Below are 230,686 nucleotides of genomic sequence, written 5' to 3'. Positions count from 1 at the left end.
ACAACCAGGGCAACGGCTGCCGTTGCCGGATCGTTCCCCCGTACGGGCGGGTGCCCGCTCCCCTTACCCCGTACCCTTGGGTTTCGTGTTCCGAAGCCGTTCCACTTCCAAGGATGAGCAGGCCGCCGCCGCCAAGGTGACCGCGGACCAGCCCCAGCAGACCCGTGACCCGCAGGCCCCCAAGGGCCGCCCGACCCCCAAGCGCAGCGAGGCGAACTCCCAGCGCCGCGCCATGGCGCACACGCCCTCCAACCGCAAGGACGCCGCCAAGCGCGCCCGCGAGACCCGCCGGGCCGACCTGGCCAAGCAGCGCGAGGCCCTCGCCAACGGGGACGAGCGCTACCTGCCCGTCCGCGACAAGGGCCCCGTCCGCCGCTTCGCGCGCGACTTCGTGGACTCGCGGTACTCCGTGGCGGAGTTCTTCCTGCCGCTCGCCGTCCTCATCCTGATCCTCAGCATGATCAACAAGGGCGCGTTCCAGACGTACGTGCTCCTCGCGTGGATGATCGTGATCGCCCTGATCGTCATCAACTCGGTGGTCACCGGCATCTCCCTCAAGCGCGCCCTCAAGCAGCGCTTCCCCGACGAGAACACGCGCGGCGCGGTGGCCTACGCCATCATGCGTACGCTCCAGATGCGCCGGCTGCGCCTGCCCAAGCCGAAGGTCAAGCGCGGGGAGAAGCCCTGAGCGCCTTCGCGCCCGGCTTCGGTGCCGGTGCGGAGGGGTGGCTCCGGGGGCTGGGGGGCTTACGGGACACCGTCCGGCAGGAGCTGATAGCCCGCCAGCTGGACGAGCAGATCGGCGCCCGCTATCCCGTCGGCCGGCGGCTGCGCATCCTCGACGTCGGCCCCGGCCAGGGCACCCAGGCCCTCCGGCTGGCCCGCGCGGGCCACGAGGTCACCGGCCTGGAGTCCGACCCCGTGATGCTCGGCGCCGTGCGCGAGGCGCTGGCCGCCGAGCCGGAGGGCATCCGGGAGCGGGTGCGGCTCGTCGAGGGCGACGGCCGCGAGACCGGCGCCCACTTCACCCCGGGCTCCTTCGACATCGTGCTCTGCCACGGCGTCCTGATGTACGTGCCCGAGCCGGACCCGATGCTCGCCGGCCTGGCCCGGGTGCTCGCCCCCGGCGGCCTGCTGTCCCTCCTGGTGCGCAACGCCGACGCCCTGGCCATGCGCCCGGGCCTCGCCGGCGACTGGGACACCGCCCTCGCCGCCTTCGACTCACCCGCGTACACCAACCGCATCGGCCTGGAAGTCCGCGCCGACCGCCGGGAGACCCTGACCGCGACGCTCGCCGGGATCGGGGCGCCGCTGCACACCTGGTACGGCGTGCGGGTCTTCACCGACCAAGCGCTCGACGGCCGCGAGCCGCCCGCGGGCCCGGAGCTGGAACGGCTGCTCCTCGCGGAGGACCGCGCGGGCCGCACCGACCCGTACCGCGCGGTGGCGGCGCTGCTGCACTTGTGCGGCGTGCGGGGGTAGTGCCGCGGGCTCGCTGCGCCCGCGCCCGGGTTCGCGCGGGCCGCGGGACGGGGCGCGCGGTCCGCCGCCGGTCCGGCACCGCCGGGCACCTCCGGTGGGGCTGAGCACCGCTGCAGCGGGTTTCGAAGGGTCCTCCGCCCTCGACCGCCTGCGCGGCCGACGAGGGCCCGGTGGCGCACGTCCCGCTCCCGAGTCCGCCCTTCGGGCGAACGGGCCCCGCGCCGGCCGCGCACCCCGACGCAGGCCGGGCCTTCGAAACCCGCGCCGCGGCGGTCAGCCCCCGCCGGGGCGGCCCCGAGCCGTGGGCCGCGCGGCCCACCGCCACGCCCGGCCGCCACCACCCGTTCGTAGGCCCGGCCGGGACAGGCCCGCCCGCAGGGGCAATACTCCGAGCATGGATGGCTCACGCGCCCACGTCCGTGCCACGTTCCTGCTGACCGCCCTCGTCTGCGCCGCCGCACTGACCGCACTGACCGCCGGCTGCTCCGCCACCTCGCCCCGCCCCGCGGAGAGGGAGGGGCCGGAGAAGGCACCCGCCGTGTCGGGGGCGCCCACCATCCGAGGGCCCGCCGGGGACCTCCAGGCCGCCTACGAGAAGGTGGTCAAGGACGTCCTGCCGTCCGTCGTCCAGATCACCGCGGGCGACAGCCTCGGCTCGGGCGTCGTCTACGACGACAAGGGCAACATCGTCACCAACGCCCACGTCGTCGGCTCCGCGCAGTCCTTCAAGGTCACCCTGGCGACCGGCGGCGGCCCCGTCGGCGCCCGGCTGATCTCCAGCTATCCCGAGCAGGACCTGGCGGTCGTCCGGCTCGACGACGTCCCCAAGAACCTCAAGCCCGCCACCTTCGGGGACTCCTCGAAGGTGGAGGTCGGCCAGATCGTGCTGGCGATGGGCAATCCGCTGGGCCTGTCCAGCAGCGTCACGCAGGGCATCGTCTCGGCCGTGGGCCGCACCGTGAGCTCCGGCCGCAGCGGCGGCGGCACCGGCGCCACCATCGCCAACATGGTGCAGACCTCGGCCGCCATCAACCCGGGCAACAGCGGCGGCGCCCTCGTCAACCTCGCGGGCCAGGTGATCGGCATCCCCACCCTCGCCGCCACCGACCCGGAGCTCGGCCGGGGCCCTGCGCCCGGCATCGGCTTCGCGATCCCCGCCACGACCGTCCGCACCGTCGCGGGACAGATCGTCAAGAGCGGCAGGGTCACCGACTCCGGCCGGGCCGCGCTCGGGATCACGGCGCGCACGATCGTCGGCCCGGACTTCACCCCGGCCGGCGTCGAGGTCGTCGCCGTCAACCAGGGCGGTCCCGCCGACCGGGCGGGCCTGCGCGCCGGGGACGTGATCACCGCGGTGGCCGGGAACAGCATCTCCACGATGCAGTCCCTGTCCGAGGCGCTCGCGGGCCTCAAGCCGGGCGAGCGCACCGAGGTGACCTACGACCGGGACGGCGCCGAACACACCACCACCGTGACCCTCGGTGAGATCTGAGACGAAATCTGAGACCGCCTGCCGCCCCGTGCGGGGCGGCAGGCGGCGGGACGCAGGTCAGCTCTCGGCCGCCGCGCGCAGGCTCATCACGTAGATCTCCGTGCCGTCCTCGAACAGCGTCACCCGCTCCGCGCCGCCGTCCAGGAGCTCCTTCCAGACCTCGCCGATCCAGGACTCCGCGTCCCCCTGCGTCGTGAACTCCTCCGGCTCGACCGCCGGGGAGGTCTCCGTCCCGTCGGCCTTCTCGAACCGCCACAACCACGCCATGTCCGCCTCCTGAGTCCCACCGGAACGTGCTGGATAGGTCCTGCATACGTGCTGCGCTGCGCAGCCTAACGGCCCGTCGGCGACGAGAAAGGGTGAGCCCCGCGCGCCCGCCGCGCGCGGACGCGAGACGATCAGTGCGTGGAACTGACACTGCTCGGCACCGGAGCCCCCGAAGGACTGCCGCGCCCCGACTGCCCCTGCGCCTCCTGCGCCACCGCCGTGGGCGACGAGGCGCGGGCCGCGACCGCGGTTCTCGTCGACGGGGCGCTGCTGCTGGACCTCACCCCCGGGCCGGCTTTCGCCGCGGCCCGCGCGGGGCGGTCGATCGCCGGGGTCCGCCAGGTCCTGCTCTCGCACCCGCACGACGGGCCGGCCGTCGAGTTCCCGGCGGGCCTGCCCGCGCCGGTGCGGGTGCCGGACGGCCGGGAGCTGGCCGTGATCAGCGGCCACCGGATCCGGGCGGTGGCCCTGGACGCCCCGGGCACGGGGTACGAGGTGACCGCCGCGGACGGCGAGCGCCTGCTCTACCTCCCGCCGGGCGCGGCCCCCGCCGGCCTGAACGGGCCGGGCCCCGGCCCCGACCGCGCGGGCGGCCCGTACGACATGGTGCTGCTCGACGTCCTCGGCCGGCCGGACGCGCTCGCCCGGCTGCGCTCCGCGGGCGCCGTCACGGCCACGACGGACGTGCTCGCCGTGCACCTCGACCACGACGTGACCCCCGGGCGCGAGCTGCACCGGCAGCTCGCCGCGGCCGGCGCCCGCACGGTGCCCGACGGCACGACGCTGGTCGTCGGCGACTACCACGCGGTGCCGGACCTGCCGCGGCGCACGCTGGTGCTGGGCGGCGCCCGCTCGGGCAAGTCCGTGGAGGCCGAGCGGCGGCTGGAGTCGTTCCCCGACGTGCTCTACGTGGCCACGGGCGGCACCCGCCCGGGCGACGCCGACTGGTCGGCCCGGGTGGCCCTGCACCGCGAGCGCCGGCCCGGCTCGTGGCGCACGGCCGAGACCTGCGACCTCGTGCCCCTGCTGACCGAGGAGGGCCCGCCGCTGCTGTTGGACTGCCTGTCGCTGTGGCTGACGGACGCGATGGACTCGGTCGGGGCGTGGGACGACGAGTCGTGGGCCGACGGGGGTGCGGACGCACTGGCGGCGCGGGTCGCGGAGCTGGTGGCGGCCGTGCGGGCCACGCGGCGCACGGTCGTGGTGGTGAGCAACGAGGTGGGTTCGGGGGTCATCCCGGCGACGGCGTCGGGACGGCGCTTCCGCGACGAGCTGGGCCGGCTGAACGTGGCGGTGGCCGCGGAGTGCGAGCACGTCCTGCTGGTGGTGGCGGGACAGGCACTCGCGCTGCGCTGAACGCTCCGTACCCTGAGGCCCATGCCTGCACCCGACCGCCCCGCCATCCGCGTCCTGCTCGCCGACGACCAGGCCCTGCTGCGCAGCGCCTTCCGCGTCCTGGTGAACTCGGAGCCGGACATGACCGTCGTGGGGGAGGCCGCCGACGGCGCCGAGGCCCTGGAGCTGGCCCGCAGCCGGGACCCGGACGTGGTCCTGATGGACATCCGGATGCCGGGCACGGACGGCCTCGCCGCCACCCGGGCGATCTGCTCCGACCCGGCCCTGGCGGACGTCCGCGTGGTGATGCTGACGACCTTCGAGGTCGACGAGTACGTGGTGCAGTCGCTCCGGGCGGGCGCCTCCGGGTTCCTCGGCAAGGGTGCCGAGCCGGAGGAGCTGCTGTCGGCGATCCGGATAGCGCGGGCGGGGGAGGCGCTGCTGTCGCCCGCGGCGACGAAGGGGCTGATCGCGAGGTTCCTCGCGCAGCCGGGGGAGCCCGAGCGCCCGGCGGGCCGGGCCGTCCGGCTCGACGCGCTCACCGGCCGCGAGCGGGAGGTGCTCGTCCAGGTGGCGGGCGGGCTGTCCAACGACGAGATCGGCGAGCGGCTGGAGGTCAGCCCGCTGACCGTCAAGACGCACGTCAACCGTGCGATGGCGAAGCTGGGGGCGCGGGACCGGGCCCAGCTCGTGGTCATCGCCTACGAGTCGGGCCTGGTTCGGCCGAGGACGGACTAGCCGCGGCTCCGGGGCTCCCCGGGGCTCGCCAGGGAGCCCCGGGAAGGCCGGCGTGGCGGCTACGGCAGCGCCAGCATCCGCTCCAGCGCGAGCTTCGAGAACGCCGCGACCTCGGGGTCGACCTCGATGCGGTTGACGACCTTGCCGTCCGCCAGGGACTCCAGCGCCCACACCAGGTGCGGCAGGTCGATGCGGTTCATCGTCGAGCAGAAGCAGACCGTCTTGTCGAGGAAGACGATCTCCTTGCCCTCGTCGGCGAATCGATTCGCCAGGCGCCGGACCAGGTTCAGCTCCGTGCCGATGGCCCACTTGGAGCCGGCCGGGGCGGCCTCCAGGGCCTTGATGATGTACTCCGTCGACCCGACGTAGTCGGCCGCGGCCACGACCTCGTGCTTGCACTCGGGGTGCACCAGGACGTTGACGCCCGGGATGCGCTCGCGCACGTCGTTGACCGAGTCGAGCGAGAAGCGGCCGTGCACCGAGCAGTGGCCGCGCCACAGGATCATCTTCGCGCCGCGCAGCTCCTCGGCGGTCAGGCCGCCGTTCGGCTTGTGCGGGTTGTAGACGACGCAGTCCTCCAGGGACATCCCGAGGTCGCGGACGGCCGTGTTGCGGCCGAGGTGCTGGTCGGGGAGGAAGAGGACCTTCTCGCCCTGCTCGAACGCCCAGGTCAGGGCGCGCTCGGCGTTGGAGGAGGTGCAGATCGTGCCGCCGTGCTTGCCGGTGAAGGCTTTGATGTCGGCGGAGGAGTTCATATACGAGACCGGGACGGTCACTTCGGCGATGCCCGCCTCGGTCAGCACGTCCCAGCACTCGGCGACCTGCTCGGCGGTGGCCATGTCGGCCATGGAGCAGCCGGCGGCGAGGTCCGGCAGGACGACCTGCTGGTCCTCGGTGGTGAGGATGTCCGCGGACTCGGCCATGAAGTGCACGCCGCAGAAGACGATGTACTCGGCGTCCGGCCGGGCGGCGGCGTCGCGGGCGAGCTTGAAGGAGTCGCCGGTGACGTCCGCGAACTCGATGACCTCGTCGCGCTGGTAGTGGTGGCCGAGCACGAAGACCTTGTCCCCGAGCTTCGCCTTGGCCGCTCGGGCCCGCTCCACCAGGTCCGGGTCGGAGGGCGCCGGCAGGTCGCCGGGGCACTCCACACCGCGCTCGCTCTTCGGGTCGGCCTCGCGGCCGAGCAGCAGGAGCGCGAGGGGCGAAGGCGAGGGGGCCTGGAAGTCCAAGGGCTGGGCGGTGGTCACGTCACGCACCCTTTCTGTTCTGCGGACGGCCGGAAAGGGCCTTGTCGTCAATTTGACGCTATCTATCATAACCGCTTCGCGTCACTTTGACGATGGTGATCGCGTCGATGTGACACATTCCCGATCCGGCGAACGGTGTGCGAGCATGAAAGGCGGAATACACCGCAGCAGGCCCGGAATGAATCCGGGAGACCGGCGGTTGCAGCCGAGGGCAAGCAGTCCGCACCAAACCCGGGAGTGAAGCAGATGTCCGTTCAGGACGAGAAGACCACTGTGAGCGACGGCATCCTCCTGTCCGATGCCGCCGCCGCCAAGGTCAAGGCCCTGCTGGAGCAGGAAGGCCGTGACGACCTCGCGCTGCGCGTCGCCGTCCAGCCCGGCGGCTGCTCCGGTCTGCGGTACCAGCTCTTCTTCGACGAGCGCTCGCTCGACGGTGACGTCGTCAAGGACTTCGACGGTGTCAAGGTCGTCACCGACCGTATGAGCGCCCCGTACCTGGGCGGCGCCTCCATCGACTTCGTCGACACCATCGAGAAGCAGGGCTTCACGATCGACAACCCGAACGCCACGGGTTCCTGCGCCTGCGGTGACTCCTTCAGCTAAATCGTCACCACGCTCTTCACCGCGAAGGCGGTGGCCCCGGCCGGGGCCACCGCCTTCGCTGCTTTCTACGGGCGGTCCGCTCACTTCTCCTGCTGCCGCGCCACCGGCTCCCCGGTCGAGGCGTCCACGACCTTCCGGTCGCCCAGGGGCTCGTCCAGCGTCACCGTCTCGTCGAACTTCTTCGCCATCAGCACGCACTGCCGCCCGGGCTGCTTCTCCGTGCCGGTGACCTTGACCGTCACCGCGGCGGAGGACTGCTCGGCGGAGACCGCGTAGTCCCGGCACAGCCCGCCCCAGAAGTGCAGGACGAGCTTGTTGTCCTCCACGCTGTACGAGGTCACGTGCACGGGGGACGACTTCGGCGCGTCCTTGCCGGGGCGCTCGGAGCGCTCCGGTGCCGGAGAGGGCTTCACCAGGAACTTCGGGTCCACCGCGGGCTGGGCGACGGTGATCGCCGCCCCCTTGTCCGCACCCGGCGGGCGCACCTGGAACAGCCACGACGGCACCAGCGCCGGCCGCCCGGCCACCGACTGCGCCGACAGGCCGAACGCCGCCCCGGTCACCACCGCCGGCTCGCGCGGCGGCTGCTTCGGCGGGCAGGGCGGTGCGAAGCCGCCCGGCACGTCCGAGCCGCCGTGCGGGACGGGCGAGGCGCAGCCGCCGATCCCCCCGCCGCCGGTGCCGCCCCCCTTGTTCAGCTCCTTCAGCGCCTCGGCCGCCGTCACCACCGGGTACGTCGCGCCCTTCGGCGGGACCTGCAACTGCCCGCTGCCGCGCACGATCTGCGCGTCCGAGCCGATGTCGAGGGTCGTCCGCCAGCCGAAGGACGGCAGGCCGTCCAGCACGGGATCGGCGTTGACCGTCCGCACGGCGCCGAAGAGCAGCGAGGCGTCCACCTTGGAGTCGTCCTGGCCGAGCGCCTTCAGCACGGGCGCGGCGGCGCCCTTCGCCTTCTCCTCCGGCACGGGCGGCTGCCCGTCCGAGGCCTTGTCCTCCTGCTGCGGGCAGGAGTCGGCGGCGCCGGGGGAGAGGTCCGCCGTGGGGTCCGTGCGCGGCCGCGCGTCGCCCCGCGGGTGCGCACAGCTCTTGCCCGCGTCGCCGAAGCGCGCGAACGACCAGTTGCCCGGCCCCTTGCGGGCCACCCGCAGGACCGGCTCGTCCGCCCCGGGCGGGCCGCCCACCCGCCATACGTCCCCGTCCGCGGTGGGCGTGCCCGCCACGTGGAGGGCCGCGGCGAGCCGGGCCACGTCCTCGCGGCTCACCTCGCCCTTCGGCAGCCGCACCGGGGCCGTGCGCGGCCCGCCGGGCAGCGTCCCCTCGGCGCGGTAGCGCACGCCGCTCGGGTCCGGCTCGCCCACGGCGATGCCCTGGTGCGGGGAGCCGGCCGGGCCGCCACCCGTGGACGGCGCGTCCAGCGCGAGGGGTGGTGGCGAGCTCTCACCGCCCGCCGAGCCCTTGCCGCCGTCGCCCTCCGAGGCCGTGGTCGCCCAGTACGCCCCGCCGCCACCGGCCAGCAGCACCGCCGCCGCGACCGACGCGACCGCGAGCCGGGACCGCTTCCGTTGCTGCTTGCCTTCGGGGCTGCCGCCCTCGGTGCTCACCACATCGCTCCTTCACTCCGCCCAATGTCTGTAGCGCCGCATCCCCCGCGAGGGGGACGCCGCTTGGACGGAGCGCAGGAGCGAGTGGTTCCACCGGGATTCGTCTACACCGGATCTGTCAGTCGCCGTATTCGGGCATCAGTCGCCGTACTCCGACATTCCGTCGATCAGCCGTGGCGTCCCCGCCGGCACCGAGACCCCCCTGATCCGCGAGGGCGGGACGACCGCGGCGGCCTGCCGCTGCCCGGCGCCGCCCGTCCAGTGCGGCGACATCCGCGCGCACAGCCCGCGCAGCTCCGCCAGGGATTCGGGCTCGGAGTCGGAGAAAGTGACGTCCTTCACAGGGTTCGGCATAACGGCACCGTATGCAGCTCGCGACGCACGATGAAAGGGCTACTATTTGGTAATTTTGTCCGGACGGTGGCTGAAACCGTACCCAGGTGCGATATCCGGACCCGGTAGCGTGGTGTGGCTCGTCTCGTTTTCCACCCACCTCGCCCCGCAGGAGCAGAACCGCCGTGCGTATCGCTGTCACCGGCTCCATCGCCACCGACCACCTGATGACGTTCCCCGGCCGTTTCGCCGATCAGCTCGTGGCGGACCAGCTGCACACCGTCTCGCTCTCCTTCCTCGTCGACGACCTTGACGTCCGCCGCGGCGGTGTCGCCCCCAACATCTGCTTCGGCATGGGCCTGCTCGGCCTGCACCCGATCCTGGTGGGCGCCGCCGGCGCCGACTTCGCCGAGTACCGCGCCTGGCTGGAGCGGCACGGCGTGGACACCGGCTCGGTGCGCATCTCCGAGGTCCTGCACACCGCACGCTTCGTCTGCACCACGGACACCGACCACAACCAGATCGCGTCCTTCTACACCGGCGCGATGAGCGAGGCCCGCCAGATCGAGCTGCAGCCCGTCGCCGACCGCGTCGGCGGCCTCGACCTGGTCCTGATCGGCGCCGACGACCCCGAGGCGATGATCCGCCACACCGACGAGTGCCGCTCGCGGGGCATCCCCTTCGCCGCCGACCCCTCCCAGCAGCTGGCCCGCATGAACGGCGACGACATCCGCGTCCTCGTCGAGGGCGCCGCGTACCTTTTCACCAACGAGTACGAGAAGGCCCTCATCGAGTCCAAGACCGGCTGGTCGGAGGACGAGATCCTGACCAAGGTCGGCACCCGCGTCACCACCCTCGGCGCCCAGGGCGTGCGCATCGAGCGCGCGGGCGAGCCCGCCATCGAGGTCGGCTGCGCCCAGGAGGAGGCCAAGGTCGACCCGACGGGCGTCGGCGACGCCTTCCGCGCCGGCTTCCTCGCGGGCCTGACCTGGGAGCTCTCCCTGGAGCGCGCCGCCCAGCTGGGCTGCATGCTCGCCACCCTCGTCATCGAGACCCTGGGCACCCAGGAGTACGAGCTGCGCCGCGGCCACTTCATGGAGCGCTTCACCAAGGCCTACGGCGACGAGGCGGCCGCCGAGGTCAAGGCGCACCTGTCCTAGTCCGGGCCCCCGGTCCGCGCACCCCTGCCCCCGCCGGGGGCAGGGGTCACGTACGGCGCCGCACCACGTACGCCGTGCCCCGCTCCGCCGGGCGCTCGCCCACGTACTCCTGCTCCCGCATGTCGCACCACGCGGGGATGTCCAGCCGCGCGGCCTCGTCGTCGGACAGGACGGTCACCAGCCCGCCCACCGGCACGTCGCCGATGGACTTGGCCAGCTCGATCACCGGGATCGGGCAGCGCTTGCCCAGCGAGTCGATCACCAGCTCCGACGCCGTCCGGGAGACCGGCTCCGGCGCGGCCGGCGCGCCCAGCTGCCGCCGTACGGACGCCACCACGCCCGGCAGGACGTCGAGGAAGCGCTCGACGTCCTCCTCCGCGGTGCCCGCCGGCAGCGAGACCCGGACGTTTCCCTCCGACAGCACGCCCATCGCCTGCAGCACATGGCTCGGGGCCAGCGTGCCGGAGGTGCACGAGGAACCGGAGGAGACGGAGAAGCCCGCCCGGTCCAGGGCGTGCAGCAGCGTCTCACCGTCGACATACAGACACGAGAAGGTGACCAGATGCGGCAGCCGCCGCACCGCGTCGCCCACCACCTCCACGTCCGGTACGAGCGCCGGCACCCGCTCCCGGATCCGCTCGACCAGCGCCCGCAGCCGGGCGCCCTCGGTCGCCGCCTCCTGCCGCACGGCCCGCAGGGACGCGGCCGCCGCCACGATCGCGGGCAGATCGGGGAAGCCGGGCGCCCGGCCCGACTCCCGCTCGTCCGCGGGCCCCTGGGGCGAGAACCGCACCCCCTTGCGTACGGCCAGCAGGCCCACGCCCGCCGGACCGCCCCACTTGTGCGCACTGGCCGTCAGCAGCGACCAGCCGCCCTCCACCGGCCCCCACGCGAGCGACTGCGCGGCGTCCACCAGCAGCGGCACGCCCGCCGCCCGGCACTCCTCGGCCACTTCGGCCACCGGCTGCTCGGTGCCCACCTCGTGGTTGGCGGACTGCAGGGCGGCCAGCGCGGTGTCGGGGCGCAGCGCGGCGGCGTACGCGCCGGGGGCCACGCGGCCCCCGCGGTCGACGGCGACCTCGGTGAAGCTGCCCCCGGCCGCCTCCAGGGCCGCGGCGGAGTGCAGCACGGCCGAGTGCTCGACGGCGGAGACCACGAGGTGGCGGCCGGTGCGGCGGCGCCCGGCGAGGGCGCCGGCGATGCCGTCGTGCAGGGCGCGGGTACCCGAAGGGGTGAAGACGAGCTCGTCCGGGCGGCAGCCGGCGGCCTCCGCGGCGGCCTCGCGCGCGGCGTCGAGCAGCAGGCGGGCCCGGCGGCCCTCGCGGTAGAGCCGGGCGGGATCGGCCCAGCCCTCGTCCAGGGAGGCCAGCAGCGCCTGGCGGGCGACGGGGTGCAGGGGTGCGGCGGAGGCGGCGTCGAAGTAGGGCACACCCAGAAACTAACCTGCCGCCGGCGCGCGGCCGGTGCGTACCGCCCGACCTGCGCAGCAGCCGCCTGACGGTCCCCCAGACGGCGGCCGGACCCGTGGATTCCATCCCTTCGGGGAGTGACGCGGCGCGTTGGGTACCCTCCCCGCGCGGCCCCAAATAGCGTCCAGTAGGGTTTGGTCCGCATAAACATCCAAACCCCTGCCCGCAGCGGGCCGGCGACCGACCAGCGAGACGGCCGCAGCCGGCCGCACGGGCGAGACTCTCGGGAAGGCGCTACGTGAGTCCCAACGGCTCCGACCGCTCGTCGCGGCGCCCGGTGCGGCGGAAGCTGCTGCAGGCGCTGGCCGCGGGCGCTGTCCTGGCGACCGCCTCCGGTTGCACATATAAGGACTTCCCCCGCCTCGGAATGCCCACTCCCGTCACGGAAGAGGCGCCGCGGATCCTCTCCCTGTGGCAGGGCTCCTGGGCCGCCGCCCTCGTGGTCGGTGTCCTGGTGTGGGGCCTGATCATCTGGAGCGTCATCTTCCACCGGCGCAGCCGGACGAAGGTGGAGGTGCCCCAGCAGACCCGGTACAACATGCCGATCGAGGCGCTGTACACCGCGGTCCCGATCATCATCGTGTCGGTGCTCTTCTACTTCACCGCTCGCGACGAGAACAAGCTTCTCACCAACCCTGAGAAGCCCCAGCACGTCATCAACGTGGTGGGCTTCCAGTGGAGCTGGGCCTTCAACTACATGGAGGACGTCGACGGCAACGCCGCGACCCCGGCGAAGCCGCTCCGTGACAACAAGGAGCTCGACGCGATCCCGGACCGGTTCCTGACGAAGGCACCGAAGGGCGCGGAGGGTGTCTACGACATCGGCATCCCCGGCACGCGCAACGAGCAGACCAACAACCCGGGCCCCACGCTGTGGCTGCCCAAGGGCGAGACGGTTCAGTTCGTGCTCACCTCGCGGGACGTCATCCACTCCTTCTGGGTGGTGCCGTTCCTGATGAAGCAGGACGTCATCCCGGGCCACACCAACAGCTTCACGGTGACCCCGAACAAGGAGGGCACCTTCCTGGGCAAGTGCGCCGAGCTCTGCGGCCAGGACCACTCCCGGATGCTGTTCAACGTCAAGGTCGTCTCTCCTGAGCGTTACAAGCAGCACCTGAAGGAGCTGGCCGCGAAGGGCCAGACCGGCTACCAGCCGGCGGGCATCGCGCAGACGGATCACGCGAAGAACGCGGAGACCAAGAACAAGTGAGCATCCTCAACGAACCCCAGGGTGCCGCCGCCGCGACAGCCACGGCAGCACCGCCAGTCCGCCAGAAGCAGCCCGGTATCAACGCGGTCAAGTGGCTCACCACCACCGACCACAAGACCATCGGCACGCTCTACCTGGTCACGTCGTTCGCGTTCTTCTGCATCGGCGGTCTGATGGCGCTGCTGATGCGCGCCGAACTCGCCCGTCCCGGCACGCAGATCATGTCGAACGAGCAGTTCAACCAGGCGTTCACGATGCACGGCACGATCATGCTGCTGATGTTCGCGACGCCGCTGTTCGCCGGTTTCGCGAACTGGATCATGCCGCTGCAGATCGGCGCGCCCGACGTGGCGTTCCCGCGGCTGAACATGTTCGCCTACTGGCTCTACCTCTTCGGCTCGATCATCGCGGTGGCCGGGTTCCTCACCCCGCAGGGTGCGGCCGACTTCGGCTGGTTCGCCTACTCCCCGCTGTCGGACGCCGTCCGCTCGCCGGGCGTCGGCGCGGACATGTGGATCATGGGTCTGGCCTTCTCCGGCTTCGGCACGATCCTCGGTTCGGTCAACTTCATCACCACGATCATCTGCATGCGCGCGCCCGGCATGACGATGTTCCGCATGCCGATCTTCACCTGGAACGTCCTGCTGACCGGTGTGCTGGTCCTGCTGGCCTTCCCGGTGCTGGCGGCCGCGCTGTTCGCCCTGGAGGCGGACCGCAAGTTCGGGGCCCACGTCTTCAACGCGGCCAATGGCGGCGCCCTGCTGTGGCAGCACCTCTTCTGGTTCTTCGGCCACCCCGAGGTGTACATCATCGCGCTGCCGTTCTTCGGCATCATCTCCGAGGTCATCCCGGTCTTCTCCCGCAAGCCGATGTTCGGCTACTGGGGCCTGATCGCGGCCACGATCTCGATCGCCGGTCTGTCCGTGACGGTGTGGGCGCACCACATGTACGTCACAGGCGGTGTGCTGTTGCCCTTCTTCTCCTTTATGACCTTCCTGATCGCGGTCCCGACCGGTGTGAAGTTCTTCAACTGGATCGGCACCATGTGGAAGGGCTCGCTGTCCTTCGAGACCCCGATGCTCTGGGCCGTCGGCTTCCTGATCACCTTCACCTTCGGTGGTCTGACCGGCGTCATCCTGGCCTCGCCCCCGATGGACTTCCACGTCTCCGACTCGTACTTCGTGGTCGCGCACTTCCACTACGTCATCTTCGGCACCGTGGTCTTCGCGATGTTCTCCGGCTTCCACTTCTGGTGGCCGAAGTTCACGGGCAAGATGCTGGACGAGCGCCTGGGCAAGATCACCTTCTGGACACTGTTCGTGGGCTTCCACGGCACGTTCCTGGTGCAGCACTGGCTGGGTGCCGAGGGCATGCCGCGCCGTTACGCGGACTACCTCGCCGCCGACGGTTTCACCACGCTGAACACCATCTCGACGATCAGCTCGTTCCTGCTCGGTCTGTCGATGCTGCCGTTCATGTACAACGTGTGGAAGACCGCCAAGTACGGCAAGAAGGTCGAGGTCGACGACCCGTGGGGTTACGGCCGTTCGCTGGAGTGGGCGACCTCCTGCCCGCCGCCGCGGCACAACTTCCTCACGCTGCCGCGCATCCGCTCCGAATCCCCGGCGTTCGACCTGCACCACCCGGAGATCGCGGCCCTGGAGCTCGAAGAGAACCTCGCGGCTGAGAAGGCCCTCGCGGGTGGCAAGGAGGCCGGCAAGTGAAGATCCAGGGCAAGATGTTCATCTGGCTCGCCGTCTTCATCCTCGCCATGGCGATCGTCTACGGCGTGTGGTCGAAGGAGCCGGTGGGCACGACGGCGCTGTTCATGGCGTTCGGCCTGAGCATCATGATCGGCTACTACCTGGCGTTCACCGCGCGCCGGGTGGACACCGGTGCCGGTGACAACAAGGAGGCGGACGTCGCCGACGACGCCGGCGAGCTGGGCTTCTTCGCCCCGCACAGCTGGCAGCCGCTCTCCCTGGCGATCGGTGGCGCCCTGGCCTTCATGAGCATCTGCTTCGGCTGGTGGCTGATGTACTTCTCGGCCCCGATCATCGCGGTCGGCCTCTTCGGCTGGGTGTTCGAGTTCTACCGAGGCGAGAACCAGAACCAGTAGCGAGCGGCCACCGCCCTCCCGGGCCCCGCACACCATCCGGTGTGCGGGGCCCGGTGCATTTCCACCCGTTTGCAGTCACCCGGCAGGCCGTACGCCCCGATCCTTCCTACGGTGTGACCATGACCCAGTCACGTCGACACCGTCTGGCGCTCACCGGGGCGGTGCTGCTGACCGCGCTGGCGGTGGGGGTCACCGCCTGCGGCGGCTCGTCCAACCCGCTGGCCGACAAGCCCTACGACGCCAGCGGCCAGGTCGAGCTCACCTCCGCCCGCGACGGGCAGAAGGCGGACCCCAGCAAGCCCCTCGAGGTGGTCGCCAGGGGCGAGGACCGGATCACGGACGTCACGGCGACGGACGCGGCGGGGCGCTACGTCAAGGGCGAACTCTCCGCCGACGGCTCCCGCTGGCACAGCACCGGCGCCCTCGCCGCCGGCGCCCACTACACCGTGCGCGTCACCACCGAGGACGAGAACGGCTCCCAGGGGCGCCGCACGATCGGTTTCGACACCAACCCGGCCGACCGCCTCCTGCGCGTCAGTTTCGGCCCGCAGAGCGGCACCTACGGCGTGGGACAGCCCATCACCGCCGAGCTGAGCACCCCCGTCCAGGACCCGGCCGCCCGTGCGATCGTCGAGCGCACCTTCAGGGTCGAGTCCCGGCCCGCCGTGGACGGCGCCTGGCACTGGGTGGACAACCGCACCCTGCACTACCGCCCGAAGGAGTACTGGCCCGCCCACACCACCGTCGACGTGCACGCCACCCTCGACGGCATCAAGGTCGGCGGCGGCCTCTACGGAGGCCCCTCCAGGGCCGTGCGGATGACGACGGGCGACCGCATCGAGGCCGTCACCGACGCGAGCGCGCACAGCATGACCGTGCTCGTGAACGGCAAGGAGGTCCGGTCCATCCCCGTGACCACCGGCAAGCCCGGTTACGCCACCCGCAACGGGGTCAAGGTGATCCTGGGCCGGGAATCCTTCGTACGCATGCGCGGCACCAGCATCGGCATCGCCGAGGGCAGCGCGGACTCCTACGACCTGCCCGTCCACTGGGCCACCCGGGTCACCTGGAGCGGCGAGTACGTGCACGCCGCGCCCTGGTCCGAGGGGTCCCAGGGCGCCGAGAACGTCAGCCACGGCTGCACCGGCATGAGCACCGCCAACGCCAAGTGGTTCTTCGACACCGTGCACGTCGGCGACATCGTCAAGGTCGTCGGGAGCGCCGGCGCGACCATGACCCCGTTCGACAACGGCTTCGGCGACTGGAACATGGCCTGGGACGAATGGCGCAAGGGCAGCGCCCTCGTCGGAGGGAAGACGGAGGGGAGCAGCCCTGCCGACGCGGCCCGCCTGCGCCCCGAGCTCTAGCCGCCCCCCGGGCGCCGCCTCAGGCGTCCACGGCCTTCCGGGCGCGCAGCAGGCCCGCCAGGGCGTCGGCGAAGGCCGCCGGGTCCAGCGGGTGCGTCACGGCCGCGTCGGCGCGGCTCCAGGTGGCCAGCCAGGCGTCCTGCGGGCGGCCCATGAGCAGCAGTACGGGCGGGCAGCGGAACACCTCGTCCTTCAGCTGCCGGCACACCCCCATGCCGCCCGCGGGCGCCGTCTCGCCGTCCAGCACGCACACGTCCACGTGGTGCTCCTCCAGGGCCGCGAGCACGCCCGGGAGCGTCGCACACTCCACGTACGCGACCGGCGGTACGTCGGGGGCGGGCCTGCGCCCGGCGGCCAGCCGGACCTGCTCGCGGGTGTCCGCGTTGTCGCTGTAGACCAGCACGGTGGCCGTCGGCTGCATCGTTCCTCCAGGCTTGTGTTCGGCACAGCTGTGGATCTGATGTGGAGCTGATCGATGGCCGGACTCTACTCCGCGAACACCCTTCCGGAGGAGGGCCCGTCAGGCGCGCGAGGTGCCCCGGAACGTCCGGTTCCCCCCTTTGGGGGACCCCGGCACTGGGCCGTACGAGCACGGCACATGCTCTTGACACACCGAACGGCACCCCCCGGAGTGAGCACGAGATAAGCGACCGACATAATGTCGGTCGTGGCGACTGCAACAGCAACAGATACCGGGCACGCACACCCGTCGGTCAATCGACCGAACCTCACCAGCGTCGGAACCATCATCTGGTTGAGTTCCGAGCTGATGTTCTTCGCGGCCCTCTTCGCGATGTACTTCACCCTGCGATCGGTGACGGGCACCGAGTTCTGGTCGGAAAAGGCGTCCGCGCTGAACCTGCCGTTCTCGGCGACCAACACCACGATCCTGGTGCTCTCCTCCCTCACCTGCCAGCTCGGCGTCTTCGCCGCCGAGCGCGGCGACGTGAAGAAGCTGCGCAGCTGGTTCGCGATCACCTTCGTGATGGGTGCCGTCTTCATCGGCGGCCAGGTCTTCGAGTACACCGAGCTGGTCAAGCACGAGGGCCTCTCGCTCTCCTCCGACCCGTACGGCTCGGTGTTCTACCTGACGACCGGCTTCCACGGCCTGCACGTGACGGGCGGTCTGATCGCCTTCCTGCTGGTTCTGGGCAGGACGTACGCGGCCAAGAGGTTCACCCACCACCAGGCGACGGCGGCCATCGTCGTGTCCTACTACTGGCACTTCGTCGACGTGGTGTGGATCGGCCTCTTCGCCACGATCTACTTGATCAAGTAATCGGTCCCGTCCCGCACCGGACCAACAGTCCAGATCGACGCAGAAGATCCTGACACCGGGGTAATCCGTGAAAAAGCTCTCCGCACGACGACGCCATCCGCTGGCGGCGGTCGTCGTCCTACTCTTCGCGCTGGCGGTAACCGGGGGGCTGTACGCCGCGTTCGCGCCGGCGGACACGGCCAAGGCCGAGGAAACCGCCCAGTCCCTCGCCATCGAGGAGGGCAAGAAGCTCTATTCCGTGGGCTGCGCAAGCTGCCACGGCACCGGCGGTCAGGGCACCACCGACGGCCCGAGCCTCGTCGGCGTGGGCGCCGCGGCCGTCGACTTCCAGGTCGCCACCGGCCGCATGCCGCTCCAGCAGCAGGGTGCCCAGGCCCCCCGCAAGAAGGCGATCTACTCGCAGGCCGAGATCGACCAGCTCGCCGCGTACATCGCCTCGCTGGGCGCCGGTCCTGCGGTCCCGACCAAGGATCAGTACAGCCCGGACGGCGCGGACATCGCCAAGGGCGGGGAGCTCTTCCGCACCAACTGCGCCCAGTGCCACAACTTCACCGGTAAGGGCGGCGCGCTCTCCAACGGCAAGTACGCCCCCACGCTTGAGGACGTCGACCCCAAGCACATCTACGAGGCCATGCAGACCGGCCCGCAGAACATGCCTTCCTTCCCCGACACGACGATGACGGAGAAGAACAAGAAGGACATCATCGCGTACCTCGACACGGTCAACAGCAGCAAGTCGGAGAGCCCGGGCGGCCTGGAGCTGGGCGGGCTCGGCCCGGTCAGCGAGGGTCTGTTCGCGTGGATCTTCGGACTGGGCGCGCTGATCGCAGTAGCCATCTGGGTCGCAGCCCACACCGCTAAGGCCAAGAAGTCATGAGTAGCCAAGACATTCCAGAAGAGAACCTGCCGAGCACGCAGGAAGCGCACGGCGGAGCCGTGACGAAGACGGCCGGCGACCCGTTCGCCGACCCCGGCCTGCCGCCGCACGAGGCCCGCATCCAGGACATCGACGAGCAGGCCGCCAAGCGCTCCGAGCGCGTGGTCGCCTTCCTGTTCCTGCTCTCGATGCTGGCCACGGTCGGCTTCATCGCCTCCTACGTCACCCTCCCGGTAGACAAGAGCATCTACGTCTTCCCGATCGGTCACATCAGCGCCCTGAACTTCGCGCTGGGCATGACCCTCGCGGTGGCGCTGTTCTGCATCGGCGCGGGCGCGGTCCACTGGGCCCGCACCCTGATGTCGGACGTGGAGGTCGCCGACGAGCGGCACGCCATCGCCGCCGAGCCCGACGTCAAGGCCAAGGTCATGGCCGACTTCAAGCAGGGCGCGGAGGAGTCGGCCTTCGGCCGCCGCAAGCTGATCCGCAACACCATGTTCGGTGCGCTGGCCCTGGTGCCGCTCTCCGGCGTGGTCCTGCTGCGCGACCTCGGACCGCTTCCGGGCACCAAGCTCCGGAAGACCGCCTGGTCCGAGGGCAAGATGCTGATCAACCAGAACACGCTGCAGCCGCTGCGTCCCGAGGACATCCAGGTCGGCTCCCTCACCTTCGCCATGCCCGAGGGCATGAAGGAGGAGGACCACGACTTCCAGAAGGAGATCGCCAAGGCCGCCCTGATGATCGTCCGGCTCCGCCCGGAGAACATCAAGGACAAGCGCGAGCTCGACTGGTCCGCCGACGGCATCGTCGCGTTCTCCAAGATCTGCACGCACGTCGGCTGCCCGATCAGCCTCTACGAGCAGCAGACGCACCACGTGCTGTGCCCCTGCCACCAGTCCACCTTCGACCTTTCCGACGGCGGACGCGTGATCTTCGGCCCGGCCGGCCACGCCCTTCCGCAGCTGCGGATCAAGGTCAACGACAAGGGCTACCTTGAGGCCATGGGCGACTTCGCCGAGCCCGTCGGTCCTGCCTACTGGGAGCGCGGATGAGCACTACGACCACGAACCAATCCGGCGCCGGCGCGCCGGGTCGCCGCAAGGCGCCCGCAGGCGAGCGGGTCGCCGACTGGGCCGACGGCCGTCTGGGTATCTACACCCTGGCCAAGGCCAACATGCGGAAGATCTTCCCGGACCACTGGTCCTTCATGCTGGGCGAGGTCTGCCTCTACAGCTTCGTGATCATCATCCTCACGGGTGTGTATCTGACGCTGTTCTTCCACCCGAGCATGAACGAGGTCGTCTACCACGGCTCGTACGTGCCCATGCAGGGCATGCACATGTCCGAGGCGTTCAAGTCGACCCTCGACATCAGCTTCGACGTCCGTGGCGGTCTGCTCATCCGGCAGATCCACCACTGGGCCGCGCTGATCTTCCTCGCGGGCATGTTCGTGCACATGATGCGCGTGTTCTTCACCGGCGCGTTCCGCAAGCCGCGTGAGGTCAACTGGCTGTTCGGCTTCCTGCTGTTCGTCCTCGGCATGTTCACCGGCTTCACCGGTTACTCGCTCCCGGACGACCTGCTCTCCGGCACCGGCGTCCGCTTCATGGAGGGCGCGATCCTGTCCGTGCCGATCGTCGGCACGTACATCTCGATGTTCCTCTTCGGTGGCGAGTTCCCCGGCTCGGACTTCGTGCCGCGGTTCTTCTCCATCCACGTCCTGCTGCTGCCGGGCATCATGCTCGGTCTGCTGGTGGCCCACCTGATCCTGGTGATCTACCACAAGCACACGCAGTTCCCCGGCCCGGGCCGGACCAACAAGAACGTCGTCGGCCTCCCGCTGATGCCGGTCTACATGGCCAAGGCCGGTGGCTTCTTCTTCCTGGTCTTCGGCATCATCGCGGCCATCGCGGCGATCGCCTCGATCAACCCGATCTGGGCCATCGGCCCGTACCGCCCGGACCAGGTGTCCACCGGCGCCCAGCCCGACTGGTACATGGGCTTCGCCGAGGGTCTGATCCGTGTCATGCCGGGCTGGGAGATCAACCTGTGGGGCCACACGCTCGTCCTGGGCGTGTTCATCCCGCTGGTCATCTTCCCGCTGGTGCTCGGCGCGATCGCGGTCTGGCCGTTCATCGAGTCCTGGGTCACCGGTGACAAGCGCGAGCACCACCTGCTGGACCGCCCGCGCAACGCCCCGACGCGCACCGCCTTCGGTGCCGCCTGGATCGCCGCGTACTTCGTGATGCTGGTCGGTGGTGGAAACGACCTGTGGGCCACCCACTTCCACCTGTCGATCAACGCCATCACCTGGTTCGTCCGCATCGGCTTCTTCGTGATCCCGGTCCTGGTGTTCATCGCCACCCGCCGGATCTGCATGGGCCTGCAGCGCCGCGACAGGGACAAGGTGCTGCACGGACGCGAGTCCGGCATCATCAAGCGCCTGCCGCACGGTGAGTTCGTCGAGGTCCACGAGCCGCTCTCGCAGGAGCAGATGCACACCCTCACGGCACACCACCAGCCGCAGCCGCTCGAGCTGGAGCCGGAGTACGACGAGAACGGCGTGGCCCGCAAGGCCGGCGCCGGGCAGCGCCTGCGGGTGAAGCTCTCCAAGGGCTTCTACGGCGAGGGGACCCAGATCCCCAAGGCCACCGTGGAGGAGTACGAGGAGATCACGAGCGGCCACGGCCACCACTGATCACCTCTGATCCACACTGATCGCTGATCGCCACAGCAAGAGCCCCGTCCAGCTCCCCCAGCTAACGCTGGGAGGTGCCCCCAGGACGGGGCTCTTCGCTGTCTTCGGGGGGTGGATAGGCTGGGCGGGCAGAGCCCCGGACGAACCCGGCTCTCCGGACCGACCACCAGGAGCGTGGACCATGAACGTTGTGACCCCGGCAGGCGGCGGCAGCGCGGTGGCCCCCTCCTGGCCGGGCCTCCTGGACGCCCTGCTCGCCGGCCGCGACCTGACCGCCGACGACACCGCCTGGGCCATGGACCGGATCATGCGCGGCGAGGCCACCGACGCGCAGATCGCGGGTTTCGTGGTCGCCCTGCGTGCCAAGGGCGAGACGGTCGCCGAGATCTCCGGCCTGGTGCGCGCGATGTACGAGCACGCCCGGCTGATCGAGGTCCCCGGCCCCAGCGTGGACATCGTCGGCACCGGCGGCGACGGTGCCAAGACCGTCAACATCTCCACCATGTCCTCGATCGTCGTCGCCGGCACCGGCGCGAAGGTCGTCAAGCACGGCAACCGGGCGGCGTCCTCGGCGAGCGGCGCCTCGGACGTCCTGGAGAAGCTGGGCGTCAACCTCGACCTCACCCCGAAGCGGGTGGTGGAGGTGGCCGAGGAAGCCGGCATCACCTTCTGCTTCGCGGTGAAGTTCCATCCGGCGCTGCGGCACGTGGCCGGGGCCCGGCGCGAGCTCGGCATCCGGACCGTCTTCAACGTGCTCGGCCCGCTGACCAACCCCGCGAAGGTCCGGGCCCAGGCCACGGGCGTCGCGGACGCCCGGATGGCCCCGATCCTCGCCGGGGTGCTCGCCGAGCGCGGCTCCTCGGCGCTGGTCTTCCGCGGCGACGACGGCCTCGACGAGCTCACCACGACCGCCACGTCGCGGGTGTGGGTGGTCTCCGGCGGCCGGGTCCGCGAGGAGGCCTTCGACCCGCGGGACGTGGGGATCGGCCTGGTGCCGGTGGAGGCGCTGCGGGGGGCCGACGCGTCCTACAACGCGGATGTCGCGCGGCGTCTGCTCGCGGGCGAGACGGGCCCGGTGCGGGACGCCGTGCTCCTCAACTCGGCTGCGGCGCTGGTGGCGTTGGCGCCCACGCAGGCGCCGCTGGCGGAGCAGATCCGGGAGGGTATCGCCCGGGCTGCGCAGTCCATCGACTCCGGGGCGGCCCGGCGGGCTCTCGAGCGGTGGGCTCTGGCGAGCAACGCGTAGTGCGGTGAAGGGGCGTCCGTGATACGGACGTCCCTTCCCGGCCGGCGATCAGTTGTGCCATACTCTCGGCCAAGGTCACGAGTGACAGCGACACGGCCCCGGCCCGCTGTCCGGCAACCCTCCTTCCGTGGCGGGGTGCCCCGGGTGATGACCAGGTCGCAGGCAGCGAGGTCTGCGGCAAGCGCGGGTCCCTCGCCAGGGATCCTGGTTGTCGAGGGAGTTCCTTCCGTGGTTCAGCGAATGCGTTAGGGCTCGAAGAGCCCCTTTTCCCGCACCCTCCTTCCCTTTCCCGCGCCCGTCGCGCGGTGGAATTCGCCTGCCTTTTTACGGGAGTTCGCCATGTCTGTCCCCACTCTTGCCTCCGACCGGTCCGTTTGCACCCCTCTGCCCGTTCTCGGGTGCGATGTCCGGGTGCCGCTGGTGACCGGGGGAGAAGTGACGTACGCGGCGCTGGACTACGCGGCCAGCGCCCCCGCCCTGCAGCGGGTGTGGGACGACGTGGCGGCGTACGCGCCCTACTACGGCAGCGTCCACCGCGGCGCGGGCTACCTCTCGCAGCTGTCGACGGAGCTCTTCGAGAACAGCCGGGCGGACGTCGCCGCGTTCCTCGGCTGCCGGGACGGGGACCAGGTGCTCTTCACCCGCTCGACCACCGACTCCCTCAACCTGCTCGCGGCCGTACTCCCCACCGGGACGCGGGTGTTCGTCTTCGAGACCGAGCACCATGCGGCGCTGCTGCCCTGGGAGCGGCGCGCGGACGTCGAGGTGACCTACCTCGACGCGCCCCGCACCCCCGGGCAGGCGGTCGAGACGCTCGAGCAGGCGCTCGCGGCCCGCGAGCCCTACGGGCCCGCGCTGGTGTGCGTGACCGGTGCGTCCAACGTGACCGGTGAGCTGTGGCCCGTCCGGGAGCTCGCCGCCGCCGCGCACGCCCACGGCGCGCGGATCGTCGTGGACGCGGCCCAGCTCGTCCCCCACCAGCGGGTGGACATCGCCGAACTGGACGCCGACTGGGTCGCCTTCTCCGGGCACAAGCTGTACGCGCCCTTCGGCGCCGGCGTGCTGGCCGGGCGGGCGGACTGGCTCCGCGACGCCGAGCCCTACCTCGCGGGCGGAGGCGCGAGCCGGCGCGTCGCGCGGGGTGCCTCCGGCGAGGTGGAGGTCGACTGGCACGACGGGGTCGCCCGGCACGAGGCCGGCTCGCCCAACGTCATCGGGGCCTACGCCATCGCGTCCGCCTGCAAGGCGCTCACCGAGGCGGGCTTCGATCGGCTCGCGGAGCGGGAGCGGCAGCTGATCACCGCGGTGCGGGAGGGGCTGGCGGCGGTGCCGGGGGTGCGGGTGCTGTCGCTCTTCGGGCCCGGAGCGCCGAGCGTGGGCGTCCTGTCCTTCACCGTCGACGGCTGGAACAGCTCACACTTCGCGGCGGCGCTCTCCGCGGAGTACGGGATCGGTGTCCGCGACGGCCTCTTCTGCGCACATCCGCTGGTGCGGACGCTGGTGGGCGCGGACTCCGCTGCCGAGGGGGAGTGCGGTGCGCCGGACGAGGGCGCGCCGCTGAACGCGATCCGCGTCAGCTTCGGCGCCGGCACGCCGGACGAGCACGTGGAGCGCTTCGTGACGGCGGTGGGCGAACTCGTCCGCCACGGAGCGAAGTGGTCCTACCGGACCGAGGGTGGGCGGTGTGTGCCGGTCGCCTGACGGCGGAGGGTTGATCGCGGGTTGCGCCCGGCCCGGCACCGCCGGATACGCGGGCGGGGGTTGCGCGCCGCTGCGGCGGGGGCGGCTGCCGGGGCAGGCCCCCGCTCCCCGCAGGGGGAAACGGTGAAAGGGCGGGTCCGGGGCCTTCCCGCCGTCGCAACGGCGATCAGCCGCAACCGGCGTGACCGGCGGTGCCGATCGGCATGAGCCGTTGTCCCAGCGACGTGCCGTCAGGCATCCAGGCCGATCGCGAACGCCGCCTCCAGGTCGTGCTGGGAGTACGTGCGGAACGCGATGTGCGTCTCCGTCGAGGCGACGCCCGGGACCTTGCTGATCCTGCCCGGGATGACGTCCGCGAGGTCGTCGTGCCGGGCCACCCGCACCATGGCGATCAGATCGTGCGCACCCGTCACCGAGTACACCTCGCTCACGCCCTCGATCGCGGCGATCTGCTCGGCGATCTCGGGGATCCGGTCGACGTCTGTCTTGATCAGCACGATCGAAGTGATCACTGCGGGCTCCTATCGGGGGTCGGGGGGCAGCCCCGCCTTCACTCTAGTCGCACGTCCGTACCTCGCCCACGCGTACAGGAAGCCCAGCGCGAAGCCCACGACGTGGGCGAGGTAGGCGACGCCGGGGCGGTCGCCGGCCGCGCGGGCGGCCACCCACTGCAGGGCGAACCAGAAGAGCAGCACGGCCCAGGCGGGGAACCGCAGCGGCAGGAAGAAGAGGAACGGGAAGAGACTGGTGACGCGGGCCCGGGGGAAGAGGTAGAGGAAGGCTCCGAGGACCCCGGAGATCGCGCCGGAGGCGCCGACGAGCGTGCGGTCGGAGGCGGCGTGCGCGGCCGCGTAGCCGAGCAGGGCGAGCACTCCGGCGGTGAGGTAGAAGAGGGCGAAGGGTCCGCGTCCCATCCGGTTTTCGGCCATGGCGCCGAAGACGTAGAGGAAGAGCATGTTCCCGAGCAGATGCAGCCAGTTGCCGTGCACGAAGAGCGCGGTGAGCGGGGTGATCAGCTCCGCCGGCGGCCCGTGCCAGAGTCTCTCGGGCACCACGCCCCAGCGCTCGAAGTAGGCGGTCTGGGCGGCGAGGAGGTTGCTGCCGCTGCCGTGGCGGGCCAGGGGTGCGGCGAGCTCCGCGGCGGGGCCCAGGAGGAACACCGCGCAGCAGGCGCCGATGAGGGCGTAGGTGACCAGGGGAACCGGCGGGCGGATCCCGTCGTGGCCCCCGTGCGCCGCGGTCCCGGCTGCCTTTCCGGCCTTTCCCAACATGAGCAGATCATGACGTACCGGCAGCAAAGCGCACAGAGTGCCTCGCCGGGCCGGTGAAGCGGGCCCGCACTCCGCGCCGCATGACCATCAGGCCGTAGGGTTACGGGAAGCACACCCGCAGTTCGATGGACTTGATGAGGACGGACGACACGATGGGCGTTCCCCAGCCGACAGCCGGGACCCGGTGGCGCTGCGCTCTGTGCGGCAATCTCACCCGGTTCGATGTGACGCGTACGACCAAAGCCGTGGAATTCGTTCATCTCGACCTCTCCGGCGAGCCGCGCGTGGAGGAACGCGAGGTGGTCAGTGAGACGATCGAGTCCGTGCGTTGCCGCTGGTGCAACGCGGTCGACCAGGTCGAGCTGGTGGACCGGCCGGGCGCGAAGGCCTGAAGAACGGGAGCGGTGAGCGGTGGTGGAGCACACGGGTGGCGCGGAGGCGGCCGGTGAGCCAGGTGACACCGGTGGGACCGACGGCGCTGCCGAGGTGCTCGACCGTCCGTTGCCGGAAGGCGTGCGGCGCCGGGTCATCGGCCTGGTCGCGGAGGCGTTCGGCGGCCTGACGGTGGCCGAACTCCCGGCGGCGCTGCGGCAGTACGCCCGGTTCACGCCGAGCCGGCGGGCCAAGTTCGCGGGCAATGCGATGGCCGCGGCCGTGGAGAACGACGAAGCGTTCCGCCGGCGCATCTCGGCCCGGCTGCGCGAGACGGGCTCCGAGCTCGCCGAGGCGCTGGACGCGGGTTCGCCGCCGGCGGCCGCCGATCCGGAGGACGTGGCCGCCATGGCCTACGTGCTGCGGCCCACGGGCTGGGTCAAGCTCGTGACGGCGGCCGGCGAGGAGGCCCTGCGGGCGACCGCGGAGCGCGCGGGCGAGGAGGCCCAGCGCGAACTGCGGCGGCTGCGCGAGGAGCTGGCGGAGGCCCGGGCCGCGGGGCGGGCCGAGGCCGAGCGGGTCCGCGCCGAGCTGGAGGCGGTCCGCAGGGAAACCGATGCGCTGCAGCGCAAGCTGCGCAGCGCGGTCGCCGACGTGCGGCGCGGCGAGGCCGCCCTGCGCAAGGCGGAGGCCGAGCTGGAGTCCGTGCGGGCGGCCGGTGCGGCCGAGAAGGCCGCCGCGCTGGGGGAGACCCGCCGGCTCAAGACGCGGCTGTCGGAGGCCGAGGCCGCGCTGGAGGCGAGCCGCCGGGCGGTGCGCGAGGGCCGCAGCGTGGAGGACATGCGCCTGCGGCTGCTGCTGGACACGGTCCTGGACGCGGCGCAGGGGCTGCGCCGCGAACTGGCGCTGCCGCCCGTCTCCGTGCACCCCGCGGACACGGTGGACGCCGTCGAGCCGGGCCGGATGACCCCGAAGGACATCGCCACGCGCGCCCTGTCCGAGACCGATCCCGCACTGCTGGACCAGCTGCTGGCCCTGCCTCAGGCACACCTCGTCGTCGACGGCTACAACGTCACCAAGACCGGCTATCCGACGATGCCGCTGGACAAGCAGCGGCTGCGGCTGCTGGGCGGGCTCGCGATGCTGGCCGCGCAGACGGGCGCCGAGGTGACCTGCGTCTTCGACGGGGCCGAGCTGGCCGCGCCCGTGCTGCTCGCGCCGCCGCGCGGGGTGCGGGTGCTCTTCAGCAAGCCCGGGGTGACCGCGGACGAGCTCATCCGCCAGCTGGTGCGGGCCGAGCCCCCGGGCCGTCCGGTCGTGGTGGTCTCCACCGACCGCGAGGTCGCCGACGGCGTCGCGAAGGCGGGCGCCCGGCCGGTGGCATCGGCCTTGCTCCTCAAGCGACTTGCCCGTACCTGACCGTCAAGCCGTCATCACCGGCTGTGTCACGTTGGTAAAGCTTCTGTTGAGGCGAGAGATTTTTCTGATGAGGATTTGAACGGATCAGTCAGGGGTCACTAAGGTCGGGCCTCGAACCTTCACCCGGTTGATCATCCATTCGGGGTGACGGTGAAGGTCCCGCCCGAACCGTGCCCTCCGGCGTGCGGTGGCGGCCGAGGAAGAAGGAGCTCGTCTCCGTGGCGTCCCACCGTCGACCCAAGCAGCCGGGCCGCGCCCGGGTGACCGTGCTGACCGCGACCGCAGCCGCGGCCGTCGCCCTCACCTCACAGGCCGCGCACGCCGATCCGAAGGCCTCCAAGGCGGAGGTCAAGGAGAAGGTCGACAAGTACTACGAAGAGGCCGAGCAGGCCACGGAGAAGTACAACGGGGCCAAGGAGAAGCAGGACAAGCTCGACAAGCAGGTCACCGATCTCCAGGACAAGGTCGCCCGCGGCCAGGAGGAGATCAACAAGCTGCGCAACGGCCTCGGTTCGCTGGCCACCGCGCAGTACCGCAGCGGCGCCGTCGACCCCTCGCTGCAGCTCCTGCTCTCCTCCGACCCGGAGAGCTACCTGGAGAAGGCCTCCACGCTCAACCAGGTGAGCGCCAAGCAGGCCGACACCCTCAAGCAGATCTCCGAGAAGCAGCGCGCGCTCAAGCAGCAGCGCCAGGAGGCGACCGGCAAGCTCAAGGACCTCGCGGAGACCCGCAAGGTGCTGGGCGAGCAGAAGGAAGCCGTCCAGGAGAAGCTCGCCGCCGCCAAGGAGCAGCTCAACACCCTCACCGCCGCGGAGCGCGCCGAGGTCCTCGGCGAGAAGGAGAAGGCCGACGGCGGCAAGGGCGGCGAGGAGCGCGCCGGCCGCGGCGGCGGCGGCAGCAGCCGCCCCGACCTCGGCAAGGACGTGCCCACCTCCGGCCGCGCAGCCGCCGCGCTCGCCGCCGCCCAGGGCAAGATCGGGGCCCCCTACGTCTGGGGCGCGACCGGCCCGGGCTCCTTCGACTGCTCGGGGCTGACCGGCTGGGCGTACGCCCAGGCCGGCGTCACCCTGCCGCGCATCTCCCAGGACCAGGCCAACGCCGGCACCCGCATCTACGACCAGAGCCAGCTCAAGCCCGGTGACCTGGTGCTCTTCTACGGCGACCTGCACCACATCGGCCTCTACGCGGGCAACGGCATGACCCTGCACGCCCCCAAGCCGGGCGCCAACGTGCGCTACGAGTCGATGGGCAACATGCCCTTCCAGTTCGGCGTCCGCATAGGCTGACGACTGGGCCGAATGGCTGACCCGCCGCCCGTTCGGGCGAATCGCGGTGGCCCTCGCTGACACCACGCCCCGCCGGTGACCTGCGTCTCCGGCGGGGCGTCCGCATTCCCGTCCCATTCCCACCCCACGAGGTCTTTGAACACGGGGTGAGCGCGCCGCTACTGTCTGGCGCTGCGGTAACCGGCACGCCGGGCAGACCGCGCCCACAGTGCAGCAAGGAAGGGAGTGCGGCAGCCCGTGGCGTCCCATCGCCGTTCTTCGCAGTCCGGTCTCACCCAGACCGTCCGGGTCACCGTCCTGTCCGCCGCCGTGGCCACGGCCGCGGCCGCGATGGCGCCCCCGGCCGGAGCACGGCCCAGCGACACCGCCCGCGACGACCGGTCCCGCGGGACCGTCAAGGCGCGGGTCGACCGGCTCTACGAGCAGGCCGAGCGGGCCACCGAGAAGTTCAACGAAGCGGGCGAGCGCGCCGGCGAGCTCCGCCGGAAGGTCACCGAGGCCACCGACCGCGTCGCCCGCGGCCAGGAGCGCGTCAACCACATGCGCACCGCCCTCGGCATGGTCGCCGCCGCCCAGTACCGCAGCGGCGCCGTCGACCCCGCCCTCCAGCTGCTCCTGTCCTCCGACCCCGACGGCTACCTGGACCGCGCCGCCACCCTCGACCGCGTCTCCGATCGGCAGAGCGAGCAGCTCAGGGCCCTCACGGAGGCCCAGCGGGCACTGCGCCAGGAGCGCAGCGAGGCGGCGCGGATGCTCGGCGAGCTGGAGCGGACGCGCAAGGCCGTCGAACAGCACAAGCGGGAGGTCGAGGGGAAGCTCGCCACCGCCCGCCGCCTGCTGAACGCCCTGCCGACAGCCGACCGGGAGGCCTACGCCCGGGCCTCGCGCTCCGGCGGCACCCGGCAGCTGGAGCGCTCGGACGGGGGCGCCCTCGGCGGTCTGCAGGACCTCGCCGCCGCCTCCTCCCGCGGCGCCGCGGCCGCCCTGGCCGCCCGCTCCGCCGTCGGCTCGCCCTACGCCTGGGGCGCGACCGGGCCCGGCGCCTTCGACTGCTCCGGGCTCATGCAGTGGGCGTACGGGCGGGCCGGGGTCGGTCTGCCGCGCACCTCCCAGGCGCAGCGCAACGCCGGACGGCACATCCCGCTGTCCGAGGCGCGCCCCGGGGACCTCGTCATCTACCGCGACGACGCCAGCCACGTCGGCATGTACGTCGGCAACGGCCAGGTCGTCCACGCGCCCTACCCGGGCGCCCGGGTGCGCTACGACCCGGCCAACATGATGCCGATTTCGTCCGTGACCCGGCCGTGATCACGTCCTGAGCGCGCCCCCGGAGGCATGCGGCTCGTACGATGCGGGACGTGACGGGCCGGTGGTGGAGGAGCGGACGCGGGGGCACACGAGCGGGCGGCCGCGGGCCGGCCCGCCGGGCGGCGTGCTGCCTGGCGGCCCTCCTCATGGCCCTGCAGGCCGGTCTGACCGGCTGCTCAGGAGGGCTCTCCGGAGGTCCTGACGCCCGCGAGCGGGCCCTGCAGGGGCTCCTGGACCGGTGGGCCGCCGCGGTCCGCGACCGTGACGAGAGTGCCTTCCTGGCCGCCGTCGACCCGGCCGCCGGGGGCTACCGGGAGGAGCAGCGCCGCCTCTTCGCCAACCTCGCGGCCGTCCCGTTCGCCTCATGGGACTACCGCCTGGTGCGCACGGGCGGCTTCACCCCGGCGCCCGGGGACGGCCGGCGGGTCGCCGCCGAGGCCGAGCTGCGCTACCGGCTGGCCGGCTATGACAGCGCCCCCGTCACCGCCCGCAGCCGGCTGACCCTCGTCGAGCGCGGCGGGCGCTGGTACGTGGCCGCCGGCTCCCGGCGCGGCGGGCACCAGCTGTGGGAGCAGGGTCCTGTGACCGTCGTCCGCGGCGAGCGCAGCCTCGTCCTCGGCGTCGGCCAGGACCGCGAGCGGCTGCGCGCCCTCGCCGACCTCGCCGACAAGGCCGTCCCGGCCGTGGGCGCGGCCTGGCGGGCCGGGTCGCGCGAATGGCCCGGCCGGGTCGTGGTCGAGATGCCCGCCTCGCTGGACCGGATGGCCGCGCTCCTGGACTCGCCCGTCTCCAACTACCGGGGCATCGCCGCCGTGACCACCGGCGAGGCGGGCGGCTCCGGCGCCGCCGCGCCCGCGGACCGCATCATCGTCAACCCCGAGGCGTACGGGGTGCTCGGCGCGTTCGGGCGGCGCATCGTGCTCACGCACGAGACCGCCCACGTGGCCACCCGGGCCAGGACGACGAAGGCCACGCCGCTGTGGCTGTCCGAGGGCTTCGCCGACTGGGCCGCGTACCGCGACACCGGGCGCACCGTCCGCCAGGCCGCCCCCGAACTCTCCCGCGCGGCCGCCGCCGGCACCCTCCCCGACCGGCTGCCCGGGGACCCCGAGTTCGGCTTCACCGGGGAGGCGGGGCGGCTCGCCCGCGCGTACGAGGAGGGGTGGCTGGCCTGCCGGCTGATCGCCGACCGCTGGAGCGAGGAGAAACTGGTCGCGTTCTACCGCGCGGTGGGCGCGCATGCGCGCCGTGACGGCGCCGTCGAGGCCGCGCTGCGTTCCGTTCTGGGCGTCTCGCCCGGGGAGTTCACACAGCGGTGGAGGGCGTACGTCGGGGAGCAGTTCGCCTCGGGCTGAGGGGGCTCGGCACCGCGGGGTCCACTCCGTGGGGGTGGGCGAAGTCCGGCACCGCCGGTCCGCTCCGCGGTGGCTGATCGCCGTTGCGGCGGATTCTTTTTGCCTGCGGCAAGGCAGCCGGGGGCTGCATGCCCGGCACGGGCAATTGCTCCCGCCGCGATGGTGCTCAGCCCCCACGGCGTGTACCGGCGGTGCCGAACCGACCCGCAGGCCGTGCCCGGAGACCGTCAGCCCGCCAGCAAGGCCGGTTCCTTCTCCGCAGGGGGGTCGTCAGGAGCGTCGGGAGCCCCCGGCGGGGACACCGTCTCGCGCCACAGCCGGGCGCACGAGATCAGCGTGGCGACGACCAGCAACCCGTTCCGCAGGGTCAGCGTCGCCACGCCCAGCTTGTCGCTGGCCACCACGTGGGAGAACCAGATCGGGAACTCCAGCTGGGTCAGCGGGGCGGCCAGCAGGACCAGGGCGATGGGCAGGCGCTGGCGCGTCGTGCCCATGGTGAGGCACACCGCCGCCAGCCCGAGCAGCCAGACGATGTACTGCGGGCTGATGACCCGGCTGGTCGTGGTGAACAGCAGCACCGACGCGAACGCCGCCTCGTACGGCGTGCAGGCCGTGAACCTGCGCGCCCGTACGCGCCACAGCAGCAGCCAGGCGAACGCCACCACGCTCAGCACGAGCGCGAGCCGGCTCACCGTGTGGACGTAGGGGCCGAGGAACTCCACCGAGCCGTAGTGCAGCCGCGCGTGGCCGTGCCAGCCGACGTGCCGCCCCAGGTGGAAGACCAGCGAGCCCAGGGACTCCACCTCCGTGCCCCGGTCCCGCTGGAAGGTCAGGAACGCCAGCGCCCCCGGCATGGTCGCCGCGAACGCCAGCCCGAGCACGGCGGCCGTGATCGCCGCCGCGCCCCACGTCTCCCGCGTACGGGGCCCCCGCGGCGTGCCGACCAGCAGCAGCACCGGCCACACCTTCAGCAGCGCCCCGAAGGCCGTGAGCGCCCCCGAGAGGCGGGTCCGGCGCCCGGCCGCGAGGAGGGCGGCCACGGCGACGGCCGTCACCATCACGTCGTAGCGGGCGTAGACGATCGGGCCGAGCAGGGGGACCCCGGCCACCCACACCCACACCCCGGTGGCGCGGCGCCGCCCGCCCCGCACCGCGTACAGCAGCAGCGCGTAGACGACCGCGTCGGCCAGGAGGCACACCACGAAGAAGGCGGGGGCGTAGTCGAGGAAGGGGAGCAGGCCGGGAGCGAGCACGGCGAAGGCCGCGGCGGGCGGGTACTGCCAGGTGACGTCGTCGTAGGGGAAGGTGCCGGTGCTCAGCACCCCGTACCAGCCCTGGTAGATCACCTCGATGTCGACGGAGACGTCCGACCCCGGCATCACCCACACCCGCAGCACGCACATCAGCAGCACGGCCCGGGTGACGGCCCACGCCGCGAACGAGAGCCGCAAACCCCTGCCCGCCATCATTCACCTCGCCCTTCACGGTCACTACACGCTGTACGCGCGCCGCTACTGCAAGGCATGATGCCGTTCCGGCCGGTCCATACGCCGTGACGTGGCGGGACGGGGCCCCGACTGCCCCCGATCGCACCCGGTACTGTCGGACGGCGATGGACAAGACTCTCGTCGTCACCAACGACTTCCCGCCCCGCCCCGGCGGCATCCAGGCGTTCCTGCACAACATGGCGCTGCGCCTGGACCCGTCGGGCATCGTCGTCTACGCCTCCACCTGGAAGCGCGGCCAGGAGGGTGCGGAGGCCACCGCCCGCTTCGACGCCGAGCAGCCGTTCACGGTCGTCCGCGACCGCACCACCATGCTGCTGCCGACGCCCCGGGTGACCCGGCGCGCGGCCGGCCTGCTGCGCGAACACGGCTGTACCTCGGTGTGGTTCGGGGCCGCGGCCCCGCTCGGGCTCATGGCCCCGGCGCTGCGCCGGGCGGGCGCCCGCAGGCTGGTCGGCACCACGCACGGGCACGAGGCCGGCTGGGCGCAGCTGCCCGCGTCGCGGCAGCTGCTGCGGCGGATCGGCGAGGGCACCGACACCCTCACCTACCTGGGGGAGTACACCCGCTCGCGGATCGCCTCCGCGCTGACGGACGAGGCGGCGGCCCGCATGGTGCAACTGCCGCCCGGCGTGGACGAGAAGACCTTCCACCCCGGCTCCGGCGGCGACGAGGTCCGCGCCCGGCTCGGCCTCGCGGACCGCCCGGTGGTCGTGTGCGTCTCGCGGCTGGTGCCGCGCAAGGGCCAGGACACGCTGATCCTGGCCATGCCGCGGATCCTGGCGGCCGTTCCGGACGCGGTGCTGCTCGTCGTCGGCGGTGGACCGTACGGGGACGACCTGCGGCGGCTGGCCGAGGAGACGGGTGTCGCCCACGCCGTCCGCTTCACGGGCGCCGTGCCGTGGGAGGAGCTGCCCGCGCACTACGGGGCGGGCGACGTCTTCGCCATGCCCTGCCGCACGCGCCGCGGCGGCCTCGACGTCGAAGGCCTCGGCATCGTCTACCTGGAGGCCTCGGCGACGGGCCTGCCGGTGGTCGCCGGAGACTCCGGCGGGGCGCCGGACGCGGTCCTGGAGGGCGAGACGGGCTATGTGGTGAAGGGCGGTTCGCCGGCCCAGGCCGCGGACCGCATCGTGACGCTGCTGCGGGACCCGCAGCTGCGCGCGCGCATGGGCGCGCGGGGGCGGCAGTGGGTGGAGGAGAAGTGGCGCTGGGACCTCCTGGCCGAGCGCCTCAAGGAATTGCTGTGATCCGCCCGCACATGCTTGAGGGCCGGCAGATGCCGGCCCTCAAGCATGTAAGGGATCAACCGCGGTAAATGGCCTCGATCTCGTCCGCGAAATCTTTCGCCACCACATTCCGCTTGAGCTTCAGCGACGGCGTCACATGCCCCGACGCCTCCGTGAACTGCGCGGGCAGGATACGGAACTTGCGCACCGACTCCGCCTTGGAGACGGCGGCGTTGCCGTCGTCGACGGCCTTCTGCACGTCCGCCAGCAGATCCGCATCCTCGGCCAGCTCGGCCGCGGTCGTCGTCGCCGGCTTGCCGTGCTCGGAGAGCCACCGCGGCAGGAAGTCCTCGTCGAGGGTGACGAGTGCGCCGACGAACGGGCGGCCGTCGCCGACGACCATGCACTCGGCGATCAGGGCGTGGGCCCGGATGCGGTCCTCGATCACGGCCGGGGCGACGTTCTTGCCGCCCGCGGTGACGATGATCTCCTTCTTGCGGCCGGTGATCGTGAGGTAGCCGTCCTCGTCGAGGGTGCCGAGGTCGCCGGTGTGGAACCAGGCGTCGGACAGCGCCTCCTCGGTGGCCGCCTCGTTGTTCCAGTAGCCCTGGAAGAGGTGCTCGCCGTGCAGCAGGACCTCGCCGTCGTCGGCGATGCGCACGACGGAGCCGGGCAGCGGCTGCCCGACGGTGCCGATCTTCGGCCGGTCCCAGGGGTTGAACGCGGTCGCCGCACAGGACTCGGTCAGGCCGTAGCCCTCCAGGACCGTGAAGCCGATGCCGCGGTAGAAGTGGCCCAGGCGCTCGCCCAGCGGCGCGCCGCCGGAGATGGCGTGGGTGGCCCGGCCGCCGAGGACGGCCCGCAGCTTGCCGTAGACGAGCTTGTCGAAGACGGCGTGCTTGATGCGCAGGCCCAGGCCCGGCCCGGACGGGGTGTCGAGGGCCCGGCTGTAGGCGATGGCGGTGTCGGCGGCCTTGTCGAAGATCTTGCCCTTGCCGTCGGCCTGGGCCTTGGCGCGGGCGCCGTTGTAGACCTTCTCGAAGACGCGCGGCACGCCCAGGATCAGCGTGGGGCGGAAGGAGGCGAGCTCGTCGGTGAGGTTGCGGATGTCGGGCACGCAGCCGAGGCGGATCGGCGCCAGCATCGCGGAGATCTCCACCAGGCGCCCGAAGACGTGGGCGGTGGGGAGGAAGAGCAGGACGGACGACTCGCCCGTGTTGAACAGCGGCTTGAGCCGCTCCACCGCATTGCCGCACTCGGCGAAGAACGCGCGGTGGGTGAGCACGCAGCCCTTGGGGCGGCCCGTGGTGCCCGAGGTGTAGACGATGGTCGCGGGCGAGTCGGCGTTCGCGAGGCCGCTGCGCTCGTCGACCTCCTCGTCCGTGATGCCGGCGCCGGCCTCGCGCAGCGCAGCCACGCCGCCGGCCTCGATCTGCCAGACGCGGGAGAGCTCGGGCAGCCGGTCCTTGACGGACTCGACGGCCTCCTCGTGCGCGGCGGTCTCGACGAGGCAGGCGACGGCGCCGGAGTCGCTGAGGATCCACTGGATCTGCTCGGGCGAGCTCGTCTCGTACACCGGCACGGTGACGCCGCCGGCGCTCCAGATCGCGAAGTCCAGCAGCGTCCACTCGTAGCGGGTGCGGGACATCAGCCCGACCCGGTCGCCCGGCCGCACACCGGAGGCGATCAGACCTTTGGCTGCCGCCCGGACCTCGGCGAGGAACTGCGCCGCACTGACGTCCTCCCACCGGTTGCCGGCCTTGCGGCCTATGACGGCGACGTCGGGGCGCTGCGCGGCGTTGCGGCGGATCAGATCCGTCAGGTTTCCGTCCGCAGGGACCTCATAGAGGGCCGGAAGGCTGAACTCGCGCAAGACTGCTGCTCCTCGTCGGGCGCCGGCGCCGCCGCGTCTTCGAGGGGCGCTGCGTCGGCTGCGGTCCATGATCAGGCAAGGGGGGTAGTGGACTGCCCGGACGTTACCCACCAGTACGGCTTTCGAATAGGGGGCTGCGCCCAGATGTTCTCTGCGTCACATGCCGCGGGACTGCTCCCCGCACCCTAGCCGGTCCGTTTGGTGACCCGGAAGTAACCACAGAAGTAACCGCAGGTCGCAGCCCTTCCGGAGGCCGCGCCGCAGCGCCTAGGGTGATCGGCATGGAGGCGGTATGAGGGTTCATGTGGTCAGTGACGTGCACGGCAACAGCACGGCCCTCGCCCGGGCGGGCGACGGCGCCGACGCCCTGATCTGCCTGGGCGACCTGGTCCTCTTCCTCGACTACGCGGACCACTCGCGCGGCATCTTCCCCGAGCTCTTCGGCGTGGAGAACGCCGACCGGATCGTCGCGCTGCGCACCGCGCGCCGCTTCGACGACGCCCGTGAGCTGGCGCGGAGCCTGTGGCACGGCATGGACCGGGACTCCGCCATCGAGGCCGCCGTCCGCAAGCAGTACACCGAGCTCTTCGCCGCCTTCCCCGCGCCCACGTACGCCACGTACGGAAATGTCGACATCCCCCGTCTCTGGCCGGAATTCGCCCGCGAGGGCACGACCGTCCTCGACGGGGAACGGGCCGAGATCGGCGGACTCGTCTTCGGTTTCGTCGGCGGCGGCCTCCCCTCGCCCATGCGCACCCCCTACGAGGTCTCCGAGGAGGAGTACGCGGCGAAGGTCGCGGCCCTCGGCGACGTCGACGTCCTCTGCTCGCACATCCCGCCCGACGTGCCCGAACTCTGCTACGACACCGTCGCCCGGCGCTTCGAGCGCGGCAGCTCCGTCCTCCTCGACGCCATCCGCGCCACTCGCCCCCGCTACGCGCTCTTCGGCCACGTCCACCAGCCGCTCGCCCGCCGGATGCGGATCGGGGGGACGGAATGCGTCAACGTCGGCCACTTCGCCTCCACGGGAACACCCTGGGTGCTGGAGTGGTGACGGGCGGCGCGAGGTAGCCTTCAGCGGCAAGACCCCCAGGCGGCGGACCGGTACGGAGGAGCCACGGAGATGGCGGAACACACCAGCTCGAGCATCACGATCGAGGCGACCCCTGCCGAGGTGATGGCCGTGATCGCCGACTTCGGCCGCTACGCGGAGTGGACCGGCGAGGTCAAGCAGGCCGAGGTGCTGGAGAAGGACGAGCAGGGCCGGGCCACGCAGGTGCGCCTCGTGCTCGACGCGGGCGCCATCAAGGACGACCACGTGCTGGCCTACAGCTGGCCGGAAGAGAATGTGGTCAGCTGGTCGCTGGTGAAGTCGCAGATGCTGCGCCAGATCGACGGCTCCTACAGCCTCGCGCCCGCCGCGGGCGGCAAGCACACCGAGGTCACCTACCAGCTCACCGTCGACGTCAAGATCCCCATGCTCGGGATGATCAAGCGCAAGGCGGAGAAGGTCATCATCGACCGCGCCCTCGACGGCCTCAAGAAGCGCGTCGAGAGCGGCGCGGCCTCCTGAGCCCCGGCCGCTGACCGCCTTACATACGTTCACCGCTGGAGGCTCCCCCCTTGCGCACGGTCCTCGTCACCGGTCCCGGCGGCGCGGGCCGCACCACCGCCGCGGCGGCCACGGCCCTCGCCGCGGCCCGCGAGGGGCGGCGCGTCCTGCTCCTGACCGCCGACCGCGGCCCCGCACCCGAGGCCGTGCTCGGCACCGCCCTGCCCGCACCCGAGGCGGGCGGCGGCGCGCTCTGGGGCCCGCCGGCCGAGCCGGCGCCCGGGCTCCACGCCGCCCGCATCGCCACCGGCGAGCACTTCCAGGACCGCGCCCGCGACCTGCAGGACCGCGGCGCCTCCCTCTTCGACCTGCTCGGCGCGAGCCCCCTCGACCCCGAGGAGCTCACCGAACTCCCCGGCGCCGAGCCCCTCGCGCTCCTCACCGCCCTGCGCGCCGCCCACGCGGACGGGGGCTACGACCTGCTCGTCGCCGACATGCCGCCCCTGCACGCCACGGTGCGGCTGCTGGCCCTCCCCGAGCAGCTGCGCCGCTACCTGCGCAGGCTGCTGCCCGCCGAGCGGCAGGCCGCGCGTGCCCTGCGGCCCGTGCTCGCCCAGCTCGCCGGCGTGCCCATGCCCACCCAGCGGCTCTACGAGACCGCCGGGCGCTGGGAGGCCGAGCTCGCCGCCGTCCAGGACGTCCTCGAAGCCGAGGGCACGACCGTGCGGCTCGTCGCCGAACCCGGCCCGCTCGCCACCGGCGAACTGCGCCTCGCCCGCGCCGCCCTCTCCCTTCAGGGCTGCCGCGTCGACGCCCTCGTCGCCAACCGCCTGCTGCCCGGCGTCACCGGTGACGGCGCGGCGGACGGCGGGGCCGGCGCCGGCCCCTGGCTCGCCGGCCTCGTCACCGAGCAGCGCGCCGCCTACAAGACCCTGCACGAGGAGTTCCTCGTCGACGGCGTCACCGTCTGCGAGCTGCCGCACCTCGGCCGTGGCCCGCGCGGCCCGCAGGACCTCGCCGAGCTCGCCGCGCGGGCGCGCTCGACCACCATCGGCGTGGCCGCGGCGGCAGGGCGGGGCGGAAACGGTTCGGCGGGCGGCTTCGGCGTCGTACCCGGCGGCGGCCTCACCGACGAGCTCGACGGCTGGAGCGGCACCGGCGGCGCCGGAGAACCGGCCGTCGAGGACCGCCTCGCCACCGACGGCGTCCTGCTGTGGCGGCTCCCGCTGCCCGGTGCCGACCGCGGCGACCTCGACCTCCTGCGCCGCGGCGACGAACTCATCGTCGGCGTCGGCCCGTTCCGCCGCGTCCTGACCCTGCCCTCCGCGCTGCGCCGCTGCACCGTCTCGGGCGCGGGCCTGCGGGACGGAGCGCTGTGCGTACGCTTCACCCCCGACCCCGACCTGTGGCCGAGGTCTTCGTGAACGGCGCCCCGCCCTTCGGGTAACGTCGAAGAAAACCCCTGTTTGCAGGAGCCAGGAGGCGCTGCCATGAGCGATCACACCGAGCGCCCCGCACCCGAGGCGGCGCCCGACCCCGATGCCTGGGAGCAGGCCTGCGCCGAGGACCTCGCGGCCGAGCGCGCCCGCAGGCGCGCGCAGCAGGGCCCGCCGCCCGGCACCGCCGCCGAGGAGCTGCGCAAGCTCGTCGACGCCGTCGCCGACAAGGTCTCCGGCATGCAGCTGCCGCTCGGGGGCGGCACCGCCCAGGGCGTCGTCCAGCAGGTCGTCGCCCAGGCGAAGGCCGTCGTCGAGCCCGTCATCGAGCGCAACCCCGACGTCTTCGACCACCTCGCCTCCGCCGGCTCCGAACTCCTGGCCGCCTACCGCGCGGCGGTCCGGGGCCAGGAGGCCCGCTGGGTGCGCGACGAGCCCGTGCAGCACCCCGCAAAGCCCGCCGGACCCGGCGAAGGTGACGGGGGCAAGGGCGGGAGCGAGCGCATCGACCTCGACTGATCCCCGGCTCCGGTACGGTGGGTCGCGGCGGGGTTCGAGCGAAAAACTGAGGGACACATGGGACTCACCATCGGCGTCGACATCGGCGGCACGAAGATCGCGGCCGGTGTGGTCGACGAAGCGGGCAACATCCTCGCGACGTGCAAAGTGCCGACCCCGTCGACCCCCGAGGGCGTCATCGACGCCATCGCGGACGCGGTGCGCACGGTCAGCGCCGACCACGACGTGGAGGCCGTCGGCATCGGCGCCGCCGGCTACGTGGACGACAAGCGGGCCACCGTCCTCTTCGCCCCGAACATCAACTGGCGCCACGAGGCACTGAAGGACAAGGTCGAGCAGCGCGTCGGCCTCCCCGTCGTCGTCGAGAACGACGCCAACGCCGCGGCCTGGGGCGAGTACCGCTTCGGCGCCGGCCAGGGCCACGACGACGTCATCTGCATCACCCTGGGCACCGGCCTCGGCGGCGGCATCATCATCGGCAACAAGCTCCGCCGCGGCCGCTTCGGCGTGGCCGCCGAGTTCGGCCACATCCGGGTCGTCCCCGACGGCCTGCTGTGCGGCTGCGGCAGCCAGGGCTGCTGGGAGCAGTACGCCTCCGGGCGCGCGCTCGTGCGCTACGCCAAGCAGCGCGCCAACGCCACCCCCGAGAACGCCACGATCCTGCTGGGCCTCGGCGACGGCACGGTCGAGGGCATCGAGGGCAAGCACATCAGCGCCGCCGCCCGGCAGGGCGACCCGGTCGCCATCGACTCCTTCCGCGAGCTGGCCCGCTGGGCGGGCGCGGGCCTGGCCGACCTGGCCTCGCTCTTCGACCCCTCCGCGTTCATCGTGGGCGGCGGCGTCTCGGACGAGGGCGACCTCGTGCTCGACCCGATCCGCAAGTCCTTCAAGCGCTGGCTGATCGGCGGCCAGTGGCGCCCGCACGCGCAGGTGCTGGCCGCACAGCTCGGGGGTAAGGCGGGGCTGGTCGGCGCGGCCGACCTGGCCCGGCAGGGGTAGTTCCGCGGTCCGGGGGGCGCCCCCCGTTCCTGTCCGCCGCGGCGGACGTCAACCACGACGGCGCATGCCGGCGGTGCCGAACTCGGCTCAAGTGGATTCGGCACCTCCCCCAGCTACCGCTGGGGGGGGGGGGGGACCCCCAGGCCGCCGTCTCGCATCGCGCCGTTGCGGCGGAAGGGATCGGCGAGCGCATGAGCGCAGACGTCCTGGCGGACCTCCCGGCATCGCGTACCGAGCCGGACGGCTCGGTGGTCATCCGCGTGCTCAGCTACAACATCCGCTCCATGCGCGACGACGTCGCGGCCCTCGCCCGGGTCATCCGGGCCTGCCGGCCCGACGTCGTCTGCGTTCAGGAGGCGCCCCGCTTCTTCCGCTGGCGCAAGGCCGCCGCCCGGCTCGCCCGGACCTCCGGGCTCGTCCACGTCTCGGGCGGCGCCACCGCCTCCGGGCCCATGATCCTCTCCTCGCTCCGCGCCCACGTGGAGCGCACCGAGGACGTCCTGCTGCCCCGTACCCCCGGCCTCCACCAGCGGGGCTTCTCGACCGCGGTGCTCCGCTTCGGCCGCGCCCGGCTCGGTGTTCTCAGCTGTCACCTGAGCATCAAGGACTGGGAGCGCTACGAACAGGGCCGGCTGCTCCTGGACCGGCTGGCCGCCATGGACGTGCCGCACGCCGTCGCCGCGGGCGATCTCAACGACCGCCCCGACGGCCGCACCTTCGGCCTGCTGGCCGACGCCCTGCAGGACGGCTGGGCGACGAAGCCGTGGGGGAGGGAGCACACCACCCGGCTGGGCGATCCGCTGCAGCGGATCGACGCGGTCTTCGCGACGGAAGGGGTGGAGGTGCTGGGGTGCGGGGTGCCGATGGGGCTGCCCGGAGTCTCGGAACGAGACCTCCGGGCCGCCACGGATCACCTGCCGGTGCTGGCGGCTTTGCGGGTGCCGGCCGCGTAGGGCAAGCGGTTCACACCACCGCGCCGCGCCCCGGGTCGTCGTCCTCGTCGTCGCTGTCCTTCATCCGCAGGACGAGCGTGGCGAAGCCGCCCAGGAAGCCGCCGACACCGACGGTCGTCACCCACCAGGTGAGCTGCTGCTGCAGCAGCACCATGATCAGGAGCAGCAGCGGACCGCCCAGCACGGCGATCCAGGCGAAGCGGGCGGTGACGTCCCCGGTGGGCAGGGGCGGCGGCTCGGGCGGGATGAAGTGGCCCTCGTCGTCGGCATCGTCCGCGCCGTCCTCCGGGGGCTCCGGCGTGCTCCAGTCGCGGGGGCCGACGCCGGGCGCGTAGACGATGAAGCTGCCCGGGGGCTCCTCCCGTGCCGCGGGGGGCTCGGAGGAGGCGTCCTCCCCCGAGACATCCTTGCCCGGGGCATCCTTGCCCGAGGCGGCCTTCCCGGGGGTCTCCTTCTCCGGGGCGTCCTTCCCGGCCCCGGCCGGGGTGTCGTCGCCCGTGGCCGGCCAGCGGCCGGTCGCGGGGTCGGGCTGTTCCCCGTACGCGGCGACGAGCTCCGCCCAGGCCGCGTCCTCGTCGAGCGGGTCGCGGCTCTCGTCGCGGCCCGCGTCACGCTCAGCCACGGGCGGCCGTCCCCTCCTGGGAGCCGACGCCGGAGAGCCGGCCGATGAACGCGTAGGTGTCCTCGAAGATGCGCTCGGCGTCGTGGTCCAAGGTGGCCACGTGGTAGCTGCGCTCCAGCAGTCGCTCGGTGACGTCCCGGGAGGAGACGCGGGCGAGGATGCGGGCGGAGTCGGCCGGCGGGACGATGTGGTCCTCGGGGCTGTGCATCAGCAGCAAGGGCTGGGTGACCTGGGGCAGTTCGGCGTCGACGAGCCGGAAGAAGCGGCGCACCGAGTGCGCGGCGTGCAGCGGCACCCGGTCGTAGCCGACCTCCTGGGCGCCGGGCTTGGCGATGTCGCTCGCGATGCCCTTGGTGGAGCGCACGAAGTGGCGTACGACGGGCAGCGCCTTCGCCGTCACGCCGTGCACCTTGTTGCCCGGGTTGACGAGGACGATGCCGCTGATCGCATCCCCGTGGCGGGCCGCGAGGCGCAGGGCGAGCGCCCCGCCCATCGACAGGCCGCACACGAACACCTGCGAGCAGCGCTCGCGCAGCTCCCGCAGCGCGTGGTCGACCTCCGCGTACCAGTCCTGCCAGCCGGTGAGCTGCATGTCCTGCCAGCGGGTGCCGTGCCCGGGCAGCAGCGGCAGCGAGACGCTCAGGCCGCGCCCGGCCAGGTGGTCCGCCCAGGGCCGCACGGACTGCGGGGAACCGGTGAAGCCGTGACACACGAGGACGCCTACCTCTCCGCCTTCATGGCGGAACGGCTCGGCTCCGGGGAGGAGCGGCACCGGGATCTCCGATCGGTGGAACGGGGGCAAGGGAGGACACAGAGGGTCCGGTCCTCAGCGTACGCGGAGCGCCGCACGGCGGGTAGGCAGGTTAAGGTCTCCTCGTCACACACAGGAGGTTCTCGGTTGTTCTACGGCGCTATGAAGGTGTCCATCGGCGGGTCGCTGAAGCTTGCCTTCCGGCCGTGGGTGGAGGGCCTGGAGAACATCCCGGCCGAAGGGCCCGCGATCCTCGCGAGCAACCACCTGTCGTTCTCGGATTCGTTCTTCCTACCCGCGGTGCTCGACCGTAAGGTCACGTTCATCGCGAAGCAGGAATACTTCACCTCCCCCGGAGTCAAGGGGAAGCTGACGGCCGCGTTCTTCAAGGGCGTCGGCCAGCTGCCCGTCGACCGTTCGGGTGCCCGCGGCGCGGGTGAGGCCGCGGTCAAGAGCGGCCTGGACGTGCTGGCGCGCGGTGAGCTGTTCGGCATCTACCCCGAGGGCACCCGATCCCCCGACGGCCGTCTCTACCGGGGCAAGCCGGGCGGGCTCGCCCGGGTGGCCCTGCTGTCCGGGGCGCCGGTGATCCCCGTGGCCATGATCGACACCGAGAAGGTGCAGCCCCCGGGCAAGGTGCTGCCCAAGATGGTGCGCCCGGGCATCCGCATCGGGGAGCCGCTGGACTTCAGCCGCTACCACGGCATGGACGGCGACCGCTTCATCCTGCGCTCGGTCACCGACGAGGTCATGTACAAGATCATGGAGCTCTCGGGCCAGGAGTACGTGGACATCTACGCGACCGCCGCCAAGCGGCAGATCGCGGACGAGGCGAAGCGGAAGGCCGAGGAGGAGAAGGCGGCGAAGGCCGCCGGGCTCGGCAAGGCCGATCAGGGCGGGAAGTAAAGGGGAGCGGCAGCCGGCGGCGCAGCGCGCCCGGCTCGGGGGTTGGTCGATGACACCGCGCAGCAGGAAGCCGCGCGTCGTACGGATGTCGGTGGAGCTGCCGCTGTGGCGCGCGCTGACCGGCTACCGCATTCTGACGCTCTGCTACGCCCTGGCGATCTTCGCCATCAACTACCACGAGTACGCCCATCCGCTCGGCGGCGCCCTCTACATGGGCGTACTCACCGCGTGGATGGCGCTCACGTGGAACCGGACCTCGGCGCCGGAGCGCTGCACGAAACGGTTCCTCATCGCCGACCTGACCCTGGCACTCGCCGGAATCCTCATCACCGCCGCCGTGGACTCCCCGGCCCGCATCGACGGCGGCGCGGCCACCCTGCCGTCCATATGGACCGGCGGCGCCGTACTGGGCCTGGCCATCAAGGGCGGCTGGCGCTGGGCGGCCGTCGGCTCCACCCTCGTGGCCGTCGCCAACCTCGCCGAGCGCGGCAGCCCCGCCCGGGACACCGTCCACAACGTGCTCCTGGTGTGGGTCTCCAGCATCGCCATCGGCTACATCGTCGAGGTCGCCCGCGCCAGTGAGCGCACCCTCGCCCGCGCCCTGCGGATCGAGGCCGCCACCCGTGAGCGCGAGCGGCTCGCCCGCGACATCCACGACGGCGTCCTTCAGGTGCTGGCCATGGTGCAGCGGCGCGGTGCCGCGCTCGGCGGCGAGGCGGCCGAGCTCGGCCGGATGGCCGGCGAGCAGGAGATCGCCCTGCGCACCCTGGTCGCCGGGGGCCTGCTGCCCCCGCAGCGCTCCGCCGAGGAGCTCGCCGGGGACGCCGAGCTCGTCGGCGCCGTGGCGGCCGCCCCGCCGGTCCCCACCGGCCCCATCGACGTGGGAGCGCTGCTCGCCCCGCACGCGGGCGCCGACGTCTCCTTCGCCGGGCCCGGCACCGCCGTCCTGCTGGAGGCGGCCGCCGCCGCCGAGCTCGCCGCCGCCGTCGGCGCCGCCCTGGACAATGTGCGCAAGCACGCGGGCGAGGGGGCGCGGGCCTGGATCCTGCTGGAGGACGAGCCCGACGCGGTGATCGTCACCGTGCGGGACGACGGCCCCGGCATCCCCGAGGGCCGGCTCGCGGACGCCGAACGGGAGGGGCGGATGGGCGTCGCCCTGTCGATCCGCGGGCGGCTGAGGGACCTGGGCGGCAGCGCCGAGCTGGTGTCCGTCCCCGGCCAGGGCACGGAAGTCGAACTGAAGGTTCCACGGGGGAACGGGAAAGAACAGCGATGAGCGAGATGAGCGAAACGCAAGCCGGAGCACCCACCGAGCGCGCCGTGAGGGTCATGGTCGTCGACGACCACCCCATGTGGCGCGACGCCGTGGCCCGCGACCTGGCCGCCGCCGGGTACGACGTCGTGGCGACCGCCGGGGACGGCCCCGAGGCCGTGCGCCGCGCGAAGGCCGCCGGCCCCGACGTCCTGGTCCTCGACCTCAACCTGCCCGGCCTGCCCGGCGTGGCCGTCTGCAAGGAGCTCGTGGGGGAGAACCCCGCGCTGCGCGTCCTCGTCCTCTCCGCCAGCGGCGAGCACGCCGACGTGCTGGAGGCCGTGAAGTCCGGCGCCACCGGCTACCTGCTGAAGTCGGCCAGCACCCAGGAGCTCGTGGACGCCGTGCGGCGCACCGCCGCGGGCGACCCCGTCTTCACCCCCGGCCTCGCCGGACTCGTCCTCGGCGAGTACCGGAGGCTGGCCGCCGACCCCGCCCCGGCCGCGCCCGACGAGCCCAAGGCGCCCCGGCTGACCGACCGCGAGACCGAGGTGCTGCGCCTCGTCGCCAAGGGTCTGTCGTACAAGCAGATCGCCGAACGGCTGGTTATTTCCCACCGCACGGTGCAGAACCATGTGCAGAACACCTTGGGCAAACTCCAGTTGCACAACCGCGTGGAGCTCGTGCGCTACGCGATAGAGCGAGGTCTCGACGACGCCTGACCTTGACCCGGCCGGGCGTCCTCCGGCTGAAGGAGAGTGTCATGCGGATCGGAGTGCTGACCGGCGGCGGTGACTGCCCCGGGCTCAACGCGGTCATCCGCGCCGTCGTCCGCAAGGGCGTCCAGGACCATTCCTACGACTTCATCGGCTACCGGGACGGCTGGCGCGGCCTCCTCCACGGCGCCACGTCCCGGCTCGACATCCCCGCCGTGCGCGGCATCCTCCCGCGCGGCGGCACCGTGCTCGGCTCCTCGCGCACCAACCCCTTCAAGGAACCCGGCGGCATCCGGCGCATCCGCGAGAACCTCGCCGCGGACGAGGTGGACGCCCTCGTCGCCATCGGCGGCGAGGACACCCTCGGCGTCGCCGCGCTCCTCTGGGCCGAGCACGGCATCCCCTGCGTGGGCGTTCCCAAGACCATCGACAACGACCTCTCCGCCACCGACTACACCTTCGGCTTCGACACCGCCGTCGGCATCGCCACCGAGGCCATCGACCGCCTGCACACCACCGCCGAATCCCACATGCGCGTCCTCGTCGTGGAGGTCATGGGCCGGCACGCCGGCTGGATCGCCCTGCACTCCGGCCTCGCCGGCGGGGCCAACGTCATCCTCATCCCCGAGCAGCGCTTCGACCTCGACGAGATCTGCGGCTGGGTCACCTCCCGCTTCCGCGCCAGCTACGCGCCCATCGTGGTGGTCGCGGAGGGCGCCATGCCCAAGGACGGCGACCTCGTCCTCAAGGACGGCTCGTCCCACGACGCCTTCGGGCACGTGCGGCTGTCCGGCGTCGGGGAGTGGCTGGCGAAGGAGATCGAACGGCGCACGGGCAAGGAGGCGCGGACCACCGTGCTGGGCCACGTCCAGCGGGGCGGCACGCCCAGCGCGTTCGACCGGTGGCTGGCGACGCGGTTCGGGCTGCACGCGATCGATGCGGTGCGGGAGCGGGACTTCGGGCGGATGGTGGCGCTGCGGGGTACGGACATCGTCCGCGTGCCTTTGGCTGAGGCCACGGCTCGCCTGAAGACGGTGCCCGTCGAGCGCTACGAGGAGGTGAAGGTCTTCTTCGGCTGAACGCCGGGTCCGCCGCGCCTCCGGCGCGGTTTCGCCCACCCACCCGCCCGTTACCGGAGAGCCATCACACTCCGAGTGAACGGGTGGGTGGGTGGGACGGTCCCGCCGCGCAGCGGCGGGTCAGACGAGTACCGCGGCCAGCAGTCCGGCGATGATCGCTGCACCGTCCAAGGTCAGCACCGACTCCGGGTGGAACTGCACGCCCGCGAACCCGGGCCCCCGCAGGGCGTGCACGTCCCCGCTGCGGGGATCCCGGCTCAGCTCCACCCGGTGGAGCGCCAGCTCCCCCTCGGCCTCCGCCTCGCACCGCGCCGTGAACGTGTTGTAGAACCCCACGGTCTCGGGCCGCCCGAAGAAGTCGATCCGCTCCTGCGCCCCCTGGTACGGCACGTCCTTGCGGACGATCTCCAGCCCCAGCTCCGCCGCGATCAGCTCGTGCCCCAGGCACACGCCCAGCAGCCCGTGCCGGTGGCTGCGCAGGAGCTCCGCCGCGAGGGCGCGGAGCAGCCGCATCTTCGGGTCGGTCGCGTCGGAGGGGTTGCCGGGGCCGGGGCCCAGTACGACGGGGCCCTCGTGGGCGAGGGCGGCCGCGCGCAGGCCGGGCTCGTCGTAGCGCCGTACGGTCACCTCCAGGCCGGACGTGCGCAGCAGGTGGGCCAGCATGGCCGTGAAGGTGTCCTCGCCGTCGATCACCAGGGCGTGCCCGGTCAGCCGGGCGGTGGAGGCGCTGTCAGCGCCGGCAGCGCTGTCCACGGCCTGCATGCGCAGCCAGAAGGGTGCGAGGTCCGCGCGGCGGGCGTCGAGCGCGGCCCGTACCTGCGGGTCGTCGGCGAGCCGCAGGGCCGGCGCCGCGGGCCGGTCCGGCCGCGGGGTGCGCACGCCGAGGGCGGCGAGGACGCCGGCCGCCTTGGCGTGGGTCTCGGCGACCTCGGCGTACGGGTCGGAGCGGCGCACGAGCGTGGCGCCGACCCCGACGCGCAGCCGCCCGCGGCGGTCGATGTCGGCGGTGCGGATGAGGATGGGCGAGTCCAGGGTGCGGGCGCCGCCGGCGTCGCGGCCGATGAGCGCGAGGGCGCCCGAGTAGTAGCCGCGCCCGCCGGGTTCGTGGCGCTCGATGACGCGGCAGGCGTTCTGCACGGGGGAGCCGGTGACGGTCGCAGCGAACATGGTCTCGCGCAGCACGTCGCGCACGTCCAGGGAGGAGCGGCCGCGCAGCTCGTACTCGGTGTGGGCGAGGTGGGCCATCTCCTTCAGCCTCGGTCCGACGACGACGCCGCCCATGTCGCCGACGGTGCACATCATCTTCAGCTCCTCGTCCACGACCATGGACAGCTCCTCGACCTCCTTGCGGTCGTGGAGGAAGGCCAGCAGACCGTCCTTGGCGGGGCCGGAGGCGGGGTAGCGGTAGGTGCCGCTGATGGGGTTCATCACGACCGTCCCGCCGGACATCCGCACGTGCACCTCCGGGCTGGCCCCGACGAGCGTGCGGTCGCCGGTGTGCACGACGTACGTCCAGTAGGCGCCGCGCTCGCCGGCCAGCAGGCGGCGGAAGAGGGCGAGGGCGTCGGCGGGGGTGAAGCCGTGGATCTCGCCCTCGAAGGTCCGCCGGATCACGAAGTTGGCGCCTTCGCCGGTGCCGATCTCGTCCTCGATCACGCGCCGGACGATGTCCGCGTAGGCGTCGTCGCTCACGTCGAAGGCGCCGCCCTCCACGCGGACGGCGTGGGCGGGCAGGGCGGCGAGGACGTCGCCGAGGGGCAGCTCGTGGCTCTCCTCGGGGCGCAGGACGGCCAGCGGGGTGCCGTCGTCGCGGACGTCGAAGCCGCGCTCGCGGATCTGCCGGAAGGGCACGAGGGCGAGGGCGTCGTGGACGGGGCGGCCGCCTGCGGGCCGGCCGGTGGGCAGCGGGATGTCGGCGAGGCGCTCGGCCTCCTCGACGGGGCCGAGGAGCAGCTCGACGGTGCCGCCGGGCGCGCCCGCTCCGTCTCCGGCCCCCTGGGGGAGGCCGGGCGTGCGGCGGTGGAGGAGGGCGAAGGGCGGGGCGACCGGGCCGGTGAGCCGGGCGAGCAGGGCGGCGGTGCCGGCGGGCCGGGCGGTGTCGCTGGGCATGGGGAGGGTTCCTTCCGGTGCGGAGAGGAACGGCCCGGGAAACGCGGAAGGCCGCCCCTCGGGCGGCCTTCGCGATGCGTCGGTGGTACGCGCAGTCAGTGGGCCGCCGGATGAGCGGTCCACCACCAGTTCTGGGTCTGCAGCGCGAACATGCTGGGCACCCTACCCGAAGCACGATCCCTACCGGCGGGTATCGGTCGTGGTCAGGCTGTAGGAACGGAAGCTTCCGGGGTGCGGGAGAGGGGCGTGGGGGCGCCCGTGTCCCGTGCGCTCGCGAAGCGGTACGGGGATGGCCGGTATTGAACGGTGGCCCCGGCGCGTCTTGGGCGCGTCTCGTCCATGTCTCGGCAAATGTCTCAAAGTGCGGTCCGGCGGCCGGGCAGCCTCCGCGACCCCGTAGGGTTGGAGCGTGACCGTGAACGCTGAACTCCACGCCGGTGGCAACACCTGGCGCTCCCTTCCCGCGGCGCAGCAGCCCGAATGGCCGGACCAAGAGGCTCTGCGCGATGTGATCGCCGAGCTCGAGTCCTATCCGCCTCTCGTCTTCGCGGGTGAGTGCGACCAGCTGCGCCAGCGCCTGGGAGCGGTCGCCCGTGGAGAGGCGTTCCTGCTCCAGGGCGGCGACTGCGCCGAGGCCTTCGACGCCGTCGGCGCCGATCAGATCCGTAACAAGCTCAAGACGCTGCTCCAGATGGGCGCCGTGCTGACCTACGCGGGCCAGGTGCCCGTCGTCAAGGTCGGCCGTATCGCCGGTCAGTACAGCAAGCCGCGCTCGAAGCCGACCGAGACCCGCGACGGCGTGACCCTGCCGACCTACCGCGGCGACTCCGTCAACGGCTTCGCCTTCACGCCCGAGGCCCGCACGCCGGACCCGCAGCGGCTGAAGCGCATGTACCACGCCTCCTCGGCCACGCTGAACCTGGTGCGTGCCTTCACCACCGGTGGCTACGCCGACCTGCGCCAGGTGCACGCCTGGAACCAGGACTTCGTGAAGTCCTCCCCGTCCGGGCAGCGCTACGAGGCCCTGGCCCGCGAGATCGACCGCGCGCTGAACTTCATGAACGCCTGCGGGGTGGACCCCGAGGAGTTCAAGACGGTGGAGTTCTTCTCCTCGCACGAGGCGCTGATCCTCGACTACGAGTCGGCCCTGACCCGTACGGACTCCCGCACCGGGAACCTGTACGACGTCTCCGGCCACATGGTCTGGATCGGTGAGCGCACCCGTCAGCTGGACGGCGCGCACATCGAGTTCGCCTCGAAGATCCGCAACCCGATCGGTGTGAAGCTCGGCCCGACCACCTCGGCCGAGGACGCGCTCACCCTGATCGAGCGCCTCGACCCGGAGCGCGAGCCGGGCCGGCTCACGTTCATCACCCGGATGGGTGCGGGCAAGATCCGTGACCACCTCCCCGAGCTGGTGGAGAAGGTCACCGCCTCCGGTGCCCAGGTGGCGTGGATCTGCGACCCGATGCACGGCAACACCTTCGAGGCGGCCTCGGGCCACAAGACCCGCCGCTTCGACGACGTGCTGGACGAGGTCAAGGGCTTCTTCGAGGTCCACAAGAGCCTCGGCACGCACCCCGGCGGCATTCACGTCGAGCTCACCGGTGACGACGTCACCGAGTGCGTGGGCGGCGGCGACGAGATCTTCGTCGACGACCTGCACCAGCGCTACGAGACGGCCTGTGACCCCCGCCTCAACCGCAGCCAGTCCCTGGACCTGGCGTTCCTCGTCGCGGAGATGTACCGCGACCAGTAGGAGCCGCTGACGCGAGCGAGCCGTGGGGCGGGGATCTGTGATCCCCGCCCCACGGCGTTGTTATTCCGCCACCGGGCCGGGTAAGGTAAGGGTAACCTTATTGATCAACCCGGTTGGCGGTGAACCGCGTGTACGTCTGCTCATGCTTCGGCATCACGGAGCAGCAGGTGCGTGAGCACGCGGACAAGGGGGCGTGCACGCCCCGGCAGATAGCCTCCGCCAGCAAGGCGGGCACCGACTGCGGCAGCTGTGTGCGCCGCATCCAGGCGCTCCTCGGCCGTGGTGCGTGCCCGCGCCGCCAGCTGGCCGACCAGGGGGATTCCGGCGTGCTCAGTGCCGAGATACCCGCGCTGCCGCAGCCCCAGGCGGCCTAGCGCCCCGGGCGGCCCCGGCTAGTCCGCTCCGCCGTTCTCCTGCTCGATGAACTGCGCGATGTACAGCGCCTCGCCGAGCTTCTCGATCAGCTCCAGCTGGGTGTCCAGATAGTCGATGTGATCCTCTTCGTCCGCGAGGATCGACTCGAAGATGTTGGCCGAGGTGATGTCGCCCTTGGCCCGCATGACCTCCACCCCGCGCCGCAGGCGGTCGATGGCCTCGACCTCCACCTGCCGGTCGGCCTGGAACATCTCCGTGATGGTCTGGCCGATCCGGACGTGGAAGAGCCGCTGGTAGTTGGGCAGCCCCTCCAGGAAGATGATCCGGTCGGTGAGGGTCTCCGCGTGCCGCATCTCGTCGAAGGACTCGGCGCGCGTATGCGACGCGATCTTGGTCCACCCGTGGTGCTCCTGCAGTTTCGCGTGCAGGAAGTACTGATTGATGGCGGTCAGCTCGGCAGTCAGCTGTTCATTGAGGAACTCGATGACCTCGGGGTCGCCCTGCATTGCAGAGGCTCCTTCCAAGCAAGGGTGAATGGCAGGTTGCGCGCATCCTCGCACCGCCCTTCGAAACCGTCCAGTAAGTGCACACTTAGTGGGAGTTGTCCCCATAGTGGAACCCCTGGTCATCGGCGCCGTGAAAGGTCTGACACCATGGGGGCATGGGGCCCGCGAAAAACACCGAAAGCCGCAAAGGGGAGCTCCCCCAGCTGCCGCCGGGGCAGCGTCTTCAGCGCGGCTGGCCGGTCACGCACTACGGCCCCGTGCCGAGGTTCAAGCCCGACCGGTGGGAGTTCCGGGTCTTCGGATCCACCGCCGACGGCGACAAGCACTGCTGGACGCACGAGGAATTCTCCGCCCTGCCGTATACGACGGTGGTGGCCGACCTGCACTGCGTCACGAAATACAGCATGCTCGACGCCGAATGGGGCGGAGTGTCGGCCCGTACAGTGCTCGAACTCGCACCGCCCGCGCCTGAGGTCACACACGTGATGGTGTGGGCGGAATACGGCTTCAGCTCCAATGTGCGACTGGCCGACTTCGCCTCCGAAAAGACGATTTTCGCCACGCACAAGGACGGCGAGCCGCTCACCGCCGAGCACGGTTTCCCGGTCCGCCTCGTCGTGCCGCACCTCTACGCCTGGAAGGGGCCCAAATGGGTGCGCGGCGTGGAGTACATGACCGCCGACCGGCGCGGATTCTGGGAGGAGCGGGGCTACCACAACGTCGGTGACCCCTGGCGCGAGCAGCGCTACTCCTACCAGGAGCAGCCGGGCGAGGGCCCGGAGCTGTAGGCCCCGCCGGAGCGCGTCAGAGCACCCCGGCGCGCAGTTCCTTCAGGCGGGCCACATCCGCGGCGTGGCCCGCAGGGCCGCCCGGCGTCTCGATCGTCAGCGGGACCCCGGCCGTCGCCGGGTGGCGGAAGAGCTCCGCGAAGGGGTCGGCGCCGATGTGGCCGGAACCGATGTTCTCGTGCCGGTCGAGGTGCGCGCCGACGACCGCCTTCGAATCGTTGGCGTGGATCAGGCGCAGCCGTCCCTCGCCCACCACGGAGACCAGCTCGTCCAGCGTGCTCTTCATCCCGCCCGGCCCGGCGAGGTCGTGGCCCGCCGCGAAGACGTGGCAGGTGTCCAGGCACACCCCCAGCTTCGGGTGGTGCTCCAGCGCCTCGAAGTAGGGGCCGAGGTCCTCGACCAGCGAGCACAGGGACGCGCCCTGGCCGGCCGTGGGCTCCAGCAGCAGCCAGGGGTCGTCGTCGTGGGTCAGCTCGTCCAGCAGCGGCAGCAGCCGCTCGTGGACCTGCTCCAGCGCCGTCCGGCGCGGCCGGCCGCCCGTCGCGGAGCCGGTGTGCACGACCACGCCCCGCGCGCCGATGGCACGGCCGCGGCGCAGCGAGTGCCGCATCGACTCCGCGGACAGCTCGACCGTCGCCCCGGTGTGCGAGCCGAAGTTGATCAGGTAGGGGGCGTGCACCCAGACCGGCAGGGACTCCTCCGCACAGGCGGCGCGGAACTCCTCGTCCTGCCGGGGGTTGCCCGCGGGCGTCGCCCAGCCGCGCGGGTTGGCGACGAAGACCTGCAGGGTCTCCGCGCCCATCTCGCGCGCGTAGGCCAGGCCCACCTTGGCCAGCCCGCCCGCCACCGGCACGTGGCCGCCTACGGGGTTGCGCAGCCGCCCCGGGGTCAGCTCCTCCACCGCTACAGACCGCCCTTGAGCTTGATGGTGATCGTGTCGCCCTTGGCGGCCTGCTCGCCGCCCTTGACCGACTGGCTCTCCACCGAGTCCTGCGGGAAGAAGAACGGCTTGTCGACCTTCACCTTGAAGCCCGCCTCGGTCAGCAGCCGCTTGGCCTCGGCCTCGTTCCTGCCCGTGACGTCCGGGACCGGCACCATCTCCTTGCCCTTGGAGACGGTGAGGGTGACCGTGTCGCCCTTGGCGGCCTTGTCGCCCGTACCGGGGGACTGCTCGGCCACGGATCCCTTGGCGCGGTCGGAGAAGACCTGGGCATCCGACACCTTCGCCTCGAAGCCCTTGTCGCGCAGGGCGGCGGTCGCGGTGTCCACGGACATGCCCCGCACGTCCGGCACGTCCAGCGGCGCGCCCTTGCTGACGGTCAGTGCGACCGGCGCCTCCGGCCGGCGCTGCTCGCCCGGCTTCGGGTCGGTGGCCAGCACCGAGCCCTGCGGGGTCTCGCTGCTGAACTGCTTGCCGACCTCGCCGACGGTCAGGCCCGCGCCCTCGATCTTCTTCTTCGCCTCGTCGAAGGGCATGCCGACGACGTTGGGGACCTCGGCCCGCGCGGGGCCGCGCGAGAGGGTGATCGTCACCTTGCCGGTGTTGCGGATGCGCTTGCCGGGCGCCGGGTCGGCGGCGATGACGTGGCCGCGCTCGACGGTGTCGCTGAAGTCCTCCTTCGTGCGCACCCCGAGCCCGGCGCCGTCCAGCGTCTTCTCCGCCTTGTCCCGGGTCATGTCCAGGACGGCGGGGACGGTCGTGAACTGGCCCGAGTTGATGTACCAGACACCCGTGCCGATCAGCACCGCCAGCAGCGCGGCGACCGCCGCGAGGACCCCGCGCCGCGGCGCCTGCCGGAACCGGCTCCGCGGGCCCGCGGGGGGAGCGGGCGGGACCGGGGGAGCGGGCGGGTGCTCCAGCCGCGTCGTGCGGTTCAGCTGCTCGCCGTCCTCCGCGGGCAGCGGGCGCGCGGCCGGCCGGGGCAGCACGCTCGTACGGTCCTCCGGGCCCGTCGTGCGGCCCGTCAGCGCGTCGGTGAGCGCCTGCGGAGGCACCGCGTCCAGCTGCTCGCCGCTCAGCTCCGCGCGCGCCGCGCGGGCCAGGCCGAGCAGCGCGACGGCATCCGCCGGGCGCAGCTGCGGGTCGCGAGCCGTGGCGTCGGCGACGAGACCGTCCAGAGCGGCGGCCAGGCCCGGCACGGCCGCCGACGGCGGCGGGACGTCCGCGTGGAGGTGCTGGTAGAGGACCTGGGCCGGGGTGCTCCCCGTGTGCGGCTTGGCACCGGTCAGCATTTCGTAGAGGACGACGCCGCACGCGTAGACGTCCACGCGAGGGTCGGCGGTGCCGTGCTCCAGCTGCTCGGGGGCCAGGTACGACACGGTGCCGAGGACGGATCCGGTGGACGCGGTGGTGTCGGTGTCCACGGCCCGGACGAGCCCGAAGTCGGCGACCTTCACCCGGCCGTCGTCACCGATCAGCACGTTCTCGGGCTTCATGTCGCGGTGCACCAGGCCCGCGAGGTGGGCCGCGCCCAGCGCGGCCAGCACCGGCTCCAGGATGTCGAGGGCGGCGCGCGGCTGCAGGGCCCCGCGCTCGCGCAGCACGTCGCGCAGGGTGCACCCGGGCACGTACTCCATCGCCAGATACACGTACGGGCCGTCGGTGCCCTGGTCGTAGACGCCCACCACATTGGGGTGGTCCAGGCGCGCGACCGACTTGGCCTCGCGGATGAAGCGCTCCACGAACGCGGTGTCGGCGGCGAGGCCCGGGTGCATCACCTTGACCGCGAGCACCCGGTCGAGCCGGGTGTCGAGGGCGCGGTAGACCGTGGCCATCCCGCCCACGGCGATGCGGGCCTCGACCCGGTAGCGGCCGTCGAGCGTGTGCCCGACCAACGGGTCCCCTAGCGTCGTATCCACGCGACGAGTCTAAAAGGGGCGGGGACGAAGCCCTGACCCGGTAAAAATCAGCCCGTCCGGCGTTTGAGGACAAAAGGGGTCAGGGGCGGAGCCCCTGCTACTGAGCGAACTCGGGCCGCTCCGGATCGAGACGTGCCAAGCCCTCCGCAGGAGAGGACGCCTCGGCGAAGTGCCGCCGCGGTATCCGGCCCGCCCGGTACGCCAGCCGCCCCGCCTCCACGGCGTGCCGCATCGCCTCCGCCATCAGCACCGGCTCCTGGGCGCGGGTCACCGCGGAGGCGAGCATCACCGCGGCGCAGCCCAGCTCCATGGCGAGCGCCGCGTCGGAGGCCGTGCCGGCGCCCGCGTCGAGGATCACGGGGACCCCGGCCCGCTCGGTGATCAGCTGGAAGTTGTGCGGGTTGCGGATGCCGAGGCCGGAGCCGATGGGCGAGCCCAGCGGCATGATCGCCGCGCAGCCGACGTCCTCCAGCTTGCGGGCGAGGACCGGGTCGTCATTGGTGTACGGCAGCACGGTGAAGCCGTCGTCCACGAGGATCTCCGCGGCGTCGAGCAGCTCGATCGGGTCGGGCAGCAGCGTGCGCTCGTCGGCGATCACTTCGAGCTTGACCCAGTGCGTGCCGAGCGCCTCCCGGGCCAGCCGGGCGGTCAGGACGGCCTCACCGGCGGTGTAGCAGCCGGCCGTGTTCGGCAGCACCCGGATGGAGTGCCGCTCCAGCACGGACAGCACGGAGCCCCGGACGCTCGCGTCCAGGCGGCGCATCGCGACCGTGGTCAGCTCGGTGCCGGAGGCGAGCAGCGCGCGCTCCATGACGTCGAGGCTGGGCGCCCCGCCGGTGCCCATGATCAGCCGGGAGCCGAAGGTGGTGTCGGCGATGGTGAGCAGATCGTCCGCCATCAGCGCTGATCAGCCCCCCTGCACTGCGGTGAGGACCTCGACGCGGTCGCCCGCGCCGAGCCGTGTGGCGGCCCACCGGCCGCGCGGCACGACGGCCTCGTTGACGGCGGCGGCCACGCCGCCGGGCGCGGTGGTCATGCTCGCCACGAGACCGCCGAGGGTCAGGCCGTGGGGCACCTCGCGGTGCTCGCCGTTGACGCTGATGCCCATGTGGGCCTCGGGGTTGTCGGTGGGGTCGCTGGGGTTCATACGGGCAGCTCCTGCAGCGCGTTCGAGAAGCGTCGGGGGGTGAAGGGGCGGGCCTCCTCGGGGAGGCGCCCGGTGGTCAGCACCTCGGCCATGACGTCGCCGGTCAGCGGGGCGAGGAGGACGCCGTTGCGGTGGTGGCCGGTGGCGGCGTGCAGCCCGGGCAGGGCGGTCGGGCCGAGCAGGGGGGCGTTGTCGGGGGAGCCGGGGCGCAGCCCGGCGGAGGTCTCCACCAGGGGCAGTTCCGTGATGCCGGGCACCAGCTCGTGGGCGTCGCGCAGCAGCTCGTAGACGCCGCCGGCGGTGACCGTGGTGTCCCAGCCGAGCTCCTCGGTGGTCGCGCCGAGGACGAGCTCGCCGTTCTCGCGCGGCACCAGGTACACCGGCCCGCCGCGCACGACCGCCCGCACGGTGCGGGAGAGGAAGGGCGCGTACGCGTCCGGGACGCGCAGCCGCAGCACCTGGCCCTTGACGGGGCGCACGGGCGGCAGGACGCCGGCGGGGACGCCCGCGAGCGTCCCGCTGCGGCTGCCCGCGGCGAGCACCACCTGCCCCGCGGCGACGCGGCGGCCGTCCGCGAGCTCGGCGCCCGTGGCGCGGTCCCCCGCGAGCAGCAGCCGGGCGGCCTCGGCGCGGTGGAAGGCGACCCCGGCCCGCTCGCAGGCCGTGAGCAGCGCCCGCGCGAGCCTGCGGGGATCGGTCTGGTGGTCCCCGTCCACCCGCAGCCCCCCGCGTACGCCGGGCGCGAGCATCGGCTCCAGGCGGCGGCACTCGCGGCCCGTGAGCCACTGCGAGTCCAGGCCGGAGCGCTGCTGCAAGGCGTGCAGTTCGCGCAGGTGCTCGCGGTCGTCGGCGTCGAGGGCGACGGCCAGCGTGCCGCACGCCCGGTAGCCGGTGGCGACGCCGCTGGCCTCCTCCAGCTCCGCCGTGAAGTCCGGATAGCGGCGCGCGGAGGCCAGGTTGAGGGCGAGCAGAGCCTCCTCGCCGTAGTGCAGCTCGGTCACCGCCGCCAGCATCCCGGCGGCCACGCGCGCCGCGCCGCCGCCCGGAGCGGGGTCGGCGACGGCGGTCCGCAGCCCGCGCTGTGCGGCGCGCCAGGCGGTGACGAGCCCGATGAGCCCGCCGCCCACGACGAGGACGTCGCAGGCGGGAACGGTCGGCGCGGTCGGTGCGCCCGGTGTGGTCGTCGACGCGGCCATGAGGTGTCCAGCCCCTCCCTTCGCCGGCATGACCCGGATCAGGTTCGTACGGTCGGAGGCCGTCCAGCCTCCCTCTCAGCCCGGTCGTCCGGGCTCCCGCGAGTGCTTGCACCGGCCACCCTAGTACGCACCGCGACGGCGGGGCGAGGGCCCGTCGGCCGCCGCCTCGGTGGCTTCTCGCTGCTGCGGCGGGCCGCTTTCTTCCGCCGCGACGGCGATCAGCCACGACGCGGCGGCCCGGCGGTGCCGAGCCGGCCTTGCGGCCGTCTTCGAGTGACCGTTCGGAGGGCTCTCGCGCTTTCTTCCGCCGCGACGGCGATTCCACGACGCGGCGGCCCGGCGGTGCCGAACCGTGCCCGGCCCGGTCAAGACCCGCCCGGAGGGCCCCGGGCGCGGCCGTCGTCCTACAGTGATCGGGTGAGCGAGCACCGGGAAGAACCACATACCGCCCGTGAGCGGCGCGTCGTCATCGTGGGTGCCGGAATGGCCGGCGTGCAGACCGCGGTCGCCCTGCGCGAGCTCGGCTGGGCCGGCACCGTCACCGTGCTGGGCGCCGAGCCGCACCCCCCGTACGACAGGCCCCCGCTCTCCAAGGCCGTCCTGCTGGGCAAGGCCGACGGCTCCGCGTTCGAGGTGGACTTCGCCCTGCTCGGGATAGACCTGCAGCTCGGGCGGGAGGCCACCGGTCTGCGCCCGGCCGAGCACCTGGTGGACACCGCCTCCGGTCCGGTCCCCTACGACGTCCTGGTCATCGCCACCGGCGCCGAGCCCGTCCGGCTGCCCGGCAGCGAGGACCTGCCCAACGTCCACCTGCTGCGCACCCTCGACGACGCCGTGCGGCTGCGCCCGGTCCTGGCCGCGCAGCACGACGTCGTGGCCGTCGGCGCGGGCTGGATCGGCGCCGAGGTCGCGACGGCGGCCCGCGAGGCGGGCTGCGAGGTGACCGTGGTCGAGGCCGCGGACCGCGTCCTCGCCGGCGCCATGCCCGCCGAGGTCGCCGCCCGGATGGCCCCCTGGTACGCCGAGAGCGGCGCCCGGCTGATGCTCGGCGCGCGGGTGACCGCCGTGGAGCACGACGCGGTCGTGCTGGCCGACGGCACCCGGCTGACGGCCGGCGCCGTGGTCGTCGGCGTCGGGGCGCGGGCCGCGACCGGCTGGCTGGAGGGCTCGGGCATCGCGCTCGGCGAGGACCGCGCCGTCCTCGCCGACGAGCGGCTGCGCACCTCGCTGCCCGGCGTCTACGCGGTCGGCGACTGCGCGTCGTTCCCCTCCGCCCGCTACGGCGAGCGGCTGCTCGTGCACCACTGGGACAACGCCATGCAGGGGCCGCGGACCGTCGCGGCGAACATCGTGCTCGGCCCGGCCGAAGGGCCGTCCTACGACCCGGTGCCGTACTTCTGGTCCGAGCAGTTCGGGCGGTTCGTGCAGTACGCGGGCCACCACGCCGCCGCCGACGAGCTGCTGTGGCGCGGCGACCCCGCGAGCGCCGCCTGGAGTGTGTGCTGGCTGCGCGCCGGCGCCCTGGTCGCTCTGCTGGCCGTCGGCCGTCCCAGGGACCTGGCCCAGGGCCGCAAGCTCATCGAGAAGGGCGCCTTGCTGGACCGCGCCAAGGCCACCGACGCGTCGGTGCCGCTGAAGGCCGCGGTGCTGTGACGCGCCCGGGTCGGGTCAACCCGGCTACCGGCTGTCAGCGGCAGATGGCAGGCTTGTCCCGTGACCGAGATTGACGCAAAGATCGACGCGCTTGTTCCCGCCTGGCTCAACCTCCCCGACATCGCCGAGGAGCTCGGCGTGGAGGTGACGCGCGTGCGGCAGCTGGTGAAGGAGGGCCAGCTGATCGCCGTGCGCCGAGGTGAGAACCGGGTGCTCATGGTGCCCGCCGCCTTCATCGGCGAGGGCAAGGTCGTCAAGGGCCTGGCCGGGACCCTGACGCTGCTGCGGGACGACGGCTTCAGCGACGAGGAAATGCTGGAGTGGCTGTTCACCGCCGACGAGAGCCTGCCGGGCACCCCGGCGGACGCCCTGCGGGAGAACCGCGGCACGGAGGTGAAGCGGCGCGCCCAGGCGCTCGCCGTCTGAGCCGCCCGGCAGCCCGAGGGGCCGGTCCGTTCCAGGGCCCGATCCGTATCAGGGCGCGGTGACCCGCGCCCGCCAGAACCGTCCGGTGTGCGGGCGGGGCACGCCCCCGCCCGCACACCGCCGACCCGGGGGGAACCACCCGATGTCCGCCACCGCCCGCGATGCCCTCGCCGACGCCCGGCTGTACCTGTGCACCGACGCCCGCAAGCGCCAGGGCGACCTGCCGGAATTCCTCGACGCGGTCCTCGCCTCCGGTGTCGACATCGTCCAGCTGCGCGACAAGGGCATGGAGGCGGGCGAGGAGCTGGAGCACCTCGCGGTCTTCGCCGACGCCGCCCGGCGCCACGGCAGGCTCCTCGCGGTCAACGACCGCGCCGACGTCGCCCACGCCGTCCGCTCCGACGTGCTGCACCTTGGCCAGGGCGACCTGCCGGTGCCCGCGGCCCGCGCGATCCTGGGCGAGGACGTCCTGATCGGCCGGTCGACGCACGCCGAGGCCGAGGTGGACGCCGCGGCCGCCGAGCCCGGTGTGGACTACTTCTGCACCGGCCCCTGCTGGCCGACCCCCACCAAGCCGGGCCGGCACGCACCCGGCCTGCCCCTGGTCCGCCACGCGGCGGCCCTGGGCACCGAGCGCCCCTGGTTCGCGATCGGCGGCATCGACCTGGGCAATCTGGAGCAGGTGCTCGACGCCGGCGCCCGCCGGGTCGTCGTGGTCCGCGCGATCACCGAGGCGGACGACCCCGCAGCGGCCGCGGCAGAGCTGGCCAAGCGGGTCCGCGAGCGCCCCTGAGACAACGGAACAGGAAGATCCCGTCCGCATGACGGACGGGATACCGGCCTATCGGGCAAATCGCAGAAGTGGGTTGGGGGCCGCGGGGAGCGCTGGTTAACTTGCCGGTATGGCCCTTGGCACCGCCTCCACCAGGACAGACCACGCGCGTACGGTGCGTGAGCTGCTCGCCTCAGGCGAGCGGTCGTATTCCTTCGAGTTCGCCGCCCCGAGGTCCGAGAAGGGTGAACGCACCCTCTGGGACGCCATCCGCCGGATCGAGGCCGTCGGCCCGACCTTCGTGTCCGTCACCTACGGCGCGGGAGGCTCCTCCCGTGAGGGCACCGTGCGGGTGACCGAGCGCATGGCGACCGATACGACGCTCACGCCCGTCGCCCACCTGACAGCCGTCAACCACTCCAAGGCCGAGCTGCGCAACATCATCGGCCAGTACGCCGACGTCGGCATCCGCAACATGCTCGCCCTGCGCGGCGATCCGCCCGGCGACCCCATGGGCGAGTGGGTGCGCCACCCCGACGGTCTGCACTACGCCGCCGACCTCGTGAGACTCATCAAGGAGTCCGGCGACTTCTGCGTCGGCGTCGCCGCCTTCCCGGAGATGCACCCGCGCTCCACCGACTGGGACACCGACATCCGGAACTTCGTGGACAAGTGCCGCGCGGGCGCGGACTTCGCCATCACCCAGATGTTCTTCTACCCGGAGGACTACCTCCGGCTGCGCGACCGGGTGGCCGCCGCCGGCTGTGACACCCCGATCATCCCTGAGATCATGCCCGTCACCAACGTCCGCCAGATCGAGCGGTTCGCGCAGCTCAGCAATGCCGCGTTCCCCCCGGCGCTGGCCGAGCGGATCCTCGCGGTCAAGGACGACCGGGCCGCTGTACGCTCGATCGGGATCGAGTACGCCACGGAGCTGTGCGCTCGGTTGATGACCGAGGAGATTCCCGGGCTGCACTTCATTACCCTGAACCACTCCACGGCGACGCTGGAAATCTACGAGAATCTGGGACTGCACCAGCGGTCCTGACGGCCGGCCCCTCGAAGGCGGCGGCCATGAGAGGGGCGTAAATGGGCTGGACGGTCCTCTACATCGCGTTCGGCGTCGTCGCGCTCTGGCTGCTCGGCGAAGTGCTGCTGCAGTACAAGGCGCGACTGCGCTGGCGCCTCCTCGCCTTCGCCGGGTTCCTCGGCGTCGTCGCGGGCGTCGTCATCCCGTCCGTCGCGGTCATCGCGGCGGGCGCGGTGGCCTTCGCCGTCGGGCAGACGTACGTGACGCTCTCCTTCCGCCGGGGCTTCTCCCGCGGCTGGGCGCTCCGCCGGGACAAGGCCGGCAATGCTGACAACGCTGACAATGCAGGTGAGTTCGGCAAGTCCGGTACGGAGGAGAAGTCCGGTACGGGCGGTAGGTCCGGAAGGGGAGTCAAGTCCGGTAGGCGCGCCGGGAAGCCGGCCGCCGAGGACGACGCCCTGAAGGAGCCGCGCGCCGTCGGCCGCCGCCGCAGGACGGAGCGGGCGGAGGCCCCTCCGCTCGACGAGACGGCGGCCATGCCCGCCGTTCCCCCGCTCGCGGAGCCCGCGAGCGCGAGTGACCCCGGCCTCCCCGGCGCCGCCCACCACCAGCCGCATCCCGTCCCCGCCCCCGGCACCGCGGGCGACGCGGCCTACGGCGGCTACGGCGACAGCGGCTACGGCGCCGCCTCCGCTCCCGCACCGGACCACGGCCCCGCCCCGTACGACGACCCCTACGGCGCCCAGGTCCCGGCGGCACCCGGCGCGCCCGCCGAGCCCGGTCAATTCGACTACGGGCAGGGACAGTACGCCGCGTACTCCGACCCCTACATCGGCAGCCGGCAGCAGGCCTACGAGCCGTACGACTCCTACGGGCAGTACCAGCAGCCCGCTCCGCAGCCGTACGGCATGGGCGGCCACCCCGCCGAGGCCTACGCACCCGCCCCGCAGTACGACACGGACACCCCGCCCGGCGGCGTCTGGGTGCCGCAGCAGCGCGACGGCGAATACCCGCCCGTCCCGCAGGGCTACTCCCAGCAGCCCTACCCCGGCTACCCCCAGCAACTCCCCACACAGGGGCAGGGGCAGGGGCAGGGCCATGGGCAGGGCTACGGCGAGCAGTACACCGAGCACCACAACGAGCAGCCCCGCTACTGACCGTGGGGCCCCGCTGCCTCGGCGGCGGGGCCTCATGCGGGAAACCGCCGCCTACTGGGAGCCGCGCCAGTCCGCCCCGGAGACGATCAGGCCCGCGGCCATCGTCCCGGACATCCCCGCGTGCGCCAGCCCGCCGCCGGGGTGGGCGAATCCGCCCGCCAGGTACAGGCCCGGCAGCGACGTCGCATTGGCGGGCCGGAGGAAGTCACCCCCGCCACCGGCCAGCACCGGCGCCGGAATGCCCCCGCCCTCGGCGCCCGTCGCGCGCTCGGTGTCGGCGGGCGTGCGCACCTCGTGCCACAGCAGGCGCTCCCGCAGCCCCGGCAGCACCCCTTCCGCGGCGTCGAGCACGCGCTCGGCGAAGGCCTCCACCGTCGCCTCGTCGCTCCAGTCCACCCGGCCGTGCGGGGCGACCGTGGCGGTCAGCGTGACGGCCTCGTGGCCGTCGTCCGGGCGGATGTCCGGATCGTCCGGGCGCAGCACGGTCACCGTCGGCCGGTAGTGCAGCGCGGCGGGGCCGCGCGCGCCCTCGCCGAAGATCCCTTCCAACTCCGCGCCGCGGTCCGGCGCGTGGACCACCGTGCGGTGGGCCGTCGCGGCGGGCCGCGCCCCGCGGAGCGCGAGGAAGAGCGTGAACCGCCCGGGCGGCACCGGCGGGCCGGGCCGCACGGCGGGCCCGCAGGCCGCCGGGGCGAGACGCCGCAGCAGCCCGGGCGAGACGCCGGCGACCACCATGTCGGCCTCGGCCGTGCGCCCGTCCGCCAGCTCCACTCCGGCCGCGCGGCCGTCCTTCTCGGTGACCGCCGTGACCTCCGCGCCCAGGACGAACTCCACCCGGCGCGCCAGGCACCGCTGGTGGACGGCGTCGGCCAGGCCGCGCATCCCGCCGCGCACGTACCAGCTGCCGAAGGTCTGCTCCATGTACGGCAGGACCGTCGCGCTCGCGGGGGAGCGGCGCGGATCGAGCCCGTACGCCAGGGCGTAACTCTCCAACAGGGCCGTGAGCCGGGCGTCCTTCAGCTCGCGCTCGGCGACGGCCGCGAGCACGGGCGGCGTGCTCCGCCGGAACAGGCCGCGCTTGCGCAGCCCCGGATAGGGGTCGTGGCCCAGGGCCTCCAGATACTCGGGGTCGTCGAGCAGGGGCTCTTCCAGCAGGGGGCGGCGCGTGGCGTCCCACACCGCGCGCGCCCGGTTCACGAGCTCGCTCCAGCGCTCGCCCGCGCCCGCGCCCACGGCCTCGTCGAGGGCCCGGACCACCCCGGCCCGGGAGGCGTTGGGCAGGGAGACGGAGGTGCCGTCGGCGAAGACGTGCGCGCTCGCCGGATCCACCTGGACCAGGCCGACGCTCTGCTCCAGCGGCTCCTTGCCCGTCTTGACGAACAGGTCGCGGTACACGGCCGGCAGGTGCAGCAGCCCCGGCCCCGTGTCGAAGGCGAAGCCGTCCCGCGTCATGCGCCCGACGCCTCCGCCGTGCGTCGCCGCCCGCTCGTACACCGTCACCCGGTGGCCCGCGACGGCCAGCCGGGCGGCGGCAGCCATCGCGCCCATCCCGGCGCCGATCACCGCAATCCGTGCCATGGGGGCGACTTTATCCGGCGGCACCGACAACGCCGGGCGGCACCGCCGCCCAGGGCTCGGACGCAGGGCTCCGGAGGCGCGCCTGGGGCCGAACGCCCAGGCCTGAGTACCCGTACTCAGAGGAGGAGATGAGTAGGCGCACGGATGGGCCGCGGGCCCGCCGGGCGGAAGAGTGGTGCCCACGGAAGGGGCGCGGCGCCGGTACCGCCGGCACGGGGCTGCGGAACGGCGCGGCACCCCCGACGTGACCGGGGGGCCGGGGGCCCCTCTGCAAGGGGGGTTCGGGGGAACGCACGGGGGAACGCCGTTCCGGCGGCGGCCGAGGGGGATTCGGCCGCCGCCGGAACGGCACCATGTGCGTCCGCCGCGCTAGCGGACCACGCCGCCCAGCCGCCCCTGTAACACCCGCGCCAGCGACGCGTGGACCTCGTCCACCGACCGCTCCGGCTGGAACGACTGCCAGTCCAGCGCCGTCACGAGCACCATCCCGAACAGCGCCGAGGCCGTCAGCGCGACGTCGGACCCCGCCGCCGGGTCGTCCTCCGCGGTCGCCTCCCGCAGCACGGGCTCGATCACCTCGACCGCCTGCTGCCGCACCCGCGTCAGCGTCGGGCGCCAGGCCCGGTTGGTGCGCCACAGCTCGGCGACGTAGAGCTGGGCCAGCGACGGCTGGCGCGCCACGAAGTCCAGCCCGGCGCGGATCATCGCGTCCAGCGCCTCGGCCGCGCCGCCGCCGCGCTCGGCCGTCTCGTCGGCCGCGGCCCGCAGCGCCCCGGTCAGCAGCTCCATGCCGTGCCGCAGCAGCTCCTCGAACAGATCGGTCTTGCTCGCGAAGTTGTAATAGACGGTGCCCTTGGCCACCCCGGCCCGTTCCGCTATCTCGTCCACGGTGGTGGAGGAGAAGCCCTGTTCGGCGATGAGGGTCACCGCGGCGTCGAAGAGCTTTCGCCGGGTGTTCTGACGGCGCGTACTGCTGCTGTCCATGGAGTGATTCTCCCTGCCCGCCCCGCGGCCCCCGCGCCTGCGTCAACCTCGCGTGGCCGTACGGGCATTCGTGCAGGCCGGAGCCCTTGTCCGGAGCGCCCCGCGCGGCGCCGCGCCGGGCCGGGCGGCCGTGTCGTCCTGCCTCCGGGCACGGCCCATTAGGCTGGGGCGGACGCAATCGTTCGCCACCGCCGAGGAGCCACCCGCCGTGTCAGACCCGCTGCGCCCCCGGGCGTCCCTGCGTACCGCCGTGGTCTGGGAGGTCCTGCGCGACGCCCTGGACCGCCGGGTGAAGGCCGCCGGCCCGGCCGGCGGCGTGCTGGAGGTGCTCGACACCGGCGGCGGCTCCGGCCACTTCGCGGTGCCCGTCGCGGCCCTCGGCCACCGCGTCACCGTCGTCGACCCCAGCCCCAACGCCCTCTTCGCGCTGGAGCGCCGGGCCGCCGAGGCCGGCGTCGCCGAGCGGGTGCGCGGCGTCCAGGGCGACGCCCACGGCCTGTTCGACGTGGTGGACCGCGGCGCCTACGACGTGGTGCTGTGCCACGGCGTCCTGGAGTACGTGGACGACCCCGCCGAGGGCGTGCGCAACGTCATCGAGGCGCTCCGCCCCGCAGGCACCCTGAGCCTGCTGGCCGCGGGCCTCGGCGGCGCCGTCCTGTCCCGTGCGCTCGCCGGGCACTTCACCGAGGCCCACCAGGTCCTCACCGACCCGGCCGGCCACTGGGGCGCGGGCGACCCGATGCCGCGCCGGTTCACCGCCGAGCAGCTGACGGAGCTCGTGACCGCCGCGGGCCTGGAGGCCGGGGCCGTGCACGGCGTGCGGGTCTTCGCCGATCTGGTGCCCGGCGTGCTGCTCGACGCGGAGCCCGGGGCCCGGGAGGCGCTCGCCCAGCTGGAGGCCGCCGCGGCCGCGCTGCCGGCCTTCCACTCGGTGGCCACCCAACTGCATGTACTGGCCGAGCGTGGCTGACTGCGCGCTGTAGGTCACACACCACCCGATCAGCTGGTTCGCCCCGTATGATCGGGGGACACCGTCCGGCATGGCCGATCGGCGAACCGGGAATGTACGTCCCGACACCACCGATCGCCACACGGACATCGGTGGGCGGAATGGCGCAGAGGGGCGGGTTTCACGGGGGCGATTCCCTGCCTATCCTGAAAGGGTCGCACCCGGTCGCCCCCCGCGACCGACGAGTAGGAGGACTCCGTGCCGCTCTCGGAGCACGAGCAGCGCATGCTCGAGCAGATGGAGCGAGCGCTGTACGCCGAAGATCCCAAGTTCGCGACAGCGCTCGAGGGCAGCGGCCTGCGCACGTACACCCGGCGACGGGTCTACCAGGCGGTCGCCGGGTTTCTGGTGGGTATCGCGCTCTTGATGACCGGCGTGATGATTCAGGGGCAGTACTGGATCAGTGTGGTCGGCTTCCTCGTCATGCTGGGCTGCGCGGCGCTCGCCGTCACCGGCTGGCGCAAGGCGCCGAGGCCCGGTGCGCAGCAGGGGACGGGCCCGGCGGGGCCCCTGGGCGGCCGCGGCCAGATGCGCCCGCGCCGCAGCATGATGGACCGCATCGAGCAGCGCTGGCAGCGCCGCCGCGACGAGCAGGGCCACTGAGCGCCCTCCCGTTTTCCTCAGCCGTATTTCTTCATCCGTTTTCTTCGTTCATGGCGTGGGGTCAGGAGCAGCTCTCCTGACCCCACGCCATGTCCGTCTCCGGCGGGTGCCGTTCAGGCTCTGGGCGAGGTCCTGAGCCGGAGCCCGCGGATCCGCCGGGCGGCCGCCGAGCGGCTCCGGGCGAGGCCCCACAGCAGCCGGGCCGCCGAGCGCGGCAGCAGCACGGCGCGCAGCCGGGCGCCCCGCCCCGCGGCGGCGTGCAGCCCGGCCCGTACGCACTCGACGTCGCCTGCGAGGCCCGCCGTGGGCCGTGGCCGCGGGGCGTACAGCACCTGCTCGACCGCGGTGGCCACGCGGGCCGCGGACGCGGCGGCGGGCCCTTCCAGCGCCCCGGCGGCGACGATCCGCTCGGCGGCGGCGCGCGGGGTGCGGGAGTCGTCGGGCGGGATGCCGTAGTCCCAGGCGGAGTCCGTCAGTTCGCGCCAGGCCGCCAGTGTGCGCTCCGCGGTCGGGGTGTCGGCGGCGGCATCCGGCGGGCCCCCGCCCGGCTCCACCGGACGGGAGGGCTCCGCGTGCAGGCCCGGCCCGCCGAGGCGGCGGGCGCGCACCCGCCGGCGCCACAGCATGGGCAGCAGGGGAAGCCCCAGCGCCGCCAGCGCCGCCACGGCGATGCCCGCCACCGCGCCCGCGGAGGGGCCGCCGGAAGCCTGCCCGCCGCCGTCGGCCTGCCGGGCGGCGGGCAGGCACTCGCCGAGCTTCTTCTGCGCCGGCGGGCAGGCGTCCGGGTCCTGCGGTGCGGGCGGGGCCGCGGCGCTGCGCTCCGGTGCCGGGGCCGGTGCCGCGCCGGCTTCGCCACCGCCGGCCGGTGCGGCGACCGCGTACTCGGGCGTGGTGCCGCGGCTGGGGGTGGGCTCGAAGCGCGTCCAGCCGACGCCCTCGAAGTACAGCTCGGGCCAGGCGTGGGCGTCCTTGGACCCGACGGACACCGAGCCGTCCGCCAGGGGCGTGCCCGGCATGAAGCCGACCGCCACGCGCGCGGGGATGCCCAGCGTCCGTGCCATCGCCGCCATCGAGAAGGAGAAGTGGATGCAAAAGCCCCGCTTGGCCTCCAGAAAGCGGACGACGGCGTCCGTGCCCGTGCCCGAGGCGACCTGGGTGTCGTACTGGAAGCCCCCGCCGACCGAGAACCAGTCCTGCAGCATGACCGCCTGCTGATAGGCGTTCGCCGAGCCCGCCGTCACCTTCCGGGCCGTCTGCGCCACCACCGGCGGCAGCGACCGGGGCACCTGGGTATAGGCCCGCAGCACCTGCTCCGGGGGAGCGGGGGCGCTCGCGAGCTGCGCCGCCGTGGGATCCACCTGCAGGCTGGCGACCTGATAGCGGACGCCCCGGGTGGTCTGGCCGCGCTCGCCGGCGAGGATGCGGCCCTCCGGCTCGTACCGCCAGCGGCCCTCGGTGCGCACCTCCTCGGCGGGGTAGGGCACCGGCAGGTAGTTCTGCGCGTAGGCGCCGGAGGCCGTGACGGTGGTGTCGATACGCGTGGTGCGCACGCCGGGGGCCAGCCCCGCCGGGGTGGGCAGGACCGCGGGCAGCGCCGCCAGGGGGCGCTCGGTGGTCTGCCACGACGCGCCGTCGAAGCGGTCGAGGGCGACGATGCGCAGGTAGAGGTCGCGGGTGTTCTCGGCGGAGGAGCGCAGGCGCAGCAGCTCGCGGTTCGCCGGCTGGTTGAGGTTGTCCTGGAGGGCGACCAGCGGCTTGACGGAGGTGAGCCCGCCGCGGCCGGAGCCCGCGGCCTCGCTCCGGCCCCGGGGCTCGAAGAGCCCGCCGTCCATGGCGGGCAGCACGGCCGGGACCACCAGGGCGATGCCGAGGGCCAGCGCGCCGATGCGCCGGCCCGTACGGACGGGGACGGTGGAGGTGGAGGCGCGGCCCGGCGCGGGCCCGGCAGCCGGCGGAGCCGTCCTGCGGCCGGCGAAGACCCGGCCCCACTCGGCGAGCCGCTCCCTGCCCTCGGCCAGGAGCAGCAGCAGATAGCCGCTCGCCGCCGCGAGGAACCACAGCCACCCCGAACCGCCCTGGCCGAGCCCGGCGGCCACGGAGTACAGGGCGAGCAGCGGCAGCCCGGCGGGGGCGGCGCTGCGGTACGTGACCGCGACGGCGTCCACCGTCAGGCCCACGACCAGCACGCCCCCGACGAGCAGCAGCCGGATGCCGGCCGTCGCCGGCGCGGGGATGGCGTACCGGCCGACGTCCTCGGTGCCCTCCTGCACCAGCTGGCCGAACTCGCGGAAGACGTCGGGACCCGGCAGCAGCCCGGCGACCGCCTGGTCGCCGGCGAAGGCCACGGTGAGCAGGAGCAGGGTCACCAGGGCCTGTGCGGCCACGGTCACCGGCCTGGCCAGCGGCACCCGGCGGGCGAGGGCGCCCACCACGCTCTGGAGGGCCAGCAGGAAGGCGGCCTGCAGTATCCAGGCGGACTTGTCCACCAGCGGCAGCATCGCGCAGGAGGCGGCGAGCGTGGCCACCGCGGCGGTCACCGCCATCCGGGTGCGCCCGGTCATGCCCGCCCTCCCGCCGCGCCCGCCCCGGGGAAGCCGGGGGAGCCCGCAGGGGCGGCGGGGCCGGGCCCGGCCGCCAGCCGCCACAGCTCGGGCAGCGAGGCTCCGGGGCCCGCGGGCAGCGCCGTCCAGCCCGCGGCGCGCAGCACCTGCAGCCGCAGCTCGGCCGCGCCGTGGCCCCGGGCATCCCCCCGCCAGGCCGCCGGATCGAGGACGAAGCCGACGGCGGTGCCGCCGCGCCCGCGCAGCCGGGCCGCCAGGGCCGCCTGCTGCTCGTCGAGGCCGCCGAAGAACGCCACGAGCAGCCCGCCCTCACCGTGCAGGGAGCCGAGGGCGGCGGAGAGGCAGGTGCCCTCCGAGTGCTCCACGGCCGCGAGGGTCTCCAGCAGCAGGCCCGCCGCATCCGCGGACTCGCCCGGGGGACCGACGTGCTCGCCGGGGGCGCCCGGGCCGGGGATCGCGGCCCCGGTGTCGGTGAGCAGCTGCACGGAGAATCCGCGCCCCAGCAGGTGCAGCGCGGCGGAGGCGGCGGCCGAGACCGCCCACTCGAAGGACGAGCCGGGGCCCCGGCCCTCGTGGGCGGTGCGGCGCGTGTCCAGCAGCACGGTGCAGCGGGCCCGGCGCGGCTGCTCCTCGCGGCGCACCATGAGCTCGCCGTGGCGCGCGGTGGAGCGCCAGTGCACGCGGCGCAGGTCGTCCCCGTGGCGGTAGCCGCGGGGGATGATGTCGTCCTCGCCGGCCAGGGCGGGGGAGCGCCGCAGGCCGTCGCCGTGGCCCGCGCCCGGGCCGCCCAGGTGCACCGGGGGCAGCGGCTCGGTGTGCGGCACGACCGTCAGCGTGTCGTACGCGCTGAAGCCGCGGGTCAGCTCGCACATGCCGAAGGGGTCCGTCAGCCGCAGCTGCAGCGGGCCGAGCGGATAGCGGCCGCGCAGGTCGGAGCGGACGCGGTAGGAGACCTCGCGGCGGCCGCCGGGCTCGATCCGGTCGAGCACGAAGCGGGGGCGCGAGCCCAGGACGTAGGGCACCCGGTCCTGGAGCATCAGCAGCCCGGTGGGCAGCCGGGAGACGCTGTCGATCCGCAGCTGGACGCGGGCCTCGGCGCCGGCGGGGACCCTCGCGGGCGCCAGGCGGCGGCTGCCCGCGACGCGGTGGCGGGTGCGGTGCAGCACGGCCACGCAGAGCAGGGGCAGCACGGCCAGTAACAGCCCGACCCGCAGCAGATCGGCCTGACCGAGCACGTAGGAACAGGAGGCGGCCGCGATGCCGGCCGCCAGGAAGGAGCGGCCACGGGTGGTCAGCCCGCCCAGCGCCGCCCACAGGCTGCCGCCCGCTGCGGACGGACCGCCCTCCCGCCCGGGATCCGCGCCGTCCCCCGGGCTCATCACAGCCTCCGGGCCTGCCGCCAGGCGGCCTGCGCCGACGGATCGGGCACGGGGGTGCGCCGCAGGAGGTCGAGGACGGCCTGCTCGGCGGTGCGCCCGCCCAGCTGGGCCTGGGCCGTGGGCAGCAGGCGGTGGGCGAGGACGGGGACGGCCAGCGCCTGGACGTCGTCGGGCAGGACGAACTCGCGGCCCGCGAGGGCGGCCGCCGCCCTGGCCGCGCGCACCAGGTGGAGCGTCGCCCGCGGGGACGCCCCGAGCCTGAGGTCGGGGTGGTGCCGGGTGGCGGTGACGAGATCCACCGCATAGCGCCGGACGGAGTCGGCCACGTGCACCGAGCGGACCGCTTCGACGAGCTTGACGACCTCGTGGGCGTGGGCGACCGGCTGCAGGTCCTCCAGGGGAGAGAGCTGGTGGGAGCCGTCGTGCACGTCCAGCATGCGCAGCTCGGCCTCGGGGCTGGGATAGCCCATGGAGACCCGGGCCATGAAGCGGTCGCGCTGGGCCTCGGGCAGCGGGTAGGTGCCCTCCATCTCGACGGGATTCTGCGTGGCCACCACCATGAAGGGGCTCGGCAGCTCGTAGGTGTGCCCGTCGACGGTGACCTGGCGCTCCTCCATGGACTCCAGCAGCGCCGACTGGGTCTTGGGCGAGGCGCGGTTGATCTCATCGCCGATGACGATCTGGGCGAAGACGGCGCCCGGCTTGAACTCGAAGTCCCGGCGCTGCTGGTCGAAGACGCTTACGCCCGTGATGTCCGAGGGCAGGAGGTCGGGCGTGAACTGGATGCGGCGCACCGAGCAGTCGACGGAGCGCGCCAGGGCCTTGGCGAGCATCGTCTTGCCCACGCCCGGCACGTCCTCGATGAGCAGGTGGCCCTCGGCGAGGAGGACCGTCAGCGCGAGCCGCACGACTTCCGGCTTGCCCTCGATCACGCCCTCCACCGCCCGGCGGATCCGCTCCGCGGTGGTGGTCAGGTCTCCCCCTACGCTCGGCTCCGCCCGCGTGGGGGGACCCCCAAGGCTCCCCGGCTCGCCATAGGTCGTCACCCGGCCCTCCTCGGCCCGTCCTGCGGGCTTGCGGTCCGCTGGTCGCGAACCGGCCCGCCCCCGAATACGGACACCGCGCCCCGCTCGTCACACGAGGGCGGCGTCCCCTCCGCATTCTGGCCGCCCGCGCGGCGCCGCGTCACCGCCTGTGGACAATCAGTGCTGCGGGTCGATCTCGCGCAGCAGACCCGTCGTCACATCGAAGATGAAGCCACGGACGTCGTCGGTGTGGGGCAGGAACGGCGAGGTCCGTACGCGCTGCATGGACTGCCGGACATCCTGCTCCAGGTCCTTGAACGCCTCCACCGCCCACGCCGGGCGCTGCCCGACCTCCGCCTCGATCTCGTGGCGGAAGTCCTCGGTCAGGGTCAGCAGACCGCAGCCGGTGTGGTGGATGAGGACGACGGAGCGGGTGCCGAGCGCGCGCTGGCTGATGGTCAGCGAGCGGATGATGTCGTCGGTGACGACGCCGCCCGCGTTGCGGATGGTGTGGCAGTCGCCGAGCTCCAGGCCCAGCGCCGCGTGCAGGTCGAGCCGGGCGTCCATGCAGGCGACGACGGCGACCTTGAGGACGGGTCGGGCGTCCATGCCCGGATCGGAGAAATGGGAGGCGTATTCGATGTTGGCCTGAACCAGACGGTCCGTGACCGTCGGCTGTCGGACGCTGTCGGAGCTCTGGGGCGCCGGCTGGGACGCGGATATCGACATATGAACGACGGTAGTCGGCGCGGCGCCCCCAGGCCCGTTACGCCCGCCACAAAACGCCGCCCACAGGGGGCTGTGTGAGGTAAGCCACAGGGGTTGCGGCCCTGCGGCCGTCCGGGTGAGCGGAACGCTTCCCGCCATTTGTGTCCGCGGGCACCCCGCGCCGCGCCCGTCCCGGGACGCGCTGGCCGGTTGATTGACCGGGGGGACGAGTGGACTAAAGTGACGCGAAGTGGGAGGCCCGATGCTCCCCCTGGACACCGAAAAAACCCGCATGCGCGCGACGCGGACGTACCCCTCGGCCTCCTCCCGCTCCCCGGTCGTCCGGCGCCCCTTCCCCGGTGCCGGGCAGGCCGCTTCCCCTTGGAGCGGGTGGGGACCCGGGGATGCGGACGCTTGTGCGCGTCCCGGGTACCCCTAACTCAGAAGGGCGCATGAGCAGCAACGCGCGACACGTCCCCGTCATGCTCCAGCGCTGCCTGGACATGCTCGCTCCCGCTCTCTCCGAGCCCGGCGCCGTCGTCGTCGACTGCACCCTGGGCGCCGGCGGGCACAGCGAGGCGCTGCTCAAGACCTTCCCCGAGGCCCGGCTCGTCGCCCTCGACCGCGACCCCACCGCCCTCGACCTCGCGGGCGCGCGCCTCGCCTCCTTCGGCGAGCGCGCCACCTTGGTGCGCGCCGTCTACCACGAGCTGCCCGAGGTGCTGGAGCGGCTCGGCATCCCCAAGGTCCAGGGCGTCCTCTTCGACCTGGGCGTGTCCTCCATGCAGCTGGACGAGGCCGACCGCGGCTTCGCCTACGCGCAGGACGCCCCGCTGGACATGCGCATGGACCAGACGACGGGCATCAGCGCGGCCGAGGTCCTCAACACGTACGCCCCCGGCGACCTGGTGCGCATCCTGCGCGCCTACGGCGAGGAGAAGCAGGCCCGCAGGATCGTCGAGGCCGTCGTCCGCGAGCGCGCCAAGGAGCCCTTCACCAACAGCGCCCGCCTCGTCGACGTCATCCGCGAGGCCCTGCCGCAGGCCGCCAAGCGGCACGGCGGCAACCCCGCCAAGCGCACCTTCCAGGCCCTGCGCATCGAGGTCAACGCCGAGCTGGCCAGCGTCGAGGCGGCCATCCCCGCCGCCGTCGCCGCACTCGCCGTCGGCGGCCGCATCGCCGTGCTGTCCTACCAGTCCCTGGAGGACCGCATCGTCAAGCAGGTCTTCGCGGCCGGCGCCGCCACCACCGCGCCCCCCGGCCTGCCCGTCGTCCCCGAGCGCTACCAGCCCCGCCTGAAGCTCCTCACCCGCGGCGCCGAACTGCCCACCGAGGAAGAGGTCGCCGAGAACCGGCGCGCCGCCCCCGCCCGGCTGCGCGGCGCCGAACGCATCCGCGAGGACATCCCGTGACCCCGGCCGCCCGCCGGGGCCTCAGGCTGGGCCGCCTCGTGGGCGGGCCGGCCGGAGTCAAGCGCACCCCCTTCGTCCTGCTGGTGGTCGTGCTGCTCGGCTCCGGCCTGATCTCCCTCCTGCTGCTCAACTCCGCCCTCAACCAGGGCTCCTTCGAACTCTCCCGCCTCCAGCGCAAGACCACCGAGCTCACCGACGAGCAGCAGGCCCTCCAGCAGGAGGTCGACCAGCTCGCCGCCCCCGACGCCCTGGAGCGCCGCGCCCGCGAGCTCGGCATGGTCCCCGGCGGCAACCCCGCCTTCCTCAGCCCCGACGGCACCGTCCGCGGCTCGCCGTCCCCCGCCGGGGCCGACCCCGTGGCGTACCGCGCGCCCGCGCCGGCCGTCCCCGCGCCTCCGCCGGCCCCCGTGCCGGCCCTGATGCCCGCCCCCACCGCAGTGCCGACCACCCCGACCACCGGCAGGTGACGCTGTGCCGCAGAACCCCGGGGGCCGGCCCCCCAGGCAGTCCGGGCCCGCCCGGCGCCGCGTCCCCGAGCCCGCCCGCCCGCAGGCCCGCCCCCGCCCGGCGCGCCTGAAGGCCGCCGCGGACCGGCCCCTGAAGCTCGGCAGCCCCCGTCCGCGGCTGCGCCTGGTCGGCTTCGGGCTCACGCTCGTCCTGCTCGTCTTCACCGTCCGGCTGCTGCAGGTGCAGGCCTTCGACGCGAGCGCCTACGCGGCACGCGCCAACGTCAACCGGTACATCCCGGTCACCCTCGCCGCGGAGCGCGGCACCGTCACCGACCGCTCCGGCATCGACCTGGCCACCACCGTCGACGCCTACGACATCACCGCCGCGCCCGACCTGCTGACCCCCGAGCGGATCAAGGCCGAGGGCGCGGCCCGGCAGGCCGCCGCCCTGCTCGCACCCGTCCTCGGCGAGCGCCCCTCGGTGCTGGAGCAGAAGCTCACCGCCAACCCCAAGTCGAAGTACGTCGTCCTCGCCCGCCGGCAGACCCCCAAGGTCTGGAACCGGATCAAGGAGCTGAAGAAGGCGTCCGCCGCCAGGGGGCAGCGCAAGGAGGGCGCCGACGTCCTCGCCGGGGTCAACAGAGAACCGCACAGCAAGCGCGTCTACCCCAACGGCGGCCTCGCGGCCGGGATACTGGGCTTCGTGAACGCGGAGGGCCGCGGGGGCGGCGGTATCGAGGCGCAGTACGACCGCGTCCTCGCAGGTCAGGACGGCAAGCTCGTCTACGCCCAGTCCGGCGGCCGCCAGGTGCCCACCGGGGACGTCAAGGAGCAGCCCGCCGTGCCCGGCTCGGACATCGAGCTGACCATCGACCGGGACATCCAGTGGGCCGCCCAGAGCGCCATCACCCGGCAGGTGCAGGAGTCGGCGGCCGACCGCGGCTACGTCGTCGTCCAGGACAACCGCACCGGCGAGATCCTGGCCATGGCCAACGCCCCCGGCTACGACCCGAACGACCTCGCCCACGCCGACAGCGCCGCCCTCGGCAACGCCGCCCTGCAGGACGCCTACGAGCCCGGCAGCGTCAGCAAGGTGATGACCATGGCCGCCGTCCTGGAGGAGGGCGCAGCCACCCCCGGGACCCACGTCGAGGTGCCCAACCGGCTGCCGCGCGCCGACCGCTCCTTCGCCGACGACGTCGACCACCCGACCTGGCACCTGACCCTCAACGGCGTCCTCGCCAAGTCCAGCAACATCGGCACCATCCTCGCCGCCGAGCAGCTCGGCAAGGACCAGGGCGGGGCCAACCAGGTCCTCTACTCCTACCTGCGGAAGTTCGGCGTCGGAGAGCCCACCGGCCTCGGCTTCCCGGGCGAGACGCCCGGCATCCTCGCCCAGCCGGCCAAGTGGCAGGGCTCCCGGCAGTACACCATCCCGTTCGGCCAGGGACTGTCCCTCAACGCCGTCCAGGCCGCCTCCGTCTACTCCACGATCGCCAACGGCGGCGAGCGCATCCGCCCCACCCTCGTCCGCGGCACCAAGGGCCCCGACGGCCGCTTCACCCCCGCGCCCGTCCCCGAGCGCAACCGGGTGATCAGCGACCGCACCGCCCGGGAGCTCGCCACGATGCTGGAGTCCGTCGTCGACGACCGCGAGGGCACCGGCACCAAGGCCAAGATCCCCGGCTACCGCGTCGCGGGGAAGACCGGCACCTCCAACCGGGTGGACCCGCGCACCGGCCGCTACCACGGCTACACCGCCTCCTTCGCCGGCTTCGCCCCCGCCGACCAGCCGCGCGTCACCGTCTACTGCGCCATCCAGAACCCCACCAAGGGCAGTTACTTCGGCGGCCAGATCTGCGGGCCCGTCTACAAGCAGGTGATGGAGTTCGCCCTGAAGACCCTGCAGGTACCCCCCTCCGGCACCCAGCCGCCCCGGCTGCCGGTGAGCTACGACGACCAGTGAGCCGGGGCCGGCCGTGACGACCATCACTCCCGATCCCGGGAACCGCGGCCCGGGGCGCCCCTCGCTTCGCGACGGAGCGGGTGCGCCCGGTACGCTCACCGCCGTGCCACACGCTGATCAGTCCCACACCAGCCCCCAGGGCGCCCCCGCCGTTCCCGCGGGTGCGCCCCGTCCCACCCATGTCCGCCCCGCGCCCCTGGCGGAGCTGGCCGGTCAGCTGGGCATCCCCGCGCCGCAGGGCTCCGGGGCCGCCGTCACCGGCATCACCCACGACTCACGGGCCGTGCGGCCGGGCGACGTCTACGCCGCCCTGCCCGGCGCCCGCTTCCACGGCGCCGACTTCGCGGCCCAGGCCGCAGGCCTCGGCGCCGTCGCCGTGCTGACCGACCCCGCCGGCGCCGAGCGCGCCGCCGCCACCGGGCTGCCCGTGCTCACCGTGGCCGACCCGCGCGCCGTCATGGGCGAGCTGGCCGCCACGATCTACGGCCGTCCGGGTGAGGAACTGCTCCAGATCGGCATCACGGGCACCTCCGGCAAGACCACCACCGCCTACCTCATCGAGGGCGGGCTGCGGGCGGCCGGGGCGCTGACGGGCCTGATCGGCACCGTCGAGTCCCGGATCGGCGACGAGCGGATCAAGTCCGAGCGCACCACCCCCGAGGCCACGGACCTGCAGGCGCTCTTCGCCGTCATGCGCGAGCGCGGCGTCGGCTCGGTGGCCATGGAGGTCTCCAGCCACGCCCTGCGCCTCGGCCGCGTCGACGGCTGCGTCTTCGACGTCGCGGTCTTCAACAACCTCAGCCCGGAGCACATGGAGTTCCACTCCGGCATGGAGGACTACTTCCAGGCCAAGGCGGAGCTCTTCACCAAGACCCGCAGCCGCGCCGGAGTGGTCAACCTCGACGACGAGTACGGCCGCCGGCTCGCCTCCGGCGAGTCCGAGGTGCCCGTGACCACCTTCTCCGCCGAGGGCCACCCCGACGCCGACTGGCGCGCGGCCGACGTCGAGATCGGCCCGTTCGACTCGGTCTTCACGATCCTCGGCCCGCAGGGCGAGCGCGTGCGGGCCAAGGCGCCGCTCGCCGGCCCGTTCAACGTCGCCAACACCCTGGCGGCCGTCGTCGCCCTCGTCGCGGCCGGGATCGACCCGCAGACCGCCGCCGACGGCGTCGGCGCCGTGCCCGGCGTGCCCGGCCGCCTGGAGCGCGTCGACGCCGGCCAGCCCTATCTGGCCGTGGTCGACTACGCGCACAAGACGGATGCCGTCGAATCGGTTCTCCGCGCGCTGCGCAAGGTCTGCAGCGGCCGCATCCACGCCGTCCTCGGCTGCGGCGGCGACCGCGACACCACCAAGCGCGCCCCCATGGGCGCAGCCCTCGCCCGGCTCGCCGACACCGCCGTGCTGACCTCCGACAACCCCCGCTCCGAGGACCCGCTCGCGATCCTCGCCGCCATGCTCACGGGCGCCGCGGAGGTGCCCGTCCACGAGCGCGGCACCGTCCTGCTGCTGGAGGACCGGGCCGACGCGATCGCCGCCGCGGTCGCCCGGGCCGAGGCCGACGACATCGTCCTGGTCCTCGGCAAGGGCCACGAGCAGGGCCAGGACATCAACGGCGTCGTCCGCCCCTTCGACGACCGCCAGGTGCTGCGCGAGGCCGTCGAAGCCGCGCTGCGCTCGTTGACCACGCACCGGAACGACCAGGGATGACAGACCGCCATGCGCGCACAACCCTCCCCCCGGAAGCTCTCCCGAACGGCCGGAGGTAAATCTCAGTGATCGCTCTGTCCCTCGCCGAGATCGCCGCCATCGTCGGCGGGCAGCAGCACGACATACCGGACCCCGGCCGCATGGCCGAAGGCCCGGTCGTGCGCGACTCCCGCGACGTACGGCCCGGCAGCCTCTTCGCCGCCATCGCCGGCGAGCGCGTCGACGGCCACGACTTCGCCGAGCGCGCCGTCGCCGAGGGCGCCGTGGCCGTCCTGGCCACCCGCCCCGTCGGCGTCCCCGCCATCGTCGTCCCGGACGTCGTGGCCGCCCTCGGCGCCCTCGCCCGCGCCGTCGTGGACAAGCTCGGAACCGACGTGGTGGCGCTGACCGGCTCCGCCGGAAAGACCAGCACCAAGGACCTGATCGCCCAGCTGCTGCAGCGGCTCGGCCCCACCGTGTGGACCCCCGGCTCCCTCAACAACGAGATCGGGCTGCCGCTGACGGCCCTGACCGCCGGCCCCGAGACCCGCACCCTCGTCCTGGAGATGGGCGCCCGCGGCATCGGCCACATCCGCTACCTCACCGAGCTGACCCCGCCGCGCATCGGCGTCGTCCTCAACGTCGGCACCGCCCACGTCGGCGAGTTCGGCGGCCGTGAGCAGATCGCCGTGGCCAAGGGCGAGCTCGTCGAGGCGCTGCCCCCGGCGGACGCCGGCGGCGTCGCCGTGCTCAACGCCGACGACCCCCTGGTGCGCGCCATGAGCGCCCGCACCAAGGCCCGCACGCTCCTCTTCGGCGAGGCCGCCGACGCCCACGTGCGCGCCGAGGACGTCCGCCTCACCGCGGCCGGACAGCCCTCCTTCACGCTTCACACACCCACCGGGTGCGCCGCCGTGACCATGCGGCTGTACGGTGAGCACCACGTGTCGAACGCGCTCGCCGCCGCCGCCGTCGCCCATGAGCTGGGCATGCCCGTGACAGAGATCGCCACCGCGCTCTCCGAGGCGGGCCAGCTCTCCCGCTGGCGGATGGAGGTCACCGAGCGCGCGGACGGCGTGACGATCGTCAACGACGCCTACAACGCCAACCCCGAGTCCATGCGAGCCGCGCTGCGCGCGCTGGCCGCCATGGGCGCCGCCGCCACGGCGAAGGGGGCCCGCACGTGGGCGGTGCTCGGTCAGATGGCCGAACTCGGCGAGGAGTCACTCGCCGAGCACGACGCGGTCGGACGGCTCGCCGTCCGGCTCAATGTCGGCAAGCTCGTGGCAGTCGGGGGCAGGGAAGCGGCCTGGCTGCAGATGGGCGCCTATAACGAGGGTTCGTGGGGTGAGGAGTCGGTGCACGTGTCCGACGCGCAGGCGGCGGTCGACCTGTTGCGCAGCGAGCTGCGCCCGGGTGACGTCGTGCTGGTGAAGGCGTCCCGGTCGGTGGGGCTGGAGCGGGTGGCCGAGCAGCTGCTCGCCGTCGACGGTGAGGTCGCCGGCTGATGAACCAGATCCTCTTCGCGGGTGTCATCGGTCTCTTCCTGACCCTCATCGGCACCCCGCTGCTGATCAAGTTCCTCGCCCGCAAGGGCTACGGCCAGTTCATCCGTGACGACGGCCCGCGCGGCCACGCCGGGAAGAAGGGCACGCCCACCATGGGTGGCATCGCCTTCATCCTGGCCACGCTGATCGCCTACGCGCTGACGAAGGTCATCACCAGCCACGAGCCGACCTTCTCCGGTCTGCTGGTGCTGTTCCTGACGGCGGGCATGGGCCTCGTCGGCTTCCTCGACGACTACATCAAGATCGTCAAGCAGCGGAGCCTGGGCCTGCGGGCCAAGGCGAAGATGGCCGGCCAGCTGATCGTCGGCATCGCCTTCGCGGTCCTGGCCCTGCAGTTCGCGGACACCCGCGGCCAGACCCCGGCCTCCACCCGGCTCTCCTTCACCCAGGACTTCGGCTGGTCCGTCGGCCCGGTCATCTTCGTGGTGTGGGCGCTGTTCATGATCCTCGCGATGTCGAACGGCGTGAACCTCACCGACGGCCTCGACGGCCTGGCCACCGGCGCCTCCGTGATGGTCTTCGGCGCCTACGTCTTCATCGGCACCTGGCAGCACGGCCAGTCCTGCGGCAACCCGCTGACCGCCGGCTCCGGCTGTTACGAGGTACGCGATCCACTCGACCTCGCCGTCGTCGCCTCGGCCCTGATGGGCTCCTGCTTCGGCTTCCTGTGGTGGAACACCTCGCCCGCCAAGATCTTCATGGGCGACACCGGTTCGCTGGCCCTCGGCGGCGCCCTCGCGGGCCTCGCGATCTGCTCGCGCACCGAGCTGCTGCTCGCCCTCCTCGGCGGCCTCTTCGTACTGATCACCCTGTCGGTGATCATCCAGGTGGGCTCGTTCCGCCTCACCGGGAAGCGGGTCTTCCGGATGGCCCCGCTCCAGCACCACTTCGAACTCAAGGGGTGGAGCGAAGTCCTCGTGGTGGTCCGCTTCTGGATCATCCAGGGCCTGTGCGTGGCCATCGGCCTCGGAATCTTCTACGCGGGATGGCTGGCCATCAAGTGACGCTCCCCTCCGCCTCCGCCGCCTGGAGCGGCAAGAACATCACCGTCGCCGGTCTCGGCGTGAGCGGCATCAGCGCCGCCCGCGCCCTGGCCGGCCTCGGCGCCCGGGTGACCGTCGTCGACGGCGGCGACTCCCCGAAGCTGCGCGAGCGCGCCGCGGCCCTGGAGGCCGAGGGCATCGCCGTCCGCCTCGGCGACGCCGAGTCCCTGCCCGAGGGCACCGAGCTCGTCGTCACCTCCCCCGGCTGGAAGCCGTCGAGCCCGCTGTTCGCGGCCGCCGCCGCGGCGGGCGTGGAGGTCGTGGGCGACGTGGAGATCGCCTGGCGCCTGCGCGGCGTGAGCGGCCGCAAGCCCGCCGCCTGGCTCGCGGTCACCGGCACCAACGGCAAGACCACCACGGTCCAGATGCTCGCCTCGATCCTCGAGGCCGCCGGCCTGCGCACGCGGGCCGTCGGCAACATCGGCACGCCGATCATCGACGTGGTGCTGGGCGAGGAGGAGTACGACGTCCTCGCCGTCGAGCTCTCCAGCTACCAGCTGCACTGGGCGCCGTCCGTCCGCGCCCACTCCGCGGCCGTCCTGAACCTCGCCCCCGACCACCTCGACTGGCACGGCTCCATGCGGGAGTACGCCGCCGACAAGGGCCGGATCTACGAGGGCAACCAGGTCGCCTGCGTCTACAACGCCGCCGACCCCGCCACCGAGCACCTGGTCCGCCAGGCCGACGTCGAGGAGGGCTGCCGCGCGATCGGCTTCACCCTCGGCGCCCCCGGCCCCTCCATGCTCGGCGTCGTCGAGGGCATCCTCGTGGACCGGGCCTTCGTGGCGGACCGGCAGACGACCGCGCAGGAGCTCGCCGAGGTCTCCGACGTGAAGCCCGCGGCCCCGCACAACGTCGCCAACGCCCTCGCGGCCGCGGCCCTCGCCCGGGCCTTCGGCGTCGAGCCCGCGGCCGTCCGGGAGGGCCTGCGCGCCTTCCGGCCGGACGCCCACCGCATCGCCCACGTCGCGGACGTCGCCGGCGTCGCGTACGTGGACGACTCCAAGGCCACGAACACCCACGCCGCCGAGGCGTCCCTCGCGGCCTACGAGTCGATCGTGTGGATCGCGGGCGGCCTCGCCAAGGGCGCCACCTTCGACAGCCTCGTCACCAAGGCCGCCAAGCGGCTGCGCGGCGTCGTCCTCATCGGGGCCGACCGTGCTCTGATCGCGGAAGCGCTGGCGCGACACGCCCCGGATGTCCCGGTGGTCGACCTCGACCGGACCGACACTGGGGCGATGGCCGCGGCGGTGCGGGAAGCCGCACGGCTCGCCGGGCCGGGGGACACCGTGCTCATGGCCCCGGCCTGCGCCTCGATGGACATGTTCACCGACTACAACAAGCGCGGCGAGGCCTTCGCCGAGGCGGTCCGGGACCTGGCCGGCCAGGAGCCCGGCGGCGCGGGCGCCTAGCGGCACAGCTCCTTGTGACGGCCGGAGGGTTTCGCGGCTCCGGGAAGCCCTCCGGCCGGTCCCGACGGAACGGTGCAGCCGTACGCCGCCGGAGACCAGCGAAGGGGACACCCGGATGCACGCGGACGACATCCTGAGGCCGTCCGGCCCTTGGACGGCCCGGCGCGGCCCCGTCGCACGCTCCGGACCCGCACGGACGGCCCGTCCGCGCCCGGCAGCGGGCCGTGGAGGCGCCGCGGGCCGCGGCGGGCCCGGCGGCCCCAGAGCGCCCCGCGGCAGCCTGCTGGGCGGCCTCAGGCAGCTGCACAGGCGCGCCAAGCGCGCCTGGGACCGCCCCCTGACCGCGTACTACCTGGTGATGGGCGGCTCCCTGCTGATCACCGTGCTCGGCCTCGTCATGGTCTACTCGGCCTCCCAGATCAAGGCCCTGCAGAACGGCCTGCCGCCCACCTTCTTCTTCCGCAAGCAGCTGCTGGCCGCCGCGATCGGCGCCGTCATGCTGCTCCTGGCCGCCCGCATGCCCGTGCGCCTGCTGCGCGTCTTCGCCTACCCCGCGCTCGCCGGCTCGCTCTTCCTGCTCTGCCTGGTGCAGGTGCCGGGCATCGGCGAGACCATCAACGGCAACACCAACTGGATCTCCCTCGGCGGCCCGTTCCAGCTCCAGCCGAGCGAGTTCGCCAAGCTCGCGCTGGTGCTGTGGGGCGCGGACCTGCTGGCCCGCAAGCAGTCCAAGAAGCTGCTCACCCAGTGGAAGCACCTGCTGGTGCCGCTGGTGCCCGTCACCTTCGTGCTGCTCGGCCTGATCATGCTGGGCGGCGACATGGGGACCACTGTGGTGCTCACCACGGTGCTGCTCGGGCTGCTGTGGGTGGCCGGGGCGCCGACGCGGCTGTTCGCCGGGGTCTTCGCCGTCACCGCCGTGCTGGCCGTCCTGTTCATCAAGACCAGCGCCAACCGGATGTCCCGGCTGGCCTGCATCGGGGCCACCGACCCCGGCGATCACGACCAGTGCTGGCAGGCCGTGCACGGAATCTACGCGCTGGCCAACGGCGGCTGGTTCGGTGCCGGGCTCGGGGCGAGCGTGGAGAAATGGGGCGAACTCCCCGAACCTCACACCGACTTCATCTTCGCGATCACCGGCGAGGAGCTGGGCCTGGCGGGGACGCTGTCGGTACTCGCCCTCTTCGCGGCTCTAGGCTATGCGGGTATCCGCGTGGCCGGACGCACGGAGGACCCCTTCGTGAGGTACGCCGCGGGAGGTGTGACCACCTGGATCACGGCCCAGGCCGTGGTCAACATCGGTGCGGTGCTCGGCCTGCTGCCGATCGCCGGTGTCCCCCTGCCGCTGTTCTCCTACGGAGGGTCCGCCCTGCTGCCGACCATGTTCGCCATCGGGCTGCTGATCGCCTTCGCGCGCGACGAACCCGGTGCGCGGGCGGCGCTGGCCATGCGGCAGCCTGGGGTGAGATGGAAGACGATGAGACGGCGCGTCAAGAAGCGACCGTCCGGAGAGCGGTGAATTTCGGTGCATGTCGTACTCGCCGGTGGGGGGACCGCCGGCCACATCGAGCCCGCGCTCGCCCTCGCGGACGCCCTGCGCAGGCAGGACCCGACCGTGGGGATCACGGCGCTCGGCACGGAGCGGGGCCTGGAGACCCGGCTCGTGCCCGAGCGGGGCTATGAGCTCGGTCTCATTCCCGCCGTACCGCTGCCCCGCAAGCCCACACCCGAGCTGATCACCGTCCCCGGGCGGCTGCGCGGCACGATCAAGGCGGCCGAGCAGATCCTGGAGCGCACCAAGGCGGACTGCGTGGTCGGCTTCGGCGGCTACGTGGCGCTGCCCGGCTACCTGGCCGCCAAGCGGCTCGGCGTGCCGATCATCGTGCACGAGGCCAACGCCCGGCCCGGCCTCGCCAACAAGATCGGCTCGCGCTACGCCGCCGGGGTCGCGGTGTCCACCCCGGACAGCAAGCTGCGCAACGCCCGCTACGTGGGCATCCCGCTGCGCCGCACCATCGCCACCCTGGACCGCGGCGCCGCCCGGCCCGAGGCCCGGGCGTACTTCGGGCTCGACCAGAACCTGCCCACGCTGCTGGTCTCCGGCGGCTCGCAGGGCGCCCGCCGGCTGAACGAGGTCGTCCAGGCCGTCGTCCCGTTCCTGCAGCGCGCCGGCATCCAGGTGCTGCACGCGGTCGGTCCGAAGAACGACCTGCCGCGCGTGGACAACATGCCCGGAATGCCGCCCTACATCCCGGTACCGTACGTGGACCGGATGGACCTCGCGTACGCCGCGGCCGACATGATGCTCTGCCGCGCGGGCGCGATGACCGTCGCCGAGCTGTCCGCCGTCGGGCTGCCCGCCGCCTACGTCCCGCTGCCCATCGGCAACGGCGAACAGCGGCTGAACGCCCAGCCGGTCGTCAAGGCCGGCGGCGGACTGCTGGTGGACGACGCCGAGCTGACGCCCGAGTGGGTGCAGAGCCACGTGCTCCCGGTGCTCGCCGACCCGCACCGGCTGTACGAGATGTCCCGTGCCGCCTCCGAGTTCGGCCGCCGGGACGCCGACGACCTGCTCGTCGGCATGGTGTACGAGGCGATTGCCGCCAAGAGAGCGGGCTGACGCCCGGAGCAGGAGGCTGGAGCGTGGCCGGACCGACGACCGCACGGCGCGGTGGCGCGAAGAGCAGCAAGTCGGTGCGGCCCCGCAGCGGCGCTCCCTCCCGGCCGGCCAGGAAGCCGGCCGGGAGGCCGCCCGGGCGCGGCCCGCGCCGCGGCGGTCTGCGCTCCAGGCTGCCCCGCGGCCGCCGGCTGGTGCTGTGGGCGGTGGCCGCCGTACTCGCCGGCGGTGCCGCCGGATGGGCCCTCTACGGCTCCACCTGGCTGCGCGCCACCCGGGTGGAGGTTTCCGGCGCCCGCGTGCTGACGCCCGATGAGGTGCGGGCCGCAGCCGGCGTCCGGCTCGGTGGTCCACTGGTCTCCGTGGACACCGACGCCATCGAGGAACGGCTGCGGGACGCCCTGCCGCGGATCGCCTCGGTCAGGGTCGAGCGGTCCTGGCCGCACACGGTCGCCCTGAAAGTGGTCGAGCGTCAGCCCAAGGCGATCGTCCAGGACGTCGCAAAGGGTGGAAGATTTATCGAAATCGACGGCGAGGGCGTACGGTTCGCCACAGTCGATCAAGCTCCGGGCGGCGTGCCCCGGCTGTCCGTGGAGTCCTCGGACGCCGCCGCGGCCAGCCTGCGCCGGTTCGGCCCCGAGCGGCTGGAGCGCGAGGGCGTCCGGGTCGCCGAGGCGCTGCCCGAGGCCGTGCGGGCGGACACCCGCACCATCCGCGTACGCTCGTACGACTCCATCACCCTGGAGCTGACGGGCGGTCGGACGGTCGTGTGGGGCAGCGGGGAGCGGGGCGAGGCGAAGGCCCGTGCGCTGACGGCTCTGCTGAAGGCCGCGCGGGGTGCCGACCGCTTCGACGTGAGCGCTCCCAGCGCTCCCGCGGCGTCGGGGAGTTGACGGCCGGGGTGGCCGGGCAGCACCCTGGCTGGCTACGGCTATGGGTGATCACATAGGGTGAAAAGAAAAACGGGAGGTTCGGCGTGTTCGTTGAACGCGCGCGGCTTGTCGACTTAGTGTCCTGTTCGGAGAACCCCAGCGAACAGCGGCACCGGTAACCCTAAACTTCACGTTGAGGGTTCGGGTCGGCACTGAACCGTCCCCCAGGCATACGTAACTCGAGGCGAGAGGCCTTCGACGTGGCAGCACCGCAGAACTACCTCGCAGTCATCAAGGTCGTCGGCATCGGCGGCGGTGGCGTGAACGCCATCAACCGGATGATCGAGGTCGGTCTCAAGGGCGTCGAGTTCATCGCGATCAACACCGATGCACAGGCCCTGCTGATGAGCGACGCCGACGTCAAGCTCGACGTCGGCCGTGAGCTCACCCGCGGCCTCGGCGCCGGCGCCAACCCCGACGTCGGCCGCAAGGCCGCCGAGGACCACCGCGAGGAGATCGAGGAGGTCCTCAAGGGGGCCGACATGGTCTTCGTGACCGCGGGCGAGGGCGGCGGCACCGGCACCGGCGGCGCCCCCGTCGTCGCCAACATCGCCCGTTCGCTGGGCGCCCTGACGATCGGTGTGGTCACCCGGCCGTTCACCTTCGAGGGCCGCCGCCGTGCGAACCAGGCGGAGGACGGCATCGCGGGGCTGCGCGACGAGGTCGACACCCTCATCGTGATCCCGAACGACCGGCTGCTGTCCATCTCGGACCGTCAGGTGAGCGTGCTCGACGCGTTCAAGTCCGCGGACCAGGTGCTGCTGTCGGGCGTCCAGGGCATCACCGACCTGATCACCACCCCGGGCCTGATCAACCTCGACTTCGCCGACGTCAAGTCCGTGATGTCCGAGGCGGGCTCGGCGCTCATGGGCATCGGCTCGGCCCGCGGCGACGACCGCGCGGTGGCCGCGGCCGAGATGGCGATCTCCTCGCCGCTGCTGGAGGCGTCCATCGACGGCGCCCGCGGCGTCCTGCTCTCCATCTCCGGCGGCTCCGACCTCGGTCTCTTCGAGATCAACGAGGCCGCCCAGCTGGTCAGCGAGGCCGCCCACCCCGAGGCCAACATCATCTTCGGTGCCGTCATCGACGACGCCCTGGGTGACGAGGTCCGGGTCACCGTCATCGCCGCCGGCTTCGACGGCGGCCAGCCGCCGGCCAAGGGCAGCCGCGACAAGGTGCTCGGCTCCTCCTACGGCTCCGGCCGCGAGGAGACCCCGGCCGCCGCGGCCCCGCGCCCGGCCACCCCGGCCGAGCCCTCCCGCCCGTCCTTCGGCGGCCTGGGCAGCGTGACCCCGCGCACCGAGGAGCCCGCGGCCGACCCGGTACCGGTCAACGAGCTCCCCCCGCCGCCGGTCTCCTCCCCGCAGGTCCCGCCGGCCCGTCCGTACCAGGACTCGACCGCCGAGGAACTGGACGTTCCGGACTTCCTCAAGTAGGACGTACGAGCGAGTGAGCGGCATAGGACGACAGCACGCAGTGACATCGGAAGCTGTCTCGCACGATCAGCACGAGAGCGGCGCGCACTTCGCCTTCACCGACAGGTGGGGCGGGGTGAGCGCCGCTCCGTATGACGAGCTGAACCTCGGCGGCGCGGTCGGCGACGACCCGGCCGCCGTCCGGGCCAACCGGGAGCGCGCGGCGAAGTCGCTCGGCCTCGACCCGGCGGACGTCGTCTGGATGAACCAGGTGCACGGCCGGGACGTGGCCGTGGTCGACGGCCCCTGGCGGAGCGCCGGAATCCCCGCGGTCGACGGGGTGGTGACCGCCCGTCGGGGTCTGGCCCTCGCGGTCCTGACCGCGGACTGCACCCCGGTGCTCCTCGCCGACCCGGTCGCCGGAGTCGTGGGCGCGGCCCACGCCGGCCGCCCGGGTCTGGTCGCGGGAGTGGTTCCCGCGACCGTCGAGATGATGATCACTCTCGGCGCGGACCCCGCCCGGATCCTCGCGTACACCGGCCCCGCGGTCTGCGGCCTGTGCTACGAGGTGCCCGAGGCGATGCGGGCCGAGGTCGCCGAGGCCGTGCCCGAGGCCTGGGCCACCACCCGGCAGGGCACCCCGGCCGTGGACGTGGCCGCGGGGGTGCGCGCCCAACTCGCCCGGCTCGGCGTGACGATGAGCGGACAATCTCACATCTGCACGCTGGAGTCGGCTGATCACTTCTCGTACCGGCGCGAGCGCACTACGGGGCGACTTGCTAGCTATGTCTGGTTGGACTGAGAGCTGTGACGGACCGGAGAACGGAACTCGCCGACAACCTGGCCCGCGTGGAGGAACGTATCTCCGCGGCCTGCGCCGCGGCGGGTCGCCCGCGTGAGGACGTGACCCTGATCGTGGTCACCAAGACCTACCCCGCCAGTGACGTGCGACTCCTCGCCGAGCTCGGGGTGCGCCACGTCGCGGAGAACCGCGACCAGGACGCGGCGCCGAAGGCGGCCGAGTGCGCGGACCTGCCCCTCACCTGGCACTTCGTCGGACAATTGCAGACGAACAAGGTGCGTTCGGTGGCCGGTTATGCCGACTTTGTGCATTCGGTCGACCGGACCCGCCTCGTCACCGCACTCTCCACGGCGGCCGCCAAGGCCGGCCGGACCCTGGACTGCCTGATTCAGGTGGCACTTGACGCAGAGTCGGGTGAACGGGGTGAAAGGGGTGGAGTCGCTCCTGACGGGGTGACAGAACTCGCCGATGCGCTCGCCGGTGCCGAAGCGCTGCGCCCGGCCGGCCTGATGACGGTCGCTCCGCTCGTCGGACCATATGCCGGGCGTCCGCGGGCCGCCTTCGAGCGGCTGATGGAAATCTCAACGGGCCTGCGCGCGGCCCATCCTGCTGCGAACATGGTGTCAGCAGGGATGAGCGCGGATCTGGATGACGCCGTGGCCGCCGGGGCGACACATGTACGTGTCGGATCGGCGGTACTCGGAGTCCGACCCAGGCTCGGGTAACGTCGCCAAGAAGTCGGACCACAGCAAAAAATATGGTCATTCCCGTCAGAAGGCGGGCAGACCGCGTGGATCCAAGGCGCCGTTGACGGAGCCGATCCACCACAGAGCGGAGGACGCAGAGAATGGCCGGCGCGATGCGCAAGATGGCGGTCTACCTCGGCCTCGTGGAGGACGATGGGTACGACGGCCCGGGGTTCGACCCCGACGACGAGTTCGAACCCGAGCCGGAGCCCGACCGACGCAGGCAGCAGCATCAGCAACACCTCGCACAACAGACGCAATCGGACGAACCGGTTCGAGTCGCCCAGCCGCCTGCACAGCGCGAACCCGCTCCGCTCACAGCGGAAACGGGACGACCCGCCCGAATCGCACCCGTGGCGTCCATCACACCCGAACGCCACTCTCTGGAGAAGAACGCACCGGTGATCATGCCCAAGGTTGTGTCCGAGCGGGAGCCCTACCGCATCACGACGTTGCACCCCCGGACCTACAACGAAGCCCGTACCATCGGGGAACACTTCCGCGAGGGCACTCCGGTGATCATGAATCTGACGGAGATGGACGACACGGATGCGAAGCGACTTGTCGACTTCGCCGCCGGCCTCGTCTTCGGTCTCCACGGCAGCATCGAGCGGGTGACGCAGAAGGTGTTCCTGCTGTCTCCTGCTAACGTCGATGTCACGGCGGAGGACAAGGCCCGCATCGCAGAGGGTGGGTTCTTCAATCAGAGCTGAGACGCAATACCTGGCGATACCGGGAGAATGACGGCCGAACAGGCCGGGTACGAGCAAGGGGAGAGGGAAGCGCGAGATGAGCATCGCACTGCAGGTGATCTACATCGCGTTGTATTGCTTCCTATTTGTACTGATCTTCCGGCTGGTGATGGATTACGTCTTCCAGTTCGCTCGCTCATGGCAACCCGGTAAGGCGATGGTGGTCATCCTTGAGGCCACCTACACTGTCACCGATCCGCCACTCAAGCTTCTGCGGCGGTTCATTCCGCCGCTGCGTCTCGGGGGCGTGGCGCTCGACCTGTCCTTCTTCGTATTGATGATTATCGTCTTCATCCTGATCCGCGTCGTGGAGCAGGTGTGAACGATACGGTCTTGCCGATTGCCGACGACTACGTTGAGGTGAAGAAGAGATGCCGTTGACCCCCGAGGACGTGCGGAACAAGCAGTTCACGACCGTCCGTCTCCGAGAAGGCTATGACGAGGACGAGGTCGATGCCTTCCTGGACGAGGTCGAGGCCGAACTGACCCGTCTGCTCCGCGAGAACGAGGACCTGCGCGCCAAGCTGGCCGCCGCCACGCGTGCCGCCGCGCAGAACCAGCAGCAGGGCATGCGCAAGCCCGAGCCGCAGGACCAGCGACCCGGCGGGGCTCCGGTGCCCGCCGCCATATCCGGACCGCAGCCGGTGCCGCAGCAGCAGCAGATGGGCGGCCCGCCGCAGCTGCCGGGCGGTGCCCCGCAGCTTCCGGCCGGCCCCAGCGGTCACGGCCACGGTCCCCAGGGTCCGCACGGTCCCGGCCCGATGGGTCAGAACGGTCCCGGCCCCATGGGTCAGAACGGTCCGATGGGCGGCCCCATGGGCGGTCCCATGGGGCAGAACGGTCCGATGGGTCAGAACGGAATGGGGCAGAACGGTCCCATGGGGCAGAACCCCATGGGTCAGAACGGCCCCATGGGCGGCCCGCAGCTGCCGCAGCCGGGCCAGGGCCCGGGCGGTGACAGCGCCGCCCGTGTGCTCTCGCTCGCTCAGCAGACCGCCGACCAGGCGATCGCGGAGGCCCGTTCCGAGGCCAACAAGATCGTCGGCGAGGCGCGCAGCCGGGCCGAGGGCCTGGAGCGGGACGCCCGCGCCAAGGCCGACGCCCTGGAGCGGGACGCGCAGGAGAAGCACCGTGTCGCGATGGGCTCCCTGGAGTCCGCCCGCGCCACGCTGGAGCGCAAGGTCGAGGACCTGCGCGGCTTCGAGCGCGAGTACCGCACCCGTCTGAAGTCCTACCTGGAGAGCCAGCTGCGCCAGCTGGAGAACCAGGCGGACGACTCGCTGGCCCCGCCCCGCAACCCCAACACCCCGTCGCTGCCCGCGGCCCCCTCGATGAGCGGGTCGATGGCTCCGGCAGGTGCGGGCATGGGCGGCCACAGCATGGGCGGCAACCCGTCCATGGGTGGCAACACCTCGATGGGTGGCAACTCCTCCATGGGCGGCCCGTCCTACGGTGGCCAGCAGCAGATGTCCCCGGCGATGACCCAGCCGATGGCACCGGTGCGGCCGCAGGGCCAGCAGCCGATGCAGCAGGCGCCGTCCCCCATGCGGGGCTTCCTCATCGACGAGGACGACAACTGAGGCGCCCGTACGGCCGCTAGTCGGCAGTCGGTCGGTCGGCAGTCATAAAAGGGCCGGGCCCCTGGGATTCCCCAGGGGCCCGGCCCTTTTATGCGCTTCATTTCGCCTGTCAGGCAATACGACATATGACAATTGCCGGGCGAGGGTTTCCCTCGCCCGGCAATTGTCGGTTTTATCAGGCCTCGGTCGTCTTGCGGAGACGGAACGTCAGCGAAAGCGCCTCGTCGGTGAAAGGCTCACCGTACGATCCGTCGGCCTCGCCCGTGGCGAAGTCCGTGGCCAGGACCTCGTCCGCAATCAGGGAGGCGTGCTCCGAGAGGGCGGTACGGACTTCCTCGGCCGCCGACTCCCAGCGCACGGCGATCCGGTCGGCGACGTCGAGGCCGCTGTTCTTGCGGGCCTCCTGGATGAGCCGGACGGCATCGCGGGCGAGGCCCGCGCGGCGCAGCTCCGGGGTGATCTCCAGGTCGAGGGCCACCGTCGCACCAGAGTCCGAGGCCACCGACCAGCCCTCGCGGGGCGTTTCGGTGATGATGACCTCGTCGGGGGAGAGGGTGACCGTCTCGCCGTCCACCTCGACCGAGGCCGTGCCCTCGCGCAGGGCCAGCGACAGCGCCGCGGCGTCGGCCCCGGCGACGGCCTTGGCGACCGCCTGGACGCCCTTGCCGAACCGCTTGCCCAGGGCACGGAAGTTGGCCTTGGCGGTGGTGTCGACCAGGGACCCCCCGACCTCCGACAGGGAGGCGAGGGAGGAGACGTTGAGCTCCTCGGCGATCTGGGCGCGCAGCTCGGCGCCCAGCTCCTCGAAGCCGGCCGAGGCCACCAGCGCGCGGGAGAGCGGCTGGCGGGTCTTGACACCGGACTCCGCGCGGGTGGCGCGGCCCAGCTCGACCAGGCGCCGCACGAGCAGCATCTGCTGCGACAGCTTCGGATCGACGAGGGCGGCGTCCGCCACCGGCCAGGTGGCCAGGTGGACCGACTCGGGGGCCTGCGGGTCGACGGGGACCACGAGGTCCTGCCAGACGCGCTCGGTGATGAACGGCACCAGCGGGGCCATCAGGCGGGTCACCGTCTCGACGACCTCGTGGAGGGTGCGCAGCGCGGCCGCGTCACCCTGCCAGAACCGGCGGCGCGAGCGGCGCACGTACCAGTTGGACAGGTCGTCGACGAAGGAGGACAGCAGCTTGCCGGCCCGCTGGGTGTCGTAGGCCTCCATGGCCTCGGTGACCTGGCCGACGAGGGCGTTGAGCTCGCCGAGCAGCCAGCGGTCCAGCAGCGGGCGGTCGGCCGGGGCCGGGTCCGAGGCGCTGGGCGCCCAGCCGGACGTACGGGCGTAGAGGGCCTGGAAGGCGACCGTGTTCCAGTAGGTGAGGAGCGTCTTGCGGACGACCTCCTGGATGGTGCCGTGGCCCACGCGGCGCGCGGCCCACGGGGAGCCGCCGGCCGCCATGAACCAGCGGACGGCGTCGGCGCCGTGCTGGTCCATCAGGGGGATCGGCTGGAGGATGTTGCCCAGGTGCTTGGACATCTTCCGGCCGTCCTCGGCGAGGATGTGGCCCAGGCAGACGACGTTCTCGTAACTCGACTTGTCGAAGACGAGGGTGCCGACGGCCATCAGCGTGTAGAACCAGCCGCGGGTCTGGTCGATGGCCTCCGAGATGAACTGCGCCGGGTAGCGCTGCTCGAAGAGCTCCTTGTTCTTGTACGGGTAGCCCCACTGCGCGAACGGCATCGAGCCCGAGTCGTACCAGGCGTCGATGACCTCCGGCACGCGCACGGCCGTGTGCGAGCAGCCCTCGGCGGTGCAGGTGAAGGTGACGTCGTCGATGTAGGGGCGGTGCGGGTCCAGGCCGCTCTGGTCGGTGCCGGTGAGCTCGGTGAGCTCGGCCAGCGAGCCGACGCAGGTGAGGTGGTCGTCCTCGCAGCGCCAGATGGGCAGCGGCGTGCCCCAGTAGCGGTTGCGGGAGAGCGCCCAGTCGATGTTGTTGTTCAGCCAGTCGCCGAAGCGGCCGTGCTTGACCGACTCGGGGAACCAGTTGGTCTTCTCGTTCTCCTCGAGCAGCCGGTCCTTCACGGCGGTGGTGCGGATGTACCAGGACGGCTGCGCGTAGTAGAGCAGCGCGGTGTGGCAGCGCCAGCAGTGCGGGTAGCTGTGCTCGTAGGCGATGTGCTTGAAGAGCAGGCCGCGCTCGGTGAGGTCCGCGACGAGCTTCTCGTCGGCCTTCTTGAAGAACTGGCCGCCGACGAGGCCGAGGCCCTCCTCGAAGGTGCCGTCCGGGCGGACCGGGTTGACGACCGGCAGGCCGTAGGCGCGGCAGGTCCTGAGGTCGTCCTCACCGAAGGCGGGCGCCTGGTGGACCAGGCCCGTGCCGTCCTCGGTGGTGACGTAGTCGGCGTTGACGACGAAGTTGGCGCCCTCCAGCTCGACCAGGTCGAACGGGCGGCGGTAGGCCCAGCGCTCCATCTCGCGGCCGGTGAAGGACTGCCCCGTCGCGGTCCAGCCCTCGCCGAGGGCCTTCTCCAGCAGCGGCTCGGCGACGACCAGCTGCTCGGTGCCGTCGGTGGCGACGACATAGGTGACGTCGGGGTGCGCGGCGGCGGCCGTGTTGGAGACCAGGGTCCAGGGGGTGGTCGTCCACACCAGCAGCGAGGCCTCGCCCGCGAGCGGGCCGGAGGTCAGCGGGAAGCGGACGAAGACGGAGGGGTCGACGACCGTCTCGTAGCCCTGGGCCAGCTCGTGGTCCGACAGGCCGGTGCCGCAGCGGGGGCACCAGGGGGCCACGCGGTGGTCCTGGACCAGCAGGCCCTTGTTGAAGATCTCCTTCAGGGACCACCAGACGGACTGGACGTAGTCCGGGTCCATCGTGCGGTAGGCGTCGTCCAGGTCGACCCAGTAGCCCATGCGGGTGGTGAGCTCGGCGAAGGCGTCCGTGTGGCGGGTGACGGACTCGCGGCACTTGTCGTTGAAGGCCGCGATGCCGTACGCCTCGATGTCCTGCTTGCCCGAGAAGCCCAGCTCCTTCTCCACCGCGAGCTCCACCGGCAGGCCGTGGCAGTCCCAGCCGGCCTTGCGGCCGACGTGGTAGCCCTGCATCGTGCGGAAGCGGGGGAAGACGTCCTTGAAGACGCGGGCCTCGATGTGGTGCGCGCCCGGCATGCCGTTGGCCGTGGGCGGGCCCTCGTAGAACACCCACTCGGGGCGGCCCTCGGACTGCTCGAGGCTACGGGCGAAGACCTTGCTCTCGCGCCAGAACTCGAGCACGGCGTGCTCCAGGGCGGGCAGGTCCACCTGGGCGGGTACCTGGTGGTACTGCGGCTGGGGACTCATGTGAGGCTTCCTCCGGCGGAACGTCATTGCGCTGTCCGTCGGAGGGACGAGATGCGCTGCGCGCGCTTCCCGCGGTACCACCCTCCTTGGCCGGTGGCGATGCCGCCGGCCCCCTCATTAGGGGCGCGATGCCGGCTCTACTGACCCGCCGGTCAGCTCCCGGGGGCGTTCTTCCGGCGGCTCCGGGGTGATCTTCACACCGCGCACGCCCCCGGGCTCCCACCGTCCCCGGGTCGCTACAGGCTGCGTGCGGCGCTACTCGTCCCTTCCACGCCTTTCGCTGCGCCCAGTGTACGGGGCCGGACCGGACGCGGCCCACCGGTTTCGGCCGGGGCCGGGCGGGGGACGGGCGCAGTCCGATTACAGGGCCGGGGGCGGGGCACAACCGAGGAGACCGGCGTGCCCCGTTGCCGCGTGCCCGGTGGAGTTTTATCGTTCCGGCACGATTCGCGCGCAAGATCATAAAATGTGAAGGGGCCGCGGTCATGGTGGCGAAGAGAGCGGCAGCGGACGCCGCTTCCGCGAAGGGCAAGGCCCACGGGGCCACCGGGTCCGCTGCCGCGGGGGCCACCGGAAAGACCGCCAGGACCTCCAAGGCCGCCGAAGCCGCCAAAGCCGCCGGAGGCGGCGGGACCGCGGCGAAGAAGGCGCCACCGGCACGCAAGACCACGAAGACGGCGTCCGCCGGGGGCGGGGGGAAGGCGGCCAGGGCGACGTCGGCTGCGGGTAAGGCTGCGCCGGCTAAGAAGACGGCTGCCGGGTCAGCCGAGCGGGCGGCCAAGGCGTCGGCTCCGGGGAAGGCGTCGTCGGTGGCGGGTCATGCCGCCAAGGCCGCGGGCGGCGGGAAGGCCGCCTCGGCTAAGAAGTCGGCTGCCGTGGGCGTGGCCGGGTCGGCCGAGAAGGCGGCCAAGGCGTCCGGTAAGGCTGCCAAAGCCGCGGGCGGGGGTAGGAAGGCTGCGGCTGCTAAGAAGACGGCTGCCGGGGGTGCGACCGGGGCGGCTGAGAAGGCGGCTAGGACGTCGGTGGCGGGTCATGCTGCCAAGGCCGCGGGCGGCGGGAAGGCTGCCTCGGCTAAGAAGGCGGCTGCCGTGGGCGTGGCCGGGTCGGCCGAGAAGGCGGCCAAGGCGTCCGCTTCGGCCAAGAAGGCGTCGCCCTCGAAGGCCGCCGCGAAGGCGGCCTCGGCAGGTAGGGCGGCGAAGGTCTCCGCTTCGGCCGGGGCCGTGGCGAAGAAGGCGTCTGCCGGGAAGAAGGCGGTGGCCTCGGCCGAGGAGCCGGCTGCCGCCAAGACGTCCAAGACGTCCGCCGGGGGAAAGAAGGCGGCGGCCGCCGCGGAGCGCGCCCCCCGGGCGGTCGGCAAGCGCGCCGCAGGCGAGAAGGCCGCCCCCATCGAGAAGGCCGCACCTGCCCAGAGGGCGGTGCCCGCGAAGAAGACGGGAGCCAGGACGGTGGCTGCGAAGAAGACGATGGACGGGACACAGGCCGCCGGGAAGGTGCCGGGGGCCCGCACGGGCCCCGCGGAGCCCGGTGAGCTGGCCGTGCGGCCGGGGGAGGAGCCCTGGTCGCCGGGCGAGGTGGCCGAGGCCCGGACGGAGCTGCAGAGCGAGGTGCTGCGGCTGCGGGCGGAGATCGCCCACTCGGAGGAGGCGATCACCGGCCTGATGCGGGACTCGGGTGACGGCGCGGGCGACGACCAGGCCGACACCGGCACCAAGAACATCACCCGGGAGCACGAGCTGGCCCTGGCGGCCAACGCCCGGGAGATGCTGGACCAGACCGAGCGGGCGCTGGAACGGCTCGACGCGGGCACGTACGGGCTCTGCGAGAACTGCGGGAAGCCCATCGGCAAGGCCCGCATGCAGGCGTTCCCGCGGGCCACCCTGTGCGTGGAGTGCAAACAGCGCCAGGAACGCCGCTGACCCCCTCGCACGGGCGTGCCGTACCCTCGTCCTCAGTCAGGCAGGCCCTGGCGACCTGGACGACGTCGAAGGACTCACGTGACAGAGGCGGAACAGACCACCACCGGCACGCCGGAGGCCGCGGAACCGACCACGGCCAAGGGCGGGCGACGCATCGCGGTACTCCTGGCGGTGGCCGCCTTCGCCTATGTCCTGGACCTCGGCAGCAAGCTGTTCGTGGTCGCGAAGCTGGAGCACCACGACCCGATCGAGGTGTTCGGCACCTGGCTGCAGCTGGAGGTGGTCCGCAACCGCGGTGCCGCCTTCGGCATCGGCGAGGCGATGACGATCGTCTTCACGGTGATCGCCTCCGCCGTGATCGTGGTGATCGCGCGGATCGCCCGCAAGCTCTACAGCCTGCCGTGGGCGATCGCGCTCGGCCTGCTGCTCGGCGGTGCGCTGGGCAACCTCACGGACCGCCTGTTCCGCGCCCCGGGCGGCTTCGAGGGCGGTGTCGTCGACTTCATCGCGCCCGCGCACTTCGCGGTCTTCAACCTCGCCGACTCCGCGATCGTCTGCGGCGGCTTCCTGATCGTGATCCTGTCCTTCCGCGGGCTGGACCCGGACGGCACGGTCCACCAGGACTGAGCCCGGGGCGGGGGTGTCGCACCCGTCCGTCATACTCGACGGGTGAGCACCATTCCCGAGATCCGCGCCCTGCCCGTACCCGACGGCCTGGAAGGCGAGCGCGTCGACGCCGCCATCGCCCGTATGTTCGGCTTTTCCCGCACCAAGGCGGCCGAGCTGGCGGCCGCGGGCAAGGTCCAGCTGGACGGGGCGGAGGCCGGGAAGTCCGACCGCGTGACCGGCGGGGCCTGGCTCGAGGTCGAGATGCCCGCCGCACCCGCCCCGGTGCAGATCGTCGCCGAGCCCGTCGAGGGCATGGAGATCGTCCATGACGACGACGACATCGTCGTGATCGTCAAGCCGGTCGGCGTGGCGGCCCACCCCAGCCCCGGCTGGACGGGCCCGACGGTCATCGGCGGCCTGGCCGCCGCGGGCTACCGCATCTCCACCTCCGGTGCCGCCGAGCGCCAGGGCATCGTGCACCGCCTGGACGTGGGCACCTCCGGCCTGATGGTCGTCGCCAAGTCCGAGCGCGCCTACACCCTGCTCAAGCAGCAGTTCCGCGAGCGCACGGTCGACAAGCGCTACCACACGCTGGTCCAGGGGCACCCCGATCCGATGAGCGGCACCATCGACGCCCCGATCGGCCGTCACCCCAACCACGACTACAAGTGGGCCGTCACCGCCGAGGGCAAGCCCTCGGTCACCCACTACGACCTGATCGAGGCGTTCCGCGCGGCCAGCCTGCTGGACGTGAAGCTGGAGACCGGCCGTACGCACCAGATCCGTGTGCACATGGCCGCCCACCGCCACCCCTGCGTCGGCGACCTCACCTACGGCGCCGACCCGACCCTCGCCAAGCGCCTCAAGCTCACCCGCCAGTGGCTGCACGCCGTGCGGCTGGGCTTCGAGCACCCCGAGGACGGCCGCTGGGTCGAGTTCGAGAGCTCCTACCCCGAGGACCTGCAGCGCGCGCTGGATACGGTGCGCGCCGAGAGCGCCTGAGCCCCGTGGGTGCCGTGGGTGCCGTGGGCGCCGCGCAGGGGATCATGGTCCGCGTCGTCGGCCCCGACGGGCTGCCCGGCTGTCACGCCGTGCGCCGCGAGGTCTTCGTCGGCGAGCAGTGCATCCCCGAGGCCGAGGAGATGGACGCGTACGACGTCCACGCCGTCCACCTCCTGGCCACCGGCCCGGCCGGCCCCGTCGGCACGGTCCGCTTCCTGCACGGTGCACCGGCCCGGACGAAGTACGGCCACGCGGGCGTCGAGGACGACGTCACGGCCGTCCTCGGCCGGCTCGCCGTCTCCCGTGCCGCGCGCGGCACGGGCCTGGGCGCCGGGCTCGTCCTGGCCGTCGAGGCGGAGGCCCGCCGGCTGGGCCTGGCCCGGGTCTACCTGGAGGCCCAGACGCACGCCCTCGGCTTCTACGAGCGGCTCGGCTATGCGGCCCACGGGCCCGAGTTCGACGAGGGCAGCGGCATACCGCACCGTGCGATGACGAAGGCGCTGTGAGCAGCGCACCCTGACTTCGTCCGGAATCTCCGGAAGATCCGGGTTGGTCCGGTTCATGGCAGGCTGGGAAAACGATCGCCTTCCCGATCCGCCCGGAGGACGTCCGTGGACCAGCTCGCCCTGCTGTTCGTGCTGCTGATCGGGGCGCTGGTCATGGTGCCCGTCGCGGACCGGCTGCGCCTGCCGGCCCCCGTCCTCATGACGCTGGGCGGCATCGTCCTCGCGCTGCTGCCCTTCGTGCCCAACGTGGAGATGCCGCCGGAGTTCATCCTCCCGCTGGTGCTGCCGCCCCTGCTCTACGTGTCCGTGCAGCGCACGTCCTGGCGGCAGTTCCAGGCCAACGTCCGGCCCATCCTGCTGCTCGCGGTCGCCCTGGTGTTCGTGACGACCGCGGCCGTGGCCGCCGTCGCCGACGCCATCGTGCCCGGCATCTCCCTCGCCGCGGCCGTCGCCCTCGGCGCCCTCGTCGCCCCGCCCGACCCGGTGGCCGCGACGGCCGTCGCGGGCTCGCTCGGGCTGCCGCGCCGCCTGGTCTCCATCCTGGAGGGCGAGGGGCTCTTCAACGACGTGACGGCCATCGTGCTCTACCACGTGGCCATCGCGGCGGCCGTCAGCGGCAGCTTCTCCGCCCCGAAGGCCGCGGGCGAGTTCGTGCTGTCCGCCGTGGTCGCCCTCGCGGTCGGGCTCGCGCTCGGCTGGGCGGCCAAGAAGCTCATGGACGTCCTCGGCGACGCGACCCTCCAGATCGGCCTCACCCTGCTCGTGCCCTTCGGCCCCTACGTCCTCGCCGAGGAGCTCAAGGGTTCCGGCGTGCTCGCCGTGCTCGTCACCGGGCTCTTCCTCGCCGAGTACGCCGGTGACGCCGACGACGTGCTCGGCCGGCTCGCCCGGCACTCGTTCTGGGAAGTCGTCGACACCCTCGTCACCGGCGTCGCCTTCGGCCTCATCGGCCTCGAACTCCACCACGTCCTGCGGACCGCCTCCGGCCGGTGGAGCGAGATGCTGGGCATCGGCGCTGTCGTCGTCGCGGTCGTCGTCGGCGTACGGCTGCTGTGGCTGCTGCCCGCCGCGTGGCTGGCCAAACAGCTGCACAGCCGGCGGGACATCGACGAGGACGTCCCCGTCAGCTGGCGCGAGACGGTCGTGATGTGGTGGTCCGGGATGCGCGGTGTCGCCTCCGTCGCGCTCGCCCTCGCCATCCCGCACACGCAGGACGACAAGACGCCCTTCCCCGCCCGCGACGAGATCGTCTTCGTCGCCTTCGCCGTCATCCTCGCCACGCTCGTCCTGCAGGGCCTCACCCTGCCGTGGCTCGTGCGGCGGCTCGGCGTGCAGTCCGACTCCGACGCCGAGCGGGAGCTCGCCCGGCTGCTCGCCGTCCGCGCCGCGAAGGCCGCCAAGGGGCGGCTGAAGGAGATCCAGGAGACCGAGGAACTCCCCGACGACATGGTCGAGCAGCTCACGCGGCGCGCGTACGACGTCGGCGCCCGTATCAGCCCCGACATGGTCGACGAGGAACGGCGCGAGGCGCATGCGCAGCGGGTGGAGAGGATCCGGGTGACACAACGCATCCAGGCCGAGATGCTCTCGGCCGCCCGCCGGGAGGTCCTGGCGGCCCGCAGCGAACCGGGAGCGGACCCGGAGGTCGTGGACCGGGTCCTCCGCCACCTGGACGTCCGCAGCCTACGCGGCGGCTGACCGCCGGGGGCCACGTCACGCGTCCGACGCCGGGCCCGCCACCGCCGGGGGCACGGTCCCGCGCCCGAGCCGCAACCGGCACCGCCGGGCTGCGCCGTGGGGGCTGGTCGCCGCTGTGGCGGGTTTCCTTGGGTACCAACCTGCTGTCTTGCCGACAGGCAAGAAATCTCCGCCGCGACGGTGATCCGCCCGCGAAGGCCTGTCCGGCGGTGCCGAACCGGCCGTGCCTTCCGGCGGCAGAGCGGCCGGGCCCTTCTTCCGCCGTCGCGGCGGTGACAAGCTCATGACGGCGCACCCCGGCGGTGCCGAACCGGTACGCCCTGGCGGGCCGCGGGGCCGGCCCCCGGCGGCGCCGGAACCGGGCGCACCCCGCAGCCCCCCGAACCCAGGCGGAGCCTACGTCGTGCCGGGGCCCGGGCCGATGTCCTCCGACGTCGGTGGGGCCTGGCGGCGGTCCGGAGCCTGATCCAGGCCCGGGGCCGGCGCCGTGTTGATGCGCGGCAGTGCGTACGGGTGTTCCCGCCGCAGCCACTCGATCAGCTGCTCCCGCACCACGCACCGCAGCGTCCAGATGTCGTCGGCGTCCTTCGCCGTCAGCAGCGCCCGCACCTGGATCGTCGTCGGGGTCGTGTCGGTGATCACCAGGCTCCAGGACCGCCCGTCCCACTCCGGCAGGTCCTTGAGGAGCCCGTGCAGCCGGTCCCGCATGAGGTCTATGGGCGTGGAGTGGTCCAGGTGGAAGAAGACCGTGCCGGTCATCCGGGGGTTGCTGCGGGACCAGTTCTCGAAGGGACGGCTGGTGAAGTACGACACCGGCATGGTGATGCGCCGTTCGTCCCAGGTGGTCACCACCAGATAGGTGAGAGTGATCTCCTCCACCCGGCCCCACTCGCCGTCCACGACGACCGTGTCCCCGATGCGCACGACGTCGCCGAAGGCGATCTGCAGTCCGGCGAAGAGGTTGGCGAGCGTGGACTGCGCCGCCACACCGGCGACGATGCCGAGCAGACCGGCCGAGGCCAGCACGGACACCCCGGCGGCCCGCATGGCGGGGAAGGTGAGCAGCATCGACGCCACCGCGACCACGCACACGACGGCCGTGACGATCCGCCGGATGAGCGTCACCTGGGTCCGTACCCGGCGCACCCGGGCCGCGTCCTCGGCGCGCGCGGCGTAGCGCGCGTAGGCGGCCTCCACTATGGCGACGGCGACCCGCACCACCAGCCACGCGCAGGCGCCGATCAGCACGAGCGTCAGCACCTGGCCGACCACCTCCTCGTGGTCCGGCAGGATGCCGGCCGAGCGGTAGCCGCCGCGCAGCAGCGCCGTGCACAGGACGACCTGGAGGGGGAGCCGGCACCGGCGCAGCAGGTCCCACAGGGGCGTCTCGGGGTGCCGCTCGTCGATTCTGCGCAGGACGTGGTCGGCCACCCACCCCACGGCCAGGGTGACGATCAACGCTCCGCCGATGACGGACAGCGGACGCAGTACGCCCTCCATGGACACCTCAGCTCCTTCCGGCCGGCTGCTGGCGGGGCACTCACCGGGTGGCGCTTCACCCCGACCGTAGCTGGCACGATGGGAGGCACGCGATCCACCTGTTAGGAAGTGACTCCAGTGGCGTCCTCTACCACGATTGTCCTTTTTCATTCGGCTTACGGCCTGAGGCCGGCCGTGCACGCCGCCGCCGAGCGCCTGCGCGCCGCCGGGCACGAGGTGCACGTGCCGGACCTCTACGAGGGCCGGACCGCGGACACGGTGGAGGACGGCATGGCCGTCAAGGACGAGATCGGCCGCGAGGAGCTGCTGCGCCGCGCCGTCACCGCGGTGGCGCCGCTGTCGGACCGGGGCCTGGTCTACGCCGGCTTCTCGCTCGGCGGGTCGATCGCGCAGACCCTGGCGCTGGGCGACGAGAAGGCGCGCGGCCTGCTGCTCCTGCACGGCACCTCGGACCTGGCCGAGGACGCCGCCGTGGACGAGCTGCCCGTCCAGCTGCACGTCGCCGACCCGGACCCGTTCGAGCCGCACGACTGGCTCAACGCCTGGTACCTGCGCATGGGCCGGGCCGGGGCGGACGTGGAGGTCCACAGGTACCCCGGGGCGGGGCACCTGTTCACGGACCCGGACCTCGCGGACTACGACGAGGAGGCAGCGGAGAGGGCCTGGCGCGTCGCGCTGGCCTTCCTGGAGGAGATCGGCGGCTAGGCCGCGGTCCGGGCGCGCATCACCGTACCGGCGTCTTCACCCGCTCGACCTGCTGCGTGCCCGAGCGCGTCCGGTACGACCGGCTCCACTCGGTCGTCGCCTTCGGGTCGGTCTTGTCGGAGAGGACGTAGTAGTCCATCTGCGCCTGCTCGGGGGTGATGTCGAGGACCCCGTAGCCGTGGGAGTCCATGTCCACCCACTTGGCGTGCCGGTTGGCGGCCTTGATGGCGGTGACCGCGGCGAGCGAGACGGTGTGCGGGGCCACGCCCAGGAGGTCGTCCAGGTTGTCGGAGCTCACCGACGTGACGACGAACTCGGTGGCGACGGACGGCGACAGCGGGTACGTGGCGGCCTTCTTGGGCACGTCGTTGGCCCACGCCATGTGGATGTCACCGGTCAGGAAGACGGTGTTGCGGATCCCGCGGTCGCTCAGGTGGGCGAGGAGCTCGCGCCGGTCGTCGGTGTAGCCGTCCCACTGGTCGGTGCTCACGGCTATGCCTCCGGCGGGCAGGCCCAGCAGCTTGGCGAGCGGCTCCAGCAGGTGGGCGGGCAGGGCGCCGAAGGCGAACGGGGAGATCATCACGGGGTTGCCGACGAGGCGCCAGGTGGTGTCGGAGGAGGCGAGCCCGGCCTTCAGCCAGTCGAGCTGGGCGCGCCCGGTGATCGTGCGCTCGGGGTCGTCGGCCTTGCCGTTGCCCGGCCCCACCTGCTGCGACCGGAAGGATCTGAGGTCCAGCAGGTGCAGGTCGGCGAGGTTGCCGAAGCGCAGGCGGCGGTACGTGGTGCCCTCGGTGGACGGGCGCACCGGCATCCACTCGAAGTAGGCCTGCTTGGCCGCCGCCATGCGCGCGGCCCACTCGCCCTCGGCGCCGGGGGTGTGGTTCTCGGCCCCGCCCGCCCAGGCGTCGTTGGCGATCTCGTGGTCGTCCCAGATGGCCACGAAGGGGTGGGTCCGGTGGAGGGCCTGCAGATCGGGGTCCGTCTTGTAACGGCCGTGGCGGGTGCGGTAGTCGGCGAGGGTGACGATCTCGTGGGACGGCGCGTGCGGGCGGACGACCTGCTTCGGGGGCGGGTAGACGCCGGAGGCGTACTCGTAGATGTAGTCGCCGAGGTGCAGGACCGCGTCCAGGTCGCGGCGGTCCGCGAGGTGGCGGTAGGCGGCGAAGTGACCGGACTCCCAGTTGGCGCAGGAAACGACGCCGAAGCGGATGCCGGTGACGGCCGCGCCCGCTGCGGGTGCCGTACGGGTGCGGGCGGCGGGGGAGTGCGTGCCGCCGGCGGTGAAGCGGTACCAGTAGCCGGTGGCCGGGCGCAGGCCGCGGACGTCCGCCTTGACGGTGTGGTCGCTCGCGGCCGTCGCGGTGACCGTGCCGCGGGCGACGACCCTGCCGAACGCCTCGTCCTCGGCGACCTCCCAGGCCACCTCCACGTCCGCGCCGCGGCCCGAGCCGGGCACGGCGTCGGGGGAGGGAGTGACGCGCGTCCACAGCAGGACGCCGTCGGGCAGCGGGTCGCCCGAGGCGACGCCGTGCAGGAAGACGGACGGGTCCGCGGCGTGCGCCGGGGCGGCTGCGGCCAGTGGCAGGAGGGCGACGGTCGCGGCGCCGGCGACGGCCGTGACGGCGGTGCGGCGCGATATGCAGGAGTCGATGGTCACGGACCATCACCTTACTGCCCGGTAAGCCGCGGGGCGGACGAAACCTGACAGTTCGTCCGCCCCTCGCCGTCCCGTCACTACTTCTTCGGGCCGAATTCCTTGTCGATCGCCGCGATGAAGGACTCCTTGGCCATCGGCGGGTTGCCGTTCGGGCCCTTCAGCTGCTTGTCGCCGTGGAGCAGGGCCGGGGTGCCGCCGATCTTGTTCTTCTCGAACAGCGTGCCCATCTCGACGGCCCACTTGTCGAAGGTGCCCTCGTTGACGGCCTTCTCGAAGTCCTTGTTGCCCTTCAGGGCCGGGACCTGCTGCGCGATCTCGATCAGGCGTGCGTCCTTGGCGAAGGCGTCGTCGCGCTCGTCGGGGTGGTTCTTCGGGGAGTAGAGCGCTTCCTTGTACGCGACGAAGGCGTCCGGGCTGACGTTGAGCGCGGCGCCGAGGGCGCTGACGGCGTTCTTCGAGCCGGTGCCCTTGGCCAGGTCGTCGATGAAGTTCACCATGACGAACCGGACCTTGTAGCGGCCGTCCTTGACGTCCTGGCGCAGCTGGGCGCCGGACTCGTTCTCGAAGGCGGCGCAGGACGGGCAGCGCGGGTCCTCGTAGACCGTGAGGGTCTCCTTGGCCTTGGCGTCGCCGAGGACGATCTCGTTGCCGTTCTCGCCGGTGGTGTTGGCAGGCTTGACCAGGGCCTTGTCGCCCGCCCAGCTGCTGCCGGCGGCCTTGTCGTCGTTCATGTTGGTCACGGCGTAGCCGACGCCGCCGGCTATCGCGAGGACGACGACGATGGCGCCGGCGACGACGAGCTGACGGCGCGTCTTGTCCCGGCGGGCCTGGCGCTCGCGCTCGGCGCGCAGCCGCTCGCGCGCGGCCTGCTTGTTCTGCTGGTTGTTGCGGTTGCTCATGATGTCTTCTCCGGTGTGGACGTACGGGAATGGGGGGACCGCGTGGCTCAGGCAGCTGCCGGAGCGAGGGGCGGTCCACGCCGTACGACGGAGTGGACGAGGAGGGGGAGGCCGCGCGCACGGAGCGTGCGGCGCGCGGGGCGTACGCGTGCGCCCCGGGCGGCGGGAGCCGCCGGGGAGGCGAAGGCCAGGAGCAGGGGGCCGAAGGCGAAGGCGGCGGCCGTGCGCAGCAGCTGGGCCAGGGCCGCCTCGCCTCGGCGCAGCCAGGCGGCGGCCAGCAGGCCCACCACGACGTGGCCGGCGAGCAGCAGCCAGGGCAGCGCGGAGCCGGTGACCGGCCCGGCGCCGCCCTCGGCGGCCATGCGGGCCAGCGGGGTGCCGACCTCGCCGCGGCAGGCGAGGTCGAGGCCCAGGAAGTGCAGCGGGCCCGCGACGGGCCCGCCGGCCCGCCCGTAACAGGCGTGCTGGCCCGCCGTGAACACGGTGTCCGCCGTGAGCTCCAGAGGAACCATCAGCGCGGCGATGGACCCGAAGCCGCGCTCGCGGCCCGCGAGGGCGTAGGCGACAGTGAAGAAGACCGCCGACAGCACGGCGACCGTGGCGGCGGGAAGGGGCGTACGGGAGAGCAGGACGTGCGAAGCGGCGGACAGCGTGACACAGAGCGCCGTGAAGAGCGCTGCGCGCAGCGCCCTCAATCGAACTCCCGTCCCCTCCATGAGGCCGAAGTCTGCCACGGCAGCCGTTAAGTGTCGTGTCAAGATTCGGCATCGTTGAACGCCGCCGGAGGGGACGGGAACCCGGGCGGAAACCCGGACGGGAGGACCGTCAGGACTTCAGGGCCGCGTCGACGGCCTTGGTGTACTGCTCGGGGGTGATCGGGACGTTCTTCCCGTCCTCCGCCGTCAGCTTCTTGCCGTCGAGCTTGAGGGTCGGCGTGCCGGTGACGTCCTTGGTCTCGTCGAACTCGTCGGACACCGTCAGCGCCCACTTGTCGAAGGTGCCGTCCTTGACGTTCTTCTCGAAGTCCTTGTTGCCCTTGAGCGCCGGGACCTCGTTGGCGACCTTCAGCAGGACGTCGTCCTTGGCGTAGTCGTCCTTCGTCTCCTCGGGGTGGTTGGCCTTGGAGTAGAGGGCCTTGTTGTAGGCGCTGAAGGCCTCGGGGCTCACGTTCAGGGCGGCGCCCAGCGCGCTGAGGGCGTTCTTGGAGCCGCTGCCGCCGAAGTTGCGGTCGAGGAACGTGGCGACGTGGTACGAGACCTTGTACTTGCCTTCCTTGACGTCCTTGCCGATCGTGCCGCCGACGCTCTGCTCGAAGACCGAGCAGATCGGGCAGCGCATGTCCTGGTAGAGATCCAGGGTGTGCTTGGCGTTCTTGTCACCGATCGTGATCTGGGTGCCCTTGTCGCCGGCCGTGTTGGCGGGCTTGACGAGCTCCTTCTTGGACGCGGCCTCCCACGCCGCGTTCAGCCCGCTCTTGCCGTCCTTGCCCAGCTGGGAGACGGCCACGACGATGCCTGCACCGACGGCCAGGACCGCGACGACGGCTCCGCCGACGACGAGCTGGCGGCGCGTCCTGTCCTTCTTGGCCTGGCGCTCGCGCTCGGCGCGCAGCCGCTCGCGTGCGGACTGCTTGTTCTCCCAGTTGTTGCGCTTGCTCATGGTCTTGCTCTCCGTGCTCGGTCGTGCGTGGTGCGTCGTGCGTGATGGGTGTGCTCAGGCGGGGGCGGGCCCGGGCGGCGGCCCACGGCGGACGACGGAGTGCACGAGCAGAGGGAGGGCCGGTGCCTTGCGGGCGGGCCCGGCGGCCCGCACGGGCGCGGTGCGGTGCCGCCCGCCCGCGGTGGCCGTGGCGAGGGCCGGAAGCAGGCGGCGCAGGGCCGCCCCGGCGAGCGCGTCCAGCAGCCGGACCAGCGCCGCCTCGCCGAGCCGCAGCCATGCGGCGGCCAGGAGGCCGACGCCTACGTGGGCGGCGAGCAGCAGCCACGCGGCGGTGCCGGGCCCCGGCGCGGGGGCGAAGGGGCCGCCGACCGTGCCGCCGCCGCACAGGGCGGTCAGCGCGCCCGGTACGGCGTGCCCGCCCGTGCCGTAGCAGCTCTCCTGGCCGGTGGAGAAGAGGGCGTCGGAGGCCAGCTCCAGTGGGACGAACAGCGCGGCGATCCGCGCGAAGCCGCGCTCGCGGCCCGCCAGGGCGTACGCGAGCGCGAAGACGGCGGCTGCGCTCACCGCGACCGTCGCCAGGGGCAGGCCGGTGCCGGACAGCAGCACGTGGGAGCCCGCGGACAGCGTCACGCACAGCGCTGTGAACAGCGCCGCGCGCAGTGCCCGCAGCCGTGCCGCCGATATGTCCATGGGGAACGAGTCTGGCACGGCCCGCTGTAAACCGTGACTAAAGGCGGTCCTAGAGGCCGGGGATGCGGCCGTTGCGGAAGAGGTCCACGAAGATCTGGTGGTCCGCGCGGGCCCGGGCGCCGTAGGAGTGGGCGAAGCCGGTCAGCAGCTCCGCGAAGCCCTCCTCGTCGGCGGCGATCACGGCGTCGATGGCCCGCTCGGTGGAGAAGGGCACCAGGGAGTGGCCGCTCTGGTCGTCCGCCGCGGCGTGCATGGCGGCCGTGGCGCGGCCCAGGTCGGCGACGACCGCCGCGATCTCGGCCGGGTCGTCGATGTCCGACCAGTCCAGGTCGACCGCGTACGGCGAGACCTCGGCCACCAGCTGACCCGTGCCGTTCAGCTCGGTCCAGCCCAGCCACGGGTCGGCGTGGGCCTGCAGCGCGCGCTGGGAGATCACCGTGCGGTGGCCCTCGTGCCGGAAGTAGTCGCGCACGGCGCGGTCGGTGATGTGCCGGGAGACCGCCGGGGTCTGCGCCTGCTTCATGTAGATGACGACGTCGTTCTCCAGGGCGTCGCTGTTGCCCTCCAGGAGGATGTTGTACGAGGGCAGGCCGGCGCTGCCGATCCCGATGCCGCGGCGGCCGACGACGTCCTTGACCCGGTAGGAGTCGGGGCGGGAGAGGCTCGTGTCCGGGAGGGTCTCCAGATAGCCGTCGAAGGCCGCGAGGATCTTGTAGCGCGTGGCCGCGTCCAGCTCGACGGCGCCGCCGTCGGCGGCGAAGCGGCGGTCGAAGTCCCGGATCTCCGTCATGGAGGCGAGCAGCCCGAAGCGCGTCATCGCGCGGGCCTCGCGCAGGGCGCCGAGCAGGGGGCCGTCGGCGGTGTCGAGGGTGAAGGGCGTGTGGCCGTCGTCCGTGGCTCCGGTGGCCAGGGCGTGGATGCGCTCGCGGTAGGCGGCGGCGTAGGTCCGCACCAGCTCGGTGATCATCTCGTCGCTGAGCGCCTTGGTGTAGCCGATCAGGGCGACGGAGGCGGCGAAGCGCTTGAGGTCCCAGGTGAAGGGGCCGACGTAGGCCTCGTCGAAGTCGTTGACGTTGAAGACCAGGCGGCCGCCCGCGTCCATGTACGTGCCGAAGTTCTCGGCGTGCAGGTCGCCGTGGATCCACACCCGGCTCGTGCGCTCGTCCAGATACGGCCCGGCGGCGCCCTCGGGCGCCTCCGCGGCCAGGTCCCGGTAGAACAGGCACGCCGTGCCCCGGTAGAAGGCGAAGGCGGAGGCCGCCATCTTCCGGAACTTCACCCGGAAGGCGGCGGGGTCGGCAGCGAGCAGCTCGCCGAAGGCGGTGTCGAAAACGGCGAGGATCTCCTCGCCGCGCTGCGCGGCCCGGTCGTGCTCGGTCGCCATCGCGGGGTCCTCCTGGGGTGGGGCATGGAGCGAACATCAGTGCTGTGGTGCTCAACGCGTGAGGCTACCGGCGCGTGCCCGCGGCTGTCGGTGGGGGCCGGTAACCTTCAAAACTGTCCCGCCCGACCCGCAGCCACCACCGCCGGAGGTCTCCCACCGTGGCCACGAAGCCGCCCTTCACGCACCTGCACGTCCACACCCAGTACTCCCTGCTGGACGGTGCCGCGCGGCTCAAGGACATGTTCAATGCCTGCAATGAGATGGGCATGACACACATCGCCATGTCCGACCACGGCAACCTGCACGGCGCGTACGACTTCTTCCATCAGGCGAAGAAGGCGGAGATCACCCCGATCATCGGCATCGAGGCCTATGTCGCGCCCGAGTCCCGGCGCAACAAGCGACGTATCCAGTGGGGCCAGCCGCACCAGAAGCGCGATGACGTGTCCGGTTCAGGTGGATATACGCATAAGACGATCTGGGCGGCCGACGTCACCGGCCTGCACAACCTCTTCCGGCTCTCCTCCGACGCCTACGCCGAGGGCTGGCTGACCAAGTGGCCCCGGATGGACAAGGAGACCATCGCCCAGTGGTCCGAGGGCCTGATCGCCTCCACCGGCTGCCCCTCGGGCGAGGTGCAGACCCGGCTCCGCCTCGGCCAGTTCGACGAGGCGATCCAGGCCGCCAGCGACTACAAGGACATCTTCGGCGAGGGCCGGTACTTCCTGGAGCTGATGGACCACGGCATCGAGATCGAGCGCCGCGTCCGCGACGGCCTGCTGGAGATCGGCAAGAAGCTCGGCATCCCGCCCCTGGTCACCAACGACTCGCACTACACCTACGCGCACGAGGCCGAGGCCCACGACGCCCTGCTCTGCATCCAGACCGGCAAGAACCTCTCCGACCCGGACCGCTTCCGCTTCGACGGCTCCGGCTACTACCTGAAGTCCACGGACGAGATGTACGCCATCGACTCCTCGGACGCCTGGCAGGAGGGCTGCGCGAACACCCGCCTGGTCGCGGAGCAGATCAACACCGAGGGCATGTTCACGGCCAAGAACCTCATGCCCAAGTTCGACATCCCCGAGGGCTACACCGAGGTCACCTGGTTCCGCGAGGAGACCATGCGGGGCATGCACCGCCGCTTCCCCGGCGGCATCCCCGACGACCGCATGAAGCAGGTCGAGTACGAGATGGACACCATCATCTCGATGGGCTTCCCGGGCTACTTCCTCGTGGTCGCCGACTTCATCATGTGGGCCAAGAAGCAGGGCATCGCCGTCGGCCCCGGCCGGGGCTCCGCGGCCGGCTCGATCGTCGCCTACGCCATGGGCATCACCGACCTCGACCCGATCCCGCACGGCCTGATCTTCGAGCGGTTCCTCAACCCCGAGCGCATCTCCATGCCCGATGTCGACATCGACTTCGACGAGCGCCGGCGCGCCGAGGTGATCCGGTACGTCACCGAGAAGTACGGCGCCGACAAGGTCGCCATGATCGGCACCTACGGCACCATCAAGGCCAAGAACGCCATCAAGGACTCCGCCCGCGTCCTGGGCTACCCGTACGCGATGGGCGACCGCCTCACCAAGGCGATGCCCGCCGACGTCCTCGGCAAGGGCATCCCGCTCTCCGGCATCCTCGACCCGCAGCACCCGCGCTACAGCGAGGCCGGCGAGATCCGGGGGATGTACGAGAACGAGCCGGACGTGAAGAAGGTCATCGACACCGCGCGTGGCGTCGAGGGCCTGGTCCGGCAGATGGGCGTGCACGCGGCCGGCGTGATCATGTCCAGTGAGACGATCACCGACCACGTCCCGGTCTGGGTCCGGCACACCGACGGCGTGACCATCACGCAGTGGGACTACCCGAGCTGTGAGTCGCTCGGCCTGCTGAAGATGGACTTCCTCGGCCTGCGCAACCTCACGATCATGGACGACGCCGTCAAGATGGTGAAGGCCAACAAGGGGGTCGACATCGACCTCCTGGCCCTCCCGCTCGACGACCCCACGACCTTCGAGCTGCTCCAGCGCGGCGACACCCTCGGCGTCTTCCAGTTCGACGGCGGGCCCATGCGGTCCCTGCTGCGGCTGATGAAGCCCGACAACTTCGAAGACATCTCCGCCGTGTCCGCCCTGTACCGGCCGGGCCCGATGGGCATGAACTCGCACACGAACTACGCCCTGCGCAAGAACGGCCAGCAGGAGATCACGCCGATCCACCCGGAGCTGAAGGAGCCCCTCGAAGAGGTCCTCGGCGTCACCTACGGTCTGATCGTCTACCAGGAGCAGGTGCAGAAGGCCGCGCAGATCGTCGCCGGGTACTCGCTCGGCGAGGCCGACATCCTCCGCCGCGTCATGGGCAAGAAGAAGCCCGACGAGCTGGCGAAGAACTTCGTCTTCTTCAAGGAAGGCGCGCAGAAGAAGGGCTTCTCCGACGAAGCCATCCAGGCCCTGTGGGACGTGCTGGTCCCCTTCGCCGGCTACGCCTTCAACAAGGCCCACTCCGCCGCGTACGGCCTCGTCTCGTACTGGACCGCCTACCTCAAGGCGAACTACCCCGCCGAGTACATGTCCGCGCTGCTCACCTCCGTGCGCGACGACAAGGACAAGTCGGCGATCTATCTGAACGAGTGCCGGCGCATGGGCATCAAGGTGCTCCCGCCGAACGTCAACGAGTCCGAGGCCAACTTCGCCGCCCAGGGTGACGACGTGATCCTCTTCGGCCTCACCGCCGTCCGCAACGTCGGACAGAACGTGGTCGACTCGATCATCCGCTGCCGCAAGGCCAAGGGGAAGTACAGCTCCTTCCCCGACTTCCTCGACAAGGTCGAGGCCGTCGTCTGCAACAAGCGCACCGTCGAATCGCTGATCAAGGCCGGCGCCTTCGACGAGATGGGCCACACCCGCAAGGGCCTCACCGCGCACTACGAACCGATGATCGACAACGTGGTCCAGGTCAAGCGCAAGGAGGCCGAGGGACAGTTCGACCTCTTCGGCGGCATGGGTGACGACACCGGCGACGACGGGCCCGGCTTCGGGCTGGACGTGGAGTTCTCCGACGTCGAGTGGGAGAAGGCCTACCTGCTCGCGCAGGAGCGCGAGATGCTCGGCCTCTACGTCTCCGACCACCCGCTCTTCGGCATCGAGCACGTCCTCAACGACAAGGCGGACGCCGGGATCTCCCAGCTCACCGGCGGTGAGCACGCCGACGGCGCGATCGTCACCATCGGCGGCATCATCTCCGGCCTGCAGCGCAAGATGACCAAGCAGGGCAACGCCTGGGCCATCGCCAGCGTCGAGGACCTGGCCGGATCGATCGACTGCATGTTCTTCCCCGCCACCTACCAGCTGGTCTCCACTCAGCTCGTCGAGGACGCGGTCGTCTTCGTCAAGGGCCGCCTCGACAAGCGCGAGGACATCCCCCGCCTGGTCGCCATGGAGCTGATGGTCCCCGACCTTTCCAACGCGGGCACCAACGCCCCCGTGATCATCACCATCCCCACGGTGAAGGTCACCCCGCCCATGGTCGAGCGGCTCGGCCAGGTGCTCACCCACCACCGCGGCTCCACCGAGGTGCGGATCAAGCTCCAGGGCCCGCGGAAGACCACCGTCCTGCGCCTGGACCGGCACCGGGTCACTCCCGACCCGGCGCTCTTCGGCGATCTCAAGCAGCTGCTCGGCCCGTCCTGCCTGGCCGGCTGAGCACCGGCCCAACCCGTACCCGCGCACGAGGGGCGCGCCCGGATCCTCCGGGCGCGCCCCTCGCTGCATCAAAGCGCCGCCGGGCGCCGTCGCATATCGGCCGGATGTTGTCCGGGCACCGCTCAGTTGTGCCCGAAGCGCTTCTGCTTGCTCTTGCGAGCCATGTCGCCCGGGGTGACCTGCGTGGCCCGCTGCTCGCTCTGGGACTCGATCGAGGAGCTCTTGGCCTGCTGCTGCCCGCGCTCGGCGGCGCTGGCCCGCTGCTGGCTCCTGTCCTGTTTCTTGTTCTTCGCCATGCTCAGCCTCCACTCGGGGTGTCCCCCCGCCGAACACACTCGCACGCACCGGCGAATGGCGCATTTCGGGTAATTACCGTGCGTGATCCGTGCACTTACCGCCGGGAAGGCGTATCCGCCACGCCGAAGATCCAGTTCGGACTGATAACCCCCGCACGGTCGGGCAGACTCCAGGGAAAGCCGAGGAGAACCGGGGCACTGCCGTGCCGGGGGGCGACCGCAATTTCTGCACGCACAGAAAGAGGGTGGAACGTGGACCGCTGCGTCGTCCTGGTGGACGCCGGGTACCTGCTGGGCGCCGCCGCGAGCCTGCTGGCCGGCGAGCCCGCCCGGTCCCGTATCTCCGTCGACCACGCGATCCTCATCCAGGGGCTGCGTGAGCGCGCCGAGGCCGAGACCGAGCAGCCCCTGCTGAGGATCTACTGGTTCGACGGCGCGCCCGACCGGGTGCCCCAGCCCGAGCACCGCAGGCTGCGCGTCATGCCCCGCGTCACCGTCCGGCTGGGGGCCCTGACCCGCAGCGACGGCCGCTGGGCGCAGAAGGGCGTCGACGCCGCCATGCACGCCGAGCTCACCGAGCTCGCCCGCAACCGGGCCTGCTCCGACATCGTGCTCGTCACCGGCGACGGCGACCTCCTCCCGGGCCTGATGTCCGCCAAGGAGCACGGCGTCGCCGTCCACCTGTGGGCCGTCCAGGCCGCCGACGGCGACTACAACCAGTCCGAGGACCTCGTCGCCGAGGCCGACGAGCGCCGCGTCCTCGACCGCACGTGGATCACCCGCGCCGTCCGCGCCAAGGAGCTCACCGGGCCCTGCGCCCCGCAGCCCGCGCCCCGCCCCGAGATCGCCGCGATCCTCTCCGCCCCCCTCCCCGAGACCGCAGGGGCGGGCGCGGCCCCGTCCCCCCGCCAGGCCGAGCCGGTCCCCGCCGAGCGCAACGGCTCCCGGCCCGCCGCGGCCCCCGGCACCGACGGCGAGCGCGACGAGCAGGACGCGCCGGAGGCCCCCGCCGCCCGGGGTGTGCCCACCCCCAAAGACCTCGCCATCCTCGGCCGTGGCCCCGCCGGCCAGCCCGCCGCGGCCCAGTCCGGCCCCGGCGGGCAGCCGGGCCAGGGCGGCGGCCAGGGCGGCGCCCTCGCCGCCAACGCCACCCTGCGCTGGTCCTCCGACAAGGGCTGGATCGAGCGCGGCACCGGCACCGGGCTCGGCGAGCCCCCCGAAACCGCCTCCCTGCCGATGCTCGCCCAGCTCACCAGCGCCGAGCAGCGCTGGGCGGACCGCGAGGAGGACATCACCACCGTCGGCGGCGACCCCTTCGAGGTCGGCCAGGTCTTCGCCCGGCGCTGGGCCGAGCGCCTCACCGACGCCGTCCACCTGCAGCACCTCTCCACGGAGTACCCGCGCATCCCGCACCGCATCGACGGCGAGCTGCTCCGCTACGCCGCCCGGTTCGGCCTCCTCGCCCACAAGGACGACCAGATCGACGAGCACGACCGCTATGCGATCCGTGCCGGATTCTGGCGCGAAATCGACGCGCGCACGGCCGCGGAGAAGGCGCCGGTGGGCGACTGACGGCACCACACCCCGCCTTCGGGCGCCCCAACGGCCGGGGCGCGAGCCCAACCGCGTACCCTCATAGCTCGTGAGGACGGGCGTGAATGAGGCGGCGGCAGCCGTCACGGTGTGCACCGTGCGCGGCCTGGTCAAGACCTACCCCGCCGCGCGCGGCCGCCGCGGCGCGCCCGGGACCGCGGCCGTGCGCGCCAGCGACGGCATCGACCTGGAGGTCCGGCGCGGCGAGATCTTCGGACTGCTCGGCCCCAACGGAGCCGGCAAGTCCACCCTGGTGCGCCAGCTGACCGGCCTGCTCCGGCCCGACGAGGGCAGCGTCGAGCTCCTCGGCCACGACCTCGTGCGCCACCCCGAGCGCGCCGCCCGGCTCGTCGGCTACCTCGGCCAGGAGTCGACCGCGCTCGACGAGCTGACGGTCTCCCTCGCCGCCGAGACCACCGGCCGGCTGCGCGGCCTCGGCCTGCGCGCCGCCCGCGCCGAGCGCGACGCCGTCCTCGAGGAGCTGGGCCTGACGGACCTCGCCGGGCGCGCACTGAAGAAGCTCTCCGGCGGCCAGCGCCGGCTGGCCTGCTTCGCCGCCGCGCTCGTCGGCGACCGGCCCGTGCTCGTCCTCGACGAACCCACCGCCGGCATGGACCCCGTGGCCCGCCGCGCCGTCTGGGCCGCCGTCGACCGGCGGCGCGCCGAGCGCGGCGCGACCGTCCTGCTCGTCACCCACAACGTCATCGAGGCCGAGACCGTCCTCGACCGCGTCGCCGTGCTGGAGCGCGGACGCATCATCGCCTGCGACACCCCCGCGGGGCTGAAGGAGCTCGTCGGCGACGAGGTCCGCGTCGAGCTCGTCTGGCGCGACGAGGCCCCGCTGAACGTCCCCGAGGTCGCCGCGCTGCGCGAAGCCGCGCACGCCGCGGGGCGCCGCTGGACGCTGCGGCTCGCCCCCGCCGAGGCGCGCGCGGCCGTCGCCGCCGTGACCGGCGGGCCCGCCTTCGCCGCGCTCGACGACTTCACGCTGACCACACCGAGCCTGGAGGATGTGTACCTGGCGCTCGGCGGCCGCGCGGACGGGCTGGTGAAGGCGTGACGGTGCCGACCGGGGCGAGGGCGAGAAGGGGTCACCGGACCCGACCGAACAGGAGCTGTGCCGGGTGAGTGCTGTATCCGCAGAGGCGGTGTCCGGGGCGGTCCGGACCGGGAGCGACTCCCGGCCGCGGTCCGGCGGCGAAGGCGCCGCCCCGCTCGCGCCCAGGGCGAAGCTGCTGCCCGCCCTGGCCGCCGTGTACCGCGCGCAGCTCTCGCGGGCCAAGGTGGCGCGTATCCCGCTGCTCTTCGTGGCCACGTTCCAGTCCGTCGGCATCATGATCATGATGCGCGGGGTGGTGGACGGCGGCGACGAGGCGCGGGCCGTCGTGGCCGGCTCCAGCGTGCTCGTCGTGGCCTTCGTCGCCCTCAACCTCCTCGCCCAGTACTTCGGGCAGCTGCGCGCCGGCGGCGGCCTGGACCACTACGCGACGCTGCCGGTGCCGCCCGCGGCCGTGGTCCTCGGCGCCGCGGGCGCGTACGCCTCCTTCACCGTGCCCGGCACGGCCGTCACCGCGGTCGTCGGCAGCGTGCTCTTCGACCTGCCGATGGGGCACCTGTGGGTGCTCGCCGCGGTGATCCCCCTCTCCGGCGCCGCCCTCGCCGGGCTCGGCGCGGCCCTCGGCCTGCTCGCCCCCCGGCAGGAGCTGGCCACGCTCTGCGGGCAGCTGGGCATGTCGGCCGCGCTGCTGCTGGGCGTGCTGCCCGCCGCCCGCATGCCCGCGCCCATCTCCTACGCCCGTGACCTGCTGCCCTCCACGTACGGGGTGGAGGCGCTGGCCCGCAGCTTCGACGCGAGCCCCGACTGGGCCCTGGTCGCGGCCGACCTCGGCGTGTGCGCCGCCGTCGGCGTGGTGTCGCTGGCCGCGGCGACCTGGGCGTACCGCCGGGCGGCCGTGCGGTGACGCGCCCGCACCGTCCTGCCGCGGGCCCGGCCGCCCCGACCTGGCACGATGACAGGGTGAGCGCACCCCTGACACCGCATGACCCGCCCGCCGACGAGCAGCCTGCCGACAAGCAGCCCGCCGACGAGCAGCCCGCCGGGGACAGCCCCGCCGTTCTCTCCGCCGACCGGGAGGAGCTCCGCACCGAGGCGCGGCAGGCCGCGGTCGTCGCCGCGGCGGTGGCCGTCGCCGGAGTGCTGCTCGGGCTGCTGTGGGTGTGGCTGGCGCCGCGCGTGCCGCTGATCTCGGACGGCAAGGCGGTGTACCTCAAGAACAGCGAAGGGGAGCAGGCGATCGGCGCCGACAGCACGTTCGTGCTGCTGGCGCTCGGGTTCGGCGCGTTGAGCGGCGCGGTCGTCTTCCTGCTCCGCCGCCGCGGGGGCCTGCCGCTGGTCATCGGCCTCGCGGCCGGCTCCCTGGTCGCCTCGGTGATCGCCTGGCGCGTGGGCGCTGCGCTCGGCCCGTCGACGGACGTGGTGGCGGCCGCCCGCGCGGCGGGGCGCGGTGTCGTCTTCGACGCCCCGCTCAAGCTCGCGGCCAAGGGCGCGCTGCTGGCGTGGCCGCTGGCGGCGATGGCGGTGCACCTGGTCTTGACGGCTCTGTTCGGCCCCCGCGATCCCGAGCCGGAGCCGCACTGGACGTCGGGGGAGCCGGACGTTCAGGCCTGAGCCGGCTCCGGAACCGCCGGATGCGTATGCGTGCGGCTCAGCGCCGTTGCGGCGGAGGGGGTCGCCCCGGGCCCGCCCTTTCACCGTTTCCTCCTGCGGAGGGCCGGGACCCGGAGGTGCCGAGCCGGCCGGCTGTCGGATTCCAGGCCGGCCCGGCGAGGGCCTACGCCGGCCTGCGGCCGTGGTTGGCGCGGTTCTTCTTCAGCCGCCAGCGGCGCTTGCGGGTGCGCTTCGACATGGGCGTCCCTCCCGAGTCGCGGGCCGCACGTACGGCGGCCCGCTCCCCACGGTCGTAGTCGAGGGACGGGCGGCCGTCCAGACCCCCGGCGCCCGCAGGGTCACGCGCGGGTGATGGGCGCGATCACCGCGCCCGTGAGAGCCGCCAGGTCGGCGGGGGAGAGCTCGACCTCCAGGCCGCGCCGCCCCGCCGAGACGCAGATGGTCGCGTGGGAGCGCGCGGAGGCGTCCAGCGCGGTCGGCAGGCGCCGGCGCTGCCCGAGCGGGGAGATACCGCCCCGTACGTACCCCGTGGTGCGCTCGGCGGCCGCCGGATCGGCCATGGCCGCCCGCTTGCCGCCGACCGCCGCCGCCAGCGCCTTGAGGTCGAGCGAGCCGGAGACGGGCACGACGGCCACGGTCAGGGCGCCGTCGACCTCGGCGACGAGCGTCTTGAAGACCTGCGCGGGATCGCGCCCGAGCGCCTCCGCGGCCTCCTCGCCGTAGGACGGGGCCGCCGGGTCGTGGGCGTAGGAGTGCACGGAGAAGGCGGCTCCCGCCTTCTCCAGGGCGACGATCGCCGGGGTCGAGCCCGGCTGCTGTTTGCCGGCCTTGCGTGCCAAGGGTGCGTCCCGTCCGGTCAGTTGGGGTTCGTGGGCCGCCGGGTGAAGTCGACGGCCGGCAGCGAGGGGAGCTTACCGATCACCGCGGTCTCGGTGCGCAGCAGTTTCAGCTCGCGCGCGAGCCGCGTGGCCGTGTCCGGCGTCTCCAGGAGCCGCTGCTTGGCGGGGGTGTCGAGCATCGCCGCGGCGGCGACCAGGTAGGAGAGGACGGACGGCTCGCCCGGCAGGTCGCTCTGCCCGGCGAGCGTGCGCTCGGTGGCCCCGGCGAGCCGCTTCTGGTAGGCGCGGAAGGCGCGGACGACCCCGGAGGCGAGCGCGCCCGCCCCTTCGCCCTGCTCCTCCTCGATGTCCTCGACCTCGCCGGTCAGATAGGGGCCGGAGGCGTCGACCGACAGCAGGCGGAAGCGGGTGGTGCCGGTGGCGAGGACCTCGTACGTGCCGTCGGAGCGCTCGCGGATCGTCGCCGCCTCGGCCACGCAGCCCACGGCGTGGAACGCCTTGCGGGGGTCGGGGCCGAAGCCGGAGGCGGGGCCGGGCTCGGGGCGGGCGCCCTCGGGCAGCCCGGGCGCCGTGGGCGCGACCTCGCTGCCGTCGCGGATGGCGACGACGCCGAAGCGGCGCGGTTCCTCCTCCGGGAGCGCCGACAGGTCGCGCATCAGCGCGCGGTACCGCTGTTCGAAGACGTTCAGGGGCAGGACGAGCCCAGGGAACAGCACCGAGTTCAGCGGGAAGAGGGGCAGGCGCGCGGTGGTCACAGCCGGTAAGCCTAATGGCCTGTGCAGCGATGCCGCCCCGGCGTTCACTGCCGGCGCAGCAGCCGGGACGCCCCGGCCGCCACGGTCGTCGCGAGCACCCAGCCCAGCAGGATGAGTGCGGTCACCACCCACTGCGTGGCGCCGGTGGGCCGCCAGGCGCCGCCCTGTCCCAGGTCGATGACGGGGACGAGCAGGTCGAGGGCGTAGAGCTCGGGGCTCCAGGCGGGGCCTTCGCCCTCCTTCAGCGGCGGCACGGGCCGCCAGGTGAAGTAGACCGTGGCGGCCGCCCACAGCACGGCCATCCACACGGCCGCCCGCCCGGGGCGGTAGCCGTAGGCCACCGTCCAGTCCTGCAGATAGCCCCAGGCCTTGCCGGCCGGGGGGAGGGTCTCGCGGCGGCGCCGCTGCTTGGCGAGCAGGACGGCGCGGGCGTCGGCGTCCTCGCCGCTGCCGCGCAGGGCGCCGGCCAGCTGCTCGTACGGCTCGGGGGCGTATTCGGGCGTGGCCGCGGCCACCCATTCCAGGCGCAGGGCGAGGGGGAAGTGGCCGAGCGGTATCAGCGTCTCGTAGGAGAAGCCCGCCATCACCAGATTGCCCGGGCCGGGCCAGCTCGCGTAGCGGTCGACCAGGTTGGAGACGCGGGCCCCGGAGAGCACCACCCGGCCCCGCTGGACCCATTCGCCGAGGAAGCGCAGCTCGGGGGTCTGGACGCGGCGCAGCGACAGCTCCTGGTCGGACTCCAGGACGAACCGGGCCTGGCTGAAGTCGACGGCGTCGCCGAACCGGCCGTCGTCGAGGCGGACCCCGCCGCGGCACTCGAAGGCCTGGGTGCGGACGCCGTGCTGCGGGGTGGTGGTGATGCCGTAGGGGGGAGTGGCGCCGGTGGCGAACGGATAGCCGCCGACCCCGGCCCCGGTCAGATAGAGGGTGCGCTCCACGGTCAGCTGCGGGGCGTTGAGCGCGCGCCGCCCCTGCGGATTGCTCAGCGTGGAGCCGCGCAGGCTCAAGGAGACCCCTATCGTGGCGGCCCGCATGCTCAGCTCGCCGAACGAGCGCATCATCTCGGCCTGCAGGTCCTGCCCGACGCTGATGCCATCGGCGGCGATGGACACCCCGCGCCGGTCCGCGCGCACCACCAGCTGGTTGAGCAGCAGGTCGGTGCCTATCTGGGCGTCGGTGAGCCGTATGCCGCGCTCGACGGCGCACCGCGGCAGGTGCAGATCGCCCTCGGTGCGCAGCCGGGCGGCCTCCAGCCGGGGCAGGGCGCAGGCGACCAGCCGCAGCGTCGTGAACTGGCTCTCGGGCAGCAGCACCTCCTGCTCGAAGCGGCAGTTGTGCATCTCGACGTACGGCACGACCGTGCCTCCCGACAGGTCGAGCTGGCCGGTGATCTGCACGCCGTTGAGCTTGAGGGCACAGACGCGGCCGGGCAGCGCGGGCGGGCCGTCCAGCAGGAGGAGGGCCACGAGCCGGGCCCGCACGCTGCGCCCGGGTCCCCACGCGTGCGGCGCGCGCGGATCGTTCCACTCGGGGCGGGGAGTGCGCAGGTCGTGGGTGCCGCCGCGGCGGAAGGCCTCCCACATGGCCCGCTCGGGGGGCGTCAGATCGAGCTCCGCAGGCGGGTCGCCGTCCGTCGGGTCGGTCACGCTCCGTACCCCCTCCCGTCCCGTACACCTCGGTGTACTGTCTCCCTTCCCAAACGCGTGACCGATTGAACACTCTCGGTGAAACTCCCGTACCACTGAGTGGTACGGGGCGCCGTGCGACGGGACGGGTCTGAGACAATTACCGTGTGATCTCCCGAATCGATCTGCGCGGTTCCGCCTCCGCCCCGGGTTCCCCCGAGGCCGGCGTCGACCGCGACCTGCTGCCCCGAGCCGAACTCGACGTCGAGGCCGCCCTGGAGAAGGTGCGGCCCATCTGCGAGGACGTGCATCATCGCGGTACCGCGGCCCTGATCGACTACGCGCATCGGTTCGACGGCGTCACGCTCGACCGGATCCGGGTCCCCGCCGAGGCGATCACCCGCGCCCTCGAAGAGCTCGACCCCGCCGTGCGCGCCGCGCTGGAGGAGTCCATCCGCCGCGCCCGGATCGTCCACCGCGAGCAGCGCCGCACCGACAAGACCGTCCAGGTCGTGCCCGGCGGCACGGTCACCGAGCGCTGGGTGCCCGTCCAGCGCGTCGGGCTGTACGTCCCGGGCGGCCGGTCCGTCTACCCCTCGTCCGTGATCATGAACGTGGTGCCGGCCCAGGAGGCCGGCGTCGGCTCCATGGCCGTCTCCTCCCCGCCCCAGGCAGGCTTCGGCGGCCTGCCGCACCCCACGATCCTGGCCGCCTGCGCGCTGCTGGGCGTCGACGAGGTGTACGCCGCGGGCGGCGCCCAGGCCGTCGCCATGTTCGCCTACGGCACCGAGGAGTGCCGCCCGGTCAACATGGTCACCGGCCCGGGCAACATCTGGGTCGCCGCCGCCAAGCGGCTGCTCAAGGGCCGCATCGGCATCGACGCCGAGGCCGGCCCCACCGAGATCGCCATCCTCGCGGACGCCACCGCCGACCCCGTGCACGTCGCCGCCGACCTGATCAGCCAGGCCGAGCACGACCCGCTGGCCGCCTCCGTCCTCGTCACCGACTCCGAGGACCTCGCGAACGCGGTGGAGAAGGAGCTCGAGACCCAGGTCGCCATGACCCGGCACATCGAGGACCGGATCGTGCCCGCGCTCGGCGGCCGCCAGTCCGGCATCGTCCTGGTGGACTCCGTCGACCACGGCCTCGCCGTCGTCGACGCCTACGGGGCCGAGCACCTGGAGATCCAGACCGCCGACGCCGCGGCCGTCGCCGCCCGCGTGCAGAACGCCGGCGCGATCTTCGTCGGCCCGTACGCACCCGTCTCGCTCGGCGACTACGCCGCCGGCTCCAACCACGTGCTGCCCACCGGCGGCTGCGCGTGCCACTCCTCCGGCCTCTCCGTCCAGAGCTTCCTGCGCGGCATCCACGTCGTGGACTACACCCGGGAGGCCCTGGCCGAGGTCGCGGGCCACGTGGTGACCCTCGCCGAGGCGGAGGACCTGCCGGCGCACGGAGCCGCGGTCAAGGCGAGGTTCGACTGGAAGGTTCCGGACGGCAAGTGACGCACGTGACCCGTATCGACGATCTCCCCATCCGGGACGAACTGCGCGGCAAGTCCCCGTACGGCGCCCCCCAGCTGGACGTGCCCGTACGCCTGAACACCAACGAGAACCCCTACCCGCTGCCCGAGCCCCTCGTCGCCCGCATCGCCGAGCGCGTCGCCGAGGCCGCACGGCACCTCAACCGCTATCCCGACCGGGATGCGGTCGAGCTCCGCACCGAGCTGGCGAAGTACCTCACCCGCACCGCCGGGCACGAGGTCACCATGCGGCAGGTGTGGGCGGCCAACGGCTCCAACGAGGTCATCCAGCAGCTGCTGCAGACCTTCGGCGGGCCCGGCCGCACCGCGATCGGCTTCGAGCCCTCCTACTCGATGCACGCCCTGATCTCGCGCGGCACCGGCACCGGCTGGATCTCCGGCCCCCGCCGCGACGACTTCACCATCGACGTGGAGGCGGCCGAGCGCGCCATCGCCGAGCACCGGCCGAACGTCGTCTTCGTCTGCTCGCCCAACAACCCCACGGGCACGGCGGTCGGCGCGGAGACGGTCCTGCGGCTGTACGAGGCCGCGCAGGCGGCCGGGCCCTCGCTCGTGGTCGTCGACGAGGCCTACGGCGAGTTCAGCCACCATCCCTCGCTGCTGCCGCTCATCGAGGGCCGCCCGAACCTCGTCGTCTCCCGCACCATGTCCAAGGCGTTCGGCGCGGCCGGGCTCCGGCTCGGCTACCTCGCCGCGGACGCGGCCGTGGTCGACGCCGTCCAGCTCGTCCGCCTGCCGTACCACCTGTCGGCCGTCACCCAGGCCACGGCGCTGGCCGCCCTGGAGCACACGGACACGCTGCTGGGCTACGTCGAGCAGCTCAAGGACGAGCGCGACCGCCTGGTCACCGAGCTGCGCGCGATGGGCTGCGAGGTGACCGACTCGGACGCCAACTTCGTCCAGTTCGGCCGGTTCGAGGACAGCCCCACCGCGTGGCGGGCCATCCTCGACCACGGCGTGCTGGTGCGGGACAACGGCGTACCGGGGTGGCTGCGGGTCACCGCCGGCACCCCGGAGGAGAACGACGCGTTCCTCGACGCGGTTCGCGCAGTAATGAAGGAGAACGAACGATGAGCCGCGTTGGGCGCGTAGAGCGCACCACCAAGGAGACCTCCGTTCTCGTCGAGATCGATCTCGACGGGACCGGGCAGGTCGACGTGTCGACCGGGGTCGGCTTCTACGACCACATGCTCGACCAGCTCGGCCGCCACGGCCTCTTCGACCTCACGGTCAAGACCGACGGCGACCTGCACATCGACACCCACCACACCATCGAGGACACCGCCCTCGCGCTGGGCGCCGCCTTCCGGCAGGCCCTCGGCGACAAGGTGGGCATCTACCGCTTCGGCAACTGCACGGTCCCGCTGGACGAGTCCCTCGCCCAGGTCACCGTCGACCTCTCCGGCCGCCCCTACCTGGTGCACACCGAGCCCGAGAACATGGCGCCGATGATCGGCACGTACGACACGACGATGACCCGGCACATCCTGGAGTCCTTCGTCGCGCAGGCGCAGATCGCCCTGCACGTGCACGTCCCGTACGGGCGCAACGCCCACCACATCGTGGAGTGCCAGTTCAAGGCCCTCGCCCGGGCCCTGCGCTATGCGTCCGAGCGCGATACGCGCGCTGCCGGAATCCTCCCCTCCACGAAGGGTGCCCTGTGAACGGCCTGTCCACCACGCTCATCGTCGTCGGCCTGTTCCTGGTCGGCGGCATCATCTCCTTCCTCAAGCAGGGCATGCCCAAGGGCATCGTCGTGCTGCTCGGGATAGGCGCCGCGATGTGCCTGGCCGCCGGCACCCTCCGCATCGAAGGACTGTGGTCATGAGCGCCCCGCAGAAGAAGGTCGTCGTCTTCGACTACGGCTTCGGCAACGTCCGCTCCGCCGAGCGCGCCCTCGCCCACGTCGGCGCGGACGTCGAGATCACCGGCGACTACGACAAGGCCATGAACGCCGACGGCGTCCTCGTCCCCGGCGTCGGCGCGTTCGCGGCCTGCATGCAGGGCCTGCGCGCCGCCCGCGGCGACTGGCTCGTCGGGCGCCGGCTCTCCGGCGGACGCCCCGTGATGGGCATCTGCGTCGGCATGCAGGTCCTCTTCGAGCGCGGCATCGAGCACGGCGTGGAGACCGAGGGCCTGGACGAGTGGCCCGGCGTCGTCGAGCCCCTCAAGGCGGACGTCGTCCCGCACATGGGCTGGAACACCGTCACGCCCGCCGCGGACTCCCGGCTCTTCGCCGGCCTCGACGCGGACACCCGCTACTACTTCGTGCACTCCTACGCGGTGCGCGAGTGGAGCCTGGAGGTGACCAACCCCAACATCCGCGCCCCCAAGGTCACCTGGGCCACGCACGGCGAGCCCTTCGTGGCCGCCGTGGAGAACGGCCCCCTGTGGGCCACCCAGTTCCACCCCGAGAAGTCCGGCGACGCCGGTGCGACGCTGCTCCGCAACTGGCTGGGGACGCTGTGACCGGCCGTCCCGCCGTCTCCGCCCGGGCGGAGCGCGGCGCACAGCCCACCCTCAACTCCACCGTAAGGTCGTACTCATGACGCACCGCCTCGAACTGCTCCCCGCCGTCGACGTCCGTGACGGGCAGGCCGTCCGGCTGGTCCACGGCGAGTCCGGTTCCGAGACGTCGTACGGTGAGCCGCTCGCCGCCGCGCGGGAGTGGCAGCGCTCGGGCGCCGAGTGGCTCCACCTGGTCGACCTGGACGCCGCGTTCGGCACCGGTGACAACCGCGAGCTCATCGCCCGGGTGGCCGGGGCCATGGACATCAAGGTCGAGCTGTCCGGCGGCATCCGCGACGACGCCTCGCTCGCCGCCGCCCTCGCCACCGGCTGCACCCGCGTCAACCTCGGCACCGCCGCCCTGGAGACCCCCGAGTGGGTCGCCAAGGTCATCGCCGAGCACGGCGACAAGATCGCGGTCGGCCTGGACGTCCGCGGCACCACCCTGCGCGGCCGCGGCTGGACCCGCGACGGCGGCGACCTCTACGAGACCCTCGCCCGCCTCGACGCCGAGGGCTGCGCCCGCTACGTCGTCACCGACATCGCCAAGGACGGCACCCTCCAGGGCCCCAACCTGGAGCTGCTGAAGAACGTCTGCGCGGCCACCGACAAGCCGGTCGTCGCCTCCGGCGGAGTCTCGTCCCTTGACGACCTGCGAGCGATCGCCAATCTGGTACCGGAGGGTGTGGAAGGCGCCATCGTCGGAAAGGCCCTCTACGCCAAGGCGTTCACCTTGGAAGAGGCCCTGGAGGCTGTGTCCGTATGACCGAAGCCGTGCAGCGTGTGCAGAGCGACAGTCCCTGGGAAGAGGCCTTCGGTTGTGCGCGCGCCGTCGCGGCGGGAGACCGGGTGCTGGTGGCCGGCACCATGCCGTTCACCGGCACCGTGCTGAACGGCGAGGGCGATCCGTACGAACAGGCCAGGTCGGCCTTCGGCAACGCCCTCGCCGCCCTGGAGCGGTTCGGCCTCGGCCCCGAGGCCGTCGTCCGCACCCGGATGTACCTGACCCACGCGCGAGACGTGGACGCGGTGGGCCGTGCCCACAAGGAGCTCTTCGACGCGGTCCGCCCGGCGGCGACCCTGGTCGTCGTCTCGGGCTTCGTCGACTCGCGCGTGCTGGTCGAAGTAGAGCTGGAAGCGTACCGAGGAGCAACGAGCACATGACCCTGGCGGTCCGAGTCATCCCCTGCCTGGACGTGGACAACGGCCGTGTCGTCAAGGGCGTCAACTTCCAGAACCTGCGCGACGCGGGCGACCCGGTGGAAATGGCCAAGGTGTACGACCGGGAGGGCGCCGACGAGCTGACCTTCCTCGACATCACCGCCTCCTCCGGCAACCGCGAGACCACCTACGACGTGGTCCGCCGCACGGCCGAGCAGGTCTTCATCCCGCTGACCGTCGGCGGCGGCGTGCGCACCGCGGCCGACGTCGACAAGCTGCTGCGGGCCGGTGCCGACAAGGTGGGCGTCAACACGGCGGCCATCGAGCGACCCGAGCTCGTCCGGGAGATCGCCGAGCGCTTCGGCCGGCAGGTCCTCGTCCTGTCGGTCGACGCCCGCCGTACGCCCTCGGGCACCTTCGAGGTCACCACCCACGGCGGCCGCCGTGGCACCGGCCTCGACGCCGTCGAGTGGGCCCACCGCGCGGCGGAGCTCGGCGCCGGGGAGATCCTGCTGAACTCCATGGACGCCGACGGCACCAAGGACGGCTACGACACCGAGATGATCGAGGCCGTGCGCAAGCACGTCACGGTGCCGGTCATCGCGAGCGGCGGAGCGGGCCGTCTTGAGCACTTCGCTCCGGCGGTGGCGGCGGGAGCGGACGCGGTCCTGGCCGCGTCGGTCTTCCACTTCGGCGACCTGCGGATCGCCGACGTCAAAACGGCCTTGCGCGAGGCGGGCCACCCGGTCCGGTAGGGCCTTTCCGTTGCGGCGGAAAGAAGAGCCCGCCGCAACGGAGCGACACCACCACGGTGAGGGTCCGGCGGAATCCGCCGCGACCGGAAGCGGCACGCCCCCCGTGATCCCGCCGGAGGCTAGTCGCGGATCAGGAGGAAGATCGCCCCGACCACCAGGGCGAGGGCGATCGCCGCGATCCCGTAGGACAGCCGGTGCTGCCGCAGCACCGGCAGGTGCGCGTCCGCCGAATACCTCCCGGGACCGGTGAGCGCGAGCGCCGCCGCCGAGACGGCGACCAGCAGGGTGAACTCCACGCCCTTCGGGAGGAAGAACCCGTCCCACGTCACCCCGAGCGCATTGACCATCGTGCCCAGCACGGCGGCCGCGGCCAGCGGGGTGAGGAGGCCGAGGAAGAGGCCGGCGCCGCCCAGCGTCTCGCTGAGGCCGGCGATGACGGCCATCGCCTTCGGCGCGGGATAGCCCCAGTCTTCGAAGCCCTTCGCGACCCCGTCGAGGCCCGGCCCGCCGAACCAGCCGAACAGCTTCTGCGTGCCGTGCCCCATCATGATGAGGCCGAGCATCATCCGGAGCAGCAGGATCCCCAGCGAGAAGCCGGTCAGGGGTGGTGCGGGCGAGGGGGAGGAGTGGGCGGGTCTGCTGGTGTACGCCATGGCAGGGCACCTCTTCGGAAGTCGGGTCCGGCACGGAACCTCAGATTCCCAGCTTGGCCGCCTCCACCTTGGCCACCGCGTCCTTTTCGCCGTCCAGCTCCACCCGGGCGGCCGCCTGGCGGCCGAAGGCGAAGAGGGTCAGCTCGCCGGGCTCCCCGGTGACGGTCACCACCGGCGCGCCGCGCTGGGCGACCACCGTGCGGCCGTCCGGGCGACGCAGGACCAGGCCGACAGGCGATCTGCGGCCGAGCATCCGGGCCACCCGCTCCAGCCGGGTCCACAGGGCGTCCGCGAAGACGGGGTCGACCTCGCGCGGGGCCCAGTCCGGCTGGGCCCGGCGGACGTCCTCGGCGTGCACGTAGAACTCGACCGTGTTCGCCGCCTCGTCGATCTGCTTGAGGGCGTAGGGCGACAGCCGCGGCGGCCCGGTGCGGATGAGCTGGATCAGCTCCTCGTAGGGCTTGGCGGCGAACTCCGCCTGCACCCGCTCCAGGCGGGCGGCCAGGGGCTTGAGCAGGATCCCTGCGGCGGCGTCGGCGCGGCGCTCGCGCACCACGACGTGGGCCGCGAGGTCACGGGCCCGCCAGCCGCCGCAGAGCGTCGGGGCGTTCGGGCCCGCCGACTCCAACAGGTCGGCGAGGAACAGACGTTCGCGCTGGGCGTGGGTCGACATGGCGCCACCCTAAGGCCGGCCCCCCGCCGGTGCCACGCCCCCGCGACTACTCGGGCAGCGGCTTGTCCATCTTCTGGCCGCCCTGCGAGACACTCAGCGTCATCGAACACGTGATCTGGTCCTGGCCGCGGGAGTAGGTGACCGGGGTCGGGTAGAGCACGTACGAGTAGTAGTTCTTGCCGTCGGTTATGGAGCGCATGCGGGTCTGCGCCTGCTTCTTGCACAGCTCCCGGGCCTTGGTCTGGATGTCCAGCTCGGTGTCGAACTTGCCGGTCAGGGTCTCGTTGGCGATGACCTCACCGTCATGCGGACCGCTGCACGGCTTCGTCTTCACCTCGGTGATCCCGATGCTCATGCGCGGGTGGTCGAAGCACTGGCCGGGCTTGAGCACCACGTACGGCACGCGGGAGACCGACGGCGAACCGGAGGAGGACGGCTCCGGGCCGGAGGGGTTCGCGCCCGGCCCGCCCGGGTCCACGGCCGGCGCGGAGGGCGCCGCCGACGGGGTCGACGAGCTCTGCGGCTTGGCGGTGGGCTTGTCGTCCTTGTCACCGCCGGCGGTCAGCATGATGCCGCCCACGATGAGGCCGACCACCAGGGCGCAGCCGATGACGATCGCGGCGACCTTCGCGCCGTTGCCGCCCGAGGGCGGGGGCGGAGGCGGCATGGGCTGGCCGAACTGCTGTCCGTACTGCTGTTGCTGGCCGTACTGGCCGAAACCCGGCTGCTGACCGAAGCCGGGCTGCTGGCCGTATCCCTGCGGCGCTTGGGGCTGTCCGTAGGGCTGGGCGGGCGGCTGGGCCGACGGCGGCCCGAACTGCTGCGGCGGGCCGAACCCACCGCCGCCACCGGGGGGCTGCGGGGAGTTCGAGGGCGGAGTACTCATGGGCGAAGCATGCCGTACGCCACTGACAGGCCCGTTCGGGGGGTCCCGGCCGGGCCGCGCGGCAGAATGGACCCCATGACCGGCAACACCGCCCCCGCGTCCTCCCTCGACCCCGCCATCGCCGCGCGCCTCAAGCGCAGCGCCGACGGGCTGATTCCCGCCATCGCCCAGCAGTACGACACCGGCGAGGTGCTCATGCTCGGCTGGATGGACGACGAGGCGCTCCACCGCACCCTGACCACCGGCCGCTGCACCTACTGGAGCCGCAGCCGCCGGGAGTACTGGGTCAAGGGCGACACGTCCGGACACGTCCAGCACGTGAAGTCCGTCGCCCTCGACTGCGACAAGGACACCCTCCTCGTCAAGGTCGACCAGGTGGGCGCCGCCTGCCACACAGGCGACCGCACCTGTTTCGATGCCGACGTCCTCCCGCTGGGCAAGTAGGCTCCGCTGCCATGGCTGCCACGACCACCGGTGACATCGCCCCGGACGCCGACACCTTCCGTACGCTCGCGAAGGACCGCCGGGTCATCCCGGTCACCCGGCGCTTCCTCGCCGACGGCGACACCCCCGTCGGCCTGTACCGCAAGCTCGCCGCCGAGCGCCCCGGCACCTTCCTGCTGGAGTCCGCGGAGAACGGCCGCACCTGGTCGCGCTACTCCTTCGTGGGCGTCCGCAGCGCCGCGACCCTCACCGTGCGCGATGGGGCGACCCACTGGCTGGGCACCCCTCCCGTCGGCGTGCCCACCGGCGGCGACCCGCTGGAGGCGCTGCGCGCCACCGTGGCCGCCCTGCACACCCCGCGCGACCTCATAGAGGGTGCCGGACTGCCGCCCTTCACCGGCGGCATGGTGGGCTACCTCGGCTACGACGTCGTCCGCCGCCTGGAGAAGATCGGTGAGCACGGCGGCGAGGGGCGCGACCCCCTCGGCCTGCCCGAGCTCACCATGCTCCTCACCTCCGACCTCGCCGTCCTCGACCACTGGAACGGCACCGTCCTGCTGATCGCCAACGCGATCAACCAAAACGACCTCGAGACCGGAGTGGACGAGGCGTACGCCGACGCCGTCGCCCGGCTGGACGCGATGGCCGCCGACCTGCACCGGCCCGCGCCCTCGGCCCCCACGGCCCTGCCCCCCTCCGAGCTGCCCGGGTACACCGCCCGCTGGGGCGGCCCGGACTACATGGCGGCCGTCGAGGACATCAAGGAGCGCATCCGCGCCGGCGAGGCCTTTCAGGTCGTGCCCTCGCAGCGTTTCGAGACGCCCTGCACGGCCTCCGCGCTCGACGTCTACCGCGTGCTGCGGGCGACGAACCCGAGCCCGTACATGTACCTGTTCCGCTTCGACGGCTTCGACGTCGTCGGCTCCAGCCCCGAGGCGCTCGTCAAGGTCGAGGACGGGCAGGCCATGGTGCACCCCATCGCCGGCACCCGGCCGCGCGGGGCCACCCCGCAGGCGGACGCCGCGCTCGCCGAGGAGCTCCTCGGCGACGCCAAGGAGCGCGCCGAGCACCTGATGCTCGTCGACCTCGGCCGCAACGACCTCGGACGGGTCTGCGAGCCCGGCAGCGTCGAGGTCGTCGACTTCATGTCGATCGAGCGCTACAGCCACGTGATGCACATCGTCTCCACGGTCACCGGCCGCCTGGCCGCCGGGCGCACCGCCTTCGACGTGCTCACCGCCTGCTTCCCGGCCGGCACGCTCTCGGGCGCGCCCAAGCCGCGCGCCATGCAGATCATCGAGGAGCTGGAGCCGTCGCGCCGCGGCCTGTACGGCGGCTGCGTCGGCTACCTGGACTTCGCCGGGGACTCCGACACCGCCATCGCCATCCGCACCGCCGTCCTGAAGGAGGGCACCGCCTACGTCCAGGCGGGCGCGGGCGTCGTCGCCGACTCCGACCCGGCGGCGGAGGACGCGGAGTGCCGCAACAAGGCGGCGGCGGTGCTGCGCGCCGTGCACACCGCGAACCGGCTCGCCTAGCGCCACCCCGGCAGCACCGACAAACCACCCACAAGGGATAGTGGATCCGTGAGCACAGGAAGAACCGTAGGCACCGCGCTGCTCCTCGGCGCGGCCGGCGCCGCCCTCGCCCTGCTCGCGGGAGGCCGCACCTGGGCCGAGGGGACGACCACCATCGCCGGGAGCACCGTCACCAAGCACGTCAGCGGCCAGGACGTCACCGGCCTGCCCGGCGCCCTCGCCGTCGTCGGCCTCGCCGCCCTGGTCGCGGTCTTCGCCGTCCGCGGCGTCTGGCGCACCGTGGTGTCCGCCGGGCTCGTCCTCGCGGGCGCCGGGGTCGTGGCCGGCGCGGTCACCGGCGCGGGGGACTCCTCCGCCCTGGACGAGCAGGCCGCCAAGGCCAACGGGCTCACCAGCGGCGCCATAGACAACGTCACCCACACGGCGTGGCCGTGGGTCGCCCTCGCGGGCGGCGTCCTGCTGCTGCTCGCGGGCCTCCTCGCCCTGCGCTACGGCCGCCACTGGCCGGCCATGTCCGGGCGGTACGAGCGCGACGGCACCCCGCGCCCGCGCCGCGCCCGCACCGCTCCCGACCCGGAGCGCCCCGAGGAGCTGTGGAAGGCCCTCGACCGCGGCGAGGACCCGACGAGGGCGTGACACGCCCCGGCGGCGCCCCCCGGATCGAGGCGGCCCCGGCCGTCGGGGACAATGACCATGAGCGTTCTCCGCGCCCGCGGGCGCGCCACAGCAACGAGGAGTCTTAGTCATGGCGGGTAGCAGCCACGGACACACCCCGGCCGCCTGGACCGGTGTCACGATCGCCTTCATCGGCTTTTGCGTCTCCGGTGCCTTCATGGTGGCCGCGAAGCCGGCCGGCTTCTGGGCCGGCATCGCCATCATCGCGGTCGGCGGTGTCGTGGGCGGCGTCATGAGCATGATGGGCATGGGCATGCCCAAGAGGGCTCCCCTGAAGGTGGCCGGAGAGGCGAACCGGAGCTGACGCTCCGCGTCCTCCACGCACTCCTTCGCCCCAAGGCGCGGCCCCGGGCCCGTACGGTCCTCCGTACGACGGCCCTGAGCTGCGCCTTCGTGCTGTCCGGCGGAGACTTTCGGTGTGATCGCCGCTGGGAAGGACCGTGCGCGCCGGCTGGCCGCCCCGCTGGGCGTCGCGGCCGGTCTCGCCGCGGCCTTCGGCTACGTCGGCGCCGTGGACCCTGGCCGGCCCGGCCACTACCCCGCGTGCCCCCTGCTGCGCTGCACGGGCCTGTACTGCCCCGGCTGCGGCGGGCTGCGCGGCGTCCACGCGCTCGCCCACGGCGACCTCCCCGCCGCCCTCGGCGCGAACGCCCTGGCCGTCGCCGGGTACGCCGCCTTCGCCGTCCTGTGGTGCGTGTGGATCACCAGGGTCCTGCGGGGCCACGAGGGCGTGCAGCTCTCCCCGCGCGCCCGCCACTGGTGGGCTCTCGGCGCCCTCCTCCTGCTCTTCACGGTCGTGCGGAACCTGCCCTTCGGCGCCGCCCTGACCCCCTAGACGGACCCCCGGTCCGGCAGCGGAGGGTGTCCACCGGACGTCCACGAGGTGGGACCCGCGTCAACCGGATGCGAAACCTTCGCCCCGCGGCAGATACCATCGCAGTGCCTGGTGGGGGAGGATTCCTGCCGCACCAGCCCAGACCATCCGAGTCCGGAAGGGGGCCGCTCGCGTGAGTGTGCTCGACGAGATCATCGAGGGCGTCCGTGCCGACCTCGCGGAGCGGCAGGCGCGCGTCAGCCTCGACGAGCTCAAGGAGCGGGCCGCCAAGGCGCCACAGGCGAAGGACGGCGCCGCCGCCCTCCGCGGCGAGAACGTCAGCGTGATCTGCGAGGTCAAGCGCTCCAGCCCCTCCAAGGGCGCGCTGGCCGCGATCGCCGACCCCGCCGGCCTCGCCGCCGACTACGAGGCGGGCGGCGCGGCCGTGATCAGCGTGCTGACCGAGCAGCGGCGCTTCGGCGGCTCCCTCGCCGACCTCGAAGCCGTCCGCGCCCGGGTCGACATCCCGATCCTGCGCAAGGACTTCATCGTCACCGCCTACCAGCTGTGGGAGGCCCGCGCCTACGGCGCCGACCTGGCCCTGCTGATCGTCGCCGCCCTGGAGCAGGAGGCCCTGGTCTCCCTCATCGAGCGGGCCGAGTCCATCGGGCTCACCCCGCTGGTCGAGGTGCACGACGAGGAGGAGGTCCAGCGCGCGGTCGACGCCGGCGCCCGGATCATCGGCGTCAACGCCCGCAACCTCAAGACCCTCGAGGTGGACCGCGGCACCTTCGCCCGGGTCGCCCCCGAGATCCCGGACGGCATCGTCAAGATCGCCGAGTCCGGCGTGCGCGGCCCGCACGACCTCATCGCCTACGCCAACGACGGCGCCGACGCCGTCCTGGTCGGCGAGTCCCTGGTCACCGGCCGCGACCCCAAGGGCGCCGTCGCCGACCTGGTCGCCGCGGGAGCCCACCCGGCGCTGCGGCACGGGCGGGGCTGACCGGCCATGAGCGCGTACGCACGGCTCGCCCGCGGCTGCAGGCCGCGCGGCTGCCGTGCGCCCGCGCGCCGCGTCCTCGGGCGCCGCGTGCGGTACCACATCGGCTGTGAGCCGGGGCAGATCAACGGGATGCGATGGCGCGGCCGCGCCGCGCCTTAGCTTCCCGTCCATCGCCGGGTGCGGCGCCGTTGCGCCTGCGGCGGGCTCTTCACGCCCACCCACCCGTCACCCGGAACCCGCACAGCCTGAGGAGTACGTACGTGTCCTCTGAATTCTTCGTCCCCGATCCTGAGGGTCAAGTTCCCACCGCCGAAGGCTACTTCGGCGCGTTCGGCGGCAAGTTCATCCCCGAAGCCCTCGTCGCCGCCGTCGACGAGGTCGCCGCCGAGTACGAGAAGGCCAAGGCCGACCCCGCCTTCGCCGCCGAACTGGCCGACCTGATGGTCAACTACACCGGCCGGCCCAGCGCCCTCACCGAAGTGCCGCGCTTCGCGGAGCACGCCGGCGGCGCCCGGATCTTCCTCAAGCGCGAGGACCTCAACCACACCGGCTCGCACAAGATCAACAACGTGCTGGGCCAGGCCCTGCTCACCAAGCGCATGGGCAAGACCCGTGTCATCGCGGAGACCGGCGCCGGCCAGCACGGCGTCGCCACCGCCACCGCCTGCGCCCTCTTCGGCCTCGAATGCACCATCTACATGGGCGAAGTGGACACCCAGCGTCAGGCGCTGAACGTCGCCCGCATGCGGATGCTCGGCGCCGAGGTCATCGCCGTGAAGTCCGGCAGCCGCACCCTGAAGGACGCCATCAACGAGGCGTTCCGCGACTGGGTCGCCAACGTCGACCGCACGCACTACCTCTTCGGCACCGTCGCGGGCCCGCACCCCTTCCCGGCCCTCGTCCGCGACTTCCACCGGGTCATCGGCGTCGAGGCGCGCCGCCAGATCCTGGAGCGCGCCGGCCGCCTGCCGGACGCCGCCGTGGCCTGCGTGGGAGGCGGCTCCAACGCCATCGGCCTGTTCCACGCCTTCCTCCCCGACGAGGGCGTGCGCCTGATCGGCTGCGAGCCCGGCGGCCACGGCCTGGCCACCGGCGAGCACGCGGCCACCCTCACCGCCGGCACGCCCGGCATCCTGCACGGCTCGCGCTCCTACGTCCTGCAGGACGAGGACGGCCAGATCACCGAGCCGTACTCGATCTCGGCGGGCCTGGACTACCCGGGCATCGGCCCGGAGCACTCGTACCTGAAGGACACCGGCCGCGCCGAGTACCGGGCCGTCACGGACGACGACGCCATGCAGGCCCTGCGGCTGCTCTCCCGCACCGAGGGCATCATCCCGGCCATCGAGAGCGCGCACGCGCTGGCCGGGGCGCTGGAGGTCGGCAAGGAGCTGGGCACGGACGGGCTGGTCCTGGTCAACCTCTCCGGCCGCGGCGACAAGGACATGGACACGGCGGCCCGCTACTTCGGGCTGTATGACGAGGCGGGGGAGCAGTAATGGCGGGCAACATCGAACTCCTGAGCTCCGTCCTGGCCGCCGCCAGGGCCGAGAACCGCGCCGCGCTCGTCGGCTACCTCCCGGCCGGCTTCCCGACCGTGGACGACGGCGTGCGCGCCGTCACCGCCATGCTCGACGGCGGCTGCGACATCGTCGAGGTCGGCCTGCCGCACAGCGACCCCGTCCTGGACGGCCCGGTCATCCAGACCGCCGACGACATCGCCCTGCGCGGCGGCATCAAGATCGTCGACGTCATCCGTACGGTGAAGGAAGCGCACGAGATCACGGGCGCGCCCGTGCTGTGCATGACCTACTGGAACCCCGTCGACGCCTACGGCCCCGAGCGCTTCGCCGCCGACCTCGCCGCGGCCGGGGGAGCGGGCTGCATCCTGCCCGACCTGCCGGTCGAGGAGTCCGGGGCCTGGCGCAAGGCCGCCGAACAGCACGGGCTCGCCACCGTCTTCGTGGTCGCGCCCAGCAGCCGCGACGAGCGCCTCGCCAAGATCACGGCAGCGGGCAGCGGCTTCGTGTACGCGGCCTCGCTGATGGGCGTCACGGGCACCCGGGAGTCCGTCGGCAACGAGGCGCAGGACCTGGTGCGCCGCACCCGCGCGGTCACCGAACTGCCGGTCTGCGTCGGCCTGGGCGTCTCCAACGCCGCTCAGGCCGCGGAGGTGGCGGCCTTCGCCGACGGCGTGATCGTCGGCTCGGCCTTCGTCAAGCGGCTCCTGGACGCCCCCGACCTGGAGGCCGGCCTCGCCGCCGTCCGCGCCCTCGCGGGTGAACTGGCCGAAGGCGTCCGCAAACACGCGTAACTCTTTTGAAGGAACCGGCGACCGGGGGCGCGCATGGGCGGGCCCCCGGTTCGTTGTAGGGGGATGTGAGCCAGAAGAACTCGGATGGGAAGCGCAGCGCCCGTGAGCGGCTGCAAGAACAGCGGCAGCGCGAAGAGGCCCGGGCCAAGCGCAAGCGCACGCTGATCGCCGGTGTGGTCGTCGTCGCCGTCCTCGGCGCGGGCGCCGGCATCGCGGCGCTCGTGGCGAACATGGGCGGCGGCAAGAAGGAGGCCGCCGGGCCCCTGGTCGCCCCGCAGGGCGCCACCGGAAAGGACAGTGTCACCATCCCGGTCGGCAAGCCCACCGCGAAGGCGACCCTCACGGTCTACGAGGACTTCCGCTGCCCGGGCTGCGCCGGCTTCGAGAACGCCTTCCGCGACACGGTCAACGAGCTGGAGCAGAAGGGCCGGCTCAAGGCCGAGTACCACCTGGTCACCCTGATCGACAACAACCTCGGCGGCAGCGGCTCGCTCAACGCCGCCAATGCGGCGGCGTGCGCGCAGGACGCCGGGAAGTTCGCCGCGTACCACGACCTGCTCTTCAAGAACCAGCCGCAGGAGACGGACGACGCCTACGGCAGGAAGGCGCGCCTGCTGGAGCTGGCCGGGCAGGTGCCCGGGCTGGACACCCCCGCCTTCCGCACCTGCGTGGACGACGGCACCCACGACAGCTGGGTGAAGAAGTCCCACGACGCCTTCGGCAAGTCCTCCTACCGCGCCACCCCGACCGTCCTGCTCAACGGCAAGAGCATCTACGGCGACCAGAAGAACCCGCTCACCCCGGACAAGCTCCGGCAGATGGTCGCCGAAGCCGCGAAGGGCTGAGGCCCGGGGGCGTTACGCAGCTGTTGCGCCGGGTGGGTTGCCGTTCCGTCGCCCCGGCAGGGTAGCGTCGGGGGCGTCATGGAACTCGCATACATTCCCAGCCCGTCGACCGGCGTGATCCACCTCGGACCGGTCCCGCTGCGCGGCTATGCCTTCTGCATCATCATCGGCGTCTTCGTGGCGGTCTGGCTGGGCAACCGGCGCTGGATCGCCCGCGGCGGGCGGGCCGGGACGGTTGCCGACATCGCCGTCTGGGCGGTTCCCTTCGGGCTCGTCGGCGGCCGGCTCTACCACGTCATCACCGACTACGAGCTGTACTTCGGCGAGGGCCGCGACTGGGTCAACTCCTTCAAGATCTGGGAGGGCGGCCTCGGCATCTGGGGCGCGGTCGCGCTCGGCGCGGTCGGCGCGTGGATCGGCTGCCGCCGCCGCGGCATCCCCCTGCCGGCCTGGGCGGACGCCCTCGCCCCCGGCCTGGCCGTCGCCCAGGCGATCGGCCGCTGGGGCAACTGGTTCAACCAGGAGCTCTACGGCAAGCCGACGACGCTGCCGTGGGGGCTGAAGATCGACGCCGATCCGGCGATCGGCCGGGTCGCCGGGACCTACCACCCGACGTTCCTGTACGAGTCGCTGTGGTGCCTGCTGATCGCGGGCCTGGTGATCTGGGCGGACCGGCGCTTCACCCTCGGGCACGGGCGCGCGTTCGCGCTGTACGTGGCCTCGTACACGGTGGGGCGCTTCTGGTTCGAGTACCTGCGCGTGGACGATGCGCACCACGTGCTGGGCCTGCGGCTCAACGGGTGGACGTCGATCGTGGTGTTCGTCGCGGCCGTCGCCTACATGATCATCTCCGCGAAGCGGTGCCCCGGCAGGGAGCTCGTGGTGGAACCGGGGGCTGTGGGGGAAGCGGGCGAGGAGCCGGCTTCCCCGGCAAAGCCGGGGGGTGACGGTGACTCGCCCGTAGAGGGCGCGTCCCCCAAACCGAAGAAGCTCTGAGCTTCGCTCGGCACCGCCGGATCCCGCCGCAGTGGCTGATCGCCGCTGCGGCGGGATTTTTCGTGCCTGCGGCACGGTCACCGGGCGTACCCGGTGACGTCGGATCCGCCCCCCGGCAAGGCCCCGTATGCCCAGGTCAGGCAGGCCTTCCTTGCTAGCGGATCACTGTGTTCGTGCGTACCTTCGAATCAGCGGGGGCGGGCGGACGAGGCGCCACCCCCAGGGGAAGGGAGCCCACCGGAGATGTCTGTCCTGGAAGCCGTTGCCGCACCGCACGCCGCGCACCGCGACAACCACACGCACCGTGATGTGAACGGCGGTTGGCTGCGCCCCGCCGTGTTCGGTGCGATGGACGGGCTGGTCTCCAACGTCGCCCTGATGACCGGTGTCGCGGGCGGCTCCGCCTCCGCGCAGACGATCGTCATCGCCGGCCTGGCCGGCCTCGCCGCGGGTGCGTTCTCCATGGCCGCCGGCGAGTACACCTCCGTCGCCTCGCAGCGCGAACTCGTCCTCGCCGAGCTGGACGTGGAGCGCCGCGAGCTGCACAAGCACCCGGCCGACGAACTGGCGGAGCTGGCCGCGCTCTACGAGTCGCGCGGCGTCGAGCCCAAGCTCGCGCTCGAGGTCGCCATGCAGCTCTCCCGCGACCCCGAGCAGGCGCTGGAGATCCACGCCCGCGAGGAGCTCGGCATAGACCCCTCCGACCTGCCGTCGCCCATGGTCGCGGCGGTGTCGTCGTTCGGCTCGTTCGCGCTGGGCGCGCTCCTGCCCCTGCTGCCGTACCTGCTGGGTGCGACCACGCTGTGGCCCGCCGTGCTGCTCGCGCTGCTCGGGCTCTTCGCCTGCGGGGCCGTCGTGGCGCGGGTGACGGCCCGTTCCTGGTGGTTCAGCGGCCTGCGCCAGCTGTTCCTGGGCGCCGCGGCGGCAGGTGTGACTTACGCCCTCGGTATTGCCTTCGGCACCGCCCTGGGGTGATGCTTTATGCGGGCTCCCGCATAACGTTACGGATGACATCGCGGTTTCAAGCCCTCGACGGCCGGGCACAATCCGGAAGCGCAGCGGGCAATGTCGCCCGCTCTGTGCTGTGTCCGGCGGGGCCGGGCCGGGCGATCCCCAGTGTTTCCGGCAGCTCGCCGCCTTCACCGCAGTGTCCACATGCTGGACGGGTGCTTCCGCTTTTCGAGAAGCGCCCCATCATGTAACCTGCACCAACTTCTTCCGCAGAGGGCCAACGTCGTCCCTCGGCACATGCACCGGCCGCACCGGCCGGGACTGCCAAGACGACGACGGGAGCCGCCGATGCGATCCGCATCCCACCCCGCCCAGCAGGGTATGTACGACCCGCGGAACGAGCACGACGCCTGTGGCGTCGGCTTCGTCGCGACCCTCACCGGCGAGGCGAGCCATGCGCTCGTGCAGCAGGCGCTCACCGTCCTCCGCAATCTGGAGCACCGCGGCGCCACCGGCTCCGAGCCCGACTCGGGTGACGGCGCCGGCATCCTGATGCAGGTCCCCGACGCCTTCCTGCGCGAGTCCGCCGGTTTCCCGCTCCCCGAGCCCGGCGCGTACGCCGTCGGCATCGCCTTCCTCCCCGCGGACGCCGCGGACGCGGACGCCGCCGTCTCGTCCATCGAGACGATCGCCCGCGAGGAGGGCCTGACCGTCCTCGGCTGGCGCGCCGTCCCCGTCGCCCCCGAGCTGCTCGGCGCCAGCGCCCGCGCCACCATGCCGGACTTCCGCCAGCTGTTCGTCGCGGACCGGCGCAGCGTCAGCGACGGCGGGAACACCGGGCTCGCCCTCGACCGCAAGGCGTTCGTGCTGCGCAAGCGCGCCGAGCGGGAGGCCGGGGTCTACTTCCCCTCGCTCTCCGCCCGCACCATCGTCTACAAGGGCATGCTGACCACCGGTCAGCTGGAGCCGTTCTTCCCGGACCTCTCCGACCGCCGCTGCGCCACCGCCATCGCGCTGGTCCACTCCCGCTTCTCCACCAACACCTTCCCCAGCTGGCCGCTCGCCCACCCGTACCGGTTCGTGGCCCACAACGGAGAGATCAACACCGTCCAGGGCAACCGCAACTGGATGCGGGCCCGGGAGTCGCAGCTGGCCAGTGAGCTCTTCGGGGACGGCGGCATCGACCGCATCTTCCCCGTCTGCACCCCCGACGCCTCCGACTCGGCCTCCTTCGACGAGGTCCTGGAGCTGCTCCACCTCGGCGGCCGGTCCCTGCCGCACAGCGTCCTGATGATGATCCCGGAGGCCTGGGAGAACCACGCCTCCATGGACCCGGCCCGGCGCGCCTTCTACCAGTACCACTCCACCCAGATGGAGCCCTGGGACGGCCCGGCCTGCGTCACCTTCACCGACGGCACCCTCGTCGGCGCCGTCCTCGACCGCAACGGCCTGCGCCCCGGCCGCTACTGGGTCACCGACGAGGGCCTCGTCGTGCTCTCCTCCGAGGTCGGCGTCCTCGACATCGACCCGGCGAAGGTCGTCCGCAAGGGCCGCCTGCAGCCCGGCCGGATGTTCCTGGTCGACACCGAGCGCCACCGCATCATCGAGGACGACGAGGTCAAGGCCGAGCTCGCCGCCGCGGCGCCCTACGGCGACTGGCTGGAGACCGGCCTGATCGACCTGGCCGACCTGCCCGAGCGCGAGCACATCGTGCACACCCACGCCTCGGTCACCCGCCGCCAGCAGACCTTCGGCTACACCGAGGAGGAGCTGCGCGTCATCCTCGCGCCCATGGCGAAGGCCGGGGCCGAGCCCATCGGCTCGATGGGGACCGACTCCCCGATCGCCGCGCTCTCCGAGCGGCCCCGGCTGCTCTTCGACTACTTCACCCAGCTGTTCGCGCAGGTCACCAACCCGCCGCTGGACGCCATCCGCGAGGAGCTCGTCACCTCGCTGGTCTCCTCCCTCGGCCCGCAGGGCAATCTGCTGGAGCCCACCGCGGCCTCCTGCCGCAGCGTCACCCTGCCCTTCCCCGTCATCGACAACGACGAGCTCGCCAAGCTCATCCACATCAACGCCGACGGCGACATGCCGGGCCTGAAGGCCGTCACCCTCTCCGGCCTCTACCGCGTCACCGGCGGCGGCGAGACACTGGCCGCCCGCCTGCAGGAGATCTGCGCCGAGGCCGACGCCGCCATCGCCGACGGCGCCCGGCTCATCGTCCTCTCCGACCGCCACTCCGACGCCGAGCACGCGCCGATCCCGTCGCTGCTGCTCACCTCCGCCGTCCACCACCACCTCATCCGCACCAAGCAGCGCACCCACGTGGGCCTGCTGGTGGAGGCCGGTGACGTCCGCGAGGTCCACCACGTCGCGCTGCTCATCGGCTACGGCGCGGCCGCCGTCAACCCGTACCTGGCGATGGAGTCCGTCGAGGACCTCGTCCGGGCAGGGACGTTCCTGCAGGACATCGAGCCCGAGGCCGCGATCCGCAACCTCATCAAGGCCCTCGGCAAGGGCGTCCTGAAGGTCATGTCCAAGATGGGCATCTCCACCGTCGCCTCCTACCGCGGCGCCCAGGTCTTCGAGGCGATCGGCCTGAACGAGGACTTCGTCGAGACCTACTTCCACGGCACCGCCACCAAGATCGGCGGCGCCGGCCTGGACGTCGTCGCCCGCGAGGTCGCCGCCCGCCACGCCAAGGCCTACCCCGCCACCGGCATCGCGGCCACCCACCGCCGCCTCGACATCGGCGGCGAGTACCAGTGGCGCCGCGAGGGCGAGCCGCACCTCTTCGACCCCGACACCGTCTTCCGCCTCCAGCACGCCACGCGCGCCCGCCGCTACGACATCTTCAAGCAGTACACCGGGCGCGTGAACGAGCAGTCCGAGCGGCTGATGACGCTCCGCGGCCTGTTCTCGCTCAAGACCGACCGCGAGCCCGTCCCCCTCGACGAGGTCGAGCCCGTCAGCGAGATCGTCAAGCGCTTCTCCACCGGCGCCATGTCGTACGGCTCCATCTCCCGCGAGGCCCACGAGACCCTCGCCATCGCCATGAACCGGCTGGGCGGCAAGTCCAACACCGGTGAGGGCGGCGAGGACCCCGAGCGCCTCTACGACCCCGAGCGCCGCTCCAGCATCAAGCAGGTCGCCTCCGGCCGCTTCGGCGTCACGAGCGAGTACCTGGTCAACTCCGACGACATCCAGATCAAGATGGCCCAGGGCGCCAAGCCCGGCGAGGGCGGCCAGCTGCCCGGCCACAAGGTCTACCCCTGGGTCGCCAGGACCCGGCACTCCACCCCGGGCGTCGGCCTGATCTCGCCGCCCCCGCACCACGACATCTACTCCATCGAGGACCTCGCCCAGCTGATCCACGACCTCAAGAACGCCAACCCGGCCGCCCGCATCCATGTGAAGCTGGTGTCCGAGGTCGGCGTCGGCACGGTCGCGGCGGGCGTCTCCAAGGCCCACGCCGACGTCGTCCTGATCTCCGGCCACGACGGCGGCACGGGCGCCTCGCCGCTCACCTCCCTCAAGCACGCGGGCGGCCCCTGGGAGCTCGGCCTCGCCGAGACCCAGCAGACGCTGCTGCTCAACGGCCTGCGCGACCGCATCGTCGTGCAGACCGACGGCCAGCTGAAGACCGGCCGCGACGTCGTCATCGCCGCCCTCCTCGGCGCCGAGGAGTTCGGCTTCGCCACCGCCCCGCTGGTCGTCTCCGGCTGCGTCATGATGCGCGTCTGCCACCTGGACACCTGCCCGGTCGGCATCGCCACCCAGAACCCCGTGCTGCGCGAGCGGTTCTCCGGCAAGGCCGAATTCGTCGTCAGCTTCTTCGAGTTCATCGCCGAGGAGGTCCGCGAGATCCTCGCCGAGCTGGGCTTCCGCACCCTGGAGGAGGCCGTCGGCCACGCCGAACTCCTCGACACCGGCCGGGCCGTGACCCACTGGAAGGCCCAGGGCCTGGACCTCGCCCCGCTGCTGCACGTGCCGGACCTGCCCGCCGGGGCCGTCCGCCACCGCACCACCGAGCAGGACCACGGCCTGGCCAAGGCCCTCGACAACGAGCTCGTCAAGCTCGCCGCCGACGCCCTCGAGGTCTCCTCCGCCGAGGACGCCCGCCCCGTCCGCGCCCAGGTGCCCATCCGCAACATCAACCGCACCGTGGGCACCATGCTCGGTCACGAGGTCACCAAGCGGTTCGGCGGCGCCGGGCTGCCCGACGACACCGTCGACATCACCTTCACGGGCTCCGCCGGCCAGTCCTTCGGCGCCTTCCTGCCCCGCGGCGTGACCCTGCGCCTGGAGGGCGACGCCAACGACTACGTGGGCAAGGGCCTCTCCGGCGGCCGCATCGTCGTCCGCCCCGACCGCGGCGCCGACCACCTCGCCGAGTACTCGGTCATCGCCGGCAACACCCTCGCCTACGGCGCCACCGGCGGCGAGATGTTCCTGCGCGGCCGGGTCGGCGAACGCTTCTGCGTCCGTAACTCCGGTGCCACCGTGGTCTCCGAGGGCGTGGGCGACCACGGCTGCGAGTACATGACGGGCGGCCGGGCCGTCGTCCTCGGCGAGACCGGGCGCAACTTCGCGGCCGGCATGTCCGGCGGCGTCGCCTACGTCGTCGACCTCGACCCCGACAACGTCAACAAGGAGCTGGCCGGCGCCGTCGAGCCCCTCGACGCCGACGACCGGCAGTGGCTGCACGACGTCGTGCGCCGCCACCACGAGGAGACCGCCTCCACCGTCGCGGCCGGGCTCCTCGCCGACTGGGACACGGCCGCAGGCCGCTTCCGCAAGGTCGTCCCGGCCACCTACAAGGCAGTGCTCGCCGCCAAGGACGCCGCCGAGCGAGCCGGTCTCTCCGAGACCGAGACCCACGAGAAGATGATGGAGGCGGCGACCCATGGCTGACCCGAAGGGCTTTCTCACCGCGGACCGCGAGGTCGCCCGCACCCGTCCCGTCGCCGAGCGCGTCCGCGACTGGAACGAGGTCTACGTCCCCGGCTCGCTCCTGCCGATCATCAGCAAGCAGGCGAGCCGCTGCATGGACTGCGGCATCCCGTTCTGTCACAACGGCTGCCCGCTCGGGAACCTCATCCCCGAGTGGAACGACTACGCCTACCGCGACGACTGGCAGGCCGCGAGCGAGCGGCTGCACGCGACCAACAACTTCCCCGAGTTCACCGGCCGCCTGTGCCCCGCGCCCTGCGAGTCCGCCTGCGTGCTGGGCATCAACCAGCAGCCCGTCACCATCAAGAACGTCGAAGTCACCATCGTCGACAAGGCGTGGGCCGCGGGCGACGTCACCCCCCAGCCGCCCGAGCGGCTCTCCGGCAAGACCGTCGCCGTCATCGGCTCCGGCCCCGCAGGCCTGGCCGCCGCCCAGCAGCTGACCCGGGCCGGGCACACGGTCGCGGTGTACGAGCGCGCCGACCGCATCGGCGGCCTGCTGCGCTACGGCATCCCCGAGTTCAAGATGGAGAAGCGGCACATCAACCGCCGCATCGAGCAGATGCGCGCGGAGGGCACCAAGTTCCGCACCGAGGTGGAGATCGGCCGCGACATCGACGCCGCCAAGCTCCGCAAGCGCTATGACGCCGTCGTCATCGCCGCGGGCGCCACCACCTCCCGCGACCTGCCGGTGCCCGGCCGCGACCTCAAGGGCGTGCACTTCGCGATGGAGTACCTGCCCATGGCGAACAAGGTGCAGGAGGGCGACCTGACGGTCTCCCCGATCACCGCCGAGGGCAAGCACGTCGTCGTCATCGGCGGCGGCGACACCGGCGCCGACTGCGTGGGCACCGCCCACCGCCAGGGCGCGGCCTCCGTCACCCAGCTGGAGATCATGCCCAGGCCGGGGGAGGAGCGCAGCGAGGGCCAGCCCTGGCCCACCTTCCCCATGCTCTACAAGGTCACCTCGGCCCACGAGGAGGGCGGCGAGCGCGTCTACTCCGTCTCCACCACCCACTTCGAAGGGGACGAGGACGGCAACGTCCAGTGGCTGCACCTCGTCGAGGTGGAGTTCGCCGGCGGCAAGCTCACGCAGAAGCCCGGCACCGAGCGGAGGATCCCGGCCCAGCTGGTCACCCTCGCCATGGGCTTCACCGGCACCGACGTGAAGAACGGCCTCGTCGAGCAGTTCGGCCTGGAGCTGGACGCCCGCGGCAACGTCGCCCGCGACGCCGACTACGCCACCAACGTCCCCGGCGTGTTCGTCGCCGGTGACGCCGGGCGCGGCCAGTCCCTCATCGTCTGGGCCATCGCCGAGGGCCGCTCCGCCGCCCGCGGAGTCGACCGCTACCTCACCGGCACCAGCACCCTGCCGGCCCCGGTCCGCCCGGCGGACCGCGCCCTGACGGTCTGACCCTCCCCGAAAAGCTCGCGGCGCCTGCCCCACCCCGACCACAGGTGGCAGGCGCCGCGCTGTCGTACCCGCGCAGGCCCTTCCCTACCCGGCCCGGCGCACCAGCAGATCGCGGAACTCCACCTTCGCGTCCTCGGTGTACACCCCCACGCTGCCCTCCCGGTAGGGCCGCTCGCGGTCCTCGTAGGCCACCAGCCCCCGGCCGTCGACGCTCACCTCCATGCGCGCGCCGCGCTGCGCGACCCGGACGGAGGACCACTCGCCGACGGGGAAGCGCCCCTGGCCGGTCGCCAGGAAGCGCTGCCCGCCCTCGTAGGCCGGGTCGCGCTTGCCCAGCTCCCAGCCGTTGGGCTTGAGGGTGACGTAGTAGAAGTGCTCGGGGTCGGTGTACGCCCACAGCAGCCACGGCACCTCCCACGGATTGGGCTCGGGCGTGCGCAGCTGGGCGACGGTCCGCATGCGCGCCTCGTAGTCCACGTCCCCGAAGCGGGCCGTGGAGACGATCAGCCCGGCGTGGGTCTCGTCCGGCACCCGGGCGGGCAGGGGGGCGAGGAAGAGGCCGTCGTGGCGGCCGATGTTCTCGCCGTGGCCGTCGAAGACCGACCGCCACGGCCCGTGGACCGAGCCCTCGGCCCATGGCCGCTCCGGCTCGCCGTCGCCGGACCAGAGGCTGCTCACCGCGAGGGCGGCGCCCGCCACCACGACGGCGGCGAGCAGTGCGAGACCGAGCAGCCGCTGAACTCTCGTCATGCCGTCGAGTATGACCCCGGCCCCTCGGTGCGGGAGGTGACCAGTTCGGCGCCGCCGCCGTCGTCGGGGTCGGCGCCGAAGTCCTCCGCGAGCTGGGCGATGATGCGGTCGGTGGCGTGTCCGTCCCCGAAGGGATTGCCCGCCGTGGCCATCCGCTCGTAGGCGGCAGGATCATCCAAAAGGTGGACGGCGGCCTCCAGGATGGACTCCGGTTCGGTGCCCACGAGCCGGGCCGCGCCGGCCTCGACCGCCTCGGGGCGCTCGGTGGTCGTGCGCAGCACGAGGGCGGGCTTGCCGAGGGTGGGGGCCTCCTCCTGGATGCCTCCGGAGTCGGTGAGGACCAGGTCGCAGCCGGCGAGCGTGGCGGAGAAGTCGAGGTAGCCGAGCGGTTCGACGACCTCGATGTGCGGGTGGCCGGTCAGCTCCGGCAGGAGGGCCTCGCGGACGGCGGGGCTCTTGTGCAGCGGCACCACCATCTCCACGTCGCCGCGGCCGGCGAGCCGGCACAGGGCCTTGCCCATGGAGCGCATCACCGCGCCCTGGTTCTCGCGGCGGTGCAGGGTGACCAGCACGCGCCGCAGGCCGGTGCGGAAGAGGCAGCGGCCACTTCCCTCGGCCAGCACCCACAGCAGGTTGTCGACGACGGTGTTGCCGGTGGTGAACACTTCGGCTTCCGGGACGCCTTCGGCCGTCAGGTGGGCCGCGGCGCGCTGCGTGGGCGCGAAGTGCCAGCGGGCCATGCGGCCTATCAGGCGGCGGTTGAGCTCCTCCGGGAAGGGGTTGTCGAGGACGCCGGTGCGCAGGCCGGCCTCCACGTGGGCGATGGGGATGCGCTCGTAGAACGCGGCGAGGGCACCGGTCAGGGCGGTGGTGGTGTCGCCCTGGACGACGACGAGGTCGGGGCGCTCGGCACGGATCACCTCGCCGAGGCCGTCCACGAGGCGGGCGGTGAGGGTGGACAGCTGCTGCCGCTCGCGCATGACGTCGAGCCCGGTGCGCACCGGTACGCGCAGCAGGTCCAGCATCTGGTGGAGCATCTCGCGGTGCTGGCCGGTGGTGACGACGAGCGGCTCGAAGAGCGGGGAGTGCGCCATGGCACGGGCCACGGGCGCCAGTTTGATGGCCTCGGGTCGGGTGCCCAGCACGAGCATGGCGCGTACGGGCGCGGTGATGAGGTCAGCGGACATGGTTCTCCCTGGGAAAGGCCTGTCGCGGGGAAGGCCTGACGGGCGGGTGGAGTGCGGAGGTCCGGGGGTGCGCGGTCGCTTCAGGTGCGCGCCGTCTTCAGCCACGTCTGCTTGCCGGTGAGCATCCGCCACAGCCCCCACCAGCCGGCGGCGAACCAGATGTAGCCGTAGAAGATGAAGACGTGCGAGAGCAGGATGGAGCGCACGAGCCCGAGACCGCGTTCGCGCCGGCGGTAGACGAATCCGTAGGCGTAGGCCGCGGTGAAGGAGAGCAGGTACGGGCCGATGATCCACATCGGGGAGATCAGGGCGCGCCCGGCCTGCACGGAGCCGATGACGGTGCCGGCCACCGCGACCAGGAAGGACAGCGGCAGCAGGGAGGTGAGGAGGATCAGGACCGGGCTGGAGAGGTGGTAGAGCAGGTCGACGGCGGCGCGGGTGGGGACGGAGCGCAGGATCAGCGGCACCAGCCCCGCCGACTGCAGGTGGCCCTGGAACCAGCGGGAGCGCTGGCGCACCAGGCGCCTGACGTCGAGCACGGCCTGCTGGGAGACGGCCGCCGCGGTGCAGTGCTGGTTGGTCCAGCCGCGGGCGATGAGGCGGACCCCGAGGTCGAGGTCCTCGGTCAGCGAGTCGCTCCAGGGCCCGCCGGCCGTCTCACCGGGCGGGGCGAGGGAGTCCAGCGCGGCGAGCCGCATGAACTGTCCGTTGCCGCCCATGCCGACGCTGCCGATATAGCGCCGGGCGCACTGGAAGATATCGCCGTAGATGACGAATTCCATGTCCTGGAGCCGGGCCAGCAGCCCTTGGTGGCGGTTGTACATCCTTACGCCGACCTGGGTGGCGCCGGTGCGCGGATTGTCGAAGAAAGGGTCGACGGACTGGACCACGTGTTCGTCGAGCCGGCCGTCGGCGTCGACGACGCAGACGATGACGTCGTGCGGGTCGTAGCCGTCGAGCAGGCCCGACTCGCGCAGGTGCCGTATTCCGGCGTTGAGGGCGGCGCCCTTGCCCCGGCGGGCGTCGGGCAGGGTGCGCTGCAGCAGCCGGACGCGCTCGGGGTCGGCGGCGCGGGCGACCTCCGCGGTGCCGTCGTCGGAGCCGTCGTCGATCACCAGGGCGAGGAAATTGCCTGCGGGCAGGGCAGTGATGCGGGCCAGGCTCTCGGCGAGAACCTTTTCCTCGTTCAGACAGGCGAGCAGAAAGACGTACAGACGCTGTTGGCGCGGGCCGCGGACGCGGCGCACCCGGCGCCGGGAAAGCAGGAAGAGAGCGGTGTTGTAGCAGCCCGCCATCACGATGATGGCGATGGCGGATCCCAGCAGGACCTCGCCGGTCAAGGCCGGCCGCCGGGGCTGTGGTCCATGGTGGTGGCGCGGACGGCGAACCAGAGCTTGACGGCGATGATGACGAAGGCGCTCGCGCAGTACAGCAGGAATCCGGCCCCGGCGGCCTCCTGCAATCCGCGGGCAATAGGAATGCCCGGTAGCACTTCCGGTGCCGCAGTGAGCCCGGCCATGGGCAGGACGGATCCCAGAGCGGGTTTTCCGTACATGAGTTCTCCCCCGTATGTCGCCTCGATGCGAGGCAAGGCATGCGCAGGGAAGGTATCAGATCAGACAGGTACTACTGTCGGACTTGATGAGAATTGTTGGAGCGGAATCTCAAATTCGGTGAACGTACCGGTAATTATGCCTGGTGATCGCTTATCTGTGACGGGCGTGACCTCTGGTCTGCACCAGGAGGGGTGCCCGGAACTGCACATTCGGGATCGAAGTTGTCTATTGACATACATCCTTCCCGGCCAGAAGAATCTGGCGCCTGTCGGGCCCCCGAACCACCGGGGGTGCGGCCGCTGCATTGCCAGGGGGAATTACATGCAAAACAAGCGCGGGAGATCCAGGAAAGTCCGGATCTCCGCCGTCGTCATGCTCCTCGCCGCCCTGCTGGGCGGCGTCATTCTTTCCCGGACCGCCGAGGGTGCGATATCCCGGCCGCGGGCCACCGATGCCGTCAACCCGCTCTCGCTCTCCCCGCAGAGCACCAAGGACCTCGCCGCCGCGGCGAAGGCCCGGATCGGTTCGGACCGGCTGCGCCGTGCGGGCAAGCTGGCCCTGACCCCTGCGCCGGTCACCAAGAGCCTCGCCGCCGAGGCGGACGCCGCTCCGGCCGGCACCTCGGCCCTCGTCCTGTACGACAACGCCGGCCCCTACGGGCAGCTGGGCGAGCTCTACGCCATGGCGACGGCCAACCTCGCCGGCCACTTCGGCACCGTCACCGCCAAGCCCGTCTCGGCCTACACCGCCGGCATGGTGAACCAGTACACCGCCACGGTCTACCTCGGTTCGACCTACTACGGCGGCACCATCCCCGACGCCGTCCCCGCCGCCTTCTACCAGGACGCGCTGGCCACGAGCCGGCCCCTCACCTGGATCGGCGACAACATCTGGAACATGGCCGGCGCCGTCGGCGCCACCCGGTTCAAGCAGAAGTACGGCTGGGACCCCACCAACTCGTACTACGAGACCGGCGGTTCCGTCGGGAACATCAACCAGGTCACGTACAAGGGACAGCAGCTGACCCGGAAGATCCCCGTCGGCCAGGACGGGGGAGTGCTCCACCCGGACATCCTCACCGGGCCCGGCTATCCGGCGGTCACCCGCCTCGCCGAGGCCAGGGACGGCACCTCCGGCGCCACCAGCCCCTGGGCGATCCGCTCCTCGAACCTCACCTACCTCGGCGAGATGCCCTTCGCCTACGTCTCCGAGAGCGACCGCGTCATCGTCTTCGAGGACCTCCTCTTCGACGCCCTCGCCCCCGCGACCGCCGAGCGCCACCGGGCCTTCGTCCGGCTGGAGGACATCAGCCCCAAGGCCGAACCCGCCGAGCTGCGGGCCATCGCGAACTACCTCAAGTCGCAGAAGATCCCGTACGGGATCAACGTCATCCCGGTCTACAAGGACCCCAAGGGCACCTACAACAACGGCGTCGCCGAGACCATCACCCTCGCCCAGGCCCCCGCCGTCGTCACCGAGCTGAAGTACATGCTCGCCAACGGCGCCGTCCTGATGAACCACGGCTACACCCACCAGTACGGCACGGCGAACAACCCCTACAACGGCGTCACCGGCGACGACTTCGAGTTCTTCCGCGCCCACGTCGACACCTCGGACAACGTCGTCCTCGACGGGCCGCCCGCGGAGGACTCCACCGTCTGGGCGCAGAGCCGGGTCACCCAGGCCCTGGCGGGCTTCGCCGCCGCCGGACTACCGAAACCGGCCCTGTGGACCACTCCGCACTACGCCGCGTCCGCCACCGACTACCGTGTCTTCGGCCAGAACTACTCCGCCCGCCTGGAGCGCTCGTTGTACTTCGCCGGCACGCTCACCGGTGGCACACCGGACACCGGCCGCTACATCGGCCAGTTCTTCCCGTACGCGGTCAAGGACGTCTACGGGACGACCGTCCTGCCCGAGAACATCGGCAACTACGAGCCCGACGCGTACAACAACCACCCGCCCCGGCTCCCCGCCGACCTGATCGCCTCGGCCAAGGCCAACCTGGCCGTCCGTGACGGCGTGGCGAGCTTCTTCTACCACCCGTACTACCCGGTGGCGCCGCTGCAGCAGACGATCGAGGGCATCAAGGCCCTCGGCTACACCTTCGTCGGCCCCGCGGACCTGAACCGGTGAACGCCGGGAGGAGGACGGCCGGCGTGCTGCTCGCGGCCGTCCTCCTCCTCGCCGGATGCTCCTCCGGCCCGGCCGGGGAGGACGGCGGCGAGGAGACGCCCGGACCGGGCACGAGCACCCGCCCCGAGGACGGGAAGGCGGCCGGACTGCGCGGCATCACGCTCCCCTCGTGGAACACCGGCGACTACAGCAGCCCCGAGGCCGCGGCGTACCTGCGGCAGATCGCCGCCACCGGCGCCCGCTGGGTGACCTTCACCCCCACCTGGTACCAGGACGGCGCCGCCGACACGGTCATGCACACCACCGGCGAGACCGCCGGCGACGACGGCCTGCGGCACATCGTCGGCCTCGCCCACAGGACCGGCCTCAAGGTCATGCTCAAACCCCATGTCGACCTCGCGCGGGGCGGCGACCGGGCGGGCATCCGGCCGCGCGACGCCGGCGCCTGGTTCACCGCGTACGAGCGCTTCATCACCCACTACGCGCAGCTCGCCGAAGATACGGGTGCCGAACAGTTCGCCGTCGGCACCGAACTGGCCGGCACCTCCCGCGACGGCGCCCGCTGGAGCAAGGTCGTCCGGGCCGTCCGCGCGCGGTACCGCGGGCCGCTGACCTACGCCGCCAACTACGACGAGTACCGCACCGTCCCCTTCTGGGACGACCTCGACGTCATCGGCATCGACGCCTACTGGCCCCTCGCCGACCGCCCCACCGCCGACGCCGCCCGGCTGCGCGACGCCTGGAAGCCCATCACGCAGGAGCTCGCCGCCTTCTCCGCCCGCCACCACCGCAGGATCCTCTTCACCGAGGCCGGCTACGTCAGCCAGCGCGGCGCCACCACCGCGCCCTACTCCTGGACCGTCAGCAAGAGCGCCGGGGAGGACGAACAGGCCGCCGCCTACGCGGCGCTGCTCACCGCCCTCGACGGAAAGCCCTGGTGGGCGGGGGTCTGCTGGTGGATGTGGGACGACTGGCCCGACAGCGGCGAGACCCCGCGGCGCCTCGCCTACACCCCGCACGGCAAGCCGGCCGAGGACGTGCTGCGGCGGCGGTGGCGCGGTCCGGGCACCGGCTGAGCCGGTGCCCGGGACGGCCGTCCGTCGTGGTCGCGCCGCTGCGGAGGGAGGACGGTGCAGGGCGTCCCCCTCCCGCGAGGGTGCGGCAACCCTCGCCGCAGCGGAACACCGGTCCGGCGGTGCCACGCAGTGCGCAACCCCTGTGAAGGGGCCCCTACGTGTCGCACTCCAGCACCGTCCGGCAAAGCCCGCACCGGGCTCGCACCTTTCCACGGACCGGTACGCGGATACGCTGATGGCACGTCGGGCACGGGAAGCTGACCCGCAGCGGGCCGTCTCCCTCGAAGGCGCCCTCGAAGGCGTAGTCCCGGTCGCCCGGCGTGCCGGGCCTCGCGCTCCGGACGGCGCGCCGGTCGCGTGCGTAACGGTGGCGGCCGAGCCGCCCGGCCGCCGCGAGCGGGGGCCGTCGGCCGTCGCGCCGGGCCTCCGCGAGGCCCTTCACGTAGGCCTCGTACGCCTGGGGGCTGGTGAACCAGGGGGAGGGGTCCTCACCGAAGGCCAGCGCCCGCTTGGCGATGACGTAGCCGAACTCCTCCGGGGTGAGGTAGCCGAGCTTCTGCGTGGAGACCGGCGACTCGCGGTAGGCGTCCAGCAGCAGCCACCCCGCCCCCAGGTAGGCCGCCGCGGTGTCGGTGAGGATCTCGTTGTCCCGCGTGCCGGGGAAGGCGAGGCCGAGCCGGTGCAGGTAGACGTGCATGACCTCGTGCGAGAGGGCCGCGCCGATGTCCTTGCGGTGGGTCTTGAAGCGGGAGTTGAGCTCGATGAAGTACTCCGGGCCGGCGGCGAGCTCGACGTTGCCCGCGTGCCGCATCTCGCGGAAGCTGACGATCATCCGGGCGTCCGGCAGCCGCAGGTGCCGCACCATCGCGCCGGCGACGCGCTGCACGCCGAGGTACGGATCCTCCTCGTCGGAGAAGGCGACGTCGGACGGGGGCACGCTGAGCTCGAAGCTGTGCACCGTGTCGTAGGAGAGGCGCTTGTACAGCGCGGTGATCGCGGCGCGCACCGTCCCGATGTGCGGAAAGCCGTGCACGATCTCGATGCCGGTGCCCACGCGTGACCACCCCCTGGGGTCCCCCTGCCGGCCGCTGCGCCCCTTCTCCACTGTACGGGCGCGGCCCCGTCGGCGGGCAGTGCGCCGGGCTGGCCGAAACGCGGTGCTTGTCGCCCGTTCGCCCGATCCTCATAATCGCACCGCGCATCGAAGGTTCGATTCCGGTAATCGGACGGCCGGAATTGTCATGAGCCTGACATTCGTGCGTAACCTCCCACGAAAGGAAGACCGTTGCGCTCCTTCCTCTTCACGCTCAGGAGAACCGTCGCCGTCGGCGCCGCCACCGTCGCCGCGCTCGCCCTCACCGCCACCGCCGCCCTGGCCGACGACCCGACCCCGCGCCCGGGCGTGGTCGGCGGCACCCCCGCCCAGCAAGGCGAATTTCCCTGGATGGTGCGGCTGTCCATGGGATGCGGCGGCTCGCTCTACACCCAGCAGATCGTCCTCACCGCGGCCCACTGCGTCAGCGGCAGCGGCGCCAACACCTCGATCACCGCCACGGCCGGCGTCGCCGACCTCGGCTCCTCCCAGGCGATCAAGGTGAAGTCCACCCGGGTGCTCCAGGCGCCCGGCTACAACGGCTCCGGCAAGGACTGGGCGCTGATCAAGCTCGCGCAGCCCATCAACCTGCCGACCCTCAAAACCGCCGACACCCCCGCGTACAACAACGGCACCTTCACCATCGCCGGCTGGGGCGCGGACCGCGAAGGCGGCAGCCAGCAGCGGCAGCTGCTCAAGGCCACCGTGCCCTTCGTCGACGACACCGCCTGCCAGAAGGCCTACGGCAACCTCATACCCGGCGAGGAGATCTGCGCCGGATACCTCGACCAGGGCGGCGTCGACACCTGCCAGGGCGACTCCGGCGGCCCGATGTTCCGCAAGGACGCGGCGGGCGCCTGGATCCAGGTCGGCATCGTCAGCTGGGGCGAGGGCTGCGCCCGGCCGCACTACCCCGGCGTCTACAGCGAGGTGAGCACCTTCGCGGCGAACATCAAGAGCGCCGCCGCGAGCCTGGGCGGCTGGCCCCCCGCCCGTCCGGCGATTCCCGGCGTACGCGCCGGTGCGGGTGCCTTCCGTTTCCCGCTTCTACCGGGCACCTTGCCCGGTGGAAGCGAGGCGCCGCCGGGTCCGCCGGGGCTGCTGGGACCGCCGGGTCCGCTGGGCCGTCCGGATGGCCTCGCGAACCCGTACGGACCAGTCCCGGTACGGCCCGCCCCGGCCCGCCCGCCCGACTCCGGTATGACGTGGGCGGGCCTCCGTCATCCTTTCGGCCGAGGCGGGAATGGTCGGACAGTCGAGGTGTGGGCGCGATAAAGGCCCGTAACGTGAGGACCGTGGCCCGCCGGCCCCGGAGGACGACACGAATCCGGGGCACCCGCGGCGGCCGCAGACCGAGCCGTCCGTTACGGAAAGGGACCACCCCCGTGTCCGCCAAGACCCGCATCGCCGCCGCCACCGTCCTCGCCGCAGCCGTCGGCGCGGTGGCCTGGCCCACGGCGAGCGCGTTCGCCGCGGACCTGCGCACCACCGGCGACACGGACGGCGGCAGCGGCCGCCCCGGCCGCCCGGTCATCGTTCAGCAGGTCCAGCTGCCCGACGGCAGCCGGGCCCGGCTGACCTCCGGCGAGCGCGGCACGACCGTCACCGTGACCAAGCACGGCAAACTGCGCCACACCTTCGACGCCGCCCGCCCCACGGCCCATCTCGACCGGCTCCACCTGCGCATCCTCGGCGGCGACACGCAAAAGCCCACCCTGCGCGCCTCCCTCGACGGCACCGGGCTGACCAACTACTACGACTTCGCCTCCGGCACGCTGCGGCACACCCCCGACGGGGCCGAGAGCACCACGGTCACCAGCAGCGGCGCCGGCCACGACAAGGGCGCCAAGCACGCCCGCGGCGTGGTCACCGTCCGCAACGGCTCCGCGGAGGGCCACGAGCAGCAGGCCACGCCCCCCGCGCGCACCCTCCACGCGGCCTCCAGCAACCCCGTCAAGCGTGTCGTCGAGGCCGGCGAGGTCATCAAGGTCCGCCACGACATCGGCACCCCCGCCCTCGCGGGCGGCGCCGGGCTCCTCGCCCTCGGCGGCGGGGCCTACGGCATGCGCCGGCTCGCCGCCCGCCGCGCCGCGCGCACCCGGGCCTGACCCGCGGTTGCGGTGGCCCCGCGGCCCCGCTGACATGGAGGGGCGGGCGGAGGCGGCACCGCGGCCCGTCAACCCGCACACACCAGGCCCCGCACGGCCGGCACAGCGCAAGGAACGAGTATGGCGATCACCGTGGTCATCGCGGACGACCAGGAGATGGTCCGCACCGGCTTCCGCATGATCCTGGAGAGCCAGCCCGACATCGAGGTCGTCGCCGACGTCGTGGACGGCGAGGCCGCCCTCACCGCCGTCGAGCAGTACGAGCCCGACGTGCTCCTCCTCGACATCCGCATGCCCAAGCTCGACGGCCTGGAGGTCACCCGCCGCCTCTCCGAGCGGGCCGCCGCCCGCCCCGGGACCGGCCGGCGCCCCCGCATCGTCATCGTCACCACCTTCGACCTCGACGAGTACGTGCACACCGCGCTCCGCAACGGCGCCTCCGGCTTCCTGCTCAAGGACGCGAGCCCCGCCATGCTCGTCGAGGCCGTGCACGCCGCCGCCGTCGGCGACTCCCTCATCTCGCCCGCCATCACCGTCCGCCTCCTGCGCGACATGGCCCCCGCCCACCCGGCGGGCCCCGTCAGGGCCCCCTCCGAGCCGCTCACCGACCGCGAGGCCGACGTGGTGCGCTGCCTGGCCCGCGGCGCCACCAACGCCGAGATCGCCGCCGAGCTCTTCGTCTCGCTGTCCACGGTCAAGACCCACCTGGCCAACGTGCAGCTGAAGCTCGACGCCCGTAACCGCGTCGAGATCGCGGCGTGGGCCTGGGAGAGCGGACTGGCCGCGGGCAGCGCATGAACAGAGTGGCCGGGTGGGCCGCCCGGCACCCCCGGCGCGCCGCCGCCGCCAAGGCGGCCCTCGCGGTCGCCCTGCTCTGCCTGGTCGTCTCCGAGAGCGTCGTCCTCGCCCGCCAGCCGAGCCGCCCCCACGCCACGGTGCTGGCCTCGGGCATCGCCGTCTGCCTGTGCGCCGTCCCCTACAAGTGGATCCCCCTCACCGTCCGGGCCTCCGTCGCCGTCGCCGTCTCCTGGACGACCAGCCTCGTCCTGATGACCGGGCAGCACCCCGAGACCGTGTGGGGCATGGGCGAGGCCATCGCCCTGCTCGCCCTCCTCACCTCCGTCCTCCAGCGCGCCTCCACGCGCGCCGCCGCGATCCTCGGCCCCATGCTCGCCCTCGCCTGCCTCGCCGCACCCATGCGCGACCTCGACCCCGGGCCGTTCACCGCCGTCTTCTGCGCGCTCACGGTCGTCGTCACCGCGTACTCGGTGCTGCTGCGCAACCAGTCCGGGCAGCGCGTCCGCGACCTCGCGGCCGTCCGCACCGCCGAGCGCCTCGAACTCGCCCGCGAGCTCCACGACCTCATCGCCCACCACGTCACCGGCATCGTCGTCCAGGCCCAGGCCGCCCGCTTCACCGCCCTCGACGGGCCCGCCGCGGCGGCCGCCTTCGAACGCATCGAGCTCTCGGCCGGCGAATCCCTGAGCTCCATGCGGCGCCTGGTGGGCATCCTGCGCGAGGGCGACGCCGAGACCGAGCCGGTGGCGGGCCTGCCGGAGGTGCGCGCCCTCACCGAGGCCTTCGCCCGCACCGGGCCGCCCGTCACCCTCTACATCGAAAAGGGGATGGAGAACTGGATCCCCGCCGAGGTCGCCGCCGGCGTCCACCGCGTCGTCCGCGAGGCCCTCACCAACATCCGCAAGCACGCCGCCGACGCCACGGCCGTACGGATCGGGATCCGCGGCGTCCCCGCCGGCGTCGAGCTGCGCATCGCCGACGACGGCAAGCACGCGGCCGTCCTCTCCGACAAGGCCCGCGGCGGCGGCTTCGGGCTCGTCGGCCTCAGCGAGCGCGCCAAGGCCATGGGCGGCATCCTGCGCGCGGGCCCCGCGCCGGAGGGCGGCTGGGAGGTCACGGCCCTCTTCCCGGCCGACCGCAGGAGGTAGGCGAACGGGACCGCAGGCCGTACCGCCTGCGGCAGGCCCGCGCCGCCGCGCGCGGCGGCCCGTTCGCCCCGCGCTCAATCCGCCACGAGCGCAAAGGCCCGGGGCGCGCCCTCCGCGTGCCTACGGTGGGCGTCATGAAGATCAGCAAGGAAGCCGCCATGGAGACCTCCCAAGTCACCGACCGCATATGGATGTTCCGCTTCCCCGTCGGGCAGGCCTACGCCGTCCGCCTGCCCGACGACAGCTGGGCCCTCGTCGACACGGGCCTGCCCGGGTACGCGCAGCAGATCCTCACCGCCTTGCGCGGTCTCGGCGCCGCTCCCGGAGACCTCCGCGAGATCGTCCTCACCCACTCCCACGGCGACCACACCGGCTCCGCCGCCGCCCTCGCGGCGGCCACCGGCGCGCGCGTCCTGGCGGGTGCCGACGACGCCCCGGTGATCCGCGGCGACGTCCCCGAGCCGCCGCCCGCCTTCCTCGACTGGGAGGTGCCGCTCTTCGAGTCCGTGCACGAGCTCGTCCCGGAGCTCGCGCACACGACGGTCACCTGCCCCGTCGACGGTGAACTCGCCGACGGCGACACCCTCGACTGGGGCGAGGCGGCCACGGTCGTCCACGTGCCCGGGCACACCGCCGGCGGGATCGCGCTCCACCTGCCCGCATCCGGCGTGCTGTTCACGGGCGACACGATCGCCAACGTGCAGCAGCTGATGCCGGGCGTCTTCAACACCGACCGGCCGCAGCTGTTCGACTCCTTCCGCCGCCAGGCCGCCCTCGACGTCGAAACGGCGTGCTTCGGCCACGGCGACCCCCTGGTCGGGGGAGCGGGGAAGGCGTTGCGCGCGGTGGCGGCGGCTCTGGACTGACGGGACAGGTTCCGGAACAGGACGGGTTCCGGAGCAGTTCTAGAGCGACTGCCCGTAGCAGAGGCAGAAGGGGTGCCCCGCAGGGTCGTTGAACACCCGGAACCCCTTCCGCTCGCCGCCGCTGTCGTGGAGGAACGTAGCCCCCAGCGCGAGCACCTCGCGCTGGGCCCGCTCCACGTCCTCGACCGTGTCGACCTCGAAGTCCAGGTGGAACTGCTGCGGGAACTCCGGGTCCGGCCAGCGCGGCGGGCGGTGGTCCTTCGCCTCCTGGAAGGCGATCTGCTGCCCCGTGGGGGACGTCAGCCACACCCACGACGGGTCGGAGGCGTCCACCTCCCAGTCCAGGATCCGGGCGTAGAAACCGGCCAGGGCGGCCGGGTCCGGGCAGTCGACGACGGGATACATCAGTTTCGCGATCATGAAACGATCCTGCCCTCTCACGGACAGGAGTCCAAGAGCCGCCGCACTTTTGTCCATGGGCGTCGCGCCCCGCGCCCTCCACTGTGAGCCGTGACCACAGGTACGGAGGAGGAGCACGGCGTGGACGTCGACCCAGGGACGCGGCAGCAGCCCCCGCACGGCGGCAGCGGAGCACCCACCCGGCGCGCCGTGGTCACCGCCGGCGCCCTCGCGGGAATCACACGCATCACAGGCATCGCGGGAATCGCGGGCATCGCCGGAGCAGCCGGCGTCACCGGGCTCGCCGGGACGGCCGCGGCCGCCACCCCCACCCCGCCCGCCACCGAAGCCGTCCTGCACTCCGCCGACCTCGACGTCCGCATCGACACCGCCTTCCCCCGCATCATCGCCTACACCCACCGCCCCACCGGAGACGTCGTCCACGCCCAGGAGGACCCCGTCACCTCCCTGCTCGTGGACGAGAAGGAACACACCCCCCACGTCACCGCCACCGTCCGCGGCGACCGCGCCGCGTACGTCCTCACCCTCGGCGGCGGCACCCGCATCGACGCCGAGATCCGCGTCGACGGCCTGCTCGTCCACTGGCGGATCACCCGCATCGCCGACACCCCGGCCCTGCGCGTCGGCACCCTGCGCATCCCCGGCCTGGCCCTGCTCAGCGTCCGCAGCAGCCAGCCCGGTGCCGCGCTCCTCGCCGCCCGCATCCAGCTCGACAAGGCCAAGAGCGGCGACACCCTCGTCCGCCCCGGCCCGGACACCCCCGCCGACGAGGCGCCCACCGGCTGCGCCTACGCCGTCGTCAGCACCGGCCGGCTCGCCGCCGCAGCCGACACCAACACCGTCCAGGACCGGCCGGACGCCGCCACGGCCTGGGAGAACGGCCGCTTCCGCCGCCAGACCCTCACCCGCACCGGCTACACCAAGACCCAGCTCACCTGCGGCCAGTGGACCCACCGGGCCGCGGGAGCCGCCCTCACCGACACCGAACCCCTGCCCCGCGCCACCGTCATCCTCACCCGCGACCGCAACGGCGACGGCGACGCCGACTGGCAGGACGCGGCCATCGCCCTGCGGGACATCACCGCCGAGCCCCTCGGGGCCGCCGAACAGCACCTGCGCGTCGTCCCCCACATAGCGTTCAACTTCGCAAGCCAGGCCACGAACCCGTTCCTCGCCACCCTCGACGACGTCAAGCGCATCGCCCTCGCCACGGACGGCCTGCGGCAGTTCACCCTCCTCAAGGGCTACCAGTCCGAAGGCCACGACTCGGCCCACCCCGACTACGGCGGCAACTACAACACCCGCGCCGGCGGCCTCACCGACCTCAACACCCTGCTGCGCGCCGGAAAGCGCTGGAACAGCGACTTCGCCGTGCACGTCAACACCACCGAGTCCTACCCGGTGGCCCACGCCTTCTCCGAGACCCTCGTCGACAAGAACGACAGACAGTGGGACTGGCTCGACCAGTCCTATCGCATCGACCCCCGCCGCGACCTCCTCTCCGGCGACGTCGTCCGCCGCTTCCGGCAGCTGCGCGACGAGACCGACCCCGCCCTGACCACCCTCTACATCGACGTCTTCCGCGAGTCCGGCTGGAACTCCGACCGGCTCCAGCGCGCCCTGCGCGAGCAGGGCTGGCAGATCACCACCGAATGGGGCCACGGCCTGGAGCGCTCCAGCCTCTGGTCGCACTGGGCGAGCGAGACCGACTACGGGCCCGACACCTCGCGCGGCATCAACTCCCGGCTCATCCGCTTCGTCCACCACCACCGCAAGGACGTCTTCGCCGACAAGTGGCCGCTCCTCGGCACCGCGAAGCTCGGCACGTTCTCGGGGTGGCAGGGAAAGACCGGCTGGGAGCCCTTCCAGCGCCTGCTGTGGACCGAGAACCTCCCGGCCAAATACCTCCAGGCGTACCCCGTCCGTACCTGGGGCGAGCACGAGATCACCTTCGAGGGGCCGACGCGCACCGCCGTCGGCGACGCCGACGGCACGCGGACCATCACCACGGACGGGCGCGTGGTCTACCGCGGCGGCACGTACCTCCTGCCCTGGGAGCCGCGCGAGGCCGGCGACCCCGCCAAGCTCTACCACTACAACCCGCAGGGCGGCGCCACCCGCTGGCGCCTGCCGCGCGGCTGGGCGGGGCGGCGCACGGTCGTCCTCCACCGGCTCACCGACCAGGGCCGCGCCGACGCCCTCGAACTGCCCGTCCGCGGCGGCGAGGTCACCATCGAGGCCACGGCCGGGCAGCCGTACGTGCTCACCCGCGGCCACGGCCGCTCGCCGGACCCCGCCTGGGGCGAGGGCACGCCCCTGTACGACCCCGGCTTCCACGCCGGCGGCCTCGGTGGCCTTGGCGGCCTCTGCGGGTGGCGGGTCACCGGGCCTGCAGCCGTCGAACGCAGCCCCCTGGGCGACTGGGAACTCGTCGTCCGCGCCGGGGGAGCGGCCACGGCCGGCCAGCGGCTCGCCCGCCTCAAGCCCGGCACCTACGCGGCGTCCGTGCAGGTCGAAGTCGGCGACACCGCGGGGGAGCGGCGCCGGGCCGGCCTGGAGGTCCGCACCGCCGACGGCGTCACCGCCGCCAACTGGACGGACACCTCGACCGCCGTCAACCACGTGGGCGCCGACCGCAAGCACGGCACCCGCTTCCAGCGGATGTTCACCCGCTTCACCGTGCCACCGGGCGGCGGCCCCGTCACCTTGACGCTGACCGTCGCCGAGGGCGGCGCGCGCGTCCGCTTCGACGCGCTGCGGGTCGTCGCCGCGGGAGCGCCGGCCGCTGCCGCGGGCGCGCTCGTCTTCGAGGACTTCGAGCACGTCCCCCAGGGGTGGGGCCCCTTCGTCAAGGGCGACGCGGGCGGCGCGACCGACCCCCGCACCCACATCGCCCAGCGGCACGCGCCCTTCACCCAGCGCGGCTGGAACGGCAAGGCCGTCGACGACGTCATCGACGGCACCCAGTCCCTGAAGTCACGCGGCGAGAACACCGGCGTCGTCTACCGCACCGTGCCGCACACCGTCCGCTTCCGGCCCGGGCACCGCTACCGCGTCTCCTTCCGCTACGAGAACGAGGCCGCCGGGCAGTACGCCTGGATCACCGCCGTGGACACGCCGGAGACCCGCGAGCTGCACCGCACCCCGCTGCCCGCCGCCCACGAGCCGGCCGCGCACACGTACGAGTTCACCGCTCCGGAGGCGGGGGAGGCGTGGGTGGGGCTGCGCAAGACGGGCGACAGCGACACGGCGGAATTCGTCCTCGACGGCTTTACGGTGCACGAGGCGGACGGGGCGCACGAGACGGACGGGACTGTGGAGGGGACCGCGGAGAGGACCGTGGAGGGGGCCGCCGCCCCCTGGTGAAAGCGCGCCGCCATGCGCGAAGATCGGCACACGGGGCCGACACCGCGGGAGGCCGGGACCCATGTACCAGACATGGATGCGCTATTTCACCCCCGGCCCCGTCCACCACCGCCTCGGCCTCGTCTGCCTCGGCGTCGGCCTGCAGCACGGGGCGCTCCCCGCGGTCGGCCCCCGCACCCTCGACCACCACGTCGCCGTCGTCGTCCACGCCGGCAGCGGCTGGCTGCGCACGCCCGACGGGCGCACCCGCGCCGTCACCGGGCCCGCGCTCCTGTGGCTCGTCCCCGGGGTCCCCCACCACTACGGCGCCGCGGGCGGGACCGGCTGGGACGAGAGCTTCGTCGACTTCACCGGCCCGGCCGTCGCCGCCTATACGGAACTGGACTGCATAGAGCCCCACCGGCCCCTCGTGCCCCTCACGGACACCACCGCCGTCCGCGCCGTCGTCCACCGCATCGCCCGCGCCGCCCGCCGCGCCAACCCGCTCCTGGAGGTCGAGACCTCCGCGGCCGTACACGAACTCCTGGTCGCCCTGCGCCGCGCCCGCGCCGACACGGCCCCCGACGGCGAACCCGTCCTCCAGTCCCTCGCCCGGGACGCCTTCCTGCCCCTGTCCGTCGCCCAGCACGCCGCCCGGCACGGCATGACCACCGCCGAACTGCGCGCCGCCGTGCGCCGCGGGGCCGGCTGCAGCCCCAAGGACTACCTGCTGAACATCCGCCTCGGCCGCGCCAAGGAACTCCTCGCCGCCACGGAACTGCCCGTCGCCGCCGTCGCCCGCCGCGTCGGGTACGCCGACCCCGCCTACTTCAGCCGCCTCTTCACCCGCCGCGTCGGCACCGCGCCCGTCCGCTTCCGCGCCCGCCAAGGGCGTGCCGTGCCCGGCGGCTGGAGCGCGCGCATCCCCGACCCGGACCACCCACCGGTGATCGCACCCCGCCCGTCCGCATAGGCTCGGTGACCATGAGCAACAGTTCCATGGACGAATCCGTACGGGCCGAGCTGGGCCGGCTGCGCGACAGCATCGACAACATCGACGCAGCGGTGATCCACATGCTCGCCGAGCGCTTCAAGGCCACCCAGCAGGTCGGCCACCTCAAGGCGGCCCACAAACTGCCCCCGGCCGACCCGGCCCGCGAGGCCCGCCAGATCGCCCGCCTCCGCGAACTGGCCGAGAACGCCAAACTCGACCCCGCGTTCGCGGAGAAGTTCCTGAACTTCATCGTGGCCGAGGTCATCCGCCACCACGAAACCATCGCCCGCGCCTAGCCCTCCCACCGCGCACGGCACGACGACGATAGCGCGGCCCGGCGGTGCCGGTACGTAAGCCGCGTGTCTTCTCCCGCCGCAGCGGCGCTCAGCCGCGATGGCGCGGTCCGGCGGTGCCGTGCTCACCTGTCGGCCGGCTCGGCACCGCCGTTCTCCGCCGTGGGGGTTGTCCGCCGTGGCGGCGGAAGCAATGTGCGTGGCACGACTTCGGATGGGAGCAGGGCCCTGGCCGGGCGGGGCAGCCCGCTGACCTCTCCCGCCGCAGCGGCGCTCAGCCGAGATGCCGCGGTCCGGCGGTGCCGTGCTCACCTGCCGACCGGCTCGGCACGTGGGAGTAGTCCGCCGCGGCGGCGGAGGCATGGGTGCGTGGCACGGGTTCGGAGCGCAGCCCCGGCCGGGCGCACCCGCCCCGCACCACGTGCGCACCCCCAATTCCTGCCTCGGCACAGCGCCGGCGATACGGCAGCATGGCCCCATGCCCGTACTCACACGCGATGAAGCCCAGGCCCGAGCCCGTCTCCTCGACGTTCACCGGTACGCCGTCGACCTCGATCTCACCCGTGGCGACGAGCTCTTCGGATCCACGACCCGCATCCGCTTCACCGCGCGCCACGCGGGCGACACCTTCGTCGAGCTCCGCCCGGCCGCCCTGCACCGCGCCGTCCTCGACGGCCGGCCCCTCGATCCGGCCGCGCTCGACGACAACCGGCTCGCTCTCGCGCTGACCCCGGGCGAGCACGAGCTGCTGATAGAGGCCGACATGTGCTACTCCCGTACGGGCGAGGGCATGCACCGTTTCACCGATCCCGCCGACGGCGAGACCTACCTCTACACCCAGACCTTCATCGACGATGTCCAGCGCGTCTTCGCCGCGTTCGACCAGCCCGACCTCAAGGCGGTCTTCGACGCGACGGTGACCGCGCCGCCCCACTGGACCGTCCTCGGCAACGCCGTGGCCACCCGCACCGGCGACCCGGCCCAGGGCCGCTGGGAGCTGGCCACCACCCAGCCCCTGAGCACGTACTTCGTCGCCTTCGCCGCCGGCCCCTGGCACTCCGTCCGCACCGAGCACGCCGGCCTGCCCTTCGCCCTGCACTGCCGCCGTTCCCTCGCCCCCCACCTGGACGCCGACGCCGAGGAGCTCTTCGGCATCACGCGCCGCTGCTTCGACCGCTTCCACGAGATCTTCGACGAGCCCTACCCCTTCGACTCCTACGACCAGGCGTTCGTCCCCGAGTTCAACGCCGGCGCGATGGAGAACCCAGGGCTGGTCACCTTCCGCGACGAGTACATCTTCCGTTCGGCGGTCACCGACACCGAGCGCCAGAGCCGCGGCGTGACGGTCGCCCACGAGATGGCCCACATGTGGTTCGGCGACCTCGTCACCCTCCGCTGGTGGGACGACATCTGGCTCAACGAGTCGTTCGCGGAGTACATGGGCTACCAGATCCTCGCCGAGGCCACCCGCTTCGACGGCGCCTGGACCGACTTCGCCTGCACCCGCAAGGGCTGGGGCTACGACGCCGACCAGCGCCCCTCGACCCACCCCGTCGCCCCCGACGCACAGGCCGTCCGGGACACCGCCTCCGCGCTGCTGAACTTCGACGGCATCTCCTACGCGAAGGGCGCCTCCGCCCTGCGCCAGCTCGTGGCCTGGCTCGGCGAGAAAGACTTCCTCGCCGGCATCAACGACCACTTCGCCCGCCACCGCTTCGGCAACGCCACGCTCGCCGACTTCCTCGACTCCCTGGCCCGCAACACCGACCGCGACGTACACGCCTGGGCGGGGACCTGGCTGCGCACCAGCGGCGCCGACACCCTCACCCCCACGGTCGCCGACGACGGCCGCGGCGGCTGGCGCCTGGACGTCCGCCACGACGGCACCCGCCCGCACCACCTCGCCGTGGGCCTCTACGACCACGCCCCGGACGGCTCCGGCGCCCTCGTCGCCCGCGACCGCCTGACCGCCGACCTGCCCGCGGGCGGCGGCACCCGCACCGTCGAGGGCACCGGCCCCCGCCCGGCCCTCGTCCTGCTCAACGACGGCGACCTCACGTACGCCAAGGTCCGCCTGGACGCCGCGTCGTGGGAGACCGCCCTCGGCTCGCTGTCGGCGCTGCCCGGCCCCCTCACCCGGGCCGTCCTGTGGAACGCCGCCCGCGACATGGTCCGCGACGGCGAGCTCGCCCCCGCCGCATACCTGGACGCCGCCCGCGCCCACCTGCCCCACGAGACCGACGTGGCCGTCACCCGGGCCGTCCTCGCCTTCGCCCGGGGCCAGGTCGCCGACCGCTACGTGACCCCCGCCGACCGCCCCGCGGCCCTGGCGGGCCTCACCGCCCTCGCCCAGGACCTGCTGGACCGCACCCGGAGGCAGGGAGAGGACGGCACGGCCCAGGGCCTGCGCCTGACCGCCGTCCGCACCCTGATCGACAGCGCCACCACCCCGGACACGCTCCGCGCCTGGCTCCGGGACGGCACCGTCCCCGGCGGCCCGGCCCTCGACCCCGAACTGCGCTGGCGCGCCCTCGCCCGCCTCGCCGTCCTCGGCGCCACCACGGCCGCCGCCGTCGACGCCGAGCTCGCCCGCGACCCGAGCGCCACCGGCCAGGAGGGAGCCGCCCGCTGCCGGGCCGCCCTCCCGGACCCGGCGGCCAAGGAGGCCGCCTGGCGGGCCATGTACGACCCGGAGCACCGCCCGGAGCTCTCCAACTACCTGTTCACCGCCACCGCCGAGGGCTTCTGGCAGCACGAGCAGCTCGACCTCGTACGCCCCTACCTCGACCGCTACCACCCGGCCGCCGTCGCCCTCGCGGCCCGCCGCGGCCCCGCCCTGGCCACGGCCGCGGGCACCGCCGGCTTCCCCCGCCCCTTCGTCGAGCAGCACACCCTCGACCTCGGCGAGGAGTGCCTGCGCACGGCCGGCCCGACCCCCGCCCTGCGCCGCCGCCTCGACGACCAGCTCGACGACCTGCGCCGCTCCCTGCGCATCAGGCGACGCCAGGGGTAAGACGCCCAGGGGTAACCCGCCCCGGGAAGCCCCGGGAAGCCCCGGGAACGCCGAAGGCTCCGCACCCGGAAGGGGGTGCGGAGCCTTCGGCGTCCGAGATGTCTCGCAGCGGCGGCCTGCCGCTGTCAGCCGCGCGCCTCGCGGGCGGCGTCGGAGGCCTGCGCGGTGCGCAGCTCCTCCATGAAGCGGTCCACCGTGCCGTTCTCGCGGGCGGACTGGGCGACGTCCTCACCGACGATGCGGCCGGCCAGCTCCGTGGCCAGCACGCCGACCTGCTCGCGCAGCTCGGCCTCGGCGACCGCACGCTCGGCGTCGATCACGGCGTGGCCCGCGGAGATGATCTCCTCGCGCTGGCGCTGGCCCTCGGCACGCAGCTCGGCGATGATCGCCGTGCCCTGCTCGAGCGACTCCTGGCGCAGGCGCGCGGCCTCGTGCCGGGCCTCGGCCAGCAGCTCCTGGTACTCGGAGTGGACCCGGGCGGCCTCCGCGCGGATCTCCTCCGCCTCGTCGAAGCGGCCGTCGGTGGCCTTCTCGCGCTCGATGAGGACCTTGTTGATCCGGGGCAGCAGCACCTTCGCCATCACGGCGAAGACGATGAAGAACAGCACGGCGCCGAGCACGAGCGGCGCGGGCTCGGGCTTGAGCGGCCCTACGTCGAGAGCGAGAAAGTTCATGGCCATGGGGTGCAGATTAGTCGACGGAACGGGGTGCGTCCGCCCCGGACCCCATTAGCAGACACATCTCACCCCCATTGCACGGCCTTCCCCCCATCGAGCGAAACCCGCCACTACGCCGGTCACCGAACGTGCGCCGAACGTAACTTGTTGCAGTTGCCGCTCGTCACAGCCCGGACCGACCCCACAGCATGCGCTCGAAGTCAACCCAAAAGGGGCAAAGTCAAATGCCTGCGCCCGCCGGCCCCACCGTCGCCTCCCCCCACGACGCCGCAGACCGCACCCCCGCCCCCCTCGCCGGCGGCACCCGAGGCCCCCGGGCCCTGCGCCCCCTCCTCGGTACCGTGCTCGACGCACTCGACGAGGGCGCCGCCGCCCGCCGGGGCCCCCTCCCGGCCGGCGGCCCCGAGGCCGTCACCGCCCGCGTCCGGGCCCGGGCCCTCCCCGTCCTCCCCGAGACCGGCACCGGGGCCCACGAGGCGCTCCACACCCTCGTCGCCGCCCTGGCCGAGGGCGCCGCCGACCCGGCCCACCCCCACTGCGCCGCCCACCTGCACTGCCCGCCCCTCGCGCTGGCAGCCGCGGCGGACCTCGCGGCCGCCGCCCTCAACCCCTCCCTCGACTCCTGGGACCAGGCCCCGGCCGCGACCGCCCTCGAAGCCCTCACCACCCGGGCCCTGGCGTCCCTCGCCTATCCCCGCCACCCGGCCCCCGACGCCCTGGTCACCACCGGCGGCACCGAGTCCAACCAGCTGGCCCTCCTCCTGGCCAGGGAAGCGGCCAGAGACACGCCCGGCGAGACGGCCGGGGGGACGGCCTGGGCGGCGGCCCGGGCGGCAGCCGGGCAAGCGGCTCGAAGGCCGGCGAGGGAGCCCGCCCCCGGATCCGCCCTCGGATCCGCCCCCGAACCGACCGGGCGAACCACCCCGCCGCTCCGCATCGTCTGCGGAGCCAACGCCCACCACAGCATCCACCGCGCCGCCTGGCTCCTCGGACTGCCCACGCCCCTCACCCTCCCCACCCCCACCGGCATCCTCGACCCCGCCCTCGTACACACCGCCCTCACCGACCCCGGCGCCACCGGCACCCCCACCCTCGTCATCGCCACCGCCGGCACCACCGACACCGGCCGTATCGACCCCCTGCCCGCCCTCGCCGCCCTCTGCCACACCCACGGCGCCCGCCTCCACATCGACGCCTCCTACGGCGGCCCGCTCCTCTTCAGCGACGCCCTCCGCCCCGCCCTCGCCGGCCTCGACCGCGCCCACACCATCGCCGTCGACCTGCACAAACTCGGCTGGCAGCCCGTCGCCGCAGGCCTCCTCGCCGTCCCCGACAGCACCGCCCTGCACCCCCTGGCCCACCACACCGACTACCTCAACGCCCCCGACGACACCCGGGCCGGCCACCCCGACCTCCTCGGCCGCTCCCTGCGCACCACCCGCCGCCCCGACATCCTCAAGATCGCCGTCACCCTCCGCGCCCTGGGCCGCCGCGGCCTCGGCGATCTCGTCGAACGGGTCTGCGCCGCCGCCCGGCAGCTCGCCGACCTCATCGACGCCCACCCCGGCTTCGACCTCTACGCGCGCCCCACCCTCAGCACGGTCCTCTTCCGCCCCACCCCCACCGACGACCACACCACCGCCGCACTCCGGCGCACCCTCCTCCACCACGGCCACGCCGTCCTCGGCCGCACCACCACCCCCGAAGGCCTCTGGCTCAAGGCCACCCTCCTCAACCCGCACACGACACCCGACGACCTCCGCACACTCCTCACCCTCGTGGAAGGCCAGGTACGCCGATGAAGACCCCGCCACCCCCCAAGACCCCCCCGAACCCCCCGCAGAACACCCCCGACACCCCGCCGCCCCCCAAGCCCGAAGCAGCCCCCGAAACACCGGCGTCCCCCCAGACCACCCCCGACCAGCCGCTCGACATCGCCGGCATCGGCATCGGCCCGTTCAACCTCTCCCTCGCCGCCCTCGCCCACGGCATCCCCGGCCTCCGCACCGCCTGCTACGACCAGAACCACACCTTCCGCTGGCACGCAGGCCTGCTCATCGACGGCACCACCCTCCAAGTCCCCTTCCTCGCCGACCTCGTCACACTCGCCGACCCCACCAGCCCCTGGAGCTTCCTCAACTACCTCAAGTCACGCGAACGGCTCTACCCCTTCTACTTCGCCGAGCGCTTCCACATCCAGCGCGCCGAATACGACGCCTACTGCCGCTGGGTCAGCCAGTCACTCCCCGGCCTCCACTTCGGCCACCAGATCGACGCCATCCGCTGGAACCCCGAACGCAACCTCTTCGAAATCGACTTCACCCAGCTCGACACCGACGGCGAAGCCGAAGCCCTCGGCCGCACCTACACCCGCAACCTCGTCCTCGGCGTCGGCACCGCCCCCTACGTCCCCGACCCCCTGCGCCCCCTCGTCGACGCCCCCGCCGTCCCCGTCATCCACTCCGCCGACTACCTCGACCACCGCGAGCGCATCCTCGCCGCCGAACACATCACCGTCATCGGATCAGGCCAATCCGGCGCCGAAGTCTTCCTCGACCTCCTCCGCAACCGCCCCGCCGGCCGCGAAAAACTCCACTGGCTCGCCCGCACCCCGGCCTTCGCCCCCATGGAATACAGCAAACTCGGCCTCGAACAGTTCACCCCGGACTACACCCGCTACTTCCACGCACTCCCCGAAGCCGTCCGCAACCAACTACTGCCCCAGCAATGGCAGCTCCACAAGGGCATCGCCGCCGACACCCTCGCCGACATCCACGACGAGCTCTACCGCCGCAGCCTCCACGGCGGCTGGCCCGACACCGTCCTCACCCCCGGCGTCTTCGTCCGCACCGCCGGCCGCGTCGGCACCACCCGCGTCGAACTCCACCTCGAACACGCCCAGCAAGGCACCCGCTCCCGCGTCACCACCGACGCCGTCATCCTCGCCACCGGCTACCGCGAACGCCCCGTCGACACCCTCCTCGCCGCCCTCGACCCCTACATCCGCCGCGACCACAGCGAACGCCCCCGCATCGACGAGAACCACCGCCTCGTCCTCGACCCCCTCGTCCGCGGCGCCATCCACGTCCAGAACGCCGAACGCCACACCCACGGCGTAGGCACCCCCGACCTCGGCCTCGCCGCCTGGCGCAGCGCCACCATCCTCAACACCATCACGGAAAAGACGGTCTACCCCCTGCCGGAGCGGACCGCCTTCACCACCTTCGGCCTGGAGCCGCGGCCCCAGCCACGGCCCCGCGCCACCACGTCAGAAGACCGGCGCACCATCCCGCGTCAGCTTCCAGTCCACTGAAGCGAACTTCGCCACATCGATCGTCCCCTGAGCCTTCACCCAAGAAATGATCGAGTTACGGATCTCCTCCGAGTTCGCCCACACCTGCTTCGCCCCGGCCACATGCGGGAAATTCCCCCCACCACTGGCCCGGTAATTGTTCACCGCCAGAACGAACTGCGCCGCGTCATCCAGCGGCTTCCCGTCGAACATCAGCTTCGCGACCCGCGACCCCGGCGCCTTCGCGATGTCGATCTCGTACGAGAGGCCGCTGACCGCGTCATAGTTATAATCCGGAATGCTCTCCGCATTCGTCAGCTTCGCCGGATCCACCGGCGCACCCGCAGGCGTCCGCACGAAATACCGCGCCGAGAACTCCAGATACTCCCGCAGCTGCGCACCCGTCAGCACCCGCGCCTCCAGGGTGTTCTCAAACGGATACAGCCCCGCGACCTCGCGGATCGTCACCTTCCCCGCCGGCACCGCCGCCGTCCGCGAGAAGCACGACGCCTGCGACAGCACCGGCAGCGCCGCGTGGGCCGTCCCCGCCAGCGCCGCCTTCACCGTCTCCTTCTGCACATGATTGATGAAATCGATGATCGGAGTGTCCTTGTACGCCGCCTCCGCGGCGCTCATCGCCGCCGTCGACGTGCCGATCACCTGATTCACATACGCCACGACCTTCTCGTGCTCGTCACGCAGCAGCCGAGTGATCTTCCTGTCCTCGGGCACCGTGTTCGAGTTCAGCACCTTCGCCGAAACCGACTCCACCTGCCAGCGGCCCCGCTCCCACACCAGCCCGAAGTCGAACAGAGTCAGCCGCTGACCCCACTTCAGCGGCTCGGACAGCACGACCTGCTTACCCGACTCCTTGTTCGTCACCCGGTACTCCGGGATCTCCGTGTGCGCATGACCCACCAGGATCGCGTCGATCCCCGGCACCTGCTCCGCCACCAGAGCCGCCGCATTCTCGATGTGCGGCAGCTGATCACCGTACGAAGACGTTCCGCTCGAACCCGAGTGCGCCGAGACGATCACCACGTCCGCACCCATCGAACGCAACCGCGGCACCCACTTCGCCGCCTGCTCCTCCAGACCCGGGAACACCATCTTCCCCTGGACATTCGCCTTGTCCCAGATCGCGATCCCCGGATTCGTCAGCCCCAGGACCGCCACCTTCACATCACGCCCGAAAGGCGTGCACACCCGCTTCATCACATACGGCGCAAAAGCCGGCCGCAGCGACTTCGCATCGAGCGCATTCGCCCCCAGCAGCGGAAAATCACACTGCTCCTCGAACTTCCGCAGCACCGGGATACCATAATTGAACTCGTGATTCCCGAGCGCCGCGGCATCGTAACCAATGGCGTTCATCGCCTGAGCCATCGGATGCACCGGGCCGTGCGCCTTGGTGATCGGATCCACCTTGGCGTAGTAATACGACAACTGGGTGCCCTGAATCGTGTCACCCGCATCGATCAGCAGGGTGTTGCGGCGCCCCTTCTCCGCACGCACCTGGTTCACCAAAGTCGAAATCTTCGCCAGACCCACGTCATTGTGCGCCTTGTCATCGAACTCGGCATCCGTGAAATAGTCCCAGTTGAAGACGTTCCCATGCAGATCCGTCGTCCCCATGACGGTGAACGAGTACTTCCGCTTCCCCCGGCCACCCGTCAGACCCGCATCCACCTCCCGCGCCTCGGCCGACCCGGCACCCACCGCCCCCACGAGCGCAACCCCCGCACCCGTCGCGGCAGTACGCCCCAGAAAATTCCTCCGGTTCAGCGGCACTTCATCTCCCCACATCACAAAGCTGACAACGCGCGTAGATTCTGACCCGGCCCACCCCACCCGCAACACCCCCACCAGGTTGCGATCCGATGACTCCCCGCTGGCCCCGCCACCCCGCCACAGCCGACACTGACCCCATGACCGCACCCGAACTCCTGCCCTACGGCACCCCCGAAACCCCCCGCCTCTCCGTCCGCGGCGAAGCCCACCTCCAAGTCGACCCCGAAATCGCCCGCCTCAGCATCGCCGTCACCGCACGCGGCACCGACCGCACCACCACCCTCCAAGACCTCACACACCGCAACACCCAAGCCCTCAACCTCCTCAAGTCCCACAGCAACGCCGTAGAAAAAATCGAGACCGGACTCGTCACCATCGCCCCACAACTCACCGAAAAAGGCCGCCACGAGCGCATCCGCTCCTACCACGGCAGCGTCTACATCACCGCCACCCTCACGGACTTCACCATCCTCGGCGAACTCACCACCCGCATCGCCGAACTCCCCTTCACCCGCGTCACCGGCCCCTGGTGGGCCCTACGCCCCCACTCACCCGCCCACGCCGAGGCCCGCCGCCGCGCCGTCCAAGAAGCCGTCCAGCGCGCCCGCGAATACGCCGCCGCCCTCGGCGCCGAACTCACGGCCCTCCTCGAACTCGCCGACGACGGCGCCGAACACACCGGCCACGCCGCGCCGCCCGGCGGCATACGCAGGGCCCGCGCCGGCGGCTACGCAGGCGCCGCCCCCGCACCCGAACTGGACCTCGAACCCCAGCAACAGAGCGTCCACGCCCAGGTCAGCGCCCGCTTCGCGATAACCCCGCCCCGGCTCTGACACGGCCGAGCACAGACCCCAGAAGTGCTCATCAGAGCGCGCACGCGCCCATTCACTCGTTGTCAAAAACCTTTTACCCAAAGGCCGTTGGGCTGTCGCCGCCGACGGATTCGCTACCCACTGGTAGGTCGTAAGGTCGAGACATGCGCCGAGCAAAAATCGTCTGCACCCTCGGGCCCGCCACCGACTCGTACGAGCAGATCAAGGCACTCGTCGACGCCGGCATGGACGTCGCCCGCTTCAACCTCAGCCACGGCACCTACGCCGACCACGAGGCCCGCTACCAGCGCGTACGCAAGGCCGCCGCAGAGGCCGGCCGCAGCGTCGGCGTCCTCGCCGACCTTCAAGGCCCGAAGATCCGCCTCGGCCGCTTCCACGAAGGCCCCGTACTCCTTGAACGCGGCGACGAATTCACCATCACCGTCGAACCCGTCGAAGGCGACCGCCACACCTGCGGCACCACCTACGACGGCCTCGCCGCCGACGTCAGCAAAGGCGAACGCATCCTCGTCGACGACGGCCGCGTCACCCTCGAAGTAACAGAGGTCGACGGCCCGCGCGTACGGGCCATCGTCATCGAAGGCGGCATGGTCTCCGACCACAAGGGCCTCAACCTCCCCGGCGTCGCCGTCTCCGTCCCCGCCCTCTCCGACAAGGACGTCGAAGACCTGCGCTGGGCCCTCGGCATCGGCGCCGACATCATCGCCCTGTCCTTCGTCCGCAGCGCGGACGACATCGTCGACGTCCACCGCGTCATGGACGAGGAAGGCCACCGCCTCCCCGTCATCGCCAAGATCGAGAAGCCGCAGGCCGTCGAGAACCTGGACGGCATCGTCGCCGCCTTCGACGGCATCATGGTCGCCCGCGGCGACCTCGGCGTCGAAATGCCCCTGGAGACCGTCCCGATCGTCCAGAAGCGAGCCATCAAACTCGCAAAGCGCAACGCCAAGCCGGTCATCGTGGCGACACAGATGCTCGACTCGATGATCGACGCATCCCGCCCCACCCGCGCGGAGGCCTCGGACGTCGCGAACGCCGTCATCGACGGCACGGACGCGGTCATGCTCAGCGGCGAGACGAGCGTCGGCAAGTACCCCGTGGAGACGGTCAAGACCATGGGCCGCATCGTGACCGCGGCGGAGGAGGATCTGCTGGCCAAGGGCCTGCCACCCCTGACCGAGCGGAGCAAGCCCCGTACCCAGGGCGGCTCGGTGGCACGCGCGGCCGCCGAGATGGGCGACTTCCTGGAGGCGAAGTTCCTGGTCGCCTTCACCCAGTCCGGCGACACGGTACGCAGGCTGTCGCGCTACCGCTCCCCGATCCCGTTGCTGGCGTTCACACCGGAGGCGGCGACGGCGGCGCAACTGAGCCTGACGTGGGGCGTGGAGACGTTCCTGGGGCCGATGGTGCAGACGACGGACGAGATGGTCGACCAGGTCGACGAGTACCTGCTGCGGATCGGGCGCTGCCGGAAGGGTGACCGGGTGATCATCACGGCGGGCTCCCCGCCGGCGACGCCTGGCACGACGAATATGGTGCGGGTGCACCATATTGGTGAGGAGTAGGCGTACTTCGTCAGTACTTGGGCCCGATGTGGGCGTCCATGAGGGCGACGGATGCCTTGCGGGCGACAGATATGTTGAAGGGGTCGCTGCCGCGGGCCAGCGTGGTCCACTCGACGCCCACCTTGGTGAGAGTGTCGCAGTACAACTTGCGGATGTCGTCGGACTTGTTGGTGAACATGTACCTCGGGTACTCGTAGCGCTTGCGCGCTCCGTTCACCATCCTGGTGGTCCAGTTCGTGACCCTGCATCCATCGGAGTGGATGAGTCCTCGTAAGAACTCCCAGGGATGAGCATCCACGATGCCCTGCTGCCAGTCCTCCAAGGCGATACGTCGCTCATGCTTCTTGCCCGGCCCGTGCTGGGGAAACATGCATGGCCAGTGTGCTGAGTAGGACTTCACCTCCGTGCAGCCCTTCTTCTGCCGCCTGCCGGTGCTGGGAAGCGCCATGACCTTCTGCATGGCCTCCTCGGCTGCATCGATCAGGCCGGGCCATACGTCGCCGCAGTAGATGGACAGGTGGTTCTGTTTGGGCTTCGCGATGATGTGGCCATCGCCGAGGTAGAGACCGAGGAGGTAGGAGTAGGCCCGGTGGTCGAACGCCCGACCAGTGCATCTGGGGCAATCCGTCGGGCGTACGAACGATTCGCCCCTGCGTCTCCGGTCCTCGGACATCCACCAGCCGACAGTGCCGCGGGGGATGCCCAGCCTTTCGGCCACGATGCGGTTCGGTACGCCGTCCCTCATCAGACTTACGGCGCGATTGCGCGTCTCCATGTCGTACACAGAGACGAGCTTCGGTGAGGCGCCGCACCGGAAGACAGGATTCGAAGGTTCGTTCACCCTGACGAGCGAAGATCCCCTCGCGGCGAGAACCGATTGGCGACCTTGGAAAAGAAGGGAAAGTGCCCCGAGTCGGATTCGAACCGACGCTGAATGGGTTTTGAATCCATGGCCTCTACCGCTGGGCTATCGGGGCTAGCCTATGAAACCAAGGTTAGCGGAATCCCGCCGTGCGTCAAACATACCGCAGCTAGGTAGGCTCATGGGGCAGCACCTTGCCCTGGAACGAGGAGACCCGTGACCGCCGCCGAGCCCACGCCGCCCGTCGACGACGAGCCGCAGCACACCCCTCCGCATGTCACCCGTGTCGTGATCGCCGAGGACGAGGCCCTGATCCGTCTTGACCTCAAAGAGATGCTCGAGGAAGAGGGCTACTCCGTCGTGGGCGAGGCGGGCGACGGCGAGACCGCGGTCGCGCTGGCCCGGGAGCACCGTCCCGACCTGGTGATCCTCGACGTGAAGATGCCCGTCCTGGACGGGATCTCCGCCGCCGAGCAGATCGCCCGCGATTCGATCGCGCCCGTGCTGATGCTGACCGCCTTCTCCCAGCGCGAGCTGGTCGAGCGGGCCCGGGACGCCGGGGCCATGGCGTACCTCGTCAAGCCCTTCAGCAAGAGCGACGTCGTCCCGGCCATCGAGATGGCCGTCTCCCGCTTCACTGAGCTGAAGGCCCTGGAGAAGGAGGTCGCGGACCTCTCCCAGCGGCTGGAGACGCGCAAGCTGGTCGACCGTGCGAAGAGCATTCTGCAGACGCAGTACGGGCTGACCGAGCCGGCGGCCTTCCGCTGGATCCAGAAGACGTCGATGGACCGCCGTCTGTCGATGCAGCAGGTCGCCGAGGCGGTCATCGAGGACGCCGAGGAGAAGAAGGCGGCGAAGGGGCAGTAGCCCAGGCCGTAACGTGAGCGAGGGCCCGTGTCCGTACCGGACGCGGGCCCTCGTCAGTCTTCGCCCAGGTACGCCTTGCGTACCGACTCGTCGTGGAGGAGGTCCGCCCCCGTCCCGGAGAGGACGATCTTCCCGATCTCCATGACGTGGCCGCGGTCGGCCAGGGAGAGCGCGGCCCGCGCGTTCTGCTCGACGAGCAGGATCGTGGTGCCGGAGGCCCGGAGCTCGGTGATCGTGGCCATGATCCGCTGCATCATGATCGGCGAGAGGCCCATGGAGGGCTCGTCGAGCATGAGGAGCTTGGGGCGGGACATCAGGGCCCGGCCCATGGCGAGCATCTGCTGTTCGCCTCCGGAGAGCGTGCCGGCGGCCTGGCGTGCGCGTTCGCCGAGGATGGGGAAGAGGTCGTAGACGCGCTGCACGTCCTGTGCGATTCCGGCGGTGTCCTTGCGGAGGAACGCTCCGAGCTGGAGGTTTTCGGCGATGGTGAGGCGGGGGAAGATGTGCCGGCCTTCGGGGGAGTGGGCGAGGCCGAGGGCGACGACGCGGTGGGCGGGGACTCCGGTCAGTGGCCGGCCTTCGAAGCGGATGGTGCCGTCGAGGGGCTTGAGGAGTCCGGAGAGGGTGCGCAGGGTGGTGGTCTTGCCGGCGCCGTTGGTGCCAATGAGGGTGACGACCTGGCCGGCTTCGACGGTGAACGAGATGCCTTTGACGGCTTCGATCTTGCCGTAGGCGACGCGGAGGTTGTGGACTTCGAGGAGGGCGGTCACCGCTCGTCTCCTTCCTCCGTGCGGGCTTCGGCGGCGGCTACTTCGGCGGCTTCTTCTTCTCCGGGGGCGCCTTCGAAGGGGGTGCCGAGGTAGGCGGCGATGACGCGTTCGTCGGCTTGGACGGCGTCGGAGGTGCCTTCGGTGAGTTTCTCGCCTTGGACGAGGACGGCGACGCGGTCGCAGAGGTTGAAGATGAATCGCATGTCGTGCTCGATGACGAGGACGGCGGTTCCTTGGGTGCGGATCGCGCGGACGAGTGTTTCGGTGGCGCGGGTTTCCTGGGGGTTCATTCCGGCGGTGGGTTCGTCGAGGAGGAGGAGCCCTGGGTCGCTGGCGAGGGCGCGTGCGATCTCCAGTTTGCGTTGTTCGCCGTAGGGGAGGTTGCGGGCGAGGTGGTCGCGTTTGGCGGCGAGGCCGGTGAAGGCCAGGAGTTCCATGGCGCGTTCTTCGGAGGCTTGTTCGGCGCGGCGGAATGCGGGGCCGCGTAGGAGGGCGGAGAAGAGGCCTTCTTTGGTGCGGGTGTGGCGGCCGACGAGGACGTTTTCCAGGACGGTCATGTTGGCGAAGAGTCGGATGTTCTGGAAGGTGCGTGCGATGCCGGCTTTGGTGACGAGGTGGGGTTTGGGCGGGAGGGTGACGCCCTGGAAGGCGACGGTGCCTTCGGTGGGGACGTAGAGGCCGGTGAGGCAGTTGAAGAAGGTGGTTTTTCCTGCGCCGTTGGGTCCGATGAGGCCGACGATTTCGTTGCGGTGGACGGTGAGGTCGACGTTGCGGACGGCGGTGAGGCCGCCGAAGCGCATGGTGACGCCGGTGGCGGTCAGGGCGGGTGCGTCGGCGGGTGCCTGAGCGGGGGCGGCGGCGGTGGTGGTCATGGTGTGGACGCCTCCGCGTGCGTGAGGGTGCTGCTGCCGCCGGTGGTTCCTTCGTGGAATTCGAGCTGGCGGCGGCGGTCGGGGATGAGTCCTTCGGGGCGGAAGCGCATGAGGAGGATGAGGGCGGCGCCGAAGGCGAGCAGTTGGTAGTCGTGGAGGAACTGGAGTTTGGCGGGGATGAGGTAGAGGAGGGCGGCGCCGAGGAGGGGGCCGCTGATGGTGCCCATGCCGCCGAGGATGACGGCTGCGAGGAGGAAGGCGGAGTTGGGCGGTACGGGGCCGGCGAAGACGTATTGCTCGGGGACGACGGTGTAGGCGACGTGGGCTTGGACGGTGCCGGCGAGTCCGGCGAGGGTGGCGCCGAGGGCGAAGGCGAGGAGTTTGAGCCGGAAGCCGTTGATGCCCATGGCGGTGGCGGCGGTTTCGTCTTCGCGGATGGCGATCCAGGCGCGTCCGATGCGGGAGTTGCCGGCGCGGCTGAAGACGAGGACGACGAGGACGGTGAAGAGCAGCATGAGGAGGTAGTAGTTGGCGAAGGGGTTGAGGGTGATGGCGCCGAGGGTGTGGGTTTCGCCGAAGTCGTAGCCGAAGAGGGCGAGGTCGGGGATGTTGGGGATGCCGTTGGGTCCGTTGGTGAGGGAGGGGCCGGATTCGCCGTTGAGGTTGCCGACGGTGATGCGGAAGATTTCTCCGAATCCGAGAGTGACGATGGCGAGGTAGTCGCCGCGCAGGCGGAGGGTGGGGGCTCCGATGACGACGCCGAAGATGAGTGAGGCGGCGGCTCCGGTGAGGACGGCGGCCCAGAAGGGGAAGTGGACGTCGAGGGTGGATGCGGTGGTGCCGGAGACGAGGGCGGCGGTGTAGGCGCCGACGCCGAGGAAGGCGACGTAGCCGAGGTCGAGGAGGCCGGCGAGGCCGACGACGACGTTGAGGCCGAGGGCGACGGTGGAGAAGATCAGGATGTTGACGGCGATGAGGGTGTACTGGTCGGTGTCCTGGGTGAGGGGGAAGAGGGCTGCGGCGGCGAAGGCGGCGGTGATGGTGGGGGTGCGGTGCTTGGTGGTGAGGGTGGTGAGTCGTTTGATGAGCCCGGCTCGGGCGAGGGCTGCGGTGCCGAGGCCGGCGAGGAGCAGGAAGCCTGTGAAGAGTTCTCCGTATGCGGTGCCGATGCCGTAGGTGACCAGGCCGAGGGCGAGGCCGAAGGTTGCGGCGATGACGAGGATCTCGGCCCAGGGGGGCAGGGGCCGGGCTGGTGGTGGTTGCCGGTCGGTGGGGCCCGGGCGGATGGTGCGGAGGACGGCGCGGAGGGGGGCTCCGGTGCGGGTGGTGCTCAGGGGGCTGGTGGGCGGGTAGGAGTCGGTGGTGCGCCGGTCGAGGGGGAGGGCGAGGGCGCCGAGGAGGGTGAGGAGGGTGGCGAGGGCGGCGGCGTATCCGCCGGGTTCGAGGTTGACGAGTCCGCCGAGCTGTACGGCGATGGCGATGAGTGTGTACCAGGTGGTGGCGAGGGTGGCTGTGGCCAGGAGTGCGGTGGGGTTGTGGCTGCGGGCGGGGTTGAGCCAGCGGAGGCCTGGGATGTTCCAGGTGGTGAGGGTGTAGGCGAGGGTGAGGAGGGCGCCGGTGAGGGTGAGGAGTTGGAGGCCGCCGGGGTAGCCGGTGACGGTGAGGTTGCCGGGGAAGTCGGTGGTCCAGGTCCAGGAGAGGTAGGTGGAGGCGGCGCTGAGGACGGCTCCGGTGGTGGTGAGGATGCGGGCGGTGGCGAGGGGGAGGGGGATGAGGGGGGTTGTCTCGGTGGTGGGGGCTGCGGTCTTGTGTGGGTTCATCGTGCTCACGCCCGATCCGCGACTCGTTCGCCGAGTAGCCCTTGGGGCCTGATGAGGAGGACGAGGATGAGGAGGGCGAAGGCCCATACGTCCTTCCAGCCGCCTCCGCCGAGTTGCTGCATTCCGGGGATGTGCTGGATGTAGGTGGAGGCGGCGGCTTCGGCGATGCCGAGGACGACTCCGCCGAGCATGGCGCCGTAGATGTTGCCGATGCCGCCGAGGACGGCGGCGGTGAAGGCTTTGAGGCCGAGGATGAAGCCCATTTCGAAGTTGATTTGTCCGGCGCGGAGGCCTGCGGCGACTGCGGCGACGGCGGCGAAGGCGCCGCCGATGGCGAAGGCGAGGACGATGATGCGGTCGGTGTTGATGCCCATGAGTTTTGCGGTGTCCGGGTCCTGGGCGGTGGCTTGCATGGCGCGGCCGGTGCGGCTTCCGGCGACGAAGTAGCCGAGGGCGAGCATGCACAGGGGTGCGGCGAGGAGGACGAAGACGTCGTCGCGCTGGATGTGGATGTTGCCGGCGAGTTCGAAGGCGTCGCCTTGGAACTGGGGGAAGCCGCGGGATTTCTTGGCGTCGGGGTAGAAGGCCCAGACGAGTTGCTGGAGGGCGATGGACAGGCCGATGGCGGTGATGAGGGGGGCGAGCCTGGGGGCGTTGCGCAGGGGCCGGTAGGCGAAGCGTTCGGCGGCGGTGGCGACGGCGACGGAGGCGAGGGCGCCGCCGATGAGCATGAGGGGGAGGGCGGCGGAGAGGGGGGTGCCGGCGGGAAGCCACAGGTGGACGCTGAGGGCGCCGAAGCCCCCGATCATGACGATCTCGCCGTGGGCGAAGTTGATGAGCTGGACGATGCCGTAGACCATGGTGTACCCGATGGCGATGAGGCCGTAGAGGGCACCGAGGGCGAGACCGTTGACCAGCGTTTGCGGCAGTTGGTGCACCGCTGGGCCTCCGATGCGGGTGTCGGATGTGGGTCCGCGCGAGGGCGTGGGGTGCGTCCTCGCGCGGTGGGTGCGGTTTTCCGCTTCAGTGCCCGGGAGGGCCTGGAAGGGCCTAGGGGGGCTGTTCAGTCCTTGAAGGTGGCGCTCTTGAGGGACTGCCAGGCGTCGCCCTTGACCTGGTAGACGGTCAGTTGTTTGTTGGTGGTGTCTCCGTATTCGTCGAAGGAGACCTTGCCGGTCACGCCTTCGAAGGAGACTTCGCCCATGGCTTCGGTGACTTTCGCGCGGGCGTTTGCGGGGAGTTTCCCGTTGTTGTCGGCGACGGCTTTCTTGACGGCTTGGATGATGGCCCAGGCTGCGTCGTAGGAGTAGCCGCCGTAGGCCGCGTAGGGGTCTTTGTAGGCGGCGTCCTTGTAGTTCTGGACGAAGGTCTTGGCGGAGTCGAGGCCTTCGACGGGATAGCCGACGGAGGTGCCGAGGTCGCCGTCGTTGTTCTCGCTGGAGGCTTTGATGAAGGCGGGGTCGTAGACGCCGTCGCCGCCCATGAGGGGGATGCGGGCCCCGGTTTTCTTCACCTGGTCGGAGAGGAGGCCGCCTTCGGGGTACTGGCCGCCGTAGTAGACGATGTCCGCGCCGCTGATTTTGACTTTGTTGGCGACGCTGGAGAAGTCGGTCTCTTTGACGGTGATGTGGTCGGTGCCGACGACTTCGCCGCCGAGGCGTTTGAATTCCTGGGCGAAGATGGAGGCGAGGCCGACGCCGTAGGTCTGTTTGTCGTCGACGACGAAGACTTTCTTCTTCTTGGCGTCCTTGTAGGCGTACTGTGCGGCGAAGCGGCCTTGGATGATGTCGGTGGTGGCGGTGCGGAAGTAGGTTTTGAAGGGGCGTTTTTTCTCTCCCTTGAGCCAGTTGTCGCCCTGGCTGAGCTCGGGGCTGGTGTTGGCGGGGGAGACCTGGGTGAGGTCGGCGCGGGCGAAGACGCCTTGCATGGACTGGGCGACGCCGGAGTTGAGGGGGCCGACGACGCCGAGGACGGTCTTGTCGGCGACGAGTTTGGTGGCGTTCTGCTGGCCGGAGGCGGGGACGGCCTGGTCGTCGAGGGCCTCGGTCTTGAAGGTGACGCCCTGGACCTCTTTGTTCTTGTTGGCGGTGCGGGCGGCGAGGTCGACGGAGTTCTTGATGCCCTGGCCGAGGGCGGACAGGGAGCCGGTCAGCGGGGCGTCGACACCGATCACGACGGTGGTCTGTTTGCCGCTGCCCTCGTTGTCGTCGCTCTTGCCGCCGTCGCGTGAGCCGCAGGCGCTCAGGGCGAGCGTGCCGACGGCGAGGGTGCTGGTGAGGATGAGCAGGGGACGGTGGCGCACGGTGTGTCCTTTCCCCGGCGGGGTGGTGACTGGCCGTGACTCTAGGGGGGTGCGGCGGCGGGGGGCAGAGGTGCTGGCCATGATGTGACTGTCTTGTTATGACGCAGATCACTTCTGGGGAGTTTTGTGTAGCAGCCGTGAGTGAATGATCTTCGCGGATGGTGATTTGTCCCCCGAGTGCGGAGCCAGAAAGTGCAGTTCCGCTAAGCAGTCGAGGGCGCGGGAAGGGGTGGACGGGCCGCGAGGAGCGTGGTCCTGCCGACGGTGCTACGTTTCCCGCACTGCGTGGCGATTACACACGGTCACGTGGGAGGGCGCCAGTTCTCCGAGCTGCGGGTGGCCCCGCCCGCGGCCTCGCAGCGCTGCCGGGCCTGGCGGCGGACCAGTTCGAGGGCCGCGGCGGTCCCGTGCCTGCGCTGTTCGCCGCGGGCCGCCTGCACGATGTCGTCGTAGAGGACGAACTGCTCGTTGGACAGGCCCTTCTGCTCCCAGTCGAGCCCGGCCCCCTTGCCGCCGGTGAGATCCTGCTCGGCCCAGTACGAGATGAGCTTGGTGCACAGCTGCACGGGGGAGTCGGGCGTGGGGGAGCGCGGGGCCGGGCCGGCCGCGGAGTCCCCGCAGCCGGCCAGGGCGGCGGCCGTCAGCAGCAGTGATGCGCCGGCCAGCCGGCGGCGCGAAGGTGCCCGCATGCGGGCACGGTAGAGCGCCCCGGCGGGCGCGGGAAGGTGCTGCGGGGCGCGCAGGCGGGCGTCAGGCCGTTTCGGCGTCGCGCAGGATGCAGGTGAGGCGCGCGGAGCACACGCGCTTGTCGTTCTCGTCGCTCACGACGATCTCGTAGGTGGCGGTGGTGCGCCCGCGGTGGACGGGGGTGGCGACGCCGGTCACCATGCCGGAGCGGACGCCCCGGTGGTGGGTGCAGTTGAGGTCGACGCCGACGGCGATCCGGGAGGGGCCGCCGTGCAGCATGGCGCCGACGGAGCCGAGGGTCTCGGCGAGCACGGCGGAGGCGCCGCCGTGCAGCAGACCGTAGGGCTGGGTGTTGCCCTCGACGGGCATGGTGCCGACCACGCGCTCCGGGGAGGCCTCGACGACCTGCACGCTCATGCGTTCGCCGAGGTGCCCGGCGGAGAAGAGGGCGGGCAGGTCGAGCCCGCTGCCGGACCACTGGTCCAGGACCTCCTGCGGAAACGTGGTCTTGCCGTGCTCGCCCATGCGTCGTGCTCCGATCACCCTCGGCCGTTGTGGTGTGAACGTTTTTTCAGTTCAACGGCCTTGCCGTCAACCGGCCCGGTCGTCCTTGTGCCCGGCCCGTGCCGACAGCGAACCGTCCTGTTCCGCCTGCTCCGCCTTTTCGATCCTGATGACCAGGGACTTGCTGGCGGGGGTGTTGCTGGTGTCGGCGGTGTGGTCGAGCGGGACCAGGACGTTGGTCTCCGGGTAGTAGGCGGCGGCGCAGCCGCGGGCGGTCGGGTAGTGGACGATGCGGAAGCCGGCGGCGCGGCGTTCGGTGCCGTCGGTCCACTCGCTGACGAGGTCGGCGTAGGAGCCGTCGGCCAGGTCGAGTTCGCGGGCGTCCTCGGGGCTGACGAGGACGACGCGCCGGCCGTTCTTGATGCCGCGGTAGCGGTCGTCGAGGCCGTAGATCGTGGTGTTGTACTGGTCGTGGGAGCGGAGCGTCTGCAGCAGCAGGCGGCCTTCGGGGAGGCGGGGGTATTCGACCGGTGCGGCGGTGAAGTTGGCCTTGCCGGTGGCGGTCGGGAAGCGGCGCTCGTCGCGGGGCGCATGGGGCAGGGTGAAGCCGCCGGGGTGGGCGACGCGGGCGTTGAAGTCCTCGAAGCCGGGGATGACGCGTGCGATGCGGTCGCGGATCGTGCCGTAGTCCCGCTCGAAGGCCTCCCACGGGGTGGTGGAGGCCGCGCCGAGGACGCGCCGGGCCAGGCGGCAGACGATGGCGGGTTCGGAGAGGAGGTGGGGGCTCGCGGGCTTCAGGCCGCCGCGGGAGGCGTGGACCATGCCCATGGAGTCCTCGACGGTGACGAACTGCTCGCCGCCGGCCTGCCGGTCGCGCTCGGTGCGGCCGAGCGTGGGCAGGATGAGGGCGCGGGCGCCCGTGACCACGTGGGAGCGGTTGAGCTTGGTCGACACGTGCACGGTGAGGCGGGCGCGGCGCACGGCGGCCTCGGTGACGTCGGTGTCGGGGGTGGCGGAGACGAAGTTGCCGCCCATGGCGAAGAAGACCTTGGCCTGCCCGTCGCGGAGCGCACGGATGGCGCGGACGACGTCAAGGCCGTGCTCGCGCGGCGGGGTGAAGCCGAATTCCTTTTCCAGGGCGTCGAGGAACGCCGGTGCGGGGCGTTCGAAGATGCCCATGGTGCGGTCGCCCTGGACGTTGCTGTGGCCGCGGACGGGGCAGACGCCGGCGCCGGGGCGGCCGATGTCCCCGCGCAGCAGCAGGAGGTTGACGACCTCCTTGATGGTGGGTACGGCGTGCTTGTGCTGGGTCAGGCCCATGGCCCAGCAGACGATGGTGCGCTTCGATGCCAGGACCATGCCGAGCGCCTGCTCGATCTCCGCCCGGCTCAGGCCCGTGGCCCGCAGGGTCTCGTCCCAGCCGGTGGCGAGCGCGGTGTCGCGGAAGTCCTCGAATCCGTGGGTGTGTTCGCGTACGAAGCCGGTGTCGACCGCGCCCTCGGTCTGCAGGACGAGCTTGTTGAGGATGCGGAAGAGTGCTTGGTCGCCGCCGAGGCGGATCTGCAGGAACAGGTCGGTCAGGGCGGTGCCGGCGCCGGCGAGGCCGCGGGCGTTCTGCGGGTTCTTGAAGCGTTCCAGGCCCGCTTCGGGGAGCGGGTTGACCGTGATGATCTTCGTTCCGCCGCGCTTGGCCTTCTCCAGGGCGCTGAGCATGCGCGGGTGGTTGGTGCCCGGGTTCTGCCCGGCGACGATGATCAGGTCGGCTTTGTAGAGGTCCTCCAGGAGGACGCTGCCCTTGCCGATGCCGATGGTCTCCGACAGCGCCGAGCCGGAGGACTCGTGGCACATGTTGGAGCAGTCGGGCAGGTTGTTGGTGCCGAACTCGCGGGCGAAGAGCTGGTAGAGGAAGGCGGCTTCGTTGCTGGTGCGGCCGGAGGTGTAGAAGACGGCCTCGTCGGGGGAGCCGAGGGCTGCGAGCTCCTCGCCGATGATGTCGAAGGCGCGCTCCCAGCTCACCGGCTCGTAGGCGTCGGAGCCCTCGGCCAGGTACATGGGTGTGGTCAGGCGGCCTTGCTGGCCGAGCCAGTAGCCGCTGCGGCCTGCGAGGTCGGAGACCGGGTGCCGGGCGAAGAAGTCGGGGGTGACGCGGCGCAGCGTGGCCTCTTCGGCGACGGCCTTGGCGCCGTTCTCGCAGAATTCGGCGGCATGGCGCTTGTCCGGCTCGGGCCAGGCGCAGCCGGGGCAGTCGAAGCCGTCCTTCTGGTTGACCTTGAGCAGGGTGAGGGCGGTGCGGCGGGCGCCCATCTGCTGGTGGGCGATGCGCAGGGAGTGGGCGACGGCGGGAAGCCCGGCGGCGGCGTGCTGCGGGGCGGTGACGTCCGGTGCGTCCTGGACGGGATCGCCGGTGGGGGGCTTGCCTGCCATGTCGCTCTCCCTTGAGCGGTCGGTGGTGCGCTGTCGCGTACGGGTCTTCCGTACGGATCTCACGGATCTCTCCGTATGGATCTTTGCGTGCGGATCTCTGCGTGCGGATCTCTGCGTTCGGCTCCGATCCTGTCACGGGGCGGAGGCGGGCGCCGGGGTGAGGTCGCCGTGGACGGGATTGTCAGTGGGCCGTGGCAGGATCGGGGGCGTGGCAGCAAAGGCAGTGAAGACGAACGAACCGACCGGCACCGAGGCAGCGGAGGGAGGTCGCCCCCGCCTGCTCCTCATGGACGGGCACTCGATGGCGTACCGGGCGTTCTTCGCGCTGCCCGCGGAGAATTTCACGACGGCCGCCGGGCAGACGACGAATGCGGTGTACGGCTTCGCGTCCATGCTGGCGAACACCCTCCGTGACGAGCAGCCCACGCACTTCGCCGTGGCGTTCGACGTGTCGCGCAAGACGTGGCGCTCCGAGGAGTTCCCGGAGTACAAGGCGACGCGTTCCAAGACGCCGGACGACTTCAAGGGCCAGGTGGAGCTGATCGGCGACATGCTGGATGCGATGAGCGTGCCGCGGTTCGCGGTCGACGGCTTCGAGGCCGACGACGTGATCGCCACGCTCGCCACGCAGGCGGAGGCGGAGGGCTTCCACGTCTCGATCGTCACCGGCGACCGCGATTCCTTCCAGCTCGTCTCCGACGACGTCACGGTGCTGTATCCGACGAAGGGCGTCTCGGAGCTCACCCGCTTCACCCCGGAGAAGGTGCAGGAGAAGTACGGCCTGACCCCCTCGCAGTACCCGGACTTCGCGGCCCTGCGCGGCGACCCGTCGGACAACCTGCCGGGCATCCCGGGCGTGGGCGAGAAGACGGCCGCGAAGTGGATCAACCAGTTCGGCTCCTTCGCCGGCCTGGTCGAGCGCGTCGAGGAGGTCAAGGGCAAGGCCGGGCAGAACCTCCGCGATCACCTGGAGGCCGTCAAGCTCAACCGCCGTCTGACGGAGATGGTGCGCGACGTCGAGCTGCCCGTGCGCCCGGAGGGGCTGCGCCGCGCGGCGTACGACCGCAAGGCGCTGATCGCGTTCCTGGAGGGCCTGGAGATCCGCAATCAGGGCCTGCGGGACCGGCTGCTGGCGGCCGACCCCGGTGCGGAGGCGGCGGAGGAGATCGTCCCCGAGGCCGGCGCCGAGGTGGACGGCACGGTGCTGGGTGCCGGCGAGCTCGCGCCGTGGCTGGCCGGGCACGGCTCGGCTCCGCTCGGCGTGGCCGTGGTCGACTCGTGGTCGCTGGGCAGCGGCCGGGTCGCGGAGATCGCGCTGGCGACGGGCGAGGGCCCGGCCGCGTGGTTCGACCCGGCCGAGCTGGACGAGGCCGACGAGCGGGCGTTCGCCGCGTGGAGCGCCGATGCGGGCGCGCCGAAGGTCATGCACGACGCCAAGTCCGCGATGCGGGTCTTCGCCGAGCACGGCTGGACCGTCGAGGGCGTCAGCATGGACACGGCGCTGGCCGCGTACCTCGTCAAGCCCGGGCGCCGCTCCTTCGCGCTGGACGCCCTGTCCGTGGAGTACCTGGGCCGCGAGCTGGCCACGGCCGCCGCGGGCGACGGCCAGCTGGCCTTCGGTGCGGACGAGCAGGCCGAGGCCGATGCGCTGATGGGCCGGGCCCGTACGGTCCTCGACCTGGGCGCGGCGTTCACCACGCGCCTGGAGGAGGTCGGCGCGGCGGAGCTGATGCGCAACGTGGAGCTGCCGACGAGCGCGCTGCTGGCCCGCATGGAGCGGGCGGGCATCGCCGCCGACCGCGGCTGGCTGGAGCGCATGGAGCAGCAGTTCGCGGCCGCGGTGCAGCAGGCCGTGCAGGAGGCGCACGCCGCGGCGGGCCGCGAGTTCAACCTGGGCTCCCCGAAGCAGCTGCAGGAGGTGCTCTTCGGAGAGCTGGGCCTGCCCAAGACCAAGAAGACCAAGACCGGGTACACCACGGACGCCGACGCCCTGGCCTGGCTCGCGGCGCAGACGGAGAACGAGCTCCCGGTGATCATGCTGCGTCACCGTGAGCAGTCGAAGCTGCGCTCCACGGTCGAGGGGCTGATCAAGTCGATCGCCCCCGGCGGCCGCATCCACACCACCTTCAACCAGACGGTGGCCGCCACGGGCCGGCTCTCCTCCACCGACCCCAACCTGCAGAACATCCCGGTGCGGACGGACGAGGGCCGGGCCATCCGCCGCGGCTTCGTCGTGGGCGAGGGCTTCGAGTCCCTGATGACCGCCGACTACAGCCAGATCGAGCTGCGCGTGATGGCCCACCTGTCGGAGGACGAGGGCCTGATCGAGGCGTTCAACTCCGGTGAGGACCTGCACACCACCGTCGCCTCCCAGGTCTTCGGCGTGGCCAAGGCCGAGGTCGACCCGGAGATGCGCCGGAAGATCAAGGCGATGTCGTACGGCCTCGCGTACGGCCTGTCGGCCTTCGGTCTGTCCCAGCAGCTGAACATCGCCCCGGGTGAGGCCGGCAAGCTGATGGACACCTTCTTCGAGCGCTTCGGCGGTGTGCGGGATTACCTGCAGCGGGTCGTCGTCGAGGCCCGCGCCACGGGCTACACCGAGACGGTGCTCGGCCGCCGCCGCTACCTCCCGGACCTCAACAGCGACAACCGCCAGCGCCGCGAGATGGCCGAGCGGATGGCGCTGAACGCCCCGATCCAGGGCACGGCCGCGGACATCGTCAAGATCGCGATGCTGCGGGTGGGCGAGGCGCTGGAGGCGGAGGAGCTCTCGTCCCGGATGCTCCTGCAGGTCCACGACGAAATCGTGCTGGAGATCGCGCCGGGCGAGCGGGAGGCCGTCGAGGCGCTGGTCCGCCGCGAGATGGCCGGGGCGGTGTCGCTGAGCGCGCCGCTGGACGTGTCGGTCGGCGTGGGGCGGGACTGGGAGTCCGCCGCGCACTGAGTGTGCCCGCGCGTGTGTGTACGGCCCCTCTCCTTTTCACGGGAGAGGGGCCGTACGCGTGGTTCTCATCTGCCGCGTGCGTTGCTACCGTGCCCACTCCTGACGCCTCGTCAGGTCCGGGTGATCCCGCCGGGAGGCTTCGCATGCGCGCACTGGCCGCCGCGGCCGTCGGACTGGCCGCCGCCCTCGCCCTGGTCCTCACCGTCACCGGGATCGGCCCGCCCGAGGGGACGACCTCCCCCCAGCCCCTGCTCACCTCCGCACCCGCACACCCCTGACGGGCCGGCCGCGCCGTGCGCCGCAGAGCGAGCCTCGTCCTTCTCGCGGTGGCCGTGTTCCTCGCGGCCCTCGCCCCGCTGCTGCGCTGGTACGCCTTCCCCCGCCTGGCCAAGGTCCCGGCGGGCAGCTACCAGACCGCCGTCCTGGAGGCGAAGGACGCGACCCTCCTCGACTACGCCCGCATGGAGCCCCGCACCGTCCCCAAGGTGACCCTCGTCCAGACGCTCAAAGGCAACGCCGAAGAGGCCCGCAAGGTCCGCCGCGAGAGCGGCCGCGACGTCGTCGTCTGGGACACCCTCACCCACATGGCCGGGCCCGACGGCGCGATGATCTCCCGGATACCCGAGCGGTATGTCTTCGACGCCCACAGCCAGCAGCCCGTGCACGCCGGCGGCGAGCACGTGGACGACACCCCCGTACGGCGCGACGGCATCGAATACAAGTGGCCCTTCCTCGTGGAGAAGCGCGACTACCGCTACTTCGACATGCAGACCCGCACCTCCGCGCCCATCCACTACCGGGGCACCCGCTCCTTCCACGGCCTGGACGTCTACTACTTCGAGCAGACCATCCCCTGGACCCGCGTCCCCCTGCCCCGGCGAATGCCCCTGGGCGTGACGCCCGAGACCGTCCGGCAGCTGGGGCTGGAGCGCTGGTACACCACCCGGCGCATGTTCTGGGTCGACCCCGTCACCGGCGCCCCCGTCAACGGCGAGGAGATCCACCGCGAGGAGCTGCGCTGGACCGGGCACCCGGAGAAGAAGCCGGTCACGGCCTTCGCCGGGCACGTGAAGATGCGCGCCGACTACGTCGACTCCACCGTCGCCCTCGTGACCTCCCAGCGGCGGCTCGTGCTCCTGCTGACCTCGTGGCTGCCGTGGGGGAGCGCGGTCCTGGGCGGCGCCCTGCTGGCCCTCGCCCTGTTCCTGGAAGCCCGCGCCCGCCCTCGTCGTGCATTTACCGGACAAAAGGAACACGATGGAGGGAAAATCGAGCGGCAGGCCCCGGGGAAAAGGGCCGCATGGAGCAGAGGAGGCTCGCCGTGAAGGAGAAGACGACGAAGGAGAAGACCGAGGACGGATCCACCGCGTCCCGGCCCAGGCAGCTGTACACCGGGGGCGAACGGCCGATCGACCCCGAGGACCTGGTCATGGCGTCCGGCCGGGACGTGACACCGGAACGGGTGGAGCGGGCGAAGCGGCTCATCGAGGAGAAGGGCTCGGCGGCGGTCGAGCGCTACCTCCCCTGAGGCGCCGTCGCCCTCCGGGCCGGTCCCGGAGGGTGACGCCGGCGGCCACCACTGTGGTGGCCCGCCGTTGCGGCGGAAGAAAGGTGCGCGGGAACCTTCCGCCGCGACGGCCGGCCGCCGCGAGCCACGACCTCTCCGGCGGGCCCGAAGCCTTTCCGCCGCGACGGCGAGCAGCGGGTACTGCGTCATTCCGGCCGGGCCGAATCCCTTCCGCCGCGGCGGTGAGCAATTGGGCAGATGCGGTCCGGCGGTGCCCGTGGGCCTGGATCAATGGGTGGGTGGCCCGGGCGTGCCCGGCGGTTTTTCGGCCGGGCCGAAATCCTTCCGCCGCGGCGGTGAGCAACCGGTGCCGGGCCGGAGGCCTGCCCCCTCAGTGACCCCCTGTCGCCCGCCGCGTAGGGGCCGCCGTCGTCGGGTCCTCCGGCCAGGGGTGGCGGGGGTAGCGGCCGCGGAGTTCGGCGCGGACCGAGCGGTAGCCGTCGCGCCAGAACGACGCCAGGTCCGCCGTGACGGCCGCAGGCCGCCCCGCGGGGGACAGCAGGTGGACGAGCACCGGGACCCGGCCGCCCGCGAGCCGCGGCGTCTCCTGCCAGCCGAACAGTTCCTGCAGCTTCACGGCCAGCACCGGCTGCCCGCCGCCGTAGTCCACGCGGATCCGCGAACCGCTGGGCACCTGGATCCGCTCGGGCGCCAGCTCGTCCAGGCGCGCCGCGTCCCCGGACGCCCACGGCAGGAGCCGCTGCAGCGCCTTGCCGCCGTCCGCCCGTTCCAGGTCCGACCGCCGGCGCGCACGCGCCAGCTCCCAGCCGAGCCAGTCGTCCAGGCGCTCCAGCAGCGCGGCGTCGGACACGTCGGGCCACGGCTCGCCCAGCTCCCGGTGCAAGAACGCCAGCCGCTGCCGCAGCCCGGCGGCCTCGGCCGTCCAGCGCAGCAGGCCCGGGCCCTCCCGCCGCAGCCCCTCCTCCAGCGCGGCCCGCAGGAGCTCCGGGCCGGGGTCCGGCAGCGGACGGGACGCCAGCTCGACGGCGCCGAGCCGTTCGACCCGCCGCGCCACCACGTCCCGCCGCTCCTCCGACCAGCGGACCTCCTCGCCCTCCGCGTACAGGGCCCCCGCGGCGGCCCGCGCCGTGTCCTCGTCGATCACCGCGCCGAGCAGCACCCGCGCCGAGGCGGCCGTGACCGGCCGGTCGGCGACGGCGATCGCGAGCCAGGGCGCGCTGCGCAGCCGGGACCCGTCGCCGAGCTGCGCCCCCGTGCCGGACACCATGAGGTACGAGCCCTCGCCGCGCAGCCGGGCCACCCGCTCGGGGTAGGCCAGCGCGGTGACGAGCCCGGCCACGGCATCATCCGACAGCACACGGGGACCGGACGCACCGGACGCACCGGCGGCCGTACCTTCCTCCGCCACGCCCTTCAGCGCTCCTTCGAGCCGACGCGCCTCCGCGCGCCACCGCGCCCCGTACGCGTCGCCGCCGCGCCGCGCCGCACGCCAGGCGGCCGCCAGGTCATCGCCGTACTCCCGGGGCGGTTCCTCGCTCAGGAGGGCGACCACCTCCGCCGCACGGCGCGCTCCGGCCTCCCGGGCCCCGTCGAGGAGAGCGCGCGCGAGGCGGGGGTGGACGCCGAGGCGGGCCATGCGCCGTCCCCGGTCCGTGGGCCGGCCGTCGGCCGAGACGGCGCCCGTGGCCGTCAGGACCTCGCGGGCGGCGGCCATCGCGCCGGAGGGCGGTGGGTCGAGCAGGGCGAGCCCGGACGCGTCGGGATCGCCCCAGCACGCGGCCTGCAGGGCGAAGGCCGTCAGGTCCGCGACGGTGATCTCCGCCGCCGGGAACCCGGGCAGCCGCACGTCGTCGGCCTCCGACCAGCAGCGGTACACCGCCCCCGGTGCCTCGCGCCCCGCCCGCCCGGCGCGCTGCCGGGCCGAGGCCCGTGAGGCCCGTACGGTCGTGAGCGCGCTCAGCCCGCGCGCGTGGTCGGTACGGGGCTCCCGGGCCAGGCCCGCGTCCACCACCACCCGCACCCCGGGGACCGTCAGGCTGGACTCCGCCACGGACGTCGCCAGGACCACCCGCCGGCCCTCGCTCGCCCCGGCCAGCACCGCGTCCTGCACCGCGGCCGGAGCCCGCCCGTGCACCTGCAGCACCTCGGCCCCCAGCGTCTGCCGGTCGCCCAGCCGGCCCGCCACGCGCGCGATCTCCCCGACGCCGGGCAGGAAGCACAGGACGTCCCCCTCCCGCTCCCGCAGCGCCCGCCGCACGACCCCGGCGACGTGCTCCAGCAGGGCGGGGTCCACCCGCATCCCGTGCGGCGGCCGCACCGGCCGCCCCGGCGGCGCCCACACCGCCTCCACCGGGTGCGAGACGCCCTCGGCCGTGATCACAGGCGCGTCGCCGAGCAGGTGGGCCCAGCCCTCGGCGTCCGTCGTCGCGGACGCCGCCACCAGCCGCAGCTCGGGGCGGAGCGCGGCCCGTACGTCCAGGAGGAACGCGGCGGCGGTGTCCGCGTCGAGGTGGCGTTCGTGGCACTCGTCCAGCACGACCGTGCTCACGCCCGCCAGCTCGGGGTCACGCTGCAGCCGCTGCAGCAGCACGCCGGTGGTGACGACCTCGACCACCGTGCGCGGCCCGGCCCGCCGCTCCCCGCGCACGGTGAAGCCGACGCTCTCGCCCACGCTCTCGCCCAGCAGCCACGCCATCCGGCGGGCGGCGGCCCGCGCGGCGATCCGGCGCGGCTCGGCGACCACGACGCGCTGCCGCGGGCCGTCCCCGGTGAGCCCGGCGAGGACCAGCGGCACGAGGGTGGTCTTGCCGGTGCCGGGGGGCGCGCACAGGACGGCTGCGCCGTGCGCGTCGAGCGCGCGCCGCAGCGCGGGGAGGGCGGAGCGGACGGGCAGTCGGTCGAGGGCGTCACGGTGGATCACAGACCCAGTCTCACCCAGGCGCCGGGGCGTCTGTCCGGCGGATCTCCGCCGAGCCCCGGGGGGGGCAGGGCCCGCACCGAAAGGCCCGCCCGCCGCGACGGCGGGCTACCACCGCGGCGAGAGTCCGGCGCTAGGGGCGATCACCGGAACCGGCGGGGAGATCACGATCCGCCGGAAGGGCCTTCGTCCCGCTCGCAGACGAAGATCGCCGTGCCGGGGATGAGGTTCCCGCGCAGCGGGGACCAGCCGCCCCACTCCTGCTGGTTCCAGGCGGGCCACTCGGGCTCGACGAGGCCGGTCAGCCGGAAGCCGGCGGTGACGACGTCCCGCACGCGGTCGCCGAGCGTGCGGTGGTGCTCCACGTACACGGCGCGGCCCTGGTCGTCCTGCTCCACGTAAGGGGTGCGGTCGAAGTAGGAGGCCGCGACGGAGAGGCCCTCGGGGCCCGGCTCGTCGGGGAACGCCCAGCGGATGGGGTGGGTGACGGAGAAGACCCAGCGGCCGCCGGGCCGCAGCACGCGCCGGACCTCGCGCATCACCTGCACCGGGTCCGCGACGAAGGGGACGGCCCCGTAGGCCGAGCACGCCAGGTCGAAGGAGCCGTCGGCGAAGGGCAGGGCGCACGCGTCGGCCTCGACCAGCGGAACGTCACCGCCGATGCGCAGGGCGTGCTGGAGCTGGCGGTGGGAGAGGTCCAGGGCCACCGGGCGGGCGCCCTGTGCGGCGAGCCAGCGCGAGCACTGGGCCGCGCCGGCGCCGATCTCCAGCACGTCGAGGCCCTTGAGGCCGCTCGCCGGGCCCAGCAGGGCGGCCTCGGCCTCGTCGAGCCCCTCGGGGCCCCAGATGAAGCGGTCGTCGCCGAGGAAGGCGCCGTGCTCGGTCTGGTACTCATCCGCGTTGCGGTCCCACCAGCCGCGGCTCGCCCGGCTGCTCTCGGCGCCGCCCGTGGTCCGCCGGACCGCTTCCGGCTCGTGCTCTTCGATCATCGGCGGCGTGCCCCCCGCGGTAGTGTGCGGCGAGGCCCTCGTGGCCTCGCAAAACATAAGTTGTGCCCGGTATGGGGAGATTCGTCCCGGGTGTGCGCCTTCGCGCATTGACCGTGCCCGGCTGCCCCCGTATGCTACAAGTTGCGCTGCGGGCCTGCGCGCCTCAGACGGAGCAGGCCGCGCTCGCACTTGTTGTATGTCCCCTCGGTTGCCGAGGCGTGTGCGGTGATCTTCGGATCCCAGAGCCTGCGCCTCCAAGGCTGTCCGGCTTCGGCAGTGCGATACGGGCTCTCGGCGTAGCAGTACCTACGACTCAATGTCCGTACCGGAGCCCTTTCCCACATGACGAGCAGCACCGAGACCACCGCCACCACCCCGCAGGTTGCGGTCAACGACATCGGTAACGAGGAAGCCTTCCTCGCCGCGATCGACGAGACGATCAAGTACTTCAACGACGGCGACATCGTCGACGGCGTCATCGTGAAGGTCGACCGGGACGAGGTCCTGCTCGACATCGGTTACAAGACCGAGGGTGTGATCCCCTCCCGCGAGCTCTCGATCAAGCACGACGTCGACCCGAACGAGGTCGTCAAGGTCGGCGACGAGATCGAGGCCCTGGTTCTCCAGAAGGAGGACAAGGAAGGCCGCCTGATCCTCTCGAAGAAGCGCGCCCAGTACGAGCGCGCCTGGGGCACCATCGAGAAGATCAAGGAAGAGGACGGGATCGTCACCGGTACCGTCATCGAGGTCGTCAAGGGTGGTCTCATCCTCGACATCGGCCTCCGTGGCTTCCTCCCGGCCTCCCTGGTCGAGATGCGCCGCGTCCGCGACCTTCAGCCCTACGTGGGCAAGGAGCTCGAGGCCAAGATCATCGAGCTGGACAAGAACCGCAACAACGTGGTCCTGTCCCGCCGTGCCTGGCTGGAGCAGACCCAGAGCGAGGTCCGCCAGACCTTCCTCACCACCCTCCAGAAGGGTCAGGTGCGCTCCGGCGTCGTCTCCTCCATCGTCAACTTCGGTGCCTTCGTGGACCTGGGCGGCGTCGACGGTCTCGTCCACGTCTCCGAGCTGTCCTGGAAGCACATCGACCACCCGTCCGAGGTTGTCGAGGTCGGCCAGGAAGTCACCGTCGAGGTCCTCGACGTCGACATGGACCGCGAGCGCGTCTCCCTGTCGCTCAAGGCCACCCAGGAAGACCCGTGGCAGCAGTTCGCCCGGACCCACCAGATCGGTCAGGTCGTCCCGGGTAAGGTCACCAAGCTCGTTCCCTTCGGTGCGTTCGTGCGCGTCGACGAGGGCATCGAGGGCCTGGTCCACATCTCCGAGCTGGCCGAGCGCCACGTGGAGATCCCGGAGCAGGTCGTCCAGGTCAACGACGAGATCTTCGTCAAGGTCATCGACATCGACCTCGAGCGCCGTCGCATCAGCCTCTCGCTGAAGCAGGCCAACGAGTCCTTCGGTGCCGACCCGTCCGTGGTCGAGTTCGACCCGACCCTGTACGGCATGGCCGCGTCCTACGACGACCAGGGCAACTACATCTACCCCGAGGGCTTCGACCCCGAGGCCAACGACTGGCTGCCGGGTTACGAGAAGCAGCGCGAGGAGTGGGAGCGCCAGTACGCCGAGGCGCAGCAGCGCTTCGAGCAGCACCAGGCGCAGGTCATCAAGTCCCGCGAGGCGGACGCCGAGGCTGCGGCCGAGGGCGCCCAGGCTGCCCCGCAGGCCGGTGGCGCTCAGGTCTCCGGCGGCTCGTACTCCTCGGAGTCGGCCGACAACTCCGGCGCCCTGGCGTCGGACGAGGCGCTCGCCGCCCTCCGCGAGAAGCTCGCCGGCGGCCAGAGCTGAGGCTCTGCACCACGGCAGCTGACAGCTGACTGAGTAAGGCCCGTTCCCCTTGGGGAGCGGGCCTTACTCGTGTTCTGCTGACAGCCGTTCGTTTCCGTCAGGCGCTCGTTCTGTCATGTGAGATGCGCCGGCGTGATCCGGAAGGCGGGAATGGCGGGGCCCTCCAGGCGCGTTCCCCCGTACGGAACATGAGGAGGAGCGGTCACTGTGTTGGATCCGCAGGGTTTGTACGAATGGGAGCCCAAGGGGCTCGCCGTGGCCGACCTGGCCTTGGCCCAGGACACGGCCGGCCTGGTCATGCTCTATCACTTCGACGGCTACATCGACGCGGGGGAGACCGGCGAGCAGATCGTCTCGCGACTCTTGGACACCCTGCCCCACCAGGTCGTGGCCCGCTTCGACCACGACCGGCTCGTCGACTACCGCGCCCGGCGCCCGCTGCTGACCTTCCAGCGGGACCGCTGGAGCGCCTACGAGACCCCGGCGATCGAGCTGCGCATCGTGCAGGACGCGACGGGCGCCCCCTTCCTGCTGCTGTCCGGACCCGAGCCGGACGTCGAGTGGGAGCGGTTCGCCGCCGCCGTGCGGCAGCTCGTCGAGCGCCTCGGCGTGCGGCTGTCCGTCAACTTCCACGGCATCCCCATGGGCGTGCCGCACACCCGCCCTGTGGGCATGACCCCGCACGGCAACCGCACCGACCTGATGCCCGGTCACCGCAGCTTCTTCGACGAGGCGCAGGTGCCGGGGAGCGCCGAGGCCCTCATCGAGTACCGCCTCGCGGAGGCCGGTCACGACGTGCTCGGCGTCGCCGCCCACGTTCCGCACTACATCGCCCGCTCCGCCTACCCGGACGCGGCCCTCACGGCCCTCGAGGCGGTCACGGCCGCCACGGGCCTGGTGCTGCCCAACGCCGCCCACGCCCTGCGGTCCGAGGCGCTGCGCACCCAGGAGGAGATCGAGCGTCAGATCGCCGAGGGGGACGAGGAGCTCGTCTCCCTGGTGCGCGGCCTTGAGCACCAGTACGACGCCGTCTCCGGTGCCGAGACCCGCGGCAACCTCGTCGCCGAGCCGGTCGAGCTGCCCTCCGCCGACGAACTGGGCGCCGAGTTCGAGCGCTTCCTCGCCGACCGGGAGGGCGACAGCGGTCACTGACCGCACGCCCGCTACCGTGGGGCCCATGCTGAGAGTGGGCCTCACGGGCGGAATCGGTGCCGGCAAGAGCGAGGTGTCGCGGCTGCTGGCTTCGTACGGAGCGGTGATCGTCGATTCCGACAGGATCGCCCGCGAAGTGGTCGAGCCGGGGACGCCCGGACTGGCCGCGGTCGTCGCCGAGTTCGGCGAGGCGGTCCTCACGCCCGAGGGAGCGCTCGACCGCCCGCGGCTGGGCGCCGTCGTCTTCGCCGACCCGGACCGGCTGGCCGCCCTCAACGCCATCGTGCACCCCCTCGTCCGGGCCCGCTCCGCCGAACTGGAGGCGGCCGCCGCCCCGGACGCGGTCGTCGTCCACGACGTCCCCCTCCTCGCCGAGAACGGCCTGGCCCCCCTCTACGACCTGGTCCTCGTGGTCGACGCCGGCACCGAGACCCGCCTGGACCGCCTGGTCCGCCTGCGCGGCATGACCCCGGACGAGGCCCGCGCCCGCATGGCGGCCCAGGCCACCCGCGAGGACCGGCTCGCGGTGGCCGACTTCGTCATCGACAACGACGGCCCGATCGAGGCGCTCCGGCGCCAGGTCGAGAAGGTCTGGGACGAGCTGCGCGAGCGCAGCGCCCGGCGTTAGTCATATCGGGTGAGGGCCCGCCGGCCCGGTGCGCGTGCGGCGCACAGGCGGGGCAAGGACGCGGGGCCTGCGGCCGGTCTCCCCTCCGGCTGCGCCCGCCGCCGACGCCGTGGCCCTATGCATAAGGTTTCCGCGATTCCGCTCGCCGAGCCGTTTCGAGGAGACCTTGCGTGGCCGTGCCCGAGTTAGCCGCGACGAGCCCGTTCTGCCCGCTGCCCGCACCACGGCCCCTGCCGCGGCTGGTCGGTGTCGGCGTCGTCGTGTTGTCGTTGGCCTGCATGGGAGTGATGGTCCGGCAGGCGGAGAAGGCCGCCGGGCTCGTGGCCGGCAAGGGCACGCTGACGGTGGAGAGATGCGAGCAACGCCGCGAGGGCGGCCACGGGAGAGGCGCCTCGCGTTCGCACACCCTGTGTTCCGGCACCTTCCGCGCCGACAGCGGCCGGGTCGTGCGAGACAGCGCCGCTCTCCGGGGCTGGTACGTGACGGGCGAGAAGGTGCGCGTCTACCGCGAGGGCTACGGCTACCGCCCGGTCGGCCTGCGGTACTTCTGGGGCGGACTGGCCTTCTTCTTCGTCGGACTGGCGGGGGTCGCTGCCGGAGTGATGACCACGGTGGTCGGGTACCGGGTGAGGACCCTCGGGGAAAGCAGGGCCGCTTGGGCGGTGCTGCGCCGGACCTCCGTGGCGCCCTACGTCGCGTGGCTGTTCCGGGCTGCCGGGGCCGGAACAGCCGTGTGCGTCCTGCTGCTCCTCGTCTCGCCGTAGGAGGGGAAGGACATGGACCTGAGGGTCGACCCCGGACAGCTCGAGGCGTTCGCGCGGCAGGTCGGCAGGGGTGCCGAGGACATGCGGGCGGTCTTGGCCTACGTCCGCCGGCACACGGCTCTGCCCCCGGGAGCGGGCGGGCTGTTCGAAGAGGCGAGCCACCGGCACGGCTCCCTGCGCAGCGACGTCATGGGCGCCGTGCAGCGCATGGCCGGACTCCTGCAGAGCTCTGCGGAGGAACTCGCCACGGCGGCTTCCTATTACCGCCGTACCGACCGCGGTGCCGCCGCCGGATTCGATGCGGCGGCGCGGGGACGGGGCGGGGAGCGATGACGGACTTCGCCGATGTGACGGAGCCGGCGGCGTGTCTCGTCCCGCCCGGGGAACCGGAGGACTTCCTCGATCCGCTGAAGCCGCTCAACGACGTGGTGGAATTCCTCAGCCCGTCCGGCTGGCTGTTCAAACTGGCGGAGCTGTACCTGCCGACGGATCCCGTGAAGTGGGCCAAGGAGAGCTTCGCCGGTGACTGGAAGGCCTATGCCAGGTGTGTCTCGGCATGGCAGGAAACGGGGCGGGCCTGCGACGGTGTCGCACGCAATCTCCGGTCCGGGAGCGCTCGCATCGACGCGACCTGGGACGGCAACGCCGCCGAGGCGGCCGCGCACTACTTCTCCGCTCTCGCCGGAAACCTCGCGGACTTCCGCACCGCCCTGGACGCGATGGGCGTGGAATACCTCGTCATCGCCCAGTCGGTCTCCTCTGCCGGGGCAGCCGTCGGCGACTGTCTCGGGGCGATCGTTGATGCGCTGATCACCCTGGCCCTTGCGGCCGCGGTCGAAGCGGCCAGCGGCGGCAGCGCCGCAGTCGCGGCCGCCGCACTGGGCACCGAGGAACTGCTGACCATCCTCAGGGAGTGGGAGCGCATGGTCCGGATCGTCGCCGCGGCCCAGGCGGTGATGCACGCCGGCCACGGCACGCTGGTCCGGCTCGGCACCGAGGCCCTGGCCGGGCTCAACGCCTTCGCGCTGCCCGGCGCGAGCTACGACCACCCCGCGGTCTGAGAGAGAAGGGGAGGACGCCATGACCGAACAGCACGTGGGCTTCGAGGAGTTCGTGACCCCGGGGCGCAGCGCCGACCGGGCGCGGGCCCTCCACGGGGTGCTGCAGCGGCTCGCCGCCGGAAGCGCCGGCGGCGCGCTCCAGGAGATGGCCCGCGAGGTCCTCACAGGCCGCATCGGCCTGCGGGACGCCGTACGGGTCGGGACGTACGCCGAGGCCCTGGGCGAGGGGACGCGGGCCCTGTGCGCGGCATGGCGGGCGCTGCCGGAGGAGGAACGCGCGCGGTACGCGGACGAGGCCCGGCGCACGCTCGCCGCGCCCGGGGGCGACGGGGCCGTTCCCCCGTCCCCGTGCTGACCGCGGCCTCCCCACGGGCCGGGCGGCCGGGCTGAGGGCTACGGGCCGCGCCGGCCCTCCCCGGGGTCGCGGCGCCCGCTGACGGGCCGGTACGGCGGGACGTCCCGGCCCGGCTGGTAGTGCGGGCCCTGCCGGATGTGCCGGATCACCAGCGACAGGTCGACGGCGATGACGGCGATCAGGACGCCGCAGGCGACGGCCCAGCCGGGGTGGCCGGTGATCGCGAAGAGCACGGTGCCCGCGACGGCCCAGGCCAGGCCCCAGGCGGCCAGCCCGCAGCGCAGCCGCAGGGGGCTGCGGGCCGTGGCGGGTTCGTTGCCGGTGCGCATGGCGGTGCCTCCACCTCCAGCATCCACCCGGAAGGCGCCTTCGGCCTCCATGGGGATTCGGCCTCCATGGGGAAGGGGCGGAATGAGCCGCCGGACCCGGACCCGGAACCGGCCCCGGACGCGGACCCGCCCGGGATCAGACCAGGCGCCGGATCTCGCCCCGTACGCGGTAGAAGCCGCCGGCGGCGGGGGAGAGGGCGTCGATGACGTAGCGGGCGCCGGCCTCGCGTATGTGACGGGGGAACTGGACGTTCCAGCTGGGGTCGTAGCCCTCGGAGAGGACGTGCACGCGCAGCCGGCCGGCCTCCTGTACGCACTCGACCACGATGCCGGAGGCGGGCGCCGCGCTCACCGTGGAGAGGGTGCGGGCGGGGGTGTAGGTGGGTACGGCGGCGGCCGACTTGACGTCCACCGGCACGGGGACGCTGCCCGCCTGGGCGGCGGAGACCGCGCCCTCGCTGGCATCGACGCAGACCAGCGAGCCGTCCGTGGTGACCATGTACAGCTTCTCGTTCAGGTACTGCATGGACAGCGCCGAACCGCTGCCCGTGCCGAGCTTCCACAGGCGGGTGCCGTCCGCCGCGAAGCAGTAGACCGAGGAGGCGGAGTCGCCCGCGAAGACGTAGCGGCCGCCGGGCGCGGTGGCACAGGAGTAGACCACGGTGTCGCACTGGTAGGTGGCCTCGACGGCGCCCGTGGCCTTCGACAGGCGCTGGACGACGCGGCGGTTGGTGCCGGCGTAGACCGCGTGGTCCTCCTGCCAGCCGAACAGCACCGAGCCGGAGGTGGGGGTGTGCCACAGCTCGCCGGTGCCGTCGGGGGCGTAGGCGGTCACCCCGCGCGCGTGCCCGTGGTAGACGGCGTGCTCGTCGCGCCGGACCATCCAGGCGTGGTCGCCGCTGCTGCGGCGCGACCACTGGTGCTCGTCCTCGTGGTCGATGACGGTCAGTCCGCCGTTGCGGTCGGCGACGTCGAGGACGCCCTCGCGGATGTCGAGCCAGAAGATGTCGACGTCGGAGGCGATCTGGTAGGCGGCGAAGGGGAGTTTGGAGGACAGGTCGTAGACCGTGCCGTCGTCGCAGCCGGCGTAGATCCAGAAGTCGTCCGCCACCAGGCACTTGACGCCGGCGGGCAGCTGGTAGCGGGCCAGCACCTCGCCGTCGTGGCCGAGGGTGTGGACGTGGCCGGCCTGGTTGCCCACCCAGCAGCGGTCCTCGTCCACGTGGATGCCGAACGCGGAGGAGCCGGTGGCGAACCGCCACAGCACCGGGGCCACGGCCCGCGCGGTCGACGGCGCGGACGTCACCTCGCGGCGCGTGACGGGACGGGCCGCCCGCTGCCCGGCCACCGCCGGGGCGTAGCCCTTGCGGACCTTCTCGCCGACCTTCTTCGCCGCCGCGGCCCGGGCCTTCTCCACGCTGGGGAACGACGAGGTCTGAACCTGGCCGGCGGCGCCGATCCGGCCGTAGCGCACCGTGACCGCCGTGCCGGCGACCGTGACCTCGTAGAACTTGTGCGCCCCGCCGCCGTCCTGCGACAGCTCCAGGTACGTCGTCTCTCCCGCCATGGCAAAGCCCCTCTCCCCGTCGGCCGCGGCGGCCGATCTCCGGTGCGCAGCACGCTAGGGGCAGGCACTGACAATCGGTCTGCGGCCGCCTGCGCGAACGCCGCCGGGGCGGCGGGGGAGGTCAGAAGAGAGGCTCGGGAAGCACCCCTTCGAGGGACAGGAGCGAGCGCTTGATCTCCAGGCCGCTGCCGAACCCGCCCAGGCCGCCGTTGCTCTCGATGACGCGGTGACAGGGCACCACGACCGGCAGCGGATTGCTCCCCATGGCCACGCCCACGGCGCGGGCGGCGCCGCGCTCGCCGACGCGGTCGGCCAGGTCCTGGTAGCTGACCACCGTGCCGTAAGGGACGCCGCCGGCCAGCTCGCGCAGCACCTGGCGGTTGAAGCCCGACGTCAGCGACCAGTCCAGCGGGACGGAGAAGGTCTCCCGCCGGCCGACGAAGTAGGCCTTGAGCTCGGCCGCCGTCCCGGTGAGGATCTCGCGCGAGGCGCAGGGCCCGGCCACCGGGCCGGTCCCCATGCGGCGGGTGAGGGCGGCCACGGCCTCGGCGGACACCGCTTCGTCCGCACGGAAGGAGACCTGCAGCAGGCCCTTGGGCGTCGCCGCGAGCCCCAGCGGTCCGATGGAGGTGCCGACCGTCGTCCAGGCCCACTCCTGCGGGCGGGGCGAGGGGGCCGGGGCAGCCGCCGGGGCGGTCGGTTCCAGGTCCGTCATGGGGCCCAGCGTAGGCCGTCCGGGGCCCCGCCGGACCCCGGACCGGACAAGTGATCCACGATCAAGTGATCCACGGCCCTCGCGGGCTGGCGGGGACCGGTCTACAGGCCCAGGAAGCTCAGGATCGACAGGCCGTTGCCCTCCTCGTCCTCCTCGTTCCGCTCGTCCTGCTCGTCCTGCTCGTCGAGGTCCTCCTCCAGAGCGTCCTCGATCTCGTGCGGGGCGTTGCTGATGATGCCGTCGACCCCCATGCGCGCCAGGTCGACGGCCCGGTCGCCGTTGTCCACGGTCCACGCCGAGACCTCGAGCATCCGCCCGTGCGGCCCCCGCAGGGCGTGCACCGCCCGCACCCATGCGGCGGTGACGCTCCGGTGGTGCGGGTTGATCTGGTCGGCGAACGCGGCGTACGAGCGCAGCTCCGAGGGCTTGGGGGCCCCGAGGAAGCCCGTCTTCACGTCCGGCCGCACGCGGTGGAAGGCCTTGAGGGAGGCGGCGCTGAAGGACTGCACGACCAGGGAGCTCCGCACGTGGCGCGCGTTGAGCCACCCGGCGCGCTGCAGCTCGCTCGCCAGCTGCCGCTCGATGCCCGGGTAGAGCTCGGGGGCCTTGACCTCCAGCAGCAGCTTCTGCTTGTTGCGGTCGACGCGCTGCAGATAGCTGCGCAGCGTGGGCACCCGCTCCCCGGCGAACCTGCGGTCGTACCAGCGGCCGGCGTCGAGCTTGCGGATCTCGGCGAGGGTGAAGTCGGCGATCTTCCAGGGGGCGCGGCCGGGGAAGCGCCGCTTGACGTCGGTCGTCCGCACCAGGGTGGTGTCGTGCATGACGATCAGTGCACCGTCCTTGGTGCGCTGCACGTCGTTCTCCACCCAGGTGATCCCCAGTTCGGCGGCTCTGTCGACCGAGGCCAGCGTGTTCTCCGGGGCCTGCACGGGCACGCCGCGGTGGCCGATCGCGAGCGGCACGCGCGTGTGCGCGGCCGCCCGCTCGGGGGCGGCCGCGCGGGCGTGGGGAGCGGTGAGGACGAGCGTGGACAGGACGAGCAGCGCGCTGGTCACGGCGGAGACGGGGCGGATGCGCATACGGGCTCCTCGCGGCGTCTGGACACGGACGGGCAAGTACATCGGGGGGCCGGGCGTCCCCTGGCCCTTGGTGTACGGGATGGGCGTACCTCAGACAAGTACGCGACGGGGGCGGGGGAGGGGAGCGGGAACGGCTGTTCTTCGCCGGATCGACGCCGCCCGTTCGCCCCGGGAACAGGGGCCGGACGCCGGGTGTCCGGCCGTTGTCAGTGGGGGGCCGTACCGTGGTCTCATGCGGCCCGTATCGAAGATCGAACGCAAGGTGGCGCCTTTCGAGGTCGTCAGCCCCTTCCAGCCCAGCGGTGACCAGCCGACGGCCATCGCCGAGCTGGAGCGACGTATCCGCGCAGGTGAGAAGGATGTCGTGCTCCTCGGTGCGACCGGTACCGGCAAGTCCGCGACCACCGCGTGGATGATCGAGAAGCTCCAGCGGCCGACGCTCGTCATGGCGCCGAACAAGACCCTGGCGGCCCAGCTCGCCAATGAGTTCCGCGAGCTCCTGCCCAACAACGCCGTCGAATACTTCGTCTCGTACTACGACTACTACCAGCCCGAGGCCTACGTACCGCAGTCGGACACGTACATCGAGAAGGATTCCTCGATCAATGAGGAGGTGGAGCGGCTGCGCCACTCCGCCACCAACTCCCTGCTCACCCGGCGTGACGTCGTGGTGGTGGCCTCGGTGTCCTGCATCTACGGCCTGGGCACCCCCCAGGAGTACGTCGACCGCATGGTGCCGCTGAAGGTCGGCGAGGAGATCGACCGCGACGAGCTGCTGCGCCGCTTCGTGGAGATCCAGTACACCCGCAACGACCTCGCGTTCACCCGCGGCACCTTCCGCGTCCGCGGCGACACCATCGAGATCTTCCCGGTCTACGAGGAGCTCGCGGTCCGCATCGAGATGTTCGGTGACGAGATCGAGGCGCTCTCCACGCTCCACCCGCTCACCGGCGAGGTCCTCTCCGACGACCGGGAGCTGTACGTCTTCCCCGCCAGCCACTACATCGCCGGTGCCGAGCGGATGGAGAAGGCCGTCGCCGGCATCGAGGCGGAGCTGGAGGAGACCCTCGCCCGCATGGAGAAGCAGGGCAAGCTCCTGGAGGCGCAGCGCCTGCGCATGCGCACCACGTACGACATCGAGATGATGCGCCAGATCGGCTCCTGCTCCGGCATCGAGAACTACTCGCTGCACATGGACGACCGCGAGCCCGGCTCCCCGCCCAACACCCTCCTCGACTACTTCCCGGAGGACTTCCTCCTCGTCATCGACGAGTCGCACGTCACCGTCCCGCAGATCGGTGCCATGTACGAGGGCGACGCCTCCCGCAAGCGCACGCTCGTGGAGCACGGCTTCCGGCTGCCCTCGGCCATGGACAACCGCCCGCTGAAGTGGGAGGAGTTCACCGAGCGCATCGGGCAGACGGTCTACCTCTCGGCGACCCCCGGAAAGTACGAGCTCTCGCGCTCGGACGGCTTCGTCGAGCAGATCATCCGCCCCACGGGCCTGGTCGACCCCGAGGTCGTCGTCAAGCCGACCGAGGGTCAGATCGACGACCTGGTGCACGAGATCCGCACGCGCACCGAGAAGGACGAGCGCGTCCTGGTCACCACCCTCACCAAGAAGATGGCCGAGGACCTCACGGACTACTTCCTGGAGCTCGGCATCCAGGTCCGCTACCTGCACAGCGACGTCGACACGCTGCGCCGTGTGGAGCTGCTGCGCGAGCTGCGGGCCGGTGAGTACGACGTCCTGGTCGGCATCAACCTGCTGCGCGAGGGCCTTGACCTGCCCGAGGTGTCCCTGGTCGCCATCCTGGACGCCGACAAGGAGGGCTTCCTGCGCTCGGGCACCTCCCTGATCCAGACCATCGGGCGTGCCGCGCGTAACGTCTCCGGCCAGGTCCACATGTACGCCGACAAGGTCACCCCGGCGATGGAGAAGGCCATCGACGAGACCAACCGCCGCCGGGCGAAGCAGATCGCGTACAACAAGGAGCGGGGCATCGACCCCCAGCCCCTGCGCAAGAAGATCGGCGACATCGTCGCCACCCTGGCCCGCGAGGAGATCGACACCCAGGAGCTCCTGGGCTCCGGCTACCGGGAGAAGGGCGCCAAGGGCAAGGCCCCGGTGCCCACCGCGCCGGCCGGGAAGGCGGCGGGCAAGGGTGCCAAGGCCGCCAAGGGCAAGGCGAAGGCCGCCGTCGCGGTGACGGACCGTCCCGCCGCCGAACTGGCTCAGCAGATCGAGGACATGACCGACCGCATGCGGGCCGCGGCCGCGGAGCTGCAGTTCGAGGTCGCCGCCCGGCTGCGCGACGAGGTGAGCGAGCTGAAGAAGGAGCTGCGGCAGATGAAGGAGGCCGGGCTCGCCTGAGGTACGGGCGGGGATGTTGCAAGACCGCCACAAATCCCGTTCGGATTCGTGCGGGATCGGGGTCCGTGCGTAGGGTCGGGGCGGAGGCCGTGCGGACGCCCGGCCCACGGGGAAATAGAACGAGAAGGGACTGCGCGTGACGGTCAACTTGTCCAAGGGTCAGGGCATCAGCCTGCAGAAGGCAGACGGAGGCACCCTGACCGCCGTGCGGATGGGGCTTGGCTGGCAGGCGGCCCCCCGCCGCGGACTGTTCGGGTCGCGCACGAGGGAGATCGACCTCGACGCCTCGGCGGTGCTCTTCGCCGGGGGCCAGCCGGTGGACGTGGTCTTCTTCCGCCACCTGGTCAGCGACGACGGCTCGGTGCGGCACACCGGTGACAACCTGGTCGGCGGCGCCGGCACGGGCGGCGACGACGAGGCGATCCTCGTCGACCTGCAGCGCGTCCCCGTGCACATCGACCAGATCGTCTTCACGGTGAACTCCTTCACCGGCCAGACGTTCTCCGAGGTGCAGAACGCCTTCTGCCGCCTGGTCGACGAGACCAACGGCCAGGAGCTCGCCCGCTACACCCTCGACGGCGGCGGTTCGTACACCGCGCAGATCATGGCGAAGGTGCACCGCTCCGGCAACGGCTGGGCGATGACCGCCATCGGCAACCCGGCCAACGGCAAGACCTTCCAGGACCTCATGCCGGCGATCCTGCCGAGCCTGTAGGCGTACGCATCCTGAAGAACATCCCGGGCCCGGCGGAGAGCGTTTCCGCCGGGCCCGCGGGCACGACGAGCGCAGCACGAGCATGAACGCAGCACGAGCATGAACAACGAGGGGGCGCAGCAATGACGGCCGAGCTGGTGCGGGGGCAGAACCACCCGCTGTCCGGTACCCGCCTGGAGATCCGGGTCTCGGCGGGAGGCCCCGTCGTCGCGGGCGCCACGCTCGCCGGCGCGGACGGCAAGGTGGCCGGCGCCGACCGGGTCGCGCACCCCGCCTCCCACCGCCTGCCCGGCCTGGAGGTCTCCCGGCAGGCCGCGGCCGACCACCGGCTCGCCGTCGACCTGGAGGCCCTCCCCGAGGACGTGCACCGGGTCCACGTGATGCTCGCGCTGCCCGCCGGAGCGGGCGGCCCCACCTCCTTCGGCACACTGGCCGCTCCGTTCATCGCCGTCACCGAGCTCGACGGGGCCGAGATCGCCACCTTCACGATCACGGACCTCGGCGTGGAGTCCGCCGTCGTCGCCCTGGAGCTGTACCGCAGGCAGGGCGCCTGGAAGGTGCGCGCCGTCGGCCAGGGGTACGCGGGCGGGCTCGCCGCGATGCTGCACGACCAGGGGCTGGAACAGGCCTTCGAGACCGCCGCGGCCATCAACGAGGCCGTCACCCGCGGCATGGCCCGCGCGGTCGCGCCGCCGCCCCCGCGCCCGGCTGCGGACCCCGCGCCGCAGGCCCCCGCACCCGGCGGCGGCCCCGTCGACTACCGCCACCCCCGCCGCGCCACCGCGACGCCCCCGGACCCCGCTCCGGTCGCCGCCCCGCCCGCGGAGCCGGGGCAGCCGCCCCGCCCCGTCGCGGGCGACGCCAACGGCTGGACGATGAACGAGCGGCTCTACAACCAGGTGTGGGGCATGTTCGAGGACCTGGCCCGCTCGGCCGCCGCCTACCGCAGTGCCGTCGACTTCGCGGAGTCGCGCCTGGAGCAGGAGCTGGACAAGGTCCTCTCCGACCCGGCCACCCGCGTGGGCCCGGCGGCCGATGCGGCCCGGGCCGAGGCCCGGGCCCGGCAGGCGAGCCTCGTGGAGCAGGCCCGGGCGGTCCTCGACCGCGACCTCGCCCAGCTCGCCGCCGAGGCCGAGGTCGTCGAGCACGCGCTGCCGCCGGCCTTCGCCCGCTGGGACAGCCCGGTCTGGCAGGGCTTCCAGGTGCCGCTGGAGACCCCGATGGCGCTGCGCCTGGGCGAGCTGCACCTGCCGGAGCGCACCGACCTGCGGATCCCCATGCTGGTGCGGCTGCCTCTGGAGCGCGGGCTGTGGATCGACAGCGGCCGCACCTCCGGCCTGCAGTCGGCGATCGTGGACTCCTCCGAGCTGCGCCGGCTGGCCATGGAGACGGCGGTCGCCCACGCCGCGCGGCTGCTGGCCGTGCACCCCGTCGGCGACTACACGGTGCACGTGATCGACCCGGCGGGCGCGGCCGGCGGGGCGCTCGCGCCGCTGCTGCAGTCCGGCGCGCTCAAGGAGGCTCCCGCGGCCGGGGCGCAGGGGGTCTCCGCGCTGCTGGACCGCCTGACGCGCCGCGTCGACCTGGTGCAGATGGCCGCGCGCAGCGGTGCCTCGGACTCCCTCCCGCCGGATGTGGACACCGCGGAGCAGCTGCTGATCGTCAACGACTTCCCGCACGGCTTCGACGACCGCTCGGTCAACCAGCTGCGGTACATCGCGGACGAGGGGCCGTCCGTGGGGGTACACCTGATGATGGTCGCCGACCGGGAGGACGCCCGGGGGTACGGGCCGGTGCTCGACCCGCTCTGGCGCGCCCTGCTGCGGGTCACTCCGGTCCCCGACGACCACCTCGCCGACCCGTGGGTCGGGCACACCTGGACGTACGAGCCCTCGCTCGTGCCGGTCGGCAGCGATGTGCTGGGGCAGGTGCTGCGGAGCGTGGGCCAGGCGCGCCAGGCGTATGGCATCTAGCAGGTAAAGGGCTGCTGAGCTGGAGTTTTTGGCCTTTCTTTACTGTTCCTTGAGTCTTCCTGTACCGTTCTGGGGACTGCCGTACGCCCGTACGACGTACCGGAGGAACAGTGGACGTCTCCCTGACCCTGTGGGTGCTGACCATTCTCGGTCTGTGCGCCCTCGTCACCGCCGACTTCTTCATCGGAGGCCGCAAGCCGCACGAGGTCTCCCTCAAGGAAGCCGGGGTGTGGACCGCGGTCTGGGTCGCCCTCGCCGGCCTCTTCGGCCTCGGCCTGCTGCTCTTCGGCGGCGGCCAGCCGGCCGGCGAGTTCTTCGCCGGCTTCATCACCGAGAAATCGCTCAGCGTCGACAATCTCTTCGTCTTCGTCCTGATCATGGCGAAGTTCGCGGTCCCGACGGTGTACCAGCAGCGGGTCCTGATGGTCGGCGTGCTCATCGCCCTGGTCCTGCGGGCCGTGTTCATCGGCGCGGGTGCGGCGATCATCGCCAACTTCTCCTGGGTCTTCTACATCTTCGGCGCCTTCCTCATCTGGACGGCCTGGAAGCTCATCCAGGAGGCGCGCGCCGACGAGGAAGACGAGGAGTTCGAGGAGAATCGTTTCCTCAAGCTGGTCGAGAAGCGCTTCCCCTCCACGGACCGCTACCACGGCACCAAGCTCTTCATCGTGGAGAACGGCAAGCGCCTGATGACGCCGATGCTGATCGTCATGCTGGCGATCGGCACCACCGACGTCCTCTTCGCCCTGGACTCGATCCCCGCGATCTTCGGCCTGACCCAGGACCCGTACATCGTCTTCACGGCGAACGCCTTCGCCCTCATGGGCCTGCGCCAGCTGTACTTCCTGATCGGCGGACTGCTGAAGAAGCTCGTCCACCTCTCGTACGGCCTCTCGGTCATCCTGGGCTTCATCGGCGTCAAGCTCGTCCTGCACGCCCTCCACGAGAACGGCGTGGGCGTCCCCGAGATCAGCATCCCGGTGTCCCTCGGCGTCATCTGCGCGGTGCTGGTCGTCACCACGGTCACCAGCCTGCGCGCCTCCCGCAAGCAGGAGCAGGAAGCCGCTGCGGAGGGCATGGCCGCTGCGGAGGCCGAGGCCGCCCCGGAGGGCAAGGACGAGGTCCGCGTCTGACGCAGGCCCCGCCCCTGCCGCCCGTGCTTTTCCGGAGGCCGTCCCCGCTCAGGCGGGGGCGGCCTCCGCCGCGGTTCCGGGCACCGCGGCCGGACGGGTCTCGGGCAGCAGGGCGAAGCAGCCCAGGCTCACGAGGGCGACGGCCATGAGGTAGCCGGCGACCGCCCAAGGCGGACCGGAGCCCTGCGCCAGCGCCGTCGCCGCGACCGGGGTGAGCCCGCCGCCCACCACCCCGGCCAGGTTGTAGCCGACCGCCGCCCCCGTGCACCGCACCCGGGTCTCGAACAGCTCCGGGAGATAGGCGGCCACGACGCCGACCACCGCCGCGAAGGGCACCGCCGCCCCCGCGAAGCCCAGCAGCATCCAGGCGGGCCGCCCGGTGTGCAGCAGGCCCATCAGCGGGGCCGTCCACAGGCCCAGGCCGGCGCTGCCGGCCAGGCACAGGGAGCGCCGCCCGTAGCGGTCGCCCAGCACGGCGAAGACCGGGGTGAGCAGGCTGGACACGACGACGCCCGCCATGATGCAGCCGAGCATGGTCGTGCGGCCGACGTCCAGCCGCTCGGTGCCGTAGGCCAGGGCCCACGTGCTGATCGCGTAGTGGGCGGCGAAGACGAGGGAGAGCCCGCCCGCGACGAGCAGGACCGGCCGCCAGTGGCCGCGCAGGAGCTCGGCGAAGGGCAGGGCGGCCCGGGTGTCCGTGGCCTCCAGAGCGCGGAACTGCGGGGTCTCGGGGAGCCGGGAGCGCAGCAGCAGGCCCGCCGCCGCCATGAGCCCAGCGCCCCAGAACGGCACCCGCCAGCCCCAGGCCAGGTAGTCCGCCTCGGAGAGCCCCGCCGACAGCACGAGGGCCAGGCCGTTGGCCAGCAGGAACCCCGTCGGCGCGCCGAGCTGCGGGAGGCTGGTCCACAGGGCGCGGCGGTGCGCCGGGGCGTGCTCCGCGGTCAGCAGTACCGCCCCGCCCCACTCCCCGCCGAGCCCGAGCCCCTGCGCGAACCGCAGGACGAGCAGGAGCAGCGGCGCGGCGATGCCGATGCTGTCGTAGGTGGGGACGAAGCCCACCGCGACCGTGGCCAGGCCCGTCAGCAGCAGGGAGGCCATGAGGACGGGCCGCCGCCCGTGCCGGTCGCCGATGTGGCCGAAGAGCACCGCGCCCAGCGGGCGGGCGAGGAAGCCGACCCCGAAGGTGGCGAAGGCGGCGAGGGTGCCGAGCAGCGGGGAGACGGTGGGGAAGTACAGGGGCCCGAGGACGAGGGCCGCTGCGGTGCCGTAGACGTAGAAGTCGTAGAACTCGACGGCGGTGCCGGTCATGGCGGCGAGCGCCAGGCGCAGCATGGACGGCCGGCGAGGGGGCGGGGTGCTGTGCGGTTGCATGTACTGCCCAACAGCCAGTCGGCAGGGAGGCAACGGGCGTGCGGTGGCGCAGTGGGGGGCGCGTGGGTCCAGGAAGGCCGCAGAATATTTTTCGTCCGGATTTGCTCAGGTATGGCCATCCGGCCCGAGGAGGAGTACCTTAAGGAATGAGGCCGCCGCATCCGGAGTGATTTGGATGGACGGCCTCACTGCATGCCCGCAGGATCCCGGTGCGGGGAGTGTCAGGTGCGGGGGAGGGTCACCAGCCGCGTTCGCGCCATTCGGCGAGGTGGGGGCGCTCGGCGCCCAGCGTGGTGTCCGCGCCGTGGCCCGGGTAGACCCACGTCTCGTCCGGGAGCTCCCCGAAGAGCCTCGTCTCCACGTCGTGGAGGAGGCTCGCGAAGGCCTTCGGGTCGTTGTGGGTGTTGCCGACGCCACCCGGGAACAGGCAGTCGCCGGTGAACACGTGCGGGTGACCGTGCGGGTCGTCGTAGACCAGCGCGATGCTGCCCGGAGTGTGCCCCACCAGGTGCCGTGCGGTGAGCTCCACGCGGCCCACGCGGATGACGTCGCCGTCGGCCACGGGTACGGCGGTCGGCACGGGGATGCCCTCGGCGTCCTCGCGGCCCGCGTACGTGGTGGCGCCGGTGGCGTCCACCACCTCCTGCAGGGCCCCCCAATGGTCGCCGTGCCGGTGCGTGGTGACCACGGAGGCGATGCCGCTGTCCCCGATCAGGGAGAGCAGGGTGTGCGGCTCCGCGGCGGCGTCGATCAGCAGCTGCTCGTCCGTCGCGCGGCAGCGCAGCAGATAGGCGTTGTTGTCCATCGCGCCGACCGCGACTTTCGAGATCATCAGGTCGGTCAGCTCGTGCACGTCCGCCGGTCCGCCGACCTTCACCGCTCCGCTGTACGTCATGACGTCAGCCTATTCCTTCGGGCCGTTCACAGCGGGGGGAGGGCGGGCAGCGGTGCGCCCGCGGCGTCGAGCGTCGCGCCCTTGTCGCCGCGGCCCGCGAGCCAGCCCAGGAGGTCCGCGGGCGGGCCGCTGACGGTGACCGGGGTGCCCTCCGCGGTGCCGCCCGTGCGCCAGCGCCGGCCGTCGTCGGCGACGACCGTGACGGCGGGGATCCCGGGCCGGGCCGACCAGCGGTCGGCGAGGAACTCGATCTCCCGTCCGGTGAACTCCTCCGGCAGGTCCTGCAGCTCGTAGCCGACGTCCAGATCGACGAGGTGCAGTTCGAGCTCGATCCAGCGGCGGAAGGGGACACGGGCGGCCTTGTCGGTCACGCCGTTGCGCATGGTGATCGTACGGTCCCAGTCGGCGGGGACGGCGGCCTGGGCCCGCAGGCGCGCGGCGCTGTCGCGCAGGTCCGCGAGGTGCTCCGCCAGGGAGCGGCCCGCGCCCTTCTCGATGTCCTCGTCGCGGGCCTCGGCGGTCACGTACATCGGACGGCCGGCCAGGACGTTGACGAGGGCGTCCGCGTTGCGCGCGACGTGCGCCATCACGTGCCCGCGGGTCCAGCCGGGGAGCCGGGACGGGGCGGTCACGGCGGCGTCGTCGAGGGCGCCGACCGCGCTCAGGAACCGCTCGGTCGCTTCGTGTACAGAGGCCAGGTCGCGCACGTGGTCGATCATGCGGCCGACGATAGCGCCGCCACTCGTCCGGGTGAAGGTGTCCGACTCCGGCCGTAAATCGAATGTGCGTGCTATAGGCTCGATGAGGCATCGGATCCGACATCCGCGCGGCGACCCCCATACCCTGGGTCGGGGGTGCGCGCCTCATCGCTCTCAAGAACCACCCCCCTTCCTCGTTCTCAAGAAAGGTGCCGACCGGCGTGGCTGACCGTCTCATCGTCCGTGGCGCTCGCGAGCACAACCTCAAGAACGTCTCGCTCGACCTCCCCCGCGACTCCCTCATCGTCTTCACGGGGCTCTCCGGCTCGGGCAAGTCGTCCCTCGCGTTCGACACGATCTTCGCCGAGGGGCAGCGCCGCTACGTCGAGTCGCTCTCCTCCTACGCCCGGCAGTTCCTCGGGCAGATGGACAAGCCCGATGTGGACTTCATCGAGGGCCTGTCCCCGGCCGTCTCCATCGACCAGAAGTCGACCTCGCGCAACCCGCGCTCGACGGTCGGCACGATCACCGAGGTCTACGACTACCTCCGGCTGCTCTTCGCCCGCATCGGCAAGCCGCACTGCCCCGAGTGCAGCCGCCCCATCACCCGCCAGTCGCCGCAGGCGATCGTGGACAAGGTGCTGGAGCTCCCCGAGGGCAGCCGCTTCCAGGTGCTCTCGCCGCTGGTGCGCGAGCGCAAGGGCGAGTTCGTCGACCTCTTTTCCGACCTGCAGACCAAGGGCTACAGCCGGGCCCGGGTGGACGGCGAGACCATCCAGCTCTCCGATCCGCCCAAGCTCAAGAAGCAGGAGAAGCACACCATCGAGGTGGTCGTCGACCGCCTCACCGTCAAGGACAGCGCCAAGCGCCGGCTGACCGACTCGGTCGAGACCGCCCTGGGCCTGTCCGGCGGCATGGTCATCCTCGACTTCGTCGACCTCCCCGAGGGCGACCCCGAGCGCGAGCGGATGTACTCCGAGCACCTCTACTGCCCCTACGACGACCTGTCGTTCGAGGAGCTGGAGCCCCGCTCGTTCTCCTTCAACTCGCCCTTCGGCGCCTGCCCGGAGTGCACCGGCATCGGCACCCGCATGGAGGTCGACCCCGAGCTGATCGTCCCGGACCCGGAGAAGTCCCTGGACGAGGGCGCGATCAGCCCCTGGTCGCACGGCCACACCAAGGACTACTTCAGCCGCCTGGTCGGCGCCCTCGCCGACGCCCTCGGCTTCCGTACGGACATCCCCTGGGCCGGCCTGCCCGCGCGCGCCAAGAAGGCCCTGCTGAGCGGCCACAAGACGCAGATCGAGGTGCGCTACCGCAACCGCTACGGGCGCGAGCGCGCGTACACCACCGCCTTCGAGGGTGCGGTGCCCTTCGTCAAGCGGCGCCACTCCGAGGCCGAGAGCGACGCCAGCCGCGAGCGCTTCGAGGGCTACATGCGCGAGGTGAACTGCCCCACCTGCGAGGGCACGCGCCTGAAGCCGATCGTGCTCGCCGTCACCGTCCAGGGCCGGTCCATCGCGGAGGTCTCCGCGATGTCGATCAGCGAATGCGCCGACTTCCTGCGGGACATGACGCTCACCGGCCGCGAGAAGAAGATCGCCGAGCGGGTCCTCAAGGAGGTCAACGAGCGCCTGAGGTTCCTCGTCGACGTCGGCCTGGACTATCTCTCGCTCAACCGCGCCGCGGGCACCCTCTCCGGCGGCGAGGCCCAGCGCATCCGCCTCGCCACCCAGATCGGCTCCGGCCTCGTCGGCGTGCTCTACGTGCTGGACGAGCCCTCCATCGGCCTCCACCAGCGCGACAACCACCGCCTCATCGAGACCCTCGTCCGCCTGCGCGACATGGGCAACACCCTCATCGTCGTCGAGCACGACGAGGACACCATCAAGGTCGCCGACTGGGTCGTGGACATCGGCCCCGGCGCCGGCGAGCACGGCGGCAAGGTCGTGCACAGCGGCCCCTTGAAGGAGCTCCTGCGCAACAAGGAGTCGATGACCGGGCACTACCTCTCCGGCAAGAAGGCCATCGCCATACCGGACGCCCGCCGGCCCGTCGACCCCGAGCGCCGGATCACCGTCCGCGGCGCCCGCGAGAACAACCTGCGGGACATCGACGTCTCCTTCCCGCTCGGCGTGCTCACGGCCGTCACCGGCGTCTCCGGCTCCGGCAAGTCGACCCTGGTCAACGACATCCTGTACACGCACCTCGCCCGCGAGCTGAACGGCGCCCGGGCCGTGCCCGGCCGCCACACGCGCGTCGACGGCGACGACCTGGTCGACAAGGTCGTCCACGTCGACCAGTCGCCCATCGGCCGGACGCCGCGCTCCAACCCCGCCACGTACACCGGCGTCTTCGACCACATCCGCAAGCTCTTCGCGGAGACGATGGAGGCCAAGGTCCGCGGCTATCTGCCCGGCCGCTTCTCCTTCAACGTCAAGGGCGGCCGCTGCGAGAACTGCTCCGGCGACGGCACCATCAAGATCGAGATGAACTTCCTGCCGGACGTGTACGTGCCGTGCGAGGTCTGCCACGGTGCGCGCTACAACCGCGAGACCCTGGAGGTGCACTACAAGGGCAAGTCCATCGCCGAGGTGCTGGACATGCCCATCGAGGAGGCGCTCTCCTTCTTCGAGGCCGTGCCCACCATCGCCCGCCACCTGCGCACGCTCCACGAGGTCGGCCTCGGCTACGTCCGCCTCGGGCAGTCCGCGCCGACGCTCTCCGGCGGCGAGGCCCAGCGCGTGAAGCTCGCCAGCGAGCTGCAGAAGCGCTCCACGGGCCGCACGGTCTACGTCCTGGACGAGCCCACCACGGGCCTGCACTTCGACGACATCAACAAGCTCATCTCGGTGCTGGCCGGCCTGGTCGACAAGGGCAACAGCGTCATCGTCATCGAGCACAACCTCGATGTGATCAAGACCGCCGACTGGGTCGTGGACATGGGCCCCGAGGGCGGCAGCGGCGGTGGCCTGGTCATCGCCGAGGGCACGCCCGAGGAGGTCGCGTCCGAGCCCTCCAGCCACACCGGCAAGTTCCTGCGGGAGCTGCTGGGCGACCGGGTGAGCGATGCGCCTGCGGTCTCCGCGCCGAAGGCGCGGAAGAAGACCGCGGCCAAGAAGGCGCCCGCCAAGAAGGCCGCTGCCCGGAAGGCGTGACCACGCCCTCCCGGGCGGAGGTCATGACGACAGCTCGGCGGCGTACGGCGGCTCCGCACCGGCCCTCGTGCAGGTGAGAGCCGCCGCCCGGGCCGCGAAGGACAGCGCGTCGCGCCAGGCGGGCCCGTCCAGCCGGGCGGGCCCGTCCAGCGCGCCCGGCAGCGCCGCGAGGCGGTGCAGCAGCGCGGCGTTCACCGTGTCCCCCGCGCCGATCGTGTCGGTGACCGCCACGCGGGGCGCGGGCACGGCGATCCGCTCGCCGGAGCGCGTGTGGACGGCGAGCCCCTCGCCACCGTGCGTGACCACCACCGCGGCCGGGCCGGCCGCCAGCCACTCCTCCGGGGAGCCGCCCAGCCAGCGGGCGTCCTCGGCGGAGAGCTTCAGCACCGACACGTACGGCAGCCAGGAGCGGAAGCGGGCCCGATAGGCGTCCGCGTCGGGGATCAGCCCGGGGCGCACGTTCGGGTCGAGCAGAGTGAAGACCCCGCGCTCCGCCTCGCGCCGCAGCAGGGCCTCGTACGCGCTCGCCCCCGGCTCCAGCACCAGCGAGCACGTGCCCAGGCACAGCGCCCGCGCCGGGCCCGGCAGCGGCCCGGGCAGCTCGAAGAGGCGGTCGGCGGTGCCCTGCGCGTAGAAGCCGTAGCCCGCGGAGCCGTCCGCGCCGATGTCGGCCACCGCCAGGGTCGTCGGCTCGGGCCCCCGCTGCACGAGTGAGGTGTCCACCCCCGCGGCCCGCAGGCCGGCCAGCAGCGCCTCCCCGAAGCCGTCCGTGGAGACCCGCGAGCAGAACGCGGCCGGCGTCCCCAGCCGCCCCAGCGCGACGGCGGTGTTGTACGGGCCGCCGCCGCGCCGCGGCAGCAGGGCCGGCAGGTCGCCGGCGGGGTCCCCGTCCGGTGCCTTGCCGGCCGCTACGAGGTCGATCAGGGCTTCTCCGGCTACGACGATCACGAAGCGGTCCTCTCTGGCCTTGGCTCCTGCGGCTCAGCCTGCCAGGCGCAGGGGCGGTCCCGGGCGGCGGGTAAGGTCGACGATCGGCAGTTCACCGTGAGTCCAGCGCTGGAGCCCCCCATGACCACCCCCTCGTGCCCGCAGAGCCCCGCCGAGCCCCCTTGTGCGTCGCGGCGCACCGTGCTGCTCCGGGGCGCCGCGCTCGCGGGCGCCGCCGGGCTGGGTGCCGCCGCCTGCGACGGCAAGACGGGCCCCAAGGCGGCCGCCACGCCCACCGCCCCGGTGGACCTCGGTGCGGCGGACGGCGTGCCCGTCGGCCAGGCGCGGCTCTTCCGGGAGGAGCGGCTGGTCGTCTCGCAGACCGCGCCGGGCGAGTACAAGGCCTTCAGTGCGGTGTGCACGCACGCGGGCTGCGTGGCCGACAAGGTCGAGAACGGCAAGGTCCGCTGCCCCTGTCACGGCAGCGAGTTCGACGCGAACACCGGCAAGGTCCTCCAGGGCCCGGCAGGCGCCCCGCTGCCGGCCGTGCCGGTCAAGGCGGTCGGCGGCAAGCTGATCGCGGGCCCGGAGGCGTAACGCCTGCCCGGTGGGGCATGCGGTTCGCGGCACACGTTTCGGGGCACGCGGTCCGGGGCGTGCGGCTCTCAGGCCCAGTCCCAGGCGATCCCCACGATCCCCGGGCGCACCGTCTGCTCCACCAGGTGCACCATGCGGTGGCGCCCCGCGAGCGTCAGCTCCTGCTGCCCGCCGCGGGGCGCGCCCGCCGAGGTGCGGGTGAAGCGCAGGCAGTGCGCGGGCAGCTCGGCGGCGTCGAAGCGGACCTGCAGTACGTACTGCCCGCCGGCGAAGCTGAAGCCGCGCACGTACTCGCTGCTGGGCCCCGCGGTGCCGTCCTCGAAGCCGTAGCCGAAGACGTACGTGTCCCCGGCCCGCAGCCGGGTGTCGAAGAGCAGCTCCGCGACGAGCACGCCTGCCGCCGTGTGCCACCGCACCCGGCCGACGCGGCAGTTCTCGTTCGCCCGCACCGTCACCCGGCCGGGGTCGCAGCCGAGGTCCCCGTGGTGGATGGCGAGGTAGCGGTCCACGCCGTCGCGGTGGGCGCGCACGACGTGGTGGGAGTCGCGCCCCTGCAGCTCCCGGCCGGCGCCTATGCGGACCCGCTCCAGGTGGCAGACGGTGTGCAGGCCGCCGTCGGCGGGGGAGCCCAGGTCGGCGAGGAGCCGTTCCAGGGCGCGGGACTCCTCGACCAGGGAGCGGTACGAGCGCGTGGCGGGCCGCTCGGCACCGCTGAGCGGGGAGGCCGGCTCCAGTAGCCGGGTCAGGGAGTGGGCGGGCAGCTCCAGGAGCTCTTCCAGCGCCCGTACCGCCCTGAGCGACTCCGCGCGCTGCGGCCGGCGCGCGCCCTGCTGCCAGTAGCTGAGGCTCGTCACGCCGACGTGTACGCCCCGCTGCGCGAGCCGGTGCTGCACCCGGTGCAGCGCGAGTCCCCGTGCGCTCAGCGCGGTCCGCAGCGCCACGTGGAAGGGCCCGGTGCGCAGGGCGAGGGCCAGTTCGGCCTCGGTCGCGTCGCCGGTCGCGCGTCTGCGTGCCATCCGTCCCACCCCTGCGCCTCTGTGAATATTCACCAGCGGTGAATGCGGCGGGGATCGCCGGACCGCTGTGATCCTCATGGCCGGGCAGCGGACGTTCACATCCGGTACGCCTCGTTCACACCGTCGGCTCACCGAGCATTGAAGCCGGTTGACCATTCACTGACAACTCCCTGATGCTCCTGACCAGCGTCCGGACGCGCCTCCATCACCACCCCCCGCCTCGGGAGGAACGTCCATGTCCCGTGCATCGGCACAACTGAACACGTCCGGAAGGACCCGCATACGCGGCAGACGGCTGCCCACCGCAGCCGCCGTGGCCGCCGCCCTGCTCCTCGCCGTCCCCACCACGGCGTCCGCAGCCGGCGGCGACCAGCCTTCCCTGCGCGCCTCGAAGAAGCTCGACATCACCATGCAGGCCCAGCAGAAGAGCAATTGGTGCTGGGCCGCCTCCGGCAACACCATCGCCACCTGGCTGGGGCGCAACTACACCCAGAACCAGTTCTGCAACGCGGCCTTCCGCCGCCAGATAGGCTCGGAGTGCCCCAACAACCAGGCCACGCTGGGCAATGTGCAGACCGCCTTCCAGTGGGCGGGCATCAACCCCGGTTCGTACGTGACCGGGTGGCTGCGCTACCCGACCGTCCAGAGCGAGGTCAGCGCCAACAGGCCGGTAGAGACGCGCATCCAGTGGTCCTCCGGCGGCGGCCACATGCACGTCATCTACGGCTACGACGACGCGAACCAGTTCGTCTACTGGGGCGACCCCTGGCCCTCCAGCAACCGCTACAACTGGGCGTCCCACAGCTGGTACGTCAACAACAACAACTTCTCCTGGACCCACTCGCTCTACCGGATCGGGGCGTGACGTCATGACCGACCGGATGCACCAGCAGCAGCACGTCCGGAGGAACGCGGCCCGTGCGGCGGCCGCCGGCGCGCTCACCGCCGCCCTCCTCGGCCTCGCGCCCCTCGCGCACGCCGCCACGCCGGCGCCTCCCGCGGCCCCCACCGCCGCAGGAGTCTCCGCCGCGCACGAAGCGGCCGGCTCCTCCTCGACCCTCGGGACGCTGTCCCGCTTCTTCGCCCGCGACGGTGCGGTCGCCGCGGCGAAGGCGCAGCCGAGGATCGAGGGCGCGACGGTGCCCGTCTACACGCTCTCCCCGCAGTTCGTGGCGGGCAAGGACGGCGCCCCCGTCGCCACGCTCGACTTCCTCGCCAGCAAGGCCGTCTCGTCCGACGGGCAGAAGGCGTCGGTGTGGACGGCGCCCACCGGCGGCGACTGGAAGGTCGTCAACATCGCCACCGGGGACGATGAGACGCGCTACGCCGCCGAGGGGGCGCGGAAGCTCAGCGGCGGCACCGTCTTCCGTGAGCCGCAGATCGACGCCTGGTTCGTCCAGCGCGGCGACAAGGTCCTGCCGCTGGACGCCGACGCCGTCCGTGCCGTCGGCGCGCAGGGCACTACGCTCGACGGCTACCGCGCCCGCGTCCACAAGGCGTACGGCGACAAGCTGCCCGGCTCCGCGTACGCGAAGGACGGCCGGGCGGGCGGCTACGGCCCGCAGCAGGCCGCGGCCGAGCAGCAGCAGGCGGCCCCGGCGCCGCAGGAGGGTTCCGGCCCGCTGAGCACCACCTCCGCCGCGGCGGCCGGCGGTGCGGCCCTGCTCCTCGGCGCGGGTGCGGTGGCCGCGCGGCGCAGGCTCCGGCGCCGCTGACCGCTCCCCGAGCCGGCCCCTGAGCCGGCCCCCGGGCCGGCTCCCTTCCGGCTCCGTCCCCGGCAGCCACCCCCCGCCGGGGCCGGAGCCGGTCCCTCCGCAGACGGACGCGGATTGTCACTGCCCGCAAGTAGGGTGTGTGACATGGCCGACCCCAGCAGCTACCGACCCAAGCCGGGACAGATCCCCGACTCGCCGGGGGTCTACAGGTTCCGTGACGAACACGCCCGGGTGATCTACGTCGGGAAGGCGAAGAGCCTGCGCCAGCGCCTCTCCTCGTACTTCCAGGACCTCGCCGGCCTGCACCCGCGCACCCGCACGATGGTGACCACGGCCGCCTCCGTCGAGTGGACCGTGGTCTCCACCGAGGTCGAGGCCCTCCAGCTGGAGTACTCCTGGATCAAGGAGTACGACCCCCGCTTCAACGTCAAGTACCGCGACGACAAGAGCTATCCCTCCCTCGCCGTCACCATGGGCGAGGAGTTCCCGCGCGTCCAGGTCATGCGCGGCCCCAAGAAGAAGGGCGTGCGCTACTTCGGCCCGTACGCCCACGCCTGGGCCATCCGCGAGACCGTCGACCTGATGCTGCGCGTCTTCCCCGTGCGCACCTGCTCCGCCGGCGTGTTCAAGCGCTCGGCCCAGATCGGCCGCCCCTGTCTGCTGGGGTACATCGGCAAGTGCTCCGCTCCCTGCGTCGGCCGCGTCAGCGCCGAGGAGCACCGCGAACTGGCCGAGGAGTTCTGCGACTTCATGGCCGGCCGCACCGGCGCCTACCTGCGCCGCCTGGAGCAGCAGATGCACGAGGCCGCCGAGGAGATGGAGTACGAGAAGGCCGCCCGCCTGCGGGACGACATAGAAGCCCTCCGGCGCGCCCTGGAGAAGAACGCCGTCGTCCTCGCCGACGCCACCGACGCCGACCTGATCGCCGTCGCCGAGGACGAGCTGGAGGCCGCGGTGCAGATCTTTCACGTGCGCGGCGGCCGGGTGCGCGGCCAGCGCGGCTGGGTGACCGACAAGGTGGAGGCCGTCGACACGGCGGGCCTCGTAGAGCACGCCCTGCAGCAGCTCTACGGCGAGGAGCGCGGCGACGCCGTGCCCAAGGAGGTCCTGGTCCCGGCCCTGCCGGAGCCGGTGGAGCCCGTCGCCCAGTGGCTGGGCGAGCGCCGCGGCTCCCGGGTCGACCTGCGCATTCCCCAGCGCGGCGACAAGAAGGACCTGATGGCCACGGTCCAGCGCAATGCCCAGCAGGCCCTCGTCCTGCACAAGACCAAGCGCGCCTCGGACCTGACCACCCGCTCCCGGGCGCTGGAGGAGATCGCCGAGGCCCTGGAGCTGGATTCCGCGCCGCTGCGCATCGAGTGCTTCGACATCTCCCACCTTCAGGGCCAGGACGTGGTGGCGTCGATGGTCGTCTTCGAGGACGGCCTGGCGCGCAAGAGCGAGTACCGCCGCTTCCAGATCAGATCGTTCGAGGGCCAGGACGACGTCCGGTCGATGCACGAAGTGATCGGCCGCAGGTTCCGCCGCTATCTGCAGGAGAAGCAGAAGGCGGGGGAGTGGTCCGAGGAGAACGCGGTCGAGGAGGAGAACGGCCGCACCGAGGACGGCCGCACTGTGGACGTCCACGCCGATGACGTCCACGCCGGGGAGGCCCGCACCGAGGACGGGCGCCCCAAGCGCTTCGCCTACCCGCCGCAGCTCGTCGTCGTCGACGGCGGGCAGCCGCAGGTGGCGGCGGCCCGGAGGGCGCTGGACGAGCTCGGCATCGAGGACGTGGCGGTCTGCGGCCTGGCCAAGCGGCTGGAGGAGGTCTGGCTGCCCGGCGAGGACGACCCCGTCGTGCTGCCCCGCACCAGCGAGGGCCTCTACCTCCTGCAGCGCGTGCGCGACGAGGCCCACCGCTTCGCCATCGCCTACCAGCGCAGCAAACGCACGAGAACGCTGAGGGCCGGGCCGCTCGACGAGGTCCCGGGCCTGGGCGAGACCCGCAAGAAGGCGCTGCTCAAGCACTTCGGCTCGGTCAAGCGGCTGCGCGCCGCCACCGTCGAGCAGATCTGCGAGACGCCGGGCATCGGCCGCAAGACCGCAGAGACGATCGCCGCCGCGCTCGCGGCGGCCGCCCCGCCCGCCCCCGCCGTGAACACGGCCACAGGCGAGATCATGGAAGAGGCGGGGGAATGATGGGGCACGCAGTATGGAAGACGGGGCCGCACCCGCGGCACCGTCGGTGAGACGGGGGTAAGCAGTATGACCGGGACCGAGCGAGACGGAGCACAGGTGAGTACGGGCACGACGGCGGATGCGACCGGCGAGGGCACGGCCATCCCCGAACTGGTGATCATCTCCGGCATGTCGGGAGCGGGCCGCAGCACCGCCGCCAAGTGCCTGGAGGACCTCGGCTGGTTCGTCGTGGACAACCTGCCGCCCGCCCTGATCCCCACCATGGTGGACCTCGGCGCCCGCTCCCAGGGCAACGTGGCCCGGATCGCCGTGGTCGTGGACGTGCGCGGCCGGCGCTTCTTCGACAACCTCCGCGAGTCCCTGGCCGACCTGGCCGCCAAGAAGGTCAAGCGGCGCGTGATCTTCCTGGAGGCCTCCGACGACGCCCTGGTGCGCCGCTTCGAGTCCGTGCGCCGCCCGCACCCCCTCCAGGGCTCCGGGCGCATCGTCGACGGCATCGCCGCCGAGCGGGACCTGCTGCGCGAGCTGCGCGGCGACGCCGACCTGGTGATCGACACCTCCAGCCTCAACGTCCACGAGCTGCGCGCCAAGATGGACGCCCAGTTCGCCGGCGAGGAGGAGCCGGAGCTGCGGGCCACCGTCATGTCCTTCGGCTACAAGTACGGCCTGCCCGTCGACGCCGACCTCGTGGTGGACTGCCGCTTCCTGCCCAACCCGCACTGGGTGCCGGAGCTGCGCCCCTTCACGGGCCTGAACGAGGAGGTCTCGGGCTACGTCTTCAACCAGCCCGGCGCCAAGGAGTTCCTCGACCGCTACACCGAGCTCCTCCAGCTCATCGCCGCGGGCTACCGCCGCGAGGGCAAGCGCTACGTGACCATCGCGGTCGGCTGCACCGGCGGCAAGCACCGCTCCGTGGCCATGTCCGAGAAGCTCGCCCACCGCCTGGTCTCCGAGGGCGTGGAGACCGTCGTCGTCCACCGGGACATGGGGCGCGAGTGACCGGCCGCACGTCCCGGCTCCGCCGGGTGCGCCGCCTCGTCCCCGGGCGGACCACCCGGGGGCCCGAGGGCCGTACGAAGCGCGGCGCCCAGCCCAAGGTCGTCGCCCTCGGCGGCGGCCACGGCCTGTCCGCCTCGCTCGCCGCCCTGCGCCGGATCACCGGCGACCTCACCGCCGTCGTCACCGTCGCCGACGACGGCGGCTCCAGCGGCCGGCTCCGCGACGAGCTGGGCGTCCTGCCCCCCGGCGACCTGCGCAAGGCCCTCGCGGCCCTGTGCGGCGACGACGACTGGGGCCAGACCTGGGCCCGGGTGATCAAGCACCGCTTCACCAGCGAGGGCGATCTGCACGACCACGCCGTGGGCAATCTGCTGATCGTCGCCCTGTGGGAGCAGCTCGGCGACCCCGTGCAGGCCCTGGACCTGGTCGGCAAGCTGCTGGGCGCGCACGGCCGGGTGCTGCCCATGTCCGCCGTGCCGCTGGAGCTGCAGGCCCTCGTCCGCGGGCACGACCCCGCCGAGCCCGGCGCCCTCAGCACCGTCCGCGGCCAGGCCACGGTGGCGCTGACCCCGGGCGAGGTGCAGTCCGTGCACGTCGTGCCGGAGGGCCCGCCCGCCGTGCCGGAGGCGGTCGCCGCCGTCCTCGACGCGGACTGGGTGGTGCTCGGCCCCGGCTCCTGGTTCTCCTCCGTCATCCCGCACCTGCTCGTCCCCGAGCTGCTGGAAGCCCTGCAGGAGACCAAGGCCCGCCGGGTGCTGTCGTTGAATCTCGCACCACAACCGGGTGAAACCGATGGCTTCTCCCCGCAGCGTCATTTGGAGGTTTTGGCCCGACACGCCCCTAAACTCGCCCTGGACGTGGTGCTGGCCGACGAGGCCGCCGTGCCCGACCGCGAGAGCCTCACCGATGCCGCGAAGCGGCTCGGGGCCGCGGTCGAGCTGGCGCCGGTCGCCGCGCCCGACGGCTCCCCGACCCATGACCCGGAGCTGTTGGCCGCCGCGTACGACCGTATTTTTCGGATGCATGGAAGGATCGGCCCATGGCGATGACGGCAGCGGTGAAGGATGAAATCTCCCGGCTCCCCGTCACCCGCACCTGCTGCCGGAAAGCGGAGGTCTCGGCGATCCTGCGGTTCGCGGGTGGTCTGCACCTGGTCAGCGGGCGCATCGTGATCGAGGCGGAGCTGGACACCGGGATCGCCGCCCGGCGGCTGCGCAAGGACATCCTGGAGATCTTCGGGCACGCCTCCGACCTGGTGGTGATGGCCCCCGGCGGACTGCGCCGCGGCAGCCGGTACGTGGTGCGGGTGGTGGCGGGCGGTGACCAGCTGGCGCGCCAGACCGGCCTGGTCGACGGCCGCGGCCGGCCGATCCGCGGGCTGCCCCCGCAGGTCGTCTCCGGCGCCACCTGTGACGCCGAGGCCGCCTGGCGGGGTGCCTTCCTCGCCCACGGCTCGCTCACCGAACCCGGCCGCTCCTCCTCCCTGGAGGTGACCTGCCCCGGGCCCGAGGCGGCGCTGGCGCTGGTCGGTGCGGCCCGCCGGCTGCAGATCGCGGCCAAGGCGCGCGAGGTGCGCGGCGTCGACCGCGTGGTCGTCCGCGACGGCGATGCGATCGGCGCCCTGCTGACCCGGCTGGGCGCGCACGAGTCCGTGCTGGCCTGGGAGGAGCGCCGGATGCGCCGCGAGGTGCGGGCCACGGCCAACCGCCTCGCCAACTTCGACGACGCCAACCTGCGCCGCTCGGCCCGGGCCGCCGTCGCGGCGGGCGCCCGGGTGCAGCGGGCCCTGGAGATCCTCGGCGAGGAGGTGCCCGAGCACCTCGCGGCCGCGGGCCGGCTGCGCATGGAGCACAAGCAGGCGTCCCTGGAGGAGCTCGGCGCCCTGGCCGAGCCGCCGCTGACCAAGGACGCCGTCGCGGGCCGGATCCGGCGCCTGCTCGCCATGGCCGACAAGCGCGCCCAGGACCTCGGCATCCCCGGCACCGAGTCCAACCTCTCCGACCTCTCGGACCTCTCGGAGGAGATGGCGGAGGGCATGGCCGGCTGACGCCCGGCACGGGCCCGCCGCCCGCAGCGCCGTCCCACACCGGGCGCCGTCCCACACCGGTACATCGAGCCACCCCGCGCCGTGCAGGGCGCCGGAGTGGCTCTTTCTGCATCATTGACATGATCATGCAGGCTCTCCAGTCTGGCGTCCGTGCACCGACGTGGCAGACAACAGCAAGGGGGGCTCATGAGACGCAGGACGAGATCGGTCCTCGCGGCGGCTTCGCTGCTCTTAGGCGGACTGGCCGCGGCACCCTTCGCCCACGCACAACCCGGCGCCGCGACGGCGGCACGGGACGGCGACGGCGCACCGTCCGTCTGGACCGCCCGCATCACCGCCGGCCAGGTGCCGCTGCTCCTCGCCGCCGGCGTCGACGGCCACGAGCTGGCCGAGCGCCCGACCGGGACCAAGGCCGCCTCGGTCGAGCTCTACCTGACCGGCGAGCAGGCCCGCGAGCTGCGCAGCCGGGGCGTCGGCCTCACCGAGAAGCGGATACCGCAGCGCACCAAGGAGCGCCTCAAGGCCGCAGGCGACGGCGTCTTCCGCCCGTACAGCGGCAAGAACGGCCTCCGGCAGGAGCTCCTGGACACGGCGAAGGCCCACCCCGGCCTCACCAAGGTCGTGAGCATCGGCAAGACCGTCCGCGGCCAGGACATCCTCGCCCTGAAGCTGAGCAAGGACGCCCGCACCGCGCCCGACGGCCGCAAGCCCGCCGTGCTGTACATGTCCAACCAGCACGCCCGGGAGTGGATCACGCCGGAGATGACCCGGCGGCTGCTCCACCACTACCTCGACGCCTACGGCAAGGACGCCCGCGTCACCGACGTCGTGGACCGCGCCGAACTGTGGTTCGTCCTGTCCGCCAACCCCGACGGCTACGACTACACCTTCCAGAGCCCGGACACCCGCCTGTGGCGCAAGAACCTGCGCGACAACAACGGCGACGGGAAGATCACCCCGGGCGACGGCGTCGACCTCAACCGCAACTTCCCCTTCAAGTGGGGCTATGACAACGAGGGTTCCTCGCCCCGCCCGGGCTCCGAGACCTACCGCGGCACGGCCCCCGCCTCCGAGCCGGAGACGCAGGCGATCGACGCCTTCGAGAAGGCGCACCGCTTCGGCTACGCCGTCAACTACCACTCGGCCGCCGAACTGCTGCTCTACGGCGTCGGCTGGCAGGTCGCCACCCCCACCCCGGACGACGTCCTCTACAAGGCGCTGGCCGGCACGCCGGAGAAGTCCGCGATCCCGGGCTACCACCCGCAGGTCTCCTCCGAGCTCTACACGACCAACGGCGAGGCCGACGGGCACGCGGCGAACGTCAACGGGACGATGATGTTCACCCCCGAGATGTCGACCTGCCGCACCGCGTCGGAAGCCGACCCGAACGACCGCTGGAACCCGGACGACTGCCCGTCGTCCTTCAGCTTCCCCGACGACGAGAAGCTGATCCGGCAGGAGTTCGCCAAGAACATCCCCTTCGCGCTGTCCGTCGCCGAGACCGCCGTCAACCGCGAGGGCGCCGACCGGCCCCGCTCGGCCGTCGGCCTCACCGCCCCCGACTTCACCCCGGACGCCTTCACCACCTCCTACGCGCTCGGCGACGAGCAGGAGGTCTCCGTCACCGCCCGCAAGTCCCTGCGCGACCTGCGTCTCAACTACCGCATCGACGGCGGGCGTACGCACACCGCCCCGCTGGAGGCGTGGCAGGGCGGCGACCGCTACGGCGGGCAGGACAGCATCCGCTTCGCCGAGTACCGCGCCTACGTCGAGGGCGCCGAGCCCGGCTCCAGCGTCCGGGTCTGGTACACGGGCCGGACGCGCGACGGCAGGGCCACCGCCAGTGAACCCTTCACCTACGCCGTGGCGGACCGCCCCGAGGCCGACACCCTGGTGATCGCCGACGAGGGCGGGCCCGGCGCCGCCCGGCATACCGCCGCCTACACCGCGGCGCTGGCGGGGGCCGGCCGGGACGCCGCCGTGTGGGACGTGGCCACCCAGGGCGCTCCGCACGCGCTCGGCGTGCTGGGCCACTTCAAGAGCATCGTGTGGTACTCCGGCGGCAACCGGCCCGGCGGGGCCACGCTGACGGCCGTGCGGGACTTCGTCAACGAGGGCGGCAAGCTCGTCGCCGCGGGCAGGCAGGCGGGCGGCTACGGAGTCGTCGGCACCACCGAGACCAACGATTTCAGCCAGTACTACCTGGGCGCGGGCAGCCGTCTGCAGCACCCCGCCCCGGCGCGCTTCACCGGCTCCGGCGCGCTCGCCGGCATCAGCGTCCGCCTCGGTGACGCACCCGGCGACAAGCTGGACGCCGCGGGCTCGTACACCCCCGTTTCCGACGAACTGCCGCCGGCCGGTTTCCCGCAGTTCCGCAGTGCGCCCGCGGGCGACTACGCGGCGGCGGCAGGCCGGGCCGCGGAGAACCCGAACGGCGCAACGGGCGCCCGCTGTACCGGAACGGACGTCACGCTCCGTGACGGCGCTTGCGTGGCGGCGGCTGACGCGCGCCGGGCTGCGGCCGTCTCCACGGCCGGCACGGTGCTCCTGGGCTTCGGCCTGCAGCACGTCCCGGACCCCGGAGAGAGGGTCGCGCTCATTAGTGCAGCACTCCGCTCTGTCAAGGGGTGAACCCGCTCTACGGGCCCAGTGACGCCAATGTCACGTCCCCCTCTTCTTAGAGGTAGGGTCGGTGTTGGTCGGGGACATCCCAATACAGCCCGCCGGCGGACAGCCCGGCATACCAACGAGGAGATCGGTTCGTGACGATCCGCGTAGGCATCAACGGCTTTGGCCGTATCGGTCGCAATTACTTCCGTGCGCTCCTGGAGCAGGGTGCGGACATCCAGATCGTCGGTGTCAACGACCTGACCGACAACGCCACTCTGGTTCACCTGCTGAAGTACGACAGCATCCTCGGTCGTCTCAAGCAGGAGGTCAGCCACACCGACGACTCGATCACGGTCGGCAACCAGACCTTCCGCACGATGGCCGAGCGCGACCCCGCGAACCTCCCCTGGGGCGAGCTGGGCGCCGACATCGTCATCGAGTCCACCGGCATCTTCACCAAGCGCGAGGACGCCGCCAAGCACCTCGCCGCCGGCGCGAAGAAGGTCCTCATCTCGGCTCCGGCCAAGAACGAGGACATCACCATCGTGATGGGCGTCAACCAGGACAAGTACGACGCGGCCAACCACCACGTCATCTCCAACGCCTCCTGCACCACCAACTGCGTGGCGCCGATGGCCAAGGTCCTCGACGAGAGCTTCGGCATCGTCAAGGGCATGATGACGACGGTCCACGCGTACACCAACGACCAGCGCATCCTGGACTTCCCGCACTCCGACCTGCGTCGCGCCCGCGCCGCCGCGGAGAACATCATCCCGACCTCGACGGGTGCCGCCAAGGCCACCGCCCTGGTCCTCCCGCAGCTGAAGGGCAAGCTGGACGGCATCGCCATGCGCGTCCCGGTCCCGACCGGCTCGGTCACCGACCTCGTCCTGGAGCTCGACCGCGAGACCACCAAGGAAGAGATCAACGCCGCCTTCCAGAAGGCCGCCGAGGGTCAGCTCAAGGGCATCCTCGAGTACACCGAGGACCCGATCGTCTCCTCGGACATCGTCAACTGGCCGGCCTCCTGCACCTTCGACTCGCAGCTGACGATGGTCCAGGGCAAGCAGGTCAAGGTCGTCGGCTGGTACGACAACGAGTGGGGCTACTCCAACCGCCTGGTGGACCTGACCGTCTTCGTCGGCGGCCAGCTCTGATCTCTGTGCCCGCTGGTCGTACGATCACAGGCATCGGGATGTAGGGGACGGGGCTCGTGCGACGCGATGGCGCGTCGTACGAGCCCCGTCTCATGACTGTCCCCCAGCTACCGCTGGGAGGGGCCCCCGCCCGGCTGGGCGGGACCCCCACCTACGGACGTACCGGAGTCACCGCATGAAGACGATCGACGAACTCATCCAGGACGGTGTCGAGGGCAAGCGGATCTTCGTCCGCGCCGACCTCAACGTGCCGCTCGACGGCACCGCCATCACGGACGACGGCCGCATCCGCGCCGTCGCCCCGACGATTGCCAAGCTCGCCGCCGCGGGCGCCAAGGTGATCGTCGCCTCCCACCTGGGCCGTCCCAAGGGCGCCCCGGAGCCCCGGTTCTCCCTCGCCCCCGCCGCCGTGCGGCTCGGCGAGATCCTGGGCAAGAAGGTCTCGTTCGCCACCGACACGGTCGGCGACAGCGCGAAGGCCACCGTCGCCGCACTGGCGAACGGCGAGGTCACGCTGCTGGAGAACCTCCGCTTCAACGCGGGCGAGACCAGCAAGGACGACGCGGAGCGCGGCACCTTCGCCGACGCCCTCGCGTCCCTGGCCGACCTGTACGTGGGCGACGGCTTCGGTGCCGTGCACCGCAAGCACGCCTCGGTCTTCGACCTCCCGGCGCGCCTGCCGCACGCCGCCGGCGACCTGATCGCCACCGAGGTCGGCGTCCTGAAGAAGCTCACCGAGGACGTTCAGCGCCCCTACGTGGTGGTGCTCGGCGGTGCCAAGGTCTCCGACAAGCTGGGCGTCATCGACAACCTGCTCAAGAAGGCCGACCGCATCCTCATCGGCGGCGGCATGTCGTACACCTTCCTGGCCGCCAAGGGCCACGAGGTCGGCATCTCGCTGCTGCAGGAGGACCAGAAGGACACCTGCCTCGCGTACCTGGCGGAGGCGGAGAAGCGGGGCGTGGAGTTCGTCCTGCCCGTCGACGTCCTGGTCTCGGCCGACTTCCCGGACCTGAAGACCAAGGCCCCGGCCAACCCCGACACCGTCTCCTCGGACGCCATCCCGGCGGACAAGGAGGGCCTCGACATCGGCCCGAAGACCCGTGAGCTCTACGCGGCGAAGCTCGCCGACGCGGGCACGGTCTTCTGGAACGGCCCCATGGGTGTCTTCGAGCACCCGGACTACGCGAACGGCACCAAGGCCGTCGCGCAGGCCCTGCTGGACTCGCCGGGCTTCACCGTCGTGGGCGGGGGCGACTCGGCCGCGGCCGTGCGCACCCTCGGCTTCGACGAGAATGCTTTCGGCCACATCTCGACCGGCGGCGGCGCCAGCCTCGAGTACCTCGAGGGCAAGACGCTCCCCGGCCTCGCCGCACTGGAGGACTGAACCACTGTGAGTGCACGTACCCCGCTGATGGCGGGCAACTGGAAGATGAACCTCAACCACCTCGAGGCCATCGCACACGTCCAGAAGCTCGCCTTCGCGCTCGCCGACAAGGACTACGAGGCCACCGAGGTCGCCGTCCTGACGCCCTTCACCGACCTCCGCTCGGTGCAGACGCTGGTCGACGGCGACAAGCTGAAGATCAAGTACGGTGCCCAGGACGTCTCGGCGTTCGACTCCGGCGCGTACACCGGTGAGATCTCCGGCGCCATGCTCGCCAAGCTCAAGTGCACCTACGTGGCGATCGGGCACTCCGAGCGCCGCCAGTACCACGGCGAGAGCGACGAGATCTGCAACGCCAAGGTCAAGGCCGCCTACCGGCACGGGCTCACCCCGATCCTGTGCGTCGGCGAGGGCCTGGAGGTCCGCAAGGCCGGCGGCCAGGTCGCGCACACCCTCGCGCAGGTCGACGGCGCCCTCAAGGACGTCCCCGCCGAGCAGGCGGAGAGCATCGTCATCGCCTATGAGCCCGTGTGGGCCATCGGCACCGGCGAGGTCGCCACGCCGGAGGACGCCCAGGAGGTCTGCGGTGCCATCCGCGGCCGCCTCGCCGAGCTGTACGGCCGCGAGGTCGCCGACAAGATCCGCATCCAGTACGGCGGCTCCGTCAAGTCCGGCAACATCGCCGCGATCATGGCGCAGCCCGACGTCGACGGCGCGCTGATCGGCGGTGCCGCGCTGGACGTGGACGACTTCGTCAAGATCGTCCGCTTCCGCGACCAGTAGCAGCGCTATGACGAGGACTCCTCCTCGTCGTACCCTGTCGGGGCCGGGACCGGCGATTTCACGCCGCCCCGGCCCTCACCATCGACGTCCGAGAGAGTTGGTCCAGCCGTGGTCATGGGGTTCTCGATCGCCCTCATCATCTTCAGCGTGCTGATGATGATGCTGGTGCTCATGCACAAGGGGAAGGGCGGCGGCCTGTCCGATATGTTCGGCGGCGGCATGCAGTCCTCCGTCGGCGGTTCCTCCGTCGCCGAGCGGAACCTCGACCGCATCACCGTGGTCGTCGGTCTGCTGTGGTTCGCGTGCATCGTCGCGCTCGGCCTGCTGATGAAGCTCGATAGCTGACGTACCGTCGTGAACGCGGCCTATCATTGGGGTCGCGTCCTCGCGGCCGGGCTGTAACTCCTGCCACTGGACGCGCGTTGGGCCTTACGTAGACTGGGGCGCCCGCAGCGGAACCATCGGTTCAGATGATCCGCAGCACCATTACGCAGGGAGTTACGACCGTGGCAAGTGGCAACGCGATCCGGGGAAGCCGGGTCGGAGCGGGGCCGATGGGTGAGGCCGAGCGGGGCGAGTCCGCGCCGCGCCTCCGCATCTCCTTCTGGTGCTCTAACGGGCACGAGACGCAGCCGAGCTTCGCCAGCGACGCACAGGTACCGGACACCTGGGACTGCCCGCGCTGCGGCTTCCCGGCCGGCCAGGACCGGGACAGTCCGCCGGACCCGCCGCGCACCGAGCCGTACAAGACGCACCTCGCGTACGTCCGGGAACGGCGCAGCGACGCCGACGGCGAGGCCATCCTCGCGGAGGCGCTCGCCAAGCTCCGCGGAGAGATCTGACACGCGGCGGCATCTCAAGGAAGCGGCACCCCTCGTGGGTGCCGTTTCGTGTTGCGCTCGAACCGACCGCAGATCAATTAGGTTGGAGGGCGGCGGGGCAGTTACGAGAATGAATGGGCTGATGTCCGAGATGAACGCAGAGGACCGCACCAGGCTGGACCGGACCCCGGAGTGGAACGCTCTGGCCAAGCACCGGGACGAACTGGGGGAGGTGCACCTGCGCGAGCTCTTCGCGGACGATCCGCGACGCGCCGAGAAGTACGCGCTCACCGTCGGCGACCTCCATCTGGACTACTCCAAGCACCTCGTCACCGACGAGACCCTGCGCCTGCTGCGCGAGCTGGCGGCCGCCGCGGACGTGGCCGGGCTGCGCGACGCCATGTTCCGCGGCGAGA

At 72.3% G+C, this 230,686-nt stretch carries 207 protein-coding genes, 1 tRNA gene, 2 pseudogenes and 2 riboswitches (1 of these 212 running past the window's edge); of the genes and pseudogenes, 138 read left to right on the top strand and 72 right to left on the bottom strand.

Annotated features, from left to right (window positions below; all coding sequences use genetic code 11):
- Positions 1–85: 85 nt before the first annotated feature.
- Positions 86–688: a DUF3043 domain-containing protein gene (locus tag FGW37_RS09010; protein WP_179080591.1), complete on the top strand. Its 603-nt coding sequence runs from the start codon at positions 86–88 to the stop codon at positions 686–688.
- A gap of 59 nt (positions 689–747) precedes the next feature.
- Here the strand turns inward: FGW37_RS09010 and FGW37_RS34110 are convergent, their stop codons facing one another.
- Entirely contained in the window at positions 748–894 is a 147-nt protein-coding gene (locus FGW37_RS34110) for a hypothetical protein (protein ID WP_246430893.1), read from the bottom strand.
- Between FGW37_RS34110 and FGW37_RS09005 the strand changes: the two genes are divergently transcribed.
- Entirely contained in the window at positions 829–1,482 is a 654-nt protein-coding gene (locus tag FGW37_RS09005; RefSeq protein WP_246430748.1) for a class I SAM-dependent methyltransferase, read from the top strand. The genes FGW37_RS34110 and FGW37_RS09005 overlap by 66 nt on opposite strands.
- A 394-nt stretch (positions 1,483–1,876) precedes the next feature.
- Positions 1,877–2,974: a S1C family serine protease gene (locus FGW37_RS09000; protein WP_179080590.1), complete on the top strand. Its 1,098-nt coding sequence runs from the start codon at positions 1,877–1,879 to the stop codon at positions 2,972–2,974.
- Positions 2,975–3,031: 57 nt separating this feature from the next.
- On the opposite strand, the gene FGW37_RS08995 is transcribed toward FGW37_RS09000, so the two are convergent.
- Entirely contained in the window at positions 3,032–3,241 is a 210-nt protein-coding gene (locus FGW37_RS08995) for a hypothetical protein (RefSeq protein ID WP_179080589.1), read from the bottom strand.
- A gap of 138 nt (positions 3,242–3,379) precedes the next feature.
- Between FGW37_RS08995 and FGW37_RS08990 the strand changes: the two genes are divergently transcribed.
- Both FGW37_RS08990 and FGW37_RS08985 read left to right on the top strand, forming a co-directional pair.
- The gene (locus FGW37_RS08990; RefSeq protein WP_179080588.1) at positions 3,380–4,597 is read left to right on the top strand and encodes a bifunctional adenosylcobinamide kinase/adenosylcobinamide-phosphate guanylyltransferase; all 1,218 of its coding nucleotides are present in this window, start codon (positions 3,380–3,382) and stop codon (positions 4,595–4,597) included.
- Positions 4,598–4,618: 21 nt separating this feature from the next.
- The gene (locus FGW37_RS08985) at positions 4,619–5,314 is read left to right on the top strand and encodes a response regulator (protein WP_179080587.1); all 696 of its coding nucleotides are present in this window, start codon (positions 4,619–4,621) and stop codon (positions 5,312–5,314) included.
- Between the two features lie 59 nt (positions 5,315–5,373).
- On the opposite strand, the gene nadA is transcribed toward FGW37_RS08985, so the two are convergent.
- Positions 5,374–6,561: a quinolinate synthase NadA gene (gene nadA, locus FGW37_RS08980; protein WP_179080586.1), complete on the bottom strand. Its 1,188-nt coding sequence runs from the start codon at positions 6,559–6,561 to the stop codon at positions 5,374–5,376.
- Between the two features lie 246 nt (positions 6,562–6,807).
- Between nadA and FGW37_RS08975 the strand changes: the two genes are divergently transcribed.
- Positions 6,808–7,164 carry a HesB/IscA family protein gene (locus FGW37_RS08975; RefSeq protein WP_058044766.1) on the top strand — a complete coding sequence of 119 codons (357 nt, stop codon included), beginning with the start codon at positions 6,808–6,810 and terminating at the stop codon, positions 7,162–7,164.
- An 80-nt stretch (positions 7,165–7,244) separates the two neighbouring features.
- Here FGW37_RS08975 and FGW37_RS08970 read toward each other — a convergent pair whose 3' ends face one another.
- Complete coding sequence (locus FGW37_RS08970; protein ID WP_179080585.1) at positions 7,245–8,765, bottom strand: hypothetical protein; 1,521 nt, start codon at positions 8,763–8,765, stop codon at positions 7,245–7,247.
- Positions 8,766–8,903: 138 nt separating this feature from the next.
- Positions 8,904–9,119 carry a hypothetical protein gene (locus FGW37_RS08965; protein ID WP_179080584.1) on the bottom strand — a complete coding sequence of 72 codons (216 nt, stop codon included), beginning with the start codon at positions 9,117–9,119 and terminating at the stop codon, positions 8,904–8,906.
- 164 nt (positions 9,120–9,283) lie between these two features.
- On the opposite strand from FGW37_RS08965, the gene FGW37_RS08960 reads away from it, so the two are divergent.
- Positions 9,284–10,258, top strand: a complete 975-nt coding sequence (locus tag FGW37_RS08960) for a carbohydrate kinase family protein (protein ID WP_179080583.1) — start codon at positions 9,284–9,286, stop codon at positions 10,256–10,258.
- Between the two features lie 46 nt (positions 10,259–10,304).
- Here FGW37_RS08960 and FGW37_RS08955 read toward each other — a convergent pair whose 3' ends face one another.
- Positions 10,305–11,687, bottom strand: coding sequence for a cysteine desulfurase/sulfurtransferase TusA family protein (locus FGW37_RS08955; protein WP_179080582.1), 1,383 nt, complete (start codon positions 11,685–11,687; stop codon positions 10,305–10,307).
- 278 nt (positions 11,688–11,965) lie between these two features.
- On the opposite strand from FGW37_RS08955, the gene ctaC reads away from it, so the two are divergent.
- From ctaC to FGW37_RS08935, 4 genes are all read left to right on the top strand, one after another.
- Complete coding sequence (gene ctaC, locus FGW37_RS08950) at positions 11,966–12,937, top strand: aa3-type cytochrome oxidase subunit II (protein WP_058044771.1); 972 nt, start codon at positions 11,966–11,968, stop codon at positions 12,935–12,937.
- Positions 12,934–14,661: an aa3-type cytochrome oxidase subunit I gene (gene ctaD / locus FGW37_RS08945; RefSeq protein WP_179080581.1), complete on the top strand. Its 1,728-nt coding sequence runs from the start codon at positions 12,934–12,936 to the stop codon at positions 14,659–14,661. The genes ctaC and ctaD overlap by 4 nt, the downstream gene beginning before the upstream one ends.
- A complete protein-coding gene (locus FGW37_RS08940) occupies positions 14,658–15,056 on the top strand; it encodes a cytochrome c oxidase subunit 4 (RefSeq protein WP_179080580.1) in 399 nt (132 codons plus the stop codon). The genes ctaD and FGW37_RS08940 overlap by 4 nt, the downstream gene beginning before the upstream one ends.
- Before the next feature lie 119 nt (positions 15,057–15,175).
- Positions 15,176–16,423: a L,D-transpeptidase gene (locus FGW37_RS08935; RefSeq protein WP_179080579.1), complete on the top strand. Its 1,248-nt coding sequence runs from the start codon at positions 15,176–15,178 to the stop codon at positions 16,421–16,423.
- Positions 16,424–16,442: 19 nt separating this feature from the next.
- On the opposite strand, the gene FGW37_RS08930 is transcribed toward FGW37_RS08935, so the two are convergent.
- Positions 16,443–16,844: a DNA-binding transcriptional response regulator gene (locus FGW37_RS08930; RefSeq protein WP_179080578.1), complete on the bottom strand. Its 402-nt coding sequence runs from the start codon at positions 16,842–16,844 to the stop codon at positions 16,443–16,445.
- Between the two features lie 237 nt (positions 16,845–17,081).
- Here FGW37_RS08930 and ctaE point away from each other — a divergent pair, with 237 nt between their 5' ends.
- The 6 genes from ctaE (at position 17,082) to FGW37_RS08900 (ending at position 24,224) form a co-directional block, all read left to right on the top strand.
- A complete protein-coding gene (gene ctaE, locus FGW37_RS08925) occupies positions 17,082–17,702 on the top strand; it encodes an aa3-type cytochrome oxidase subunit III (RefSeq protein WP_179080577.1) in 621 nt (206 codons plus the stop codon).
- A 67-nt stretch (positions 17,703–17,769) separates the two neighbouring features.
- Positions 17,770–18,579, top strand: a complete 810-nt coding sequence (qcrC, locus tag FGW37_RS08920; RefSeq protein WP_179080576.1) for a cytochrome bc1 complex diheme cytochrome c subunit — start codon at positions 17,770–17,772, stop codon at positions 18,577–18,579.
- Positions 18,576–19,631 (top strand): cytochrome bc1 complex Rieske iron-sulfur subunit, encoded by a 1,056-nt coding sequence (gene qcrA, locus FGW37_RS08915; protein ID WP_179080575.1) that lies wholly within the window; start codon positions 18,576–18,578, stop codon positions 19,629–19,631. Before qcrC ends, qcrA begins: the two co-directional genes overlap by 4 nt.
- Positions 19,628–21,277 (top strand): cytochrome bc1 complex cytochrome b subunit, encoded by a 1,650-nt coding sequence (gene qcrB / locus FGW37_RS08910; protein WP_179080574.1) that lies wholly within the window; start codon positions 19,628–19,630, stop codon positions 21,275–21,277. The genes qcrA and qcrB overlap by 4 nt, the downstream gene beginning before the upstream one ends.
- 181 nt (positions 21,278–21,458) lie before the next feature.
- The gene (gene trpD / locus FGW37_RS08905; protein WP_179080573.1) at positions 21,459–22,523 is read left to right on the top strand and encodes an anthranilate phosphoribosyltransferase; all 1,065 of its coding nucleotides are present in this window, start codon (positions 21,459–21,461) and stop codon (positions 22,521–22,523) included.
- A 73-nt stretch (positions 22,524–22,596) separates the two neighbouring features.
- Positions 22,597–22,713, top strand: a riboswitch (SAM riboswitch).
- A 149-nt stretch (positions 22,714–22,862) separates the two neighbouring features.
- A complete protein-coding gene (locus FGW37_RS08900; RefSeq protein ID WP_179080572.1) occupies positions 22,863–24,224 on the top strand; it encodes an aminotransferase class V-fold PLP-dependent enzyme in 1,362 nt (453 codons plus the stop codon).
- A gap of 230 nt (positions 24,225–24,454) precedes the next feature.
- Here FGW37_RS08900 and FGW37_RS08895 read toward each other — a convergent pair whose 3' ends face one another.
- Positions 24,455–24,736 carry an Lrp/AsnC family transcriptional regulator gene (locus FGW37_RS08895; protein WP_168090983.1) on the bottom strand — a complete coding sequence of 94 codons (282 nt, stop codon included), beginning with the start codon at positions 24,734–24,736 and terminating at the stop codon, positions 24,455–24,457.
- A 9-nt stretch (positions 24,737–24,745) separates the two neighbouring features.
- The gene (locus FGW37_RS08890; protein WP_179080571.1) at positions 24,746–25,495 is read right to left on the bottom strand and encodes a rhomboid family intramembrane serine protease; all 750 of its coding nucleotides are present in this window, start codon (positions 25,493–25,495) and stop codon (positions 24,746–24,748) included.
- A gap of 152 nt (positions 25,496–25,647) precedes the next feature.
- On the opposite strand from FGW37_RS08890, the gene FGW37_RS08885 reads away from it, so the two are divergent.
- From FGW37_RS08885 to FGW37_RS08865, 5 genes are all read left to right on the top strand, one after another.
- The gene (locus FGW37_RS08885; protein WP_179084587.1) at positions 25,648–25,887 is read left to right on the top strand and encodes a hypothetical protein; all 240 of its coding nucleotides are present in this window, start codon (positions 25,648–25,650) and stop codon (positions 25,885–25,887) included.
- A gap of 19 nt (positions 25,888–25,906) precedes the next feature.
- Positions 25,907–27,286: an NYN domain-containing protein gene (locus tag FGW37_RS08880; protein WP_179080570.1), complete on the top strand. Its 1,380-nt coding sequence runs from the start codon at positions 25,907–25,909 to the stop codon at positions 27,284–27,286.
- Between the two features lie 218 nt (positions 27,287–27,504).
- Positions 27,505–28,572: a C40 family peptidase gene (locus FGW37_RS08875; protein ID WP_179080569.1), complete on the top strand. Its 1,068-nt coding sequence runs from the start codon at positions 27,505–27,507 to the stop codon at positions 28,570–28,572.
- A 237-nt stretch (positions 28,573–28,809) separates the two neighbouring features.
- Positions 28,810–29,880 carry a C40 family peptidase gene (locus FGW37_RS08870; RefSeq protein WP_179080568.1) on the top strand — a complete coding sequence of 357 codons (1,071 nt, stop codon included), beginning with the start codon at positions 28,810–28,812 and terminating at the stop codon, positions 29,878–29,880.
- 146 nt (positions 29,881–30,026) lie between these two features.
- A complete protein-coding gene (locus tag FGW37_RS08865) occupies positions 30,027–31,235 on the top strand; it encodes a hypothetical protein (RefSeq protein ID WP_179084586.1) in 1,209 nt (402 codons plus the stop codon).
- A 227-nt stretch (positions 31,236–31,462) separates the two neighbouring features.
- On the opposite strand, the gene FGW37_RS08860 is transcribed toward FGW37_RS08865, so the two are convergent.
- Entirely contained in the window at positions 31,463–32,701 is a 1,239-nt protein-coding gene (locus FGW37_RS08860; protein WP_425506492.1) for a glycosyltransferase 87 family protein, read from the bottom strand.
- Positions 32,702–32,847: 146 nt separating this feature from the next.
- Here FGW37_RS08860 and FGW37_RS08855 point away from each other — a divergent pair, with 146 nt between their 5' ends.
- Positions 32,848–33,990, top strand: coding sequence for a glycosyltransferase family 4 protein (locus tag FGW37_RS08855; protein WP_179080566.1), 1,143 nt, complete (start codon positions 32,848–32,850; stop codon positions 33,988–33,990).
- A gap of 55 nt (positions 33,991–34,045) precedes the next feature.
- Here FGW37_RS08855 and FGW37_RS08850 read toward each other — a convergent pair whose 3' ends face one another.
- Positions 34,046–35,842: an AMP-dependent synthetase/ligase gene (locus tag FGW37_RS08850; RefSeq protein ID WP_179080565.1), complete on the bottom strand. Its 1,797-nt coding sequence runs from the start codon at positions 35,840–35,842 to the stop codon at positions 34,046–34,048.
- 292 nt (positions 35,843–36,134) lie between these two features.
- Between FGW37_RS08850 and FGW37_RS08845 the strand changes: the two genes are divergently transcribed.
- The 6 genes from FGW37_RS08845 (at position 36,135) to FGW37_RS08820 (ending at position 41,301) form a co-directional block, all read left to right on the top strand.
- Positions 36,135–36,896, top strand: a complete 762-nt coding sequence (locus FGW37_RS08845) for a metallophosphoesterase family protein (protein WP_179080564.1) — start codon at positions 36,135–36,137, stop codon at positions 36,894–36,896.
- A gap of 69 nt (positions 36,897–36,965) precedes the next feature.
- Positions 36,966–37,415 (top strand): SRPBCC family protein, encoded by a 450-nt coding sequence (locus FGW37_RS08840; RefSeq protein ID WP_058044789.1) that lies wholly within the window; start codon positions 36,966–36,968, stop codon positions 37,413–37,415.
- A gap of 50 nt (positions 37,416–37,465) precedes the next feature.
- A complete protein-coding gene (locus FGW37_RS08835; protein WP_179080563.1) occupies positions 37,466–38,818 on the top strand; it encodes an ArsA family ATPase in 1,353 nt (450 codons plus the stop codon).
- Positions 38,819–38,884: 66 nt separating this feature from the next.
- Positions 38,885–39,349 carry a DUF5304 family protein gene (locus tag FGW37_RS08830; protein WP_179080562.1) on the top strand — a complete coding sequence of 155 codons (465 nt, stop codon included), beginning with the start codon at positions 38,885–38,887 and terminating at the stop codon, positions 39,347–39,349.
- A 57-nt stretch (positions 39,350–39,406) separates the two neighbouring features.
- Positions 39,407–40,348: an ROK family glucokinase gene (locus FGW37_RS08825; RefSeq protein WP_058044792.1), complete on the top strand. Its 942-nt coding sequence runs from the start codon at positions 39,407–39,409 to the stop codon at positions 40,346–40,348.
- Between the two features lie 191 nt (positions 40,349–40,539).
- Positions 40,540–41,301 (top strand): endonuclease/exonuclease/phosphatase family protein, encoded by a 762-nt coding sequence (locus FGW37_RS08820; RefSeq protein WP_179080561.1) that lies wholly within the window; start codon positions 40,540–40,542, stop codon positions 41,299–41,301.
- Between the two features lie 10 nt (positions 41,302–41,311).
- Here FGW37_RS08820 and FGW37_RS08815 read toward each other — a convergent pair whose 3' ends face one another.
- Together FGW37_RS08815 and FGW37_RS08810 are read right to left on the bottom strand one after the other, a co-directional pair.
- On the bottom strand, positions 41,312–41,923 hold the full coding sequence (locus tag FGW37_RS08815; RefSeq protein WP_179080560.1) for a hypothetical protein: 612 nt from the start codon (positions 41,921–41,923) through the stop codon (positions 41,312–41,314).
- Positions 41,916–42,695 carry an alpha/beta hydrolase gene (locus FGW37_RS08810; RefSeq protein ID WP_179080559.1) on the bottom strand — a complete coding sequence of 260 codons (780 nt, stop codon included), beginning with the start codon at positions 42,693–42,695 and terminating at the stop codon, positions 41,916–41,918. The genes FGW37_RS08815 and FGW37_RS08810 overlap by 8 nt, the downstream gene beginning before the upstream one ends.
- 126 nt (positions 42,696–42,821) lie before the next feature.
- Here FGW37_RS08810 and FGW37_RS08805 point away from each other — a divergent pair, with 126 nt between their 5' ends.
- Genes FGW37_RS08805 through FGW37_RS08790 form a run of 4 tightly spaced genes read left to right on the top strand, consistent with a single transcriptional unit; the run spans position 42,822 to position 46,627 of the window.
- The gene (locus FGW37_RS08805) at positions 42,822–43,580 is read left to right on the top strand and encodes a lysophospholipid acyltransferase family protein (protein ID WP_079110534.1); all 759 of its coding nucleotides are present in this window, start codon (positions 42,822–42,824) and stop codon (positions 43,578–43,580) included.
- Between the two features lie 49 nt (positions 43,581–43,629).
- Positions 43,630–44,856 carry a MacS family sensor histidine kinase gene (gene macS, locus FGW37_RS08800; RefSeq protein ID WP_246430318.1) on the top strand — a complete coding sequence of 409 codons (1,227 nt, stop codon included), beginning with the start codon at positions 43,630–43,632 and terminating at the stop codon, positions 44,854–44,856.
- Between the two features lie 5 nt (positions 44,857–44,861).
- Entirely contained in the window at positions 44,862–45,554 is a 693-nt protein-coding gene (locus tag FGW37_RS08795) for a response regulator (protein ID WP_179080558.1), read from the top strand.
- A 41-nt stretch (positions 45,555–45,595) separates the two neighbouring features.
- Positions 45,596–46,627, top strand: coding sequence for a 6-phosphofructokinase (locus FGW37_RS08790; protein ID WP_179080557.1), 1,032 nt, complete (start codon positions 45,596–45,598; stop codon positions 46,625–46,627).
- Positions 46,628–46,747: 120 nt separating this feature from the next.
- Here the strand turns inward: FGW37_RS08790 and FGW37_RS08785 are convergent, their stop codons facing one another.
- Complete coding sequence (locus tag FGW37_RS08785) at positions 46,748–48,736, bottom strand: anthranilate synthase family protein (RefSeq protein WP_179080556.1); 1,989 nt, start codon at positions 48,734–48,736, stop codon at positions 46,748–46,750.
- A 95-nt stretch (positions 48,737–48,831) separates the two neighbouring features.
- Positions 48,832–48,888: a trp operon leader peptide gene (locus tag FGW37_RS34105; RefSeq protein ID WP_168091012.1), complete on the bottom strand. Its 57-nt coding sequence runs from the start codon at positions 48,886–48,888 to the stop codon at positions 48,832–48,834.
- 257 nt (positions 48,889–49,145) lie between these two features.
- On the opposite strand from FGW37_RS34105, the gene FGW37_RS08775 reads away from it, so the two are divergent.
- Positions 49,146–50,495, top strand: coding sequence for a class II 3-deoxy-7-phosphoheptulonate synthase (locus FGW37_RS08775; protein WP_179080555.1), 1,350 nt, complete (start codon positions 49,146–49,148; stop codon positions 50,493–50,495).
- Positions 50,496–50,614: 119 nt separating this feature from the next.
- Positions 50,615–50,869, top strand: a complete 255-nt coding sequence (locus FGW37_RS08770) for a (2Fe-2S)-binding protein (protein WP_058044802.1) — start codon at positions 50,615–50,617, stop codon at positions 50,867–50,869.
- Between the two features lie 18 nt (positions 50,870–50,887).
- Here FGW37_RS08770 and bfr read toward each other — a convergent pair whose 3' ends face one another.
- A complete protein-coding gene (gene bfr / locus FGW37_RS08765) occupies positions 50,888–51,376 on the bottom strand; it encodes a bacterioferritin (RefSeq protein ID WP_030364678.1) in 489 nt (162 codons plus the stop codon).
- Positions 51,377–51,531: 155 nt separating this feature from the next.
- On the opposite strand from bfr, the gene FGW37_RS08760 reads away from it, so the two are divergent.
- Positions 51,532–52,164, top strand: a complete 633-nt coding sequence (locus FGW37_RS08760; RefSeq protein ID WP_179080554.1) for a sulfite oxidase-like oxidoreductase — start codon at positions 51,532–51,534, stop codon at positions 52,162–52,164.
- A gap of 16 nt (positions 52,165–52,180) precedes the next feature.
- Here FGW37_RS08760 and FGW37_RS08755 read toward each other — a convergent pair whose 3' ends face one another.
- The 5 genes from FGW37_RS08755 to thiO form a co-directional block, all read right to left on the bottom strand.
- Positions 52,181–53,065 carry a deoxyribonuclease IV gene (locus FGW37_RS08755; protein WP_425506491.1) on the bottom strand — a complete coding sequence of 295 codons (885 nt, stop codon included), beginning with the start codon at positions 53,063–53,065 and terminating at the stop codon, positions 52,181–52,183.
- Between the two features lie 2 nt (positions 53,066–53,067).
- Complete coding sequence (gene pknB, locus FGW37_RS08750) at positions 53,068–55,023, bottom strand: Stk1 family PASTA domain-containing Ser/Thr kinase (protein WP_179080553.1); 1,956 nt, start codon at positions 55,021–55,023, stop codon at positions 53,068–53,070.
- Positions 55,024–55,120: 97 nt separating this feature from the next.
- The gene (locus tag FGW37_RS08745; RefSeq protein WP_179080552.1) at positions 55,121–55,921 is read right to left on the bottom strand and encodes a thiazole synthase; all 801 of its coding nucleotides are present in this window, start codon (positions 55,919–55,921) and stop codon (positions 55,121–55,123) included.
- 9 nt (positions 55,922–55,930) lie between these two features.
- Positions 55,931–56,131: a sulfur carrier protein ThiS gene (thiS, locus tag FGW37_RS08740; RefSeq protein WP_179084583.1), complete on the bottom strand. Its 201-nt coding sequence runs from the start codon at positions 56,129–56,131 to the stop codon at positions 55,931–55,933.
- A gap of 35 nt (positions 56,132–56,166) precedes the next feature.
- Positions 56,167–57,366 (bottom strand): glycine oxidase ThiO, encoded by a 1,200-nt coding sequence (gene thiO, locus FGW37_RS08735; protein WP_179080551.1) that lies wholly within the window; start codon positions 57,364–57,366, stop codon positions 56,167–56,169.
- A riboswitch (TPP riboswitch) is annotated at positions 57,365–57,476 on the bottom strand. Its footprint overlaps the gene before it by 2 nt.
- A gap of 307 nt (positions 57,477–57,783) precedes the next feature.
- Here thiO and FGW37_RS08730 point away from each other — a divergent pair.
- From FGW37_RS08730 to FGW37_RS08710, 5 genes are all read left to right on the top strand, one after another.
- On the top strand, positions 57,784–59,019 hold the full coding sequence (locus tag FGW37_RS08730; protein ID WP_179080550.1) for an NAD(P)/FAD-dependent oxidoreductase: 1,236 nt from the start codon (positions 57,784–57,786) through the stop codon (positions 59,017–59,019).
- Positions 59,020–59,079: 60 nt separating this feature from the next.
- Entirely contained in the window at positions 59,080–59,445 is a 366-nt protein-coding gene (locus FGW37_RS08725) for an Rv2175c family DNA-binding protein (RefSeq protein ID WP_179080549.1), read from the top strand.
- Positions 59,446–59,587: 142 nt separating this feature from the next.
- Positions 59,588–60,238 (top strand): thiamine phosphate synthase, encoded by a 651-nt coding sequence (gene thiE, locus FGW37_RS08720; protein WP_179080548.1) that lies wholly within the window; start codon positions 59,588–59,590, stop codon positions 60,236–60,238.
- A 109-nt stretch (positions 60,239–60,347) separates the two neighbouring features.
- Positions 60,348–61,265, top strand: coding sequence for a methylenetetrahydrofolate reductase [NAD(P)H] (metF, locus tag FGW37_RS08715; RefSeq protein WP_179080547.1), 918 nt, complete (start codon positions 60,348–60,350; stop codon positions 61,263–61,265).
- 41 nt (positions 61,266–61,306) lie between these two features.
- On the top strand, positions 61,307–62,404 hold the full coding sequence (locus tag FGW37_RS08710; protein ID WP_179080546.1) for a chromosomal replication initiator protein DnaA: 1,098 nt from the start codon (positions 61,307–61,309) through the stop codon (positions 62,402–62,404).
- A gap of 51 nt (positions 62,405–62,455) precedes the next feature.
- Here the strand turns inward: FGW37_RS08710 and FGW37_RS08705 are convergent, their stop codons facing one another.
- Both FGW37_RS08705 and FGW37_RS08700 read right to left on the bottom strand, forming a co-directional pair.
- Positions 62,456–63,982 carry a phytoene desaturase family protein gene (locus FGW37_RS08705; protein WP_179080545.1) on the bottom strand — a complete coding sequence of 509 codons (1,527 nt, stop codon included), beginning with the start codon at positions 63,980–63,982 and terminating at the stop codon, positions 62,456–62,458.
- A gap of 369 nt (positions 63,983–64,351) precedes the next feature.
- Entirely contained in the window at positions 64,352–64,966 is a 615-nt protein-coding gene (locus FGW37_RS08700) for a TetR/AcrR family transcriptional regulator (protein WP_179080544.1), read from the bottom strand.
- A 208-nt stretch (positions 64,967–65,174) separates the two neighbouring features.
- On the opposite strand from FGW37_RS08700, the gene FGW37_RS08695 reads away from it, so the two are divergent.
- Positions 65,175–65,936 carry a methyltransferase gene (locus FGW37_RS08695; RefSeq protein WP_179080543.1) on the top strand — a complete coding sequence of 254 codons (762 nt, stop codon included), beginning with the start codon at positions 65,175–65,177 and terminating at the stop codon, positions 65,934–65,936.
- Positions 65,937–66,173: 237 nt separating this feature from the next.
- Positions 66,174–66,578 (top strand): DUF3040 domain-containing protein, encoded by a 405-nt coding sequence (locus FGW37_RS08690; RefSeq protein ID WP_168090802.1) that lies wholly within the window; start codon positions 66,174–66,176, stop codon positions 66,576–66,578.
- Between the two features lie 113 nt (positions 66,579–66,691).
- Here FGW37_RS08690 and FGW37_RS08685 read toward each other — a convergent pair whose 3' ends face one another.
- The 4 genes from FGW37_RS08685 to FGW37_RS08670 all read right to left on the bottom strand — a co-directional run bounded on the left by FGW37_RS08685 (position 66,692) and on the right by FGW37_RS08670 (position 72,272).
- Positions 66,692–69,139, bottom strand: a complete 2,448-nt coding sequence (locus FGW37_RS08685) for a transglutaminase TgpA family protein (RefSeq protein WP_179080542.1) — start codon at positions 69,137–69,139, stop codon at positions 66,692–66,694.
- Positions 69,136–70,518, bottom strand: a complete 1,383-nt coding sequence (locus FGW37_RS08680) for a DUF58 domain-containing protein (protein ID WP_179080541.1) — start codon at positions 70,516–70,518, stop codon at positions 69,136–69,138. The genes FGW37_RS08685 and FGW37_RS08680 overlap by 4 nt, the downstream gene beginning before the upstream one ends.
- A complete protein-coding gene (locus FGW37_RS08675; RefSeq protein ID WP_179080540.1) occupies positions 70,518–71,564 on the bottom strand; it encodes an AAA family ATPase in 1,047 nt (348 codons plus the stop codon). Before FGW37_RS08675 ends, FGW37_RS08680 begins: the two co-directional genes overlap by 1 nt.
- Positions 71,565–71,720: 156 nt before the next feature.
- A complete protein-coding gene (locus tag FGW37_RS08670) occupies positions 71,721–72,272 on the bottom strand; it encodes a beta-class carbonic anhydrase (protein ID WP_179080539.1) in 552 nt (183 codons plus the stop codon).
- A 431-nt stretch (positions 72,273–72,703) separates the two neighbouring features.
- Between FGW37_RS08670 and rsmH the strand changes: the two genes are divergently transcribed.
- The 16 genes from rsmH (at position 72,704) to FGW37_RS08590 (ending at position 90,632) form a co-directional block, all read left to right on the top strand.
- Entirely contained in the window at positions 72,704–73,663 is a 960-nt protein-coding gene (gene rsmH, locus FGW37_RS08665; RefSeq protein ID WP_179080538.1) for a 16S rRNA (cytosine(1402)-N(4))-methyltransferase RsmH, read from the top strand.
- Positions 73,660–74,130, top strand: coding sequence for a cell division protein FtsL (ftsL, locus tag FGW37_RS08660; protein WP_179080537.1), 471 nt, complete (start codon positions 73,660–73,662; stop codon positions 74,128–74,130). Before rsmH ends, ftsL begins: the two co-directional genes overlap by 4 nt.
- A 4-nt stretch (positions 74,131–74,134) precedes the next feature.
- A complete protein-coding gene (locus FGW37_RS08655; RefSeq protein WP_179080536.1) occupies positions 74,135–76,078 on the top strand; it encodes a peptidoglycan D,D-transpeptidase FtsI family protein in 1,944 nt (647 codons plus the stop codon).
- 13 nt (positions 76,079–76,091) lie between these two features.
- Entirely contained in the window at positions 76,092–77,786 is a 1,695-nt protein-coding gene (locus FGW37_RS08650) for a UDP-N-acetylmuramoyl-L-alanyl-D-glutamate--2,6-diaminopimelate ligase (protein WP_179080535.1), read from the top strand.
- A gap of 65 nt (positions 77,787–77,851) precedes the next feature.
- Positions 77,852–79,273 carry a UDP-N-acetylmuramoyl-tripeptide--D-alanyl-D-alanine ligase gene (locus tag FGW37_RS08645; RefSeq protein WP_179080534.1) on the top strand — a complete coding sequence of 474 codons (1,422 nt, stop codon included), beginning with the start codon at positions 77,852–77,854 and terminating at the stop codon, positions 79,271–79,273.
- Positions 79,273–80,337 carry a phospho-N-acetylmuramoyl-pentapeptide-transferase gene (mraY, locus tag FGW37_RS08640; RefSeq protein WP_168090810.1) on the top strand — a complete coding sequence of 355 codons (1,065 nt, stop codon included), beginning with the start codon at positions 79,273–79,275 and terminating at the stop codon, positions 80,335–80,337. Before FGW37_RS08645 ends, mraY begins: the two co-directional genes overlap by 1 nt.
- On the top strand, positions 80,319–81,788 hold the full coding sequence (murD, locus tag FGW37_RS08635) for a UDP-N-acetylmuramoyl-L-alanine--D-glutamate ligase (RefSeq protein WP_179080533.1): 1,470 nt from the start codon (positions 80,319–80,321) through the stop codon (positions 81,786–81,788). Before mraY ends, murD begins: the two co-directional genes overlap by 19 nt.
- A 115-nt stretch (positions 81,789–81,903) precedes the next feature.
- On the top strand, positions 81,904–83,307 hold the full coding sequence (gene ftsW, locus FGW37_RS08630; RefSeq protein ID WP_179080532.1) for a putative lipid II flippase FtsW: 1,404 nt from the start codon (positions 81,904–81,906) through the stop codon (positions 83,305–83,307).
- 6 nt (positions 83,308–83,313) lie between these two features.
- Complete coding sequence (gene murG, locus FGW37_RS08625; protein WP_058044826.1) at positions 83,314–84,408, top strand: undecaprenyldiphospho-muramoylpentapeptide beta-N-acetylglucosaminyltransferase; 1,095 nt, start codon at positions 83,314–83,316, stop codon at positions 84,406–84,408.
- A gap of 23 nt (positions 84,409–84,431) precedes the next feature.
- Positions 84,432–85,298 (top strand): cell division protein FtsQ/DivIB, encoded by an 867-nt coding sequence (locus FGW37_RS08620; RefSeq protein WP_179080531.1) that lies wholly within the window; start codon positions 84,432–84,434, stop codon positions 85,296–85,298.
- Between the two features lie 239 nt (positions 85,299–85,537).
- Positions 85,538–86,773, top strand: a complete 1,236-nt coding sequence (ftsZ, locus tag FGW37_RS08615; RefSeq protein WP_179080530.1) for a cell division protein FtsZ — start codon at positions 85,538–85,540, stop codon at positions 86,771–86,773.
- Between the two features lie 40 nt (positions 86,774–86,813).
- The gene (pgeF, locus tag FGW37_RS08610) at positions 86,814–87,554 is read left to right on the top strand and encodes a peptidoglycan editing factor PgeF (protein ID WP_179080529.1); all 741 of its coding nucleotides are present in this window, start codon (positions 86,814–86,816) and stop codon (positions 87,552–87,554) included.
- Positions 87,555–87,559: 5 nt separating this feature from the next.
- A complete protein-coding gene (locus FGW37_RS08605; protein ID WP_179080528.1) occupies positions 87,560–88,279 on the top strand; it encodes a YggS family pyridoxal phosphate-dependent enzyme in 720 nt (239 codons plus the stop codon).
- 122 nt (positions 88,280–88,401) lie between these two features.
- A complete protein-coding gene (locus FGW37_RS08600; RefSeq protein ID WP_058044831.1) occupies positions 88,402–89,013 on the top strand; it encodes a cell division protein SepF in 612 nt (203 codons plus the stop codon).
- A gap of 76 nt (positions 89,014–89,089) precedes the next feature.
- Positions 89,090–89,374, top strand: a complete 285-nt coding sequence (locus FGW37_RS08595) for a YggT family protein (protein WP_030364712.1) — start codon at positions 89,090–89,092, stop codon at positions 89,372–89,374.
- 49 nt (positions 89,375–89,423) lie between these two features.
- Positions 89,424–90,632 carry a DivIVA domain-containing protein gene (locus FGW37_RS08590; RefSeq protein WP_179080527.1) on the top strand — a complete coding sequence of 403 codons (1,209 nt, stop codon included), beginning with the start codon at positions 89,424–89,426 and terminating at the stop codon, positions 90,630–90,632.
- A gap of 175 nt (positions 90,633–90,807) precedes the next feature.
- Here FGW37_RS08590 and ileS read toward each other — a convergent pair whose 3' ends face one another.
- Positions 90,808–93,960, bottom strand: a complete 3,153-nt coding sequence (gene ileS / locus FGW37_RS08585) for an isoleucine--tRNA ligase (RefSeq protein ID WP_179080526.1) — start codon at positions 93,958–93,960, stop codon at positions 90,808–90,810.
- A 485-nt stretch (positions 93,961–94,445) separates the two neighbouring features.
- Between ileS and FGW37_RS08580 the strand changes: the two genes are divergently transcribed.
- The 5 genes from FGW37_RS08580 (at position 94,446) to FGW37_RS08560 (ending at position 99,691) form a co-directional block, all read left to right on the top strand.
- Positions 94,446–95,876 (top strand): TraR/DksA family transcriptional regulator, encoded by a 1,431-nt coding sequence (locus FGW37_RS08580; RefSeq protein WP_179080525.1) that lies wholly within the window; start codon positions 94,446–94,448, stop codon positions 95,874–95,876.
- Positions 95,877–95,954: 78 nt separating this feature from the next.
- Positions 95,955–96,503, top strand: coding sequence for a signal peptidase II (gene lspA, locus FGW37_RS08575; RefSeq protein ID WP_179080524.1), 549 nt, complete (start codon positions 95,955–95,957; stop codon positions 96,501–96,503).
- Positions 96,504–96,545: 42 nt separating this feature from the next.
- Entirely contained in the window at positions 96,546–97,487 is a 942-nt protein-coding gene (locus FGW37_RS08570; protein WP_058044836.1) for an RluA family pseudouridine synthase, read from the top strand.
- A gap of 44 nt (positions 97,488–97,531) precedes the next feature.
- On the top strand, positions 97,532–97,993 hold the full coding sequence (locus FGW37_RS08565) for a GNAT family N-acetyltransferase (protein WP_179084582.1): 462 nt from the start codon (positions 97,532–97,534) through the stop codon (positions 97,991–97,993).
- A 105-nt stretch (positions 97,994–98,098) separates the two neighbouring features.
- Positions 98,099–99,691, top strand: coding sequence for a Na+/H+ antiporter (locus tag FGW37_RS08560; RefSeq protein WP_179080523.1), 1,593 nt, complete (start codon positions 98,099–98,101; stop codon positions 99,689–99,691).
- Positions 99,692–100,087: 396 nt separating this feature from the next.
- Here the strand turns inward: FGW37_RS08560 and FGW37_RS08555 are convergent, their stop codons facing one another.
- Positions 100,088–101,191, bottom strand: coding sequence for a mechanosensitive ion channel family protein (locus tag FGW37_RS08555; RefSeq protein ID WP_179080522.1), 1,104 nt, complete (start codon positions 101,189–101,191; stop codon positions 100,088–100,090).
- Between the two features lie 117 nt (positions 101,192–101,308).
- Between FGW37_RS08555 and FGW37_RS08550 the strand changes: the two genes are divergently transcribed.
- Positions 101,309–101,896, top strand: a complete 588-nt coding sequence (locus tag FGW37_RS08550; protein WP_179080521.1) for a dienelactone hydrolase family protein — start codon at positions 101,309–101,311, stop codon at positions 101,894–101,896.
- Positions 101,897–101,915: 19 nt separating this feature from the next.
- Here the strand turns inward: FGW37_RS08550 and FGW37_RS08545 are convergent, their stop codons facing one another.
- The 6 genes from FGW37_RS08545 to FGW37_RS08520 all read right to left on the bottom strand — a co-directional run bounded on the left by FGW37_RS08545 (position 101,916) and on the right by FGW37_RS08520 (position 108,185).
- Entirely contained in the window at positions 101,916–103,553 is a 1,638-nt protein-coding gene (locus FGW37_RS08545) for an alkaline phosphatase D family protein (RefSeq protein WP_246430315.1), read from the bottom strand.
- Positions 103,554–103,630: 77 nt separating this feature from the next.
- Positions 103,631–104,452 carry a thioredoxin domain-containing protein gene (locus FGW37_RS08540; protein WP_179080520.1) on the bottom strand — a complete coding sequence of 274 codons (822 nt, stop codon included), beginning with the start codon at positions 104,450–104,452 and terminating at the stop codon, positions 103,631–103,633.
- A gap of 47 nt (positions 104,453–104,499) precedes the next feature.
- On the bottom strand, positions 104,500–105,168 hold the full coding sequence (locus tag FGW37_RS08535; RefSeq protein WP_179080519.1) for a hypothetical protein: 669 nt from the start codon (positions 105,166–105,168) through the stop codon (positions 104,500–104,502).
- Positions 105,169–105,277: 109 nt separating this feature from the next.
- Complete coding sequence (locus FGW37_RS08530; protein WP_179080518.1) at positions 105,278–106,111, bottom strand: thioredoxin domain-containing protein; 834 nt, start codon at positions 106,109–106,111, stop codon at positions 105,278–105,280.
- Between the two features lie 54 nt (positions 106,112–106,165).
- Positions 106,166–106,801 (bottom strand): hypothetical protein, encoded by a 636-nt coding sequence (locus tag FGW37_RS08525; RefSeq protein ID WP_179080517.1) that lies wholly within the window; start codon positions 106,799–106,801, stop codon positions 106,166–106,168.
- A 49-nt stretch (positions 106,802–106,850) separates the two neighbouring features.
- Positions 106,851–108,185 (bottom strand): DUF2252 domain-containing protein, encoded by a 1,335-nt coding sequence (locus FGW37_RS08520; protein ID WP_179080516.1) that lies wholly within the window; start codon positions 108,183–108,185, stop codon positions 106,851–106,853.
- 158 nt (positions 108,186–108,343) lie between these two features.
- Here FGW37_RS08520 and dnaE point away from each other — a divergent pair, with 158 nt between their 5' ends.
- Positions 108,344–111,889 (top strand): DNA polymerase III subunit alpha, encoded by a 3,546-nt coding sequence (gene dnaE / locus FGW37_RS08515; protein WP_179080515.1) that lies wholly within the window; start codon positions 108,344–108,346, stop codon positions 111,887–111,889.
- Between the two features lie 122 nt (positions 111,890–112,011).
- Here the strand turns inward: dnaE and FGW37_RS08510 are convergent, their stop codons facing one another.
- The gene (locus FGW37_RS08510) at positions 112,012–112,185 is read right to left on the bottom strand and encodes a hypothetical protein (protein ID WP_179080514.1); all 174 of its coding nucleotides are present in this window, start codon (positions 112,183–112,185) and stop codon (positions 112,012–112,014) included.
- A 252-nt stretch (positions 112,186–112,437) separates the two neighbouring features.
- Here FGW37_RS08510 and FGW37_RS08505 point away from each other — a divergent pair, with 252 nt between their 5' ends.
- The 4 genes from FGW37_RS08505 to FGW37_RS08490 all read left to right on the top strand — a co-directional run bounded on the left by FGW37_RS08505 (position 112,438) and on the right by FGW37_RS08490 (position 116,446).
- Entirely contained in the window at positions 112,438–113,757 is a 1,320-nt protein-coding gene (locus FGW37_RS08505) for an NYN domain-containing protein (protein WP_179080513.1), read from the top strand.
- A 109-nt stretch (positions 113,758–113,866) separates the two neighbouring features.
- Positions 113,867–114,838: an ABC transporter ATP-binding protein gene (locus FGW37_RS08500; RefSeq protein ID WP_179084580.1), complete on the top strand. Its 972-nt coding sequence runs from the start codon at positions 113,867–113,869 to the stop codon at positions 114,836–114,838.
- A 64-nt stretch (positions 114,839–114,902) separates the two neighbouring features.
- Complete coding sequence (locus FGW37_RS08495) at positions 114,903–115,739, top strand: ABC transporter permease (RefSeq protein WP_179080512.1); 837 nt, start codon at positions 114,903–114,905, stop codon at positions 115,737–115,739.
- Positions 115,740–115,795: 56 nt separating this feature from the next.
- Positions 115,796–116,446 (top strand): ABC transporter permease, encoded by a 651-nt coding sequence (locus tag FGW37_RS08490; protein ID WP_246430314.1) that lies wholly within the window; start codon positions 115,796–115,798, stop codon positions 116,444–116,446.
- Between the two features lie 163 nt (positions 116,447–116,609).
- Here the strand turns inward: FGW37_RS08490 and FGW37_RS34315 are convergent, their stop codons facing one another.
- The 4 genes from FGW37_RS34315 to FGW37_RS08475 form a co-directional block, all read right to left on the bottom strand.
- Positions 116,610–116,684 carry a 50S ribosomal protein bL37 gene (locus FGW37_RS34315; RefSeq protein ID WP_430542707.1) on the bottom strand — a complete coding sequence of 25 codons (75 nt, stop codon included), beginning with the start codon at positions 116,682–116,684 and terminating at the stop codon, positions 116,610–116,612.
- A gap of 100 nt (positions 116,685–116,784) precedes the next feature.
- The gene (ybaK, locus tag FGW37_RS08485) at positions 116,785–117,285 is read right to left on the bottom strand and encodes a Cys-tRNA(Pro) deacylase (RefSeq protein WP_179080511.1); all 501 of its coding nucleotides are present in this window, start codon (positions 117,283–117,285) and stop codon (positions 116,785–116,787) included.
- A 17-nt stretch (positions 117,286–117,302) separates the two neighbouring features.
- Positions 117,303–118,040: an LON peptidase substrate-binding domain-containing protein gene (locus FGW37_RS08480; protein ID WP_179080510.1), complete on the bottom strand. Its 738-nt coding sequence runs from the start codon at positions 118,038–118,040 to the stop codon at positions 117,303–117,305.
- 44 nt (positions 118,041–118,084) lie between these two features.
- On the bottom strand, positions 118,085–119,686 hold the full coding sequence (locus FGW37_RS08475; protein ID WP_179080509.1) for an oxidoreductase: 1,602 nt from the start codon (positions 119,684–119,686) through the stop codon (positions 118,085–118,087).
- Between the two features lie 146 nt (positions 119,687–119,832).
- On the opposite strand from FGW37_RS08475, the gene hisD reads away from it, so the two are divergent.
- The 8 genes from hisD (at position 119,833) to hisF (ending at position 125,632) form a co-directional block, all read left to right on the top strand.
- Positions 119,833–121,170: a histidinol dehydrogenase gene (hisD, locus tag FGW37_RS08470; protein ID WP_179080508.1), complete on the top strand. Its 1,338-nt coding sequence runs from the start codon at positions 119,833–119,835 to the stop codon at positions 121,168–121,170.
- A gap of 5 nt (positions 121,171–121,175) precedes the next feature.
- Positions 121,176–122,282: a histidinol-phosphate transaminase gene (locus FGW37_RS08465; protein WP_179084578.1), complete on the top strand. Its 1,107-nt coding sequence runs from the start codon at positions 121,176–121,178 to the stop codon at positions 122,280–122,282.
- Positions 122,279–122,872 (top strand): imidazoleglycerol-phosphate dehydratase HisB, encoded by a 594-nt coding sequence (gene hisB, locus FGW37_RS08460; RefSeq protein ID WP_179080507.1) that lies wholly within the window; start codon positions 122,279–122,281, stop codon positions 122,870–122,872. The genes FGW37_RS08465 and hisB overlap by 4 nt, the downstream gene beginning before the upstream one ends.
- Complete coding sequence (locus FGW37_RS08455; protein WP_179080506.1) at positions 122,869–123,036, top strand: hypothetical protein; 168 nt, start codon at positions 122,869–122,871, stop codon at positions 123,034–123,036. The genes hisB and FGW37_RS08455 overlap by 4 nt, the downstream gene beginning before the upstream one ends.
- Positions 123,033–123,677, top strand: coding sequence for an imidazole glycerol phosphate synthase subunit HisH (gene hisH / locus FGW37_RS08450; RefSeq protein ID WP_179080505.1), 645 nt, complete (start codon positions 123,033–123,035; stop codon positions 123,675–123,677). Before FGW37_RS08455 ends, hisH begins: the two co-directional genes overlap by 4 nt.
- Before the next feature lie 76 nt (positions 123,678–123,753).
- Positions 123,754–124,482: a bifunctional 1-(5-phosphoribosyl)-5-((5-phosphoribosylamino)methylideneamino)imidazole-4-carboxamide isomerase/phosphoribosylanthranilate isomerase PriA gene (gene priA / locus FGW37_RS08445; RefSeq protein WP_179080504.1), complete on the top strand. Its 729-nt coding sequence runs from the start codon at positions 123,754–123,756 to the stop codon at positions 124,480–124,482.
- On the top strand, positions 124,479–124,880 hold the full coding sequence (locus tag FGW37_RS08440; protein ID WP_179080503.1) for a RidA family protein: 402 nt from the start codon (positions 124,479–124,481) through the stop codon (positions 124,878–124,880). Before priA ends, FGW37_RS08440 begins: the two co-directional genes overlap by 4 nt.
- Entirely contained in the window at positions 124,877–125,632 is a 756-nt protein-coding gene (gene hisF / locus FGW37_RS08435; RefSeq protein ID WP_179080502.1) for an imidazole glycerol phosphate synthase subunit HisF, read from the top strand. The genes FGW37_RS08440 and hisF overlap by 4 nt, the downstream gene beginning before the upstream one ends.
- A 119-nt stretch (positions 125,633–125,751) precedes the next feature.
- Here hisF and FGW37_RS08430 read toward each other — a convergent pair whose 3' ends face one another.
- From FGW37_RS08430 to FGW37_RS08420, 3 genes are read right to left on the bottom strand one after another with little or no spacing between them, the layout of a single operon-like run.
- Complete coding sequence (locus FGW37_RS08430; protein ID WP_179080501.1) at positions 125,752–126,285, bottom strand: DoxX family protein; 534 nt, start codon at positions 126,283–126,285, stop codon at positions 125,752–125,754.
- Between the two features lie 40 nt (positions 126,286–126,325).
- Positions 126,326–126,958, bottom strand: coding sequence for a TIGR03085 family metal-binding protein (locus FGW37_RS08425; protein ID WP_179080500.1), 633 nt, complete (start codon positions 126,956–126,958; stop codon positions 126,326–126,328).
- Between the two features lie 46 nt (positions 126,959–127,004).
- Complete coding sequence (locus tag FGW37_RS08420; RefSeq protein WP_179080499.1) at positions 127,005–127,844, bottom strand: hypothetical protein; 840 nt, start codon at positions 127,842–127,844, stop codon at positions 127,005–127,007.
- 75 nt (positions 127,845–127,919) lie between these two features.
- On the opposite strand from FGW37_RS08420, the gene hisI reads away from it, so the two are divergent.
- The 14 genes from hisI to FGW37_RS08355 all read left to right on the top strand — a co-directional run bounded on the left by hisI (position 127,920) and on the right by FGW37_RS08355 (position 143,791).
- Positions 127,920–128,288 carry a phosphoribosyl-AMP cyclohydrolase gene (gene hisI, locus FGW37_RS08415; RefSeq protein ID WP_058044862.1) on the top strand — a complete coding sequence of 123 codons (369 nt, stop codon included), beginning with the start codon at positions 127,920–127,922 and terminating at the stop codon, positions 128,286–128,288.
- Positions 128,289–128,299: 11 nt separating this feature from the next.
- Positions 128,300–129,826, top strand: coding sequence for an anthranilate synthase component I (locus FGW37_RS08410; RefSeq protein WP_179080498.1), 1,527 nt, complete (start codon positions 128,300–128,302; stop codon positions 129,824–129,826).
- A gap of 48 nt (positions 129,827–129,874) precedes the next feature.
- Positions 129,875–130,462, top strand: a complete 588-nt coding sequence (locus FGW37_RS08405) for a TIGR02234 family membrane protein (protein WP_179080497.1) — start codon at positions 129,875–129,877, stop codon at positions 130,460–130,462.
- A gap of 109 nt (positions 130,463–130,571) precedes the next feature.
- Positions 130,572–130,805: an HGxxPAAW family protein gene (locus tag FGW37_RS08400; protein WP_179080496.1), complete on the top strand. Its 234-nt coding sequence runs from the start codon at positions 130,572–130,574 to the stop codon at positions 130,803–130,805.
- Between the two features lie 114 nt (positions 130,806–130,919).
- Entirely contained in the window at positions 130,920–131,336 is a 417-nt protein-coding gene (locus tag FGW37_RS08395; protein ID WP_179080495.1) for a DUF2752 domain-containing protein, read from the top strand.
- Between the two features lie 172 nt (positions 131,337–131,508).
- Positions 131,509–132,318, top strand: a complete 810-nt coding sequence (gene trpC, locus FGW37_RS08390) for an indole-3-glycerol phosphate synthase TrpC (protein ID WP_179080494.1) — start codon at positions 131,509–131,511, stop codon at positions 132,316–132,318.
- Between the two features lie 6 nt (positions 132,319–132,324).
- Positions 132,325–132,477: a tryptophan biosynthesis modulator TrpM gene (trpM, locus tag FGW37_RS34100; RefSeq protein ID WP_425506490.1), complete on the top strand. Its 153-nt coding sequence runs from the start codon at positions 132,325–132,327 to the stop codon at positions 132,475–132,477.
- 101 nt (positions 132,478–132,578) lie between these two features.
- Positions 132,579–133,817, top strand: coding sequence for a tryptophan synthase subunit beta (gene trpB, locus FGW37_RS08385; RefSeq protein ID WP_179080493.1), 1,239 nt, complete (start codon positions 132,579–132,581; stop codon positions 133,815–133,817).
- Positions 133,817–134,632 carry a tryptophan synthase subunit alpha gene (trpA, locus tag FGW37_RS08380; RefSeq protein ID WP_179080492.1) on the top strand — a complete coding sequence of 272 codons (816 nt, stop codon included), beginning with the start codon at positions 133,817–133,819 and terminating at the stop codon, positions 134,630–134,632. Before trpB ends, trpA begins: the two co-directional genes overlap by 1 nt.
- A gap of 65 nt (positions 134,633–134,697) precedes the next feature.
- Positions 134,698–135,477, top strand: a complete 780-nt coding sequence (locus FGW37_RS08375; protein ID WP_179080491.1) for a DsbA family protein — start codon at positions 134,698–134,700, stop codon at positions 135,475–135,477.
- A gap of 78 nt (positions 135,478–135,555) precedes the next feature.
- Positions 135,556–136,473: a prolipoprotein diacylglyceryl transferase gene (gene lgt, locus FGW37_RS08370; protein ID WP_179080490.1), complete on the top strand. Its 918-nt coding sequence runs from the start codon at positions 135,556–135,558 to the stop codon at positions 136,471–136,473.
- 243 nt (positions 136,474–136,716) lie between these two features.
- Positions 136,717–137,448, top strand: a complete 732-nt coding sequence (locus FGW37_RS08365) for a VIT1/CCC1 transporter family protein (RefSeq protein ID WP_179080489.1) — start codon at positions 136,717–136,719, stop codon at positions 137,446–137,448.
- Between the two features lie 324 nt (positions 137,449–137,772).
- Positions 137,773–142,338: a glutamate synthase large subunit gene (gene gltB, locus FGW37_RS08360; protein WP_179080488.1), complete on the top strand. Its 4,566-nt coding sequence runs from the start codon at positions 137,773–137,775 to the stop codon at positions 142,336–142,338.
- Entirely contained in the window at positions 142,331–143,791 is a 1,461-nt protein-coding gene (locus FGW37_RS08355; protein WP_179080487.1) for a glutamate synthase subunit beta, read from the top strand. The genes gltB and FGW37_RS08355 overlap by 8 nt, the downstream gene beginning before the upstream one ends.
- Positions 143,792–143,875: 84 nt before the next feature.
- On the opposite strand, the gene FGW37_RS08350 is transcribed toward FGW37_RS08355, so the two are convergent.
- The 4 genes from FGW37_RS08350 to FGW37_RS08335 all read right to left on the bottom strand — a co-directional run bounded on the left by FGW37_RS08350 (position 143,876) and on the right by FGW37_RS08335 (position 147,283).
- Positions 143,876–144,541 (bottom strand): 3-keto-alpha-glucoside-1,2-lyase-like domain-containing protein, encoded by a 666-nt coding sequence (locus tag FGW37_RS08350; protein WP_179080486.1) that lies wholly within the window; start codon positions 144,539–144,541, stop codon positions 143,876–143,878.
- Positions 144,538–145,728: a non-hydrolyzing UDP-N-acetylglucosamine 2-epimerase gene (gene wecB, locus FGW37_RS08345; protein ID WP_246430313.1), complete on the bottom strand. Its 1,191-nt coding sequence runs from the start codon at positions 145,726–145,728 to the stop codon at positions 144,538–144,540. Before wecB ends, FGW37_RS08350 begins: the two co-directional genes overlap by 4 nt.
- Positions 145,729–145,808: 80 nt before the next feature.
- A complete protein-coding gene (locus tag FGW37_RS08340) occupies positions 145,809–147,068 on the bottom strand; it encodes a glycosyltransferase family 2 protein (protein WP_179080485.1) in 1,260 nt (419 codons plus the stop codon).
- Positions 147,065–147,283 carry a hypothetical protein gene (locus FGW37_RS08335; protein ID WP_179080484.1) on the bottom strand — a complete coding sequence of 73 codons (219 nt, stop codon included), beginning with the start codon at positions 147,281–147,283 and terminating at the stop codon, positions 147,065–147,067. The genes FGW37_RS08340 and FGW37_RS08335 overlap by 4 nt, the downstream gene beginning before the upstream one ends.
- 322 nt (positions 147,284–147,605) lie before the next feature.
- Here FGW37_RS08335 and FGW37_RS08330 point away from each other — a divergent pair, with 322 nt between their 5' ends.
- The gene (locus FGW37_RS08330; protein ID WP_246430312.1) at positions 147,606–149,420 is read left to right on the top strand and encodes a DUF2334 domain-containing protein; all 1,815 of its coding nucleotides are present in this window, start codon (positions 147,606–147,608) and stop codon (positions 149,418–149,420) included.
- Positions 149,421–149,443: 23 nt separating this feature from the next.
- Positions 149,444–150,496: a glycoside hydrolase family 113 gene (locus FGW37_RS08325; protein WP_246430311.1), complete on the top strand. Its 1,053-nt coding sequence runs from the start codon at positions 149,444–149,446 to the stop codon at positions 150,494–150,496.
- A 154-nt stretch (positions 150,497–150,650) separates the two neighbouring features.
- Here the strand turns inward: FGW37_RS08325 and FGW37_RS08320 are convergent, their stop codons facing one another.
- A complete protein-coding gene (locus FGW37_RS08320) occupies positions 150,651–151,550 on the bottom strand; it encodes a hypothetical protein (RefSeq protein WP_179080482.1) in 900 nt (299 codons plus the stop codon).
- A gap of 231 nt (positions 151,551–151,781) precedes the next feature.
- On the opposite strand from FGW37_RS08320, the pseudogene FGW37_RS08315 reads away from it, so the two are divergent.
- From FGW37_RS08315 to FGW37_RS08295, 5 genes and pseudogenes are all read left to right on the top strand, one after another.
- A pseudogene (locus FGW37_RS08315) lies at positions 151,782–152,567 on the top strand (S1 family peptidase); the annotation flags it as partial.
- A 407-nt stretch (positions 152,568–152,974) separates the two neighbouring features.
- Positions 152,975–153,697, top strand: coding sequence for a hypothetical protein (locus FGW37_RS08310; RefSeq protein WP_179080480.1), 723 nt, complete (start codon positions 152,975–152,977; stop codon positions 153,695–153,697).
- A 120-nt stretch (positions 153,698–153,817) separates the two neighbouring features.
- Positions 153,818–154,495, top strand: a complete 678-nt coding sequence (locus FGW37_RS08305; RefSeq protein WP_179080479.1) for a response regulator — start codon at positions 153,818–153,820, stop codon at positions 154,493–154,495.
- Positions 154,492–155,643 carry a sensor histidine kinase gene (locus tag FGW37_RS08300; protein ID WP_179080478.1) on the top strand — a complete coding sequence of 384 codons (1,152 nt, stop codon included), beginning with the start codon at positions 154,492–154,494 and terminating at the stop codon, positions 155,641–155,643. The genes FGW37_RS08305 and FGW37_RS08300 overlap by 4 nt, the downstream gene beginning before the upstream one ends.
- Before the next feature lie 134 nt (positions 155,644–155,777).
- Complete coding sequence (locus tag FGW37_RS08295; protein ID WP_246430310.1) at positions 155,778–156,509, top strand: MBL fold metallo-hydrolase; 732 nt, start codon at positions 155,778–155,780, stop codon at positions 156,507–156,509.
- A gap of 39 nt (positions 156,510–156,548) precedes the next feature.
- Here the strand turns inward: FGW37_RS08295 and FGW37_RS08290 are convergent, their stop codons facing one another.
- Positions 156,549–156,929, bottom strand: a complete 381-nt coding sequence (locus FGW37_RS08290; RefSeq protein ID WP_179080477.1) for a VOC family protein — start codon at positions 156,927–156,929, stop codon at positions 156,549–156,551.
- Positions 156,930–157,118: 189 nt separating this feature from the next.
- Here FGW37_RS08290 and FGW37_RS08285 point away from each other — a divergent pair, with 189 nt between their 5' ends.
- From FGW37_RS08285 to pepN, 4 genes are all read left to right on the top strand, one after another.
- Entirely contained in the window at positions 157,119–160,295 is a 3,177-nt protein-coding gene (locus FGW37_RS08285) for an endo-alpha-N-acetylgalactosaminidase family protein (RefSeq protein ID WP_425506640.1), read from the top strand.
- Between the two features lie 61 nt (positions 160,296–160,356).
- Positions 160,357–161,247, top strand: coding sequence for a helix-turn-helix domain-containing protein (locus tag FGW37_RS08280; protein ID WP_179080476.1), 891 nt, complete (start codon positions 160,357–160,359; stop codon positions 161,245–161,247).
- An 11-nt stretch (positions 161,248–161,258) separates the two neighbouring features.
- Positions 161,259–161,564 (top strand): chorismate mutase, encoded by a 306-nt coding sequence (locus FGW37_RS08275; RefSeq protein WP_058044886.1) that lies wholly within the window; start codon positions 161,259–161,261, stop codon positions 161,562–161,564.
- A 475-nt stretch (positions 161,565–162,039) separates the two neighbouring features.
- The gene (pepN, locus tag FGW37_RS08270; RefSeq protein WP_179080475.1) at positions 162,040–164,574 is read left to right on the top strand and encodes an aminopeptidase N; all 2,535 of its coding nucleotides are present in this window, start codon (positions 162,040–162,042) and stop codon (positions 164,572–164,574) included.
- A 125-nt stretch (positions 164,575–164,699) separates the two neighbouring features.
- On the opposite strand, the gene atpF is transcribed toward pepN, so the two are convergent.
- Positions 164,700–165,254: a F0F1 ATP synthase subunit B gene (gene atpF / locus FGW37_RS08265; RefSeq protein WP_179080474.1), complete on the bottom strand. Its 555-nt coding sequence runs from the start codon at positions 165,252–165,254 to the stop codon at positions 164,700–164,702.
- Positions 165,255–165,475: 221 nt separating this feature from the next.
- Here atpF and FGW37_RS08260 point away from each other — a divergent pair, with 221 nt between their 5' ends.
- Positions 165,476–167,053, top strand: coding sequence for a pyridoxal phosphate-dependent decarboxylase family protein (locus FGW37_RS08260; RefSeq protein ID WP_179080473.1), 1,578 nt, complete (start codon positions 165,476–165,478; stop codon positions 167,051–167,053).
- Positions 167,050–168,564: a lysine N(6)-hydroxylase/L-ornithine N(5)-oxygenase family protein gene (locus FGW37_RS08255; RefSeq protein WP_179080472.1), complete on the top strand. Its 1,515-nt coding sequence runs from the start codon at positions 167,050–167,052 to the stop codon at positions 168,562–168,564. The genes FGW37_RS08260 and FGW37_RS08255 overlap by 4 nt, the downstream gene beginning before the upstream one ends.
- Here FGW37_RS08255 and FGW37_RS08250 read toward each other — a convergent pair.
- The gene (locus FGW37_RS08250) at positions 168,520–170,334 is read right to left on the bottom strand and encodes a bifunctional metallophosphatase/5'-nucleotidase (protein ID WP_179080471.1); all 1,815 of its coding nucleotides are present in this window, start codon (positions 170,332–170,334) and stop codon (positions 168,520–168,522) included. The two genes, FGW37_RS08255 and FGW37_RS08250, sit on opposite strands and share 45 nt — an antisense overlap.
- Positions 170,335–170,471: 137 nt before the next feature.
- On the opposite strand from FGW37_RS08250, the gene FGW37_RS08245 reads away from it, so the two are divergent.
- Positions 170,472–171,167, top strand: a complete 696-nt coding sequence (locus tag FGW37_RS08245) for an SIMPL domain-containing protein (RefSeq protein WP_179080470.1) — start codon at positions 170,472–170,474, stop codon at positions 171,165–171,167.
- Positions 171,168–171,310: 143 nt separating this feature from the next.
- On the top strand, positions 171,311–172,732 hold the full coding sequence (gene pyk / locus FGW37_RS08240; RefSeq protein ID WP_179080469.1) for a pyruvate kinase: 1,422 nt from the start codon (positions 171,311–171,313) through the stop codon (positions 172,730–172,732).
- Between the two features lie 10 nt (positions 172,733–172,742).
- Here the strand turns inward: pyk and FGW37_RS08235 are convergent, their stop codons facing one another.
- A complete protein-coding gene (locus FGW37_RS08235) occupies positions 172,743–173,507 on the bottom strand; it encodes a helix-turn-helix domain-containing protein (protein ID WP_246430741.1) in 765 nt (254 codons plus the stop codon).
- A 129-nt stretch (positions 173,508–173,636) separates the two neighbouring features.
- Positions 173,637–173,709, bottom strand: a tRNA-Leu gene (locus tag FGW37_RS08230).
- Positions 173,710–173,810: 101 nt separating this feature from the next.
- On the opposite strand from FGW37_RS08230, the gene FGW37_RS08225 reads away from it, so the two are divergent.
- On the top strand, positions 173,811–174,461 hold the full coding sequence (locus FGW37_RS08225; RefSeq protein ID WP_058044893.1) for an ANTAR domain-containing response regulator: 651 nt from the start codon (positions 173,811–173,813) through the stop codon (positions 174,459–174,461).
- 53 nt (positions 174,462–174,514) lie between these two features.
- On the opposite strand, the gene FGW37_RS08220 is transcribed toward FGW37_RS08225, so the two are convergent.
- The 8 genes from FGW37_RS08220 to FGW37_RS08185 form a co-directional block, all read right to left on the bottom strand.
- The gene (locus tag FGW37_RS08220; protein ID WP_179080468.1) at positions 174,515–175,231 is read right to left on the bottom strand and encodes an ABC transporter ATP-binding protein; all 717 of its coding nucleotides are present in this window, start codon (positions 175,229–175,231) and stop codon (positions 174,515–174,517) included.
- Entirely contained in the window at positions 175,228–176,103 is an 876-nt protein-coding gene (locus tag FGW37_RS08215) for an ABC transporter ATP-binding protein (RefSeq protein ID WP_179080467.1), read from the bottom strand. Before FGW37_RS08215 ends, FGW37_RS08220 begins: the two co-directional genes overlap by 4 nt.
- On the bottom strand, positions 176,100–177,923 hold the full coding sequence (locus tag FGW37_RS08210) for a branched-chain amino acid ABC transporter permease (RefSeq protein WP_246430740.1): 1,824 nt from the start codon (positions 177,921–177,923) through the stop codon (positions 176,100–176,102). Before FGW37_RS08210 ends, FGW37_RS08215 begins: the two co-directional genes overlap by 4 nt.
- A 5-nt stretch (positions 177,924–177,928) precedes the next feature.
- Positions 177,929–178,861 carry a branched-chain amino acid ABC transporter permease gene (locus tag FGW37_RS08205; RefSeq protein WP_179080465.1) on the bottom strand — a complete coding sequence of 311 codons (933 nt, stop codon included), beginning with the start codon at positions 178,859–178,861 and terminating at the stop codon, positions 177,929–177,931.
- A gap of 125 nt (positions 178,862–178,986) precedes the next feature.
- Positions 178,987–180,225: a branched-chain amino acid ABC transporter substrate-binding protein gene (locus FGW37_RS08200; protein WP_179080464.1), complete on the bottom strand. Its 1,239-nt coding sequence runs from the start codon at positions 180,223–180,225 to the stop codon at positions 178,987–178,989.
- A 302-nt stretch (positions 180,226–180,527) separates the two neighbouring features.
- Entirely contained in the window at positions 180,528–180,914 is a 387-nt protein-coding gene (locus FGW37_RS08195; protein WP_179080463.1) for a hypothetical protein, read from the bottom strand.
- Between the two features lie 61 nt (positions 180,915–180,975).
- Positions 180,976–181,437: a PaaI family thioesterase gene (locus FGW37_RS08190; protein WP_179080462.1), complete on the bottom strand. Its 462-nt coding sequence runs from the start codon at positions 181,435–181,437 to the stop codon at positions 180,976–180,978.
- A 66-nt stretch (positions 181,438–181,503) separates the two neighbouring features.
- Positions 181,504–183,840: an FdhF/YdeP family oxidoreductase gene (locus FGW37_RS08185; protein WP_179080461.1), complete on the bottom strand. Its 2,337-nt coding sequence runs from the start codon at positions 183,838–183,840 to the stop codon at positions 181,504–181,506.
- A 208-nt stretch (positions 183,841–184,048) separates the two neighbouring features.
- Here FGW37_RS08185 and polA point away from each other — a divergent pair, with 208 nt between their 5' ends.
- The 4 genes from polA to FGW37_RS08165 all read left to right on the top strand — a co-directional run bounded on the left by polA (position 184,049) and on the right by FGW37_RS08165 (position 188,312).
- On the top strand, positions 184,049–186,784 hold the full coding sequence (gene polA / locus FGW37_RS08180) for a DNA polymerase I (protein WP_179080460.1): 2,736 nt from the start codon (positions 184,049–184,051) through the stop codon (positions 186,782–186,784).
- A gap of 143 nt (positions 186,785–186,927) precedes the next feature.
- Positions 186,928–187,062 (top strand): SPW_0924 family protein, encoded by a 135-nt coding sequence (locus FGW37_RS08175; protein ID WP_179080459.1) that lies wholly within the window; start codon positions 186,928–186,930, stop codon positions 187,060–187,062.
- Positions 187,063–187,077: 15 nt separating this feature from the next.
- A complete protein-coding gene (gene pgfA, locus FGW37_RS08170) occupies positions 187,078–188,109 on the top strand; it encodes a cell envelope lipid trafficking protein PgfA (RefSeq protein WP_179080458.1) in 1,032 nt (343 codons plus the stop codon).
- Entirely contained in the window at positions 188,106–188,312 is a 207-nt protein-coding gene (locus FGW37_RS08165; protein ID WP_179080457.1) for a hypothetical protein, read from the top strand. Before pgfA ends, FGW37_RS08165 begins: the two co-directional genes overlap by 4 nt.
- Before the next feature lie 370 nt (positions 188,313–188,682).
- On the opposite strand, the gene hrpB is transcribed toward FGW37_RS08165, so the two are convergent.
- A complete protein-coding gene (gene hrpB / locus FGW37_RS08160) occupies positions 188,683–191,232 on the bottom strand; it encodes an ATP-dependent helicase HrpB (RefSeq protein WP_179080456.1) in 2,550 nt (849 codons plus the stop codon).
- Positions 191,233–191,393: 161 nt separating this feature from the next.
- A complete protein-coding gene (locus tag FGW37_RS08155; RefSeq protein WP_179080455.1) occupies positions 191,394–192,218 on the bottom strand; it encodes a class I SAM-dependent methyltransferase in 825 nt (274 codons plus the stop codon).
- A 342-nt stretch (positions 192,219–192,560) separates the two neighbouring features.
- On the opposite strand from FGW37_RS08155, the gene rpsA reads away from it, so the two are divergent.
- The 7 genes from rpsA (at position 192,561) to FGW37_RS08120 (ending at position 198,023) form a co-directional block, all read left to right on the top strand.
- Positions 192,561–194,063 carry a 30S ribosomal protein S1 gene (rpsA, locus tag FGW37_RS08150; RefSeq protein ID WP_058044905.1) on the top strand — a complete coding sequence of 501 codons (1,503 nt, stop codon included), beginning with the start codon at positions 192,561–192,563 and terminating at the stop codon, positions 194,061–194,063.
- Between the two features lie 207 nt (positions 194,064–194,270).
- Entirely contained in the window at positions 194,271–195,215 is a 945-nt protein-coding gene (locus FGW37_RS08145) for a PAC2 family protein (protein ID WP_179080454.1), read from the top strand.
- A 25-nt stretch (positions 195,216–195,240) separates the two neighbouring features.
- Positions 195,241–195,843 carry a dephospho-CoA kinase gene (gene coaE / locus FGW37_RS08140; protein WP_179080453.1) on the top strand — a complete coding sequence of 201 codons (603 nt, stop codon included), beginning with the start codon at positions 195,241–195,243 and terminating at the stop codon, positions 195,841–195,843.
- A gap of 170 nt (positions 195,844–196,013) precedes the next feature.
- The gene (locus FGW37_RS08135; protein ID WP_179080452.1) at positions 196,014–196,607 is read left to right on the top strand and encodes a hypothetical protein; all 594 of its coding nucleotides are present in this window, start codon (positions 196,014–196,016) and stop codon (positions 196,605–196,607) included.
- A gap of 12 nt (positions 196,608–196,619) precedes the next feature.
- A complete protein-coding gene (locus FGW37_RS08130) occupies positions 196,620–196,940 on the top strand; it encodes a WXG100 family type VII secretion target (RefSeq protein ID WP_179080451.1) in 321 nt (106 codons plus the stop codon).
- On the top strand, positions 196,937–197,668 hold the full coding sequence (locus FGW37_RS08125) for a hypothetical protein (RefSeq protein ID WP_179080450.1): 732 nt from the start codon (positions 196,937–196,939) through the stop codon (positions 197,666–197,668). The genes FGW37_RS08130 and FGW37_RS08125 overlap by 4 nt, the downstream gene beginning before the upstream one ends.
- A 19-nt stretch (positions 197,669–197,687) precedes the next feature.
- On the top strand, positions 197,688–198,023 hold the full coding sequence (locus tag FGW37_RS08120; RefSeq protein ID WP_179080449.1) for an HMG-box domain-containing protein: 336 nt from the start codon (positions 197,688–197,690) through the stop codon (positions 198,021–198,023).
- A gap of 38 nt (positions 198,024–198,061) precedes the next feature.
- Here the strand turns inward: FGW37_RS08120 and FGW37_RS08115 are convergent, their stop codons facing one another.
- From FGW37_RS08115 to FGW37_RS08100, 4 genes are all read right to left on the bottom strand, one after another.
- Positions 198,062–198,352 carry a DUF6343 family protein gene (locus FGW37_RS08115; protein ID WP_179080448.1) on the bottom strand — a complete coding sequence of 97 codons (291 nt, stop codon included), beginning with the start codon at positions 198,350–198,352 and terminating at the stop codon, positions 198,062–198,064.
- Positions 198,353–198,488: 136 nt separating this feature from the next.
- A complete protein-coding gene (locus FGW37_RS08110; protein ID WP_179080447.1) occupies positions 198,489–199,919 on the bottom strand; it encodes a WGR domain-containing protein in 1,431 nt (476 codons plus the stop codon).
- Positions 199,920–200,040: 121 nt separating this feature from the next.
- Positions 200,041–200,634, bottom strand: coding sequence for a methylated-DNA--[protein]-cysteine S-methyltransferase (locus FGW37_RS08105; RefSeq protein ID WP_179080446.1), 594 nt, complete (start codon positions 200,632–200,634; stop codon positions 200,041–200,043).
- 101 nt (positions 200,635–200,735) lie between these two features.
- Entirely contained in the window at positions 200,736–201,713 is a 978-nt protein-coding gene (locus tag FGW37_RS08100; RefSeq protein WP_179080445.1) for a glycerophosphodiester phosphodiesterase, read from the bottom strand.
- Positions 201,714–201,945: 232 nt separating this feature from the next.
- Between FGW37_RS08100 and uvrB the strand changes: the two genes are divergently transcribed.
- From uvrB to FGW37_RS08080, 4 genes are all read left to right on the top strand, one after another.
- A complete protein-coding gene (gene uvrB, locus FGW37_RS08095) occupies positions 201,946–204,087 on the top strand; it encodes an excinuclease ABC subunit UvrB (protein WP_179080444.1) in 2,142 nt (713 codons plus the stop codon).
- Positions 204,088–204,223: 136 nt separating this feature from the next.
- Complete coding sequence (locus tag FGW37_RS08090; protein ID WP_179080443.1) at positions 204,224–204,802, top strand: TerD family protein; 579 nt, start codon at positions 204,224–204,226, stop codon at positions 204,800–204,802.
- Positions 204,803–204,924: 122 nt separating this feature from the next.
- Positions 204,925–206,775 carry a TerD family protein gene (locus FGW37_RS08085; protein ID WP_179080442.1) on the top strand — a complete coding sequence of 617 codons (1,851 nt, stop codon included), beginning with the start codon at positions 204,925–204,927 and terminating at the stop codon, positions 206,773–206,775.
- 110 nt (positions 206,776–206,885) lie between these two features.
- Positions 206,886–207,908, top strand: coding sequence for a TerC family protein (locus tag FGW37_RS08080; RefSeq protein ID WP_179080441.1), 1,023 nt, complete (start codon positions 206,886–206,888; stop codon positions 207,906–207,908).
- Positions 207,909–207,956: 48 nt separating this feature from the next.
- On the opposite strand, the gene FGW37_RS08075 is transcribed toward FGW37_RS08080, so the two are convergent.
- The 3 genes from FGW37_RS08075 to FGW37_RS08065 all read right to left on the bottom strand — a co-directional run bounded on the left by FGW37_RS08075 (position 207,957) and on the right by FGW37_RS08065 (position 210,893).
- Positions 207,957–209,240, bottom strand: a complete 1,284-nt coding sequence (locus tag FGW37_RS08075) for an MFS transporter (protein WP_179080440.1) — start codon at positions 209,238–209,240, stop codon at positions 207,957–207,959.
- Between the two features lie 277 nt (positions 209,241–209,517).
- A complete protein-coding gene (locus tag FGW37_RS08070; RefSeq protein WP_179080439.1) occupies positions 209,518–210,174 on the bottom strand; it encodes an MBL fold metallo-hydrolase in 657 nt (218 codons plus the stop codon).
- 26 nt (positions 210,175–210,200) lie between these two features.
- Positions 210,201–210,893: a maleylpyruvate isomerase family mycothiol-dependent enzyme gene (locus tag FGW37_RS08065; RefSeq protein WP_179080438.1), complete on the bottom strand. Its 693-nt coding sequence runs from the start codon at positions 210,891–210,893 to the stop codon at positions 210,201–210,203.
- Between the two features lie 200 nt (positions 210,894–211,093).
- Between FGW37_RS08065 and uvrA the strand changes: the two genes are divergently transcribed.
- On the top strand, positions 211,094–214,030 hold the full coding sequence (gene uvrA / locus FGW37_RS08060) for an excinuclease ABC subunit UvrA (RefSeq protein WP_179080437.1): 2,937 nt from the start codon (positions 211,094–211,096) through the stop codon (positions 214,028–214,030).
- Positions 214,031–214,051: 21 nt separating this feature from the next.
- Here uvrA and FGW37_RS08055 read toward each other — a convergent pair whose 3' ends face one another.
- Entirely contained in the window at positions 214,052–214,978 is a 927-nt protein-coding gene (locus FGW37_RS08055; protein ID WP_179080436.1) for a carbohydrate kinase family protein, read from the bottom strand.
- A gap of 120 nt (positions 214,979–215,098) precedes the next feature.
- Between FGW37_RS08055 and FGW37_RS08050 the strand changes: the two genes are divergently transcribed.
- The gene (locus tag FGW37_RS08050) at positions 215,099–215,554 is read left to right on the top strand and encodes a Rieske (2Fe-2S) protein (protein WP_179080435.1); all 456 of its coding nucleotides are present in this window, start codon (positions 215,099–215,101) and stop codon (positions 215,552–215,554) included.
- A 68-nt stretch (positions 215,555–215,622) separates the two neighbouring features.
- Here the strand turns inward: FGW37_RS08050 and FGW37_RS08045 are convergent, their stop codons facing one another.
- Positions 215,623–216,570: a hypothetical protein gene (locus tag FGW37_RS08045; protein ID WP_179080434.1), complete on the bottom strand. Its 948-nt coding sequence runs from the start codon at positions 216,568–216,570 to the stop codon at positions 215,623–215,625.
- 235 nt (positions 216,571–216,805) lie between these two features.
- Between FGW37_RS08045 and FGW37_RS08040 the strand changes: the two genes are divergently transcribed.
- The 13 genes and pseudogenes from FGW37_RS08040 to pgi all read left to right on the top strand — a co-directional run.
- Positions 216,806–217,435, top strand: coding sequence for a papain-like cysteine protease family protein (locus tag FGW37_RS08040; RefSeq protein ID WP_179080433.1), 630 nt, complete (start codon positions 216,806–216,808; stop codon positions 217,433–217,435).
- Positions 217,436–217,439: 4 nt separating this feature from the next.
- On the top strand, positions 217,440–218,285 hold the full coding sequence (locus FGW37_RS08035; protein ID WP_246430309.1) for a hypothetical protein: 846 nt from the start codon (positions 217,440–217,442) through the stop codon (positions 218,283–218,285).
- Between the two features lie 144 nt (positions 218,286–218,429).
- Complete coding sequence (gene uvrC, locus FGW37_RS08030; protein WP_179080432.1) at positions 218,430–220,466, top strand: excinuclease ABC subunit UvrC; 2,037 nt, start codon at positions 218,430–218,432, stop codon at positions 220,464–220,466.
- Between the two features lie 66 nt (positions 220,467–220,532).
- Positions 220,533–221,465 carry an RNase adapter RapZ gene (gene rapZ / locus FGW37_RS08025; protein ID WP_179080431.1) on the top strand — a complete coding sequence of 311 codons (933 nt, stop codon included), beginning with the start codon at positions 220,533–220,535 and terminating at the stop codon, positions 221,463–221,465.
- Positions 221,462–222,514: a gluconeogenesis factor YvcK family protein gene (locus FGW37_RS08020; protein ID WP_179080430.1), complete on the top strand. Its 1,053-nt coding sequence runs from the start codon at positions 221,462–221,464 to the stop codon at positions 222,512–222,514. The genes rapZ and FGW37_RS08020 overlap by 4 nt, the downstream gene beginning before the upstream one ends.
- A complete protein-coding gene (gene whiA / locus FGW37_RS08015) occupies positions 222,505–223,512 on the top strand; it encodes a DNA-binding protein WhiA (protein WP_179080429.1) in 1,008 nt (335 codons plus the stop codon). Before FGW37_RS08020 ends, whiA begins: the two co-directional genes overlap by 10 nt.
- 186 nt (positions 223,513–223,698) lie before the next feature.
- Positions 223,699–225,918, top strand: a pseudogene (locus tag FGW37_RS08010) (M14 family metallopeptidase); the annotation flags it as partial.
- A 356-nt stretch (positions 225,919–226,274) separates the two neighbouring features.
- Positions 226,275–227,279 (top strand): type I glyceraldehyde-3-phosphate dehydrogenase, encoded by a 1,005-nt coding sequence (gap, locus tag FGW37_RS08005; RefSeq protein WP_179080427.1) that lies wholly within the window; start codon positions 226,275–226,277, stop codon positions 227,277–227,279.
- Positions 227,280–227,454: 175 nt separating this feature from the next.
- Positions 227,455–228,666: a phosphoglycerate kinase gene (locus FGW37_RS08000; protein ID WP_179080426.1), complete on the top strand. Its 1,212-nt coding sequence runs from the start codon at positions 227,455–227,457 to the stop codon at positions 228,664–228,666.
- 6 nt (positions 228,667–228,672) lie between these two features.
- Positions 228,673–229,449: a triose-phosphate isomerase gene (gene tpiA, locus FGW37_RS07995; protein WP_179080425.1), complete on the top strand. Its 777-nt coding sequence runs from the start codon at positions 228,673–228,675 to the stop codon at positions 229,447–229,449.
- 114 nt (positions 229,450–229,563) lie between these two features.
- Positions 229,564–229,794 carry a preprotein translocase subunit SecG gene (secG, locus tag FGW37_RS07990; protein ID WP_030366610.1) on the top strand — a complete coding sequence of 77 codons (231 nt, stop codon included), beginning with the start codon at positions 229,564–229,566 and terminating at the stop codon, positions 229,792–229,794.
- Between the two features lie 161 nt (positions 229,795–229,955).
- Positions 229,956–230,291 carry an RNA polymerase-binding protein RbpA gene (locus FGW37_RS07985; protein ID WP_079110552.1) on the top strand — a complete coding sequence of 112 codons (336 nt, stop codon included), beginning with the start codon at positions 229,956–229,958 and terminating at the stop codon, positions 230,289–230,291.
- Between the two features lie 130 nt (positions 230,292–230,421).
- Positions 230,422–230,686: the 5' portion of a glucose-6-phosphate isomerase gene (pgi, locus tag FGW37_RS07980; RefSeq protein ID WP_179084571.1), read on the top strand. Its footprint extends 1,388 nt past the window's final position; the window shows 265 of its 1,653 coding nt (coding positions 1–265); it begins with the start codon at positions 230,422–230,424; its stop codon lies off the right edge, out of view.

The sequence above is a fragment of the Streptomyces rectiverticillatus genome, assembly GCF_013394065.1.
Classification (GTDB): Bacteria; Actinomycetota; Actinomycetes; order Streptomycetales; family Streptomycetaceae; genus Streptomyces; species Streptomyces rectiverticillatus.
Note: the sequence above shows the minus strand (reverse complement) of the source record. Positions and strands in the feature narration are given on the sequence as shown.

Excerpts from the sequence above, each read along its gene's own strand:
- FGW37_RS09000 (WP_179080590.1), top strand. The coding sequence starts at position 1,877 with ATGGATGGCTCACGCGCCCACGTCCGTGCCACGTTCCTGCTGACCGCC.
- FGW37_RS08995 (WP_179080589.1), bottom strand. The coding sequence starts at position 3,241 with ATGGCGTGGTTGTGGCGGTTCGAGAAGGCCGACGGGACGGAGACCTCC.
- FGW37_RS08985 (WP_179080587.1), top strand. The coding sequence starts at position 4,619 with ATGCCTGCACCCGACCGCCCCGCCATCCGCGTCCTGCTCGCCGACGAC.
- FGW37_RS08975 (WP_058044766.1), top strand. The coding sequence starts at position 6,808 with ATGTCCGTTCAGGACGAGAAGACCACTGTGAGCGACGGCATCCTCCTG.
- FGW37_RS08965 (WP_179080584.1), bottom strand. The coding sequence starts at position 9,119 with ATGCCGAACCCTGTGAAGGACGTCACTTTCTCCGACTCCGAGCCCGAA.
- FGW37_RS08935 (WP_179080579.1), top strand. The coding sequence starts at position 15,176 with ATGACCCAGTCACGTCGACACCGTCTGGCGCTCACCGGGGCGGTGCTG.
- FGW37_RS08930 (WP_179080578.1), bottom strand. The coding sequence starts at position 16,844 with ATGCAGCCGACGGCCACCGTGCTGGTCTACAGCGACAACGCGGACACC.
- ctaE (WP_179080577.1), top strand. The coding sequence starts at position 17,082 with ATGTCGGTCGTGGCGACTGCAACAGCAACAGATACCGGGCACGCACAC.
- qcrA (WP_179080575.1), top strand. The coding sequence starts at position 18,576 with ATGAGTAGCCAAGACATTCCAGAAGAGAACCTGCCGAGCACGCAGGAA.
- qcrB (WP_179080574.1), top strand. The coding sequence starts at position 19,628 with ATGAGCACTACGACCACGAACCAATCCGGCGCCGGCGCGCCGGGTCGC.
- trpD (WP_179080573.1), top strand. The coding sequence starts at position 21,459 with ATGAACGTTGTGACCCCGGCAGGCGGCGGCAGCGCGGTGGCCCCCTCC.
- FGW37_RS08900 (WP_179080572.1), top strand. The coding sequence starts at position 22,863 with ATGTCTGTCCCCACTCTTGCCTCCGACCGGTCCGTTTGCACCCCTCTG.
- FGW37_RS08890 (WP_179080571.1), bottom strand. The coding sequence starts at position 25,495 with ATGTTGGGAAAGGCCGGAAAGGCAGCCGGGACCGCGGCGCACGGGGGC.
- FGW37_RS08885 (WP_179084587.1), top strand. The coding sequence starts at position 25,648 with ATGGGCGTTCCCCAGCCGACAGCCGGGACCCGGTGGCGCTGCGCTCTG.
- FGW37_RS08865 (WP_179084586.1), top strand. The coding sequence starts at position 30,027 with ATGGCCCTGCAGGCCGGTCTGACCGGCTGCTCAGGAGGGCTCTCCGGA.
- FGW37_RS08860 (WP_425506492.1), bottom strand. The coding sequence starts at position 32,701 with ATGGCGGGCAGGGGTTTGCGGCTCTCGTTCGCGGCGTGGGCCGTCACC.
- FGW37_RS08855 (WP_179080566.1), top strand. The coding sequence starts at position 32,848 with ATGGACAAGACTCTCGTCGTCACCAACGACTTCCCGCCCCGCCCCGGC.
- FGW37_RS08845 (WP_179080564.1), top strand. The coding sequence starts at position 36,135 with ATGAGGGTTCATGTGGTCAGTGACGTGCACGGCAACAGCACGGCCCTC.
- FGW37_RS08840 (WP_058044789.1), top strand. The coding sequence starts at position 36,966 with ATGGCGGAACACACCAGCTCGAGCATCACGATCGAGGCGACCCCTGCC.
- FGW37_RS08830 (WP_179080562.1), top strand. The coding sequence starts at position 38,885 with ATGAGCGATCACACCGAGCGCCCCGCACCCGAGGCGGCGCCCGACCCC.
- FGW37_RS08825 (WP_058044792.1), top strand. The coding sequence starts at position 39,407 with ATGGGACTCACCATCGGCGTCGACATCGGCGGCACGAAGATCGCGGCC.
- FGW37_RS08820 (WP_179080561.1), top strand. The coding sequence starts at position 40,540 with ATGAGCGCAGACGTCCTGGCGGACCTCCCGGCATCGCGTACCGAGCCG.
- macS (WP_246430318.1), top strand. The coding sequence starts at position 43,630 with ATGACACCGCGCAGCAGGAAGCCGCGCGTCGTACGGATGTCGGTGGAG.
- FGW37_RS08795 (WP_179080558.1), top strand. The coding sequence starts at position 44,862 with ATGAGCGAAACGCAAGCCGGAGCACCCACCGAGCGCGCCGTGAGGGTC.
- FGW37_RS08790 (WP_179080557.1), top strand. The coding sequence starts at position 45,596 with ATGCGGATCGGAGTGCTGACCGGCGGCGGTGACTGCCCCGGGCTCAAC.
- FGW37_RS08785 (WP_179080556.1), bottom strand. The coding sequence starts at position 48,736 with ATGCCCAGCGACACCGCCCGGCCCGCCGGCACCGCCGCCCTGCTCGCC.
- bfr (WP_030364678.1), bottom strand. The coding sequence starts at position 51,376 with ATGCAGGGCGACCCCGAGGTCATCGAGTTCCTCAATGAACAGCTGACT.
- FGW37_RS08760 (WP_179080554.1), top strand. The coding sequence starts at position 51,532 with ATGGGGCCCGCGAAAAACACCGAAAGCCGCAAAGGGGAGCTCCCCCAG.
- FGW37_RS08745 (WP_179080552.1), bottom strand. The coding sequence starts at position 55,921 with ATGGCGGACGATCTGCTCACCATCGCCGACACCACCTTCGGCTCCCGG.
- thiS (WP_179084583.1), bottom strand. The coding sequence starts at position 56,131 with ATGGGCATCAGCGTCAACGGCGAGCACCGCGAGGTGCCCCACGGCCTG.
- thiO (WP_179080551.1), bottom strand. The coding sequence starts at position 57,366 with ATGGCCGCGTCGACGACCACACCGGGCGCACCGACCGCGCCGACCGTT.
- thiE (WP_179080548.1), top strand. The coding sequence starts at position 59,588 with ATGTCCGCCACCGCCCGCGATGCCCTCGCCGACGCCCGGCTGTACCTG.
- metF (WP_179080547.1), top strand. The coding sequence starts at position 60,348 with ATGGCCCTTGGCACCGCCTCCACCAGGACAGACCACGCGCGTACGGTG.
- FGW37_RS08710 (WP_179080546.1), top strand. The coding sequence starts at position 61,307 with ATGGGCTGGACGGTCCTCTACATCGCGTTCGGCGTCGTCGCGCTCTGG.
- FGW37_RS08705 (WP_179080545.1), bottom strand. The coding sequence starts at position 63,982 with ATGGCACGGATTGCGGTGATCGGCGCCGGGATGGGCGCGATGGCTGCC.
- FGW37_RS08700 (WP_179080544.1), bottom strand. The coding sequence starts at position 64,966 with ATGGACAGCAGCAGTACGCGCCGTCAGAACACCCGGCGAAAGCTCTTC.
- FGW37_RS08685 (WP_179080542.1), bottom strand. The coding sequence starts at position 69,139 with ATGACCGGGCGCACCCGGATGGCGGTGACCGCCGCGGTGGCCACGCTC.
- FGW37_RS08680 (WP_179080541.1), bottom strand. The coding sequence starts at position 70,518 with ATGAGCCCGGGGGACGGCGCGGATCCCGGGCGGGAGGGCGGTCCGTCC.
- FGW37_RS08670 (WP_179080539.1), bottom strand. The coding sequence starts at position 72,272 with ATGTCGATATCCGCGTCCCAGCCGGCGCCCCAGAGCTCCGACAGCGTC.
- rsmH (WP_179080538.1), top strand. The coding sequence starts at position 72,704 with ATGAGCAGCAACGCGCGACACGTCCCCGTCATGCTCCAGCGCTGCCTG.
- mraY (WP_168090810.1), top strand. The coding sequence starts at position 79,273 with ATGAACCAGATCCTCTTCGCGGGTGTCATCGGTCTCTTCCTGACCCTC.
- murD (WP_179080533.1), top strand. The coding sequence starts at position 80,319 with ATGGCTGGCCATCAAGTGACGCTCCCCTCCGCCTCCGCCGCCTGGAGC.
- ftsW (WP_179080532.1), top strand. The coding sequence starts at position 81,904 with ATGCACGCGGACGACATCCTGAGGCCGTCCGGCCCTTGGACGGCCCGG.
- FGW37_RS08600 (WP_058044831.1), top strand. The coding sequence starts at position 88,402 with ATGGCCGGCGCGATGCGCAAGATGGCGGTCTACCTCGGCCTCGTGGAG.
- FGW37_RS08595 (WP_030364712.1), top strand. The coding sequence starts at position 89,090 with ATGAGCATCGCACTGCAGGTGATCTACATCGCGTTGTATTGCTTCCTA.
- FGW37_RS08590 (WP_179080527.1), top strand. The coding sequence starts at position 89,424 with ATGCCGTTGACCCCCGAGGACGTGCGGAACAAGCAGTTCACGACCGTC.
- ileS (WP_179080526.1), bottom strand. The coding sequence starts at position 93,960 with ATGAGTCCCCAGCCGCAGTACCACCAGGTACCCGCCCAGGTGGACCTG.
- FGW37_RS08580 (WP_179080525.1), top strand. The coding sequence starts at position 94,446 with ATGGTGGCGAAGAGAGCGGCAGCGGACGCCGCTTCCGCGAAGGGCAAG.
- FGW37_RS08565 (WP_179084582.1), top strand. The coding sequence starts at position 97,532 with ATGGTCCGCGTCGTCGGCCCCGACGGGCTGCCCGGCTGTCACGCCGTG.
- FGW37_RS08555 (WP_179080522.1), bottom strand. The coding sequence starts at position 101,191 with ATGGAGGGCGTACTGCGTCCGCTGTCCGTCATCGGCGGAGCGTTGATC.
- FGW37_RS08540 (WP_179080520.1), bottom strand. The coding sequence starts at position 104,452 with ATGAGCAACCGCAACAACCAGCAGAACAAGCAGGCCGCGCGCGAGCGG.
- FGW37_RS08535 (WP_179080519.1), bottom strand. The coding sequence starts at position 105,168 with ATGGAGGGGACGGGAGTTCGATTGAGGGCGCTGCGCGCAGCGCTCTTC.
- FGW37_RS08530 (WP_179080518.1), bottom strand. The coding sequence starts at position 106,111 with ATGAGCAAGCGCAACAACTGGGAGAACAAGCAGTCCGCACGCGAGCGG.
- FGW37_RS08525 (WP_179080517.1), bottom strand. The coding sequence starts at position 106,801 with ATGGACATATCGGCGGCACGGCTGCGGGCACTGCGCGCGGCGCTGTTC.
- FGW37_RS08520 (WP_179080516.1), bottom strand. The coding sequence starts at position 108,185 with ATGGCGACCGAGCACGACCGGGCCGCGCAGCGCGGCGAGGAGATCCTC.
- FGW37_RS08510 (WP_179080514.1), bottom strand. The coding sequence starts at position 112,185 with ATGGCGAAGAACAAGAAACAGGACAGGAGCCAGCAGCGGGCCAGCGCC.
- hisB (WP_179080507.1), top strand. The coding sequence starts at position 122,279 with ATGAGCCGCGTTGGGCGCGTAGAGCGCACCACCAAGGAGACCTCCGTT.
- hisH (WP_179080505.1), top strand. The coding sequence starts at position 123,033 with ATGAGCGCCCCGCAGAAGAAGGTCGTCGTCTTCGACTACGGCTTCGGC.
- priA (WP_179080504.1), top strand. The coding sequence starts at position 123,754 with ATGACGCACCGCCTCGAACTGCTCCCCGCCGTCGACGTCCGTGACGGG.
- FGW37_RS08440 (WP_179080503.1), top strand. The coding sequence starts at position 124,479 with ATGACCGAAGCCGTGCAGCGTGTGCAGAGCGACAGTCCCTGGGAAGAG.
- hisF (WP_179080502.1), top strand. The coding sequence starts at position 124,877 with ATGACCCTGGCGGTCCGAGTCATCCCCTGCCTGGACGTGGACAACGGC.
- FGW37_RS08430 (WP_179080501.1), bottom strand. The coding sequence starts at position 126,285 with ATGGCGTACACCAGCAGACCCGCCCACTCCTCCCCCTCGCCCGCACCA.
- FGW37_RS08425 (WP_179080500.1), bottom strand. The coding sequence starts at position 126,958 with ATGTCGACCCACGCCCAGCGCGAACGTCTGTTCCTCGCCGACCTGTTG.
- FGW37_RS08420 (WP_179080499.1), bottom strand. The coding sequence starts at position 127,844 with ATGAGTACTCCGCCCTCGAACTCCCCGCAGCCCCCCGGTGGCGGCGGT.
- hisI (WP_058044862.1), top strand. The coding sequence starts at position 127,920 with ATGACCGGCAACACCGCCCCCGCGTCCTCCCTCGACCCCGCCATCGCC.
- FGW37_RS08410 (WP_179080498.1), top strand. The coding sequence starts at position 128,300 with ATGGCTGCCACGACCACCGGTGACATCGCCCCGGACGCCGACACCTTC.
- FGW37_RS08400 (WP_179080496.1), top strand. The coding sequence starts at position 130,572 with ATGGCGGGTAGCAGCCACGGACACACCCCGGCCGCCTGGACCGGTGTC.
- trpM (WP_425506490.1), top strand. The coding sequence starts at position 132,325 with ATGAGCGCGTACGCACGGCTCGCCCGCGGCTGCAGGCCGCGCGGCTGC.
- trpA (WP_179080492.1), top strand. The coding sequence starts at position 133,817 with ATGGCGGGCAACATCGAACTCCTGAGCTCCGTCCTGGCCGCCGCCAGG.
- lgt (WP_179080490.1), top strand. The coding sequence starts at position 135,556 with ATGGAACTCGCATACATTCCCAGCCCGTCGACCGGCGTGATCCACCTC.
- FGW37_RS08365 (WP_179080489.1), top strand. The coding sequence starts at position 136,717 with ATGTCTGTCCTGGAAGCCGTTGCCGCACCGCACGCCGCGCACCGCGAC.
- gltB (WP_179080488.1), top strand. The coding sequence starts at position 137,773 with ATGCGATCCGCATCCCACCCCGCCCAGCAGGGTATGTACGACCCGCGG.
- FGW37_RS08355 (WP_179080487.1), top strand. The coding sequence starts at position 142,331 with ATGGCTGACCCGAAGGGCTTTCTCACCGCGGACCGCGAGGTCGCCCGC.
- FGW37_RS08350 (WP_179080486.1), bottom strand. The coding sequence starts at position 144,541 with ATGACGAGAGTTCAGCGGCTGCTCGGTCTCGCACTGCTCGCCGCCGTC.
- wecB (WP_246430313.1), bottom strand. The coding sequence starts at position 145,728 with ATGTCCGCTGACCTCATCACCGCGCCCGTACGCGCCATGCTCGTGCTG.
- FGW37_RS08335 (WP_179080484.1), bottom strand. The coding sequence starts at position 147,283 with ATGTACGGAAAACCCGCTCTGGGATCCGTCCTGCCCATGGCCGGGCTC.
- FGW37_RS08330 (WP_246430312.1), top strand. The coding sequence starts at position 147,606 with ATGCAAAACAAGCGCGGGAGATCCAGGAAAGTCCGGATCTCCGCCGTC.
- FGW37_RS08305 (WP_179080479.1), top strand. The coding sequence starts at position 153,818 with ATGGCGATCACCGTGGTCATCGCGGACGACCAGGAGATGGTCCGCACC.
- FGW37_RS08300 (WP_179080478.1), top strand. The coding sequence starts at position 154,492 with ATGAACAGAGTGGCCGGGTGGGCCGCCCGGCACCCCCGGCGCGCCGCC.
- FGW37_RS08295 (WP_246430310.1), top strand. The coding sequence starts at position 155,778 with ATGAAGATCAGCAAGGAAGCCGCCATGGAGACCTCCCAAGTCACCGAC.
- FGW37_RS08290 (WP_179080477.1), bottom strand. The coding sequence starts at position 156,929 with ATGATCGCGAAACTGATGTATCCCGTCGTCGACTGCCCGGACCCGGCC.
- FGW37_RS08280 (WP_179080476.1), top strand. The coding sequence starts at position 160,357 with ATGTACCAGACATGGATGCGCTATTTCACCCCCGGCCCCGTCCACCAC.
- FGW37_RS08275 (WP_058044886.1), top strand. The coding sequence starts at position 161,259 with ATGAGCAACAGTTCCATGGACGAATCCGTACGGGCCGAGCTGGGCCGG.
- pepN (WP_179080475.1), top strand. The coding sequence starts at position 162,040 with ATGCCCGTACTCACACGCGATGAAGCCCAGGCCCGAGCCCGTCTCCTC.
- atpF (WP_179080474.1), bottom strand. The coding sequence starts at position 165,254 with ATGGCCATGAACTTTCTCGCTCTCGACGTAGGGCCGCTCAAGCCCGAG.
- FGW37_RS08260 (WP_179080473.1), top strand. The coding sequence starts at position 165,476 with ATGCCTGCGCCCGCCGGCCCCACCGTCGCCTCCCCCCACGACGCCGCA.
- FGW37_RS08255 (WP_179080472.1), top strand. The coding sequence starts at position 167,050 with ATGAAGACCCCGCCACCCCCCAAGACCCCCCCGAACCCCCCGCAGAAC.
- FGW37_RS08245 (WP_179080470.1), top strand. The coding sequence starts at position 170,472 with ATGACCGCACCCGAACTCCTGCCCTACGGCACCCCCGAAACCCCCCGC.
- pyk (WP_179080469.1), top strand. The coding sequence starts at position 171,311 with ATGCGCCGAGCAAAAATCGTCTGCACCCTCGGGCCCGCCACCGACTCG.
- FGW37_RS08235 (WP_246430741.1), bottom strand. The coding sequence starts at position 173,507 with ATGGAGACGCGCAATCGCGCCGTAAGTCTGATGAGGGACGGCGTACCG.
- FGW37_RS08215 (WP_179080467.1), bottom strand. The coding sequence starts at position 176,103 with ATGACCACCACCGCCGCCGCCCCCGCTCAGGCACCCGCCGACGCACCC.
- FGW37_RS08210 (WP_246430740.1), bottom strand. The coding sequence starts at position 177,923 with ATGAACCCACACAAGACCGCAGCCCCCACCACCGAGACAACCCCCCTC.
- FGW37_RS08195 (WP_179080463.1), bottom strand. The coding sequence starts at position 180,914 with ATGCGGGCACCTTCGCGCCGCCGGCTGGCCGGCGCATCACTGCTGCTG.
- FGW37_RS08190 (WP_179080462.1), bottom strand. The coding sequence starts at position 181,437 with ATGGGCGAGCACGGCAAGACCACGTTTCCGCAGGAGGTCCTGGACCAG.
- FGW37_RS08185 (WP_179080461.1), bottom strand. The coding sequence starts at position 183,840 with ATGGCAGGCAAGCCCCCCACCGGCGATCCCGTCCAGGACGCACCGGAC.
- FGW37_RS08175 (WP_179080459.1), top strand. The coding sequence starts at position 186,928 with ATGCGCGCACTGGCCGCCGCGGCCGTCGGACTGGCCGCCGCCCTCGCC.
- FGW37_RS08155 (WP_179080455.1), bottom strand. The coding sequence starts at position 192,218 with ATGATCGAAGAGCACGAGCCGGAAGCGGTCCGGCGGACCACGGGCGGC.
- rpsA (WP_058044905.1), top strand. The coding sequence starts at position 192,561 with ATGACGAGCAGCACCGAGACCACCGCCACCACCCCGCAGGTTGCGGTC.
- coaE (WP_179080453.1), top strand. The coding sequence starts at position 195,241 with ATGCTGAGAGTGGGCCTCACGGGCGGAATCGGTGCCGGCAAGAGCGAG.
- FGW37_RS08130 (WP_179080451.1), top strand. The coding sequence starts at position 196,620 with ATGGACCTGAGGGTCGACCCCGGACAGCTCGAGGCGTTCGCGCGGCAG.
- FGW37_RS08125 (WP_179080450.1), top strand. The coding sequence starts at position 196,937 with ATGACGGACTTCGCCGATGTGACGGAGCCGGCGGCGTGTCTCGTCCCG.
- FGW37_RS08120 (WP_179080449.1), top strand. The coding sequence starts at position 197,688 with ATGACCGAACAGCACGTGGGCTTCGAGGAGTTCGTGACCCCGGGGCGC.
- FGW37_RS08115 (WP_179080448.1), bottom strand. The coding sequence starts at position 198,352 with ATGCGCACCGGCAACGAACCCGCCACGGCCCGCAGCCCCCTGCGGCTG.
- FGW37_RS08110 (WP_179080447.1), bottom strand. The coding sequence starts at position 199,919 with ATGGCGGGAGAGACGACGTACCTGGAGCTGTCGCAGGACGGCGGCGGG.
- FGW37_RS08105 (WP_179080446.1), bottom strand. The coding sequence starts at position 200,634 with ATGACGGACCTGGAACCGACCGCCCCGGCGGCTGCCCCGGCCCCCTCG.
- FGW37_RS08100 (WP_179080445.1), bottom strand. The coding sequence starts at position 201,713 with ATGCGCATCCGCCCCGTCTCCGCCGTGACCAGCGCGCTGCTCGTCCTG.
- uvrB (WP_179080444.1), top strand. The coding sequence starts at position 201,946 with ATGCGGCCCGTATCGAAGATCGAACGCAAGGTGGCGCCTTTCGAGGTC.
- FGW37_RS08085 (WP_179080442.1), top strand. The coding sequence starts at position 204,925 with ATGACGGCCGAGCTGGTGCGGGGGCAGAACCACCCGCTGTCCGGTACC.
- FGW37_RS08075 (WP_179080440.1), bottom strand. The coding sequence starts at position 209,240 with ATGCTGCGCCTGGCGCTCGCCGCCATGACCGGCACCGCCGTCGAGTTC.
- FGW37_RS08070 (WP_179080439.1), bottom strand. The coding sequence starts at position 210,174 with ATGACGTACAGCGGAGCGGTGAAGGTCGGCGGACCGGCGGACGTGCAC.
- FGW37_RS08065 (WP_179080438.1), bottom strand. The coding sequence starts at position 210,893 with ATGATCGACCACGTGCGCGACCTGGCCTCTGTACACGAAGCGACCGAG.
- FGW37_RS08050 (WP_179080435.1), top strand. The coding sequence starts at position 215,099 with ATGACCACCCCCTCGTGCCCGCAGAGCCCCGCCGAGCCCCCTTGTGCG.
- FGW37_RS08045 (WP_179080434.1), bottom strand. The coding sequence starts at position 216,570 with ATGGCACGCAGACGCGCGACCGGCGACGCGACCGAGGCCGAACTGGCC.
- FGW37_RS08040 (WP_179080433.1), top strand. The coding sequence starts at position 216,806 with ATGTCCCGTGCATCGGCACAACTGAACACGTCCGGAAGGACCCGCATA.
- FGW37_RS08035 (WP_246430309.1), top strand. The coding sequence starts at position 217,440 with ATGACCGACCGGATGCACCAGCAGCAGCACGTCCGGAGGAACGCGGCC.
- uvrC (WP_179080432.1), top strand. The coding sequence starts at position 218,430 with ATGGCCGACCCCAGCAGCTACCGACCCAAGCCGGGACAGATCCCCGAC.
- rapZ (WP_179080431.1), top strand. The coding sequence starts at position 220,533 with ATGACCGGGACCGAGCGAGACGGAGCACAGGTGAGTACGGGCACGACG.
- whiA (WP_179080429.1), top strand. The coding sequence starts at position 222,505 with ATGGCGATGACGGCAGCGGTGAAGGATGAAATCTCCCGGCTCCCCGTC.
- FGW37_RS08000 (WP_179080426.1), top strand. The coding sequence starts at position 227,455 with ATGAAGACGATCGACGAACTCATCCAGGACGGTGTCGAGGGCAAGCGG.
- secG (WP_030366610.1), top strand. The coding sequence starts at position 229,564 with ATGGGGTTCTCGATCGCCCTCATCATCTTCAGCGTGCTGATGATGATG.